This window comes from Chitinophaga japonensis, assembly GCF_007830125.1.
In the GTDB taxonomy this organism is placed as follows: Bacteria; Bacteroidota; Bacteroidia; order Chitinophagales; family Chitinophagaceae; genus Chitinophaga; species Chitinophaga japonensis.
In genome coordinates this window covers 1,239,893-1,470,578 of record NZ_VLLG01000002.1, presented here as the reverse complement: position 1 = coordinate 1,470,578, position 230,686 = coordinate 1,239,893, and the positions used below count along the sequence as shown (strand labels likewise).

The 230,686-nt window shown below is 53.2% G+C and carries 201 protein-coding genes and 3 tRNA genes (2 of these 204 cut by a window edge); 99 read left to right on the top strand and 105 right to left on the bottom strand.

Annotation, left to right across the window (positions count from 1 at the left end; all coding sequences use genetic code 11):
* Positions 1-761, bottom strand: partial view of a translational GTPase TypA gene (typA, locus tag LX66_RS05915; protein WP_211366025.1) — the 5' end (the start) only. It extends 1,051 nt beyond the left edge of the window; the window shows 761 of its 1,812 coding nt (coding positions 1-761); its start codon is at positions 759-761; its stop codon lies beyond the left edge, outside the window.
* Between the two features lie 214 nt (positions 762-975).
* Here typA and LX66_RS05910 point away from each other — a divergent pair, with 214 nt between their 5' ends.
* Positions 976-1,986, top strand: a complete 1,011-nt coding sequence (locus LX66_RS05910; RefSeq protein ID WP_244620306.1) for an alpha/beta fold hydrolase — start codon at positions 976-978, stop codon at positions 1,984-1,986.
* A gap of 6 nt (positions 1,987-1,992) precedes the next feature.
* Here LX66_RS05910 and LX66_RS05905 read toward each other — a convergent pair whose 3' ends face one another.
* The gene (locus LX66_RS05905) at positions 1,993-4,221 is read right to left on the bottom strand and encodes a patatin-like phospholipase family protein (protein WP_145710951.1); all 2,229 of its coding nucleotides are present in this window, start codon (positions 4,219-4,221) and stop codon (positions 1,993-1,995) included.
* Between the two features lie 105 nt (positions 4,222-4,326).
* On the bottom strand, positions 4,327-5,394 hold the full coding sequence (locus LX66_RS05900) for a COX15/CtaA family protein (protein WP_145710950.1): 1,068 nt from the start codon (positions 5,392-5,394) through the stop codon (positions 4,327-4,329).
* 120 nt (positions 5,395-5,514) lie between these two features.
* Between LX66_RS05900 and LX66_RS05895 the strand changes: the two genes are divergently transcribed.
* Both LX66_RS05895 and LX66_RS05890 read left to right on the top strand, forming a co-directional pair.
* Positions 5,515-7,794, top strand: coding sequence for a patatin-like phospholipase family protein (locus LX66_RS05895; RefSeq protein WP_145710949.1), 2,280 nt, complete (start codon positions 5,515-5,517; stop codon positions 7,792-7,794).
* 98 nt (positions 7,795-7,892) lie between these two features.
* Entirely contained in the window at positions 7,893-8,324 is a 432-nt protein-coding gene (locus tag LX66_RS05890) for a hypothetical protein (RefSeq protein ID WP_145710948.1), read from the top strand.
* Between the two features lie 4 nt (positions 8,325-8,328).
* On the opposite strand, the gene LX66_RS05885 is transcribed toward LX66_RS05890, so the two are convergent.
* On the bottom strand, positions 8,329-11,313 hold the full coding sequence (locus tag LX66_RS05885; protein ID WP_145710947.1) for a glycoside hydrolase family 3 N-terminal domain-containing protein: 2,985 nt from the start codon (positions 11,311-11,313) through the stop codon (positions 8,329-8,331).
* Between the two features lie 262 nt (positions 11,314-11,575).
* Here LX66_RS05885 and LX66_RS05880 point away from each other — a divergent pair, with 262 nt between their 5' ends.
* From LX66_RS05880 to LX66_RS05870, 3 genes are all read left to right on the top strand, one after another.
* Positions 11,576-12,163, top strand: coding sequence for an adenylate kinase (locus tag LX66_RS05880; RefSeq protein ID WP_145710946.1), 588 nt, complete (start codon positions 11,576-11,578; stop codon positions 12,161-12,163).
* A 129-nt stretch (positions 12,164-12,292) separates the two neighbouring features.
* Positions 12,293-13,285: a GTPase ObgE gene (gene obgE / locus LX66_RS05875; protein ID WP_145710945.1), complete on the top strand. Its 993-nt coding sequence runs from the start codon at positions 12,293-12,295 to the stop codon at positions 13,283-13,285.
* A gap of 130 nt (positions 13,286-13,415) precedes the next feature.
* The gene (locus LX66_RS05870; protein ID WP_145710944.1) at positions 13,416-13,844 is read left to right on the top strand and encodes an acyl-CoA thioesterase; all 429 of its coding nucleotides are present in this window, start codon (positions 13,416-13,418) and stop codon (positions 13,842-13,844) included.
* Positions 13,845-13,854: 10 nt separating this feature from the next.
* On the opposite strand, the gene LX66_RS05865 is transcribed toward LX66_RS05870, so the two are convergent.
* From LX66_RS05865 to LX66_RS05855, 3 genes are all read right to left on the bottom strand, one after another.
* Positions 13,855-15,081 carry a multidrug effflux MFS transporter gene (locus LX66_RS05865; protein ID WP_145710943.1) on the bottom strand — a complete coding sequence of 409 codons (1,227 nt, stop codon included), beginning with the start codon at positions 15,079-15,081 and terminating at the stop codon, positions 13,855-13,857.
* A 62-nt stretch (positions 15,082-15,143) separates the two neighbouring features.
* Complete coding sequence (locus LX66_RS05860) at positions 15,144-16,019, bottom strand: acyl-CoA desaturase (protein ID WP_145710942.1); 876 nt, start codon at positions 16,017-16,019, stop codon at positions 15,144-15,146.
* A gap of 130 nt (positions 16,020-16,149) precedes the next feature.
* Positions 16,150-16,222: transfer RNA gene (locus LX66_RS05855), tRNA-Thr, on the bottom strand.
* 112 nt (positions 16,223-16,334) lie between these two features.
* Between LX66_RS05855 and LX66_RS05850 the strand changes: the two genes are divergently transcribed.
* Positions 16,335-17,081 (top strand): DUF72 domain-containing protein, encoded by a 747-nt coding sequence (locus LX66_RS05850; protein WP_145710941.1) that lies wholly within the window; start codon positions 16,335-16,337, stop codon positions 17,079-17,081.
* A gap of 25 nt (positions 17,082-17,106) precedes the next feature.
* Here LX66_RS05850 and LX66_RS05845 read toward each other — a convergent pair whose 3' ends face one another.
* The gene (locus LX66_RS05845) at positions 17,107-17,412 is read right to left on the bottom strand and encodes a YbaB/EbfC family nucleoid-associated protein (protein ID WP_145710940.1); all 306 of its coding nucleotides are present in this window, start codon (positions 17,410-17,412) and stop codon (positions 17,107-17,109) included.
* A gap of 95 nt (positions 17,413-17,507) precedes the next feature.
* Between LX66_RS05845 and LX66_RS05840 the strand changes: the two genes are divergently transcribed.
* From LX66_RS05840 to LX66_RS05830, 3 genes are read left to right on the top strand one after another with little or no spacing between them, the layout of a single operon-like run.
* Positions 17,508-18,749: an NAD(P)/FAD-dependent oxidoreductase gene (locus LX66_RS05840; RefSeq protein WP_145710939.1), complete on the top strand. Its 1,242-nt coding sequence runs from the start codon at positions 17,508-17,510 to the stop codon at positions 18,747-18,749.
* 8 nt (positions 18,750-18,757) lie between these two features.
* Complete coding sequence (locus tag LX66_RS05835) at positions 18,758-19,873, top strand: DUF2891 domain-containing protein (protein WP_244620305.1); 1,116 nt, start codon at positions 18,758-18,760, stop codon at positions 19,871-19,873.
* Positions 19,874-19,906: 33 nt separating this feature from the next.
* Positions 19,907-22,486: a DUF3857 domain-containing protein gene (locus LX66_RS05830; protein ID WP_145710938.1), complete on the top strand. Its 2,580-nt coding sequence runs from the start codon at positions 19,907-19,909 to the stop codon at positions 22,484-22,486.
* A gap of 10 nt (positions 22,487-22,496) precedes the next feature.
* Here LX66_RS05830 and LX66_RS05825 read toward each other — a convergent pair whose 3' ends face one another.
* From LX66_RS05825 to LX66_RS05810, 4 genes are read right to left on the bottom strand one after another with little or no spacing between them, the layout of a single operon-like run.
* Positions 22,497-22,826, bottom strand: coding sequence for a Dabb family protein (locus tag LX66_RS05825; protein ID WP_145710937.1), 330 nt, complete (start codon positions 22,824-22,826; stop codon positions 22,497-22,499).
* A gap of 2 nt (positions 22,827-22,828) precedes the next feature.
* Positions 22,829-24,139 carry a metal-dependent hydrolase family protein gene (locus LX66_RS05820; protein ID WP_145710936.1) on the bottom strand — a complete coding sequence of 437 codons (1,311 nt, stop codon included), beginning with the start codon at positions 24,137-24,139 and terminating at the stop codon, positions 22,829-22,831.
* A gap of 54 nt (positions 24,140-24,193) precedes the next feature.
* Positions 24,194-25,390, bottom strand: coding sequence for an FtsX-like permease family protein (locus LX66_RS05815; RefSeq protein ID WP_145710935.1), 1,197 nt, complete (start codon positions 25,388-25,390; stop codon positions 24,194-24,196).
* Positions 25,391-25,399: 9 nt separating this feature from the next.
* Positions 25,400-26,050 carry an ATP-binding cassette domain-containing protein gene (locus LX66_RS05810; RefSeq protein ID WP_145710934.1) on the bottom strand — a complete coding sequence of 217 codons (651 nt, stop codon included), beginning with the start codon at positions 26,048-26,050 and terminating at the stop codon, positions 25,400-25,402.
* 50 nt (positions 26,051-26,100) lie between these two features.
* Between LX66_RS05810 and LX66_RS05805 the strand changes: the two genes are divergently transcribed.
* A complete protein-coding gene (locus LX66_RS05805; RefSeq protein ID WP_145710933.1) occupies positions 26,101-26,823 on the top strand; it encodes a hypothetical protein in 723 nt (240 codons plus the stop codon).
* A gap of 122 nt (positions 26,824-26,945) precedes the next feature.
* Here the strand turns inward: LX66_RS05805 and LX66_RS05800 are convergent, their stop codons facing one another.
* Positions 26,946-28,721 carry a DUF4836 family protein gene (locus LX66_RS05800; RefSeq protein ID WP_145710932.1) on the bottom strand — a complete coding sequence of 592 codons (1,776 nt, stop codon included), beginning with the start codon at positions 28,719-28,721 and terminating at the stop codon, positions 26,946-26,948.
* A 151-nt stretch (positions 28,722-28,872) separates the two neighbouring features.
* Here LX66_RS05800 and LX66_RS05795 point away from each other — a divergent pair, with 151 nt between their 5' ends.
* The 3 genes from LX66_RS05795 to LX66_RS05785 all read left to right on the top strand — a co-directional run bounded on the left by LX66_RS05795 (position 28,873) and on the right by LX66_RS05785 (position 34,523).
* Positions 28,873-29,160 (top strand): YciI family protein, encoded by a 288-nt coding sequence (locus LX66_RS05795; protein WP_145710931.1) that lies wholly within the window; start codon positions 28,873-28,875, stop codon positions 29,158-29,160.
* A gap of 397 nt (positions 29,161-29,557) precedes the next feature.
* Positions 29,558-32,794: a SusC/RagA family TonB-linked outer membrane protein gene (locus tag LX66_RS05790; protein WP_145710930.1), complete on the top strand. Its 3,237-nt coding sequence runs from the start codon at positions 29,558-29,560 to the stop codon at positions 32,792-32,794.
* A 16-nt stretch (positions 32,795-32,810) separates the two neighbouring features.
* Positions 32,811-34,523 carry a RagB/SusD family nutrient uptake outer membrane protein gene (locus LX66_RS05785; RefSeq protein WP_145710929.1) on the top strand — a complete coding sequence of 571 codons (1,713 nt, stop codon included), beginning with the start codon at positions 32,811-32,813 and terminating at the stop codon, positions 34,521-34,523.
* Positions 34,524-34,666: 143 nt separating this feature from the next.
* Here the strand turns inward: LX66_RS05785 and LX66_RS05780 are convergent, their stop codons facing one another.
* Both LX66_RS05780 and msrB read right to left on the bottom strand, forming a co-directional pair.
* Entirely contained in the window at positions 34,667-35,191 is a 525-nt protein-coding gene (locus LX66_RS05780; protein WP_145710928.1) for an SRPBCC family protein, read from the bottom strand.
* A 54-nt stretch (positions 35,192-35,245) separates the two neighbouring features.
* Entirely contained in the window at positions 35,246-35,716 is a 471-nt protein-coding gene (gene msrB, locus LX66_RS05775; RefSeq protein ID WP_145710927.1) for a peptide-methionine (R)-S-oxide reductase MsrB, read from the bottom strand.
* A 220-nt stretch (positions 35,717-35,936) separates the two neighbouring features.
* Here msrB and mutL point away from each other — a divergent pair, with 220 nt between their 5' ends.
* From mutL to LX66_RS05755, 4 genes are all read left to right on the top strand, one after another.
* The gene (mutL, locus tag LX66_RS05770; RefSeq protein ID WP_145710926.1) at positions 35,937-37,814 is read left to right on the top strand and encodes a DNA mismatch repair endonuclease MutL; all 1,878 of its coding nucleotides are present in this window, start codon (positions 35,937-35,939) and stop codon (positions 37,812-37,814) included.
* A gap of 5 nt (positions 37,815-37,819) precedes the next feature.
* Entirely contained in the window at positions 37,820-38,623 is an 804-nt protein-coding gene (locus LX66_RS05765; protein WP_145710925.1) for a helix-turn-helix domain-containing protein, read from the top strand.
* Between the two features lie 84 nt (positions 38,624-38,707).
* On the top strand, positions 38,708-39,184 hold the full coding sequence (locus LX66_RS05760) for a GNAT family N-acetyltransferase (protein ID WP_145710924.1): 477 nt from the start codon (positions 38,708-38,710) through the stop codon (positions 39,182-39,184).
* A gap of 83 nt (positions 39,185-39,267) precedes the next feature.
* A complete protein-coding gene (locus LX66_RS05755) occupies positions 39,268-41,049 on the top strand; it encodes a DUF885 domain-containing protein (RefSeq protein WP_158642546.1) in 1,782 nt (593 codons plus the stop codon).
* Here LX66_RS05755 and LX66_RS05750 read toward each other — a convergent pair.
* Positions 40,970-42,433: a gluconokinase gene (locus LX66_RS05750; RefSeq protein WP_145710922.1), complete on the bottom strand. Its 1,464-nt coding sequence runs from the start codon at positions 42,431-42,433 to the stop codon at positions 40,970-40,972. The genes LX66_RS05755 and LX66_RS05750 overlap by 80 nt on opposite strands.
* 196 nt (positions 42,434-42,629) lie before the next feature.
* On the opposite strand from LX66_RS05750, the gene LX66_RS05745 reads away from it, so the two are divergent.
* The 4 genes from LX66_RS05745 to LX66_RS05730 all read left to right on the top strand — a co-directional run bounded on the left by LX66_RS05745 (position 42,630) and on the right by LX66_RS05730 (position 47,382).
* On the top strand, positions 42,630-44,369 hold the full coding sequence (locus LX66_RS05745; protein WP_145710921.1) for a GMC family oxidoreductase: 1,740 nt from the start codon (positions 42,630-42,632) through the stop codon (positions 44,367-44,369).
* A gap of 26 nt (positions 44,370-44,395) precedes the next feature.
* Positions 44,396-45,082, top strand: coding sequence for a gluconate 2-dehydrogenase subunit 3 family protein (locus LX66_RS05740; protein ID WP_145710920.1), 687 nt, complete (start codon positions 44,396-44,398; stop codon positions 45,080-45,082).
* A gap of 39 nt (positions 45,083-45,121) precedes the next feature.
* Positions 45,122-46,570, top strand: coding sequence for a Gfo/Idh/MocA family protein (locus tag LX66_RS05735; RefSeq protein WP_145710919.1), 1,449 nt, complete (start codon positions 45,122-45,124; stop codon positions 46,568-46,570).
* Positions 46,571-46,725: 155 nt separating this feature from the next.
* Positions 46,726-47,382 (top strand): hypothetical protein, encoded by a 657-nt coding sequence (locus LX66_RS05730; RefSeq protein WP_145710918.1) that lies wholly within the window; start codon positions 46,726-46,728, stop codon positions 47,380-47,382.
* Between the two features lie 5 nt (positions 47,383-47,387).
* Here LX66_RS05730 and LX66_RS05725 read toward each other — a convergent pair whose 3' ends face one another.
* The 3 genes from LX66_RS05725 to LX66_RS05715 form a co-directional block, all read right to left on the bottom strand.
* Positions 47,388-48,713 (bottom strand): D-alanyl-D-alanine carboxypeptidase/D-alanyl-D-alanine-endopeptidase, encoded by a 1,326-nt coding sequence (locus LX66_RS05725; protein ID WP_158642545.1) that lies wholly within the window; start codon positions 48,711-48,713, stop codon positions 47,388-47,390.
* A gap of 166 nt (positions 48,714-48,879) precedes the next feature.
* Entirely contained in the window at positions 48,880-50,223 is a 1,344-nt protein-coding gene (locus LX66_RS05720) for a Gfo/Idh/MocA family protein (RefSeq protein ID WP_145710916.1), read from the bottom strand.
* A gap of 97 nt (positions 50,224-50,320) precedes the next feature.
* Positions 50,321-51,280 (bottom strand): formylglycine-generating enzyme family protein, encoded by a 960-nt coding sequence (locus LX66_RS05715; RefSeq protein WP_145710915.1) that lies wholly within the window; start codon positions 51,278-51,280, stop codon positions 50,321-50,323.
* A gap of 243 nt (positions 51,281-51,523) precedes the next feature.
* Between LX66_RS05715 and LX66_RS05710 the strand changes: the two genes are divergently transcribed.
* Positions 51,524-52,444 carry a hydroxypyruvate isomerase family protein gene (locus tag LX66_RS05710; RefSeq protein ID WP_145710914.1) on the top strand — a complete coding sequence of 307 codons (921 nt, stop codon included), beginning with the start codon at positions 51,524-51,526 and terminating at the stop codon, positions 52,442-52,444.
* 95 nt (positions 52,445-52,539) lie between these two features.
* On the opposite strand, the gene LX66_RS05705 is transcribed toward LX66_RS05710, so the two are convergent.
* On the bottom strand, positions 52,540-52,980 hold the full coding sequence (locus tag LX66_RS05705; protein ID WP_145710913.1) for a hypothetical protein: 441 nt from the start codon (positions 52,978-52,980) through the stop codon (positions 52,540-52,542).
* A gap of 129 nt (positions 52,981-53,109) precedes the next feature.
* Here LX66_RS05705 and LX66_RS05700 point away from each other — a divergent pair, with 129 nt between their 5' ends.
* On the top strand, positions 53,110-53,457 hold the full coding sequence (locus LX66_RS05700) for a phage holin family protein (RefSeq protein ID WP_145710912.1): 348 nt from the start codon (positions 53,110-53,112) through the stop codon (positions 53,455-53,457).
* A 41-nt stretch (positions 53,458-53,498) separates the two neighbouring features.
* A complete protein-coding gene (locus tag LX66_RS05695) occupies positions 53,499-55,484 on the top strand; it encodes an alpha-ketoacid dehydrogenase subunit alpha/beta (RefSeq protein WP_145710911.1) in 1,986 nt (661 codons plus the stop codon).
* Between the two features lie 218 nt (positions 55,485-55,702).
* Here the strand turns inward: LX66_RS05695 and LX66_RS05690 are convergent, their stop codons facing one another.
* Together LX66_RS05690 and LX66_RS05685 are read right to left on the bottom strand one after the other, a co-directional pair.
* The gene (locus LX66_RS05690) at positions 55,703-56,470 is read right to left on the bottom strand and encodes an NYN domain-containing protein (protein ID WP_145710910.1); all 768 of its coding nucleotides are present in this window, start codon (positions 56,468-56,470) and stop codon (positions 55,703-55,705) included.
* 72 nt (positions 56,471-56,542) lie between these two features.
* Entirely contained in the window at positions 56,543-57,013 is a 471-nt protein-coding gene (locus LX66_RS05685) for a Dps family protein (RefSeq protein WP_145710909.1), read from the bottom strand.
* Positions 57,014-57,160: 147 nt separating this feature from the next.
* Here LX66_RS05685 and LX66_RS05680 point away from each other — a divergent pair, with 147 nt between their 5' ends.
* On the top strand, positions 57,161-58,384 hold the full coding sequence (locus tag LX66_RS05680; RefSeq protein WP_145710908.1) for an MFS transporter: 1,224 nt from the start codon (positions 57,161-57,163) through the stop codon (positions 58,382-58,384).
* A gap of 3 nt (positions 58,385-58,387) precedes the next feature.
* Here the strand turns inward: LX66_RS05680 and LX66_RS05675 are convergent, their stop codons facing one another.
* Genes LX66_RS05675 through LX66_RS05665 form a run of 3 tightly spaced genes read right to left on the bottom strand, consistent with a single transcriptional unit; the run spans position 58,388 to position 61,412 of the window.
* Positions 58,388-59,464 (bottom strand): iron-containing alcohol dehydrogenase family protein, encoded by a 1,077-nt coding sequence (locus LX66_RS05675; protein ID WP_145710907.1) that lies wholly within the window; start codon positions 59,462-59,464, stop codon positions 58,388-58,390.
* A gap of 11 nt (positions 59,465-59,475) precedes the next feature.
* On the bottom strand, positions 59,476-60,204 hold the full coding sequence (kdsB, locus tag LX66_RS05670; protein ID WP_145710906.1) for a 3-deoxy-manno-octulosonate cytidylyltransferase: 729 nt from the start codon (positions 60,202-60,204) through the stop codon (positions 59,476-59,478).
* Positions 60,205-60,221: 17 nt separating this feature from the next.
* The gene (locus LX66_RS05665; RefSeq protein ID WP_145710905.1) at positions 60,222-61,412 is read right to left on the bottom strand and encodes a DegT/DnrJ/EryC1/StrS family aminotransferase; all 1,191 of its coding nucleotides are present in this window, start codon (positions 61,410-61,412) and stop codon (positions 60,222-60,224) included.
* A 114-nt stretch (positions 61,413-61,526) separates the two neighbouring features.
* Between LX66_RS05665 and LX66_RS05660 the strand changes: the two genes are divergently transcribed.
* Positions 61,527-61,964 (top strand): YybH family protein, encoded by a 438-nt coding sequence (locus tag LX66_RS05660; RefSeq protein WP_145710904.1) that lies wholly within the window; start codon positions 61,527-61,529, stop codon positions 61,962-61,964.
* Between the two features lie 140 nt (positions 61,965-62,104).
* Here LX66_RS05660 and LX66_RS05655 read toward each other — a convergent pair whose 3' ends face one another.
* Positions 62,105-62,383, bottom strand: a complete 279-nt coding sequence (locus tag LX66_RS05655; protein ID WP_145710903.1) for a hypothetical protein — start codon at positions 62,381-62,383, stop codon at positions 62,105-62,107.
* 224 nt (positions 62,384-62,607) lie between these two features.
* On the opposite strand from LX66_RS05655, the gene LX66_RS05650 reads away from it, so the two are divergent.
* The 3 genes from LX66_RS05650 to LX66_RS05640 all read left to right on the top strand — a co-directional run bounded on the left by LX66_RS05650 (position 62,608) and on the right by LX66_RS05640 (position 64,054).
* Complete coding sequence (locus LX66_RS05650; protein WP_211366022.1) at positions 62,608-62,817, top strand: general stress protein CsbD; 210 nt, start codon at positions 62,608-62,610, stop codon at positions 62,815-62,817.
* 38 nt (positions 62,818-62,855) lie between these two features.
* Positions 62,856-63,308, top strand: a complete 453-nt coding sequence (locus LX66_RS05645) for a PA2169 family four-helix-bundle protein (RefSeq protein WP_211366018.1) — start codon at positions 62,856-62,858, stop codon at positions 63,306-63,308.
* A 215-nt stretch (positions 63,309-63,523) separates the two neighbouring features.
* Entirely contained in the window at positions 63,524-64,054 is a 531-nt protein-coding gene (locus LX66_RS05640; protein ID WP_145710901.1) for a CAP domain-containing protein, read from the top strand.
* A 57-nt stretch (positions 64,055-64,111) separates the two neighbouring features.
* Here LX66_RS05640 and LX66_RS05635 read toward each other — a convergent pair whose 3' ends face one another.
* Together LX66_RS05635 and LX66_RS05630 are read right to left on the bottom strand one after the other, a co-directional pair.
* Positions 64,112-64,378 carry a hypothetical protein gene (locus tag LX66_RS05635; RefSeq protein WP_145710900.1) on the bottom strand — a complete coding sequence of 89 codons (267 nt, stop codon included), beginning with the start codon at positions 64,376-64,378 and terminating at the stop codon, positions 64,112-64,114.
* A gap of 20 nt (positions 64,379-64,398) precedes the next feature.
* Entirely contained in the window at positions 64,399-65,127 is a 729-nt protein-coding gene (locus LX66_RS05630) for a glycoside hydrolase family 25 protein (RefSeq protein WP_244620303.1), read from the bottom strand.
* Positions 65,128-65,287: 160 nt separating this feature from the next.
* On the opposite strand from LX66_RS05630, the gene LX66_RS05625 reads away from it, so the two are divergent.
* The gene (locus LX66_RS05625) at positions 65,288-66,313 is read left to right on the top strand and encodes an SPASM domain-containing protein (RefSeq protein ID WP_145710899.1); all 1,026 of its coding nucleotides are present in this window, start codon (positions 65,288-65,290) and stop codon (positions 66,311-66,313) included.
* A gap of 14 nt (positions 66,314-66,327) precedes the next feature.
* On the opposite strand, the gene LX66_RS05620 is transcribed toward LX66_RS05625, so the two are convergent.
* From LX66_RS05620 to LX66_RS05610, 3 genes are read right to left on the bottom strand one after another with little or no spacing between them, the layout of a single operon-like run.
* Positions 66,328-66,732: a hypothetical protein gene (locus LX66_RS05620; protein ID WP_145710898.1), complete on the bottom strand. Its 405-nt coding sequence runs from the start codon at positions 66,730-66,732 to the stop codon at positions 66,328-66,330.
* Between the two features lie 10 nt (positions 66,733-66,742).
* The gene (locus LX66_RS05615; protein WP_145710897.1) at positions 66,743-67,126 is read right to left on the bottom strand and encodes a hypothetical protein; all 384 of its coding nucleotides are present in this window, start codon (positions 67,124-67,126) and stop codon (positions 66,743-66,745) included.
* Positions 67,127-67,152: 26 nt separating this feature from the next.
* Positions 67,153-67,347, bottom strand: coding sequence for a YtxH domain-containing protein (locus tag LX66_RS05610; RefSeq protein WP_145710896.1), 195 nt, complete (start codon positions 67,345-67,347; stop codon positions 67,153-67,155).
* Positions 67,348-67,526: 179 nt separating this feature from the next.
* Here LX66_RS05610 and LX66_RS05605 point away from each other — a divergent pair, with 179 nt between their 5' ends.
* Positions 67,527-68,582 (top strand): AI-2E family transporter, encoded by a 1,056-nt coding sequence (locus LX66_RS05605; RefSeq protein WP_145710895.1) that lies wholly within the window; start codon positions 67,527-67,529, stop codon positions 68,580-68,582.
* A 3-nt stretch (positions 68,583-68,585) separates the two neighbouring features.
* Here LX66_RS05605 and nadD read toward each other — a convergent pair whose 3' ends face one another.
* From nadD to paaA, 5 genes are all read right to left on the bottom strand, one after another.
* Complete coding sequence (gene nadD / locus LX66_RS05600) at positions 68,586-69,155, bottom strand: nicotinate (nicotinamide) nucleotide adenylyltransferase (protein ID WP_145710894.1); 570 nt, start codon at positions 69,153-69,155, stop codon at positions 68,586-68,588.
* A 141-nt stretch (positions 69,156-69,296) separates the two neighbouring features.
* Positions 69,297-69,788, bottom strand: a complete 492-nt coding sequence (gene paaD / locus LX66_RS05595; protein ID WP_145710893.1) for a 1,2-phenylacetyl-CoA epoxidase subunit PaaD — start codon at positions 69,786-69,788, stop codon at positions 69,297-69,299.
* A 17-nt stretch (positions 69,789-69,805) separates the two neighbouring features.
* A complete protein-coding gene (gene paaC, locus LX66_RS05590) occupies positions 69,806-70,564 on the bottom strand; it encodes a 1,2-phenylacetyl-CoA epoxidase subunit PaaC (RefSeq protein WP_145710892.1) in 759 nt (252 codons plus the stop codon).
* A gap of 25 nt (positions 70,565-70,589) precedes the next feature.
* Complete coding sequence (locus tag LX66_RS05585; protein WP_145710891.1) at positions 70,590-70,979, bottom strand: 1,2-phenylacetyl-CoA epoxidase subunit B; 390 nt, start codon at positions 70,977-70,979, stop codon at positions 70,590-70,592.
* A gap of 18 nt (positions 70,980-70,997) precedes the next feature.
* The gene (gene paaA / locus LX66_RS05580; RefSeq protein ID WP_145710890.1) at positions 70,998-71,996 is read right to left on the bottom strand and encodes a 1,2-phenylacetyl-CoA epoxidase subunit PaaA; all 999 of its coding nucleotides are present in this window, start codon (positions 71,994-71,996) and stop codon (positions 70,998-71,000) included.
* 82 nt (positions 71,997-72,078) lie between these two features.
* On the opposite strand from paaA, the gene LX66_RS05575 reads away from it, so the two are divergent.
* Together LX66_RS05575 and LX66_RS05570 are read left to right on the top strand one after the other, a co-directional pair.
* Positions 72,079-72,693, top strand: coding sequence for a DUF922 domain-containing protein (locus LX66_RS05575; protein WP_145710889.1), 615 nt, complete (start codon positions 72,079-72,081; stop codon positions 72,691-72,693).
* Positions 72,694-72,831: 138 nt separating this feature from the next.
* Positions 72,832-74,310, top strand: coding sequence for a S41 family peptidase (locus LX66_RS05570; RefSeq protein ID WP_145710888.1), 1,479 nt, complete (start codon positions 72,832-72,834; stop codon positions 74,308-74,310).
* A gap of 60 nt (positions 74,311-74,370) precedes the next feature.
* Here the strand turns inward: LX66_RS05570 and LX66_RS05565 are convergent, their stop codons facing one another.
* The 4 genes from LX66_RS05565 to LX66_RS05550 all read right to left on the bottom strand — a co-directional run bounded on the left by LX66_RS05565 (position 74,371) and on the right by LX66_RS05550 (position 79,858).
* Positions 74,371-75,306: a M20/M25/M40 family metallo-hydrolase gene (locus LX66_RS05565; RefSeq protein ID WP_145710887.1), complete on the bottom strand. Its 936-nt coding sequence runs from the start codon at positions 75,304-75,306 to the stop codon at positions 74,371-74,373.
* Between the two features lie 37 nt (positions 75,307-75,343).
* Positions 75,344-77,482 carry a ferrous iron transport protein B gene (gene feoB / locus LX66_RS05560; RefSeq protein WP_145710886.1) on the bottom strand — a complete coding sequence of 713 codons (2,139 nt, stop codon included), beginning with the start codon at positions 77,480-77,482 and terminating at the stop codon, positions 75,344-75,346.
* A gap of 155 nt (positions 77,483-77,637) precedes the next feature.
* Positions 77,638-79,458, bottom strand: coding sequence for a PspC domain-containing protein (locus LX66_RS05555; protein WP_145710885.1), 1,821 nt, complete (start codon positions 79,456-79,458; stop codon positions 77,638-77,640).
* Positions 79,459-79,519: 61 nt separating this feature from the next.
* Complete coding sequence (locus LX66_RS05550) at positions 79,520-79,858, bottom strand: PadR family transcriptional regulator (protein WP_145710884.1); 339 nt, start codon at positions 79,856-79,858, stop codon at positions 79,520-79,522.
* Between the two features lie 296 nt (positions 79,859-80,154).
* On the opposite strand from LX66_RS05550, the gene LX66_RS05545 reads away from it, so the two are divergent.
* From LX66_RS05545 to LX66_RS05535, 3 genes are all read left to right on the top strand, one after another.
* A complete protein-coding gene (locus LX66_RS05545) occupies positions 80,155-80,445 on the top strand; it encodes a hypothetical protein (RefSeq protein WP_145710883.1) in 291 nt (96 codons plus the stop codon).
* A 221-nt stretch (positions 80,446-80,666) separates the two neighbouring features.
* Positions 80,667-82,316, top strand: a complete 1,650-nt coding sequence (locus LX66_RS05540; RefSeq protein WP_145710882.1) for a SulP family inorganic anion transporter — start codon at positions 80,667-80,669, stop codon at positions 82,314-82,316.
* Positions 82,317-82,352: 36 nt separating this feature from the next.
* On the top strand, positions 82,353-83,033 hold the full coding sequence (locus tag LX66_RS05535) for a carbonic anhydrase family protein (RefSeq protein ID WP_145710881.1): 681 nt from the start codon (positions 82,353-82,355) through the stop codon (positions 83,031-83,033).
* 91 nt (positions 83,034-83,124) lie between these two features.
* Here the strand turns inward: LX66_RS05535 and LX66_RS05530 are convergent, their stop codons facing one another.
* From LX66_RS05530 to LX66_RS05520, 3 genes are read right to left on the bottom strand one after another with little or no spacing between them, the layout of a single operon-like run.
* Entirely contained in the window at positions 83,125-84,261 is a 1,137-nt protein-coding gene (locus LX66_RS05530) for a methionine aminotransferase (RefSeq protein ID WP_145710880.1), read from the bottom strand.
* Complete coding sequence (locus LX66_RS05525) at positions 84,261-85,343, bottom strand: mannose-1-phosphate guanylyltransferase (RefSeq protein WP_170232343.1); 1,083 nt, start codon at positions 85,341-85,343, stop codon at positions 84,261-84,263. The genes LX66_RS05530 and LX66_RS05525 overlap by 1 nt, the downstream gene beginning before the upstream one ends.
* Before the next feature lie 12 nt (positions 85,344-85,355).
* Positions 85,356-86,330 carry a KpsF/GutQ family sugar-phosphate isomerase gene (locus LX66_RS05520; RefSeq protein WP_145710878.1) on the bottom strand — a complete coding sequence of 325 codons (975 nt, stop codon included), beginning with the start codon at positions 86,328-86,330 and terminating at the stop codon, positions 85,356-85,358.
* Between the two features lie 151 nt (positions 86,331-86,481).
* On the opposite strand from LX66_RS05520, the gene recQ reads away from it, so the two are divergent.
* The 4 genes from recQ to LX66_RS05495 all read left to right on the top strand — a co-directional run bounded on the left by recQ (position 86,482) and on the right by LX66_RS05495 (position 91,313).
* Complete coding sequence (gene recQ / locus LX66_RS05515) at positions 86,482-88,680, top strand: DNA helicase RecQ (protein ID WP_145710877.1); 2,199 nt, start codon at positions 86,482-86,484, stop codon at positions 88,678-88,680.
* Positions 88,681-88,695: 15 nt separating this feature from the next.
* Positions 88,696-89,469 carry a DUF3050 domain-containing protein gene (locus tag LX66_RS05510; protein ID WP_145710876.1) on the top strand — a complete coding sequence of 258 codons (774 nt, stop codon included), beginning with the start codon at positions 88,696-88,698 and terminating at the stop codon, positions 89,467-89,469.
* Positions 89,470-89,539: 70 nt separating this feature from the next.
* Positions 89,540-89,612 (top strand) — tRNA-Phe (locus LX66_RS05505).
* A gap of 387 nt (positions 89,613-89,999) precedes the next feature.
* Positions 90,000-91,313, top strand: a complete 1,314-nt coding sequence (locus tag LX66_RS05495) for an ATP-binding protein (RefSeq protein ID WP_244620302.1) — start codon at positions 90,000-90,002, stop codon at positions 91,311-91,313.
* A gap of 33 nt (positions 91,314-91,346) precedes the next feature.
* Here LX66_RS05495 and LX66_RS05490 read toward each other — a convergent pair whose 3' ends face one another.
* Positions 91,347-91,559 (bottom strand): hypothetical protein, encoded by a 213-nt coding sequence (locus tag LX66_RS05490; RefSeq protein ID WP_145710875.1) that lies wholly within the window; start codon positions 91,557-91,559, stop codon positions 91,347-91,349.
* Positions 91,560-91,590: 31 nt separating this feature from the next.
* Between LX66_RS05490 and LX66_RS05485 the strand changes: the two genes are divergently transcribed.
* Positions 91,591-92,265 carry a VOC family protein gene (locus tag LX66_RS05485; protein WP_145710874.1) on the top strand — a complete coding sequence of 225 codons (675 nt, stop codon included), beginning with the start codon at positions 91,591-91,593 and terminating at the stop codon, positions 92,263-92,265.
* A 6-nt stretch (positions 92,266-92,271) separates the two neighbouring features.
* Here the strand turns inward: LX66_RS05485 and rpiA are convergent, their stop codons facing one another.
* On the bottom strand, positions 92,272-92,955 hold the full coding sequence (gene rpiA, locus LX66_RS05480; RefSeq protein WP_145710873.1) for a ribose-5-phosphate isomerase RpiA: 684 nt from the start codon (positions 92,953-92,955) through the stop codon (positions 92,272-92,274).
* Between the two features lie 110 nt (positions 92,956-93,065).
* Between rpiA and LX66_RS05475 the strand changes: the two genes are divergently transcribed.
* Together LX66_RS05475 and LX66_RS05470 are read left to right on the top strand one after the other, a co-directional pair.
* Positions 93,066-94,364, top strand: coding sequence for an MFS transporter (locus tag LX66_RS05475; RefSeq protein ID WP_145710872.1), 1,299 nt, complete (start codon positions 93,066-93,068; stop codon positions 94,362-94,364).
* 36 nt (positions 94,365-94,400) lie between these two features.
* Positions 94,401-95,381, top strand: coding sequence for a carotenoid biosynthesis protein (locus LX66_RS05470; RefSeq protein ID WP_145710871.1), 981 nt, complete (start codon positions 94,401-94,403; stop codon positions 95,379-95,381).
* A 13-nt stretch (positions 95,382-95,394) separates the two neighbouring features.
* On the opposite strand, the gene LX66_RS05465 is transcribed toward LX66_RS05470, so the two are convergent.
* Positions 95,395-96,387 (bottom strand): PDDEXK nuclease domain-containing protein, encoded by a 993-nt coding sequence (locus tag LX66_RS05465; RefSeq protein WP_145710870.1) that lies wholly within the window; start codon positions 96,385-96,387, stop codon positions 95,395-95,397.
* Positions 96,388-96,535: 148 nt separating this feature from the next.
* Here LX66_RS05465 and cls point away from each other — a divergent pair, with 148 nt between their 5' ends.
* A complete protein-coding gene (gene cls, locus LX66_RS05460) occupies positions 96,536-98,014 on the top strand; it encodes a cardiolipin synthase (protein WP_145710869.1) in 1,479 nt (492 codons plus the stop codon).
* On the opposite strand, the gene LX66_RS05455 is transcribed toward cls, so the two are convergent.
* The 6 genes from LX66_RS05455 to ybeY all read right to left on the bottom strand — a co-directional run bounded on the left by LX66_RS05455 (position 98,009) and on the right by ybeY (position 105,404).
* Entirely contained in the window at positions 98,009-98,356 is a 348-nt protein-coding gene (locus tag LX66_RS05455) for a hypothetical protein (RefSeq protein ID WP_211366015.1), read from the bottom strand. The genes cls and LX66_RS05455 overlap by 6 nt on opposite strands.
* A gap of 46 nt (positions 98,357-98,402) precedes the next feature.
* Positions 98,403-99,554, bottom strand: a complete 1,152-nt coding sequence (locus LX66_RS05450) for a lactonase family protein (RefSeq protein ID WP_145710868.1) — start codon at positions 99,552-99,554, stop codon at positions 98,403-98,405.
* A 48-nt stretch (positions 99,555-99,602) separates the two neighbouring features.
* The gene (locus tag LX66_RS05445) at positions 99,603-100,904 is read right to left on the bottom strand and encodes an outer membrane beta-barrel protein (RefSeq protein ID WP_145710867.1); all 1,302 of its coding nucleotides are present in this window, start codon (positions 100,902-100,904) and stop codon (positions 99,603-99,605) included.
* 28 nt (positions 100,905-100,932) lie between these two features.
* The gene (locus LX66_RS05440; protein ID WP_145710866.1) at positions 100,933-101,484 is read right to left on the bottom strand and encodes an RNA polymerase sigma factor; all 552 of its coding nucleotides are present in this window, start codon (positions 101,482-101,484) and stop codon (positions 100,933-100,935) included.
* Positions 101,485-101,793: 309 nt separating this feature from the next.
* Complete coding sequence (mnmG, locus tag LX66_RS05435) at positions 101,794-103,662, bottom strand: tRNA uridine-5-carboxymethylaminomethyl(34) synthesis enzyme MnmG (protein ID WP_145710865.1); 1,869 nt, start codon at positions 103,660-103,662, stop codon at positions 101,794-101,796.
* Between the two features lie 1,316 nt (positions 103,663-104,978).
* The gene (gene ybeY, locus LX66_RS05430; protein ID WP_145710864.1) at positions 104,979-105,404 is read right to left on the bottom strand and encodes an rRNA maturation RNase YbeY; all 426 of its coding nucleotides are present in this window, start codon (positions 105,402-105,404) and stop codon (positions 104,979-104,981) included.
* Between the two features lie 140 nt (positions 105,405-105,544).
* Between ybeY and LX66_RS05425 the strand changes: the two genes are divergently transcribed.
* Positions 105,545-105,784, top strand: a complete 240-nt coding sequence (locus LX66_RS05425; RefSeq protein WP_145710863.1) for a FeoA family protein — start codon at positions 105,545-105,547, stop codon at positions 105,782-105,784.
* Between the two features lie 243 nt (positions 105,785-106,027).
* On the opposite strand, the gene nadA is transcribed toward LX66_RS05425, so the two are convergent.
* Positions 106,028-107,002 carry a quinolinate synthase NadA gene (nadA, locus tag LX66_RS05420; protein WP_244620301.1) on the bottom strand — a complete coding sequence of 325 codons (975 nt, stop codon included), beginning with the start codon at positions 107,000-107,002 and terminating at the stop codon, positions 106,028-106,030.
* 796 nt (positions 107,003-107,798) lie between these two features.
* Between nadA and LX66_RS05415 the strand changes: the two genes are divergently transcribed.
* The 3 genes from LX66_RS05415 (at position 107,799) to LX66_RS05405 (ending at position 111,191) form a co-directional block, all read left to right on the top strand.
* The gene (locus LX66_RS05415) at positions 107,799-109,898 is read left to right on the top strand and encodes a peptidylprolyl isomerase (protein ID WP_145710861.1); all 2,100 of its coding nucleotides are present in this window, start codon (positions 107,799-107,801) and stop codon (positions 109,896-109,898) included.
* Between the two features lie 144 nt (positions 109,899-110,042).
* Positions 110,043-110,546: a DUF2480 family protein gene (locus tag LX66_RS05410; RefSeq protein WP_145710860.1), complete on the top strand. Its 504-nt coding sequence runs from the start codon at positions 110,043-110,045 to the stop codon at positions 110,544-110,546.
* A gap of 6 nt (positions 110,547-110,552) precedes the next feature.
* A complete protein-coding gene (locus tag LX66_RS05405; protein ID WP_145710859.1) occupies positions 110,553-111,191 on the top strand; it encodes a hypothetical protein in 639 nt (212 codons plus the stop codon).
* Positions 111,192-111,194: 3 nt separating this feature from the next.
* Here LX66_RS05405 and corA read toward each other — a convergent pair whose 3' ends face one another.
* On the bottom strand, positions 111,195-112,298 hold the full coding sequence (corA, locus tag LX66_RS05400; RefSeq protein ID WP_145710858.1) for a magnesium/cobalt transporter CorA: 1,104 nt from the start codon (positions 112,296-112,298) through the stop codon (positions 111,195-111,197).
* Between the two features lie 96 nt (positions 112,299-112,394).
* Between corA and LX66_RS05395 the strand changes: the two genes are divergently transcribed.
* The 3 genes from LX66_RS05395 (at position 112,395) to LX66_RS05385 (ending at position 116,457) form a co-directional block, all read left to right on the top strand.
* Positions 112,395-113,864, top strand: coding sequence for a PhoX family protein (locus tag LX66_RS05395; RefSeq protein ID WP_211366012.1), 1,470 nt, complete (start codon positions 112,395-112,397; stop codon positions 113,862-113,864).
* Positions 113,865-113,876: 12 nt separating this feature from the next.
* Positions 113,877-115,697 carry a cytochrome c peroxidase gene (locus LX66_RS05390; protein ID WP_145710857.1) on the top strand — a complete coding sequence of 607 codons (1,821 nt, stop codon included), beginning with the start codon at positions 113,877-113,879 and terminating at the stop codon, positions 115,695-115,697.
* A 208-nt stretch (positions 115,698-115,905) separates the two neighbouring features.
* Entirely contained in the window at positions 115,906-116,457 is a 552-nt protein-coding gene (locus LX66_RS05385; protein WP_145710856.1) for a type 1 glutamine amidotransferase domain-containing protein, read from the top strand.
* Positions 116,458-116,546: 89 nt separating this feature from the next.
* Here the strand turns inward: LX66_RS05385 and LX66_RS05380 are convergent, their stop codons facing one another.
* The 7 genes from LX66_RS05380 to LX66_RS05350 all read right to left on the bottom strand — a co-directional run bounded on the left by LX66_RS05380 (position 116,547) and on the right by LX66_RS05350 (position 133,241).
* Positions 116,547-116,921: a septal ring lytic transglycosylase RlpA family protein gene (locus tag LX66_RS05380; RefSeq protein WP_145710855.1), complete on the bottom strand. Its 375-nt coding sequence runs from the start codon at positions 116,919-116,921 to the stop codon at positions 116,547-116,549.
* Between the two features lie 54 nt (positions 116,922-116,975).
* Entirely contained in the window at positions 116,976-119,282 is a 2,307-nt protein-coding gene (tamL, locus tag LX66_RS05375) for a translocation and assembly module lipoprotein TamL (RefSeq protein WP_158642543.1), read from the bottom strand.
* A gap of 10 nt (positions 119,283-119,292) precedes the next feature.
* Positions 119,293-124,344 carry a translocation/assembly module TamB domain-containing protein gene (locus tag LX66_RS05370; RefSeq protein ID WP_145710853.1) on the bottom strand — a complete coding sequence of 1,684 codons (5,052 nt, stop codon included), beginning with the start codon at positions 124,342-124,344 and terminating at the stop codon, positions 119,293-119,295.
* A 140-nt stretch (positions 124,345-124,484) separates the two neighbouring features.
* Entirely contained in the window at positions 124,485-125,123 is a 639-nt protein-coding gene (locus LX66_RS05365; protein WP_145710852.1) for a hypothetical protein, read from the bottom strand.
* A 196-nt stretch (positions 125,124-125,319) separates the two neighbouring features.
* Entirely contained in the window at positions 125,320-126,798 is a 1,479-nt protein-coding gene (locus LX66_RS05360; RefSeq protein ID WP_145710851.1) for a glutamate synthase subunit beta, read from the bottom strand.
* A gap of 42 nt (positions 126,799-126,840) precedes the next feature.
* Complete coding sequence (gene gltB / locus LX66_RS05355) at positions 126,841-131,373, bottom strand: glutamate synthase large subunit (RefSeq protein ID WP_145710850.1); 4,533 nt, start codon at positions 131,371-131,373, stop codon at positions 126,841-126,843.
* Between the two features lie 329 nt (positions 131,374-131,702).
* Positions 131,703-133,241 carry a glycoside hydrolase family 10 protein gene (locus LX66_RS05350; RefSeq protein WP_145710849.1) on the bottom strand — a complete coding sequence of 513 codons (1,539 nt, stop codon included), beginning with the start codon at positions 133,239-133,241 and terminating at the stop codon, positions 131,703-131,705.
* Between the two features lie 89 nt (positions 133,242-133,330).
* On the opposite strand from LX66_RS05350, the gene LX66_RS05345 reads away from it, so the two are divergent.
* On the top strand, positions 133,331-134,386 hold the full coding sequence (locus LX66_RS05345; RefSeq protein ID WP_211366009.1) for a DUF3500 domain-containing protein: 1,056 nt from the start codon (positions 133,331-133,333) through the stop codon (positions 134,384-134,386).
* Between the two features lie 100 nt (positions 134,387-134,486).
* Here the strand turns inward: LX66_RS05345 and LX66_RS05340 are convergent, their stop codons facing one another.
* Positions 134,487-134,939 (bottom strand): methylglyoxal synthase, encoded by a 453-nt coding sequence (locus tag LX66_RS05340; protein WP_145710848.1) that lies wholly within the window; start codon positions 134,937-134,939, stop codon positions 134,487-134,489.
* Positions 134,940-134,952: 13 nt separating this feature from the next.
* A complete protein-coding gene (locus LX66_RS05335) occupies positions 134,953-135,468 on the bottom strand; it encodes a ferritin (RefSeq protein WP_145710847.1) in 516 nt (171 codons plus the stop codon).
* A 164-nt stretch (positions 135,469-135,632) separates the two neighbouring features.
* On the opposite strand from LX66_RS05335, the gene LX66_RS05330 reads away from it, so the two are divergent.
* The 3 genes from LX66_RS05330 to LX66_RS05320 all read left to right on the top strand — a co-directional run bounded on the left by LX66_RS05330 (position 135,633) and on the right by LX66_RS05320 (position 137,451).
* Complete coding sequence (locus LX66_RS05330; protein WP_145710846.1) at positions 135,633-136,226, top strand: NifU family protein; 594 nt, start codon at positions 135,633-135,635, stop codon at positions 136,224-136,226.
* 77 nt (positions 136,227-136,303) lie between these two features.
* Positions 136,304-136,936 (top strand): nicotinamide riboside transporter PnuC, encoded by a 633-nt coding sequence (gene pnuC / locus LX66_RS05325; protein WP_145710845.1) that lies wholly within the window; start codon positions 136,304-136,306, stop codon positions 136,934-136,936.
* Positions 136,903-137,451, top strand: coding sequence for an AAA family ATPase (locus LX66_RS05320; protein ID WP_244620299.1), 549 nt, complete (start codon positions 136,903-136,905; stop codon positions 137,449-137,451). The genes pnuC and LX66_RS05320 overlap by 34 nt, the downstream gene beginning before the upstream one ends.
* Here the strand turns inward: LX66_RS05320 and mtgA are convergent.
* The gene (mtgA, locus tag LX66_RS05315) at positions 137,441-138,151 is read right to left on the bottom strand and encodes a monofunctional biosynthetic peptidoglycan transglycosylase (protein WP_145710844.1); all 711 of its coding nucleotides are present in this window, start codon (positions 138,149-138,151) and stop codon (positions 137,441-137,443) included. The two genes, LX66_RS05320 and mtgA, sit on opposite strands and share 11 nt — an antisense overlap.
* 110 nt (positions 138,152-138,261) lie before the next feature.
* Between mtgA and LX66_RS05310 the strand changes: the two genes are divergently transcribed.
* Positions 138,262-138,879: an L-threonylcarbamoyladenylate synthase gene (locus LX66_RS05310; protein WP_145710843.1), complete on the top strand. Its 618-nt coding sequence runs from the start codon at positions 138,262-138,264 to the stop codon at positions 138,877-138,879.
* Between the two features lie 13 nt (positions 138,880-138,892).
* A complete protein-coding gene (locus tag LX66_RS05305) occupies positions 138,893-139,174 on the top strand; it encodes a hypothetical protein (protein WP_145710842.1) in 282 nt (93 codons plus the stop codon).
* Between the two features lie 57 nt (positions 139,175-139,231).
* Here the strand turns inward: LX66_RS05305 and LX66_RS05300 are convergent, their stop codons facing one another.
* From LX66_RS05300 to polA, 3 genes are all read right to left on the bottom strand, one after another.
* Positions 139,232-140,377 carry a C1 family peptidase gene (locus tag LX66_RS05300; RefSeq protein ID WP_145710841.1) on the bottom strand — a complete coding sequence of 382 codons (1,146 nt, stop codon included), beginning with the start codon at positions 140,375-140,377 and terminating at the stop codon, positions 139,232-139,234.
* Positions 140,378-140,536: 159 nt separating this feature from the next.
* Positions 140,537-141,091 (bottom strand): GNAT family N-acetyltransferase, encoded by a 555-nt coding sequence (locus tag LX66_RS05295; RefSeq protein WP_145710840.1) that lies wholly within the window; start codon positions 141,089-141,091, stop codon positions 140,537-140,539.
* A gap of 154 nt (positions 141,092-141,245) precedes the next feature.
* Positions 141,246-144,071 carry a DNA polymerase I gene (gene polA, locus LX66_RS05290; RefSeq protein WP_145710839.1) on the bottom strand — a complete coding sequence of 942 codons (2,826 nt, stop codon included), beginning with the start codon at positions 144,069-144,071 and terminating at the stop codon, positions 141,246-141,248.
* A gap of 99 nt (positions 144,072-144,170) precedes the next feature.
* On the opposite strand from polA, the gene LX66_RS05285 reads away from it, so the two are divergent.
* Positions 144,171-144,500 carry an arsenate reductase family protein gene (locus LX66_RS05285; RefSeq protein WP_145710838.1) on the top strand — a complete coding sequence of 110 codons (330 nt, stop codon included), beginning with the start codon at positions 144,171-144,173 and terminating at the stop codon, positions 144,498-144,500.
* A 3-nt stretch (positions 144,501-144,503) separates the two neighbouring features.
* Here LX66_RS05285 and LX66_RS05280 read toward each other — a convergent pair whose 3' ends face one another.
* Entirely contained in the window at positions 144,504-145,595 is a 1,092-nt protein-coding gene (locus LX66_RS05280) for a glycosyltransferase (RefSeq protein WP_145710837.1), read from the bottom strand.
* 376 nt (positions 145,596-145,971) lie between these two features.
* Between LX66_RS05280 and LX66_RS05275 the strand changes: the two genes are divergently transcribed.
* The 4 genes from LX66_RS05275 to LX66_RS05260 all read left to right on the top strand — a co-directional run bounded on the left by LX66_RS05275 (position 145,972) and on the right by LX66_RS05260 (position 149,273).
* On the top strand, positions 145,972-146,220 hold the full coding sequence (locus tag LX66_RS05275) for a hypothetical protein (protein WP_145710836.1): 249 nt from the start codon (positions 145,972-145,974) through the stop codon (positions 146,218-146,220).
* Between the two features lie 84 nt (positions 146,221-146,304).
* Entirely contained in the window at positions 146,305-147,447 is a 1,143-nt protein-coding gene (locus tag LX66_RS05270; protein WP_145710835.1) for a formimidoylglutamase, read from the top strand.
* Positions 147,448-147,486: 39 nt separating this feature from the next.
* The gene (locus tag LX66_RS05265) at positions 147,487-148,380 is read left to right on the top strand and encodes a YitT family protein (RefSeq protein WP_145710834.1); all 894 of its coding nucleotides are present in this window, start codon (positions 147,487-147,489) and stop codon (positions 148,378-148,380) included.
* A gap of 14 nt (positions 148,381-148,394) precedes the next feature.
* Positions 148,395-149,273, top strand: coding sequence for an alpha/beta hydrolase (locus tag LX66_RS05260; RefSeq protein WP_145710833.1), 879 nt, complete (start codon positions 148,395-148,397; stop codon positions 149,271-149,273).
* Between the two features lie 16 nt (positions 149,274-149,289).
* On the opposite strand, the gene LX66_RS05255 is transcribed toward LX66_RS05260, so the two are convergent.
* From LX66_RS05255 to LX66_RS05235, 5 genes are all read right to left on the bottom strand, one after another.
* A complete protein-coding gene (locus LX66_RS05255; RefSeq protein WP_145710832.1) occupies positions 149,290-149,706 on the bottom strand; it encodes a lysozyme inhibitor LprI family protein in 417 nt (138 codons plus the stop codon).
* A gap of 46 nt (positions 149,707-149,752) precedes the next feature.
* Complete coding sequence (locus LX66_RS05250) at positions 149,753-151,033, bottom strand: M16 family metallopeptidase (RefSeq protein WP_145710831.1); 1,281 nt, start codon at positions 151,031-151,033, stop codon at positions 149,753-149,755.
* The gene (locus LX66_RS05245) at positions 151,030-152,274 is read right to left on the bottom strand and encodes a M16 family metallopeptidase (RefSeq protein WP_145710830.1); all 1,245 of its coding nucleotides are present in this window, start codon (positions 152,272-152,274) and stop codon (positions 151,030-151,032) included. The genes LX66_RS05250 and LX66_RS05245 overlap by 4 nt, the downstream gene beginning before the upstream one ends.
* A 145-nt stretch (positions 152,275-152,419) precedes the next feature.
* Positions 152,420-153,343: an aspartyl protease family protein gene (locus tag LX66_RS05240; protein ID WP_145710829.1), complete on the bottom strand. Its 924-nt coding sequence runs from the start codon at positions 153,341-153,343 to the stop codon at positions 152,420-152,422.
* 22 nt (positions 153,344-153,365) lie between these two features.
* Positions 153,366-154,604, bottom strand: coding sequence for a retropepsin-like aspartic protease (locus LX66_RS05235; RefSeq protein WP_244620297.1), 1,239 nt, complete (start codon positions 154,602-154,604; stop codon positions 153,366-153,368).
* A gap of 181 nt (positions 154,605-154,785) precedes the next feature.
* Here LX66_RS05235 and mqnC point away from each other — a divergent pair, with 181 nt between their 5' ends.
* The 3 genes from mqnC to LX66_RS05220 all read left to right on the top strand — a co-directional run bounded on the left by mqnC (position 154,786) and on the right by LX66_RS05220 (position 157,388).
* Positions 154,786-155,910 (top strand): cyclic dehypoxanthinyl futalosine synthase, encoded by a 1,125-nt coding sequence (mqnC, locus tag LX66_RS05230; protein WP_145710828.1) that lies wholly within the window; start codon positions 154,786-154,788, stop codon positions 155,908-155,910.
* A gap of 149 nt (positions 155,911-156,059) precedes the next feature.
* Positions 156,060-156,698 (top strand): hypothetical protein, encoded by a 639-nt coding sequence (locus LX66_RS05225; protein WP_145710827.1) that lies wholly within the window; start codon positions 156,060-156,062, stop codon positions 156,696-156,698.
* Between the two features lie 147 nt (positions 156,699-156,845).
* Positions 156,846-157,388 (top strand): GNAT family N-acetyltransferase, encoded by a 543-nt coding sequence (locus LX66_RS05220; protein ID WP_145710826.1) that lies wholly within the window; start codon positions 156,846-156,848, stop codon positions 157,386-157,388.
* Here the strand turns inward: LX66_RS05220 and LX66_RS05215 are convergent.
* The gene (locus LX66_RS05215; RefSeq protein ID WP_145710825.1) at positions 157,385-158,833 is read right to left on the bottom strand and encodes an amino acid permease; all 1,449 of its coding nucleotides are present in this window, start codon (positions 158,831-158,833) and stop codon (positions 157,385-157,387) included. The two genes, LX66_RS05220 and LX66_RS05215, sit on opposite strands and share 4 nt — an antisense overlap.
* Positions 158,834-158,967: 134 nt before the next feature.
* Positions 158,968-159,765, bottom strand: coding sequence for a hydroxypyruvate isomerase family protein (locus tag LX66_RS05210; RefSeq protein ID WP_145710824.1), 798 nt, complete (start codon positions 159,763-159,765; stop codon positions 158,968-158,970).
* 262 nt (positions 159,766-160,027) lie between these two features.
* Here LX66_RS05210 and LX66_RS05205 point away from each other — a divergent pair, with 262 nt between their 5' ends.
* On the top strand, positions 160,028-160,282 hold the full coding sequence (locus LX66_RS05205) for a hypothetical protein (RefSeq protein WP_244620296.1): 255 nt from the start codon (positions 160,028-160,030) through the stop codon (positions 160,280-160,282).
* A 108-nt stretch (positions 160,283-160,390) separates the two neighbouring features.
* On the opposite strand, the gene LX66_RS05200 is transcribed toward LX66_RS05205, so the two are convergent.
* Positions 160,391-163,207 (bottom strand): outer membrane beta-barrel family protein, encoded by a 2,817-nt coding sequence (locus LX66_RS05200; protein WP_145710822.1) that lies wholly within the window; start codon positions 163,205-163,207, stop codon positions 160,391-160,393.
* 143 nt (positions 163,208-163,350) lie between these two features.
* Here LX66_RS05200 and LX66_RS05195 point away from each other — a divergent pair, with 143 nt between their 5' ends.
* Positions 163,351-164,787 (top strand): sensor histidine kinase, encoded by a 1,437-nt coding sequence (locus tag LX66_RS05195; protein WP_145710821.1) that lies wholly within the window; start codon positions 163,351-163,353, stop codon positions 164,785-164,787.
* Between the two features lie 5 nt (positions 164,788-164,792).
* Complete coding sequence (locus tag LX66_RS05190) at positions 164,793-165,482, top strand: response regulator transcription factor (protein WP_145710820.1); 690 nt, start codon at positions 164,793-164,795, stop codon at positions 165,480-165,482.
* A 150-nt stretch (positions 165,483-165,632) separates the two neighbouring features.
* Here LX66_RS05190 and LX66_RS05185 read toward each other — a convergent pair whose 3' ends face one another.
* Positions 165,633-166,949 carry a histidine kinase gene (locus LX66_RS05185; RefSeq protein ID WP_145710819.1) on the bottom strand — a complete coding sequence of 439 codons (1,317 nt, stop codon included), beginning with the start codon at positions 166,947-166,949 and terminating at the stop codon, positions 165,633-165,635.
* 68 nt (positions 166,950-167,017) lie between these two features.
* Between LX66_RS05185 and pheS the strand changes: the two genes are divergently transcribed.
* The 3 genes from pheS (at position 167,018) to LX66_RS05170 (ending at position 170,044) form a co-directional block, all read left to right on the top strand.
* Positions 167,018-168,046: a phenylalanine--tRNA ligase subunit alpha gene (gene pheS, locus LX66_RS05180; protein WP_145710818.1), complete on the top strand. Its 1,029-nt coding sequence runs from the start codon at positions 167,018-167,020 to the stop codon at positions 168,044-168,046.
* A gap of 17 nt (positions 168,047-168,063) precedes the next feature.
* Positions 168,064-168,930, top strand: a complete 867-nt coding sequence (locus LX66_RS05175; protein ID WP_145710817.1) for a 3-hydroxyacyl-CoA dehydrogenase NAD-binding domain-containing protein — start codon at positions 168,064-168,066, stop codon at positions 168,928-168,930.
* Between the two features lie 115 nt (positions 168,931-169,045).
* A complete protein-coding gene (locus tag LX66_RS05170; protein ID WP_145710816.1) occupies positions 169,046-170,044 on the top strand; it encodes an NAD-dependent epimerase/dehydratase family protein in 999 nt (332 codons plus the stop codon).
* Here the strand turns inward: LX66_RS05170 and LX66_RS05165 are convergent.
* The 3 genes from LX66_RS05165 to LX66_RS05155 all read right to left on the bottom strand — a co-directional run bounded on the left by LX66_RS05165 (position 170,030) and on the right by LX66_RS05155 (position 172,944).
* Entirely contained in the window at positions 170,030-170,716 is a 687-nt protein-coding gene (locus LX66_RS05165) for a hypothetical protein (RefSeq protein ID WP_145710815.1), read from the bottom strand. The genes LX66_RS05170 and LX66_RS05165 overlap by 15 nt on opposite strands.
* A 28-nt stretch (positions 170,717-170,744) precedes the next feature.
* Positions 170,745-171,689, bottom strand: a complete 945-nt coding sequence (locus LX66_RS05160; protein ID WP_145710814.1) for a UDP-3-O-(3-hydroxymyristoyl)glucosamine N-acyltransferase — start codon at positions 171,687-171,689, stop codon at positions 170,745-170,747.
* Between the two features lie 544 nt (positions 171,690-172,233).
* A complete protein-coding gene (locus tag LX66_RS05155; protein WP_145710813.1) occupies positions 172,234-172,944 on the bottom strand; it encodes a Crp/Fnr family transcriptional regulator in 711 nt (236 codons plus the stop codon).
* Between the two features lie 54 nt (positions 172,945-172,998).
* Here LX66_RS05155 and LX66_RS05150 point away from each other — a divergent pair, with 54 nt between their 5' ends.
* The 7 genes from LX66_RS05150 to LX66_RS05120 all read left to right on the top strand — a co-directional run bounded on the left by LX66_RS05150 (position 172,999) and on the right by LX66_RS05120 (position 178,691).
* Entirely contained in the window at positions 172,999-173,583 is a 585-nt protein-coding gene (locus LX66_RS05150; protein ID WP_244620295.1) for a pseudouridine synthase, read from the top strand.
* An 84-nt stretch (positions 173,584-173,667) separates the two neighbouring features.
* Entirely contained in the window at positions 173,668-174,543 is an 876-nt protein-coding gene (locus LX66_RS05145) for a YicC/YloC family endoribonuclease (protein ID WP_145710811.1), read from the top strand.
* A gap of 7 nt (positions 174,544-174,550) precedes the next feature.
* Entirely contained in the window at positions 174,551-175,036 is a 486-nt protein-coding gene (locus LX66_RS05140) for a gliding motility lipoprotein GldH (protein ID WP_158642542.1), read from the top strand.
* A 23-nt stretch (positions 175,037-175,059) separates the two neighbouring features.
* Entirely contained in the window at positions 175,060-176,055 is a 996-nt protein-coding gene (locus LX66_RS05135; RefSeq protein ID WP_158642541.1) for a sensor histidine kinase, read from the top strand.
* Between the two features lie 132 nt (positions 176,056-176,187).
* The gene (locus LX66_RS05130; protein WP_145710808.1) at positions 176,188-176,898 is read left to right on the top strand and encodes a response regulator transcription factor; all 711 of its coding nucleotides are present in this window, start codon (positions 176,188-176,190) and stop codon (positions 176,896-176,898) included.
* Between the two features lie 156 nt (positions 176,899-177,054).
* Positions 177,055-177,846 (top strand): sensor histidine kinase, encoded by a 792-nt coding sequence (locus LX66_RS05125; protein ID WP_145710807.1) that lies wholly within the window; start codon positions 177,055-177,057, stop codon positions 177,844-177,846.
* A gap of 98 nt (positions 177,847-177,944) precedes the next feature.
* Complete coding sequence (locus LX66_RS05120) at positions 177,945-178,691, top strand: LytR/AlgR family response regulator transcription factor (protein ID WP_145710806.1); 747 nt, start codon at positions 177,945-177,947, stop codon at positions 178,689-178,691.
* 117 nt (positions 178,692-178,808) lie between these two features.
* Here LX66_RS05120 and LX66_RS05115 read toward each other — a convergent pair whose 3' ends face one another.
* The 3 genes from LX66_RS05115 to LX66_RS05105 all read right to left on the bottom strand — a co-directional run bounded on the left by LX66_RS05115 (position 178,809) and on the right by LX66_RS05105 (position 182,387).
* Positions 178,809-179,582 (bottom strand): SH3 domain-containing protein, encoded by a 774-nt coding sequence (locus LX66_RS05115; RefSeq protein WP_145710805.1) that lies wholly within the window; start codon positions 179,580-179,582, stop codon positions 178,809-178,811.
* The gene (locus tag LX66_RS05110) at positions 179,579-181,543 is read right to left on the bottom strand and encodes a BatD family protein (protein ID WP_158642540.1); all 1,965 of its coding nucleotides are present in this window, start codon (positions 181,541-181,543) and stop codon (positions 179,579-179,581) included. The genes LX66_RS05115 and LX66_RS05110 overlap by 4 nt, the downstream gene beginning before the upstream one ends.
* 139 nt (positions 181,544-181,682) lie before the next feature.
* On the bottom strand, positions 181,683-182,387 hold the full coding sequence (locus tag LX66_RS05105) for an SDR family oxidoreductase (protein ID WP_145710803.1): 705 nt from the start codon (positions 182,385-182,387) through the stop codon (positions 181,683-181,685).
* Between the two features lie 83 nt (positions 182,388-182,470).
* Here LX66_RS05105 and LX66_RS05100 point away from each other — a divergent pair, with 83 nt between their 5' ends.
* Positions 182,471-183,166, top strand: a complete 696-nt coding sequence (locus tag LX66_RS05100) for a YjjG family noncanonical pyrimidine nucleotidase (RefSeq protein WP_145710802.1) — start codon at positions 182,471-182,473, stop codon at positions 183,164-183,166.
* A gap of 93 nt (positions 183,167-183,259) precedes the next feature.
* Here LX66_RS05100 and LX66_RS05095 read toward each other — a convergent pair whose 3' ends face one another.
* From LX66_RS05095 to LX66_RS05075, 5 genes are all read right to left on the bottom strand, one after another.
* Complete coding sequence (locus tag LX66_RS05095; RefSeq protein WP_145710801.1) at positions 183,260-183,514, bottom strand: hypothetical protein; 255 nt, start codon at positions 183,512-183,514, stop codon at positions 183,260-183,262.
* A gap of 41 nt (positions 183,515-183,555) precedes the next feature.
* Positions 183,556-184,209 (bottom strand): phosphatidylserine decarboxylase family protein, encoded by a 654-nt coding sequence (locus LX66_RS05090; protein WP_145710800.1) that lies wholly within the window; start codon positions 184,207-184,209, stop codon positions 183,556-183,558.
* Between the two features lie 107 nt (positions 184,210-184,316).
* Positions 184,317-185,201 (bottom strand): phosphatidate cytidylyltransferase, encoded by an 885-nt coding sequence (locus LX66_RS05085; protein ID WP_145710799.1) that lies wholly within the window; start codon positions 185,199-185,201, stop codon positions 184,317-184,319.
* Between the two features lie 81 nt (positions 185,202-185,282).
* On the bottom strand, positions 185,283-185,492 hold the full coding sequence (locus LX66_RS05080; RefSeq protein ID WP_145710798.1) for a putative signal transducing protein: 210 nt from the start codon (positions 185,490-185,492) through the stop codon (positions 185,283-185,285).
* Complete coding sequence (locus LX66_RS05075; RefSeq protein ID WP_145710797.1) at positions 185,493-186,395, bottom strand: CPBP family intramembrane glutamic endopeptidase; 903 nt, start codon at positions 186,393-186,395, stop codon at positions 185,493-185,495.
* A gap of 388 nt (positions 186,396-186,783) precedes the next feature.
* On the opposite strand from LX66_RS05075, the gene LX66_RS05070 reads away from it, so the two are divergent.
* Both LX66_RS05070 and proC read left to right on the top strand, forming a co-directional pair.
* Positions 186,784-187,353 carry an NUMOD4 domain-containing protein gene (locus LX66_RS05070; protein ID WP_145710796.1) on the top strand — a complete coding sequence of 190 codons (570 nt, stop codon included), beginning with the start codon at positions 186,784-186,786 and terminating at the stop codon, positions 187,351-187,353.
* A gap of 135 nt (positions 187,354-187,488) precedes the next feature.
* Positions 187,489-188,289, top strand: coding sequence for a pyrroline-5-carboxylate reductase (gene proC / locus LX66_RS05065; RefSeq protein WP_145710795.1), 801 nt, complete (start codon positions 187,489-187,491; stop codon positions 188,287-188,289).
* A 165-nt stretch (positions 188,290-188,454) separates the two neighbouring features.
* Here proC and LX66_RS05060 read toward each other — a convergent pair whose 3' ends face one another.
* From LX66_RS05060 to LX66_RS05035, 6 genes are all read right to left on the bottom strand, one after another.
* Positions 188,455-188,955, bottom strand: a complete 501-nt coding sequence (locus tag LX66_RS05060; protein WP_145710794.1) for a SixA phosphatase family protein — start codon at positions 188,953-188,955, stop codon at positions 188,455-188,457.
* A gap of 193 nt (positions 188,956-189,148) precedes the next feature.
* Positions 189,149-190,876 carry an amidophosphoribosyltransferase gene (locus LX66_RS05055; RefSeq protein WP_244620294.1) on the bottom strand — a complete coding sequence of 576 codons (1,728 nt, stop codon included), beginning with the start codon at positions 190,874-190,876 and terminating at the stop codon, positions 189,149-189,151.
* Between the two features lie 281 nt (positions 190,877-191,157).
* Entirely contained in the window at positions 191,158-192,540 is a 1,383-nt protein-coding gene (locus LX66_RS05050) for a peptidylprolyl isomerase (RefSeq protein WP_158642539.1), read from the bottom strand.
* A 181-nt stretch (positions 192,541-192,721) separates the two neighbouring features.
* Positions 192,722-195,955, bottom strand: a complete 3,234-nt coding sequence (gene infB, locus LX66_RS05045) for a translation initiation factor IF-2 (protein WP_145710791.1) — start codon at positions 195,953-195,955, stop codon at positions 192,722-192,724.
* Between the two features lie 133 nt (positions 195,956-196,088).
* Positions 196,089-197,336 (bottom strand): transcription termination factor NusA, encoded by a 1,248-nt coding sequence (gene nusA, locus LX66_RS05040; RefSeq protein ID WP_145710790.1) that lies wholly within the window; start codon positions 197,334-197,336, stop codon positions 196,089-196,091.
* A gap of 18 nt (positions 197,337-197,354) precedes the next feature.
* Positions 197,355-197,822: a ribosome maturation factor RimP gene (locus LX66_RS05035; RefSeq protein ID WP_145710789.1), complete on the bottom strand. Its 468-nt coding sequence runs from the start codon at positions 197,820-197,822 to the stop codon at positions 197,355-197,357.
* Between the two features lie 178 nt (positions 197,823-198,000).
* Between LX66_RS05035 and LX66_RS05030 the strand changes: the two genes are divergently transcribed.
* The 3 genes from LX66_RS05030 to LX66_RS05020 all read left to right on the top strand — a co-directional run bounded on the left by LX66_RS05030 (position 198,001) and on the right by LX66_RS05020 (position 199,006).
* The gene (locus tag LX66_RS05030; RefSeq protein ID WP_145710788.1) at positions 198,001-198,303 is read left to right on the top strand and encodes a DUF2752 domain-containing protein; all 303 of its coding nucleotides are present in this window, start codon (positions 198,001-198,003) and stop codon (positions 198,301-198,303) included.
* A 28-nt stretch (positions 198,304-198,331) separates the two neighbouring features.
* Complete coding sequence (locus LX66_RS05025; RefSeq protein WP_145710787.1) at positions 198,332-198,685, top strand: TM2 domain-containing protein; 354 nt, start codon at positions 198,332-198,334, stop codon at positions 198,683-198,685.
* Positions 198,686-198,754: 69 nt separating this feature from the next.
* The gene (locus tag LX66_RS05020; RefSeq protein WP_145710786.1) at positions 198,755-199,006 is read left to right on the top strand and encodes a DUF4834 family protein; all 252 of its coding nucleotides are present in this window, start codon (positions 198,755-198,757) and stop codon (positions 199,004-199,006) included.
* A 6-nt stretch (positions 199,007-199,012) separates the two neighbouring features.
* On the opposite strand, the gene LX66_RS05015 is transcribed toward LX66_RS05020, so the two are convergent.
* Positions 199,013-199,636: an HAD family hydrolase gene (locus LX66_RS05015; RefSeq protein WP_145710785.1), complete on the bottom strand. Its 624-nt coding sequence runs from the start codon at positions 199,634-199,636 to the stop codon at positions 199,013-199,015.
* Positions 199,637-199,697: 61 nt separating this feature from the next.
* Between LX66_RS05015 and LX66_RS05010 the strand changes: the two genes are divergently transcribed.
* The 3 genes from LX66_RS05010 to LX66_RS05000 all read left to right on the top strand — a co-directional run bounded on the left by LX66_RS05010 (position 199,698) and on the right by LX66_RS05000 (position 203,268).
* Positions 199,698-201,272: an FG-GAP repeat domain-containing protein gene (locus tag LX66_RS05010; RefSeq protein WP_158642538.1), complete on the top strand. Its 1,575-nt coding sequence runs from the start codon at positions 199,698-199,700 to the stop codon at positions 201,270-201,272.
* 93 nt (positions 201,273-201,365) lie between these two features.
* Positions 201,366-201,439, top strand: a tRNA-Ile gene (locus tag LX66_RS05005).
* 344 nt (positions 201,440-201,783) lie between these two features.
* Positions 201,784-203,268, top strand: coding sequence for a serine hydrolase domain-containing protein (locus LX66_RS05000; protein WP_145710783.1), 1,485 nt, complete (start codon positions 201,784-201,786; stop codon positions 203,266-203,268).
* A gap of 817 nt (positions 203,269-204,085) precedes the next feature.
* On the opposite strand, the gene LX66_RS04995 is transcribed toward LX66_RS05000, so the two are convergent.
* The 5 genes from LX66_RS04995 to LX66_RS04975 form a co-directional block, all read right to left on the bottom strand.
* A complete protein-coding gene (locus LX66_RS04995) occupies positions 204,086-204,397 on the bottom strand; it encodes a hypothetical protein (protein ID WP_158642537.1) in 312 nt (103 codons plus the stop codon).
* 145 nt (positions 204,398-204,542) lie between these two features.
* A complete protein-coding gene (locus tag LX66_RS04990) occupies positions 204,543-205,145 on the bottom strand; it encodes an SMI1/KNR4 family protein (protein WP_145710781.1) in 603 nt (200 codons plus the stop codon).
* Positions 205,146-205,161: 16 nt separating this feature from the next.
* The gene (locus LX66_RS04985) at positions 205,162-209,289 is read right to left on the bottom strand and encodes an RHS repeat-associated core domain-containing protein (protein WP_145710780.1); all 4,128 of its coding nucleotides are present in this window, start codon (positions 209,287-209,289) and stop codon (positions 205,162-205,164) included.
* A 549-nt stretch (positions 209,290-209,838) separates the two neighbouring features.
* Positions 209,839-210,474, bottom strand: a complete 636-nt coding sequence (locus LX66_RS04980) for a response regulator (protein WP_145710779.1) — start codon at positions 210,472-210,474, stop codon at positions 209,839-209,841.
* On the bottom strand, positions 210,437-212,413 hold the full coding sequence (locus tag LX66_RS04975) for a sensor histidine kinase (protein WP_145710778.1): 1,977 nt from the start codon (positions 212,411-212,413) through the stop codon (positions 210,437-210,439). The genes LX66_RS04980 and LX66_RS04975 overlap by 38 nt, the downstream gene beginning before the upstream one ends.
* Positions 212,414-212,667: 254 nt before the next feature.
* On the opposite strand from LX66_RS04975, the gene LX66_RS04970 reads away from it, so the two are divergent.
* Positions 212,668-213,060: a hypothetical protein gene (locus LX66_RS04970; RefSeq protein ID WP_145710777.1), complete on the top strand. Its 393-nt coding sequence runs from the start codon at positions 212,668-212,670 to the stop codon at positions 213,058-213,060.
* A gap of 7 nt (positions 213,061-213,067) precedes the next feature.
* Here the strand turns inward: LX66_RS04970 and LX66_RS04965 are convergent, their stop codons facing one another.
* The 3 genes from LX66_RS04965 to LX66_RS04955 form a co-directional block, all read right to left on the bottom strand.
* Positions 213,068-213,655, bottom strand: a complete 588-nt coding sequence (locus LX66_RS04965) for a hypothetical protein (RefSeq protein WP_145710776.1) — start codon at positions 213,653-213,655, stop codon at positions 213,068-213,070.
* Positions 213,656-213,724: 69 nt separating this feature from the next.
* Entirely contained in the window at positions 213,725-214,204 is a 480-nt protein-coding gene (locus LX66_RS04960) for a hypothetical protein (RefSeq protein WP_145710775.1), read from the bottom strand.
* Between the two features lie 77 nt (positions 214,205-214,281).
* Entirely contained in the window at positions 214,282-214,794 is a 513-nt protein-coding gene (locus LX66_RS04955) for an OsmC family protein (protein WP_145710774.1), read from the bottom strand.
* A 264-nt stretch (positions 214,795-215,058) separates the two neighbouring features.
* Here LX66_RS04955 and LX66_RS04950 point away from each other — a divergent pair, with 264 nt between their 5' ends.
* Positions 215,059-215,691 (top strand): hypothetical protein, encoded by a 633-nt coding sequence (locus LX66_RS04950; RefSeq protein WP_145710773.1) that lies wholly within the window; start codon positions 215,059-215,061, stop codon positions 215,689-215,691.
* A gap of 13 nt (positions 215,692-215,704) precedes the next feature.
* On the opposite strand, the gene LX66_RS04945 is transcribed toward LX66_RS04950, so the two are convergent.
* Entirely contained in the window at positions 215,705-216,475 is a 771-nt protein-coding gene (locus tag LX66_RS04945; RefSeq protein WP_145710772.1) for a hypothetical protein, read from the bottom strand.
* Between the two features lie 157 nt (positions 216,476-216,632).
* Between LX66_RS04945 and LX66_RS04940 the strand changes: the two genes are divergently transcribed.
* Both LX66_RS04940 and LX66_RS04935 read left to right on the top strand, forming a co-directional pair.
* Positions 216,633-219,263, top strand: coding sequence for a glycoside hydrolase family 2 protein (locus tag LX66_RS04940; RefSeq protein ID WP_145710771.1), 2,631 nt, complete (start codon positions 216,633-216,635; stop codon positions 219,261-219,263).
* Between the two features lie 85 nt (positions 219,264-219,348).
* Complete coding sequence (locus LX66_RS04935) at positions 219,349-219,891, top strand: ORF6N domain-containing protein (RefSeq protein WP_145710770.1); 543 nt, start codon at positions 219,349-219,351, stop codon at positions 219,889-219,891.
* 16 nt (positions 219,892-219,907) lie between these two features.
* On the opposite strand, the gene LX66_RS04930 is transcribed toward LX66_RS04935, so the two are convergent.
* Positions 219,908-220,531, bottom strand: coding sequence for a DUF4159 domain-containing protein (locus LX66_RS04930; protein WP_145710769.1), 624 nt, complete (start codon positions 220,529-220,531; stop codon positions 219,908-219,910).
* Positions 220,532-220,719: 188 nt separating this feature from the next.
* Between LX66_RS04930 and LX66_RS04925 the strand changes: the two genes are divergently transcribed.
* The 7 genes from LX66_RS04925 to LX66_RS04895 form a co-directional block, all read left to right on the top strand.
* Positions 220,720-221,694, top strand: coding sequence for an AAA family ATPase (locus tag LX66_RS04925; protein ID WP_211366006.1), 975 nt, complete (start codon positions 220,720-220,722; stop codon positions 221,692-221,694).
* Positions 221,691-222,578 (top strand): DUF58 domain-containing protein, encoded by an 888-nt coding sequence (locus LX66_RS04920; RefSeq protein WP_211366003.1) that lies wholly within the window; start codon positions 221,691-221,693, stop codon positions 222,576-222,578. Before LX66_RS04925 ends, LX66_RS04920 begins: the two co-directional genes overlap by 4 nt.
* 2 nt (positions 222,579-222,580) lie before the next feature.
* Positions 222,581-223,999, top strand: coding sequence for a BatA domain-containing protein (locus LX66_RS04915; RefSeq protein ID WP_158642536.1), 1,419 nt, complete (start codon positions 222,581-222,583; stop codon positions 223,997-223,999).
* Complete coding sequence (locus LX66_RS04910) at positions 223,992-226,172, top strand: DUF4175 family protein (protein WP_145710766.1); 2,181 nt, start codon at positions 223,992-223,994, stop codon at positions 226,170-226,172. The genes LX66_RS04915 and LX66_RS04910 overlap by 8 nt, the downstream gene beginning before the upstream one ends.
* Positions 226,169-227,707, top strand: coding sequence for a hypothetical protein (locus LX66_RS04905; protein ID WP_145710765.1), 1,539 nt, complete (start codon positions 226,169-226,171; stop codon positions 227,705-227,707). Before LX66_RS04910 ends, LX66_RS04905 begins: the two co-directional genes overlap by 4 nt.
* A 100-nt stretch (positions 227,708-227,807) precedes the next feature.
* The gene (locus tag LX66_RS04900) at positions 227,808-229,445 is read left to right on the top strand and encodes a TldD/PmbA family protein (RefSeq protein ID WP_145710764.1); all 1,638 of its coding nucleotides are present in this window, start codon (positions 227,808-227,810) and stop codon (positions 229,443-229,445) included.
* A 9-nt stretch (positions 229,446-229,454) separates the two neighbouring features.
* Positions 229,455-230,686, top strand: the 5' portion of a protein-coding gene (locus LX66_RS04895) for a TldD/PmbA family protein (protein WP_145710763.1). Its footprint extends 103 nt past the window's final position; only the first 1,232 of its 1,335 coding nucleotides appear in the window; its start codon is at positions 229,455-229,457; its stop codon lies off the right edge, out of view.

The following is a 230,686-nucleotide window of genomic DNA, read 5'->3' as shown; positions in this document are numbered from 1 at the left end:
GCTTCAAATATATAAAGCTCGCGTACGCGTGATTTCTTGATACCGTCTGCCTGTACCAGGGATATGGGCTGGTTTTCCCTGATAGTGCCACGGGTTACTTTCCCTACCGCTATACGGCCCAGGAAAGAAGAATAGTCCAGGGAGGTGATCTGCAGTTGCAGGCTGCCTTCCGCTACTTTCGGCTCGGGCACATATTTCAGGATGCCGTCCAGCAGGGGAGTAATGTCCTCGCAGGGCGTCAGGGAGTCGTTGAACCAGCCGTTCTTGCCGGAACCGTAAAAGGTGGGGAAGTCCAGTTGTTCTTCGGTAGCATCCAGGTTAAAGAACAGCTCAAATACCGCGTCGTGCACTTCGTCCGGGCGGCAGTTGGGCTTGTCTACTTTATTGATCACCACGATGGGTTTCAGGTTCAGTTGCAACGCTTTCTGCAGCACGAAGCGGGTTTGCGGCATGGGGCCTTCAAAGGCGTCTACCAGCAGGATCACCCCGTCCGCCATTTTCAGTACACGCTCTACCTCACCGCCAAAATCGGCGTGGCCCGGGGTATCGATCACGTTGATCTTTACGCCCTTGTACTCTACAGACGCATTCTTGCTGAAAATGGTGATACCACGTTCCCTTTCCAGGTCGTTACTATCCATGATCAGGTCGCCGGTTTCCTGGTTGGCCCGGAAAACGTTGGTCTGATGGAGGATCTTGTCTACCAGGGTGGTTTTACCGTGGTCTACGTGCGCAATGATAGCTATGTTACGGATATTCATAATACAATTTCAAAATGTTGGCTTCCGGTGCTCAGCCTGGGGCCAACGCACAAAAGAAGGCGCAAAGGTACGAAAATAAAGGGAAAAACCGGGGAAAGCGGTTTAAATAAATATGATCATTTGACTGGAACCGGAAACCTGTTATCTGTCAATAAGTTAGCTGCTGCAACAGGCATTACATTTGCAGCAGGAACAGCTAAAAACCCAACACACCATGCGATCTATCTCCATCAGCAGCAAAAAACTGTTATTTGTATGCACCATCCTCCTGCTGCCGGCTATCATGCGGGCCCAAAACATTCCCCCGCAGGACGCCACCCTCTCCGGCTACACCTATCCCTACCCGGTGCATTATATCCACCTGGACCTGCAGGGCCAGTCCCTGCAAATGGCCTATATGGATGTGCAGCCTGCCCGGCCCAACGGTAAGGTGGTGATGCTGCTGCACGGCAAAAACTTTTGCGGCGCTTACTGGGACAGCACTGCTGCGGACCTGAGCCGCAACGGCTTCCGGGTGATCATTCCCGACCAGGTAGGCTTTGGCAAATCATCCAAACCGGAGCACCTGCAATACAGCTTCCACCAACTGGCGCAAAACACCCGCACCCTGCTGGACAGCCTGCACATTACCAAAACCGCCGTACTGGGCCACTCCATGGGTGGCATGCTGGCCGTGCGCTTTGCGCTGATGTACCCGGAGCTGACGGAAAAGCTGGTATTGGTGAACCCCATCGGCCTGGAAGACTGGAAAGTGAAAGTGCCCTACCAATCCGTGGATCAATGGTACCAGTCGGAACTGCAGCAGAACTACGAAAAGATCAAAAAATACCAGATGGACAGCTACTATGCCGGGCAGTGGAAGCCCGCCTATGACAAGTGGGCGCAGTTGCTGGCAAGCTGGACCAGGGGGCCGGATTACCCGCTCATAGCCTGGAACTCCGCGCTCACTTATGACATGATCTTTACCCAGCCCGTATACTACGAGTTTGAGCACATACAGGCGCCTACCCTGCTGATCATTGGCCAGCGCGACCGCACGGCCCTGGGCAAGGCCAAAGTGCCGGAGGAGGTACGTAAAACCATGGGCAATTACCCGGAGCTGGGCAAAAGCGCTGGGCGCAGGATACCCAACGCCAGGCTGGTGCCGCTGGAGGGCGTGGGACATTTACCGCATATAGAGGCTTATGACCGCTTTATAGGCCCGCTGCTAAGTTTTCTGAAATAAGGGTGATCACTTCATCAGTTTAAGGATGTATTCAATGGCCGCCTGGTTGGCAGGATTATTCAGGGCGCCGGCAATATCCACTTTTTCCCTGGAGGTAAGGTGCCAGCTAAGCGCCGCAGCTTTATCCTCTTTTTGTGGCACATATTGCATAATGATGCGATGGAACTTACCGGGAAAGTGGCCTTCCATGTAATTCACCATATTATCCTGGTCAAAGTCCTGCATGGCGCTCCAGTGCTGCTGCATGGTGAACAGCGGCTCAAACACCAGGTCGCCGAGGTCCTTTTTCTTTTTGATGGGTTGTATCTCGTTCTTGCGGGTATCACGGATCTGCAGGTAAATGACCCCGCTGGTATTTTCGTTTATCCAGCGCCGGAAGTTGAACAGGAAACGCAGGCTGGTCTCCTGCCCGAAATTATCCCGTATGCCGGCATCCATTACGTCCACGATCGGGTTGCTGGGCAGGAACACGTTCGGCAATACATAAGGGAAGGTGGCGCACATACGGATAGCGCTGGTAACGCGCAGGTCCATGGCCTGCTGCGCGGCAAAATACTGCGCAAAGTCCACGCCGTCCACATCCCTCACCGGGCGCGTGGGATACAGGTATGCCGGGGCGCAGAGGTAGCTGACCGGCTGCGGGGAAATGAGCAGGCGGCGGCCATCGGCATTGATGGTGGCATTCCAGATAAGCATGGGTATCCGGGCCTGCAGCTCCGGCTGCTGATACTCTTTCAGGGTTCTTTCCAGTACATGATCCGTATTCTGGTTCAGTTGCATTTCAAACGCGTAGCCCCGGTCTTTGGCATAGCGGTTACGCCCTATCTGGAAACTGCGGAAAGGCGTAATAAAATCATTCACCGCCATGGCAGAGAATACGGAGTTGAGCAGGTCGCGGGAAATACGTTCCGTATAGGCGCTATCGTACAGGTTAACAGGCGCGCCCTGCAGTTTCCGGTAATACAGCTCCCGGTAGTATGATGCGCCCATCATGCCCCCGGAAGCGCCGGTCATCAGCATGGTATGCTCCATCAGGGCGCCGTGCGTAAGGGAGTCCAGCCGCTGCAGCACGTTCATCGTCCAGGTAGCGGCCCGTATACCGCCGCCGCTGTAGTTCATGACCACCAGCATGGGTTTGCGCTCCTGTGGAAATTTGGCTTTCCAGCGATCCAGTATCTGCAGGGTATGCTGCCGGTCCTGCGCGGCCCGCTCTGCGGAAAAGAACTGCTGCAGCGCCGCGGCGCTATACTCCGGCCGTTGCCCGGGCTGGCGGTAGTTCAGGCCGTATGCCTTGTTGCGGTTGTCTATCAGGTCATTAACGGTCATCCAGTTCAGGATAAACAGCATGACCAGCAATACCGGGATGGCCCAGGTTTGCAGCAGGTAGGCATAGGCGCCGGCCACGCCTATCAGGAAGGCAAAGAACACCATTACGCTGGCCCCTGCGGGTATCCTGAAGGCGTTATAATCCATCAGGAAAGCGAGTATCACCAGGAACACCAGCGCGCAGCCTACGGTGATCATGGCGGCAAAATGGTGCTGCTTCAGGATACTGTCCAGGTAGTGCTTATTGTAGTGGTCCACATTGCGGGCGCGGCGCACCTTGAATGGCGTGGAAAAGTAATTGTGCACCGGCAGCGCGTTCTCGTCGTGCTCCTTGGTGGGCTTCAGCACCAGCTTCAGAAAATTACGGGGGCTGCCAAAGCGGCGCTCCAGCCGGCGGCTGATGTTCTTATCCGCATTAAAGAAATAGAAGAAAGAAAAGAAGATCACGAACAGCAGCCCGCAGACAAACCCTTCCGCCAGCAACAGCATTTCCGGCACCGTGCTCAATTGCTGGTAATGCTGGTACTGCCAGCCGCGGAACAGCAGGCATAGCACAAAGGTGAGCGGGATCAGGGAATTATTCAGGCAGTACCTGAAGAATGGCTGGGAAGTGGTGGCCAGGAACTTAAAGCGGCCGGTATGCAGGATGAAGGTGGTTATATTCCAGCTCATGGTAAAAAAGCCGGTAGCCAGGCCCAGAATAGTGGTGCTGTAAAAATTCACTTTGCCCAGGTACTCCGGCGCCAGGTACAGCGCATCGCCGCCAAACACTTTGGCAAAGCCGCCATTGATGGTGCTGAAAAGAATAGCCCAGAATATCAGCAGTACCTGGTACTTACGAAAGTGCAGCAGCAGTAGCTGTATAGGGAAGGAGTAGTAGATCTTGACCAGCAGTAATTTCACTTTCATCCGTTATTATTTATCCTTTTCGCCGGCCGGACCACATCATATGCAAATGCATCACCGGCAGACAGGATGATGGTGAATAAACTTACGAAAAATAGTCGTAAGTTATCAGTTACCGGTCCTGCCGGATGCCGGGGCTTTACCACTGCTCAGGAAAAGGCTCCACACGAAGGCCAGCAGCAGCAACATGCCGGTGAACTGGTGCAGGATGGCCGGCAGCAGGGGTATGCTTACCTGGCTGTTGATAATGGTGAGCACGCCCAGCAATACCTGCAGCAACACCAGGAGCAAAGGCAGGTAACGTATGCGGTGCAAACGGCTGTACACCGGTGTTTGCGCGGCTTTCCACCACCAGATGCCCACCAGTATGGTAATGAGATAGGCCAGCCCGCGGTGAATGAACTGGATGGTAACCTGGTTATGTGCAATATCTTCCCAGAAACCGCCCTGGCGGAACATGCCCGACGGCCACCACATACCGTTGATATCCGGCCAGGTGCTGGCGGCCAGCGCCGCGTGCAGCCCGGCCATAAAAGCGCCGTACACCAGTTGCAGGGTCAGTAGTACCAGCAGCCAGATATTCAGGCGGCGCAGGGAGGGTGCATAGGAGATATCCCGGGCAGGAGTGGCCAGCTTCAGTGCGAACCACAGCACGTAGCACAGCAGCAGCAGCGCCGCTATAAAATGCACGGCCAGCCGTATATGGCTTACATACAGGTTCTCCTCATTGAGCCCGCTCTGCACCATGATCCAGCCAATAGCGCCCTGCAGGGCCCCCAGCAGGAAAAGGATGATCATGGGCCTCACCATGCTGTTGTCTATCTTTTTCCTGATCACAAAATAGATGAACGGTATGGCGAACACAATGCCCATCAGCCGCGCCCAGTCCCGGTGCAGCCACTCCCAGAAGTAAATGGCCTTGAAATCGGACAGCGTAAAATGGCTGTTCACATACTGGTACTGCGCTATTTCCTTGTACTTGTCAAAGGCTTCCTGCCAGGCCTGCTGGTTCATGGGCGGCAGCGCGCCCAGTATGGGTTGCCATTCCGTAATAGAAAGCCCGGAGCCCGTCAGCCGGGTGATCCCTCCCAGTAATACCTGTATAATGATCATGCCCACTCCTATAAACAGCCAGATGGCTACAGGGCGGTGCTGCTGCAATGCATTTTTCTCCATAAACGCAGCAAAGTTAAGCAAGACGCAACAGGTTTTGTAAAACCTGTCAGGTCTTTTCCGAATTTGTTGCTTAATTTCAGGGAGCAAATCGGTCACTGCCGCTAATCCTGTCAATCTCGTATGCCTTCATCTCGTTACAAATCGGTTCTCCGCCTGCTGCGACAACTCTCTGTTTACCTGCGGATATTTGCCGTGTTCGCGGCAACGATCATTATCCTGGCACTGGCCGCCTGGAGCTGCTGGTGGCTGCCGCAAGGGGTGGATATCATCGTAAAGGCTACGGAAACCCGCTGGAGCGGCCTGGTGCTCTTGCTGATGCTGTTCTTCTGGGCATATGTAAGCTGGTACTCCGGACGTATACTGGCCTACCGCAAGGATAAACAGCACGACTGGCCGGACACGGGGTGGGCGCCAGTACTGCTCACCCATCTGCCGCGGCTGCTGGGTTACCTGTGCTTTGCTGTGATCGGGCTGGCCATCCTGCAATGCCCGGTGGGCATAGGCCCCCTGCCCCCGGGGTGGCTACCGGCATTACTGGCAGCGCATATCCTGCTGTACGCCGGCGTAAGCCGCCTGATGGACCGCTGGGGCGATCGCTTACTGGCCCGGCACCGCCTGCTGCCGGTTTGTACCTGGCTGCTGGCATCCCTGTTTGCCGCCCTGGTTTTCTGCGGGTGGATCAATACCGTGGCATCGCTGGTGGCCGGCATCTGCTGGATGCAGTACGCCTCCCTCTTCCTGGTGAACAACCGGCACAAGCTCAAGCTGAACACGGGTCACTGGGCCGGCAGACCGCTATTCTCATTTGTTTTGAGAAAAGTATGGGACGGCGCGGGCGGCGCCCGGGAGCGCATGGCGGAAGAGGCCCTGCTGTTCGCCATTTTTAACGGCATCAGCCTGGCGGCGGCCGTTTGCTATATCACCGCCATCTTTTGCCTGCCCTTTGCCAACAGCATCGGCAGCTTTCCTTTTGTGCTGCTGGCCTTTGGTATCCTGCTGGGCTTTGCCAACATGATCTCGCTGGTGACCATGCTTTCCGGCGTCAATGTTACGGTGGTGTACGTGCTGCTGGTGTTTGTGGTAGGCTCCCTGTTTGAGCCGCATTATGTGCGCATTTTACGGGACCGTAAAAGCGAGGTCAAACCCTTTAATGAGCGGCAGCACCTAGATGAGTTCTTTGCGCACTGGCTGCAGCAGCGGCAGGCGGAAATACAGCGGGACAGCATCTATCCCGTGTTCTTTGTACTGGCGGACGGCGGCGCTTCCCGCTCCGGTTACTGGACCGCAGCGGTGCTCAGCCGGCTGGAAGAAGGCTCCGAACGGCGGTTTTCCCGGCACCTGCTCTGCCTTTCCGGCGCTTCGGGCGGCAGTGTGGGTAACAGCACCTTCTTTTGCCTGCTGCAATTGCGCGACAGCATTTACCGCCAGCGCCACACCCTGCTGCGGGAAGCGCAGGATTACCTGAAAAGCGATTTCCTTACGTATACCCTTGCCCGTATGATGGGACCGGACCTTTTCCGGCCCGTATTTCCCTTTCCTTTTATTTATGACCGGGCCGCCGCCCTGGAATATGCGATAGAGCATGCCGCGCCGGACTCCGTGATCATACGCAAGGCCTTTCAGCAAAGAATGTCCGGCCTGATAGCGCGCTGGCAGGATAGCACCTACCGGCTGCCTATCCTGTGCATTAATACTACCCGCATGCAGGACGGGGTGCCGGGCATTGTCAGCAATATCCTCATCGACTCCGTTACTTTCGGCAAGCGGGTGGATGTGCTGGGACTGCTAAAACCGGGCGAGGATATGCGCCTGAGCACGGCGGTGGTGCTGGGGGCGCGTTTCCCTTATGTAAGCCCTGCCGGCCGTATAGAGAATAATTATTTTGTAGATGGGGGCTACTTCGATAATTCCGGGGCCGGGGCCGTGCATGAAATGATCCAGCAACTGCACCTCTGGACGCAGGACAGCGCCTGGTATGACCGCCATCCACGGCTCCGCTCCCTGCAACTGGATAAAAAGCTGCGCTGGTACGTGATCCATATTACCAACTCCAGTGTAGACCCCACGGCGTTAGAGAAAGTGCATCCTGTAGTGAATGATCTCCTGGCGCCCATGCAAACCCTCATCGGCTCCTACGGCACCCAAACCGTAGTGAACAACCTGCGCCTGATCCGCTACCTGCGGGAGCTGAACAAGGATACCACCTACTTCCCTATTTCACTGTATGAAAAAGATGACAGTAACACCTATGCCATGAACTGGGCCATATCCGATACCACTTTACGAAAAATGAACAACCGGTTGCATCATTATCCCCGGCTGAATTCCCTGGTAGAATGGATCCGCAACAATTTTAACCTGCCTGCCGGAGAGGTGTCCGAACTGGGCAAGGAGCAGTAAAGCCTTTGGTTACTTTTCACTTTCTTTTAACGCTTGCGTAATATTCCCTTAACGCAGGGGGTGGAACTTTGCGGCGACAAAACAAAACAATGAAACACATGCCCAAAACAATCGGTATGGCATTCGCCGCCCTGCTGCTGGCCGCTTCAGCCGCTACTGCCCAGGAGAAAGTTTTTGCTTACAACACCGCCGGCGCCAAGAGCGCTGCTTCCAAACATATTGTAACAGAAGCACCGGCCGCTTTTAAAGTAAAGCTTCTCCAACCGAAGAAAGATGCCCTGGTATTCCGCCTGAGCGTGGAGAACCCTGGCGCAGACAAGGTGATCCTGATGATAAAGGACCGCAACAGCAATGTGCTGCACCGCGAAGTAATACCCGCTACTCCGGTATTTACTGGCCGTTACAACCTGCAGGGCCTGGAAGATGGTAACTATACCTTTGAGCTGAGAAGCGGTAAGAACAGGATCGCGCAAAAGACGGTTGAGATCAAAACAGAACTGTCTGTAAACAGGACAGGATCAGTAGAATAGCCAGCTATTCGCTTTCCGCCCGCATTGCTTTATAAAGCACCTCCATGATGTTCTCCCTTATATGCATGGTGCTGAGCTTGAGATTCGCTCCACCATCAGGGCATACCCGGTTGCTGAGAAAAACAAACACCAGTTTATACTGCGGATCTACCCATACGCAGGTACCAGTAAACCCGGTATGCCCGAACGTGAGTGGTGACGCGCTCGCTGCCGGGTAAGGATGCTGCCGCCGGCTATTATCCAACTCCGGCTTATCAAACCCCAGTCCCCTGCGGCTGTTCCTGGTACCATAGGAAGTAAACAAGCGAATGGTTTCCGGTTGTATGAACTGGATGCCGTTATATTTGCCACCGTTCAGCAGCATCTGCATGATCACCCCCAGGTCCTGCGCATTGGAAAACAGCCCGGCATGGCCGGACACCCCGCCAAACATGGCCGCACCGGGATCATGCACATCGCCCCGTATCAACTGCCTGCGGAAAATATGCTCGAACTCGGTAGGCGCCAGCCGCTCCAGTTGAAACCGTTTCCTGGGCTGGAAGCCGGTAGTGGCCAGTCCCAGCGGTTCATAAAAAGTATTCCTCGCGTATTCATCCAGCGTTTGCCCGCTCAGCGCTTCCACTATCTTCCCCAGGAAAATAAAATCCATATCGCTGTACACATATCCCTGGCGGGGATTCAGCTTGCTGTCCAGCATGCGCTGGAACATTACCTTTACATAATTGCTGTCCATATACAGCTCTTCCGCTACCCGCAGGGTATGAACGGAATCTGCATGGGAGCGGTAGATACTGGAGTCCGGGAAGCCGTTGGGATACAGGGTTTCCTTATAGAAGGGTATGTAAGGCGCCAGGCCGGCCTGGTGCAGCAGCACATCCTGTATACGCAAACCGGCTTTGTCCGTACCGCGCATCCAGGGCAGGTAATCTCCCAGGGTGGCATCCAGGCGCAGCTTGCCTTCATCATACAGGCGCATGACAGACAAGGTGGTGGCGCAGATCTTGGTAACGGAGGCCAGGTCGTAAATGGTACCGGGCGTCACTTCTTCCCAGCGGTTGTAGCTGTAATAGCCAAAGCTTTTATTATACACCACCCGGCCGTCTTTCATGGCCAGTATCTCGCAACCGGGCGCCGCCTGGTTGTCCATCATCTCTTTTGCCAGCCCGTCTATCTGTGTCAGTACAAAGGAGCTCATCCCTACTTCTTCCGGCTCCGCTTTGGGCAAGGTGGCGTAGGTAGGCAGCACGTAGGTGATACCGGTACCGGAGGGCAGGCTTGGGCATACCGTTACCGGCAGCTTGCCGCCGGGGCCCAGCTTGCCAAACAGCAGGTCCGCTGCGGCCCGCTGCGTAACAGAATCATCTTCATAAGCCGCTACAATAGTGGGCGCCTCGCAGAAGTACTGCAATGCGTAAGGATTGCCAAAGGCTACCAGGGCGGAAGGCATTTCCTGCACCAGTTGCCGTACCAGCACCTTCTCCGCTACGGTAATGCCAAAGCTCCTGGCGGGGCGGCGGCTGTAATCGTGCAGCCCGATGATCACCGCTTTGTAGTCGCGCTGCAGGCGGTTTACCAGCGGCGCTACTTCCTGTATGCTTTGCCGGCTGGTAAAAAAATAGGTATCCACATCTTCCCGGTGGCCTTTTACGGCCTGCAGGAAAGCATTGCCGGCATCCGCACCTACGGCTACTACGGCCAGCTTCTTCTTACGGGAGGTATATGGCTCAAACGGGATCAGGCGGTTGTCATTTTTTACCAGGGTAATGGCCTGCCGGGCAATCTGCCGGCGCAGGGTATCCGTTTGCGCATTCAGGTCGGCCACCAGGTGGCTGGTATCTATCACCTGCGGGTTATGGAGGCCCAGGTGGTATTTGGCGACGAGCACTTTCTTTACCCGGCGGTTCACCTCCTGCCAGGAGATCTGTCCGCGCTGAATGCCCCGCATAATAGCAGCTACGCTGCCGGCGGCGGTAGAGGGCAGTATCATCAGGTCGTTACCTGCCAGCAATGACCGTAAGGACTCCTCACCATTATCGTAATACTTGGCAATCCCCTTCATTTCCAGTGCATCCGTTACCACCAGCCCTTTAAAGCCCAGCTCCCTTTTCAGCAGGCGGGTAACGGCATTGTAGGAAATGGAGGTAGGCGTATTGGGCCGTTTGTCAATGGCCGGCACGTACAGGTGGCCTACCATAATGGAGCCCACGCCGGCGGCAATGGCCTCCCGGAAGGGGTACAGCTCCAGGGAATCTAGCTGGGCACGGCTTTTACCGATCACGGGCAGGTCCAGGTGGGAATCCACATCCGTATCCCCATGCCCGGGAAAATGCTTGGCGCAGGCCATGATACCGGCGTCCTGCATGCCTTTTATAACGGCTACGCCCATACGCGCCACCTGGTATTTATCCTCACCAAAAGAGCGGTCGTTGATCACCGGGTTATTGGGATTGTTATTCACATCCATATCCGGCGCAAAGTCAATATGAATACCCAGGCGGCGGCACTGCTCGCCCATAAGGCGGCCGGCCTCCCGTGCCAGGGTAGTGTCCTGCAGCGCGCCCAGCATCAGGTTGCGCGGCAGGCTGATCACGCTGTCCAGGCGCATGCCCAGGCCCCATTCCCCGTCAATGGACACCAGCAACGGCACCTTGGAAATAGCCTGGTAATAGTTGGTGAGGTTGGCCTGCCTTACCGGCCCGCCCTGGAAAAAACATACGCCGCCTACTTTATTATTGCGGATATCGTTTACTACCTGGTTGACATGCTCCTGCCCCAGGTTGGAATGCGCCCTGATAATGATCAATTGCGCAATGCGCTCTTCCGGAGTAAGACTGTTAAAAACACTGTCGGCCCAGCGGGTGGCTGCGGCATCGTGGATGGTAGTGTCTCCTGCTGCTTCGTGTTGTGTAGGTTGTTGAGGCCCTTGTATGGCTTGTCCCGTCAAAGATATTCCCGTGAGCCCCAGTAGCAATAAATACTTCCTGATCATTTTATAAACTTACAAATATTATTTAAGTGAGGTCCAACGGATTAATGATATTACTTATACATCTGCTTTATGGCCATAAAATAAAGGTTTTACGGTGAATTTATATTTAAATAAATTTCATGTTTTTGAGCGAAAATTTAAATGCTGTTTACTAATACTGACAATTTTTTTATACTGTTTAATCAACCGTAATTTTATTACCAATACATTCAATTGTTTGTTATATTTGCAATCTTGCTAATTAAGTTTTTTTTAAAGAATCATGGTCAATATTATTTTATTTGGCCCTCCCGGTAGCGGCAAGGGCACTCAAAGTGCTAACCTGATCAACAAATACGGTCTCATTCACCTGAGCACCGGGGATCTGCTGCGGAGCGAGATAGAAGCGAAAACGCCGTTGGGCCTGGAAGCAAAAAAATTTATGGACCAGGGGCAACTGGTGCCGGATGAAGTAGTGATAGGCATGATCAGCTCCAAGCTGGACGCCAACCCGGATGCCAGGGGCTTTATATTCGACGGTTTTCCGCGTACCACTGCCCAGGCAGAAGCGCTGGATAAACTGCTGGCCCTGAAGAAAACCGCTATTGCCGCTGTACTGAGCCTGGAAGTGCCGGAAGACGAGCTGATAAAACGCCTGCTGAACCGTGGCCTTACCTCCGGCCGCAGCGATGATGCCAATGAAGATGTAGTGAAAGCCCGTATCGTGGAATATCATAACAAAACCGCCCCGGTGGCCGATCACTACGCCAAATACGGCAAGTTTAAAAAGATCAGGGGCAGCGGCAGCATAGAAGAGATATTCGGGCTGCTGAGCAAGGAGATTGACGAGCTGGTAAGCGAGAAAGTGTAAGCCTCCGCCCATAGCGTATTACAAACGATCAACATCATAAACGCAAAGAGCGAAAGTAGCGTGATTTGTAATAATTCACGCAAACTTCCCGATCTTTGCGTTTTTTATTTGGGCTAAAGCGACCAGGCAGTGGAAAAAGGCAATTTTGTAGATTATATACGGGTATTTTGCAGGTCCGGCAAAGGCGGCGCCGGCAGCATGCACTTCATGCGCACCAAATTCAACCCCCAGGCAGGGCCTGACGGGGGCGACGGGGGCCGGGGCGGGCATATCATACTGAAAGGCAATGCCCAGCTTTGGACGCTGCTGCACCTGCGCTGGCGCAAAAACGTCCTGGCTACCAACGGCGAGAACGGCAGCCGCAACAACTGCACCGGCCGCAACGGGCAGGATGTAGTGATTGAAGTGCCCCTGGGCACCCAGGTGCGCGACGAGGAAAGCGGCGAGCTGGAAGCAGAAATACTGCACGACGGCCAGGAGATCATCCTGCTGCCCGGCGGGCAGGGCGGGCGCGGCAACGCTTACTTTAAAACCCCTACCAACCAAACGCCGGAATACGCGCAGCCCGGCGAGCCGGGACAGGAAGGCTGGAAGCTGCTGGAGCTGAAAGTGCTGGCAGACGTAGGGCTGGTAGGATTTCCGAATGCCGGCAAGTCTACCCTGCTCTCCACCATTACCGCGGCCAAACCGCAGATCGCGGATTACGCCTTTACCACGCTCACACCCCAACTGGGCATTGTCCCCTACCGGGATGATAAATCTTTCTGCATTGCCGACCTGCCCGGTATCATCGAGGGCGCACACGAGGGCCGGGGCCTGGGGCACCGCTTCCTGCGGCATATTGAGCGCAACTCCGTACTGTTGTTCCTGATACCGGCCGATAGTAAAGATCACCGCAAAGAATTTGAGATACTGGTGAATGAGCTGGAGCAATACAATCCCGAACTGCTGGACAAACAATTCCTGCTGGCCGTTTCCAAGAGCGATATGCTGGACGAAGAGCTGCGGAAAGCTATTGCGGCAGAGCTGCCGGAAAACATTCCCCACGTGTTCATTTCCTCCGTGGCCCAGCAGGGGCTCAACGAGCTGAAGGACATGCTCTGGCAGGCATTGAACAACTAACATAGGCTCTCTTTATAGCCGCATAAATAATATCAGTTTGGGTGTTGCCCCATTCTTTCGGACCTTTGCATTGTCATTCAACGCAAGTAACCCCACCCTATTCCAATAACTCTCTAAACGATATTTATTTATGGAAGCACAAGAACCTGAATTAAAATTCCGTACCCGCAGATGGGTAAAACCCGAAGACCTGAATCCCAACCATACCCTTTTTGGCGGCAGCCTGTTAAAATGGATAGATGAAGAAGCGGTGATCTATGCGATCCTGCAGTTGAACAATCCCCGTGTGGTGACCAAGTTCATTTCAGAGATCAATTTCATCAGCGCCCCGCGCCTGGGGGATATCATTGAGCTGGGCATTGTAGCCACCGATTTTGGCCGCACCTCCATTACCCTCAAGTGCGAAGTAAGGAACAAGATCACGCACCAGCCGGTACTGGCCATTGAAAAGCTGGTATTCGTAAATGTAGATGAGAACGGGAAACCCGTACCACACGGTAAAACGGCCATCACCTTTGCCAGGGACCGCCTGAACAACGATGCGGCCACTTTGAACTAATAATGCCCGCTTACAGGGACACCTTCCCGCTGCCGGCCCGGTAACGGATCACCCGGCTGCCGGTAAAAAGAATGCCCAGCGCCAGCAGGGAACAGGCAGCCATTACGCCCGTCATGGGAAAAGTGCTGTGATCACTTTTGCTCAACAGGCTCACCGCAACGGAAGCCAGTGCGCCCAGTCCCATTTGCAAAGCGCCCATCAATGCAGAGGCGCTGCCGGCATGTTTGGAAAACGGCGCCATGGAAAGTGCGGAAGCATTCGGAAAAATAAATCCCGCGCAGGACAGGAACACAAATATCAGCCCCAGTGTACCTGCTAGTCCTACCCATCCGTTACTGGTGCCGGTCACCAGTATAATGCCTGTAATAGCCTGGAAAATGAGCGCCGCCCGTATGATCTGCTCGCTTTTATATTTCCGGAGCAGCAGGCTGTTTACCTGCCCCGCCCCTATCAGCCCCGCGGCCAGCAAAGCAAAAATGAGGCTGTACTGGGTGCCGCTTACCTTAAATATTTCCAGGAAAACATACGGCGATCCCGCTACGTAGGCCAGCAAACCGGCAAATACAATAGCGCCTGCAAATGCATAGGTGGTGAAGCGCCACTCCTGCACTACGAACAGGAAGCTGCGGACAATAGGCGCGGGCAGCAGCGAATAGGAAGGGTCCGGCTGGTAGCTTTCCGGCAATCCCCAGTAGGAGCCCGCCAGTATCACGGCGGCCAGCACGGTGAGGATGATGAAGATATAATGCCAGCCCAGGAATTCCGTGACATAACCGCCTACCGCCGGCGCCAGCATGGGCGATACGCCTACCACCAGCAGCAGCATGGAAAACACGCGGGCATTATCTTCCACCGGGAAAAGATCGCGCACCATGGCAGTAGCGGCTACGGTGCAGGCACAGCAGCCCAGCGCCTGCAAAAAGCGCAGCACGATCAGCGCCTCCACGGAAGTGGCTACCACGCAGCCCAGGGAGGTGAGCAGGTATACTACTAACCCTATATGCAGCGGGCGCTTTCTGCCAAAACGGTCCAGCAGCGGCCCGTACAGCAGTTGCCCCGCAGAAACCCCGATAAAAAAGCTGGACAGGGAAAGGGATACCTCCGCAATGCTGGTGTGCAGGTCTTTTGCAATGGCCGGGAAACCCGGCAGGTACATGTCTATAGAAAAAGGCGCCAATGCGGTAAGGGCGCCTAATATCAGTATCAGGAAAAAATGTTGTCGCTTCGTTCTTGCCATACATGCAAAGCTACCGGATACCGGCAGCATTTGCACTTACTAAATCCCGGTATTCATTGTACTTATGAAGGATGTATCTTGTTGCTCTCCTTTACTTTTACCGGCACCGGCCGGATGTCCCATACAATGCCCAGCAGGCCCAGGAAGCGGATAATGTAATAGGTGATATCTATCTCCCACCAGTAGAAGCCCTGGCGTGCGGCGCTCTGGTAATAGTGATGGTTGTTGTGCCAGCCTTCGCCCAGGGTTACCAGGGCCAGTATCAGGCTGTTGCGGGACTGGTCGCCGGTTTTGTAGCGCTGCCTGCCGATCTTGTGCATCAGCGAGTTAATGGTGAAAGTGCCGTGAAAAAGCAGGATGGTGCTGAGGAAGAACCCGATGAACAGGGTAGACAGGCCGGCGCTCCAGTCAAAGAAACCGGCGCCGTTCACCTTATTGCCGATCAGGTATACCGCCAGCGCCAGTATTACGGGCGGTACAAAATGATATTTGTTCAGCCAATACAGCTCCCGGTGTTTCATGTCCTTGATCAGGTCAAAGCGGGTGGGCTTGTACTCCGGCCCCATGATCCAGCCAATGTGCGCATACCAGAACCCGTAGAGGTTGGCGGAATGCGGATCTTCCGGCGTATCGCTGTGCTTGTGATGTATGCGGTGATTGGCGGCCCACCAGAGCACGCCTTTCTGAAAACTGCTTTGCGCGCCAAATGCCAGTATGAACTGGAAGAAGCGGGAGGTTTTGAACGAGCGGTGCGAGAAATACCGGTGATAACCTCCGGTTACAAAGAACATTCTTGCCACGTATAATACAGCGCACACAATCCAGTCAAATGTGCGCACATGGGTAAAGAACGCCAGGAATGGCACCAGGTGTATGCCGATAAAGTCCAGCTCATGCAGCCAGTTAGGATGCTTCCGTTGTTGTATCGCGGTACTCATAATAGTCAAAAGTAGGGCGATAATTTGTTGTATCCAATGATTAAAATCATATACCGTAATTTCTTAACGGAATGGTGACCAATAAAAAAGCACTCATCCCGGATAACCGTTACAAGTGCCTGTTGTGTTGAGCCAACCATGGGATTCGAACCCACGACCTACAATTTACGAAACTGTTGCTCTACCGGCTGAGCTAGGTTGGCTTAAATTGTCACAAATTTAATGATCCTGCTCTTATTAATAACAGGTGCACGAAAATTTTCTGCCATTCCCCAAAACGGTACCAATGTTGTACCCCTCTATTCTAAAAGCGCTATGAAAAAGAAACGTCCCGCCTGGCACATCGGTACATCCGGCTGGAGCTATAAGCACTGGAAAGGATTGTATTACCCGGAAAAAATGAAACCCACGGACTACCTGGCGTTTTACAGCCGGGAATTTGACTGTACGGAGATCAATACCAGCTTCTATCATTTACCCAAAACGCAAACCGTGCTCAACTGGGCGGACAAGGTGCCGCCTTCTTTTATTTTCTGCCCCAAGCTGAGCCGGTATATTTCCCATTATAAAAAACTGCGTGACCCTGCAGAAAGTATGGAGGTATTCTTCCGGGTTTTTGACCAGGTACAGGAGCGGCTGGGGCCTATCCTGGTGCAATTGCCGGCTCATGTCACCTTTGATGCGGGTGTGGCCAGGGAATTTTACAGCCTGCTGGCAAACACCTATCAGCCATATGATTTTTCCCTGGAAGTACGGGATAAAAGCTGGTTCAGCCGTGAAAGCCTGTCGCTGATGGAGGAATTTGGCGTAGGCCTGGTCATTGCCCACTCCGGCAAGCGCTTCCCGTACAAAGAGGCGGTTACGGCCCCGCATATTTACCTGCGTTTTCATGGGCCCGGCGAGCTGTATGCGTCCAACTACGCCACCGTGTCCCTGCGCGCATATGCCCGTAAATGCGGGCGCTGGCTAAAGGAGGGGCACAACTTATGGATATTCTTCAACAATGATGTATTTGGCTACGCCCTGGACAATGCCCGCAAGCTGAAGGAACTGATGCAGTAAATACCTGCTCCGGCACATTGGTACCTTACATGCCCAGGCCGCCCAGCATGCCCCCGGCTACGCCTTTCATTTCCGCCTCCCAGGCGCCTTCGGCATTTTTCAGCGCACGGTTCAGCGCCGTGATCAGCAGGTCTTCCAGCTCCTCCTTATTTTCTGCTGCCAGCAGTTGCTCTTTTATTTCAATACCTTTTACTTCACGATTGCCCGTCACCGTTACTTTTACGGCGCCGTCCCCCGCTTCTCCTTCCACGGTGATATTGGCCAGTCTTTCCTTGCCTTCCTGCATTTTCTGCTGCGCTTCCTGCAGCTTGCCAAAAAGATCTCCGAACATATTGCGATGATTTAAGGCTACAAAGATAGGCGTTCCCCCGCTATACGGTTATATGCGCCAATTCCTTATCTTTCCGGTTAATTTCATTGACAGGCATGCTCGAAACAAAAGTTTGCATCATAGGCGCCGGTCCCGGGGGCGCTACCGCCGCCCTGCAACTGGCGCAACTGGGTATAGAATGCGTGGTGGTGGACAAGGCCGTCTTCCCCCGTGACAAGGTTTGCGGGGATGGCCTGAGCGGCAAGGTGATCACGGCCCTGGAGAATATTGACCCCGGCATTGCGCGGCGCCTGCAGCAATACACGGAGAAGCTGGATAGCTGGGGCGTGACCTTCGTATCGCCCGGCCGGGAAAGCATGGAAGTGGCCTACAAACCTCATTACAATAAGCTGGTGGACGAGCCGGCAGGCTTTGTCTGCAAACGCATCCATTTTGATAATTTCCTGGTGGACGAGCTGAAGCGCCGGCCGGATATGATCCGCCTGTTTGAAGGCATTGCCATTGACAAATACGAGCTGCAGGACGATGGCTACCTAGTCTCCGATGCCGGCGGCGCATTTACGGTAAAGGCGCAGCTACTCATCGTGGCCAACGGCGCCCATTCCTCTTTTACCAAAGAAGTGGCCAACATCCGTATGGAGCCCGCCTATTATGCGGCCGGTGTAAGGGCCTATTATAAAAATGTAAAAGGCACCCATGCGGATAACTTCATTGAGCTGCATTTCCTCAAGCCCCTGCTGCCGGGCTACCTGTGGATATTTCCCCTGCCCAACGGCGAGGCGAATGTAGGTATGGACATGATCAGCGAAGCCGTGCGCAGCAAAAAAGTGAACCTGAAAAAGCTGCTTACGGAAACCCTGCAGAATGATCCCGTGTTCAAAGAACGTTTCCGGGATGCGGAAATTACCAGCAGCATTGAGGGCTACGGCCTGCCCCTGGGCAGTAAAAAAAGAACGCTTTCCGGCCCCCGCTACATGCTGGTAGGCGATGCGGCCTACCTGGTAGATCCCTTTACGGGAGAAGGCATCGGCAATGCACTGTATGCAGGCCGTATTGCGGCGCAGCAGGCCTCCGCAGCCCTTGAGGCCAACGATTTTTCAGCCAGCTTCCTGGCCGCCTATGATGATGGCGTGTACCGCGTGCTGGGGCCGGAACTGCAGTTGAGCCACCGCCTGCAAAAACTGGTAAAATATCCCTGGCTGTTTAACCTGCTGATGAAAATGGGCACGCGCAATAAGCAGTTGAAAGAGCTGATCTCCTGTATGTTCTACGAGGTGGACCTGCGTAAAAAGCTGGCGCAACCTTCTTTCTATATCAAATTGTTGTTCAATAAATAGCTTTGCCTGTGAAACAACGTTTAATCCTGCTGCTGTGCAGCATTACCCTGCTAACCGGTATGAACAGCTACGCACAACAAGGTTTGTATATCCATAAAGAGAACGGGCACCTGCAGCTCACCCTGGCAGGCGCTTCGCACCTGGCCGGGCTGCCGCTCAAATGCATGCAGCAGGAGTTCCCGTACAAGACCGGGGTGGTGTTTACTGACAGCTCGCTGGTAAAGAACCCCCGCAGCTACCACCCGGCCTTTTATGGCTGCTACGACTGGCATAGCAGCGTGCACGGCCACTGGATGCTGGTACGGCTGCTCAAGTCATACCCCCAGCTACCAGAAGCTGCGGCTATCCGGGCCAGGCTGACGGCCAACCTTACCGCGGATAATATTCATATTGAACAACGCATTTACCTGGAGAAGGAGAACAAAGGCTTTGAACGCATCTATGGCTGGAGCTGGCTGCTGCAGTTGCAGCGCGAGCTGCTCACCTGGCGGGACCCATTGGGCAGCACACTAAGCCAGAACATACAGCCGCTGGCCCGGCAATTCTCCCGTGCTTATATCGCGTTCCTGGACAAGCTGGTGTACCCCATCCGCGTAGGCGAGCATACCAACCTGGCCTTTGGCCTCTGCCTGGCCTGGGACTATGCCGTAACGGCAGAGGACACGGCGCTGCAAACGGCCATCACCCATGCCGCCATGCGCTTCTATGCGCAGGATAAGGCATGCCCGGTAAGCTGGGAGCCGGGCGGGTACGATTTCCTGTCGCCCTGCCTGGAAGAGGCGGACCTGATGTGGCGCATTATGCCGGCAGCACAATATCAAACCTGGTTAAAGGAATTTTTACCCGGGCTATTTAACTCCCCTGTTGACATATTTTCCATTGCGCAGGTAAAGGACCGTACAGACGGTAAACTGGTGCACCTGGATGGCCTGAATTTCAGCCGGGCCTGGTGCCTGTACGGCATTGCCAGGCATGTTACGGAAAACCAGGCGGCCATCCGGCAACTGGCGCGGCAGCACCTGGAAGCCGCACTGCCGCATGTGGTGAGCGGCGACTATGCCGGGGAGCACTGGCTGGGGTCATTTGCCGTATATGCCCTGACGATAGAGAATAATGATCAGTAGCTTTTTCACCTGTTTATCCAAGTAATTATACCTATGTACCGCTTTTTTTATCCCTGTATGCTGGCCCTGGCAACGATATTTGCCGGCACTCCGTTGTCTGTTACTGCGCAGCATAACAACTTCAGCATAACGCCCGCGCCGGGCTGGCTGGCCCCTTACGCACCGGACCTTCAAAAAACACCGGACCTGCGTGAAATAAGCAGCGGTTACTACCTTCGCCTGCTGGAAGAGCAGTATCATGCTGAGCATAACAGCCAGTACCGTCATGTAATCCGGCAGATCATTTCCGAAGCCGGCGTACAAAATGCGGCGGAGGTATCAGTAGATTATGACCCTGCCTACGAAAAATTAAAATTCCACCAGCTCCTGGTCCGGCGAAACGGAAAGATCATCAACAAACTGGATGCAGGGAAGTTCAAGTTCCTGCAACAGGAAAAAGAACTTTCCCGTTTTATTTATAGCGGGTTATATACTGCTTATTTCATTATTGATGATGTTCGCAAAGGAGACCAGATTGAGTACTCCTATACATTAGAAGGAAAGAACCCGATCTTTGAGGACCGGTACTTTAATACTTTCTACCTGGGCGCGGATGAGCCGATCGCAAATTTTTACAAGTGCCTCCAGGCCTCGCCTTCCCGCAATATCCGGTTCAGGTCCTTTAACAAGGCTCCGCTGCCGGTGAAACGCGTGTTCAATGGAATAACGCTTTACGAATGGGACAGCCTGCAAATTATCACGCCGCGGAACACCAGCTACAACACCCCCTCCTGGTATAATGCCTATGCAAAGGTACAGGCCAGCGAATATACAACCTGGGAAGAGGTGGTAAACTGGGCATTAAAGGTAAACGCTGTGCAGCATATTACACCAGCACTGCAGGCCAGGATCGCTTCCTGGCAAAAAGAGAGCGGCAGCAACAAAACATTATACATGCAAAAAGCGGTCAGGTTTGTCCAGGACGAGATCCGCTATATGGGTATTGAAATGGGCGAATACTCCCATCGGCCCAGTATGCCGGATAAGGTATTGGCCAGGCGCTTTGGCGACTGCAAGGATAAATCGCTGTTGTTATGCTCCCTGCTGCAGGCCAATGGTATCGACGCCAGTTTAGCCTATGCCAACACCTATTTCAAAGGCAGGCTAACAGACTATTTACCCTCTCCGGTACTATTCAACCATGCTATTGTATATGCAACCGTAGACGGGAAAAGCTACTGGATAGACCCTACGATCAACTATCAGCGCGGACCTGTAAGCAACATCGCCATACCAGACTACCAGAAAGCGCTGGTTATTAGAAAGGGGAATACCGATCTAAGTGATATCATCCCGGCAGCATCGGGCAAAACGAATATCACTGAATCATTCACGCTTCCGGCGGATAATGAGAAACCGGCGCAATTAAAAGTTATTTCAAATTACAGCGCCGGCTTTGCTGATAATATACGCTCCTTCTTTGCAGAAACAAGTATGAAGGACCTGGAGCGCTCCTACCTGGACTACTATAAAAGTATTTATGGCAATGTAACGGCAGATACAACCGTCCAGGTCGTGGATTCTGATAATCCCAACCTGTTTGAAGTGACAGAAAGCTATGCGTTGCAGGCCCCCTGGAAAGCGGACAGCACGGTCAAAGGCAGGCAATTGTTCTATGTGCAGGCAAAGATACTGACCGATCTGCTGCCGGTGATAGCGACAGATACCCCGGATGCTCCTTTAGCACTTAAGTATCCTTATTCCCTGGACTATGTTATTACCCTGCACATGCCCGAAGACTGGTCGCTGGAAGACGAAGCGCTTCATATAAAAAACAGGTATTACCGGATCGACTTTACCGCTTCCGTTTACGGAAGAACGGTGAAAATGCACTACCAGTATGAATCCTACCAGGATCATGTGCCGGTAACAGCGTTGGCGACCTACCGGGAAGACCGTCGTAAATTGGGCGAAGTGGCCGCTTACACCTACTTCTGGACGCCAGGTGCAGGAGCTGCATCCGGGAAAACAGGTAATACGGTAAGCTGGCTAATGCTGACGCTGGCCATGCTGTTTGTGGGGATTTTTAGCTATATCGGGGTGAAGTTCTACAAAAGGTCTGTGCTACCCGTCAGGCAGGACATAGACCCCTGGCCCATTGGAGGATGGCTGGTATTAATGGGCATCGGTATCATCATTTCACCGCTTACCCTGCTGATAAGTACGATTGAAAACGGCCTGCTCTCCAACAGCACCTGGGAAGCCGTTATCCATGCTGACGACAGCCAGGTAAGGCTGTTGGTAATGATAGCAGAACTCGCCGCCAATGCATTTTTATGGGTATATTCCATATTGCTCCTCGTCCTCTTTATAAAACGCCGGGACACCTTCCCCGCGGCGAACATAGTAGCCTATGCGGCAGCGCTGACCCTGAATGTGCTGGATCATGTGGCGGTGGGTGCATTGAATAATTCCTTCGACTGGCGGCCCGATGAAATAACCACGATCACCCGTTCTATCATAGCGGCTGCTATATGGATACCTTACCTCCTTAAATCGGAACGTGTAAAGCACACCTTTGTAGTGCCACATTCCTCCGCACTACCGCCCAATGAGTACCAACGCGAAACATGAAAACAGGTGATCAGTAATCGATCGTCTCCGAATCAAATATTACTACCCTATCCCACAGGTGTTGGCAATGCTCTATAAACGCCTTGTGTATAGGATGCTCCTGGTAAATATCATGGTCCGCTTTGTTTTTGAACACGGTCAGCTCGCAGTAGCTGTAGCTTCTGTCAATTACCGGGCGGTCCGTATCTGCAGGCTTGCCCAGGTTAAATACCTGTATCGCCTCTATCTGGCCCAGTGAGCTGACGCCTTCCTCGAATTTTTTGATGTCCTCGGCAGAAAGGCCGGGTTTCAGGTAAAAGTTTACCACGTGTACAAACTTCTTATCCTTGGGTTGCAACATAATTATTCTGTTTTAGCGGCTGCCAAGTTAGGCGTTGTATGTTTAAAAATCAAACCGTCCTTCATTACAAAGCATACTTTACCCATACTTTGAATGTCCTGCAGCGGGTCTCCGTCCACGGCTACAATATCCGCCAGCTTGCCGGGCGTAATGCTGCCCAGTTGATCTTTCATGCCCAGCAGATCGGCAGCATGTATGGTGGCGGCTTTAATGGTTTCCATCGCGGGCATGCCCCCTTCCACCATATAGGAAAACTCCAGCCAGTTCCTGCCGTGCATGAACACGCCGGCATCCGTACCAAAGGCGATCTTCACCCCGGCCTTATAGGCCCTGGCAAAAGTGCCTTGTAGCTTCGGTCCAATGGTAAGGGCTTTGGGTTGCACCAGGGCCGGGTAATAGCCGGGTATTTTGGCGGAATCCGCGGTAGAGCGGCCGGCTATGATGGTGGGCACATACCAGGTGCCATATTGTTTGGCCAGCGCCATGGCCTCGTCATCCATTAAAGTGCCATGCTCTATGGAATGAACACCGGCACGTATAGCGCGCTTTATGCCTTCCGCGCCATGCGCATGGGCGGCTACGCGCATGTTGTAGTCCCGGGCGGTTTCCACGATGGCTTTCAGCTCTTCCTCCGTAAACTGCGGGCTGCTGCCGTCTTTGGCTACGCTCAGCACGCCGCCGGTAGCGGTGATCTTTATAAGGTCCGAGCCGTATTTGTAGGCCTGCCGCACGGCTTTACGGCAGTCATCCGGGCCGTTTACCACGCCGGCTTCGGGGCCGGGATCGCCCATCAGCTCCCGGCGGTAGCCGTTGGTAGGGTCTGCATGGCCGCCCGTAGTGGCAATGGACTTGCCGGCGGTAAATACCCGCGGTCCCTTTACCAGTCCCTTGTTGATGGCATTGCGCAGGGAAATGTTCACACCACTGCCGCCCAGGTCGCGTACGGTAGTAAAGCCCGCCATCAGCGTACGCTCCGCAAATACGGCGCTCTGGAAAGCATAGTCGGCAGGATTCAGGGTAAACTTTTCCGTATAGGCATTTTTGTTGGTCTCACTTTCCAGGTGCACATGCATGTCCATCCAGCCGGGTGTAACGGTCTGCCTGCGCAGGTCTATCACCTTGTCCTGCGCGGCGCCGTTTACAAAACCGTCTTTCACATCACTGATCCTGTTGCCGGTGATTATGACGGACACATTTTTACGGGGCGCATCGCTGATGCCGTCAATGAGGGAGCCGCAATGCAGTATAACAGACTGGGTATACGCGCTGCTGAAACCTAGCAACAAAAGCGCAGTGAGCAAGTTGGTTTTCATACGCAGGGTTTTCTATAAATCTAATCCCTAAAATCGTAAAACGGAAATGCGCCCTTAACTGTTTTGTGCAATGTATTTCCGGATGCTCCGGTTATTCACCAGGTATACCAGCAGCAGCACCACCACGGCTGCCACAAGTGTGCCTGCACCCGGCCAGGCAGATACATACATGGCGTGCGCAGCCAGCATGCGGGAGGCCCCCCACTGCAGCAGTGCCACCAATACCAGGGCGGCAACGCCGGTAACAAGATACAGGGGGGCAAACTGCCGCAACAGGTAGCGGCGCAACTGTCCGGGCCCCGTGCCCAGCATCACCAGCAACTGTATCTCCCTTTTGCAGGAGGCAATCACCAGTTGTATGAACATGCTGAACACCAGCAGGGCAAACAGCAGCAGCACCAGGCCAAAAAAACCGATCACGGATACAATGGTCTGTACGATCAGTTTGGTCTTGCTGTATTTTACCTTATCCTGGTTGGTGGTATAGCCATTATCTTCCAGGAACTTTACCAGGGTCGGGTTGGAGGGGTCGCGGGTCCTGATCACCACGCGGGAAGGCGCTGCAGCCGCGCCGCTGCCAAAACGTTCGTTAGCCCATTCCATAAAGGAGGCCGGCACCAGGAAGGAGGAAATACGGTCTGAGAACCCGGCGATGCGGCCGGTAAATTCGGCGGACAACAACCCTTTGGAGATGGTGATCTTCACCGGTAAATTCTTTACGGTTTCCTGCGATACCTGCGGCAGGCCCTGGCTGAGCGCAAAGCCGAAATTATACAGGTTCAGGAAATCGTTGGGCAGTATAATGGGAATGCTGCGCTCCCCTTCCTTCCATTCCCAGGCTTCGTTCTGCACATCTATAAAGGAATCCGGTACGGATTCAAAGAACATGTCCGTATAGAACTGCAGGTCGCCGGGGGCGGCAGCAGTTACTTTAAACTGGCTGGAGATAATGAAGCCGGCTGCTTCCACGAACGGCTGCTGCCGGATCTTGTCCATCTCTTCCGGGGTGAACATGCTTTTTTCCGGCTGTCCCATCATGGCGTTGGTGATCTTTTTGTTGATCACCAGGAAATCCGCGCTCTCATTCTGGTTCTTGCCGCTGTACAGCAACTGGTTAAAATCGGTATGGGCCTGTATGGCCACCAGCAGTAGCAGCATGGCAATGCCCAGCCCCAGGGTGGCCATCAGCAGGCGGCCTTTGCCGATGCCGGTTTGTATGATCTTTTTTAACAGCGCAAAAAAAGGAAGCATGCAATAGTTTTATAAATGATAATTGACATCATACGCAAAACGGTGGTCGTTATCCAGGTCCGTTAGTATGAACCCCGCCTGCCGGCCCTTGCATTCAGCCGCTATCAGGTCGGCGGCGCGTTGCGCATTGTCATCGTCCAGGTGGCTGAAAGGCTCGTCCATGAACAACCACCGGAAAGGCTGCACCAGCGCACGTATAATGGCAATGCGCTGCCGCTCCCCATAAGAAAGGGTGCGGCCGCTTTGCGGCAGCACATGGGTCACCTGCAGGCGCTCCGCCATTTCCAGCACTTTTTCCTGTGTGCAGTACGGCCTGGGCAGCATGAGCCGCTTCAGCTCTATGTTCTCCAGCGCCGTCAGTTGTTCAAAGAGGCGCAGGTCCTGGAATATAATGCTGACCTGCTGCTGCCGCATGGCCGCCAGGGTTTCCTTGTCATAGGCCTGCCAAGGCTGGCCGTTTACCAGCACCTGCCCCGTATAGTCGTTCCGGATATGATACAGGTAATGCACCAGGGTGGTTTTACCGCTGCCCGACGGCGCTTTTATCTTCACAAAGCTGCCGGGTGCAAAGCTTAACTCCTTATTCCAGATATCGGAGGGGCGTTGCTGTAGCTTGTCGCGCAGGGGCAAAGGTACCAGGTGGCTCAATTCGATCTGCATAGCTGCTAATATATCGTATATTGATCAACTAAAATCTAAACCCTCAATTTATGGAAAACATTCAACAACAGGTACACGTTTTACGTAAGCAAATGCGGTACCTGCAGTGGTATGCGCTGGTCTGCTCCCTGCTGGTGATCGTGCTGCTGCTGTCCGCCTTTCGCAAAAGCGGGGAACAGGGTATTGTAAAATCCCTGCGGGCGGAAAAAATAGAGATCGTGGAAGCAGACGGGACGGTGAAGCTAAGCCTCTTTAACAAAAAGCACCTGCCCCCGGCAGTGATAGACGGTCATAAACTTCCCCGGCAGGGCGGCGGCGAATCCGGGCTGATGTTCTACAACGAGGAAGGCGAAGAATGCGGCGGGCTTATCTATGATGGCGCCAAAGGAGATAACGGTGCCAGCATTACTTTTGACCAGTACAAGCAGGATCAGGTAGTACAATTATTGCATAGCCAGCGCAGCGGGATGAAAGGACTGATCATCAACGACCGGCCGGAGAAAAGTATCGCGCTTACCTTTTCAAAAGTAGAGGAGATCCGCCGTTCCGGCAAGGACAGCGCCGCACAGCAACAGGCCATCAGCGAACTGGCAGCACAGGGCTACTTTGGCCACCGGCGCATGATGGTGGGACAAACCGGCCGCTCCACCGGCATGTTCGTATATGACAGCCTGGGTAATAAACGCCTGGAAATGATGGTGAATGAAAAAAATATGCCCGTGATCGTGTTCTATAATGAGAAAGGCAATGAAGTGAAAAGGATCAGCTATTGAACAAAAAAGAATATCAAATGTAAAATGCTAAATGTAAAAGTAAATGCAGTGATACCCGCATTCCGGTGCATTCGGTGCATTTACTTTTACATTCAATATTTTACATTTATCATTTTACATTCCTACTCCTCAGGCGCCGCTTCCGTGGCTACCGTAGTATCTTCCTGCACGCTTTCTTCTTTCACTTTTTGCTCCCTGTAATATTTGGCGGCGGCGGTACCCAGGTTTACCAGTTGCACCAGGCTGTTCTCCTGCTCATTCTTAAAGGTGAGCACTACCTGCGATTCCTGCATCTTACCGTTGAAAGGCTGGCTTACAGCATGCAGCTCTTTCAGCAGGTTTTTGGCCTGCAGGGCCAGCGGCTTGCCGTCTTCCGGCATTTCGCTTTCCGGTATCTGCTGCATGATCTTTTCAAAGTTTACATACATCCCCAGGGGATTACCTTTTATCTTCCCGGTAAGATCATTGTCCAGCTTAGCCTTGCCATTACCGGCCAGGTAGGCTTTCAGCAGTGCGCTGTCTGATGCTGCCGTTACCAGCTTATCGTTGATAGATACGGCGGGCATATTGGGGCCCTGCATGGTAGGTACATACTGGTCGCCCTGTTTTTCAAAGAAGCCTTTTACCATGGGGGAGTTCATCAGCTTTTCAAAAGCGGCCTTGTCGCCCACTTTCATGGCAAATACCCATTTGCTGTCCGTGCTCATGGTGCTGTCTTCCGGGTAGAAAGGCAGGGGCTTTTTCTTCATTTCAAAGTCAGAGGCCACAAATACCATCTGGCCTTTGAAAGCATTCAGCACATCGTCCAGGGTAAGGCCGGACTTGCCCATCATCATATTTACAATACCGTCTGTACCGGTGCTTTTAATAATATCCCCGATCATGCGCAGGTCAAAGCCATAGGCTACAAAAGCGCTGATATCCCCGGAGGGATATTTTTCCAGCATATCCAGGTCCACGGTATTGTTACCGTATTTCTTATAGATATCGGCCAGGGCCTCGCCGGCATAGGAACGGCCGTTCATCACGATCTGGCCCTTGTCAAAATCAACGGTGCCGGCATAGTAGCAGTCTTCCAGCAGCTTTTTGAAGTTGGCGGGCAGCATGGTGAGCTGGTTGTTGTAGATCACTTCGGGGTGCACAAAAAAGCTCATGTCGGCGCTTTCCTTCAGCAGGTCCTTAAAAGCGGGGATGGAACCGGCGGTCTCATTGTCCTTCAGGTGAAAGAGCTTGTCGGCCACAGCAGCCCAGGTAGCGGCTTCGCCTTCATCTTCCGCAGTAATGGCCACGGCCGGCTGCGGGGTGGCGGCATCGGCGTCCTCTTCGTCCATGCTGTCAGGCGCATCCGGCCCCGGGAACCCGGGAACAGGGCCCCTGCCGCGCTTCTTCAGCTCATCCATATCAAACGGATGCAGGTAGATCACGCTGCTTTTAGTCCAGGCTACCAGGGACTGATCGTCCTGCAGCCAGGCATACGTAAAGTCATTTTGGGTTTTGGAGGTAAAACCGGGAGCGCTCTTTTTCAGGAAGGCCTCGAACCTGGCGGCGTCTTTCAGGCTGCCGGTAAACATGGCGTAGGAGTTGTTGGCCTCGCCGAATACCACGGAAGCAAAAAAGTTGCTGTTCAGGTCTATGCCGGAGTTTTCCGCATCCCGGATGGCTTTAGCGGCCTCGCTGGCAGTATCTTTCTCCTGCAGGGCGGCAAAAAGCTTGTCCATCGTAATACCGTTGGTAACCAGCTTCTGCACTACCTGCTTGCTGTTGATACCCAGCACAATACCCGCATCCTTGGGAATGTGCTTGCTTTCCTCCGGTATTTTGGAACAACTGCTGAATACAGCAGCGGCGATCATGGCGGTTAACAAAACCCGGAAAATTGTACTGTGCTTGAAATGCATAAGAAGGGATTCAAAGATTTAAAAAATGATGAATGCGTAAAATTACACAAATTTCCTCCTTCCATATACAATAAACCAATTCCGGCAATAGTTTTATACCTTTGCAGAACGGTTTTCACATTTCCTTAATCATTGAACAGCAGCCAACACCATGTTCCTGATCCTACTACAGTACATACGGCCCTTAACGGCTATTGAGCACTACCTGGAAGCCCACCGGGCTTTTCTTGACAAATATTATAAAAGCGGCCAGTTCATCCTCTCCGGCCGCAGAAAACCGAGATCCGGCGGCCTCATCATCTGTAAGGCCTCCAGCCGCAAGGAAGTAGAGCAGATCATCACGGAAGACCCGTTCGATAAATACCAGTTAGCCATGTACGAGATCATTGAGTTTGAACCTACCACTTACGTGCACGAGCTGCAATCCTACGTTTCCTGAGGGCCTGCCCGCACTTTTCTATTTCCCTGCTGTACTGATACCGTAAATGGCTTCCGCTGAGCCTGTTATCTTTTTTTGTCTTTTTTGAAAAAGATTGCAATCGTTTGTAAAAGTTTGTATCTTTTACTTGTCCGGATCGAACCCGGAGTAGTTCACGTTATTAAAACAAGCACCTGATGAGTGTAGTAACTGTAGCAAATTGTTGCGTGTAGAAATGTTGTGTTAATTCCGTCCGGTTTGCTGTAGCTGTTGTTCAAACCAGATATTACGCTTCCACGTTGCATTATGCCGGAAAAGGTCTGCCTGCCTGCTACCTGCTGCAGGAGGAATATTGCCATACTGAGAAGCCTGATATACGATCAATCATTCCATTCTACACCTTTAAAACCAGCATCGTATGAATGTCCGCGTTCACTTGCGCCTTCCGCGGCGCACAGCCATCTGGCTGCTCCTGCTGCTGAGCGCCCCCGCCTTTGCCCAGCAGCAAAAGATCACCGGCACGGTGACCGATGAAAAAACCCAAACCCCGCTGCCCGGCGTTACCGTGGTGGTCAAAGGTACCAACAAGGGTACGGCTACTGCGCCAACCGGTACTTTCAGTATTGAGACCAGCCCGGGCGCCACCCTGGTATTCTCCTTTGTGGGATACGCTCCCAAAGAAGTGCCTGTAGGCAGCAGCACTGTCCTCAACGTAGCCCTGTCAGAAAGTGTGGGCAACCTCAATGAAGTAGTAGTGACCGGCTACGGCAGCCAGAGCAAAAAAGACATTACCGGCGCCGTGGCCACGGTAGATGTTAAAAAGCTGCTGTCCGCACCGGCGGCCAACGTAGGCCAGGCGCTGCAGGGCCGCGTAGCCGGCGTTACCGTAGGCACGGACAACAGCCCCGGCGGCAACGTAATGGTGCGCATCCGCGGCTTTGGCACCATTAACGACAACTCTCCCCTCTACATTATTGACGGCGTGCCCACCAAAGGCAACCTGAACACCCTGAACCTGGGCGACATTGAATCCACCCAGGTGCTGAAAGACGCCTCCGCATCTTCCATCTACGGCGCCCGGGCCGGCAATGGCGTGGTGATCATCACTACCCTGAAAGGCAAGCTGGGCAAGCCCAAACTTAGCTACGACTTCTATTACGGCACCCAGCGCCCCGGCAAGTTCCTGGACCTGCTGAATACGCAGGAGTATGCCAACCTGCTCTGGGAATCGCGCATCAATGCCGGAAACGTGGCAGGCAACGGCAATCCCACGCATGCCCAGTTTGGCAACGGTCCCACCCCGGTAATACCGGACTACATTTTCCCGGAAGGCGCCATGGAGGGCGATCCCCGCGTAGACCCCGCCAATTACACTACCGACATTGAAAGCCCGGAGTTCCGGAAATCAAAATGGCTGATCACCCGGGCCAATAAAGCCGGCACCAACTGGATGGACGAGATCTTTGATCCCGCCCCCATACAGAACCACCAGCTCAAGGTATCCGGCGGCAGCGAGTCCGCCCGCTATGCCATGTCGCTGAACTACTTTAACCAGGAAGGTATCCTGATCCATACCGGCTACAAACGCTACTCCGTGCGCGCCAATACGGAATTTAACGTCACCAGGGCCATACGCGTGGGGGAAAACTTCCAGGTAGCTTACGGCGAGCGCATCGGCCAGCCGGCCGGCAACCAGAACGAAGGCAATCCCATTTCCTTTGCCTACCGTATGCAGCCCATCATACCGGTATATGATATCATGGGCAATTTCGCCGGCACCAAGGGCGGCGACCTGGATAACGCCAAGAACCCGGTAGCGGCCCTGTACCGCAACAGGGACAATGTGACCAAGGAGCTGCGCCTGTTCGGCAACGCCTGGGCGGAAGTGGACATTCTCCGCAACCTCACCGCCCGCACCAGCATTGGGGTGGACTTTAACTGGAACCATTACAGGAACTTCACCGTCCGCGATATTGAATCCAGCGAATCCGCCAGCGTAAACAGCCTCTCCATCAATACGGCCTATAGCAACACCTGGACCTGGTACAACACCCTCACCTACCGGCTGGACCTGTCCGGTGTCCACCACTTCAATTTCCTGCTGGGCACAGAGGCTATCGGTAGTATGAACGATCCGCTTACCACCGGTCGCTCCCGCTTTTTCCTGGACGACCTGGACAACCGCTACCTGGATGCCGGCAACGGCAGCACCGCCACCAACAGCGGCGTGTACGGCGACTGGCGACTGGCCTCCGAGTTCGGCAAGATCAATTATAATTACAGTGAAAAATACCTGGTGGACTTTACGCTGCGCCGTGACCGCTCCTCCCGCTTCTCCAAACGGCAGAACGTGGCGTATTTCCCGGCAGCCAGCGCGGGATGGCGTATTTCCGAAGAGCCTTTCATGAAATCAGTGACCGCTATCAACGACCTGAAACTGCGTGTAGGCTGGGGCCGCACCGGTAACCAGGAAATAGGTAACTATACCCCCTATACGACCTTTGGCACCAACCCGGCCACTTCCTTTTATGATCTCAATGGCTCCAACTCTTCCGCCCTGCAAGGCTATGAGCTGAACCAGTTCGGCAACCCGGACGCCAAATGGGAAACCACCACCAGCACCAACATAGGGCTGGATGCTACCGTGATCAAGGGAAAGCTGGCCCTGGCGGTGGACCTCTACCAGCGCAAGACCTCCGACATGCTCTTCCCCATAGAGATACAATATACCCAGGGGCAGGCCACCAACCCCTTCCGCAACATTGCCACCATGGTAAACAAGGGCATTGAGCTGGGCCTCAATTTCAGCGACGATGCCATGCGCGGCGACCTCACCTACGACCTGGGTGTGAACTTCAGCGCCTATAAGAACGAGGTGCAGAAAACAGACGGCAACCCCAATACCCGCTACTTTGGCTTTACCACCCGCCTGCCGGCCATGACAGTGACCCAGGCCGGGCATCCCATTTCTTCCTTCTTCGGGTACGTGATAGACGGAATCTTCCAGAGCGACGACGATGCCAGCAAAGCGCCGCCCCAGTTTGGCGGCGGGGCCAACAACAAGGCCGGGCAGTTCCGCTTCCGCGATGTGAACGGGGATAACAAGATAGACGCCAACGACCGCACCATCATCGGCAGCCCCCACCCGGATTTTACCTACGGCATCAATGCCCAGGTGAATTACAAGCAGTTTGGCCTCACCCTGTTTGCACAGGGCGTGCAGGGCAACGACATCTTTAACTACGTGCGCTACTGGACGGACTTTCCCACCTTTGCCGGCAACCGCAGCAGGCGCATGCTGGAAGACTCCTGGCGCCCCGGCAAAACAGACGCCAAACTGCCCCAGCTCCGTTCCAATGATGTGATCAGCAGCAACCCCTCCACCTACTACCTGGAGGACGGGTCTTACCTGCGCATCAAGAACATACAGCTATCCTACAACCTGCCGGAAAGCCTGCTGAAAAGATGGGGCATAGAACGGGTACGGGTGTACGTACAGGGCCAGAACCTTTTCACCTTCACCAGCTACACCGGCCTGGACCCCGAGATCAACCTGCGCAACTATGACCCTAACAACGACCGGCATATGGGCGTGGACGAAGGGGCTTACCCCGTAGCCAAAGTATACCTGGTAGGCGCCAATCTTAGTTTCTGACATCTAAAACCCAAACATGATGAATACACGTAAAACCATATACGCGCTCCTGCTGCTGGCCTTCTTCACCGCCTGCAGCAACAGCTTCCTGGACCTGAAGCCCAAAGGCGTGCTGCTGCCGGAGCAACTGAACACCCGCAATGGCGTAAACGCCCTGCTGATATCCGCCTACTCCCTGCTGGACGGTGTGGGCGCCGGCAATACCACCTACCACAGCTCTGCCGACAACTGGGTGTATGGCAGCGTAGCTGCAGACGATGCCTACAAAGGCACCACCTCCGGCGACCAGCCCGCCATCAGCCTGATAGAGACCTACCAGATCTTGTCGGACAATGACTATTTCCGGGGCAAATGGCGGGCCGTGTACGATGGCGTAGCCCGTTCCAATGACGTGCTGCAAACCCTGGCCAGAACGGAAGACCTGACCGATGACGAGCGCAAGGCCATTACGGCCGAAGCCCGTTTCCTTCGCGGGCACTATCATTTTGAAGCCAAGAAAATGTGGAACCATGTGCCTTACATTGATGAGAACACCTATAACCCGGAGGATGCGGAAAGCACCAAAGTGAGCAACGAGGCGGACATATGGCCCAATATAGAGGCAGACCTGCAGTACGCCTATGAAAACCTGCCCCACCGCCAGTCCCAGCCCGGCCGCGCTTCCAAATGGGCCGCCGCCGCCCTGCTGGCAAAGGCTTACCTGTTCCAGCAGAAATATGCGGAAGCCAAAGCCCTGCTGGACTTGATCATGGCCCAGGGCGGCTATACACTGGTGGCCCGGTATGCAGATAATTTCCGCCTGGCTACCAACAACAATGCGGAATCCATCCTGGAGGTGCAGCACTCCGTGAATGACGGCGCACCCGGCGGCGAGAATGGCAACCAGGGCGCTACCCTCAACTACCCCTACGGCGGGCCCACCACCTGCTGCGGTTTTTTCCAGCCCTCGCAGAACCTGGTGAACGCTTTTAAGACAGACGCCACCGGCCTGCCCATGCTGAACACCTTCAATGATACCGACGTGACCAACGACCAGGGCATTGAATCCAACGCGCCCTTTACCCCATACGCCGGCGCGCTGGACCCGCGGCTGGACTGGACCGTAGGCCGTCGTGGCATTCCCTACCTGGACCACGGCCTGCATCCCGGCAAAGCCTGGATACGTGACCAGGCCTATGCCGGCCCCTATTCTCCCAAAAAACACATGTTCTACAAGGCGGATATCGGCAGCGGCACCTTTGCCAACAATCCCCGGCAAAACGCCAACAACTACCGCATGATCCGCTACTCCCATGTCATACTCTGGCTGGCGGAATGCGAGGTGGAAACAGGCTCGCTGGAGCGGGCGCGGGAGCTGGTGAATATGATACGCGAACGGGCCGCCAACCCGGAGGGGTTTGTAAAAATGCCCGATGGCAGCAATGCGGCCAATTACCAGATAGGCCTGTATACCACGCCCTGGGCGGATAAAGAAACGGCGCGCAGGGCCGTGCGTTTTGAAGAGCGGCTGGAGTTTGCCATGGAAGGGCACCGCTTCTTCGACCTGGTGCGCTGGGGTATTGCCCCGGAGGTGCTGAATGACTACCTGGCTAAGGAAAAGCTGAAACGTACCTACCTTAACGTAGCTACTTTCAGGGATCACAACATTTACTATCCTATTCCGCTGCAGGAAATTGTGAACAGCTCGAAGAACGGGGAACCTACCCTGACGCAGAATGAAGGATACTGATCTTTGAAATTCCAAATACCAAATTCCAAACGGGGGAATTGTGTCTAAAGTAAAAGCAGACCGCTTTTTAGTGAATCATGTCCCTTTCCGTTTGGAATTTGGAATTTGGATTTTGGAATTTCCCCCCTGGGGATTTGGAATCTCTACTGCTCTACCTGCTTTTTCAGGTCCTGCAGCCCATTATCATAATCCTTTTCCAGCGAGCCTTTCATAAACAGGCCCATAATGTTCTGCGGGCGCGGAAATTCGCTGTCAAATCCCCAGGTAACGGTAGTAACGCCGGCGTTCTCGCTCAGGCGATAGTAGCAGTCGGCGGTAGACTCCCAGGGTTTGATAAAAGTAAGTTGCTGCTGTACGCTGGTATAGGGCTCCATGGCAGTGGTTTCCAGCCGGCCCTCGCCTATCTTTTCTCCTTTCCAGTTGCTGGCGGCGCCCACCGTGCCGTCCTGGCCGGTAATAGTGTATTGTGCGGCGGTATCCATTTTATACCAGGGGTTCCAGTCGTTAAATGATGCGTAGTTTACCAGGTGCGGCCATATCTGGCTGGCGGGGGCATTGATGGCTACAGAGCGCTCAATATGCATTTTGGTGGGAGCAGCTACCAGGAGTATGACACCAATGAGCAGGATGATGCCAACGATCCATAGCAGTACTTTCAGTACTTTCATAACAGTTGTGGTTTTGGTACATGTTAAATATACGGATTTCCTACTATATAAGTCTTATTCGGGGCTGCGCTTGTAGCGCTTTTCCGCCTCCTGCGCCTGCTCAAAGTCCAGGATAACGGAGTTAATGCAATACCGCAGGCCGGTGGGCGGCGGGCCATCGTCAAATACATGTCCCAGGTGCGACTTACAGCGGCCGCACATCACTTCCGTGCGCTGCATGCCATGGGAATTGTCCGGCGCATAAATAACGCTGGTCTTTGAAAGGGGCTGGAAAAAGCTGGGCCATCCGCAGGCGCTCTCAAACTTGGCGTCTGATACAAACAGCGGGTTGCCGCAGGCAGCGCAATAGTAGGTGCCCTTTTCCTTGCTGTTCCAGTACTTCCCGGTAAAGGCCCATTCGGTCCCTTTTTCCCTGGCAATATGATACACCTCGGGCGACAGCAGCTTCTGCCATTCCTCGTTGGGAAGGTCTACTTTGGCAGTATCGCTGCGGGAGTATACTTCATTCTTTTTTCCTTCTTCCATGGTTGGATGGTTTTGACCGGCACTTGGTATATGCGGGTGCTTCAGTACAACAGTTAAACTACGCTTTCACAATTTTTATTGTGAGCGCATGTCACTTTTCCGGCATAAGTTACGAAGTGCATCTCATATCCGGATTATATAATATGTTAAAAATTCCAGGCAACCGGCCCGCTGCCGCTCCCAACTATTTAATAACTTTACGCCAAAAGGCTTTTAATAAGTGGCGGACATCATCAATTTATTACCAGACAATATAGCCAACCAGATAGCTGCCGGCGAAGTGATACAGCGGCCTGCCTCCGCAGTGAAAGAGCTGCTGGAGAATGCGGTGGATGCCGGCGCAACGGAAATACAGTTGATCATACGCGATGCGGGCAAGGAGCTGGTACAGGTAATTGACAACGGGGAGGGCATGAGCGAAACAGATGCCCGCATGTGCTTTGAACGGCACGCTACTTCCAAGATAAAGACCATCGACGACCTGTTTGAGATACGCACCATGGGTTTCCGGGGCGAAGCCCTGGCCTCCATTGCGGCGGTGGCGCAGGTGGAGCTGAAAACCCGGCAGCGCGGCGAGGCCCTGGGCTCCTATATAGAAATAGACAACAGTGTTGTGCGCAGGCAGGAGCCCTGCCAAACGGCGGAAGGCACCAGCTTTGCCATGAAGAACCTGTTCTTCAACGTACCGGCCCGGCGCAACTTCCTGAAAAGCAATGCGGCGGAGATGCGGCACATCGTGGATGAGTTCATCCGCGTGGCCATGGCCTTTCCACAGCTCCAGTTCTCCTTTACCAGCAACGGGCAGCAGGTGTTCTACCTGGAAAAAGGCTCCCTCAAGCAGCGGGTGGTGGCCATCCTGGGACAGCATTACAATGCCCGCCTGGTGGCGGTGAAGGAAAGCACCGATTACCTGAACGTGCACGGCTTTGTAGGCAAGCCGGAAACCGCCAAGAAAACCCGGGGCGACCAGTTCTTTTTTGTGAACAACCGCTTCATCAAAAGCCCGTACCTGCACCACGCCATCATGAGCGCCTTTGCGGAAATGATCCCGGCAGACAGCTTCCCGCTCTATGTGCTGTTCATAGACCTGGACCCCGCGCATGTGGATATTAACGTACATCCTACCAAGCAGGAAATAAAGTTCGACGACGAAAAGATCCTGTACGCCTTTGTACAGTCGGCCGTAAAGCATGCGCTGGCGCAGTTTAACGTAACGCCTACGCTGGATTTCAGCCTGGACCCCGGCATACAGCAACTGGACGCGGTGAACAAACCATTCACCTCCCGGGAGCAACAACGCTCCACCGGCGGCTCGCTCTATAAAACATTTACGCAGGCCCACCAGGCGCATGTGATAGATAAAAGCAGCAGCAACCTGCAGCACTGGAAGGATGTGTACGAGATCGGCAGGTCCGGTGCGGCAGCCCGTAACGGTACGGAAACACCCCCTTCGCCGGACAATGCGCCGGCCAGCCACCCTACCACCGCCTCCGTGATAGACGAGCGCTGGCAGGAGGCCGCCACCGACCAGAAAGTACCCGTACAGGTACACCAGCAATACATCCTCTCCCAGATAAAGTCCGGCTTTATACTGATAGACCAGCAGGCCGCCCATGAAAGGATATTGTATGAACGGTACCAGCGCGCCCTGCAGGAAAAGCCCATGCCCACCCAGCAAAGCCTTTTCCCGCAAACCCTGCAGTTGCTGCCGGCAGATGCCGCCCTGGTGTCCGAAATGCTGCCCGACCTGCAGACCCTGGGCTATGATATGGAGCCTTTCGGCAACCACACCTTTGTAGTGCGCGGCACCCCGGCCGATATACAGACCGGCAACGAGCAGGCCAGCATAGAAGGACTGCTGGAACAGTTCAAACACTTCAGCGCCGAGCTGAAGATCAGCAAACGGGAACAACTGGTGCGCTCCATGGCGCGCAACAATGCCATCCCTGCCGGGAAAGTGCTTTCCCCCCGGGAAATGCAGAACATGATCGATGAGCTGTTTGCCTGCAGTATGCCCAACGTGTCGCCCGGCGGCAAATACACCTACATTTCCTTTAAGCTGGCAGACATGGCCAGGATGTTCGAGAAAGGAGCGTAAACAGTATGAGCGATCACCCGGTGCAATATGAGCAGGGCGTGTATGTAGGCATGAAAATGCGGGAACACCTGCTGGGCCCTGTCATTACCAGCGAAACCGTATTTACACCCCACCTGAGCTCGGAGTGGCATTACCATGCCAACCCTCACTTCTCCCACATCCTGTCCGGCGGCAGCAAGGAAATGCGGAAAGGCAGCTCGGAAATACAGGCGGCCGGTACAGGGCTATACTATTACCCCGGCATTGCACACCGGAACGTAGACTACCGTACCGGCACCCGCATCTTTAACCTGGAGCTGGGTGAGGGCTTCTTCCGGGAGTTTGGGCTGGCCTTGCCCCCTGCCTCGCTGATGTTTGCGCGGAACAACCGCCTGAATACCGGCGGGCTGCTCAGGATCATGAAAGAGCATTACCTGCACGATGCCGATTCCCCGGTAGCCATTACCCAGTTGTGTATCAACCTGGTACAGGCCCACGGCAGGGAAGAAAAATGCTGCCCCGAATGGGCGGAAAAGATAAAGACCGTTATCCATGACCAGTGGAACCAGCCCCTGTCCCTGGCTACCTTATCCGCACAACTGGACATTCACCCGGTTACCATTTCAAAATACTTCCCCAGGTATTTCGGCTGCTCGCTGGGCGAATACCTGCGGAGGATCAAGGTGGAGCGTGCACTGGCCCTGGTGCGTAGCACCCGCCAATCGCTTACCGGCATAGCCTATGAATGCGGGTTTACAGACCAGGCCCATTTTACCAAAACATTCCGGCACATTACCGGCCTGCTGCCCAAACATTACCGGAATATATAATGCCACGCTTTTCCCGCTAACGCTAATTACATACAATTTCCGGCAGGCGTCCCGCCCTAGTTTTGCATCATCAACATTATCAGGATGATCATAAGACCAATGCAACCGGGAGACAATCAACCGGTAGGCGCCATTATACAGGCGGTGCTGCAGGAATTCGGGGCTAACAAGCCTGGCACCGCTTACTACGACGAGCACCTGTATCGCCTGTACGACAGCTTTCCGCCGGCCAGCTCCTGCTATTGGGTGGCGGAGCTGCAGGGTATGGTTGCAGGCGGGGGCGGTATCTATCCCACTGCCGGCCTGCCCGCAGGCTGCTGTGAACTGGTAAAGCTGTACCTGCTGCCGCAGGCCAGGGGCCGTGGACTGGGCAAAGCCCTCGTGGAGCGCTGCCTGCGGTCCGCAAAGGAGCTGGGCTACCGCCAGGTGTACCTGGAAACCATGCCGGAACTGCGCGTGACCGTACCGCTCTATGAAAAAGCTGGCTTCCGTTGCCTGCAGAAGCCCCTCGGCCAGTCCGGCCACCACGCTTGCAACATCTGGATGATAAAAGATATTTAACCGAAAAACGCCCGCATATGATCCTAGGACGAATTGCATTACTACTATTGACACTCATAAATTTCGTATATACCTGCCCGATAATGGCGCAGCAACGCAATGACAAGCTGCAGCGGCTGTTTGACGCCTATTACGAGGAGCGGCTGCAACTGTTCCCCGTAGAAGCCACGGCTGCCGGGGACCACCGCTACGACGATCAGTTGCCCAACGATGGCGCCACCCCCTATATTGCCGCTACGCGCACCTTCTACCATAAATACCTGCAGGCCCTGGAAGGCTTCAACCGGGCTTCGCTGAATGAAACAGACAGGATATCCTATGACGTATTGCGGCACCTGCTGCGCGCCGACCTGGCCGCCACCAACCTGCACCGGGAATACATGCCCATGAACCAATTTATATCTACTCCGCTGCAGATGGCGCAATTCGGTGCTGGCGGCAGTATACAGCCCTTCCATTCCGTAATGGACTATGAGCGCTGGGCCAAACGGATGAGCGCATTCAAAGAATGGGCGGATACTGCTATCGCCAACTTTAATAAGGGCATAAAAGCCGGTATCGTATTGCCGAAGGCGCTGGTCATAAAAATGATCCCGCAAATGGAAGCCCTGGCGGAGGAAGATACGGCCAAAAACGTGTTCTATAAACCACTGGCGCAGTTCCCTGCTTCATTCTCCGCAGCAGACAGGCAGCGGATCAGGGCCCTATATCACCAGGTGATCACTACCCGTATCATTCCCGCCTACCAGCAACTGGCCGGCTACCTGAAGACGCAGTATCTCCCTGCAGCACAGGCCCATGCCGGGTTAAGCGCACTGCCGGGCGGCGATAAGCTATACAATTACTACCTGCATTACTTTACTACAGATCCGAAGCTGACAGCGGAGCAGGTGTACCAGACCGGGCTGGCGGAAGTGGCGCGTATCACCCGGGAAATGGAAACCATCAGGGAAAAGGTGGGTTTTAAAGGCAGCCTGCCGGAATTTTTCCACTACCTGACAACGGATGCCCGCTTTATGCCTTTTAAAACACCGGAGCAGGTACTGGATGCCTACCGCGCTATTAACCGTAATATCCGGCCTTTCCTGGGCAATTTATTCAGCCGCCAGCCCCAAACAAAATTCGAGGTCCGCCGGGTGGAAGCCTACCGGGAAGCCTCGCAGGCAGGGCCTTCCTACGTATTCGGTAACCTGGAAGAAAACAGGCCCGGCATCTTGTATGTACCGGTGCCGGATGCTACCAGGATCAACACGGTATTTTACGGCGTAGAAGCTACTTTTATCCATGAAGCCATTCCCGGCCATCACTTCCAGATATCTTTCCAGCAGGAGAATAAAACGATTCCGGCCTTCCGCAAACAACCTTCGTTCTTTGCCTACCTGGAGGGCTGGGCATTATACTGCGAGTCCCTGGGGGAACAACTGGGCTGCTATACCGATCCCTACCAGAAAATGGGCGCACTGTGCAATGAAATGCACCGGGCCATCCGCCTGGTATTGGATGTAGCCATTCACACCGGTAAAATGACACGGGAAGAAGCCATTGCCTACATGATGGCCCGTGAGCCGGTGAGCGAAGCCATTGCTACAGCCGAGGTAGAGCGTTATATGGCCTGGCCCGGGCAGGCTTTGTCCTACAAAATAGGGGAGATAAAAATAAAGACCCTGCGGGATAAATATGCCCGGCAGCTCGGTGACCAATTCAGCCTGCGGCAATTCCATGATGCGTTGCTGCAATACGGGGATATGCCGCTGGATGTGCTGGAAGATTACCTGGATAACTGGGCTACAGGTCTTTCAACCGCTCATACAGCCGGCCGTACAGGCGGTAATGCCTGGCATACACTTCCCGCCCATGGTCGGTAGGTACAAACACTTCCTCCGCTGCCTGCCCCTCCGCAGCATAGGAAATGCCCAGCGCGGCATAGCCCATCATGGCCGCCCCGGTAGCGGAAGCGTCGTTCTGCTGGTGCAGGTGCATGGGTTGTTGAAAAATGTCCGCCATCAATTGAATCCAGCCGGGAGAGGCGGTAAAGCCGCCGCTTACGGATATTTTACGGATAGGTCCGGCCGTTTCCTGCAGCGCTTCTGCAATGCTCAGCAGCCCAAAGGCCACGCCTTCCAGCATTGCGCGCATAAAGTGCATGGCCGTGTGCTGCGGTTGTATGCCTATAAAAGCGCCCTTTGCATGCGGGTCCCATACGGGCGCCCGCTCCCCCAGCAGGTAGGGCAGGCATACTACCCCTTCTGCGCCGGGCGGTATGGCCAGCGCGGCCTGCAGGGCGGTATCCAGGTCCGTAGCGCCCTGGCGCTGCAGGAAATCCTGCACAAACCATTTCAGCACCACACCCCCGTTGTTTACCGGTCCGCCGGTTACAAAATGCTCCGCATCCAGTATATAGTTGAACAGGCGCTGGCGCGCATCCGTGACCGGCTCCCGTGCTGCCATGCGCAAAGCGCCGCTGGTAGCAATGGTGAGGGTGGCATGCCCGGGGTCCAGGGCCTGGCTGCCCAGTTGCGCCAGGCAACCGTCGCTGGCGCCGGCTATAAGCGGCGTGTCTGCATTGATGCCCAGCGCCGCCGCTATAGCGGGCAGCGGGTGCAGGACGGTATGCGTGGGCACCGGCTCCGGCAACTGTGCGGCGGTAATGCCCGCAATGGCCAGCGCCCGGGGGCTCCAGTACCGGGTATGGATGTCAAACAGGCCGGTGGCGCCCGCAATGGAATGGTCTGTTACATACCGCCCGGTAAGCCGGTGCAGGATATATTCCTTGATACCCGCAAAGCAGGCGGCCTGTTCAAATATGTTCCGCTGCTCCCGGCGCAGCCAGGCTATCTTGAACAAAGGCAACATGGGGTGCATGGGCACCGCCGTCTGCTCGTACAGTATGCGCCCCTCGGCCGTGCCCCGCAGCGCGTCCGCAATATCCTGGCTGCGGTTGTCGGCCCAGATGATCAGCGGGGTAAGCGGGCGGTGGGCGGCGTCCAGGGCCAGGATGCTGTGCATGGCGCTGCTGAAGGCTATGCCGGCCGGCATCTGCCCCATTTCCGCCACTACCTGCCGGATACCCGCTTTTACCGCCTGTAAAATACTTTCCGGGTCCTGCTCGCCGTAGCCCGGCTGCGGGTACACCGTATCATACCCCTGCTGGAACACCGCGCCGGTACGGCCATCCGGCAGGAGGGCCATCACCTTGGTACTGCCCGTGCCAATATCGGCGCCGATCATATATATTAAAGGGCTGCTCATAACTCAAAAGGTTCTCAAAATAAAAAACACCTTTCATCTGTCAATATTTATCTTTTCATTTGTCAGATGTTACCCGTCATAACAAAAATTTCAGCTCATAACTCACCGTAAAGTGAAAATTTTGTTATGACCGTTTCATTTTCTGGGTTTAATTTATAGATTTAAAGCCTTTTAGAAGTCAAAACCATCCACGTATATGGCATTTGAGATCAAGCAACAGGGTCCGGTCTATGATGTGTGCATTGTAGGATCTGGAGCAGGCGGCGGCATGGCCGCCAAAATACTATCCGATGCAGGGCTGAAAATAGCGCTGCTGGAAGCCGGTCCTAAATACGACCCGGCCGACCCGGAACAGGCTACCCAACTGAAATGGCCCTGGGAGTCGCCACGCCGCGGCGCCACCACCACCCGCCCCTTCGGCGATTTTGACGCCGCCTATGGCGGCTGGGAGATAGAGGGAGAGCCGTATACTACCAAAAACGGTACAAAATTCGACTGGTTCCGCTCCCGCATGCTGGGCGGACGTACCAACCACTGGGGACGCATTTCCCTGCGCTTCGGCCCCAGGGATTTCAAGCACAAAAGCTACGACGGGCTGGGCGATGACTGGCCCATCTCTTATGATGATGTAAAACCTTACTACGACCGGGTAGACAAAATGATCGGAGTGTTCGGCACCAAAGAAGGCATTTTCAATGAGCCGGACGGCTATTTCCTGCCGCCGCCCAAACCACGCCTGCATGAGCTGATGATCAAAAAAGCCGGCGAAAGTTTGGGCATTCCCGTTATCCCGGCGCGGTTGTCCATCCTCACCCGCTCGGTCAACAAAGACCGGGCTCCCTGCTTTTACTGCAGCCAGTGCAACCGGGGCTGTACAGTGTATGCGGATTTCTCCGCATCCTCCTGCCTGGTAAAACCGGCCATGAAATCCGGCCATGTGGACCTGTACACCAACGCGATGGTGCGCGAGGTGCTGACGGATAAGACCGGCAAAGCTACCGGCGTTTCTTACGTAGACCGGCTGGACCTGCAGGAGTACCAGGTAAAGGCAAAGGTGATCGTACTGGCGGCCAGCGCCTGCGAATCCGCCCGCCTGCTGCTCAATTCCAAGTCGGCCCGCTTCCCGGACGGGCTGGCCAACGGCAGCGGCGTGGTAGGCAAGTACCTGCATGACTCTACCGGCGCCTCCCGTGGCGCTTTCCTGCCCCAGCTCATGGACCGTAAACGCTACAACGAAGACGGGGTAGGCGGTATGCACGTATACATTCCCTGGTGGGGCGATAATAAGAAACTGGACTTTGCCCGCGGCTACCACATAGAGCTGGGTGGCGGCATGCCCATGCCTTCCTACGGCTTTGGCTTCGGCATTGAAAACCTGAACGGGAAATATCCCGGCCCGGACGGCCAGCCCAAAGCGGCCGGCGGCTACGGCGCATCGCTCAAGAACGATTACCGCCGCTTTTACGGCGCCACCATTGGCTTTGCGGGCCGCGGCGAATGTATTGCGCGGGAAGACAACTACTGCGAGATAGACCCGCAGGTGGTGGACAAATACGGTATTCCCGTGCTGCGCTTCAACTACACCTGGAGCGATCACGAGATCAAACAGGCGAAGCACATGCAGGACACCTTCGAGGAGCTGATCCATGAGATGGGCGGCGTGCCCCTGGGCACCAGGCCGGGTGCGGACAGCATGTACGGGCTGGATACACCGGGGCGTATCATTCACGAAGTAGGCACCACCCGCATGGGCGACGACCCGAAACGCTCCGTGCTGAACAAGCACAACCAGGCGCACGAGGTGAAGAACCTGTTTGTGGTGGATGGCGGCGCCTTTGTGTCGCAGGCGGACAAAAATCCTACCTGGACCATTATGGCCCTGGCCATACGCGCCTCCGAATACATTGTGGACGAGCTGAAGAAACAGAATATTTAACAACCGAACTTTCAACTATCAAACATATGGATAGAAGGGAATCCCTTAAAGCACTGGCAGTCGGGTCTTTATCTGTAGGCGCGCTGCTCACCGGCTGTGACGACAAAAAAGCCACGGACGCGGAAAAGAAAGACGGCGCCGGTGCGGAGGTATATGGCCGTACCCCGGCGGAAAAAGAAAGAGACGCCCGGCTGATGGCCGAAAAGTTTTTCACCGACGGGGAAATGAAAGCCATTACGGTGCTCACCGCCATCATCATACCGGCCGACGACCGCTCCGGCAGCGCCGTGGATGCAGGCGTACCGGACTTCATCGAGTTCATGGCCAAAGACCAGCCCCGCTACCAGTTGCCCCTGCGGGGCGGCCTGCGCTGGCTGGACGTACATTGCCTGAAGCAGTACAACAAGACATTCGTGGAGTGCAACGCCGAACAGCAGACCGCCGTGGTAGACCAGATCGCCTACCCGGAAAAGGCCTCCCCGGAAAACAGCCAGGGCGTAGCTTTCTTTAACCTGGTGCGCAACCTCACGGCTACCGGCTTTTTCACCAGCAAAATAGGCATCAAGGACCTGGGCTATGCAGGCAACACGCCCAATGAATGGAACGGCGTGCCGGACGATGTGCTGCAGCAGTACGGGCTGGCCTATGATGCAAAAACGCTGGAGCAGTGCCTGAAAATTGAGGACCGGGGCAAGTTGATGACCTGGGATTAAACCGTTTTTTATTAAATTATATCAAAATTTTTCTTACTCATGGTCCAGGAAAAGAATAACCAGGGAAACAGCGTTTCCCGCAGATCATTCCTAAAGAACGGCGCTATGACCGCAGCCGGCTTTATGATCGTTCCACGTCATGTGCTGGGTGGTAAAGGCTATACCGCTCCCAGCGACCGCCTGGTAGTAGCCGGTATAGGCGTAGGCGGTAAAGGGGAAAGCGATATCCATGAATTCTCTAAAGGCCCCGCAGACATTGCCTTCCTCTGCGACGTGGACGAGCGCCGCGCGGCCAACTCCGTAAAACGCTTCCCGAAAGCCAAATTCTACAAGGACTTCCGGGAAATGCTGGAGAAAGAGCATAAGCATATTGATGCGGTATCCGTATCCACGCCGGACCATACGCATGCCGTAGCCGCCATGGCGGCCATGCAACTGGGCAAGCACGTATACGTGCAGAAACCGCTCACACACGATATCTACGAAGCGCGCATGCTCACGGAAGCGGCCAACCGTTATAAGGTGGTGTCCCAGATGGGTAACCAGGGCGCTTCCGGCGACGGGGTGCGCCAGTTGATGGAATGGTACAATGCCGGCCTGGTGGGCGACGTACATACCGTGTACTGCTGGACAGACCGTCCCGTATGGCCCCAGGGCATTCCCTGGCCTACCGCCAAGGCGGAAGTGCCCAAGGAGCTGGACTGGGACCTCTGGCTGGGCACCGCTCCCTATAAGGATTATATAGACAAGCTGGTGCCGTTTAACTGGCGCGGCTGGTGGGACTATGGTACCGGCGCTATCGGCGACATGGGCTGCCATATCATTGAGCCGCCCTTCCGCGTGCTGGGCCTGGGCTATCCCACTTCTGTAGAGTGCAGCGTGGGCAGTGTGTATGTAGACGAGTTCAAGCGCGGCTATTTCCCGGAAAGCTGCCCGCCCTCTTCCCACGTGATCCTGAAGTTTGAAGGCAAGAACGGTAAAGAGGTGACCATGCACTGGATGGACGGCGGCATACAGCCTGCCCGCCCCGAAGAGCTGGGCCCCAACGAAAGAATGGGCGACGGCGGCAACGGCGCTATCTTCATCGGCGACAAAGGCAAGATGATGTGCGGCACCTACGGCATGTTCCCCAGCCTGCTGCCCACTTCCCGCTCCAAGCAGGTAAATGTGCCGCAAACCATTGCCCGCGTGCCGGAAGGCCACTACCAGCAATGGGTGAATGCCGCTATTGCCGGCTATAACAGCGACAAGGCAAAAGCGCTCAGCTCCCCCTTCACGATCGCCGGCCCGCTCACGGAAACCGTGCTGATGAGCAACCTGGCGATCCGCAGCTTCGATATCAAGAAGACCGTGGATGGCAAAACCACCTTCCCCGGCCGCTACATCAAACTGCTGTGGGATGGCGCCAACATGAAGATCACCAACTTCGATGAGGCCAACCAGTTTGTGAAACGCACCTACCGCGACGGCTGGAGCCTGGGTGTGTAAATAATTGATAATAAGCTGAATGTGCGGATATGTGGCGGAGTGGTCCCGCTGCATTTATCCGCACATTTGCATATTCATAATATTTTCGTCGTGGTTGTCGTTTAGTACAGGTACGAGTACTATTTTTACACCGCCAAACCATATCCGTGCAAACTATGCCATATAAATACTTTTGGCCGCTTGTAATAACCGGCAGCCTGGTCCTGGGGGCCTGTAAGAAAGAAAAAAGCCGGGAAGGCGATGCGCCGCTTCCCCCGGTCAGCACCTGTGGCTACGCCCCCTACACGGATGGTTCTGTATACAACTACGAGAACGTTAACGCCCAAACGTCCGACACCACCCGTTTTACCGTAACAGTTACGGGAGACAGCCTGATCAGCGGCATTTCCTACAAGAAGCTGGCTTCCGATACCGCCACTACCTACAACCGCTGCGATAACGGCAGCTATTACCAGATGGTGAAAGGCATTTCCTTTGAAGGCTATACGGCAGACAGTGTAATGTCCATTTACCTGAAGGATAATGTGGCTATTGGCAGCAGTTGGACAGATACGGTGGTAGTAAGGGATGGCGCAGACGAGCAAACCGTGATCCTCACCTACTCCATTACCCAGAAAGGGGCCACCAAAAGGGTATACGACCTGGATTTTACAGACGTGATTGCCGTAAAGCTGGATGCGTCGGTAAGGATACTGGGTACCCCAGTTTCCCTGGGCACCCTGGTCACCAACTATTATGCAGAGGGCGTGGGCCTGATACAGGCAGACCAGGCCCAGGACACCACCCGGCTCCGGAGCTATAACATTCAGTAAGCAGATCAGTACAGCTTGTGTACGTTGGTCAGGAAGCGCTCCACGGCCCTTCTTACGTTGGTAGCCTTATCATTATGATTATTTACCAGTACGCTGAACACCAGCGTTTTCCCCTTTTTAGTGGTCAGGTAACCACTCAGGGCCACGCAGCCGCTCAGGGTGCCGGTTTTGGCATGCACAAACTGGTCGCGGTAATAATAGCGCAGGGTGCCTTTGCCCCCGGTAGGTAATATGGCGTACAGCCTTTCCGTGGGTACCTGCTTATACATGGTGGTGAGGATGCTTACAAAATCCCGGGGAGTAAACAGGTTGTACCGGGATAGCCCCGATCCGTCTGCCCAGCGCGGCTCATGCGGTAATGACTGCAGGTATTCCTTTTCCATATAGCCGATCGCGCGGGCGGTGCTGATAGTATCCCACATTCGGGCCGCGCACATCATCAGCGTTTGCTCGGCAAAGAAATTGTCGCTGCGGTGCATCAGCGGGGTATACAGGGAATCTGCCGGGATGCTGTACAGGGTCCTGAAGGCGGCGCCGTTCAACTGCGGCAGGGGGGCCGCGGCGGCCAGCACCGGCTTGTGCAGGGTATCCTGCAGGCGGCGGGCCAGGTCCTGCAGGGTGCCGGTAATAAAAGGCACTTCGGCCAGCAAGGGGGAACGGTCACGCCCGTTATATTGCAGCGTGAAATAATTACGGCGTTCGTCCCTTTCCGTTACCGGCTCCGGCAGCGTGTCATTCTCCATCCAGGAAAAGTGGTCCGGGTCATTAAAGGCCGGGGGCGTAATGCTGATGGTATCGCCATGGTGCTTGATGCGGGCCACGTTGCCATACATAGGCCATTCATTCAGCTCCGGCTGGTAATAGTCCGAATAGTCGCTCCAGCCCCAGCCCGGTCCAAAACGCTTGTTGGTGTTCACGGCAGGCAGCAGGATGATGGGCTTATCTGTCCCGGCCAACAGCTCCATGGCCGGCTGGTAGGTATAGTCCGGGTGCAGGAAGGACGGGTCGCCCATACCTTTTACATACAGCACGCTGTCCGTTTCCAGGTATTGCAGCGCAGGCAGGCTGTCGCCCAGCAGTTGCAGACCAGCGTACAGGGTGAATATCTTGGTATTGGAGGCCGGGGTAAAGTACTTGTCGTCCTGGTACTGGTACCAGTACTGCCCGCTGGCCGGGTCATAGAGGCAGATGCCCGTGTGCGCCCGCTTTAAAGCCGGGCTTTCCAGCAGTTCCTTTGCCCATTTACGGATATTGTTTCGCTGCGCCTGCAGCGACAGGGCGCTTAAAAGTAAAAGACCAGAAAGCGCGGTATATTTTAATCGATGAATCATCTGCGATAAGCGCCAAATCTCAAAGAAGGAAATTCCAAATCCCAAATCCCAAATTCCAAAAGGTCTGCAGGCTACCAGGAACATTGAACAGTTCCAATTGTCGGGCGATTGCCAACTATTTGGAATTTGGGATTTGGGATTTGGAATTTCCTTCCGGTTTAGAATTTTAACTAAAGTATTTTGTGGTCCCCGGTTTTGCATAGGCATAAAAACCGTCCGCGTCCGGCAGCACCGGCGGGGGCGCATCAAACGCATACTTTTCCGGCTGCAGGCTGATACCGGAGTTCAGCGCCTTATCCCAGGGAATGATCTGGCCGGAGTAGGTAGCCATACGCCCGATAATGGAAGACAGGGTGGCCTGCGCGCCGCGTTCCGCGTCCTGGAACTTGTACTCTCCTTTGGCAATAGCCGCAAACAGCTCGTCGTGCTCCGTCTGGTAAGGGTTGTTCTCCTGCTTCCGGTCAAACTGGTACAGGGTGCTGCCTTTATGGTCCTGTATCAATCCTTTATCGCAGATAATGCGGCCTTTGGTGCCTACGATCTCCTCGTCCACGCGGCTGGCGCTGTCTTTCCAGTGGCGGCACTGGCTGTTCATCACCACCCCGTTGTCATAGCGGTATTCCACGTAATGGTGGTCAAATATCTCCCCGAACTCCTTGCCGGTACGCACGGCCCGGCCGCCCATACCAACCGCTGTTACGGGTGTGGCGCCCATGAACCAGTTGCCCACGTCAATGTTGTGTATGTGCTGCTCTACAATGTGATCGCCGCACAGCCAGTTAAAGTAATACCAGTTGCGCATCTGGTATTCCATCTCCGTATATTCCGGCTTGCGGGGCCGTACCCACAGCGCGCCCTGGTTCCACCATACCTGCATGGACAGGACGTCGCCTATCATACCGTCCTGCAGGCGCTTGTACAGCTCCCGGTAGGAGTTCTGGTAATGACGCTGCAGGCCCACTACTACGTTCAGCTTTTTAGCCTTGGCGGTTTCCGCGGCTTCCAGCACTTTTTTAATACCGGCAGGGTCGGTAGCCACCGGCTTTTCCATAAATATGTGCTTGCCCTGTTTTACCGCTTCCTCGAAATGGATGGGACGGAAACCCGGCGGGGTGGCCAGTATCACCACATCCGCCAGCGCAATGGCTTTCTTATAGCCGTCAAATCCAATGAACTTGTTTTCCTCCTTCACCTTCACCCGGTCGGCCCGGCCGCTTTCGCCCAGGGCTTCCCTGATATTATTATAGCTATTGTTCAACCGGTCTGCAAAGGCATCGGCCATTGCTACCAGCTCTACATTCTCTTTGGTGCTGAGCGCCTGTGTGGCAGCGCCGGTACCGCGGCCGCCGCAGCCTACCAGGGCTATCTTGATGGTATCACGGGCGCCTGAGAAATAGTTGGCCTGGCTTACTACAGGCATGGCCAGTATGCCGCCGGCCAGCAGGGAGGATTGTTTCATGAAATCCCTGCGGCTTTGAACGTGGAATGTTTGCTTTTTTTCGTTTTCCATATGTGACATTTTATAATATGAATGATGAAGTAAGAAGTATGAAATACGATCATTACCGCGCGCACCTTCTTACTTCTTACCTCCTATCTCTTACTTCCTACCTCGCCCCTACGTATTTGTCCAGCACTTCGGCAAAGAATTGTTCGGCTTCCGCTTTGGTGGGCTGCTTTACCGGCCGCACGATCCTGAAGCCGATGAAGGGCGCATCCGCGTTCCACCATTTGCTTTTGGGTATCTGCGGGTCGCGGCGGTTCCAGGCCGGGTCTGATTTTAAGCGGGCGGCGCAGCGTACATGGGCGGCATCGTCTTGGTAGTGGCCGCCTTTAATGGTGCGCGGCGTTTTGGCAGTAGGCTTGTTCCAGGGATCTTTTGCATCCGCATGTTCCAGGAACTGCGCATCGTACTGGTCCAGCGTCCATTCCGCCACATTGCCCATCATATCGTACAGGCCCCAGGCGTTAGGCTTCAACTGGCCTACCTTATGATACTTGTCCTCACTGTTGCCCTTGTGCCAGGCATATTCCTTCAACTGCGCTTCATCGTTCCCAAAGGGATAAGCAGTAGCGGCGCCGGCCCGGCAGGCATACTCCCATTCTGCTTCTGTGGGCAGGCGGTAGAACACGCCGGTTTTGGCATACAGCCAGCGGCAGTACATCAGCGCGCCGTACTGGCTCATGCTGTTGGCGGGGTAGCCGCCGCTTTTGCCCATGCCCAGCGTAAGGTCTATGTACGGCGGGCTGGGGCGGGTCATGCCATCCGGTGTGGGTGTTTTATCCTTCTCTGCGTCTGCATATACGTCATATTCATCAAAGGTCACTTCGCAGGCGCCCATCCAGAAGGGGGCGATAGTGACCTGCTTTTGCGGACCTTCATCTTCCTCCCGGCCTTTTTCAGCAGCGGGGCTGCCAAAGGAAAAGGTACCGCCTTTAATGGGCACCATCTTAAATGAAACGTCCGTTCCGGGCAGTTTTTCTTCATACGCGGTAAAGGCGGCATCCTGTGCGGAGCCGGTTTGGGCCAGCAGCCCTGCTAAAGCCAGTGCTATCAGTTTTTTCATTCGTTAATATTGTCTTCTCACGGTGTTGTGTCCCTGGGTGAGACATTGTTGCTTATGCCCGGTTTCATCCAACATAAGTATTGACGGATGAATTTATTAAATCCGCTAATGGAATGCAATTTTATTTGATGAACTCAAATATTCCAGGGATCAGTTGAATTTTTTCCTCCTGATTAGTATTTCCATAGAAAAGCCATTAAATTTAGTGCCTGTATCGCATCACTTCAATTTTGTAATTACGTTATGGAAAGAAGAACATTCCTGCAGCAAGGCACCCTGGCCGGTATATCAGCCCTTGCTTTCGGCAGCGCACAGGCGGCCACCGGCACTAATGCCGGGAAGGCGGAAAAGACCTTCAATATGAATTATGCCCCGCATGACGGCATGTTCAGGAACAGCGCGGGCGCCGATTTCCTGGACCAGATCCGGTTCATGCACGACCAGGGTTTCCGCGCCATTGAAGATAACGGCATGCTGAAAAGGGATACCGCCCAGCAGGAAAAGATCGGCAACCTGCTGGCCAAGCTGGATATGCAGATGGGCGTGTTCGTGATAGACGGCGGGGATAACTGGAAAGTATCCCTAACCACGGGCAAGCAGGAGTTTGTAGACAATTTCCTGAAAACCTGCCGCGCCTCCGTGGAAACCGCCAAGCGCTGCAATGCCAAATGGGCTACCGTGGTGCCCGGCTTCTTTGAGCGCAAACTGCCCATAGGCGTGCAAACCGGCCATGTAATAGACGCCCTGCGCCGGGGAGCGGAAATACTGGAGCCGCACGGGCTGGTAATGGTGCTGGAACCGCTCAGTGACACGCCGGAGCTGTTCCTGCGCACGGCAGACCAGACCTACGAGATCTGCAGGGCGGTAAACAGCCCCTCCTGCAAAATACTGTATGATATTTACCACATGCAGCGCAATACCGGCCACCTCATTCCCATGATGGACCTGTGCTGGGACGAAATTGCGTATATCCAGATAGGTGATAACCCCGGCCGCAAGGAGCCCGGCACCGGCGAGATCAATTATAAGAACATCTTCAAGCACCTGCACGAAAAAGGATACAAGGGCGTAATGGGCATGGAGCATGGCAACTTTCACCCCGGCAAGGAAGGGGAAACCGCATTAATAAAAGCCTACCGGGAATGTGACGACTTCCTGGGCTGAGGCCTGAAAGATATCCAGCTTTCTGTTTTTGGTTTAAAAGAAAAGGATGTGGCATCTGCCCCATCCTTTCTTTTATTTATAAAGCCGAAAAGCGCTTATTTACTGAAATAGTAGTAGGTCCTGCTGTAGTTGCCGTTGCCGTAATCCGTATCCACCAATACGAATGTCAGTTGCTGGGCGGTCAATGTCTGCACCGGCGCCTGGTCAGAAACGCCGTCCACGGTCAGCTCCAGCGTAGAGGCGTTTACGAAACGGTAAGAGCCAACAGTAGTATCATTACCCAGGTTGGTGCTGAACTGCCCATTTTCCTGGAAATCGAAATAAATATTATCCTGTCCATCCGTGTCTACTGTATCGGCGGATACCACCTCATGCTGGGCGTTAAACAAAGTGTCCAGGCCATACTCGTACTGCCAGCGGCCCTGTATCAGGGCATTGTGATCCGGCTGCGGGTTATCGTCATCATCGCTGCAGGAAACAAAAAGGCCGGTCAGCACAAAAGCCAGGGCCAGTAATAATAAATACGGTTTTTTCATAGGGTTGATAGATTTAGGTTCGTACAAAAATAAGCGGCATTTCCAGGAAAGCAAACTTTTTATGCCCGTACCTTTGCAGCCATGTTTTAATGATGCTATTTTCTTAACTTACTCTATAAATGCTTGCTTATGAACTTTCTGATCCGCTTGTTGGTAAGTGCGCTGGCAGCCATGCTCACCGCCTACCTGTTACCGGGGGTTAAGATAGACAGCTTTATAACGGCGCTGCTGCTGGCGCTGGTGCTGGCCGTGCTCAACGTGCTGGTAAAGCCCATACTGATCATCCTCACGCTGCCGGCTACCATCCTTACGCTGGGGCTGTTCCTGCTGGTGATCAATGCGGTAATCATACTCCTGGCCGGCAAGCTGGTATCCGGGTTCAGGGTAGACGGCTTCTGGTGGGCGCTGCTGTTCAGCATCGTCATGACCGTTATTAACAGCATCATGCACGGCATTGCCGGCAATAAAGAAGATTAGTGAATTGACTATTCACCCTTCACTATTCACCATCCACCTTTATGTACTTTAACCGCGCCCATATCAGTGACGAGCAACTGCTGGCCTTTCACCGCGCCTTGCTATACCCGCGGCTGGTAGAGGAAAAAATGTTGCTGCTGCTACGGCAGGGCAAGATCAGCAAATGGTTTTCCGGCATTGGCCAGGAAGCCATTGCCGTAGGCGCCACCCTGGCGCTGGAGCCGGATGAGTGGATACTGCCCCTGCACCGCAACCTGGGTGTGTTTACCACCCGGGGCCTGCCCCTGCGCAGGATGTTCCTGCAGTGGCAGGGCAGCCGGGAGGGCTACAGCAAAGGCAGGGAGCGTTCCTTTCACTTTGGCAGCCGGGAGCACCATATCTGCGGCATGATCTCGCACCTGGGCCCCCAGCTATCCGTGGCAGATGGTATTGCCCTGGCTCATACCCTGGCGCAGCGGCAGAAAGTAACCCTGGCCTTTACCGGCGAAGGCGGCACCAGCGAAGGGGAGTTTCACGAGGCGCTGAACGTGGCGGCCGTATGGGACCTGCCGGTGATCTTCCTGGTAGAGAACAATGGCTACGGGCTCAGCACGCCGGTAGCGGAACAGTACCGCTGCGCGCAGCTAACGGACAAAGCGGCCGGCTACGGCATGCACAGCATGCGGGTAAACGGCAACAACCTGCTGGATGTGTACCATGCCGTTACTAACGCCAAGGCCTACGCGCTGCAGCAGCAAAAGCCGGTGCTGATAGAAGCCCTTACCTTCCGCATGCGCGGGCATGAGGAGGCCAGCGGCACCCGCTACGTGCCCCCTGCCCTGCTGGAGGAATGGGCGCAGCAAGATCCTATCCACCATTACGAAGCTTTCCTGGATTACATTGGCCTGCTGCCCGCCGCACAGATCGGCGCCGTGCACCGGGAGCTGAAGCAGCAGATAGAAGACGATATACACGAGGTGCTTACCTACGCGGATACACATACGGATACTGCCGAAGAACTGGCGGACATCTACGCCCGCCCCCGCCCGCAGGATAGCATTCCTGCCGCCACAGCGCCGGCCGCGCCGGAAAAGCGGTTCATCAACGCCATTTCCGAAGCGCTGCAAACCGCCATGGAACAGTACCCGCAACTGGTGCTGATGGGGCAGGACATCGCGGAATACGGCGGCGCTTTCAAGATCACGGAGGGGCTGGTGGAGCGTTTCGGCAAAGCACGGGTGCGCAATACCCCGCTCTGCGAAAGCGCCATCATAGGAGCCGCCCTGGGCCTGTCCCTGATGGGCTATAAGAGCATGGTGGAAATGCAGTTCGCTGACTTTGTAAGCTGCGGTTTCAACCAGATCGTGAATAACCTGGCCAAGATCCATTACCGCTGGGGCCAGGCGGCCGATGTAGTGATACGTATGCCTACCGGCGCCGGCGTGGGCGCCGGCCCTTTCCATTCCCAGAGCAATGAGGCCTGGTTTACCCACACCCCGGGCCTGAAAGTGGTGTACCCGGCTACGCCGGCCGACGCCAAAGGCCTGCTGCTGGCCGCCCTGGCAGACCCCAACCCGGTGATGTACTTCGAGCATAAGGCCCTGTACCGCAGCGTGAGCGGCCCGGTGCCGGAGGGCTGGTATACCGTGGAGATCGGTAAGGCCCGTGTGGTGCAGCCCGGTACGGATATCAGCATCATCACCTATGGCAGCGGCGTGCACTGGGCGCTGGAGTATGCCCGCCAGCACCCGCAGCCCTCCCTGTACATCCTGGACCTGCGCACCCTGTTGCCGCTGGATTACGAAGCCATCCGGGAAGCGGTGGCCCGCACCGGCAAGGTGCTGGTGCTGCATGAAGATACCCTTACCGGCGGCCTGGGCGGGGAGATCAGCGCCTGGATAGCGGAGCATTGCTTTCACCTGCTGGATGCCCCGGTGCTGCGCTGCGCCAGCCTGGACACCCCGGTGCCTTTTGCCGCTGCACTGGAAAAAAATTTTCTGGCCAAATCCCGGCTGGATCAGTGTATACGCCGGCTGGCGGCTTATTGACGGGAATGGCGGGTTGGGATTTTCAACCGGAATATCCTAACTTGCGCCCAATTCAATTAAATAGCTTTATCATGTTGCAGACATTCTTATCAGTAGAGGTTTCAGGGTTTTACAAGACTTTTGATAAGATAGGAGGAGTTTTCCTGTATGTTTTCCTGATTTTGTTTACGTTAATGTTCCTGTATGCCATGGTGAAGTATGTAAAGCGCTAAGGGGTTTTATTTACCTTTCTCTCTCACATACACCAGCTTACCCATCTTTTTCCCGCTTTCGCGGATATCTATCTCAAAATTGTCATCGAAGCTTTTAATGAGCTGCAGCAGCTTGTTGTACCCGTAGTTGCGGGCGTCAAAGTCCGGCTGCTTTTTCAGCAGCAGGTTGCCCAGCTCGCCCAGGTAGGCCCAGCCGTCCTCATCCGCAATATCGTTGATGCTGGAGGAAAGCAGGTTCAGTAGCTGGCGGTTGGCCTTGCTGATGGCATTGGCCGTCTTCCCCTTTGTCGTTTTCCTTTTGGCGGAGGTTTCCTCCCGCTCCTGGTCATTCTGCTGCAGTATTTCCAGGTAAATGAACTTATCGCAGGCGGAACGGAAAGCGCCGGGCGTTTTCATTTCCCCCAGGCCAAACACGCGCATGCCTGCTTCCCGCAGGCGGGTAGCCAGCCGGGTAAAATCGCTGTCGCTGCTTACCAGGCAAAACCCATCCACCCGGCCGGTATAGAGTATGTCCATGGCGTCTATGATCATAGCGGAGTCGGTGGCGTTCTTGCCGGAGGTATAGCTGTATTGCTGCACCGGGCTGATGGCGTTTTCCAGCAGCACGTTCTTCCAGCCGGTCAGGTGGGGTTTGGTCCAGTCGCCATAGATCCTTTTAAAGGTGGGTACGCCGTATTTGGCCACCTCTTCCAGCATGGCCTTGATGTTGGTGTGGGGTATGTTGTCCGCATCAATAAGCACGGCAAGCCGCAGGTCTTTTGTAGTATTATCCATAAGCCGTTCAGTGGGTTTAATACCATAATATTACAAAAGATCTGCGTGCCGGCGTGCAGATATCTGCCGTTATCATTTCAGGTAGGAGCGGATCATCCAGGCCGTTTTCTCATGCTGCCGCAGCAGGCCGGTCACAAAGTCGCTGCTGCCGGCGTCCTTGTACTTATCGGCAAACTCGTCCACCAGGCGGCGCAGGTTGCGGATAATGGTCTCATGGTCATTCAGCAGGTTCGTTAACTGGGTGCGCTGGTCATTGGTATACTCCTGCTCTACCAGGCTGGTCAGCTTCAGGAAATCCGACAGGCGGCCTTCTGCATAATGTCCCAGGGCGCGGATACGTTCCGCCATATCATCAATAGCCTCTGCCAGCTCATCGTACTGCTCCTCGTAGAACTTGTGCAGCTCCGAAAAGCTCGGACCTTCAATATTCCAGTGGTAGTTACGGGTTTTGGTATACAGCACAACCAGGTCTGCCAATGCCTTGTTCAGCTCAAGGGCCACTGCCTTGAGGTGTTCTTCTGAAATTCCAATGTTTGCTTTCATCTGTTTTATGTATTTTTTTTGTGATCAAGGGGTCCTTTGCATAAACAAACCCTGCTCACGAAAGGTTTGTTAAAAATCCTACTTAAATAGCAGGTAATGGTGTTGGTTCTTTTGCTATTATTGTGCCATACTTCCTAATTTTGCGGTATGGAACAGTCGTCGGGGAGAATGTACAGCGCGCATTTCATCTTACTTTGCCTTAGTAATGCCGTATTCTCCGCCAGTTACAATATGTTGATCCCAGAACTGCCTGCGTACCTGAGCAGTATGGGTGGTGAGGATTATAAAGGCTACATTCTGGCACTTTTTACCTTAATGGCAGGTCTTTCCCGTCCTTTTAGCGGCAAATTGACAGACACCGTAGGCCGTGTACCGGTCATGATATTCGGCTCCGTGATCTGCGTGGTCTGCAGCCTGCTGTATCCCCTGGTAAGCTCCGTCGGCGCTTTCCTGCTGCTCCGCTTCTTTCACGGCTTTTCTACCGGCTTCAAGCCCACCGGCACCACCGCCTATGTATCAGACCTGGTGCCCTACAACCGCCGGGCAGAGGCCATGGGCATGGTAGGGCTTTTCAGCACTATCGGCCTGGCGCTGGGGCCCGCCATCGGGGGCTTTATTGCCGCCCGGTGGGACATTTACGTAATGTTCCAGGTATCTGCGGTATTTGCGTTGTCGTCTGTGGTGATCCTGATCGGCGGCCTGAAAGAAACCCTGCCCAACCGGCAGCGCTTTAAGCCCGCGCTGCTGAAGATATCCCGTCACGAGATCTTTGAGCCGCTGGTACTGGGCCCCGTGATCGTTACTTTCCTGACCTTTTTAAGCTACGGGGCTTTGCTGACCGTTATCCCAGACTTCAGCCAGCACCTGGGCATTCATAACAAGGGGCTTTTCTTTACCTTCTTTACCGCCGCTTCCATCGGCGTGCGCCTGCTGGCCGGCAAGGTATCCGACCGGTACGGGCGGGTGCCGGTGCTGAAAATATCTGCTGCCATGATGGCGCTCTCGCTCTTTATGCTGGCCGTGGCCACCACTCCCTATGTGATGATGGCCGCCGCTATTATCTATGGGGTATCCGTGGGCCTCAATTCGCCGGCCGTTACCGCCTGGACGGTGGACCTGGGGCTGCCGGAGCACCGGGGCCGGGCGCTGGCCAGCATGTATATCGCCATGGAGGCAGGTATTGGCCTGGGAGCTTACCTTTCCGCCTTTATCTATCATAACAGGGCGGCCTATTTCCCCGCTACTTTTGCCGTTATGGGCATAGCCGCCCTGCTGGCTACCGTGTACCTGATGCTGATCTATGACAACCGCCGCCTGAAGATCATGTGGCGGCTGGTGCATATGAAGGCACACCTGCGCAGGTGGCGTTAATATTTACAGCCTTTCATACAATGCGCGCAGGCGCTCCCGGCTCATCTGTTGCTGCCAGTCCTTGCCCAGCGCGTTCTCCCACAGGGGCGCCAGGCCCAGGGATACATCTATCATCTTGTCAAACTGCTCATCCGTCAGCCCCTGGGTGATGTGCTGCGGAATGGTAATACCATGCAGGTCCACCATTTGCTTGAACTCCTGCACGCCCTGGGGATAGAATTCCTCCAGCTTGTCAAACACAATGCAGTTGCCCACGCCGTGATGGGTGCCCAGCAGGTAGCTGAGGCCATAGCTTACGGCGTGCGCCACGCCCACCTGGGAGTAGGCAATGCTCATACCACCGGCGTAGGAGGCCATCATCAGCTTTTCGTCCGCATCATCATCCCAGCCGGATTTCCTCAGGAAGATCTCCCGGCACAGCTCCAGGGCCTTTTCGCCATAGGAGCGGCTAAAGGCGTTCAGGTAAGTGCCCTCCAGGGATTCTATGCAGTGTATGTAGCAATCCATGGCGGTATAGAAACGCTGGTTCACCGGCGCATCTTTGATCAGCTCCGGGTCCAGCACAATCTGGTCAAAGGGGGTAAAATCGGAGTTCAGGCCCAGTTTTTTCGTAGGCCCGGTGAGCACGGTGGTGCGGCTTACCTCCGCCCCGGTGCCGGACAAGGTGGGGATACCGGCCTTGTACACCCCGGGTTGCTTCAGCAGGTCCCAGCCCTGGTAATCCGCGGAGGAACCGGGGTTGGTCATCATCAGGGATACTGCTTTGGCCATGTCCATGGTAGAGCCGCCGCCAATACCGATGATGCCGGACACCTGCCCGAATTCCGCTTTCAACTCGTCGCGCAAGCGGTCTACATAGCTGGTCTTGGGCTCATGCGTTACGTCAATATACACGATCTTGTCCCGGCCCTGCAATGGTATGCGGGCCGTAAAAGCCGGTTTGTCCTGGAAGAAATGATCCACGAAAAAGATCATGGGGGCGTCTCCCCTGCGTTGCGGCGCCAGTATCTCATCCAACTGGTTAAAAGCGCCCCGGCCAAATATAACGTAGCCTACCAGCTTAAAATTCCTGAACTTCATTTTTGCTTGATTTATAACAGCTTCGCCGCCCTTTCCAGGTCTTCCGGCGTATCTATTTCCACACCCATATATTCCGTTACCACCATTTTCATGGGAATGCCGTTCTCCAGGTAACGCAGGCATTCTATTTTTTCCGCTTCCTCCAGCGGGCTTACCGGCAATTGGGTAAACTGCAGCAGGGTTTCCCTGCGGAAAGCATAAATGCCGATATGCTCGTAGTACACGCTGTCCGCCTCTTTGTTGCGCGGGTAAGGAATGACCGCCCGGGAAAAGAACAGGGCATTGAACTGCCGGTCCACCGCTACTTTTACGTAGTTGGGGTCCTCTATCAGCTTCCAGTCCTTCAGCACCTGCATCAGGGAAGCTACTTTTACCTGCCGGCCGGCCTCTCCTTCAAACATCTGCAGGAGCTTTTCCAGCGGGGCTTTCTGGGTAAACGGCTCATCGCCCTGCACATTCACTACAATATCCACATCATCCATATCGGCTACGGCTTCGGCTATACGATCCGTACCGCATTCATGCTCTTTTTTGCTCATCACCGCCTTGCCGCCGTTCTGGGTAATTTCCTGGTAGATCACGTCGCTGTCCGTTACCACCATTACTTCATCGAACACGCCGGTGCTCACCGTGGATTCGTAGGTGCGCAATATCACGGATTTGCTGCCCAGCCGGGCCATCAGCTTGCCGGGAAACCGGGTGGCGCCATAGCGGGCGGGGATGAGGGCTATTTTTTTCATATCCTATTGCAAAAAATTTACAACACGCTTTTAACGGCCTTTACCAGCTTTCCCGCCTTTTCCTGCACCTCCTGCTCGCTCCAGCCCAGGTTAATGGGCGTGCACACACAGCGGTTAATGATCGCATCGGATACGGGGAACTGGCGGATCCTGTACAGCTCCATGGCCTGCTGCAGGCCAGGCGCAAAATGATTCAGGGTAGCGCTTTGCCTGAAATGCTCCCAGTTGCGGATGTAGTGCCAGTTATTATCGTACCAGTAAAAAGCAGCCAGGCCGGCAGCCTTCATGGCCGCGGCGGCAGCCCGCGCCTGGCCCTCTTCCGGCAGGAAAAAGCCCAGGAAGGTAGCGCTGTCGCCGTCGGGGTCCGGCAGGCGGCGGAAGCTTACTTCCGGTATGGCAGACAGGGCATCCTTCATTATCTTTTTGGTTTTGCGCTGGATGGCCAGGAAGGTATCCAGCTTGCGGATCTGCGCCAGGCCCACGGCGGCATGCAGCTCGGAAATACGGAAGTTGTAGCCCATGAAGGGATGCTGGTCCGCGCCCCGGTCGGCGCCCAGGTGGTCGTGCCCGTGGTCGGAATAGGCATCGCATTTAATATACAGGTCCTTATCATGGGTCACCACGGCGCCGCCTTCGGCACAGGTGATGGTCTTTACAAAGTCAAAGGAAAAAGCGCCGGCATGCCCGATGGTGCCCAGGGCCCTGCCCTTGTAGCTGGCGCCGAATGACTGGCAGGCATCCTCCAGCAGGATCAGGTTGTGCTGGTCACAGATCGCTTTCAGCGCATCCAGGTCCGCCATAGCGCCGCACATATGCACGGGCATCACCACCCTGGTGCGGGGGGTAATGGCGGCCTCCACGGCCCGGGGGTCCAGGGTGAGGGTATCATCCACATCTACCAGCACGGGCGTAGCGCCCACGGAAAATATGCTTTCAAAGCTGGCTACAAAGGTGAAAGTAGGCATGATCACCTCGTCGCCTGCGCCCACGCCCAGCGCCGCCAGGGCGGTGGTCAGCGCGGTGGTGCCGCTGGAGGTAAGCTGTGTATAGGGTACGTTTAATTTACTGCTGATGGCCTGCTCCAGTTCCTTCGCCTTCCAGATGCCTTTACGGGGGCCGTCAAAGCCATAACGCATGAGAATACCGGTTTCCAGTACATCATTCACCTCCTTCCTTTCCTCGGCGCCAAATAGTTCAAATCCTGGCATAAGCTGTTGATTTTAACTTGTTGATAAAGCTGATTTTTGTATCGTGGTGCAAAGGTAGTATAATCAAACTTGCCCCGCAGCCAAAAACTATTTATCTTTTGCTAAATTTTCAACATGCGTTTCCTCCTGTATACTACCCTTTTGGTATATATAATTATGGTGTCCGCTGCTCCCGCACGGGGGCAGCAATCGCCGGAAGTGGCCATCCGGCAGCTCATGCAGCAGCAAACGGAGGCCTGGAACCAGGGCAATATCCCGGCGTTTATGGATACCTACTGGCGCTCGGATTCCCTGCTCTTTATCGGGAAGAACGGCGTAACCTACGGCTGGCAGGCCACCCTGGAGCGCTACCAGCAATCCTACCCCGACAAGGCGGCTATGGGCACGCTGCAGTTTGACCTGCTGGAATTTAAACGGCTAAACCCGGAGCTGTATTTCCTGGTAGGCAAATGGCACCTGCAGCGCTCCCTGCGCAATGTACAGGGGCACTTTACCCTACTGATCCGGAAAATGAACGGAACCTGGAAAATTATAGCAGACCACAGCAGCTAGGCGCCCTATAAAAAAGAAAACCATCCCAGGAATGGGACGGCCTGCTATACACCACAACATTAAAGAAGAACTATGACTAAACACTGTTCCCTGAGTTTCATAATGTTGGCGAGAGTTTCAGTAATCGATATGGTAAGTCGTCAGTCATCTTCTTTCTTCCGCTCCCGCACCGCTTTATTTTCTTTTGCTGGTTTTTCCGACAGGTCTGCTCGTAGCGGATTACGCGTATTACTGTTGGCTTTGCTTGTTTTTAGTATCTCGACCGGCTTTTTAGGGTTGTCTACCCCGGTATTCCCGGGCCCCTTTTTATTACCGTTTTTTTTCTGATCTGGCATATCTGCAATTTTTTGGAAGTGATCCCGGTTCGGGAAGTTGTTCCCGGGTACCTGAGATGCCGCAAAGTCTGTTCCATTAGCCATGCCCGCGCCTACAGGGTTCAAAAGTGTGTATGCTGGCGCGTTAATTCCACAACCTGTGCTTTCCCCTTTCCACAAACAGGGGTGGCCCGACAGGCGTCCACCCCGCTGCCATTCGATTGCAGTGAAGCGCTTGCGCCTTGATTGTCAATACACAGCAGCAGGCACAGAAATTGAAAATCCTTTTTCATTCCTCTTTTTTATTTACCCTTAAAAAACTGGTTTTTATGAAGATGCAGTTACGTGACTGGTGGTTGCTGAAAAAAATGCTCAAGCAACGTTATGCCCAACTATCCGATGAAGATCTTAATTACAGGCCCGGCAGGGAGCAGGAACTCCTGCTGCGCCTGCAGCAGAAAACCGGTAAATCACAGGAAGACGTGATCCGGATGCTCAACAGTTTTCAGGTAGCATATTTGCAGCATGCTTTGTTGTAGGGAAATATGCAAAACCTTAAAAATCTTGTACTATGATTATGCACGTAGATCTGATCAATACCCTCAACGACCTGGTAAGAGTGAATAACGACCGGGCGGCCGGGTATGATACCGCTTCCAGCCAGGCAGGAGATCCGGGGCTGCAACATATTTTCCAGTCCATGTCAGACCAGAGCCGGGAATATGTTTTTGAGCTGAACCGCCTTATAGAAGAACTGGACGGCGATGTGGAAAAGGATACCAGCCTTGGCGGCGACCTTTACAGGACCTGGATGGACCTGAAGTCCGATTTTACCAGCAGCGACAACAGCGTACTGGCTTCCTGCGAATACGGGGAGGATGTGGCGCTGCGGGTGTACAATATGGCGCTGACCAGCGATGTGGAGATACCGCAGGATATCCTGGACGTGATCACCCGCCAATACGGGGAGCTCAAGCTCTCGCACGACCGGATCAAAAAATACCGGGACCTTAATAAACAGAACAAATAGTATAAGCTACTGGCTGTCAACAGTTCGCTTGCAACACCCGGGCTGTTGGCAGCCTTATTAACATCCGTTTTACAAAAAAACCTGCCCGTTCTCACCCCTGCTGCTTATCTTTGACCCACCTGTTTTAACCCTGCCTCTGAACAACCCAAGCAATTTTAACCCGATTCTATTTCAAACCGTGTTCATTTATTCCTTTACTATTTAACTGGTAATTAATGACCGGCATTTTCAGATTCATGGCGCCCGTGTGCCTCCTGGCCTGTTTTATTGGCTGTACAAAAGATACTGCGGTTACACCGGTTACCCCGGAAACTACCGCTCCCGTTACGGACACCTTCCCGGAAAACAAAGTGGACAGAGCTTTCCTGCTGCAACTGGTGAACGGACTGCGCAGCCGTGGCTGCAACTGCGGGGATACCCAAATGCCGCCCGTACCGGCCCTGAGCTGGAATGGCACCCTGGAAAAAGCAGGCTGGCTGCACAGCAAGGATATGAAAGAGAAAAATTACTTTGACCACATTGCTCCCGGCGGCACCAATCCCGGGCAGCGCCTGGATGCGGCCGGCTACCGCTGGACCACCTATGGAGAGAACATCGCCACCGGCCATATGGACGAGCAGGCCGCGATACTGGGTTGGCTGAGCAGCCCCAAACACTGTATGAACATGATGAACCCGGATTTCAGGGAGGTAGGCATCGGCAGGTATGATGCCTACTGGACGATGGTGCTGGGAAGTAAGAAGTAAGAAGTATGATGTAGGAAATACGAATGTGCCTTCGCTCCCGGCATCTTACCTCATACTTCATTCCTCCTTCTTCCAACTTTTCCGCCACCAGCGCCACACCACGTACAGGTAAGCGGCCAGCGTAAGCACCAGCCAGGAGTAAAAGAAAATCATACGCCCGGGCGTGGATTCATCGGGCACGCCAAAGCCCAGGAACAGTCCCAGGAATACATTGATCAGCATCCAGAAAAACCCCAGGAACAGGGTACGTACTATTTTCACAAAGAACTGTACCAGGTCCGATTTAAGGGGGTCTTGCCGTTCTTCTGTGTCAGCAGGTTCCATATGTAGTAGGATTAATGGCGTCAGGGCAGGCATAATTTCATCAGCGCCGCACTGTCGCCCCTGAAAACGTTAAAGTCCACGATCGTTTTTATGCCATTCACCCGGCCGATGTCGCTATGCTGCCAGAACACCCATTCCCGGTCTATCCGCGGCCTCTTCTTCTGGTAGTAGTGGGCTATCCACAGCGGGTACTCCCTGAACTCATCGCCAAGATACGTATTATAGAATCGCAGGTTGGTGTAAATAATGGGCTTTACACCGTATGCCTTTTCCATTTCCTCCAGCCATATTTTGGCCGTGCTCCTGATCACCGCTGCCGGCTGGTTATTATGCATCTCGATGTCCAGCACCGGCGGCAGGTCGCCGGATTCCAGCTCCACCATGTTGCGGAAGTTAATGGCCTGCTTGACGGGATCGCGGGTGGCATAAAAGAAGTGGTAAGCGCCCCGTACCAGCCCCGCCTGTTTGGCCTTCCGCCAGTTGCGCCTGAAAGCCGCATCCTGCCGGGTAATGCCTTCGGTAGCTTTTATAAAGGCGAAGGATATACGTATATTGGCCACCTGCATCTGCTTTACCGCCTCCCAGTTGATCTGCTGCTGGAATTTAGACACGTCGATACCATGTACTGAATAGCTCACCGGCATATCTATGCCAAACTCCTCGTACCGCACAAAGCTGAGCTCCTGCCGGCGCTGCCGCCACCACAGCCAGGCCAGCATCATCAAGGCCGCCAATACCAGTACAAGCAATAAACATCCCGTTTTTTTGATCCTCATTTTACTAATACAGTTGCCGGTTTTCAGCAGTTGATCATGGTATTCCCTTACTGCTGAGGTACAAGTATACCGCAATATTTTATTACTATTACATTCGCAGTTGTCTTATTTTTACACACAAAGTAGCTGAGCCATGCCGGATTTTAACCTGAATGATACGCTGAACCTTTTTTCCAAATTCACACCGCGCCGCGCCTGGAACGCAGGCAAGGTGCTGGGCAGCTACTTCCTGAGCAAGTGGACCGGCAGGCCCGTGCAATGGGGATATCCCATCTCCCTTTCCTTTGAGCCTACCACTTCCTGCAACCTGCGCTGCCCGGAATGCCCCAGCGGCCTCCGTGCGTTTACGCGCCCTACCGGCATGCTGCAGCAGGATTTTTTCAGGAAAACCATTGACGAGATCTCCCGGGACCTGCTATACCTGATCTTCTATTTCCAGGGCGAGCCCTACCTGAACCCCGGCTTCCTGGATATGGTAAAGTATGCCGGCGAAAAGGGGCTGTACACCGCCACCTCCACCAATGCGCATTACCTCACGGATGCCAATGCCCGTAAAACCGTGGAAAGCGGACTGGACAGGCTGATCATATCCATAGACGGCACTACCCAGGATGTATACACGCAATACCGGGTAGGCGGCAACCTGGAAAAAGTGATACAGGGCGCAAAGAACATCGTGAAATGGAAGAAGGAATTGAAGTCTAAAAAGCCGTTCGTGTTCTTCCAGTTCCTGGTGGTAAAGCCTAACGAGCACCAGATCGAAGACATTAAAAAACTGGCAAAGGAGATCGGGGTGGACGAGGTGCGTTTTAAAACCGCGCAGGTATATGATTATGAGGAGGGCAACCGCCTGATACCTACCATTGACAAATACAGCCGCTACCACCGCAACGAGGACGGCACCTACAGCATCAAGAACAAGCTGGGCAACCACTGCTGGCGCCTGTGGCATTCACCGGTCATTACCTGGGACGGGCTGGTGGCACCCTGCTGCTTTGACAAGGATGCACAGCATAAGCTGGGCGACCTGAAGCAACAGTCCTTCAGGGAGCTATGGTTTAATGAACAATATGTCCGCTTCCGTACCCAGATCATGGAAGGGCGCAAGAACATTGACATTTGCGCTAACTGCAGCGAGGGCACCAAAGTGTGGGGCTAACGGTGCCGGTTATATTAATATTCCTCCTGGGAATTACTCTCGTCCATACGGGCTTTTCTTCTTTCCGCCTTTTTACGGGCCCGTTTCTTCCTGCGTTGTTGCTGGTACTGGTTAAAGAGGTTAATGCCCAGTCTTACGCCTACAAATTCAAGGATAGTCATCAGGGCCCTGGTGGCAAATGTTTTGACATTGCCGCTTTGCCAGGCAATGCCGGCTATGCGCATGCCTATATTGAACCAGCCTTTGTGCTGGCCGGAGGCCGCGCCGGGAATAACCGAGTTAATGGCCATTTTACCGTAATTGCCCTTGAAATAGTCTACCCGGCCTGCCAGCTCCAGTTCCAGCTCCCGGCTGCGCTTCTTCAGCCGGGCTATTTCCTGTTCCAGCGTATGGGCATTGGTGACCTTCACCTTTTGCATGTGTAACTATTTAATCATTTAACGGAGTTTCCTGTTCCCGCTCCTCCATCTCTTCCACCATTTCGGCGATCAGCAGGTTGGACAGCGGCCGCTGGATCAGGCTTTTGCGAAACACCAGCAGCACAACCAGCAGGAGTACAAAAAGCCCTGCCGCGCAGGAAAAACCGATCGTAAAACTACCGGTCATCTCTCCTATCCAGAAGCCTACTACCATGCCCAGGAACACGATCACGAAAAAGAACAGCAGGAAAGCCATTGTTATAGAAAAAAAAAGGCCCAAAGCCTTTGATAGCTTTCCTGCTGCCTGTAGTTTGACGAGGTCCAGACGGGTTTCCAGGTATTCCCTGGCCACCTTGCCGGTTTGGTCAAAATAATTGCTGAAATTTTCTTCCATGCAAATGGGTTTAATGCAGAAGGGGCTTATGCCAGTTCGTTTTCAATGGCATCCTCAAAATGCTCTTTCCTCTTTTTGAAGCGGTCTTTCAGTCGGTCTGTCTGGTATTTCAGCTTATCTACCAGCTCGTCTTTTTTGTCGGAGTTCAGGAAATATCCTACGGCCACCCCTACAGCGGCGCCAACAATAAATGAAACAACTGCTTTTGAACTGTTACTCATAGTGCATGTATTTTAGATGAAACATTTAAATACCTTAAACAGGGCAAATTAGGGGTACAAACATTATTCCACAATTCTGTTGCCTGCTGAATTGGCCGAATGGCACTTCAAAAATAGCGCTTTTTGTCATTCATGGAAAATTAGGTAGGTTTGGCGGCGACCATTACCACAAACCATTTATGAGCTACATAGACAACGACCGTATCAAGCAGGTCTTTTTCCTTCTCCTCATCATTGCATGGGGCGTGCTGCTTTTCTCCGAGCTGTATAGCCTTTTCCCCGGTTTTCTCGGCGCCGTTACCCTTTATATCGTCTGCCGCAAATGGATGCTGCACCTGGTGGAGGAGCGCAATTGGAAAAAAAGCGCCGCCGCCGCCGTGCTCATGGTCCTTTCCTTTATCATTATCCTGCTGCCCTTCGGCCTGCTCATAAATTTGCTCACCGCTAAAGCCCGGTATGCCGTAAAGCATTCCTCACAATTGATACAAGGTATTGAAACGGTTAACAACCGGTTGCAGCAGGCTACCGGCTTTAATGTGCTCACAGAAGCGCGGCTGCAGCGCTTCCAGGAAGCGATCGCCAATTTCCTGCCCACCTTCGTAGGCGCTACGTTCAATACGGTAACGGCCATCGCCATCATGTACTTCGTGCTGTACTATATGCTGGTGTACGCCCGGGAAATGGAATCCGGCCTGTATTCCTACATTCCGCTGAAAGATGAGAACGTGGTACAGTTGGGCAGCGAGCTGAAAAGAATGGTGATCGCCAATGCAGTGGGCATCCCCCTGATCGCCTTTGTACAGGGGGTGGTAGCGCTTATCGGCTATTTCATTTTCCGGGTGCCGCAGCCCATGTTCTGGTTCGTGGTGACCTGCTTTACTTCCATGCTGCCCATTGTAGGGGCGGCCGCGGTATACGTGCCGCTGGGCGTTTACCTGATAGCGGACGGGCAAACCTGGCAGGGCGTTGGAGTGCTGATCTATGGCTTTGCCGTAGTAGGCGCTTCGGATAACATTTTCCGGTTTATGGCGGCGAAGAAGATCGGCAATGTGCATCCGCTGATCACCGTATTCGGCGTTATCGTGGGCGTAAGCTTGTTCGGCTTTATTGGCCTCATCTTTGGCCCGCTGCTCATCTCCATGTTCATTCTCCTGCTGAAGATATACTCCAATGAATACCTGGTGAAAAAGCGCGAGGTAAAGGTGGTAAAAACAGAGCCGGGCACTAAAGGCTAAAAGCTATTTATAATAATTGTTCTCCAGGATATAGGCTGCCACATTATCCGGCACCAGGTAGCGGATAGACTTGCCTTCCTGTATCCACTGCCGTATGCTGGTAGAGGAAATATCCAGCAGCGGGGCTTCCAGTATCTCCACACGGGCGCCATAAGTGTCTGTTACCTCATGCCCCGGCCGCTTGTACACATAGATGGGATAATGTTTGATCAGTTGCTCATAATTCTTCCAGCGGGGAAGGTTCTGAAAACTGTCGCTGCCCATGATAATGGCAAACTCCTGCGTGGGAAATTTTTCCGTAAGGTAGGTAAGCGTATCAATGGTATAGGACGGACGGGGTAAGGAAAACTCAATATTGCTGGCCCTGAGCCGGGAAGCGCCTTCTACAGCCAGTTCTGCCAGGTGAAACCGGTGATGCTCATTCAGCAGGGTGGAAGAAGGTTTCAGCGGGTTTTGCGGGGAGACTACCAGCCATACTTTATCAAGGTCCGTATTGTAGGCTACATAGTTAGCAATGATGAGATGTCCGGTATGTATAGGATTAAAGGACCCGAAATACAAGCCAATCTTCATGGCCTAAAGGTAAAATACCAAATCCCAAAATCCAAATCCCAAATTGGCGGCAATCGCCTGATAACCGGAATAGTACAAGGTTACCGGCGCCCGGCATACATTTTTGGAATTTGGGATTTGGATTTTGGGATTTGGTATTTTCTACCCCACTGGTTTGAACTGCTCAAACACCATCCCGCAGTCCTTGCAATAATGAACGGCGCGGCATAGCGTAGCGCCAAAGGGGGAACGCAGGTATGTGTTCTTGCTGCCGCAATGCGGGCAGGGCGTATTCATCAGCATTTCCGCGCGCAGCTCGCCTTCGTGGATGCCGGGCGGCGCAATGCCAAAGTTGCGCAGCTTTTCTTTGGCCGCTTCAGAAAGGCGCTTGCTGTGCCAGTGCGCCTCCTTGTCAATGGTAACGCGCACGGGCATACCGGTAGCGCCGGCGACTGCTTCCTGTATGCGCTGCTGTATAAAGTTTATGGCCGGGCAGGCGGCAAAGGTGGGTATCATCTTTATATGCGCGGTATCGTCTTCTATGGTTACGGCGGTGATCATGCCCAGGTCCAGCACGCTTAGTACCGGTATCTCCGGGTCCATCACCTGCTCCAGCGCAGCGTAAATATTTGCTATGGTATGATCTGCTGTCATGGTATATAAGGGGTGGCTTACCACCTGGCTGCCGGGTCCAGGCGCAACACCGCTCCCATTTCCTCCAGCAGCGGCTGCAGGTGCGGCGTATGCTGCCCATACCTGCCGCCATAGGCGGGCGTAATAGCCGCCGGGTCCGGCATATTAAGCGATGCTTTTACCAGTACCCGGTAAATATTATCCAGCCATCTTTCATATAATACTTTTTCTCCCGGGTATATATTATCGTTGATCAGCGCCTGATCCGCCTCGCCGGGCTCAAAAATGCCGCAGGCCAGCGGGAAGCAGGTATCCAGCGCGGCCTGCATACGCTCGTAGCTTTCACCGCCTGCCCTGCCCAGTTGCAGTATCCACGCATCTGCATGCAGGGTATGGTACTTCAGCTCTCCCTTTAACTTCCGGGCCAGTTGCTGTAGAGGTGCAAATTCGCTCTGCAGCAGGCTCTCATAGCGCACGGCCTCCGCATGGTCAAACAGGAAGTGCCGCATCAGGCTGAAGTCATAGGAGCCGATGGGCATTTCCACCAGGTGGCAGCATTTAAATTCCGCTGCCGGGCGCAGGAAAGCAAAGGCGTCCGGGTCAGGGCCTCCCATGTGCTCCTCCTGTATGCGGTATAAGGCCAGGGCATGGCCTATCTGGTCCTGCGCCATGGAAGAAAAGGCGATGTCCTCTTCCATAACAGGCCCCAGCCCTGTCCACTCGGAGTTGCGGTGGCCCAGGACCAATTCGTCATCGGCCATTTTGGTAATAAGATCGCTGATCGCTTGCTGGTTCATTGCGCGTGGGTCTTGTTTTAGAATGTTATGCTTTGCCGGGCGCCTGTTTGGCGGCGCCTTTTACCTTGTTGATCTTTTCCATTACTTTGAACCCGCTGGCATCCCGGTAGGTTTTTTCCAAATTGCCGGCAAACATGTCTTCATCTTCCAGGTCAAAGGCGAGGATGTCCGCGCTGCGCACCACCCACAGGTTCACGCATTTTTTACGGCGGCCAAACTGTTCCTTGGCAAATACCAGGGCCAACTGCGGGTTGGGCGCATGTACACAGCCTACATGCTCATGGTGCGCCCCCCGTTTTTCCTGGTGAAATACTTCGTAGATATTCCAGTTCTCTCCTTCTTCTATTTTTACAGGATCGTCCGCATGGCCCAGCTTCAGGCGGTTTACGCGAGGATCGTATGATGGGTTGGTCATTTGTTCAGCTTTTTTTTATCATGCTACCGGCATGGCCTTTCTTTCCGTGTTGTTCATCAATGCTTTCCGTACCCAGCGGCCTTCTGTTTCCGCCCACTTGCGCACCTGCAGCCTTTCCTGGTTACAGGGGCCGCCGCCGTTGATCACCTTAAAGAACAGGTCCCAGTCCGGGTCCGAATATTCCCAGCGGCCGGTGCCGGTGTTTTTGCGCAGCAGCGGGTCCGGCAGGCTAAGGCCCAGCTCCCATATCTTGGGCACATAAGTATCCAGGAACTGGTTGCGCATATCGTCGTTGCTGGCCATTTTCACTTTCCACTGCATCAGCTTTTCGGAATGGTGGGATGCCTTGTCCGGCGGGCCAAAAAAGTGCATAATGGGCTGCCACCAGCGGTTCAGGGCATCCTGCAGCATGGCTTTTTGCACGGGCGTACCGGTAGCCAGCTCTATCAGCGCATCATGGCCCTGCTTCAGGTGAAAGCTCTCTTCATAACAAATGCGCTCCAGCGCCCGGCAATAAGGCCCGTAGGAACCTTTTGAATTGGCTACCTGGTTTACAATGGCCGCCGCATCTATCAGGAAACCGATCACGGTTACATCGGCCCAGGTCATGGCCGGGTAATTGAATACGTTGGAGTATTTGGACTTGCCGCTCAGCAGGTCGTTGATCATGGCTTCGCGGGTCTTTCCCAGTGTTTCGGCGGCATTGTACAGTAATTGCCCGTGCCCTACCTCGTCCTGCACTTTGGCTATCAGGGCCAGCTTGCGCTTGAAACCGGGCGCACGGGTGATCCAGGTGCCTTCCGGCAATGCGCCTATTATCTCGGAATGGGCATGCTGCTCTATGAGGCGGATCAGTTGCCGGCGGTATTCGGCAGGCATCCAGTCGCCGGGTTCTATCTTTTCTCCTTTGGTAATACGATCTTCAAAAGCGGCCAGCTTTTCAGGGTCGTCATGCAGTTGTTCTTCGCGCAACTGCTTTCTGTTGGGCTCATCGAATATATATCCGCCACCGTACATAGGGCGATTGTTTTGGTTCACTTGTAAATTACGATTTTTAGGCGTACGGGCGGCAAATCGTTTTACATTAACTTTATAGGTGATGTTATTGCCAGTATGGAGCATATTTTTCCTGTTGTGGCCCGCCGGGGGGATGAAGCATGCAGTGCCGCCGGCAGCGCAGGGTTCTACCGTGGTGCAGGTGGCGTTTAAAATGGCCGGCCCGCCGGACGATCCTGCTTCCGATACCCTTTTTTATCCCACCCGCAAGCTCCGCTGGTCCGATTTCCGGGGCACGCCCTCCATGCGGGGGCCCAGCGCTGCCGTGGCCTATACCAGCTTTGCCTATGAAGGGGGGAGCCGGCTGTACAAGGATACCTTGCGCATTACCCTTACCCTGCAGGTATTTTTTGTGCGGAGCGCTTCCTGGGTAAGGGCCGGCAACCGGGACGCCTACAGCCTGGCCCATGAGCAACTGCATTTTGATATTACCTGCCTGGTGGCGCAGCGGTTCCGGCAAAAGATACTGGCCCTGCCCCTTACCCGCGACGACTATGACAGCATGATACAATATGAATACCTGGAATCTTTCCGGGAAATGAACCGCCTGCAGGAGGCCTTTGACGAAGAAACCCGGCATGGCGCCAATGCCGCCGTGCAGCAGCAATGGACAGACCGGGTGGCCCGGGAGCTGAAAGCCGCCGGCACAACGCCCTAAACTGGCAGACATTTTGCCCTTATTGGACGATGCGATCCGGCCTGTGGGGGGTAGCTGCGCAACTTTTGGCAGCCGCAACACGTATCTTAGAAGAAACGGTTTATTTAAATTAAATTTAGTCCCTTATAAAAACTATTTATGTTTACTATCTGCCGTAAAACAGCGTGGGCCGCTGCCATATGCCTGTTTATCCTGGGCGCCTGTAAAAAGGACCATGGCCCGGATATCACACCGATCACCGACGATACGGGTAAACCTACTGTCAACGATTCTATGTACTTCATTTTCAAGGATGAATACCTATGGAACGACGTGATCCCCGACTCTGCCACCTTTAAGCCCAACAGCTATTCCAACCTCAATGACATGTTCAATGCGCTGATCTCCTATAAGCGCAATGCCCGGGGCGAATATATGGATAAGTACGGCTTCCTGGACAATGGCGCCGTGGCCGGCGAGATAGGCGAAGGCATTGCCGGCGATTTCGGGCTGGAGATAGACTATAATACGGCGAATGACCTCCGCGTTATTTATGTATACGAAGGCTCCCCGGCCTACCAGCAGGGCATCCGCCGCACCTGGCAGATCACGGCCATCAACGGGAACAGTAACCTGACCTATGATGGATCGCAGGGCGTTAATGTAACGCGGATCAGAAACGCCGTTTACTACAGCGACAACGTGACACTCACGCTAAAAAAACCGGATGGCAACAGCACGACGGTCACTTTAAACACCGCCTCTTACAATATCAATCCCGTACTGCACTACAGCACGCTGAACCTGGGCAGCCGGAAAGTGGGCTACCTCGTGTTCAATACCTTCATCGCGCTGGATAAGGCGCAGCCAAAGATCGACGCGGCTTTCGACAAGTTTATCAGCGACGGGATCACGGACCTGGTAGTGGATTTCCGCTACAACGGCGGCGGCTCCGTAGAAACAGCCGAGTACCTGGCCAACCTGATTGCCCCGGCCGCTGTAGGTTCGGGCAAGACCACCCTGATGTACAAGGAAACGTTTAACGCCGACCTTACCAACCACCAGTACAGCAGGTATCTCGCCAACAAAAAAGTACCGGGCTACAACCTTTCCTGGGGCGATGTGTTTGACGACTGGGTAGATAATCCCGATTTTTATTTTGACAAACAGAAAAGCCTGGACATTTCCAGCGTGGCATTCATCGGCTCCTACTCCACTGCCTCCGCCAGCGAGCTGGTGATCAATATACTGCAGCCTTACATGAATGTAGAACTGGTGGGCGATACCACTTATGGCAAGCCGGTAGGTTTCGTGGGTATTACCATCGGCGGTTACGATATGTATGCCGTGTCCATCTGGTCCAAGAATGCGCAGAACAATGGGGATTATTTCGACGGCATGTTCCCCACAGATGCGCCGGTAGCGGATAATGAACGGTATGAAGATTATTCTAAAGACTGGGGCAGCACCAGCGAAATATACCTGCGCAGGGCCCTGCGGGCGCTGGGCATCCCGGAAAGCGAGCTGGGACGGAGAGCGCCCGGCACGGAAAGCCTGCGGAAGTTAATGAACCGCAATCCTATGCCGGACCTGCATTTTAAGGGGATGATAGAAACCCGGCGCAGCAGGCTCAGATAAGCCGGCCCGGTATAATATAACGCTACGAGTGCCATCCGTCTCAGGCGGATGGCACTCGTTTTAATAGACCACTTTAGAGCGCGCCCGCTTGCCACTATAATTCTTATCCAGTTGATCCAGCACCGCTTGTATGCGCTGCACGGCGGCGTAATAGAACGCGGGGTCAATATGCTCAAACTCATCGCTCACACGGTGGTAATCCGCATGGTCCTCCACGCCAAAATACAGGAAGGGAATGCCTTTCTTATGGAACTGGTAATGGTCGCTTTGCGTGGTCCAGTTCTGGCTGCCATCCTCCGGCCGGTCGTGGCCCGTCAGCAGTTGTATACGGCTGCCGGTTGCAGCCCGGGTAACATAGGGCTTTAGCTCCGGGTAGGGATGGGTGCCGCATACATACAGCTCCTGCTTTTCGTTCCGGCTTACCATATCCATATTGATATTGAGCCTGATGCGGTCCAGCGGTACGGGAGGCTGCTGCACAAATGCCTTTGCGCCCTGCAATCCTTCTTCCTCGCCATCCAGGGCGGCAAAAATGAGGGTGTGCTGCGGCTGATGCTGCCGGTAATGTTTGACCAGGGCCAGTAAGGCGGCGGTACCGGAAGCATTATCGTCCGCGCCGTTGTAAATACTGTCGGCGCCCGCCTGGCCCCTGGTGCCCAGGTGGTCATAATGGGCCGTCACCACGATAACATCGTCGGTTTTGCCTTTAATATAACCATACAGGTTAGTGCCCATAATGCGCTTTTCGCCCTCCATAAAATAGAAGGGATATTCATATGAGCCATGGAAAGGCTGTAAACCGGCCTGCTTAAAGCGGTCCAGTATATAGAACTGGGCCATGCGGTTGCCCCGGGTGCCCGTTTTACGGCCCTCGTATTTATCGTCGCTCAGGGTGCGGATATCTTTCAGCAGTTGCAGGGAATCTATTGGCTGTTGAGCCGCGGCTGTGAGGCCGGTTAACAGGCAAAGCGCGGCCAGGTATAATCTTTTGTTCATACCAACTGTTTAGGTTACCCTGCAATATAACCCCTAATTATGTAAAAAGCTGGTATGCGATCAAACTGCAGACGTAGGCGAGGCAGGTCATGTAAATCAACTGTATGACCGGCATTTTCCAGGACTTGGTTTCCCGCTTTACAATGGCCAGGGTGCTCATGCACTGCATGGCAAAGGCGTAGAACAGCATGAGGGACAGGCCGGTGGCCAGGGTATATACCGGGGTGCCGTCTGCCCGTACTGCCGCCGACATTTTTTCGCGCAGGGTAGCGTCATTATCTTCGTCGCTTTCCCCTACGCTGTACAGGGTAGCCATGGTGCCTACAAATACTTCCCGGGCAGCAAAAGAGGTGATCAGCGCAATACCGATCTTCCAGTCAAAACCCAGCGGGCGGATGGCCGGCTCTATGGCATGGCCCAGGATACCGGCGTAGGAATTGGCCAGCTTTTCAGACTGGTAGGCCCTGTCCAGCTCTTGCTGCTGTGCAGGAGCGGCATTGGCTATCAGTGGCTCATATTTGGCGTGCACGGCGTCCATCCGGCCGCCGGGACCATAGGAAGCCAGGAACCACAGGATAATGGAGATCACCATGATCACCTTACCCGCGTCCATCACAAATATTCTGGCCTTTTCCAGCATGGTGGTGCCTACATTCTTCCAGCGGGGCGCCCGGTACACCGGCAGCTCCATAATGAAATAGCTTTTCTCCTTAATGGATACAAACCACTTCAGCACAGCCGCTATCAGCAGGGCCATAAAAAAGCCCAGCAGGTACAGGCCCATCATCACCAGGCCCTGCAGGCTTAAAAAGCCCAGCACATTGCGGTCCGGTATCACCAGCGCGATCATAATGGTATAAATGGGCAGCCGGGCGGAGCAGCTCATCAGCGGGGTTACCAGGATGGTGATCAGCCGCTCCTTGCGGTTCTCAATACTGCGGGTGGCCATAATGGCCGGTACGGCACAGGCCACGCCGCTGATCAGCGGCATCACGGATTTCCCGTTCAGCCCTACCTGCCGCATCAGCCGGTCCGTTAAAAAGCTGATGCGGGCCATGTAGCCGGTATCTTCCAGCACGGTAATGAGCCCGAACAGGATCATGATCTGCGGTATGAACACGGCAATGCCGCTGATGCCGGCCAGCAGGCCGTTGATCAGTATATCGCTCAGCTTATTGTCCGGCAGCACATCGGTGAGCCAGCCGCTTAGCGCGCCAAAGCCGGCCTCTATGGCATCCATGGGGTAAGCGGCCAGCCAGAAAATGCTCTGGAACAGCAGGAACAGCACCGCCATGAGGATCACGTAGCCCCAGAAGCGGTGCAGCAGGATGTTGTCCAGTTTCTCGGTCTGCAACTGTTTCTGCAGGGGATCCGTTTCCACCACCGCCGCCTTCATAATGTGCTTGATGCGGGCATAGCGCTGCATGATCTCATCCGCCTGCACCTTGGTCTTGTTGAAGCGGTGCTCCTGCAGGGCGTTCTTCACGGCCAGCTTCTGCCCGCCGTTCAGGAAATGCAGCTCATCGTTGTTCACCGCTATATGCAGGGCGGCATAATCGCTGCGCACCGGCACGTACTTTTTTATTTCGTCCACTACCTCGGGAGCCATGGCATGGCTGTCCACAAAATCGCGGGCAGGCTGCCGGAAATGCTCCCGGGCCACGAGGTCTACATTCTTTTTCAGTTCGGCGATCCCCTTGTTCCGGCGGGGGTTAATGGCCACTACGGGCACGCCCAGCTCCCGCTCCAGGCCGGCCAGGTCTATTTCCACGCCCTTTTTGCGGGCAATGTCCATCATGGTGAGGGCGATGATCACGGGTATTTTCAGATCTATGATCTGGGAGCAGAACAGGAGGTTGCGTTTCAGGTTGGAGGCGTCGGCAATGATCAGGATCATATCCGGGTGGTCTTTCCCCTGGGGGTTTACCAGCACATCGTAGGTCACAAACTCGTCGGCGCTTTTGGGATAGAGGCTGTAGGTGCCGGGAAGGTCTATAATATTGGCCTGCAGGGCGCCGGATATGCTGCTGATACCTGTTTTCTTATCAACCGTTACACCCGGAAAATTACTTACCTTCTGGTTTAAACCCGTTAATGCATTAAAAAGGGAACTTTTTCCACTATTCGGATTCCCAACCAGCGCAATATTTATTGATGCGTTTATCGTAGCCTGCATTCCTTATCCTTGTCGTCGAAAGTTTGAAATATGCAAAGCTATATAAATAAAGGTCAGGGTAATGATCGGATCGGGAAAAAAAGCAACCACGGTAGATACCGTGGTATACGTTTCATCTCGTTAACTATTGAACTTATTGTGATGATTGAAAATGTCTATTTTAACATATTGTAAACACTATAGAGCACCATGGAAGCGCTTTCTATGTCCGGCATCTCCAATTGCTCCAGCCGGGCGGTTACGCTGGCCTGGCCGGTAGCAGCCGGGGCCTCCTGCTCACGGGCCGGCGTATCGCGGCGCTCCTGGCGGTTCTCCTGCTGGTAACGGTAGCGGTAGTGGTCCTGTACGGAATCTTTTGCAGGCTGGTCCGCTTTGCGCTGCTCCTCCCTGATCTTCTCAATGCGGATATTATCCAGGCCGTCGATGGTCATTTTCAGCTCCACGGGGCCATCATGATCCCGGTCCCATTCGTCCCACTCATCCCACCAGTCCTCTTTCCAGTCGCGGATAAAGTGATAGTGGTGGTAGGCATCCGGGTCCACTTCTATACGCTTTCCTACAGGCACTTTTACCACTACGGTCACGCGCTGCTCGCGGAAGCTGGAATTGCGCGGTATGCTGATGCCGGCCGGCAGGTACAGCATGGAGTCCTGCTGGCTGAGCTGAAACTCTATCTGGCGGGCCAGCGCCTTGGCACGGGCCACCGTGCGGCCGCGGGAGCTGCGGATCACCTCCACCTCGAAGCTGTCCGTGGCGCTTCTTTCTATTTTTACGCGGATATTGTCAATGATGGCCGTATCGTCCGTTACCCGCAGGCCGCCTTCAAAGAAGTCCAGCTCCTCCATTTCCACCACATCTTCGGTCTTTTTGATGATCAGCTTTCCCTTGCCGGGCTGCTGCAGGGCAAAAGCGTCCCTTTCCCGGTAGCTGGTCCGGAAGTCCCGGGCCACGGATACGATCACCCAGATGGCACAGATCAGGCCTATCACCCACAGGAAGCTCAGGGTATATCCTACGTAGCGGTTGGTCTGGTTTATACCGGTGAGCTTGCGGATCAGGAATATGATCAGCGCTACTACCGGGATGCCCAGCAGGAAGATAACAGCCGGCCAGAACAGCATGTTCTGCATGGGAGTGGCCAGCAACAGGCTTTTAAGCGGGAACAGGGCCGCGGAAGAGGCAGCGATGGCAATACCGGCCACGATAAGGCTAAACAGTATTACAACTGCCAGGAAGTAAAAGAACCCTTTGGTGATGAACAACAGCACTTTCCCCAGGAAGGTGATAAAGTTGCGGAAGATCCGCTCAATATCACTACCTACCTGCCTTCCGCGGCCCTGCGAAAAATTTCGCATATCGTCCCCCACATGCTTAAACTGTCCTTTCAGGGCATTGATCTCGTCCTGCACGGTAGCGCGGATGTTGTTCAGGTCCACCCTTTCGCCCCGCATTTCCAGCTTTTCCGCTGCGGTATTAGCTTCCGGGGTAGCAATCCATAATATGAAGTATACCAGTATGCCGGTGCCGAAGCCGCCGATGGCCAGCAGGGCAAAAATGATGCGGAACACTACGGGGTCCACGTTCAGGTAAGCGCCCAGGCCGCTACATACGCCGCCCAGCACTTTATTGTCCGGGTCGCGGTACAGGCGCTTACGCGGGCGGGGCATGGCACCCGGCTGCTCCGTGGTGGTCCGTGCATTTTCCCGGGTACCATCTTCATCCAATTGCTCGGGGGTGCCCATGGAGGTTTTAACGGCTTCCACATCCTCATCGGTAATGCAGTGAGCGCCTTTTTTCAATTTGTCCTGGAATATTTCTGCTATCCGGCTTTCTATATCGCCTACAATTTCATCGGCCCCGTCTTCCCTGGCAAAGTAGCGCTTCAGGCTTTCCAGGTATTGCCGCAATATCTCATAGGCACTATCCTCTATGGGTATCAGGCGACTGGCGAGGTTTATGTTAATAATCTTTTTCATCTTACGTACGGTTTTGATTTTCAACAGCGGGGGCTGTTATTTCAGGTTTCAGGTTATAAGTTTAGTGGATGGAATTGTTCTGTGTTAACTGATGGACCGCATTAGCCAGCTCGTTCCAGGTCGTTTCCAGCTCCTTATAAAAGGCGTCGCCTTTTTCGGTGAGCGTAAAATACTTGCGCGGTGGGCCGGAGCTGCTTTCTACCCAGCGGTAAGTGAGCAGTTCTGCGTTCTTCAAGCGTGTTAATAAGGGATACAGGGTGCCCTCCAGGATGTCCAGCTTCGCCTCTTTCATTTTTTCAATAATGTCTGAAGGATAAGCTTCTCCTTGCTTGATGATGGAAAGAATGCAAAATTCCAGCACGCCTTTCCGCATCTGTGATTGTGTGTTATCTATATTCATGGCAAGTGAGCTTTTTAACTTTACAACACAAAAATAGGTAAAATTTACTACTATGCAATACACAATACCATACAAAGCAAAATAACTTGCTTTGAACATTACCCGGATAAGTGGGTCTGATGGGCCACTATGGCTCAATCCGGTGTATTCAGCCTGGTTTTCGGGTGCCCAAAACATTTGATGAACGGTATTATACCGGGATAAAAAACAGCCTATTCCCTTTTAACATTTTTTTAAATTTTGTATTTTCAAAGTATAAACTTGGTTAATTACTTTTGTTACGGATAAACCTCCATATGAAGAAGATTATCAGCATCCTGTTCCTGGTGCTTATGGGCACACAGCTTCTCCCGATCAAGGAGATGGGCAAGTTGCTGTTCAATAATCAGATCGTGGAGGAACATCCGGTAGACGGCTGCGGCGGTGATACCATTAAGCTCGCAAAAGAGCTTAAGTATTATAAGCATATGGCCGACGGCCTTAAATCCGGGCCGGAGCTGGACCTGAACATCCTGATGTACCAGCTTTTCGAGGACATTCCCAATGGTCCTGCCCGCGAAATTCATGCGCCTCCACCCAACTGTTAGGCAAACCCTTATTTAAATGTTACACCATTACTGTAGTGTAGCATTGCCTGTGTTTTTTTCTATTCTATTTACTGATTGATTTATTCCGGTCCTTCGGGAATACGTGTATGCCTCCACTGTTATGAATCATAGCATTGATGAGACGCATACCTGTGTTCACGTTCGCGATCGCGCAGATACATCCTGTGATGTCTGTTTAACAGTTAAAATCCTTTGTGATTATGAGCAAGCAAACTCCTTTATTCTCAAACGTGAAGGGCGACCTGTCCGCCGGACTGGTGGTTTTCCTTATAGCAGTTCCCCTGTGCCTGGGCATTGCCCTGGCATCGGGCGCCCCCTTATTTGCAGGTATGATCTCCGGCATTATTGGCGGTCTGGTAATAGGGGCGCTGAGCGGCTCCAACCTGAGCGTAAGCGGTCCTGCGGCCGGCCTTACGGCGGTAGTACTGACCGCTATCACCAAGCTGGGCGCCTTTGATGTGTTCCTGGTGGCCGTGTTTATCGGCGGCGCGCTGCAATTAGTGCTGGGCCTTATCAAGGCAGGCACTGTAGCCAATTATTTCCCCTCCAATGTAATCAAAGGCATGCTGGCCGCCATTGGTATTATTATCATCCTGAAGCAGATACCACATGCTTTTGGCTATGACAAAAACCTGGAAGGGGATTTTGCCTTTGTACAGGTAGATGGCGACAATAGCTTCAGCGCATTGCTGTCTAGCCTCAACCATATTCACCTGGGCGCCACGCTGATTACGCTGCTCTCCATCGGCATTCTCCTTTACTGGAATAAAATACCCAAGCTGGGCGCCGTACCCGCAGCGCTGGTAGCCGTTATTGTAGGCGGCCTGCTCAACGCGCTGTTCATCAGCACCGGCAGCAGCCTGGCCCTGGCGCAGAGCCACCTGGTAACCCTGCCTACCGCAGCAAGCTTCGGGGACTTCCTGGGCCAGTTCACCTTCCCCAACTTCAGCGCGCTGGCCAATAAAGAGGTGTGGATAGTAGGCGTCACCATTGCCATTGTGGCCTCTGTAGAAACCCTGCTGAACGTGGAAGCCACAGAAAAGCTGGACCCGCTGAAACGTAATGCATCCCCCAACCGGGAACTGCGCGCACAGGGTATCGGCAACATGGTGAGCGGCCTGATTGGCGGCCTGCCCATTACCTCTGTAATTGTGCGCTCCTCTGCCAACATCAATGCCGGCGGGCGCACCAGGCTGGCCTCCATTACCCATGGCGCATTACTGCTGTTATGCGCGGCCCTGATACCGGGACTGCTGAATAAAATACCGCTGGCCACCCTGGCTGCCGTGCTGCTGGTAACCGGCTACAAGCTCTGTAAGATCTCCATTTTCAAGGAAATGTTCAGCAAGGGCAAGTACCAGTGGGTGCCTTTCCTGGTGACCGTGGTAGCCATTGTGCTTACTGACCTGCTGGTGGGTATTGCACTGGGTATGGCCGTGAGCGTGATCGCCATCCTGCGGGGCAACATGAAAAGTCCTTACTACTTCCGTAAAGAGCAGTACCATACCGGCGATACCATCCGGCTGGAACTGGCGCAGGAAGTATCTTTCCTGAACAAAGCCAGCATCCTGCTTACCCTGGATCATATGCCCGAAAGCAGCGCGGTGGTGATAGACGCCAGCAAAACCGTGTACATAGATCATGACGTACTGGAGATCATACGGGAATTCAAGGACGTGAAAGCGCCGCAAAAGAATATCAACGTAGTGCTGACCGGCTTTAAGGACGTGTACAAGATTACGAACACAAAGCATGACGGCGTTCTTTCGCAAGACGCCGCAGAAAGCCATGTACGCATCGTTTCCTCCGGGGATCACGAGCAACTGATGAAAGAATTGCAACTGAACTAAACGTATTTTAATTAAAGACTTAATTAAACCGGCATTATGAAAACATTAGATAAAGCAGCACAAGCAAACATCACTCCACAGCAGGCACTGGAACTGCTGAAGTTGGGCAATACCCGCTTTGTAGACAACCTGCGCATTAACCGCAACCTCCTGCAGCAGGTAAATGACACCTCCGACGGACAATGGCCCATGGCGGCTATTGTGAGCTGCATGGACTCCCGCACCTCCGCAGAGATGATCTTTGACCAGGGCCTGGGCGATATTTTCAGCATCCGCCTGGCAGGCGCTATTATATCGGACAATGTGCTGGGTAGCCTGGAATATGCCTGTAAAGTGGCCGGATCCAAATTCATCGTGGTGCTGGGCCATACCAAGTGCGGCGCTATCAAGGGCGCCTGTGACCGCGTAGAGTTGGGCAACCTGACCGCCCTGCTCAATAAAATTACGCCTGCTGTGTACGCAGAAAAAACCATTACCGAAAACAGGAATTCCAGCAACCCTGCTTTTGTAGATGCCGTTACCCGCCTGCATACGGAACGCTCTGTACAGGCCGTAATGGAGCAAAGCAGCATCCTGCGGGATATGATACTGGATGGTGAAGTAGGGATCATTGGCGCGGTATATGATGTGGTGACCGGCGTGGTGACCTTCCTGGACCATACCCTGGTGCTGGGTAAAATAGGTCAGCCGCAAACGGAGCCTGCTACCGCCGGTTAAGCGCCGGCAGGCAGGTATGGTTCGCGAAATCGTACTGCTCGTAATAATACACAAGGAGAGCCGTCTTCATTTTTGAAGATGGCTTTTTCTTTTATACTTTCCGCAGCCGCTCCGCCGCCTGTTCCAGCGTTTCCCGCTTCTTTGCAAAACAGCACCTCACCACATGGTCGTCCTGGCCCTGCTGGTAAAAAGCGGATACCGGTATACTGGCTACGCCAAATGCCTTGGTAATACGGATGGCAAAATCCTTGTCGCTTTCATCGGATATACGGCTGTAATCCATTACCTGGAAATAGCTGCCTTTACAGGGCAGCGGGGTAAAACGGGTGCCGGCCATCAGCTCCAGGAAGTAATCCCTTTTTTCCTGGTAAAAAGCCGCGAGGGAAAGGTAATGCTCCGGCGTTTCGAGGAATTTTGCCAGGCCGTACTGCATGGGGGTATTCACGGAAAAACAAAGATATTGGTGCACCTTGCGGTATTCCTGCATCAAATGGGCCGGGGCCACGCAATAGCCCATTTTCCAGCCGGTATTATGGAATACCTTGCCAAAGGAGAAAGTAACAAAACTGTGCCGGAACAGCGCAGGATACCGCAGCAGGCTTAAATGCGGCTCCCCGTCAAACACCAGGTGCTCATACACCTCATCGCTCAGCACCAGCAGTTGGTGCGCGGCCACCAGCCGTTCCAGCTCCTCCAGGTCTGCCGCCGTTAAGATGCTGCCGGTGGGGTTATGCGGCGTATTCAGCAGGATCATGCGGGTGCGGGGCGTTATCTTGCTGCGCACCAGCTCCCAGTTGATCCGGTAATCCGGGAAGGTAAGCGGCACCAGCACAGGCGTGCCGCCGTTTACCAGCACATTGGGCACATAACTGTCATAAGCCGGCTCAAATATGATCACCTCATCGCCGGGGCGTATGCAGGTGGCAATGGCCGTGAAAATAGCATAGGTGCCACCGGGCGTGATGGTAATTTCCGTATCCGGGTGTATATCCCGGCCATATAATGCCTGTATCTTCTGTGCAATGGCTTCCCGCAGCGGCATAATGCCCGGCATGGGCGCATATTGGTTATGGCCGGCGCGCATGGCGGCGCTTACCAGCTCCTTCAGGTGCTCATGGCAGTCAAAATCCGGGAAGCCCTGTGAAAGATTAATGGCTTTATGCGTGGCTGCCAGGGCAGACATCACTGTGAAGATAGTAGTGCCTACGTGCGGAAGCTTGGAATGCATCAAAGATATTTTTCCCCTTTATTACGTTTTACCTCCGCTACATACTCCTTGATCTGCTGCTCGTTCTCCTTCCTGCATACCAGCAGCACATCGCTGGTGTCTATAACAATGAACTCGTCCAGGCCCTGCAGCACTACCAGCTTTTCATTCGGCGCTTTTATCATGCACTTAGTGGCGTCTATCACTACTACGTTCTTGCCCTGTACGGCATTGCCCAGGTAATCCTTTTCCAGGTGCTCGTATGCGGAGGCCCAGGTGCCCAGGTCGCTCCAGCCAAAGTTGGAGGGAATAACGTACACGTTGTCCGCCTTTTCCATAATGCCGTAATCAATGGAGATATTGGTGCATTGCGGGTAGATAGCATCTATCAGCTCCCGCTCTGTGGCCGTGTTGAGGGATTCACGGCCCTGTTCAAACAGCTCGTCTATTTCCGGGAGGTACTTTTTAAATGCGGCCAGTATGGTCTTTACGTTCCATACAAAGATGCCGGCATTCCAGAGGAAATCGCCGCTTTGCAGGAATGTTTTGGCCAGCTCCAGGTTCGGCTTTTCCGTAAAGGTCTTTACCTGGTATACATTATCCGCCACCTGCTGCGTTTCGTACTGGATGTACCCGTAGCCGGTATCCGGGCGGGTAGGCTTTATGCCCAGCGTAAGCAGGGCGCTGTGCTTTTGTACAAACAGCAGCGCATTGAGGCAGGCGGCCGTAAATGCGGTGGTATCCATGATGAGGTGGTCCGCAGGCGCACAGATCATGCTGGCCCCGGGGTCCTGCTGGTGTATCTTGTAGGAGATATAAGCAATGCAGGGAGCCGTGTTTTTGCGGGAAGGCTCGCATACAATGTTCGCTACGGGCAGTTCCGCCAGTTGCTCCTGCACTTTCCTCTCGTAGTGCTGGTGGGTCACCACGTAGATGTTCTCCCTGGGAATGAACTGTGCAAACCGCTCATAGGTCCATTGCAGGAGGGTTTTACCTGTATTCAGGATATCCAGGAACTGCTTGGGATGATCTGTGCGGCTGTAAGGCCAGAAACGGCTGCCAATACCTCCGGCCATAATGGCCACATAAAAATGCCTGTTCATTTGTGTCATTGCTCAAATAATTCCTTCCCTGATAAGGTCGTGTAAATGAATGATGCCAATATAGCGCTTATCTTCCAGAACCAGTAGCTGGGTAATGTCATGCTGCCGCATTTTTTCCAGCGCGTTAATAGCCAGTTCGTCCTTCTGTATCACCTTGGGATGCGTGGACATGATATCTTTTGCGGTCACGGTATCGGTGGCGATATTCTTTTCCAGCATGCGGCGCAGGTCCCCGTCGGTAATGATGCCGCTTAGCTGCTCCTGCTCATCCAGCACGGCGGTAACGCCCAGCATCTTGGAGGATATTTCCAGTATCACTTCCTGTAAAGGGCTGTGGAGGTGCACGCGCGGCGCTTGATGATGCCGGCTCAGGTCACCCACCTTGAGGTACAGCTTTTTACCCAATGTGCCGCCGGGGTGGAATTTCGCAAAATCCGCCGCGGTAAAGCCATGCCATTCTATCAGGCATACCGCCAGGGCATCGCCCATGGCCAGTTGGGCCGTGGTGCTGGTGGTAGGCGCCAGGTTATTGGGGCAGGCCTCCTGGGTAACGGTGGTATTCAGCACCAGGGTGGCCTCCCGGGCCAGGTAAGAGCTGGTATTGCCTACCATGGCTATCAGCGGGTTGCCAAAGCTCTTTACCAGCGGTACCAGCACCTTTATTTCCGGGGAGCTGCCGCTTTTGGAAATGCACATCACTACATCATCCTGCTGTATCATGCCCAGGTCGCCGTGGATAGCGTCTGCCGCATGCATAAAAAGGGCCGGCGTGCCCGTGGAATTCAGCGTGGCCACGATCTTCTGGCCAATAATGGCGCTTTTGCCGATGCCCGTTACTACCAGCCGGCCGGCACACCTGGCGATGATCTCCACCGCCTGCTCAAAGTCATGGTCTATAAACTGCTGTAAACCATTGATAGCAGCGGCTTCTACCTGAAGGGTCCGTTTGGCGGTCTCACTAATGTTAATAGCTGTTGTCTTTTTCATGCTGGCGGCACAAATTTACCTCAGTTTATATAAATTCTATTGTAATTCAGCGGTTTTTTAAGTAACTTCGTGTCCCCTAAAAATCATATAAGCATTAAAGCTAATCCATTAGTTCTTTAGAGTACAGATATTAAGTTAAATCTTGAATGCAATGGCCGTTGTAAAGGTAAGTTTGTTAGATGCATTACACGAACACTTTGGGTTCGATTCCTTTAAAGGGAACCAGGAGATCATCATAAAAAGCATTCTTTCGGGGAAAGATACTTTTGTAATAATGCCAACTGGCGGAGGGAAGTCCTTATGTTACCAGTTACCAGCCCTGATCAGTCCTGGATGCGCGCTCATTGTTTCTCCCCTTATTGCATTGATGAAGAACCAGGTGGACCTGGTACGCTCTTACAGCAGTAAGGACAATGTAGCCCACTTTTTAAATTCCACCTTATCTAAAGCACAAATAAAGAAAGTACGTACGGACCTGCTGAGCGGCAAAACAAAGCTGCTGTATGTAGCGCCGGAAACGCTCACCAAACAGGAGAACCTGGATTTTTTCCGGGACCTGGAGATCTCGTTTATCGCGGTAGACGAAGCCCACTGTATTTCTGAATGGGGGCATGACTTCCGCCCGGAATACCGTCGCCTGAAGGAGATGATAGAGCAGATCAATGCCGGCCTGCCTATTATTGCATTGACGGCCACCGCTACGCCCAAGGTGCAGAGCGATATTGTGAAGAACCTGGGGCTGCGGGACCCGCAGATATACATCTCCTCCTTTAACCGTCCCAATCTTTATTACGAGATAAGGCCCAAGCGCAAAAAGGACCAGACCATCCGCGAGATCGTCAAGTTCATTCACCAGCATAAGGGTAAAAGCGGCATCATTTACACCCTGAACCGCAAAACCACCGAGGAGCTGGCGGATATGCTGATGGCCAACAATATCAGGGCTGTGGCTTATCACGCCGGCCTGGACGCCAATACGCGCGCCCAGCGGCAGGATATGTTCCTGCTGGAAGAGGTGGAGGTGATCGTAGCCACCATCGCTTTTGGCATGGGCATCGACAAGCCGGATGTGCGCTTTGTGATCCACTACAATATTCCCAAGAGCCTGGAAAATTACTACCAGGAAACCGGCCGCGCCGGCAGGGATGGCCTGGAAGGCATCTGCCTGTGCTTTTACAGCCACAAGGACGTGCAGAAACTGGAGCACCTGATGCGAGACAAGCCGCTGAGCGAGCGGGAAATGGGCGCACAACTGATCAATGAAACCGTGGCTTATGCGGAAAGCTCCGTGTGCCGCCGCAAAGTGATACTGCATTACTTCGGAGAAAAGCTGGACCGGGAGAACTGCGGCAACTGCGATAACTGCCGCAACCCCAAGGAAAAGATAGAGGTAAAGAACCGCGTGGTGATAGTGCTGAAAACCATAAAGGCCCTGGAAGAGCGCTTTGGGGCGGAATACGTGGTAAATATCATCACTGGCAAAACCAACCCGCAGATCACTACCTACCGCCACCACCAGTTGCCCGTATTCGGGGAAGGCAAAGAGTTTGACGCGCATTTCTGGAACTCCCTGATCCGCCAGATGATGCTGGAAGGCCTGATAGAAAAGGATATAGAGGAATATGGCCTGCTGAAAATGACGGACAAAGGCGCCAAGTTCCTGAAAAAGCCTTACTCCATCATGGTGTCCCTCAACCACCAGTTTGATGAAGAGGGCGGTGATGATGATGAGGTGCTGGCAGAAGCCCAGGCCTCTGCAGACCCGGCGCTGTTTGAAATGCTGAAGGAGCTGCGCAAGAAAGTGTCCAAAGAAAAGAACCTGCCGCCTTTTGTGATATTCCTGGAAACCTCCCTGGAGGATATGGCTACCCAGTACCCCACTACCATCCAGGAGCTGGAAAAGATACAGGGGGTCAGCAAAGGTAAAGCCATCCGTTATGGTAAGCAGTTCATAGAGCTGATCTCCAAATATGTGCAGGAGAATGACATTGTAAAGCCGGACGATTTTGTGATGAAAAGCGTGGTGAACAAGAGCGGGCTGAAGGTGTTCATTATCCAGAATATCGATAAGAAAATGCCGCTGGAAACCATTGCCAGGAACAAGGAGCTGAGCATGGCCGACCTGCTGGACGCCATGGAAACCATTGTGGCCAGCGGCACCAAGCTGAACCTGGATTACTGTATTGATGAAGAGCTGGATGACTATGCCCAGGATGAGATCATCGAATACTTCAAAGGTTGTGAAACCTCCAGCCTGGCACTGGCACGGGAAGAACTGATAGAAAGCGACTATACCATAGAACAACTGAAGCTGATGCGCATCAAGTTCCTGGTAGAATATGGCAACTAAAGCCCGGCATTTGATATGATAGCACAGATCAGGGATACCATCGCGCCTGTCCGCGAAAAGATCATACAGCACCCGTTATACCGCCGTATGCAGCATATGGAGGATGTACGGGTGTTTATGCAATACCATGTTTTTGCCGTGTGGGACTTCATGTCCCTCCTGAAATCCTTACAGGCCCGGCTTACCTGTACCGCCATTCCCTGGGTGCCGCAGGGCAGCGCCGCTACCCGTTTCCTGATCAACGAGATTGTAACCGGGGAGGAAAGCGACCTGGCGCCGGACGGCAGCCGGGCCAGCCATTTTGAGCTGTACCTGCAGGCCATGACACAGGCGGGCGCCGATACCGGGCCTATGCAAGCCTGCCTGCTGGCGCTGCAAGCCGGCCAACCAATAGCCGAAGTATTGCAAACGGCCTCTATTCCCCCGGCGGCCCGTGCTTTTATGCAATACACCTTTGAGCTGATCCACCACACACCAGTGCATGTACAGGCGGCTGTTTTTACTTTTGGCCGCGAGGACCTGATCCCGGACATGTTCCTGGCGCTGGTAAGCGACCTGGACCGGCAGTTTCCGGGGCAGATCAGTGTTTTTAAATACTACCTGGAACGGCATATCGAGGTGGACGGCGATCATCACAGCCATTTAGGCATGCAGATGGTGGAAGAGCTCTGCGGCAAGGATGCGGACAAATGGCGGGAAGCTGCGCAGGCGGCCAAAGAGGCATTGGAAAAGCGCCTGTTGTTATGGGATGGAGTCCTGCAGGCAACAGCCTCACCTGTAAGAATTTGATCCAATAATATTTGGAAATTAGAATCGAAAAATATTATCTTTGCACTCCCTTCACAAGAAGGAACAGGATGGTGCGGTAGCTCAGTCGGTAGAGCAAAGGACTGAAAATCCTTGTGTCGGCGGTTCGATCCCGCCCCACACCACGGAACAGAAAAGGGTTTGAGCGGAAAGGCTCAAGCCCTTTTCTTTTGGGTACAACATTTTGACCCGACCCCATCCGTCCGAAATTTTCTTTGTAATTTATGCAACCAAAACGCCCCTGCCCCGAGGAAGCGATGCGCAAACTCCGCATTACCAGCAAGATCACCTTGCAGAAATTCCGCGACGAAGGAAAAGTCCGGTTCAGCTAGTGAGCTTATCCTGCTTTTCTGAATTTTCCCGACAGCATTTTTTTTCCTTCTCTCATAGCATCCAACATATTGGCAGATATTCGGCGCGGTTGTAGGCCGCACAAACCTTGTCGTTTCCCTCATGGGCCAGTTGTCGCTCGATTACATCGGGAGCATAACCTTTTTTATTCAGGATGGTACTTGTTTGAAACCACCGCCGGGATAGGGAAAGAGGAATGGCGCTGCCGCAGCGCTTTCCCTGTTTCTATAATATTATTGGATTTGGAGGCGCTTTTCCTTGCAATTCGAGCGTTTTGTGCTATAATTGCAAGGATGATTAAACGTAATGCTGAAGCTGAAATCTTGCAACTGCTGGAAGAATTTCCTGCTGTTGGTGTATTAGGGCCGCGCCAGGTGGGAAAAACCACTTTGGCCGAAACCATCGCAAATGCTTTTAAGCCGGAACTGATTTACCTCGACCTGGAAAGCCCTTCCGATCAGGCCAGGCTGAAAGAGCCGGAGGGTTATTTCGAACTGCACAAAGGAAACCTGATTATCCTGGATGAAATTCAGCGCGTTCCCGAACTGTTCCAAATCTTGCGCGGCGTAATTGACCGGCAACGCCGCGAAGGCTTCCGAACGGGTCAGTTCCTTATCCTTGGCTCCGCTTCGCTCGATCTTTTGAAGCAATCATCCGAATCCTTGGCTGGGCGCATCACCTATAAGGAATTATCCGGCCTGACTGTTTCCGAAATCAGCCAGGTCGAAGGGGCTACCCAGGATCAATTATGGCTACGGGGCGGTTTTCCCGATAGTTTTTTGGCGAAAAGCGATGAAGCCAGTTTGCGCTGGCGCATGAATTTCATCAGCACTTACTTAGAGCGGGATGTTCCACAATTCGGGGCCCGCATTCCAGCCAATGGGTTGAGGCTGCTATGGACGATGCTGGCGCACAGTCAGGGCGCGCAACTCAATGTCGCTCAAATGGGCGCAAATTTGGGAATTGCCGCTACGACCGCCAAGCGCTATATTGAATTGTTGGAAGATTTATTACTGATCCGCACCTTGCGTCCATGGTCTGGTAATATCGGAAAACGGCTTGTCCGTTCGCCAAAAGTATATATCCGCGATAGCGGCCTTACCCATGCTTTGTTGAATTTGACGACGCTCGATGATGTTCTGGGACATCCCGTCATAGGCGCAAGTTGGGAGGGATTTGTCATCGAAAATTTATTATCCTGTTTGCCCCTGGGCGTAACGTCGTGGTTTTACCGCACATCGGCAGGGGCGGAAATCGATCTTGTCCTGGAAAAAAGCCCGAAAGAAAAATACGCCATCGAAATTAAGCGTTCCCTGGCTCCAACTGTATCAAAGGGATTTCACTTAGGATGCGACGATATCGGAGCAACGAAACGTTTCATTATCTATCCCGGCAAAGAACGTTTTCCGTCCTCCTACGGCGTGACGGTTTTGCCATTGATTGATATGATGGATGAACTACACCAAATGAAGTAATTTCCCTGCGGCGCTTCGCCATGAAAAGTAAAACTACAACTGTGGCTCCGGCTGTTCCTTCGGCTTGGCTTTGTTATTAATCACCGCATCCAGGGCGTCATCGGCATCCTTGTGGATAAAGTTTTGCTGATAACCGATGGTGGTCGTCACATGGGAATGACGACACAGCTTTTGCAACAGATTTTCAATAGATGAAGATACATTCTCCGCACCTTTTGCGTAGAATATAGGTCTTATTCTCTGCATTCATTAATTTACAGTACTCACTCCCAACACCATGCGTATAAAAAAAGTACAGTTGCTTTGCAACAACGCCGGCGCACAAAAAGCCTTTTATACCCAGCAACTGGGCCTGCCGTTAACGGAGATCCACGAAAAAGCATTCACCGTACAGGCGGGTCAAACACTGCTGGAGTTTATACAAACCGGCGAGCTGAAAGATACGCCCTATCACCTGGCATTCAACATCACCCCCACCCTGCTGCCGGCAGTAGTGCCATTCCTGGAGGCGCAAAGCGTATCCCTGATCCTCAAAGATGGTCAGCCGGTGGTGGACTTCCCGAACTGGAATGCCCAATCCGTTTATTTTTATGACGCAGAGCAAAACATACTGGAATTTATTGCCCGCTACAACCTGGCTGTACCAACGGATGCCAATACCTTTAGCGCGCGTCATGTTTTAAACGTGAGTGAAGTGGGTGTGCCCGTGGAAGATACCGGCGCTTTTATCAGCACCATGCAATCCTATACGCATGCACCGGTGTGGAAAGATTACGGGGAACAGTTCAAGGCCGTTGGCGATGAAGAGGGTTTACTGATCGTCGTAACGGAAGGACGGCACTGGTTCCCCACGGAGCACCCTAACAGCTTTCTGCCGCTTGGTCTCGATATACAGCAGGAAGGGCGGCCGTTTCAGTATAACAGCAACCGCTATACGTTCCGGTTTGTCTGACCATGTTTATCGCTGCAATACCTGTGTGCTGCCATCCTCATATCCCAGCACTACGGTATGTGCCATCTGCACAAACAATCCTGTCTCCACCACTCCCGGAATATGGTGCAGGGCGGCATTGGTCTCCGCCGGGTCTTTAATGGTGCCAAATGCGCAATCAATAATATAATTCCCGTTATCCGTTATAAATATCTCTTCCTGCTTTTTGCGCAGCAGGGGTTTGCAGCCCAGTTGCTGCAGCCGGTTATAAGTAACCTCCCAGCCAAAGGGGATCACTTCTATCGGCAGGGGATAACCGCCCAACACCGGTACATATTTATGCTGGTCCGCAATAATGATCAGTTGCCGGCTGTGAAAGGCCACTATTTTTTCGCGCAGTAAAGCGCCGCCGCCGCCTTTGATCACATCCAGTTGCTCACTGATCTCGTCTGCTCCATCTATATCCATATCCAGTTGTTGCGTTTCCGCAAAGGTAGTGAGCGGGATGTGCAGTTCCTCCGCCAGGCGGGCAGAAGCTTCGGAGGTGGCAATGGCCCGTATCTCCAGTCCCTGCTTCACCATGGCGCCTATTTTCTGGATGGCCCAGTAAGCGGTAGATCCTGTTCCCAGGCCTACCACCATTCCCGGCCGGATCAATTCGGCCGCCTTTTCGCCGGCTGCTTTTTTGGCAATTACAATGGGATCCTGCATAGTCATATTTGAATAATGCCACGAAGATACAAGAACGCTGCACATCTATCCTGATTTCTCCAAAAAGCGTTTATTTTTGACCGTTCATCCTGTGCGTTCAATTACAACCTATGGCAGATTCCACCAAGCTTCCGTTACATACCACCACCTCCCGCCTGAAGGCCATCGTTACCGGCTCTGCGGGCAATCTTGTAGAATGGTACGATTGGTACGCCTACTCCGCTTTCACCCTGTATTTTGCGCCCGCTTTCTTTCCGGAAGGCAATGCTACGGTACAACTGATGAACACGGCCGCCATTTTTGCCGTGGGCTTTTTAATGCGGCCCATTGGGGGCTGGCTGTTCGGCCGTATTGCCGACCGCAGGGGCCGTAAAGTAGCCATGACCTTATCGGTGCTGTTAATGTCCATGGGCTCCCTGATGATCGCGCTCACACCCGGTTACCATACCATCGGGCTGCTCTCGCCCACGCTGCTGCTGTTGGCCCGCCTGCTACAGGGGCTGAGCGTTGGCGGGGAATACGGCACATCCGCCACTTACCTGAGCGAGATAGCGACACCGGAAAAACGGGGATTCTTTTCGAGCTTTCAATATGTCACCCTTATCGGCGGGCAGCTCATTGCCCTGGGTATCCAGTTGCTGCTGCAAAAAGTATTTCTTACGCCTGCCCAATTGAGCGCCTGGGGCTGGCGTATCCCGTTCTTTATAGGCGCGCTGCTGGCGCTGGTGGTGCTCTTCATCCGCCGCAATATGGAAGAGTCTGTAAACCTGGCAGGGGAAAAGCCGGAACGCGGCTCCCTCTCCCTGCTGGTCAGGAAGCATCCCCGGGCGGTGCTGACCGTGATAGGCCTTACGCTGGGCGGCACCCTGGCCTTTTACACCTACACTACCTACATGCAGAAGTTCCTGGTGAATACCGTGCACCTTACCAGGGAACAATCCACCCTGATCATTTTTACGCTGATGCTGATCTATGCCTGCCTGCAGCCCTTGTTTGGCTGGATATCCGACCGGTACGGGCGCAAACCCCTGCTGATCGGCTTCGGGATCATGGGTACCCTGTTTACCGTTCCCATCCTGACGGCGCTGAGCCATACCGGCTCCGCCCTTACGGCTTTCCTGCTGATCCTGTTTGCCCTGCTGATCGTAAGCGGGTATACGGCTATTAATGCAGTGGTCAAGGCAGAACTGTTTCCGGCGGAAGTAAGGGCGCTGGGCGTAGGACTGCCCTATGCGCTGACGGTGGCGCTGTTTGGCGGCACAGCGGAATATATTGCGCTCCACTTCAAGCATATGGGCCACGAGTCCTGGTATTACTGGTATATCACGTTTTGTATTTTCATATCGCTTATTGTGTATGTGGTGATACGCGATACACGGCGTACTTCCTATATTGACCGGGAAGCCTGAATGCCGTAATTTCACTACCAGCTAAACTATACTGCCATGCTGCCTTATCCCGGTATACCATATGATCATCCACCTGGTATCTGTTACCCGCTCACAGAGGCCTGTATGTATTTGCTTTTTATACTTTGCTGTGTGCATGCGTATAAAAAAGGGACGGGAAGCATAATGTACCTGCTGGGCGGCCTGGGTTTTGGCCTGCTGCTGGAGTATGTGAACGTGGCCGCTAATGTTGGCTACCGTTACGGACAGTTCGGCGTCATGCTGGGCAGCGCTCCCCGCAATATCCCCCTTTGCATAGGCACGGGCTGGGCCATTATCATTTATACGGCCCGACTGGTTACCGATGCGCTGGGCATGCCTGTGTGGGCAGCGGCGGCCCTGGATGCGCTGCTGGCCGTGAATATCGACCTTAGCATGGATGTGGTGGCCTACCGCCTGCACATGTGGCATTGGGACTGGGAATCCCGCGGACCTCAATACAATGTGCTTACTTCGCAATGGTTTGGTATTCCGTATGGCAACTTTTACGGATGGCTTTGCGTGGTGTTTTACTACTCACTCTTTGCCCGCTTGCTGGAAAAAATAAGTATCCGCAAACCGCCGGTCCGTACTTTATGGCGCATGGCCACTCCCCTGATATCCATCCTGGTGTCCCAGGCTGCGCTGTGGCTGTCGCTTTTTACGATTGCAGACTGGCTGAAGCAATTTGGTATTACTACCGCGCACCGCCTGGTGGCCCTGCTGCTATTGTTCACCTTCATGGCTATAACGGGATTCACTAAACGAAAAATAACTTCTGCATCCAATGCAGCATTACCACTGGTAACCTGGCTGGTGCCTACCTGGTTCCACCTGTATTTTTTCAGTTGGTTCTTTATTGCGGGCTTTTACAGGGAGAATGCCTGGATGACGGTGTGTGCGGTGGCCAACCTGCTGCTGGGCGCTTTCATACACTGGCTGCTATGGATACAATTAAAACGATCAGCGGCGCCGGTCATGGAGGTGGCCGGCACCTGACCGCTGCCGGCTGTTAAAACCGTTCCATCTCTTTTTCCATAGCCGCTATCAGTTGCTCTTCCGTAGGCATGTACAACTGATATTTGCTGGCAACAATATGTTTGTTGTTTTCCGGCAGCGTGAACTTTACCACCGCATTGTTTTTTTCCGCGCACAGCAAAACACCAATCGTAGGATTTTCATGCGCCTGCTTTTCCATCCTGTCAAAATAATGCACATACATCTGCAGTTGGCCCAGGTCCTGGTGGGTGAGCTTGCCGGTCTTTATTTCAAACAGCACAAAACATTGCAGCAGACGGTTGTAACAAACCAGGTCTACGAAGAAATCATCGCCTTCCAGGTGTATGCGTTTCTGCCGTGCTATGAACGCAAAACCATTGCCCAACTCCAGCAAAAAATCCTGCAGGTTGCTGATAATGGCCCCTTCCAGGTCCTTCTCATAATAAGCGGCTTCTCTTTTTAATCCCAGGAATTCCAGCACCAGCGGGTCCTTGATGATGGTTTTTGCATCTACAGGTTGCTGCTCTCCCCTGGCTGCGGCCAGTACGCTTTCTTTATCGTTGCTTAATAACAGCCGTTCGTATAGCTGGCTGTGGATCTGCCGTTCGAGTTGGCGAACTGTCCAGTTATTTTTGATGGTTTCGGCAATGAAAAAGTCCTTTTTATGTTGATTATCAATGCGCATTAATAGTTTATAGTGACTCCATCCCAATTGTGAACACAGTGTGTTCACAATTGGGAAAGCCCGATAAAATTGACGAAAAAATGCAAGCTGCCGCCTTGAAAATCCATTTCCAAATTCCGGCTGCAATTGTTCCGCCAGGTATTTGATCAAGTATTCCCCATAGTCAGCACGGTCTTTCCCCTGTTGCTCTTCCTCAAAAATTCTTTTGCCGATATGCCAGTACATCAGCACTCTTTCATGATCTACGGCCCGGATGGCCTTTTCTTTTGCCTGGGTAATAATGGCTTTGATCTCTGTAAGCAGGTGTTGGGTAACAATCATGAATGCTAAATTTTTTAGTAAAATAAGATAAATAACTATCCCGGAAAAATTTTTGTTGGGCCTTTTCTCGTTCCTTTTCCAATTGCGCACACAGTGTGTGCGCAATTGAGATAAACTTTATCTTTATCCACATAATTCCTGTCAATCCGTGTTTACCATCCTCAATTTACTATCGGAAACCAACTGGCACCTGGTCATAAAAATAATCAGCTACGTACTGGTATCACTTTCCTTTATAGGTATAGTGGGCACCATCCTGCTGGAAAACCGCAACCCCATCAAGGCCATGGCCTATATTATGCTACTGGTGTTCCTCCCGATCGTAGGGCTGATCGTATATTACTACCTGGGACGGGACCTGCGCAAAAGAAAACGCTTTACCCTCAAAGGCTCCAAGGATGAAACGCTGATGCTGCGCTACTGGGAAAACAAACGCCCGGAAATTGAGCAAATGCAGGTAGAGCTGCGCCACCTCGTGGCCAGCAAGCAGGAAATATCCGCCATGCTGCTGAATACCATGCACTCCCTGCTTACCAAAAATAACCGGGTAAAGCTGCTGCTGAATGGTGAGGAGAAGTTCCCCGCCGTTATGCAGGCCCTGCGGGAGGCCACCCATCACATCCACATAGAATACTACATTTTCGCGGTAGACAGTATTGGCAACGCGGTAGTGGATATACTCATTGAAAAACTGCAGGCGGGTGTGGAAGTACGTTTTATTTACGACGATCTCGGCTGTGATCATATGGGCAGGATCACCAAACGCCTGGAGCAATACGGCGCAGAGGTGTACGCCTTTTCACCGGTACTAGTGGATTTTTATCTCAACGCCAACTACCGCAATCACCGCAAGATCATTGTAGTGGACGGTAAAACCGGCTTTACCGGCGGCATCAATATGGATGAACGTTACCTGAATAACGGGCAAAATGAGGTGTTCTGGCGGGACACCCACCTGATGCTGGAAGGCGATGTGGTAAACCAGCTACAGCTCCAGTTCATGATGAGCTACCGCTATTGCAGTAAAAAAACATTTCCCTTTGCCTATCCTTATTTCCGGCGGGCGGAGTTTACTGCGGAATGCTTTACCGATATTGTAGCCAGCGGGCCGGACTCTCAATGGCCGATGGCCATGCAGACCATACTCATGGCCATCAACCTGGCGCGCCGCCGTATCCGTATCTGCAATCCCTATTTTATTCCGAATGACCAGTTGCTCTCCGCCCTGCAAATGGCGGCCCTGGCGGGTAAAGATGTGGAGTTGCTGCTGCCCATGCGCGGCGATTCCTATTTTGTGCAGCATGCCGCGCAATCCTTTATTAAATCGATGCTGGATGCAGGCGTGAAAGTATATTTCTACCAGAAAGGATTCATCCACGCCAAAACCATGATCATTGACGACAACCTGGCTATTGTAGGCACCGTAAACCTCGACAACCGGAGTTTTTACCTGAACTTCGAGATCGCTATTATCATGTATGACCGCTCCGTTGTAAAAGCGCTGAACGGCGCTTTTGAAAAAGACCTGGAAGACGCCACGTTCATTACGCGCCGCTCCTGGAGAAACCGTTCCTTGCCGGAAAAGTTCGTAGATGCTTTGTGCCGTTTGCTCACTCCATTGCTATGAGGGATCTTCTTCCAGGTCCTCATGGCGTTCTCCACCCAGGCTGTAGAAATTATTCTCCTCATCTTCTTCTCCAATGGATTCCTGCCGGTCGTCCAGCTCTGCACCGGGCACGTCCAGGCCTTCCTGCTCATCCGGCTCATTTTCCCGCCGCTTCATTTCATTATTCAACCGCGCGGAGCGGGTCATGTTTTCCACATCCAGGTCTTCCTGTTCCCCCCGGTTCATAATGTCTTCTTTTGGGGGATAGGTAGGATAGCCCGGAAAGGTTTTATCCCGCTTCTGTTCCTGTTCATCCATTTTGGGTGGCTGAGGTTTGTCCGGCTTGTTCTTTTTGTTTTTCATACCAGTACTTTTAAATGATACTGAAAAAGCTATGCCACAAATCCTCTTATTGCTGCACCGGCACCATCTTCAAACACACGGGCATCGATACTTTGATCTCTTCCCCGGTTGGCTTCAGGGCGCCGGTAACAGTGTTCCGTTTAAATACAACAATATTATCCGTGTCCTGGTTGGCGGCCAGCAGAAAATGGCCGGAGGGGTCTATCATAAAATTACGGGGCGTTTTTCCCCCGGTGGATTGCTGCCCTTTACGCTGCAGCTTCCCACTATTAGGATGAATGGCATAATACACAATGTTATTCAGGCTGCCCCGGTTGGAAGCGTAGAGAAATTTACCGTCCGGCGATACATGGATATCGGCCCCGGATATTACGCCCTTAAAGCCTGCCGGCAGCGTGGAAACTGTTTGCACCGGCGTAAGACGGCCGGTATCGTAGCGGTAAGCGCTCACTTTTCCATCCAGCTCATGTATGAGGTAGGCCCACTTCCCGTTGGGATGAAAAGTAATATGCCGCGGGCCCGATCCCGGCGGTAGTCCCACATATGAAGGATTTGCTTCCTGCAGCATAAGCGGCGGCTCCGGCGTGTATTGATAGATGCCTACTTTATCAATACCCAGGTCCGGCACATACAGGAACCGGTAGTCGGGTGAAAACTCCACGCAATGCACATGCGGCTTTTCCTGCCGGTTCTTGTTCACACTGGAGCCGGTGTGCTGGATAGTTTGCAGGGGCGGGCCCACTTTCCCGTCTGCCTGCACGGGGAGCACTGACAGGCTGCCGCTGGCATAGTTGCCTACCAGCACATGGCGGCCATCCTGGTCTGTATTAATATAGCAGGGCCCTTCTCCCCCGGCCGGCTGCTTGTTCAATAGCTGCAATTGCCCGCTGGCATGATCCAGCAGGAAAGCACTTACGCCACCGGTTCTTTCCGTCCCGGTTTCATTCACGCTATACACATGCTGCTGATCCGGGGCAATTGCCAGGTAAGAGGGATTATCCACACCGGTAGCGGTGCTCACATGTTTTACCGCGCCGGTTTGGGTATTAAAGGTATATACATAGATACCCTCACTTGTTTTTTTGGTATAGGTGCCAACCAGCAGATATTGATCTGCTTCCTGTCCGGCGGTAGTATCCTGTGCAAGGAGTAATCCCGGCAGCAGCCAGGCACATACGGTAAGGAATAGTTTTGGCATAGCTCATAACGTTTCTATACCAATGTACGAAAAAAAACGGCAGCGGGCCTACCGGTTCTTCCTCCGCATATTTAAATTCATCTGTATTGTTACCCCGGTGGAATACAATTTCACCTGGCCGTAGCCAACTTCTTTTAGCGGCACTTTTACAAAAGGCTGGATGCCCAGTGAGGAATGCCTGCTAAGCGGGAACTGGTAAGTAAATGCCAGGTTGAGCACGGAGAAATAATGCTTGTTCTGGTTGCGAAGCTCATAGCCCTTATCATAAACACCCTGGTACTTATAAGTATACTTTTCCTTCAGCATAAAGTAGCTGGATATGCCGGCTGTAGCACTGAGCGCATAATTGGGCCGGTCCATGAAAGTATAATTAATGTTCAGCGGTATGTCCAGCACATTACAATTGGCGTCTATTTGCCTGACAGTATGGGCAGGATCATAAGGCGGCAGCCAGTCCTTTGTTACGCCATAATCGCCGGGGGTGCCCCCGTAAGGTTTCATGCTGTACACGGCGCCGGTGGAAAAAGACCAGCGGTTATTCACATGATAGCTCAGCAGGATACCTGCATCTACGCCAATACGCCCGTATTGCAGAGAAGGCGCTACGTTAAAAACAGGCCCCAGCATGAGTCCTACACTGAATCCTTTGCGGGAAGGCACCTGATCTTTCCTGTTCTGCTGCCCGTTTTCTTCCGGCAATGGTTTTATTTCCTTTAATAATACCCGGGGAACGGCATGCAGGTCTGCCGCCACCGGGGTATTCCCGGCATACAATGTGGATAACAGGTGCAGCATGTTATTTGCTGCGGGAACCGTCGTTGGCCCGGTAACGTTAGGTGGCTGTTGCCGGTGGACGAGGGTCCCTGTTGCCGGCGGCTGCAGGGCCTGGGCTTGTTTACCGGTTGCAACAGCGGGATTAGCCACCTCCTGTTCGCCTGGCCGGGAGGGTACTGCAGGAGTTACAGGCTGACCGGCACCTGTTTTGGCTGCTGACGGTGAACTTACTGTTGGGGCGGGCTCACCGGCGGGTGCGGCAGGTGTAGCACGTGTAACCGGCGGCTGTGTTTCCTTTGCAGGGGCCACCGTTGCCGGGTCAGCAGCGGCGGGCACTTCAGCGCTGGCCGGAGGTTGTTTGCCCGGTTGATCTGTATGACGCCACCACATAAAAGCACCGGTACCTATTAATAAAAGCAACAGCGGCGCCAGCCACCACCAGAAAGGCTTCCTGGAGGGGCCGTCATCATTAAGCGCATCGAGTTTCTTTTCCATTTTTTTCCAGGCATCCGGATCAAATGGCACCTCTCCTTCGCTTAATTTCTCACGTAACTTTTTATCAAACGCGTCACTCATTTTTGTTGAGACCTTTATGAAAAGGCCTTTATGTTTTTAGCGTATTATTATAACTAATGGCTTTCTCTATTTTTTCTTTCAATATTTTTTTTGCCTTGAATAAATTGGATTTAGATGTTCCTTCGGATATCCCTAAACGTTCGGCTATTTCCTGGTGCTGAAATCCTTCCATGATGTAAAGGTTGAACACGGTGCGGTAAGCCGGCGGCAGGGTTTGTACCAGTACCAGCAGTTCTTCATACGAGAGCTTGTCCAGGGCAGTATCGTCCACCCCCAGGTCATACACCTGCGTAATATCTTCGGTAAAGGAGATCTTCTTTTTACTGCGCAAATGATCGATGGCTGTGTTCACCACTATTTTGGCCAGCCAGCTCTTGAAGGGACGATTCGTATCAAATTCTTTGATGTGTTGAAATATTTTCAGAAATCCATCATTTAAAATTTCTACAGCCTCTTCCTTATTCTGTGCATAACGCAAAGCAATACTCATGGCATATCCATAGAATTGCCGGTACAATAATTCCTGGCTGTTCCGGTTCCATTGCCGGCAGCCTTCAATAATGTCATTCAGTTCGTGCACGAAATAACTGTTACCTGTTTTTCCTTGTACCCACTCAACGGGACACCTTCATTGTTCACAGGTATAAATGTATGCCTGTTTTATCATATCCAGGTATATTATTTACGAAGCTTAATAGGAAACCGTTGCTTTTGTCCCCACTTTTTATGAAAAAAGGAGACAAAGTCCGGAAAACGCATTTTAAAGCCCGTTTTCCGCATTTACCTCCTTCGTTGGAACTATGTCCCGCTTTTCTTAAGATCGTTTAAATAAAAGCAGCTAATGAAGTCGTTTTTTTCTGAACTAAATCACTGAAAATCAAATTATTACTTATCTGCCCATGTAAACCATCAAAATCTGCACATCACTGGGGTTCACTCCGCTGATCCGGCTCGCTTGTCCCAGGGTGCGGGGACGAATTTTATTAAATTTCTGCCGGGCCTCGGAACTCAGGGAAACCAGTTTGCTGTAGTCAAAAGCATCGGGTATTACCAGGTCTTCCAACTGGCTCATTTTTTTGACCAGCTCATTTTCCTTTTCTATATATACTTCATACTTGATCTGGATCTCTGCCTGTTCCAATACTTCTCTTGAAAATTCCTGCAGGGCCTGTGCTACTTTCTGTACCTTGTTTTTCATAGACCACAAGTCCAGGGACGGGCGCAACAGTATTTGCCAGGCACGCTGGCGCTGGGTAAGGGGGGCAGAATTTTTTTCCTCCAGCAGGTGATTAATATCCTCCGGGTCCAGGGGCAGTTCTTTCAGGATGGCCTTCACCTTTGCCACCCCTTCCTGTTTGGCCTGTACTTTTTCCATCCGCTCCTGCGATGCCAGCCCCAGCCGGTAACTTTTTTCCGTGAGGCGGAGGTCTGCATTATCCTGGCGCAGCAGGGTACGAAACTCTGCCCGGGAGGTGAACATGCGGTATGGTTCCTCGGTTCCCTTATTGATCAGGTCATCTATCAGTACCCCGATGTAGGCCTCGCTCCTTTTCAATACAAAAGGCGGCTGACCATTTGCTTTGAGATGTGCGTTCATACCTGCTATCAATCCCTGGCAGGCAGCCTCCTCATAACCGGTGGTGCCATTTATCTGCCCGGCAAAGAACAGGTTTTGTACCTGCTTTGTTTCCAGGGAGAACTGCAGTTGGGTAGGTGGAAAGTAATCATACTCTATGGCATAGCCCGGGCGGAACATCCGGCAGTTTTCAAAACCGGGTACCATCTGCAGGGCCTTGTATTGTACATCTTCCGGCAGGGAGGTAGAAAACCCATTCACATATATCTCCACCGTGTTCCAACCCTCCGGTTCTACAAAGAGCTGGTGCCTTTCCCTTTCTGCAAAGCGGTTGATCTTGTCTTCAATGCTGGGACAGTACCGCGGGCCTACTCCCTGTATCCTTCCCTGGAACATAGGTGAGCGGTCGAAACCTGTTTTGAGGGCCTCATGTACCTCTCCATGGGTGTAGGTGATCCAGCAACTTCTCTGTTGGGAGGGGGTAATCTTCTCCACTTCCATATAGGAGAAGCCGGTGATCTCTTCATCCCCTTTCTGCTCTTCCATTTTACTGTAGTCCAGGCTGCGGCCATCAATACGGGGAGGGGTACCTGTTTTCAGGCGGTCGCTTTCAAAGCCCAGGGTTACCAGTTGTTCGGTAATACCGGTAGCAGCTCTTTCCGCTACCCGGCCACCGCCAAACTGTTTGTCCCCGATATGCATCACCCCATTCAGGAAAGTGCCATTGGTCAGCACCACAGCTTTGGATTTTATTTCATGCCCCAGGCCGGTCACTACCCCATAACAATGTCCGTCTTTTACCAGCAGGCCCTTTACCATGTCCTGGTAAAAGTCCACATTAGGTGTTTGTTCCAGTGCTTCCCTCCATTTGGCAGCAAATAACATCCGGTCATTTTGCGCCCGGGGGCTCCACATGGCGGGGCCCTTTGAACGGTTGAGCATCCGGAACTGGATCATGGACTGGTCTGTAATGATACCGGAGTATCCACCCAGGGCATCTATTTCACGCACAATCTGCCCTTTGGCAATACCTCCCATGGCAGGGTTACAGCTCATCTGGGCAATAGTTTGCATGTTCATGGTCACCAGCAACACCCGGGAGCCCATGTTGGCAGCAGCCGCTGCAGCTTCACAACCTGCATGTCCGGCGCCCACTACAATTACGTCATAAGAAGGAAACATACCTTAATTTATATCTAAAGAACTGCAAAATTACATATAAGCAGGGAGATGGCGGGGGTATTTATTTCTATGTTCCACGTGGAACATGGGGGCAATAACTTATTTCTATATTCCCTGTAACTGCTGTTTGAGGATATGGCCTTGTCCATATAAGGGTATGCACCGGGTTTAAGTTTCCCCACATAGATATCCCCTCCTCTCCTCCAATGCTATACCCTGGGGTTGAAAGAGTAGAAAACCATGCCTTTCTTCACATGTTCCATTACATAAGGGAATAACCACTTGAATGCAGGGTATCTACCCCAATATGATCCGTGTTGGTGGTTTAGTGCGGGAAATACCTGTATACTTCCTGCATGCGAAAAAATGTATTCAGAAACCAGCTATCGTTCAGCCCCACTATCATGCACCATAAACGAAGGGCATTTACCTACCAATAGAAAGCGCTTCAGAGAGCAGGCTCTATATTAAGGACGAGACATTTCTTGAGATAACCTATATGTAACCTATATATACGCTATATATGAGCTATAGATAACCTAATACCAAAAGATATAGGTTATCTATAGCTTAGCTAACTACAAGCTATTACTTAAACCAATGTCAAACCACGCTAAGCCTGCCAGGTAATCCTGTTGCCATAAGTATGCTGAATCTTATTTACCATTGCAAGCAACTGTTTACATTAGCAGAACATAGTACTCCCCCGCCCGGTCATTTCGATGCCGGAAATGAATTAGCCTTATAAAGCATTGAATATATTCCAATCAATGCCATCATTACTTAAGAAACCAGGCTATTAAATGGCAGAATAAGTATAAGGCCTTGTATCGCTCAACAGGCTCTCCAATGGAATAACAGTTTCACTAAAGTAGATACGGAATTCTTCAATGTTACCCGCAAGAGGATTTTGCCGGCTCCTTTTTGCATCCAAAAAAAGAATCAACGAAGCCGACAATCTATTACCGCCGGCCGCGGGTGCGCTTCGATGAAGCTACCTACTACCACATGGCCAGGCAGTGACGCCCGGAAACCAATAGAGATATCTTTACGATTGCTGAACAGGACGTTCCCCTTCTATGGCAGCATGCCGTTGAGTATAAAAAGAGAGAAAATAACAGCAAAGCCAGCACTGGTTATCAAATACCCTTTGTAATCCCGGCCGGGAAAATGTAGAAATCATTACAAAAGAGAAGTAGCAGCAGATTTACCGGGGAAGGTTTTAAAAGGTAGAAGATTAATACTTCCGCTACATGTTCCACGTGGAACATTATGCCTGCAAACAAGGAAACAAAAAAAGGGGATGAACAGGATACTTACATTTCAAAATACGACTGCAGGCATTCATCTTCTTTCTGGCGCATCAGGGCGGCATCCTTTTTTGTTTTATCCTTATATCCGCATAAATGCAGAGCGCCATGGAAAATTACCCGGTGCAGTTCCTGCTCTTCCGCTACTTTAAATTTCCCGGCATTCTCTCTTACCCGGTCTATGCTGATGTACACTTCTCCTTCTGTTGTACCCGCCACCTCGCTCAACTCAAAAGTGATGATATCCGTATAAGTGTCATGCTGCAAAAATTGCTGGTTCATCTCCAGCAGGTAGGCGTCGCTGCAAAATACATATTGCAAACCGTGCAATTGTTGTCCTTCCCTTTCAAATAATTTTTTGAGAAAAGCTTTCAGGTTCGTTTTGTTCTTCAGCTTCACATTCACCTCCAGCGCTGTAAAATGTATGGCCATTATTTCTTCTTTGAAAATTGCTTTGTAAACAGATGTAAAAGTATAGTGAAATTTCTGATTGCTGCGTTTCTCTTTTTTGTTGATTGGCTTTCACAAGGTACCTTTGCTTATTCCCGAGTTTTTTAACTAACGCGTTTAAAATGAATAAGAGCCTGATAAAACTGTCTTCCCTCGGCATTGGTAAAAGTGCAGTGATCACCGCATTTGAAAAAGACGAATTGCACATAAAATTGATGGAAATGGGTTGTGTCCCGGGAGAAACAGTGAAGGTGGAAAAAATTGCTCCCCTCGGCGACCCCATCTCCATTATGGTAGCCGGCTATAATTTGTCCCTGCGCAAAACGGAAGCGGATTTTATCTGGGTAGAAGAAATCGGGTAGCCTGCCCCCATCCCGCCGAAAAGTTTATCTTTTTAAAATAACTGCGGTCCCTGATCTTATAGCATCAGGCTCTAAGACGCCTATTGCGGTTTCTGTTCCCTCCATAAAAAACCAGGTAGATCTGCCGGCAGATCCACCTGGTCCTGTATAGCCTGGGAGGCTTTAATATCTACAATAAATTGTTATTCAATCAAATAAAAAGTATCAATAGTTAAAATATATTTTTAACTACTACTCAAACTATTACAAACCATACTGCGCACTGATCTCCAGCATCCGGTCAATCGGTTTTTTGGCGGCCAGGCGCAGTTCCTCCTCCATTGTTATTTCAGGCTCTTCATATTCCATGCACAGGTACAACTTTTCCAGCGTGTTCAGCTTCATGTGCGGACAATCATTACAGGCGCAGGCATTGTTGGGCGGCGCGGGTATAAAGGTCTTTTGCGGATTGGCCTTCTCCATCTGGTGCAGGATACCCGTTTCAGTCACTACAATATATTCCCGGGCATCGTCCCGCTGGGTAAATTTCAGCAGCCCCGTGGTAGAGCCGATAAAATCCGCAATTTCCAGCACGGCGGCCTCGCATTCCGGGTGAGCGATCACCTTGGCCTTTGGGTGCCGCACCTTTAGCCGGGTAATCTTCTCCAGGGAGAATATTTCATGCACCATACAGACGCCATTCCACAGCACCATGTCCCTACCCGTTTTTTTGGCCAGATAGCTGCCCAAATTCCGGTCCGGGGCAAAAATGATAGGCTGGTCCGCCGGCACGCTTTCAATGATTTTTTGGGCATTGGAGGACGTACAGATGATATCGCTGAGCGCTTTGATGCCTGCAGAACAGTTAATGTAAGAGATCACGATATGATCCGGGTACTTTTCCCGGAACTTTTTGAACAGTTCCGGGGGTGCACTGTCCGCCAGCGAGCAGCCGGCTTTCAGGTCGGGCAGCAGCACTTTCTTCTGCGGGCTCAATATTTTGGCGGTTTCCGCCATAAAGTGCACGCCGGCAAAAACAATGATATCGGCATCTGTTTTGGCCGCCTGCTGGCTCAGCCCCAGGCTGTCGCCTATATAGTCCGCCACGTCCTGTATGTCCGGCTCCTGGTAATAGTGCGCCAGCACAATGGCGTTCTTCTCTTTTTTCAGTCTTTCAATTTCAGCGAAGAGGTCAAGGTTCACATCAATGTCCACATCCAAAAATCCGTTGCGTTGCAAATTTTTTTTTGCTTCGCCAAGCTCCCTAATCATAATTATATATCTATTTATTTATTTAAAAAAGAAAACCCACTACTACTAGGGGGGTGAATATGTGGAAATCAAATTTTCCGGTTGTATACAAAGGTAGTTGTTATTCCTTTTTGATGAGCTATCCACAGGAAATTAACAGGCTATATCCGCTACCCTGCTGCATTTTACCCCCTTCATCCACACCCGTGGATATCGTTTTCCGTGAACATCTTTTTTGGCTGTGCGTATTAAGAAAATGTTAACAGACGAGGTTATAATTCCACATTCAGACCCTTTTTTACCCCGGGGACATTTCCGGGAGAATAACAAAATTAGTTTTACCAGTGCCCGGCACTCATTTTTCCCATACAATTACCCCTTTATCCGACGGTTTTACACAGTTGCTGTGGAAAAAAACAGGCTCCCCATTAAAACCATGCGGTAATGATCCTATTCTGTTTGCAAGCAGCCTTATGCACATTTTCATGTGAACAGCGCGGGACCGTTTCATGGATTGTGGATAAGTGCCGGCATCAAACCGGTCAGTGCTGGACCATAAGAACCCGGCGGGTGGCTGCTTTATGAGATCCGCACCGGCAAGGGATAAAATGTATTAAAAAATGTTAAAATGTGGATAAACTGTGAATCAACATAAGGAAAAACCCGGGGTAATTTCCCTGAAAGCCTTTACTGTATTGAATTTGACGCTTTAAAATACTGTTTTGCAGTTACAGTTATTTTATTCTATTTTTGCTTTCCCTAAAAATTTAGACTATATAATATTATGTCAGTTATTCAGAAGATCAGGGACAAATATGCTGTGGTGATCGTAGTAGTGATCTGCCTGGCTATTGTTAGTTTCCTGTTACAGGATGCCTTTTTTGGCAGGAATTCCCTATTCCGCCGTTCCACTACCGTAGGTGAAGTAAATGGAGAGGAACTGGATATATCAGAATACCAGCGGCGTATCCAGGACGCCGAAGCCGGCGCCCGCCAGCAAATGCCGAATGGTAATATTGATGAGCAAACCCGCCAGTACATCCGTGAGCAGGTATGGAACCAGTTCCTGAACGAGCAGATCATGCAGGCGCAATATGAAAAACTGGGCATAGCTGTAACTGAGGCCGAACTGGTAGACCAGTTCAACGGTAAGAACCCTAACCCTATCGTGGTACAGCAGTTTACCAACCCGCAAACCGGCGAGTTTGACCGCGCCGCCATGCAGCAGGCCTTACAAAGCGTAGGCCAGGATGCAAGCGGCAGAATGCGCCAGGCCCTCCGCCAACTGGAAGACGTGGTGACCCAGTCACAACTGCAGAAAAAATATGTAGCGCTGGTAAAGCAGGCCGTTTATTATCCCAAATGGCTGGCCGCACAGCAGCAGCAGGATAATAGCCAGAACGCCAACCTGTCTTATGTAAACGTGCCTTACGCCACTATCCCCGATTCTACCATCGCGGTAACTGACGCCGAACTGAATAAATATATTACGGACCATCAATCGCTCTTTAAAACAGAAGAAGGCCGCAAAGTGGAATACGTATCTTTTGATGCGCTGCCCTCCGCGGCAGATACCGCTGCCGCCCTGGAGCAACTGGCTGCCCTGCGCCAGGAGATGGATACGACCGAAGACATTGAAGGATTTATCAACCGTAATTCCGAAATCAAATATTATGACGGCTATGTATCCAAAAGCGCGCTGATGGTGCCTAACAAGGACACCATTGCCAGCCTGCCCATCGGTACAATTTATGGTCCGTATGAAGACAATAACTTACTGGTGCTCGCCAAAATGCTGGACCGCAAAACCATGCCGGACAGCGTAAAGGTGCGCCACATCCTGATAGGCACCCAGCAGGGCCTGGCGGATTCCGTAGCCAAAGCCCGTATAGACAGTATTGAGCGGGCTATCCGGGGCGGTGCTTCCTTTGCCGAAATGGTTACCAAATATTCCGATGACCCGGGCAGCAAAAGCACCGGCGGAGAATATGATATTACACCGGCCACTCCTTTTGTAAAAGAGTTCAAGGATTTTGCCTTTGACGGGAAACCCGGACAAATGAAAGTGGTAAAAACGCAGTTCGGCTATCACCTGATAGAGATACTGCGCCAGCAAAACTTTGGCCCGGCCCTGAAAGTGGCTTACCTGAGCATCCCGGTAGACGCCAGCAAGGAAACTGACAGCAAAGCATATGCTGCCGCCAGCGAATTTGCCGGCAAGAACCGCGACTGGAAATCTTTTGAAAAGAGCGTGCAGGAAAAAGGATATAACAAACGCCTGGGCGACAACATCCGCCCCATGGACTTTATGATACCCGGCATTGGCCAGGCCCGTGAACTGGTACGCTGGGCATATGAGGCCAAGAAAGGTGATGTAAGCAATGTATTTACTTTTGAGAATAAATATGTGGTAGCGGTACTCACCGGCATCCGCAAAGAAGGCACCGCCTCCCTGGAGGAAGTAAGGCCGCAGGTGGAAGCAGAAGTGAAAAAGCAGAAGAAAGCGGAACAACTGATCGCCAAACTGCAAAACCCCGCTACCCTGGATGCTGCCGCCAAAGCTTCCAGTCAGCCGGTACAACAGGCGGAAGGGATCAGCTTCAGCTCTCCCTTTGTAGCCTCCCTGGGTTTTGAGCCGAGAGTAGTAGGCGCCGCTTTCAACAAGAACTGGGGCACCCAAAAAGTATCTGCTCCTATTGAAGGCAATGCCGGAGTGTATGTAATAAAAGTAGACAGCTACCAGCCGGCCGCACAGCCCGCGCAGGACCTGGACAACCAGCGCATGGCCTACGAGCAGAGCGTGAAAGGCATGCTGGACCAGCAGTTGTTTGAAGTGCTGAAAAAGCAGAGCGATGTTGAGGACAACCGCGGCAAGTTCTTCTAAAACAATTATTTTGACTGATATAGCAAAGAAAGCCCTGCTTATTTACAAGCGGGGCTTTTTTGTGTCCTGCCGCTACCGGCCCATGGCGGTGCCGGCATCACTGGGTAATATTTAGTAAATTTGTAGTTGGAAAATCGAATATTCATGGATGAAATAGTAAATAAAGTAGCGCAGAGTGCATTGGTGACACTGGACCTGGAAGATTACTACCCGAAAGAGGAAACCGTGGTGTTTGATCTGAAGGACTACCTGTTCATGGGCATGATCCTGAAGGAGAAAGATTTCCGTACCGCCATGCAGGAACTGGACTGGGAGCAGTACCGCAACAAGAATGTGGCCATTACCTGTACGGCAGATGCCGTGGTGCCCATGTGGGCCTATATGTTGGTGATGACCTACCTGCAACCCGTAGCGCACTTCGCCGCTTTTGGCAATGCGGACTTTGTGTACAACACCCTCTTTTTGCAGAACCTGGGGAAAATAGATATTAACGAGCTTACCGATAAGCGTGTAGTGATAAAAGGTTGCGGAGACAAAGGCGCCGGGGAGGTAGCCTACGCGGAGATCACACGCCTGCTGCGGCCGGTAGTAAAAAGCATTATGTATGGAGAGCCCTGCTCTACCGTGCCTATCTATAAGAAAAAATAAAACAGCGTGCGGCGTACTCATCACTCCTTCCTCTATTTAACAGCGGGTGTAGCATTCATTGCCTTATTATTACAGGGTTGTAAAGGATGTAACGGCGACAGGGAAACTCCCTCTGCCCGGGACACTGCGCAGGTCAGCCTGCCTACTGCCAGGGATTCCCTGAAGAACTGGGCGGAGCTGCGGCTGATACAATGGAAGGGATGGGTGGATAGCAGCACGGCCGGCGCTTTTGGAACGGACAGCCTGGAACGCACCACGGTAGATACCGTAGCCGCCCTGGATACTTCCACCATGGAGGAAGACAGGTTCCGGGAATTCCAGCCGTACTTTGTATACAGCCCGGATAGCAGCCGCATTGTAGATATGGTGAGCTATGGCAGTTTCCTGCATAAAGGTAAGAACGGCAAAACAGTGCTGGAAGCCGGGGAGCCGGATGTGGAAGTGGCTATCGTAAACGTGCAAACGAAAAAGCGGGAGCGCATTCTGTTTGCGGGCCCGTCTACGGTTATCAAGGAAGCGGTGTGGGTAGATGATCATACCGTGCTGATAGCAGGCGGCATGTATGATGAACAGAATAGCCTGAAGCCCGTTATCTGGAAGTATGATACGGAAAGCAAGCTGCTGGAGAACTGGGAAACCCAGTAAACACTAGAACCACCCCCTTTTTTTAAAGATGAGGATCATGATCACCAGCATGATCACCATCACCCCGATGGTAATAAAGTAGCCGTTGGGCGAGCGCAGCTCCGGCATATTCTCGAAGTTCATCCCGTAGATACCGGCAATTACAGTTAGCGGCGCCATTAAGGTAGTTACCACCGCCAGCACCTTCATTACTTCATTCATCTTCAGGTTGAGCTGGGTGTGGTACAGCTCCTGCAGGTTCTGCACCATATCGCGGTAGTTTTCCGTCAGCTCGTTACAGTGTATGATATGGTCATACACATCCTTGTAGTACTTGGTATTGCGCTCGTCCAGCAGGTCGCTGTCGCTTTTCAGGAACCCGTTCACCAGCTCCCGTACCGGGGCCACCGCCCTTCTGAACAGCAGCAGCTCCCTGCGCAGCAGGTTGATGCGGGCCAGGGCGCGGGTGGTAGGCTGGCGCTGCACCACGTCTTCCATCAGCTCAATACGCTCACCCAGTTTATCCAGCACAATAAAATAGCTGTCCACGATCACATCCAGCAGGGCATAGCACAGGTAATCCGCCCCGGCGCCCCGGATACGGGAGCCGTTCATACGCAGCTTCTCCCGTACAGGATTGAATACATCCCGTTTCGGGTCTTCCTGGAAGGAGATCACAAAGTTTTTACCCAGCACCACGCTCACCTGCTCCTGCTCTATGCTGCAGCTCTCCGTATTGAAATAGACCATGGGCAGCACGCAGAAGAGCTGCTCTCCTATTTCATCCATCTTGGCGCGCTGGCCTACGTTCAGGATATCGTCCTCTACCAGGTAATGCACGCCATAGCGGGTGCAGATGGCATGCACTTCTTCCTTGCGGATGCCGTCAATATTGATCCAACTGGTGCTGGGTGTTTCCAGGTAGCTAAACACCTCCTGCACATTGTCCGCTGTTACTTCTTCACAATGATCGCTGGCATAGTCGAATACGGTCATCTTTACAAACTCGGCCGGCTTGCGGGAGGCGATGCCGGTAGCGGGATTGTAGTTCATGATGCGCTTCTTCTTCACCTTAAAAGGGTTGAGTGCATCCAGCACATCGGGGATCGGCAGTATACGTTTGGGCATAATAATCTTCAGAATTCAAATTAAGTTAAAATAACGGTAACCCAGCCATAACATTGGCACCCTATCTTCAATACCAAACAAATTTAACCCAGCAACATGTTCACTGTCAACCTTAGAAAAACCTTGCCCGCTACCACCCTGTTTGCGGGTATCCTGTTACTGTCCTATTGTAAAGATGATGATAACGGCAACCCGGACCCCAAGCCCAATCCGGAGATTGAGTGGAAGGACCGTTCCGTTACGCCTGCCCTCATCAAAAAATTAGCCGGTTTTGAAAGCGTGGAAACCTATTCGCTGATCAGCAGTGATGATGAGCTGCCGGAGTCACCGGAATTTGTGTTTGGCGGCTCTGCAGACGGCAGCGGCCTGCTGAAGAATGGCAATGAGTATGTGATGCTGGTAAACCAGGAAGATAACTATTCCGTAAGCCGTATTACCCTGGATCAAACCTTTAAACCTGTAAGAGGGGAATACCTGCTGAATTCCGACGGCGGGCAATGGCGCCTGTGCTCCGCCACCCTGGCCACTCCTGCGGAGCACGGCTTTGGCCCCCTGTACCTTACCTGTGGTGAAAGCGCTGTGGAAGGTAATGTGCACGGCCTGGACCCGCTGGGCTCCGCCGGCAATCCCGGTGTGGGAAAAGAGCTGCCTGCCCTGGGATACCGCAGCGCGGAAAATGCCGTGCCCCTGCCCAAAGACGCCTATAGCGGCAAGACCGCGATACTGATAGGAGAAGACGCCAGCGACGCTTCCGGCGGGCAGCTATTCCTGTACCTGGCCAATTCCGTTGGCGACCTGCAGAACGGCAACCAGTACATGCTGCGCCGTGTGGACCATAACCAGCGCGAGATGGACATGAGCGCCGGCCATTCCTACGAAGTGGAGTTTGTGGCCTACGATAAAACCCTTACCGGGCAGCAGGTAGCCAACCTGACGGACCAGCTCATGGCGATCAAGTTTGGCCGCGTGGAAGATATTGATTACCGCAAAGGCAGCCCCGCCAACGGCCGCGAGGTTTATTTTACCGTAACCGGCCAGGATCCTGCCGGCGTGAATGCAGACCGCTCCCGTACCGTGTTTGGCCGCGTGTACCGCCTGCGCATGGATGAGACCGATCCCCTGAAAGGCACCCTGGAAGTGGTAATGGACGGAGATGACGACAATGGCCCGGCCAACCAGTTCCAGAACCCGGATAACATCTGCGTAACGGAGAACTATGTGTACGTGCAGGAAGACTCCAACGGGTATGGCGCAGAAGATCATGATGCCTATATCTATCAATACAACATTGGCAGCCAGGCCCTGAAACCCGTGTTTGAGCTGGATCACCGCCGGGGTACGCCGGATGGCGACAAATATGGCGGCACCGGATCATCCTTTGGTAGCTGGGAGTATGGCGCACTGGTAGACATCAGCGACGTGATAGGCGTACCGGATGTATTTACCCTCTGCGTACAGCCGCATACCTGGCACGGGGATCGCTATAAAGGTGCAGACGGAGGTAGCAAAAGGCCCAATGAAGACCAGGGAAGCGAAGTGCTGTTAATTAAAGGACTGCCCCGCTAAGCAACCGGAATTATGCGTATAAGCGTTATAGTTATCACTGTTACACTGGTGGCCATCCTGGCCTACAGCATTTTTGACCTCCGGGCCGATAATGCCGCACCGGCGGCTGCACAGGGCTGGTTTGACCATGAGACCGACGTGCTGGAGCAGCGGGTGGATGCGCTGTGCAAAGCTATTGAACAGGGCCAGTCCACGGACAAGCTGCAGGCTGCTTTTCGCAAAGCCCGGCTGGCCTACAAACCCATAGAGCTGCTGGCAGCCTATTATATGCCCTATACCAATCAATTCATCAACGGTCCCAATATACCGGAAGTAGAACCGGATGAAAAAAATGTGATCATCCAGCCGGAAGGTTTCCAGGTGCTGGAAGCCCTGCTTTTTGCAGCGCCGGTCCGGCCGGACACGGCCGCCATCCGGATGGAGGCGCGGCGCCTGCGGTCCAGCCTGCAGCGCCTGCAGGGAAAGGCGGGCAGCCAGCCATTTACCGATGCCCAGTTGTTTGACGCCATGCGGCAGGAGCTGCTACGCATTGCTTCCCTGGGCCTGAGCGGGTTTGACTCCCCGGAGGCGGAGCACAGCCTGCCGGAAGCAGCGGCAGCGCTGCACGGGGTAGAAACGGTATGGCACTTTTATACCCCGCGCGTGCAGTTGATCAACCCTGCGCTGGCAAAGCACACGGAAGCGCTGTTACATACAGCCCGCCGGGAATTGCAGGCAGCGCCGGATTTTAATGCGCTGGACCGGCTGCGTTTTATCAGCAAATACCTGAACCCCCTTACCATCAACCTGAAGCTGGCCCGGGAGGCGCTGAACATTCCTTACGCCCGGTTGCCGCATTTCCTGGACCCGGCCGCTTCCAACGCTTTTGCCAAAGGCGCGTTTGACCCGGTGTTCTATGCGCCCAATAATGCCAGGGCATTCACGGCCGAGCAAACAGCGCTGGGCCGCCGCCTGTTCTACGACCCGGTACTATCCTACAACCAGCAACGCTCCTGCGCTACCTGCCATCACCCGGCCAAGGCATTTACGGACGGGCTGCGCACGCCGGCCGCATTGCCCGGCGAGGCGCTGGTGCTGCGCAATACGCCTACCTTGCTGAATGCCGCGCTGCAGCCCGCCCAGTTCTATGATATGCGCGTAGCCTACCTGGAAGACCAGGTGCAGGCCGTAGTGCATAACAAGGCCGAAATGCACGGCAACCTGGAGGAAGCTGCCCTAAGGCTGCAGCAGGAAAAGGAGTACCGGCAGCTTTTCAGGGAGGCCTTCCACATTGCCCCTCCGGAGATCAACGGCTACCGCATACAGCAGGCCATTGCCACTTACATTCGCTCCCTGGTGCGGCTTAACAGTCCTTTTGATGCCTATATGCAGGGTGATACCACGCAACTGACGGCTGCTGCAAAAAGGGGGTTCAATATTTTCATGGGCAAGGCCAAATGCGGCACCTGCCATTTTATGCCCCTGTTCAACGGCGTGGCGCCGCCGGATTTTGCGAGGCCAGAGGTGGAGATCATAGGGGTGCCGGCCGCGAAGGACAAAGCAATGATAGATGCGGACAGCGGCAGGTACGGCGTGCATAAGATACCGCTGCACCGCTATGCGTTTAAAACCCCTACCCTGCGCAACGTAGCGCTCACGGCTCCTTACATGCACAACGGCGTGTTCAATACGCTGGAGGAAGTAATGGACTTTTATAACAACGGCGGCGGCATTGGAATGGGCATGGACCTGGACACCCAGACCCTGCCTGCAGACTCCCTGCACCTCAGCCAGCGGGAGCAGCAGGATGTGATTGCTTTTATGCAGGCGCTGACGGATACTACCGCTTTCTGATTTTTTAAATAATGCCCGCGTATGCCACACCTGCCAGGTGTGGCATACGTATGTTACCACGTATTGTGCAAAAAATTGCACACCAGCCTGCTTGCCTGTACCTGCCCCCAACCCGTTCCCCTTCCCGCTTTCCGGGCTGCCGTTGTCAGGAACTGTTTTTGTTGTAGGAAGAGTGTCTATTCATTAACAAAGCATAAAAAGAAGAGTTATGGACAATCAACTTAGCAACAAAAAAGTGGCTATCCTGGTAGCGGACGGATTTGAAGAATCTGAATTCACGAAACCACTGGAAGCGCTGAAACAGGCATCTGCCCAGGTGGAAGTTATATCCCTGCACGACGGTAAGGTAAGGGCCTGGAATATGAAGGACTGGGGCGGAGAATACCCGGTGGATAAAACAATAGACCAGGCCAATTCCAAGGATTATGATGCGCTGGTATTACCGGGCGGCGTGCTGAATCCCGACCAGCTACGCATGAACCAGGAGGCGGTGACCTTTGTAGGTGGCTTCTTTGATGACAGCAAGCCCATCGCTGCAATCTGCCATGGTCCCTGGACATTGATTGAAACCGGAGAACTGGCGGGCCGCACCGTTACCTCCTATCCCAGCCTGAAAACGGACCTCACCAATGCGGGCGCGCAGTGGGTGGATAAAGAGGTGGTGGTGGATAACGGCCTGGTTACCAGCCGCAACCCGGACGACTTGCCTGCATTCTGTAAGAAGATGGTGGAAGAGATCGCAGAAGGTATTCACGCCTAGCCATATCTATCTACACAACAGTCCATTGCCTGCTGCCTGCTGTACAAATTGTATTTGCAATAGCGGGTGTGCGGCGGTGGACTGTACCTTTATTTACGTTTCTTGTATTTGATCTCCACCGGTGCTACCCCGGTGTTAATGATACCCAGCTTGCGGGCGCCTTTTTTTGAAAGGTCAATGATACGTCCCTGTACAAAGGGCCCGCGGTCATTAATGCGCACTTTTACGGAACGGCCGTTGGCCAGGTTGATCACTTTTACTTTAGTGCCAAAGGGCAAGGTGCGGTGGGCGGCAGTGAGCTTGCGCTGGTGGAACTTTTCGCCGCTGGCGGTACGACGGCCCTCGAATTTATCTGCATAGTAAGATGCTTTGCCGCTTTCGGTGATTTTACGGGCACAGGAACACAGACAAAACAAGCAGCCTGCCAGGAGCGTAAGATTTCGTATATACCTGGTTGTTAGCATGTATAAGGATGTTGTACAAATATACCTCTTTTTTTATGTGTCAGCCTGATAAAATCAGAAGGGATAGCCAATGGCGATGTTCAGTATCAGGTTCTCTTTCCGCCAGTCGGGGTCCCCAAAGCGGATATCCTTTATTACCCATCTTTCATTTTCAGGCAGCCAGGGTTTGCGCAGCGGAAAGGCCAGGTCCAGGCGCACCACTACAATAGAAGCGTCTATACGCAGGCCCGCGCCCGCGCCTACGGCTATTTCCTTGTAGAAGCGGCCGGCATTGAACTGGCCGCCGGGCCGGTTGGGACTTTCCTTTTGCAGCCAGATATTGCCGGCATCTATGAATACGGCGGCATTCAGGATGCCGCTCAGGTGCATGCGCAGCTCTGAATTGAACTCCAGTTTGATATCTCCCGCTTCATTGGCCAGGAAGCGGCTGGTAGTGTCGCGGAAGGAACCGGGGCCCAGTGTTCTGGCCCGGAAGGCGCGTAGGCTGCTGCTACCGCCGGTAAAGTATTGTTTTACAAAAGGCAGTGTAACGGAATTGCCGTAAGGCAGGCCGTAACCGGCAAAGAGGCGGTTTACCCAGGTCATGCCCTTGCTGAACTGCCAGTAGTGCCGGAAGTCCGCCCCCAGGCGTACATACTGGGCAAAGGGATTGCCGAAGATATTTTTAGTGCTGTCGCTTTTCGGGATGAGCAGGCCGGCAACATTACCGGATACATCTACATCGCCGCTGATATAAAAGCTGTGCACCCGGTCCGGCGCCTGGTTATTGTATGTAACGGTGTAGTTGCCTCCAAGGATGAACTGTTTTTCTATCGCCCTGCGCTGCACCGGGTCTACTTTCAAAATGCTGTCATAAGCGGCGGTGGTTTTGGAGGGCAACACATAGGTAATGGAAACGGGCGCCCAGTTATGCTCCAGGTTGCGCGTTTGCCGCCAGATGTACTGCCATTGCCCCGTATACGCGTGCAGGTTATACAGGTTTTGCCGGCTTAACAGCTCGTAGCTGAGGCTGATGCGGGTGCGTGGCACAAAGGGTGAACGCAGGCGGAAGGCCCGGAAAGGGATGAGGAACCTGGGCACGGTAAGGGATACCTCACCTTTCAGGCTATACGAATTATTGCTGGCCAGGTTGCCGCCGGTTTGCCATTCCATGCCACCGGATGCGGAGATCTCCAGCAGGTTGGCCGCCCTTTTCCAGTTGCGGTTGCGACCTGTTACCTTTACCTCGGAGCCAACAAAGCCATTGGACTTGGACGTGCCGCGCAGCTCCGCCTGCATGGAGTACCGGGGATAAGGCGTGAGGTAAAAGCTGGCGTCCAGGCGCCCGGTGTCCGCTGCTGCCGGTTGGAGGCTGCTATCCCTGTTACGCACGGGGCGGAACTGGCCCTTTACGAATTTAAAAGTGCCCAGGTCTATCAGGCGGTGCAGGGTAATATCGTGGGAGCTGAGCCGGTACAGGCTGTCCGGCCGCAGGAATACCGAGCGGCGGAATACGATGGGCCTGAACTTCTTTTCAGGATCTACAATACCAAAGTTCCGGTATAACTTTACTTCCTCCCCCGTTCGCGACAGGGAATCCTCGTCCAGCGAATAGTCCGGGTACAGCGTGATCCTGCGCATATAATAAGGTTTGCGGGCCAGCGGAGAGATATTGTCCTTTAAGGTTACATACAGGTCTACCACGCCATTCTGCGTACTGTCCACTTCCACCAGCAGGTGGTCTGCCGTAAAGTAGTAATAGCCCTGCTCTTTTAAAAGGTTGTGTATACGCTCCCGCTCCGCTTTGATGCTGTCCAGGCTGTAAGGCGCTCCTGGTACCAGGGACGAGCCTTCCTTTGTTCGCGCAATGGTGCGACCCAACTGGGAGCTGTCCGTTTCAAAGGTGACGTTCTTAATGGTATAGCGATGATGGGGGAAGGCGGTATAAACGGCGGAAGCCTTTCTTTTCCCCCTGGTTTTGATGGCGGAGCTGACGTCTGCCTGGAAATAGCCCTTATCCACCAGGTATTGCTGCAATACATTGGCGGTATAGTCCTGTTTTACCTGGCTGAGCAGCACCGGCGGTTCTCCCCATTTTTCCCGGAACAGGTAGTTGAGCCCCTTGCCCTTGGGCTCATTGCCCAGGTTGTACAGCCACAGGCGGATGGGCATGCCCAGGAAGCGGCGGTTGGGTTTGGGCCTTATATTATCTTCCAGGTTTTCCATGAGGGTACCGTAATCTTTGGGTTTGTCGCCTTCCCATTTTACATCCGCGCCGGTGTACAGGCGGTCTCCTTCCGGTACGGTGCGCACGGTGCTGCAGGCGCTGATGCATAAGCCCGCCAGGATCAGGATGGTGATATGTATATTGGCCGTTCGCAAATATTCCAGCTTATTTATTGTTATTCCCGTTACGCAGTTTTTCACGTCGTTTCTCTTTCCTGGAGCCCTGCAGTATTTCGCGGAAGTGGTCATAATCCATTACTATCATAAAAGCTGCGCCGGTTTCCACTACCTGCCCCTGCACCACCGTTTCATTGGCATTGCGCTGGTATACGCGGATGCGGTAACGGCCGTCGGCGGTGAGCTTGTACTCTATGGATACGTCGCCTACCAGGGAGCTGGCGTTATTGGCCGGCGCATCACCTGCCAGCATCACATCGGAGCCAACGGAAACGGTTAAACGATCGTTGAACAGGCTCTTGGATACATCCACGCCCAGCGTAGTGCTTTCTTTGGCCGTACCGGTAGAATAATCTTCGTTGCTCTCCAGGTCAAAATTGATATCTACGCCTTTGATAAGATCGCCGGCCAGGTTGTTCAATTGCTGCGACAGGATCTTACTCACACTTTTACGGGCTTCCCGGCCTACATCCACGCCGCCTCCCTCCGTGGAGGTAGGATCGTCGGGAATAAAGGTGTTCATTACCAACAATCCCATTACCTGCTTGTTCAGCTCCGAGGTGATCTGGTTGATCTGCTTGATACGGTTATACACACTGCCGCTGAAGGCATTGCGCTCCGCTTCAGGCATATCCAGCCGGAAGGAAATATCCGGCTGCAGCAGGTCACCTTTTATCTGCATGTATACTTCAAACGGCAGGCGCTGCTTGTAGCGGTTCCGCTCTATGTCCGACATGCCGGAAAGCTGGTCCTGCACCAGGTCCATGGCCGGGGCCCGAACCGTGTATTTAGCTGTGATATCCAGGTTGGCGGACATTACATCGCCGTTAAAAGAAATGTAGCTGCCTTTTTCAATAGCAAATGCACGCTTGATGACCTCGTATAACGACATCTGGTATTTACCTTCCTGTATCTCGTAACGGCCGGTGAGGCTCAGCTTACTGCTGGGGTCCAGCGTGGCGTTGAGATTGGCGGTGCCTTTTGCTTCCACATAATCCCCGTTCTGCTGATCAATGATGATCTTGATGGTAGACTGGGGCGTGATCTCGGCATTGCCGCTGAATACCATGCCGGTAAGCCGCGGGTTCTCATACCGGGCGCTGTCCTGCGCCGCGATCAGGGAGGAGTCCAGCGGCTGGTCCTTATCCACAAATACGATCACCCCTTCCCGGTTGGCTACTCCCGGTTCGTCCTGCGGGATGGTAAAGGTAACATTGGACTTATCGCGCAGCTTAACGTAAGCGTCTATACGGGGCAGATCCAGGTTACCTCTTACTTTAATACGGCTGTCCACAAAAGCCGGGCCATAGATCATCTGGTCCCGGTTCTGCTGCTTGCCCAGCACCATAAAGTTATCCGCATTCACGTCCAGGTTGAAACGGTAGTCGGTAAAGTCCGTGGTATTTATACGGCCGTTTACTACCAGCTCATTTTTCAGGCTGTCTGTTATCACGAGGTTATTCAGCGCAATGCCCCTTTCATCAATTACAATATCTTCATCGGGCAGGGAAAGCGGCGTACCTATATAGGTAACGGTGCCGCCGGCATCGTTAAAGTGAAGGTTGCCTTTTACCTGCGGTTGGCTGGTAGTGCCGGTAATGATAAATTGCCCATTGGCGCTGCCATGCATGCGAGTCATGTTACCAAAGGTGAAGGGCTCTATGGTTTTCATGCTCAGCCGGTTGATGTCTATCGTGGCATTGATGGCGGTATCGTATACGCCCTGTACCTGCAGATCGTTGTCATGGCCGGTGAGCGATGCTTTTACCTGGTAGGATGCCGGCGCCGGCGTTTGCAGGGCCGCTTCCAGTACTCCTACGGGCGTATTACGGAAGTACAGGCTGTCTATTTTCAGTGCGGCATCCACCAGCGGGGAATTGTCCAGGTTGCTGATACGCGCCCGGGCATTCAGCACGCCGGTAGCCAGCATGGTGTCTGCCGCCAGCAGTCCGGTAATGGTGGCGAGCTGAAAGCTCCTGATATCTGCCTGGAGTGCGGGCATGCTGCTGCCGGTATCTGCCAGGGTGTGCAGCCGGATGGACTGTTCGCGGGAAGACAGCCGGAGGTTGGCGGTATCCGGCAGGCCGTTGCGCAGGCGGATAATATTGTTTTCATCCACGGTCCATTCCTGCTTGTTCAGCAGCAGGCCGGGTTTCAGGGACAGCGCCATCAGGCTGTCTGCCAGGAACTGCACCAGGCCGCCCATTTTGTATTTGGGCCGGCGGTTAGCGTCGTCGGCATCCAGGTCCCAACTAAGGTTCCCGGTATTGGCGTTTACCAGTAGCTGCGTATGGTACAGGGGCGCTATGGGATGCCGCAGTGTAGCGAGCGATAGCGCAGCATGCAGGCTGGTATCCTGTATACGTGCGTCCAGCAGCAGGCTGTCAATATGCAGGGAGTCATAGCTGATGGCAGGCAACGCCATATTCATGACCAGGAGGCTGCTGTCTGTATGCATGCGGCCCTGTATAGCCAGCGGCTGCGTCATGCGCAGGGAGGGCGCCATTGCCTGCAGGCTGCGGGGCCAGCGCAGGGAAGCTGTCCATTGCAACTGCTGCCCCGGCGGTAAGGTGATCAGCCCGCTGCTGTCTACCGGTTGCAGGGGCTTATTTATCAGGCCGCTGAAAGCTGCGCCCAGTTTAGTATAATCGATATAACCATTGGCCGCTATAGCGCCAAAGGGGCCTTCCAGTGCAAGGTACTGCTGATCCTGCCAGCGGGTGCGCAGGGCGATGGTATCCAGCGGGAACACTTGCCCTCCGGTAGCTATCTGCCAGCCGGTGAGCAGCGCTTCTCCTTCCAGCCGGGTAGGCAGCAGGCTGCTGAAATCCGCTCCCAGGTTGCCTTTAAGCTGCAGGGGCTCCACATACCAGTGAGTGGCGAACAGGTCCGCCTTACTGATCTGCAGGTTGGCCTGCAGGTTTTGCAACACGGTATCCTGCAGGCGCCCGGCCAGGTCAAAGGTGAGGGAAAGCGCTGTATCGCCGCTGCTGCCGGCAGCCTCAAACTGTCCCTGGCGGATACCGGCATTGGCGCGGATATCCCGGTACGTGTAGCCGTTATAGGTGGCATCGTACAACCGGATCATGGCATTGGCTGTCATACTGCTCAGTTCATAGCCTTTTCCTGCTGCCTGCAGGCTGCCGTTTATCCAGCCCATGGTGGTATCATACAACATCTGGCCCGGATGTATACGGAAGGACGGGATATCTACGGAATAGCTGCTGCGCACGCTGTCCATTATGTTCACCAGGTGGGCGTTCAGCATCACATTCGCCATATCGCTTTGCAACTGCAGCCCGGTTTTCATGTCGGCTAGCCCGCCCATGAAGGAGCCGGTGATCAGCATTTGCTTTGGCAGGCGGGGCGTGTCCGGCAGGGTGCCGGCCGGCAGCCAGGCGCGTAACGCCTGGTCCCCGCTTTGCAGCAGCAGTTCCGGCAGGTTGGCGCGGATACTGTCCGGGGTGGCGGCATGGAATATTTCGCCGCGTGCCTGCACCTTGTTGCCCACGTTATCTGCTATGTACAACCGTTGTACATTTAAATGTCCCAGGCTGCCTTTCAGGATGGCGTCAATAGTGAGGCGTTTGTTCCACAACGGTTGCATGCTGCTGTTGGTCCGGGCATCCGGCACAAAAGGCAGCCATTCTCCCAGCGCAATGCGGGTAGAGTCCAGGTTAGCCCTTATCTGTAGCTGGTCCAGGTGGTCGGCCACGGTAGACCAGGAAGGCACGGTAATGACTATATGTTTGCGCAGCACGCTCTGGTTGGTTTCCAGCAACAGGTCCTGCAGGGAGATCGTTTGCGGCGTGTAGGTAAAGAACATATGCGCCTGCTTTACAGCAAAGCCGGACTTGTCGCGCAGGCGCAGGTGGTGCAGCAAAGCATTTACGGTATCACCTTTATAGCTGATGTCACTAATGCGGGTGTTAAAGTCGCGCAGCAGCAGGTGGTTATAGTCCGGGTCGCTGCCGGCGCCACGGGGAGCGGGCGCTGTATTGTTATCATAGCGGAAGCTGAGCTGCTCCAGCAGGGCCTGGCTGGTAATGACCCGCCAGGTATTGGGCGCGCTGTCCGGTTCCGCCGGTACCGGTGTGGTATCGCGGGCGGCGGAGAGCGCCAAAGCGCCCCGGGTGTGGCGGATCGTGATGTCGCCGGTCTGGATACGGGTAGAGTCCAGGTCGATATTCGTATTATCTACCTGCAGGCTGCCTATTTTCCAGGTGGTGGAAATGCCAATGTCTTCACCCTGGTACAGAAAAGCGCTGTTGGCAACCTGCAGTTTTTTCAGCAGCAGGTGAAAGGGAGCGGCCACGGTGTCTGCCGCGGAAGGCGGCGGCGCGGCGGCAGGAGTGGCTTTAGGGCGGTAGGCCTGCCGGAAAAAACCGGTCAGCCCGTTCAGCGTGATGCCGCGGAAAGCGTATACGCCTTCATTCACCAGCAGGTCATCGGGATCTACCAGCAGGGTGTCCCATTGCAGCACGGCGCTCATGCCCTCCAGCTCATCTATATATCGCAGCTTTACCTGGCGCAGGGCTACATCCTTTATGTGGAACTGCATGGTAGTGCCCGTTTCCGGCGCGAGTGTATCCGGTGTGGTATCCGGGCTGGTAAAGGCATCTACGACAAACTGGAAGTTGAAAGTGGTGTCGGCTCCCTGCCGGTAGGCATTTACCAGCAGGGTATCCCACTCCAGCTTGCTCACGCGGATCTCGTTATTCAGCAGGGATAGCAGGTTATAATGCACTTTGAGTGACCCGGAGTATAACAGGGCCTGGCGGGCAGTATCCGCTACATATACATTCCTCAGCTCCAGGTATTTCCATCCCCTAGCCCGCAGGTAGCCAATGCGCACTTTGGTGTGCAGCTTGTCCTGCAGGTACTGCTCTCCCTGGCGGCGCAGATAGTCCTGCACGGCCGGGAGTTGCAACAGCAGCACGGCCATTACCGGCAATAACAGTATTGCAATAATGATCCATAAAAGCCACCGCCACCAGGGGCGTCCATGATGTTTGGTTTCGGTACCCGGAGTTACTGTCACTATGAATGATTACGTCGGTAATTTACTGAAAATAAACGCTTTGTCATATGATAGCGTAAAAAAGAGGATCAGCAAAATCTATACCTGTAAATCCGGCAGGCAACGAAGGGGTAAAATAAAACAGTGTACGCAGTTGCAGTTCACAGCACGGGCGTATTGCGCTGGTTGAACCAGTGTATGTAGTATTCCATTCTTTCCCGCTTCCCGCGGTCTTCCAGGAAGGAAGCCAGCAGCGCCTTGTCCTGTGGGAGTATATATTTTTTCAGATTGTAGACGGTCAGGTCATATACCTGCCCGGTGAGGATATTAATCACTTTTTTCTTCCGGCTGGGCGGAGGCACGTTGTTAAACGTTATCGCGTTGGGGTTAGCCATGGGCATGGCGGCAACGGCATGTATCTCGTACAGGCAGTAGTATCCTATTTCCTGCAGGCGGTTCAGGCCATTGTCGCGGATGTATACGTACTGACCATCGGAAAAGCCCCAGTAATCCTTCACCTTCCGCTCCTGCCCGCTGCTGTCCCTCACATGCAACTCGTTCCTGCTGGCCAGCAGGTAGATCTGCGCGGCGGAGCTCCGGTTCTTTATTACCAGTTCGCCCTGCTCGCCGGGGCTGTTGAGCTGGAACTCGCGGAAGGTTTTGTAAATGCCTTTCCGGTAATGTTGGGTATTGAAAATAAAATCCGCTACAGTAGAAAAGTCCGCGGTATCCTGTGCGGGCGCGTCTACAGGGCCCAGCAGCAGGCAGCAACCAATGATGAGCAACAAGCGGCGGCACATGGGACAAAAATAGGAGGGGATGGAGGGAAAGGGAAGCTAAATAGCTGAATGGGCGATTTGTGCCTGCTGATAGCAGGATTATATCTTTGGAAGCTGGAAGCAGGAAAAAAGAAAGGGCCGGGTAAAAACCCAGCCCGGCTGAAGGTTACAACAAAATCTAAACCTGCTTATGAGAAAAACTTTATAAGAAAAGTAATCAAATAGCCATTGCTTGTAAGGAATGATCCTTGCTTTCCAGTTGGGACACGCCGCCCATCAGGAACTCGTCTACTTTACGCGCGCACTCACGGCCTTCGCTGATGGCCCATACCACCAGGGACTGGCCACGGCGCATATCGCCGGCAGCAAACACCTTCGGTATGGAAGTCTGGTAGGCCTTTTCGCTGGCCTTCACATTGCCGCGCTCATCCTTTTCTACTTCCAGGTCGTCCAGCATACCGGTATGCTGCGGGTGCACAAAGCCCATGGCCAGCAGCGCCAGCTCACAGGGCACTTCCCTTTCGGAGCCCGGCACTTCCTTGAAACCGCCCGGCTTGCCATCCTGCCCCAGGGCCCATTGCAGGTCCACCAGTTTCAGGGCCTTCAGGTTGCCGTTGGCATCGCCCACAAATTCCTTGGTGGCAATGGCCCACTTGCGCTCTGCACCTTCTTCATGGGAGGAGGATGTTTTCAGCACCATGGGATACGTAGGCCAGGGCATGTAAGGCGTACGCTCGCCCGGCGGTTTGGGCAGCAGCTCCAGTTGGGTGATGCTTTTAGCACCATGACGGTTGGAGGTGCCCACACAGTCGGAGCCGGTATCGCCGCCGCCTATCACTATTACGTTCTTGTCCGTAGCCCATATATCCTCGCCCTGTACGGGGCGGTTGCCTACTCTTTTGTTCTGCTGCCTGAGGAAATCCATGGCGAAATGAACGCCTTTCAGCTCACGGCCGGGGATGTTCAGGTCGCGGGGAATCGTGGAGCCGCCTGCCAGCACAATGGCGTTGTACTCGCGCAGCAGGTCGTTCACACTCACGTTCACGCCTACATTGGCATTGCACTGGAACACCACGCCTTCTTCTTCCATCAGCTTCACGCGGCGCTCTACCACCCATTTTTCCAGCTTAAAATCGGGAATACCATAGCGCAGCAGTCCGCCCGGCGCATCATCTCTTTCAAACACGGTTACCTGGTGGCCGGCATAATTGAGCTGCGCAGCAGCCGCCAGGCCTGCGGGACCGGAGCCAATCACCGCTACCTTTTTACCGGTACGCACCCGGGGCACCTTGGCTTGCACCAGTCCTTTATCAAAAGCTATTTCAATGATGTGGCGCTCTATCTCCTCGATGGCTACCGGGGGCTGGTTGATGCCCAGCACACAGGCGCTTTCACAGGGTGCAGGACATATGCGGCCCGTAAACTCCGGGAAGTTGTTGGTGCTGGTCAATATATCATACGCCTCCTGCCAGTCCTTTTTGTATACGGCATCGTTAAATTCAGGGATCACATTGCCCAGGGGGCAGCCACTGTGGCAGAACGGTACACCGCAGTTCATGCAGCGGGCGGCCTGCTCGTTGAGCTTCGGTTCACTGTAGCGCTCCACGAACTCGTTATAATGCTGCTTTCTTTGCTGCACATCCGCCTTGCCCGGCAATTCGCGTGTAAATTCCAAAAATCCTGTTGGTTTACCCATCTTCTCTGATCTTTTAATATTAAAATAACAAGGCGCTTACGGTCAGGATTTTTCCACTTTCTGACCTTCTGACTTTGCGGTCCGCAGCACGGCCTTGTATTCTTTCGGGAACACCTTTACAAAATGGCGTAACTGGTTCTCCCAATCCTTTAATATGAATTTGGCCACCGTACTGTTGGTATAAGCATGATGCTTGGTAATAAGGTCATGCAGGGCCGTAATATCTTCCTGGTCCAGCGGGTCCAGGTCTATCATATCCTTGTTGCAACGGTTGGCGAAAACATTTTTTACATCATACACAAAGGCGATACCGCCACTCATGCCTGCGCCGAAGTTGCGGCCGGTTTCTCCCAGTATCACGGCACGGCCGCCGGTCATATATTCACAACCGTGGTCGCCCACGCCTTCTGCCACCACGGTGGCGCCGGAGTTGCGCACGCAGAAGCGCTCGCCGGCCTTGCCGCGGATGTATGCCTCGCCGGAAGTAGCGCCGTAGAAGGCCACGTTACCGGCAATGATGTTCTCTTCCGCTTTAAAGCCCGCCTCTGCATGAGGATATACGATGAGCTTGGCGCCGGACAATCCTTTACCGAAGTAGTCGTTGGCCTCGCCTTCCAGCTCCAGGGTAACGCCTTTGGTATTAAAGGCGCCGAAGCTCTGGCCGGCAGAGCCCTGGAATTTGAAGTGGATGGTATCTTCAGGCAGTCCTTCGCCCTTATAAATTTTGGATATTTCGTTGCTCAGAATGGTGCCTACGGAGCGGTCCGTATTGATCACCGGGAACTGGTGGAACACACGGGTCTTCTTTTCCAGCGCCGGCTGGGCCGCTTTCAGCAGCTTCCAGTCCAGCACTTCGCTGATACCGTGGTCCTGCTCTTCCTGCTTGTACAGGCCCACTTCGGGAGCGGCCGGTTCTTTGTACAGGATGGGCGACAGGTCCAGGTGCCTGTACTTCCAGTGCTGCAGCCCTTCCCTTACCTGCAGGGAGTCTACCTGGCCCACCATTTCGTTGATGGTGCGGAAGCCCAGGTCCGCCATGATCTCGCGCAGCTCCTCTACCAGGAACTTGAAGAGGTTCACCACGTGATCCGGGTTGCCGGCAAAGCGCTTGCGCAGCTCTGCATCCTGTGTAGCCACGCCCACGGGGCAGGTATTCAGGTGGCATTTACGCATCATGATGCAGCCTTCCACCACCAGGGCGGCGGTGGCCACGCCCCATTCCTCGGCGCCCAGCAGGGTGGCGATGGCGATGTCGCGGCCGGTTTTCAGTTGTCCGTCGGTCTGCACCACTACCCTGCTGCGCAGCTTGTTACGCACCAGTGTCTGGTGAGTTTCCGCCAGGCCCAGTTCCCAGGGCAGGCCGGCATGCTTGATGGAGCTTACCGGGGAAGCGCCCGTACCGCCGTCGTGGCCGGATATCAGCACCACGTCTGCATGGGCTTTGGCCACCCCTGCGGCAATAGTGCCTACCCCTGCTTTGGACACCAGCTTTACGCTGATGCGGGCGGCGCGGTTGGCGTTCTTCAGGTCAAATATCAATTGTGCCAGGTCCTCGATAGAATAAATGTCGTGGTGGGGCGGCGGGGATATGAGGCCTACGCCGGGCGTGGAGTGCCGCACTTTGGCGATCCACTGGTCCACCTTATGGCCGGGCAGTTGTCCGCCCTCGCCGGGCTTGGCGCCCTGGGCCATCTTTATCTGCAGCTCATCCGCATTGGTGAGGTAGTAGCTGGTGACGCCGAAACGGCCACTGGCCACCTGCTTGATGGCGGAGCGCATGTTGTCGCCGTTGGGCAGCCGCTCATAGCGGATCTCATCTTCGCCGCCTTCACCGGTATTGCTCTTGGCGCCAATGCGGTTCATGGCAATGGCCAGCGTGGAGTGCGCCTCGTGCGAAATAGAGCCGAAGCTCATGGCGCCGGTAGCGAAGCGTTTCAGGATGCTTTCCGCCGATTCTACTTCCTCAATGGGAACCGCCGGCCGGCTGCGCTTGAAAGTGAAGAGGCTGCGCAGTGTGCAGGCTTTTTCACTTTGCTCGTTCACCGCCTTGGAATATTTTTTAAACAGGCTGTAATCGCCCATGCGGGTGGCGTATTGCAGCAGGTGTATGGTAGTAGGATTGAACAGGTGGAACTCGCCCTTGCGCTTCCACTGGTAGATACCGCCTACGGTTAAACGCTGCACGGGCGTTTCCTTGCGGCCGTAGCCCATGCCGTGTTTGGCCAAAGTTTCGCGGGCTATTTCATCCAGGCCCATGCCCTGCAGGCGGGAAACGGCGCCGGTGAAATATTTATCCACTACCTGCTGGTTAATGCCCAGTATCTCGAAGATCTGCGCACCCTGGTAAGACTGCAGGGTGGAGATGCCCATTTTGGAGAACACTTTCAGCAGGCCTTCGCATACCGCCTTTACGTAGTTCTTTTTGAGCTTGTCTACATCCAGCTCCGTATCCAGCTTGCCGCCCAGCTTCATATCCCGGATGGTGCTCAGCGCCAGGTAAGGGTTGATGGCGGTAGCGCCAAAGCCCAGCAGGCAGGCAAAGTGGTGCACTTCCCATACATCGCCGGCTTCCACAATAATGCCTACCTGGCCACGGCATCCTTTGCGGATGAGGTGGTGGTGCACGGCAGAAGCGGCCAGCAGGGAAGGAATGGGCGCGTGCTCGGAATCAATGGCGCGGTCGGAGAGGATGATCACCTCAAAGCCGTCCTCTACCGCATCCACCGCGTAGCGGCAAAGGCGGGTGAGGCCCTTTTCCAGGGAGCCGGGCTTACCGTCTGCCCTGAAATAGGTCTGTAATGTTTTGGCCTGGAAGATACCGGTATCAATGCTGCGGATCTTCTCCAGCTCGTGGTTGTTCAGTATCGGGTGGCGCAGGGCCAGGCCGTGGCAGTGCAGCGGATCTTCATCCAGCAGGTTGCCGTTGTTGCCCACAAAGGTGGCCAGCGACATTACCAGCCTTTCCCGGATGGGATCAATGGGCGGGTTGGTTACCTGCGCAAAGAGTTGCTTGAAGTAGCTGCTCAGGTGCTGCGGCTGATCGCTCAGCACGGCCAGCGGTACATCCGTGCCCATAGAGCCTACCGGCTCTTTGCCGTCAATGGCCATGGGCGCAATGATGTTCTCCAGGTCTTCCGTGCTGTAGCCGAAAGCGCGCTGGTATTTAAATATCTGTTCATGTTCCAGGTGGGTAAAGGCTACGCGGGGCTCGGGCAGCTCTTCCAGGCGAATCTTGTATTTATTGAGCCACTCTGCATAAGGTTGCTGGGAGCAGATGCTCTGCTTCAGCTCCTCGTCACCGATAATGCGGCCCTGGTCCATGTCCACGATGAACATCTTGCCGGGCTGCAGGCGGCCTTTTTCCTTTACGTTCTTGGGATCTATAGGCAATACGCCGGCTTCGGAAGCCATGATCACCCGGTCGTCCTTGGTAACAACAAAGCGGCTGGGGCGCAGGCCGTTACGATCCAGGGTGGCGCCTATGATCTTGCCATCTGTAAAGGAGATGGAAGCAGGGCCGTCCCAGGGCTCCATCAGGGAAGCGTGGTATTCGTAGAAAGCTTTCTTCACGGGGTCCATATCCTCATCGCCATCCCATGCCTCGGGGATCAGCATCATCATTACATGCGGCAGGGAGCGTCCCGTGAGGGTCAGCAGCTCTATCACGTTATCGAGGCTGGCGGAGTCTGACTGTCCATCTTCCACGATGGGCAGCAGCATGTCCATTTCCTCTTTGGAAAAATACTTGGTCACAAAGTCCTTCTCACCGGCGCGCAGCCAGTTGAGGTTCCCTTTCAGGGTATTGATCTCCCCGTTGTGCGCAATGTAGCGGTAAGGGTGCGCCAGCTTCCAGCTTGGGAAGGTGTTGGTGGCAAAGCGGGAGTGGATGGCGGCAAAGGCAGACACCATTTTTTCATCGCTCAGGTCCGGGTAGTAGTGGCGAACCTGGTAGGTGGTAAGCTGGCCTTTATATATGATCGTTTTGTAAGAAAGGGAGGCAATGTAGAACAGTTGCTTTTCCTTGGGCACGGTATTGCGCACGGTCTTGGACACGTAGTTGCGCAGTACGAACAGCTTGCGCTCAAAGGCTTCCGGGTCGGATATCTGGTAGGGGCAGGCAATGAATACCTGCTCTATTTCCGGCTCTACGGAAAGGGCGCTTTCGCCGATGCCATCGGGGCGTACGGGCACCTTGCGGTAGCCGAGTATTTCCAGGCCCAGCTTTTCAGCGGCCCGCTCAATGATCTCCCGGCACTCTTCGCGCCAGCGGGGCTCTTTGGGGAAAAACACCATGCCCACCCCGTACTTACCGAATTCGGGGAGGGCAAAACCTATTTTCAGGCATTCATCATAGAAAAATTCATGCGGCATCTGGATAAGGATACCGGCTCCGTCGCCGGTAGTACGTTCGCAACCGCAGGCCCCGCGGTGCTCCATGTTTTCCAGCATTGTCAAAGCATCCCGTATAATCTGGTGTGATTTACGCCCTTTTATGTGGGCGGTGAACCCAGTTCCACAGGCGTCATGTTCAAATTCCGGGCGGTACAGGCCTTCCTGTTTTCTCACTTCATGCATTCGTTTATATTTTTGTATCAGGTACACTATATCCTGGCTGCTGCTGCCGGCTGAGGTACCGTAATTGTTTCGGGAACGGTTTAAAGATACTAAAGGAATGCGGCATTTTTTTTATAAACATTTGTTTAGCCGCAAAAATTTAGAAGAATTTAAAAAAACGAGTAAATCTATTGAAAGTTGACAAAAAAATAAGCGCACGCAGCAGCCCGGGGCGGGCTTGTAAATGCAACCGGATGCGCTTATACCTGCCCATACCCGGCGGCGGGACCCGGAACGCAGTAAATATTATTTGAATATTATTAAAAGTCCTTCAGCATCAGGCGGGAGGGCTACGGGAACAAAAACCGGGTTCTCCCGTTCACGATCTCCATCCGTAAAGGATCACTGGCCAGGCTTTCATTCTGCAGCCGGTCCAGCGCGGTGACCACGTACACATAGTGGCGCCCTTTCACATAAGCGGCATCCGTATAGTGCGGGTCGGGCATCTGCGGCAGGATAGACAGTATCTTCGTAGGGTCTTTCAGGTTAATGACCTCACTGCTGTCAAAACGGTACAGCACGTATTGCCGGGTGCGGTGGGAGGTGTCGTCGTCCGCCCAGTACAGCTCCAACCCCTGGGGCCGTTCAAAAGCATCGATAAAGTAGGGCGATTTGGGCGCCTGCTGGCCCTCCAGCCAGGGCATGAGGGGGCGCAGGGCCGGGTACCGGTAAAAGTGGTTACGCAGGCTGTCCTCTATTCCCCGGGGGTTGCCGTTAAATGATTTGGCGCTGTAAAAAATGCTGCCCTGCACCGTATTAAGCGTGCGGGCCTCGCTGACCTGCTGCGGCAGTTCCGCCGGGTTGCGCCAGGCGGCGCTGCTGTTGATACGGTAAGCGCCATGGCCAATGTATACGTGCCGCCCGTAGCCATGTTTGGCCCACCAGTCCAGCAGCACTTCATACGCCACCAGGCGATGGCCGCTTTCCCAGTATAGTTGCGGCGCTACATAATCTATCCAGCCGTTCCGCAGCCATTTGAGCACGTCGGCAAAAAGATCGTCGTAGTTGGTTTGCCCGCCATGGGTATAGGAACCCTCCGGGTCCTTATCATGATTGCGCCATACGCCAAAGGGGCTGATGCCGAACTTTACCCAGGGCTTGGCCGTTTTAATGGCCCTGCCGATCATCTGTATGATGGTGTCCACGTTCTGCCGGCGCCAGTCGTCCCGCATCATATTGTTGCCATAGCGGCGGTAGGAGCTGTAGTCCGGGAATTCCTTCCCGGGAATGCGGTAGGGGTAGAAATAATCGTCGAAATGCACGGCGTCAATATCGTAACGCTTTACCACGTCGGTAACGATCTGCAGCACGTACTGGCGCACTTCCGGCAGGCCGGGATCAAAGTACTTCGTATCGCCATAGGTAACGAACCACTGCGGTTTCAGCCGGGTAATATGATCGGGGGTAATGCTGCTGCGCCGGACATTGAACATGGCCCGGTAGGGATTGAACCAGGCATGGAACTCCATGCCCCGTTTATGCGTTTCTTCTATCATGAAGGCCAGCGGATCGTAATAGGGATTGGGTGCCTGCCCCTGGGCGCCGGTAAGGTATTCCGACCAGGGCTCAAAGGCGGAAGCATAAAAGGCGTCGGCCACGGGCCGTACCTGCACCACTACGGCATTCATGCCATTGCGCTGCTGCTGGTCCAGTATATTGATGAATTCCTGTTTTTGCTGTTCAGTGCTGAGACCCCGGCGGGAGGGCCAGTCAATATTCTCCACGGTAGCGATCCATACTGCCCGCAGCTCCCGCTTGGGCGGCAACTGCGCATATACGGATGATGTGATCCCCCACCACAATAACAAGCCTGCCACTAAATGCTTCATTATCATCTACAATGCGTTACGTTAAATGCTGAAACTGCGAAAATAAGTAAAACGTTTTTCTTATTTTGTTTCTGTACAATTCCACTGTTATGCGTCATCAAGGTCATTTACAGTTACCCGCTATATTGCTGCTGGGCACGCTTTGGGCGCTGCCTCCTGCTGCCGGCGCACAGCCGGCCGCGGATAAAAATGATATTACTGCGGCAGCGCAGGCATTCCTGCAAACATTGGACCCGGCGGCGAAGCAGCAGGCCAGCTTTGCCTGGGGCGATGAAGAGCGCTTTAACTGGCATTTTGTGCCCCGGCCGCGGAAAGGCCTGCCCCTGAAGGCTATGAACAGCCGGCAAAAGGCCGCGGCCCTGCACCTGCTGCAAACCTGCATGAGCGCGCAGGGATATAAAAAAGCGACGGCCATTATAGCGCTGGAGAGCATTTTAAAAGTGCTGGAAGGCCGGGACCCGGGGGATGATTACCGGGACCCGGGCAAGTATTACTTTACCATTTTTGGCACACCCGGCCCGGCGCAGCCCTGGGGATGGCGGGTGGAAGGGCATCATGTATCCCTCAATTTTTCAGCGGCCGGCAATAGCCTGGTGGCGGCTACCCCGGCCTTTCTTGGCTCCAACCCGGCCATTGTGCCTTCCGGGAAGGAGAAGGGCCTGCAGATATTGAAACAGGAAGCGGAGCTGGGCTTTGCGCTGCTTCGCTCCCTGGACGAAAAGCAGCGGGCCCGGGCTATTATACAGGCTACCGCCCCCCATGATATTATGACCGGCAACCGGCGCAAAGCCATGCTGCAAAGCCCGCCGGGACTGCCCTACGCGGCCATGAATCCTCAACAGCAGCAATTGCTGCGGCAACTGGTGGCGGTATATATTGATAACCATACGAAGCTGATGGCGGATGTTTTACTGAAAGAGATCGCCGCGGCCGGCTGGGAGCAGATGCATTTTGCCTGGGCCGGCGCCCGGGCCTGGGGAGGCGGCCATTATTACCGCATACAAAACCCTGCCGTGCTGATAGAGTATGACAATACGCAGAACAATGGCAACCACGTGCATTCCGTGCTGCGGGACCTGAAAAATGATTTTGGGGAGGATATTTTGCAGGAACATTATCAGGCAGGGCACCCCTTAAAGAATTAATAATGAATAATTAAGAATTAATAATTCCTGTAACACTTGTGTTCCAATGAAACAACGGTGCACTTTATTATATTATTAATTCTTAATTATTCATTATTAATTACACTTTTCTGCCCAGGTACTGGGAATAATCCGGTAGTATCACCTCGTAATCCTGGTGCATCAGCGGCGATGTCAGTAAAAAGTCGGCGGTGGAGCGGTTACAGGCCATCGGGATGTTCCATACGGCGCAGAGGCGCAGCAGGGCCTTGATATCGGGATCATGGGGCAGGGCTTCCATGGGATCCCAGAAGAAGATGATGGCATCTACCGCCCCTTCGGCCACCATGGCCCCTATCTGCTGATCGCCGCCCAGGGGGCCGCTCAGCAGCTTGCGCACAGGAATGTCCAGGTGGTCTTCCAGCAACCGGCCGGTGGTGCCGGTGGCATAGAGCTCATGACGGCTGAGCACGGCCTTGTTGTACACCGCCCATTCTATCAGCTCCTGTTTTTTATGGTCATGCGCTATCAGCGCCACCCGTTTGCGTGCCTTCAGTGATTTTGCAGCCTGCATATTTGCGCTTTAGTTAGTGGTGGTCCTGGGTTTGCAGGGAGCCCATGTCCCGGTCAAAAATATACATACCACCTTTGTCCTCCCCTATCAGCTTCAGCTTGTCCAGTATCTGGCGGGCCATTTTTTCCTCTTCGATCTGCTCATTTACATACCATTGCAGGAAGGTGTGGGTGGTATAGTCCTTTTCCTGCAGGCACATGTCCACCAGCTTGTTGATCTCCGTAGATACCAGTATCTCGTGGTTGAGCACCTCCTCGAAAATGCCGAGGATGCTTTTGAACTTGACGGTGGGCTGCTTGAGCGCGGGCACCACGCCATGGCCGCCCCGGTCGTTGATAAAGCGGATGAGCTTGAGCATGTGCACCCGCTCCTCGTCGGAGTGGCGGTACAGGAATTCTGCGATACCGTTGTAGCCCTGTACTTCGGCCCAGGAAGCCATGGCCAGGTAATACTGGGAGGAGGCGGCTTCCAGCTCCACCTGCTCGTTCAGGGCCTGTTCTGTTTTGTCTGCCAGTTTCTTATATAACATAATAAAATGGGTTTAAACCGTTGTTCATTCAAATGTCGTATTCTGTACGAATATAATCATTTGCCTATAAGCCTATTGTAAAAATCAATGGAATATGCCGCAATATCCTCCCTTTTTGTGGCCGAAAGTTGCTACCTTTGCATTGTTTAAACGAGGTTAAAGCAATGATTAAAACAGGTAATCCCATCATCAGCATATATACAGAAATGACGCCGAACCCGGAAACAATGAAGTTTGTGGCCAACAAACTGCTGTACCCGGGCAAGAGCATCGATTTCCCTGATGAGGCCAGTGCGAAACCGTCGCCGCTGGCAATGGAGCTGTTCAGTTTTCCCTTCATCAAGGGGGTATTTATCATGGCCAATTTTGTTACCCTTACCAAAACCGCTGAAACAGACTGGATGGACATTATCCCCACGGTAAAAGCTTTCCTGAAGGAATACCTGGAGGAGAACCGCCCGGTGGTGAACGAAGACGAGATCGTAGTGAAAGCGGCGGCCAGCAATGAAGTGAGCGCTGACGACAGCGACGTGGTAAAACGTATTAAAGAATTACTGGAGAACTATGTGAAGCCTGCCGTGGAAATGGACGGCGGCGCCATACAGTTCAAGGACTATAACGAAGGCATTGTGAAACTGATGTTGCAGGGGTCCTGCTCCGGTTGCCCTTCTTCCATGATCACCCTGAAAGCAGGTATTGAAGGCATGATGAAACGCATGATACCTGAAGTAAGGGAAGTAGTGGCAGAAGCAGAATAAGCCATAGTTGAGAAGAATGATAGTGTTAAAAGGAGCACAGTCTTAGCGGCTGTGCTTTTTTATTGCATCTTTGCACCATGAATTTTCAGGCCATATACCAAAGCCTGCTGGACGGCATTCATGCCATGAGCTGGCTGGAAATAGTAGCGGCGCTGTTTGGCGCCATCAGTGTAATATGCAGTAAGCAGAACAGCATCTGGCTGTACCCTACGGGGCTGGTAAGCACCGGCATCTATGTATACCTCCTGTCCCGCGAGCAGTTCCGGCTCTATGCGGAAGCCACCCTGAACGCCTATTATTTCGTGATGAGCATCTACGGCTGGTACCACTGGGCCAGCAGGGACGCGCAGCAGCATACGCCCCCGGTAGCCTGGGCCACCCGGCGGGAATGGACCGTAACCGTGCTGATAGCGCTGCTGGGCTGGGCGCTGTTCTATACCCTGCTGAAGAATTTTTCCAATTCGGACGTACCGGCGGCAGACGCCTTTGTATCTGCTACGGCCTGTGCGGGCATGTGGCTGCTGGCCAAACGGAAAATCGAGAACTGGATCGTGCTGAACGTGTCCAACCTGGCCGCCATCCCGCTCCTGTTCCATAAAAAGCTGGTGCCTACCGCCCTGCTCACCATTTTCCTGTTCATTGTAGCGATCATGGGATATTTCAGTTGGAAAAAAATATGGGAAGAACAAACGAGGGCTATCAACGGATGAAAAAAGTAGTGATACTGGGGCCGGAGTCTACCGGCAAAAGCACGCTCAGCCAGCAACTGGCCGCGCATTACCAGACGGAATGGGTGCCGGAGTATGCCCGGCAGTACCTGGATGAGCTGGGCCGCCCCTATGAACAGCATGACCTGCTGCACATTGCCGCCGGGCAGTTGCACCTGGAAGATGAAAAAGCAGAAAAGGCCCGGCGCCTGCTGATATGCGATACGGACCTGTACGTGATAAAAGTATGGAGCGAGCATAAATACGGGGAGGTGGACCCCCGCATCCTGGAACGGATCGCGGCCAGGCGGTATGACCTTTACCTGCTGACCTATATCGATATTCCCTGGGAAGACGATCCCCAGCGGGAATACCCCGACCCGCAGATGCGCGAATATTTTTACCGCATTTACCGCGACATCGTGATGCACGCAGGCGTACCCTGGGCGGATATACGCGGCAGCTATGCCGAACGGCAGGCACGGGCCATTGCCGCGGTGGACAATATTATTCTTTAACGAGCGCCGCTATATCCGGGTCTGCGGCAATGTTGCGCATCTGCTGCAGTATCCTGCGCTGGCGCCAGGCAGTAATGCGCGCCGGCGGATTCACCGTGTATTTAACCGGGTTAGGCAGGCAGGCCGCGATCATGGCCGCCTGTTCACGGTTAAGGCTGGCGGCGGATCTTTTATAGTAGGCCTGGGCGGCCGCCTCCACCCCAAAAATGCCATCGCCGGTTTGCGCTACATTGAGGTATACTTCCAGTATGCGTTTTTTGCCCCAGATCATTTCTATCATAAAAGTGAAGTACACTTCTATGCCTTTGCGGACCCAGCCGCGCCCCTGCCAGAGGAACACGTTCTTGGCCACCTGCTGGCTGATGGTGCTGGCCCCTCTTATCTTCTTGCTTTTCTGGTTATGCTTGAGCGCCTTTTCTATGGATTTAAAGTCGAAGCCGTCATGGTCCGGGAAGAGCTGGTCCTCGCTGGCAATAACGGCCAGCTTGGCATAAGGGGAAATATCTGCTGCATCCACCCATGTTTTCCGGAAATGTTTATCAGTGCCCCACAGGCTGAACCAACTGGAGATCATGGTAAGGGTGATCGGCGGATTTACCCAGCGGAGTAGGATGATGTAAACAAATTGTGCAATGAACAGCACGAGCAGTATACGTTTTATTCTTCTCCATGTTCTGGGTACGATGCCTTTTAATTCCATCCAGTATAGTTTATCAAAAAAAATCGGGCGAAAGTTAGGCAAAAAATAGTTTAGGATTTGGTACTACCTTTGTTGTGAGAGCTAATTTATCATCATTTAATACGGGATACATGCTACTGAAACTACATCCGCAAAATCCCAATCCACGGCACCTGAAGACCATCGTGGATTGCCTTCAGCACGGAGGAGTGATCATTTATCCAACAGATACCGTATACGGCATGGGCTGTGATATTTCGCATCCCAAGGCCATTGAGCGCATCTGCCGCATTAAACAGATAGATCCCAAAAAGGCCCGGTTCTCTTTTATCTGCTATGATCTCAGCCACCTGTCCGACTACGCCAAAAGTGTGGATACGCCGGTGTTCCGCATGCTGAAGAAAGCGCTGCCGGGGCCGTACACCTTTATTTTGCCGGCCAGCCGGCAGGTGCCCAAAATGCTGAAAACAAAAAAAGATACGGTGGGGATACGCGTGCCGGACAATACCATTTGCCGCACCATTGTAAAGGAGCTGGGCAACCCGGTCATGAGCACCTCCCTGCCGGTAGAGCAATACGTGGAGGAATATACGGACCCGGAGATCATTTACGAGAAGTTCGGCAAGATCGTAGACATCGTAGTGGATGGCGGCATGGGCGGCACTACTTTTTCCACGGTGATAGACTGCACCAGCGGCTCGCCGGAAGTAATACGGGAAGGCGCCGGCAGCGTGGAGCTGATCGGTTAAAAATAAAAACAAGATGCAAAAAACCATATGGATAGCAGCGGTACTGCTGCTGGCGGCCGGCGGGGCCGCGGCGCAAAGCCTGCACCGGTCTGCCCTGTTGCGGGATACAGTGGTGGCGCCTTTGCCGGCTTACCTGCGCACGCCTGCCCGGGTGGCGCCAGGCGCCTATTACCAGCAGCATTTCGGTTTCTTCTGCAAGCAGGAATGGGCCTGGGAAAAACAGACCCGCCTGCCGGTAAAGCTGCGCCTGGGCAATTACCAGTATACGCAGCGGCTGGAAGGAAAGGAGCGGTAAAAAAAGAGCGGCGCCCTGTTACAGGAACGCCGCTCCGTGATATGATGGAATGCCCCGTTATTGCTGGATACCCAGCTTTTTGGCGATGTCTGCCGGCAGGGCTTTCTTGTTCACCATAATGTTGGTGGTCTTGTAGGCAAAGTAAGGCTCGGACGCATAGAAATATCCGTTGCCGGGGTTGTTGGTGCCCCAGGAGTTCTTTACGCGGAAATATTTATGGCCGTTCTGGTCTTTTGCCAGGCCTACAATGTGCATGCCGTGGTCGTCCTGTGTTTCAAAATTGTCGAAAGCGCGCTGGCGCACTTCGGCCGTAATATTCTTCTCGGCGCCGGGCACTTCAAATACCTGCTTTCTTTCTTCGGGCGTCATATCCGCCCAGTCTTTTTCCGGCACCACGGCCAGCCCTTCACGGAAGTTGAAATATTTTTCGCTCACGTCTGCCGCCCAGGCAATCGTATAGCCGTTCATGATGGCGTTTTCCGCAATGCCCAGCAGGTCGTTCAGGGGCACGTTGTACACTTTTTCCCAGTTCCAGTTGTCCGGTACTTCCAGCACAAACTTTTCGTAGAAAGGATGATGAGTGAAGGAAGTAATGATCACGTAGTCGTCTGCATTCAGGCCCAGGCTGGCGGCAAAGGACTGCGGCGTGTAGGACTTGCCGTTATACTCGAACTTTTCAGGCGCGTTGCCCATGTAGGCATTCAGCACGCCTTCAAAAGCCTTCTGCCAGTCGGGATTGATCTCGCCCTGGCTGTTGCCGATGGATTTCACCATGCCTTCGAGCAGGCCTTCCATTTCGGCGTGGTTGTACATTTTATCCCTGTTGCCGTCATACACGTTCTGCGGTACCAGGCCGTATTTGCGCAGGCAGAGCAGGTCGTCCGGGAAGCCGCCGCCTTCGCCGAAATTGGTTTTACCATGCATGCGCACATAGTTATCCGCTTTCAGGGGATACATTTTACGCACTACGTACATTTCGCTGAGGTTCAGGCCCTGGGCCTTGTTGTTGCGCAGCAGTTCGGATTCAAAGAAAGAGAGGCCGGAAAAGGACCAGCAGGTGCCGGTGCGGCCCTGGTTCTGTACATCATAGGCGTCCAGGTTCTTAAGGGTGGTAAACTGGTACTGGCTGCCTTCTTTGTTGGTGTTTTGCGCAAATGCGGCGGAGCAGGAAAAAAGCGCCGCAAACAGCATCCATTTTTTCATTCGTAATGTTGTTTTGATGGTAAGATGGAACGGGGAGTTTCATCTCTGCCGGGTAAGTTTAGATAGTTGTTGTTTACTGTCCGTAATTTTTAAACAGGGACCAAAAATAAGGGAATGCGGTTAATGGTGTAAAAAAAAGATGGATGAGCGGCGGAGGGGTCAGGAACGGCTTTGCAGGGCGTTCTTTTCCATGAAGGCGTTATACTGTTCGCGGGTGATGGCCCATTCCCAGAGCTGGTCATTCTCCTTGTCGGAAAATTCGCCAACAAACTGCATCCCGGATTTCTGGAGTATTTTAACGGAGGCGTTGTATTCCTCTTCGGTATGCGCCACCACCTTGCTTACGTAGCTGTGGCCGAAAGCAAAGCGGATCAGGGCTTCCGCCAGCTCTGTGCCGTAGCCCTGCTCGCGGTAGCTGGCGGTTATTTCATAGCCTATTTCCACAACGCCGCCGGCATCCGGCCGGCCTTTGAAGCCGCCAGCGCCAATAAGCCGCCGGTCTGCCCGGTGCACCACCAGGTAAAAGAACCAGCCCAGCATGGAGGGGTCGTTGCGTAGCTTGTCATATGCCACCAGCACCATTTCGGGGTAATCTGTCCAGTATTCCGGGATGTCTATCCCCAGCAGTTCCGCCAAAACATCATTGCCCTGCAGCAGCGCTTCAAAATACTGCAGGGAGCAGGGTAATATCTGTAGACGTGATGTTTGGATCATGATCGAAAGCTAGTAAAGGAATTTGGGAAATACAAGTATTCTAAGCGGTTAAATGCTAATAATTTATTGGGCAATAACGGGAGTTTTTTATCAAATAAAGTACAAACTTAAATTGATAAATCATAGCGTTTTTTTTGGCGGGCGGGCGGAGGCGTTAATGCGCCTCGAGCCAGTTGTTGCCGGTACCAATCTCCGCTTCTACGGGCACCGCCAGGGGCAGGGCGTTGCGCATGCATTCCAGTATCAGCGGTTTGATAGTGTCCACTTCGGAGCGGTGGGCGTCAAACACCAGCTCGTCATGTACCTGCAGCAGCATGCGGGAGCGCAGGTTGCGCGATTTGAATTCCCGGTGCACCGCTATCATGGCCAGCTTTATCATGTCGGCTGCCGTGCCCTGTATGGGCATGTTGATGGCGTTGCGCTCTGCATAGCCTCTTACCACGGCATTGGAGGAGTTAATGTCTTTGAGCCAGCGCTTGCGGCCCAGCATCGTTTGCACGTAGCCGTTCTTTTGCGCAAACTGCACCTGTTTTTCCATGTACTGTTTGATGGCCGGGTATTGTGCAAAGTAGTTGTCGATCAGGGTCTTGGCTTCGGAACGGGGAATGCCCAGGTTCTCGGAAAGGCCGAAGGCGCTTACGCCGTAGATGATGCCGAAGTTCACGCTCTTGGCATTGCGGCGCATGTCGGAGGTGACCGCATCCATTTCCACGCCGTACACCTTGGCGGCGGTAGTGGCGTGGATGTCCAGCCCCTGCCGGAAAGCGGCTATCATCTGCTCGTCTTCGCTGATGGCGGCAATAATGCGCAGCTCTATCTGCGAATAGTCTGCGGAAAGCAGCACAAATTCCTCGTTACGGGGCACAAAGGCCTTGCGCACTTCCCGTCCCCTGTCCGTTCGGATGGGAATGTTCTGCAGGTTGGGATTATTGGAGCTTAAACGCCCGGTAACGGCCACGGCCTGGTTGTAGGACGTGTGCACGCGGTTGGTGCGTTTGTTGATCATTAACGGCAACGCATCTACATAGGTGGATTTGAGCTTGCTCAGCTCCCGGAACACCAGGATATCCTCCACGATCTTGTGCTTGTGGGAGAGCTTGGCCAGCACGTCCTCCCCGGTGGCATACTGGCCGGTGCGGGTCTTTTTGGCTTTAGGGTCCAGTTGCAGCTTTTCAAACAGCACCTCGCCCAGTTGCTTGGGAGAGGCCAGGTTAAAGCGCACGCCGGCCTGCTGGTATACGCTTTCTTCCGCTCTTTTGATCTCGGATTCCAGCTCGCGGGAGTAGTCGGCCAGGGCCTGGGTGTCCAGGCGGATGCCTTCGTATTCCATATCCGTGAGCACTTTTACCAGCGGGTTCTCTACTTCGTAGAACACTTTCTCCACGCTCCGCTGGCTAAGCAGGGGAATGAATTTCTCTTTGAGCTGCAGGGTAATGTCCGCATCCTCTGCGGCGTACTCCTTGATCTTTTCCAGCTCCACGTCGCGCATATTGCCCTGCCCTTTTCCCTTTTTACCGATCAGCGTTTCTATGGACACCGGGGTGTATTGCAGGTACTGGGCGCTAAGCAGGTCCATGCCGCGGCGGCCTTCCGGCTCTATCAGGTAATGGGCCAGCATGGTATCGAATATGGGGCCTTTCAGCGCTATGCCGTACCATTTCAGCACCAACAGGTCGTACTTGATGTTCTGGCCTACAAAGGTGATCTTTTCATTTTCAAACAGGGGGCGGAATGTTTCCAGGATGGCGCGGGTCGCCTCCTGGTCTGCCGGTACCGGCACATACCAGGCCTCGCCTTTGCAGCAGGCAAAGCTCATGCCCACCATTTCCACGGCATTGGCATCGGTACCGGTGGTTTCGGTATCAAAGCAGATCTCCTGCTGTTGTTGCAGGAAGGCGATCAGCTCTGTTCTTTTTTCCGGCGTATCGGCAAGGTGGTAGGTATGCGGTGTGTTCTCAATATGCTTGTCTGCCAGCAGCACATTGGTGGCGGCTTCTATCACTTCATCGCGGGCGGTGAGGGCGGCGGCGTCTTCCACTACGTTGCCGAAAAGGTCCTGCTGCTGCGATCTTGCGGGCAGGGGCGCTTCCGCGTTGGCGGCGGCGAAGTTGTCGCCCAGTATCCTTTTGCCCAGGGTTTTGAACTCCAGCGCTGTAAAAACCTCGGTGAGTTTTTCCTTGTCCGGGGACTTTACGCAGAAATCCTCTTCGTGGAAGGTAACCGGCACATCGGTAATGATGGTGGCCAGTTGCTTGGAGAGGATGGCGTCTGCCGCGCCGGCTTTTATCTTCTCTCCCATTTTACCGCCGATCTTGTCGGCATTCTCCAGCACGTTTTCCAGGGAGTGGTACTGGGCCAGCAGCTTCATGGCGGTTTTTTCGCCGATGCCGGCAATGCCGGGAATATTGTCCACTGCATCGCCCATCAGCCCCAGGATGTCTATGACCTGGTGCACGTCCGTGATCTGCCACTTGGCGCACACTTCGCGGGGGCCCATTATTTCTTCCTTATTGCCCATGTAGGGCGGCTTGTAGATGAATACGTTCTCCTTTACCAGTTGGCCATAATCCTTGTCCGGCGTTACCATGTACACGGTGTAGCCGGCTTCGGCCGCCTGCCAGGCCAGGGTGCCTATTACGTCGTCGGCCTCATAACCGTCGGATTCTATGACGGGAATGTTGAAGCCTTCGATAATGCGTTTAATATCCGGCAGTGCAGCGGTAAGGTCTTCCGGCGCTTCCTGCCGGTTGGCCTTGTAGTCTGCAAAAGAGGTGTGGCGGTCCGTAGGCGCCATTGTATCAAAGGCCACGGCCATGTGCGTGGGCTTTTCTTTATTGAGGAGATCCAGCAGCGTGGTGGTAAATCCAAACTGGGCATTGGTATTGCGGCCCGTGCTGGTTAAACGGGGGTTCCTGATCAGGGCATAGTAGGCACGATAGATCAGTGCCATAGCGTCCAGTAAAAACAATTTCTTTTGCATGCGCTAAACCTACTAGAATTTGTGGAATGTGCAAAATTAGCGGTTTAAAGTTTGAAAGTTGCCAGGGCGGGTGTAAGTTTGGGCGCAATTGCGCAATACATGAAAAGAATATACCATTTATCTACCTGCAGCACCTGCAAAAAGATACTCACGGAAATAAAGGCCAAAGAACGGGGCTTTACCCTGCAGGACATTAAAACGGAAAAGATAACGCCGGCGCAACTGGATGAGATGCGTAAGCTGGCGGGCAGCTATGAAGCGCTCTTCAGCCGGCGCAGCCAGCAGTACCGGCCCATGGGCCTGCACGAAAAAACGCTGACGGAAGACGATTACCGGCGGCTGATACTGCAGGAGTATTCCTTCCTGAAACGGCCGGTGGCGGTAGTGGACGGGAAGATCTATATTGCGAAAGAGGTGCTGAACGTGTAGTGGTCAGCGCTGTAAAAAGTCTCTCACCACTTTTTTATACTGTTCCATATCCAGCTCATGCTGGAAGGAGCGGAACGGGAAGCGGGCGGCGGCTTCCAGGGCCTGCTTTAACCGGAAGCCTTCCTGCGGGAGGCTGTAGAAATAGCCTTTTTCCATGAGGTACTCACCCAGGTACACCTGTTCTGACTGGCCGGGCGTGGGCACCAGGATGGCTTTTTTATTGAGCTTGGCCAGGTCCATGAGGGTGGTGTAGCCGCTGCGGCTCAGCACCATACCGGAAGCCAGCAGGGCTTCATTCAGCTCCTGCGCATTCAGGTGGTTTACCTGCAGCACATTGGGCGTGATCTGCTCCCGCCGCGGCGTGCCGGGCTGGCCGCTTACGATCAGCGCTTTCAGCGGCAGGTCCTTTATTTGTTCCAGGATCAGCTTTTCCAGGTTGGACCGCTGCGGTTCCGGGCCGGATATCAGCACCAGCAGGTCGTAGAGGCGGGTAACGCCTTCCCGCATCCGGAAGCGGCTCAGGCAGCCCAGGTAGGTGGTATGCGGCGGCAACTCCGCCGGGTGGGCCAGTATGCCGGAAAGGTTGTTATCCCCCGCGTAGTCGGGTATCCAGCAGGCGCTGTAGCGGCGGATGTAGCGGTAGTTGAGCTTTTGCAGCAGGCGCTCCGTGAAGCCCCCGAAGGGCGTTTTAATGAGCAACTGGTGGGAAATGAACACGCAGGGAATATCCTGGTGGTACAGCCCGAAACGGTTGTCGGAAATGACGGCGTGTATGCCATGGGTTTTCACGGTTTCCTGCAGCCAGCGCTGCTCATAGCGGATGGCCCGCAGTATCTTGGGTATCTGCTGTACGATCTTCCAGCCGAAGAGCCAGCCCTTTTGCGCATACTGGATGCGGTACCCCGGCAGGGGCAGTATGGTGAGCTGCGGGAACTCCTGCTGCAACAGGGCGGCGTGTTTGCCCTCTGCCGCAATAACTACCTCGCAGCCAGCGTTTAATATTTCGTAGATGAGCGGAATGTCGCGGGTCGCATGTCCCAGGCCCCAGTCCAGCGGTACGACCAGGATTTTTTTTGAAGCGTAGCTTGTGGACAAATAATTTAAAATTTTTTGCGAATTTAGCGTAAATTACAAAAGGTGTATTGTTAAGAAAAGGTAAACTCTTATAGAGTGGACATAAACTCAGGACGACTAGTAAACTCAAGTATGAAGCAAGTTAAATGGCTGTTGATCTTTTTTTTGTGCGGTAGTTTGGTGTTGCATGGTTGCAACGTTTTCAAGAAAAATGATTGTGGTTGCCCAACAATGAACAAAAAACGCATGCACTAACCACGAGATGCTTGTTACCGGCACTGATAACCTGTAGTTAAAAAAGAGAGACTTCACCATTACTGGTTGAGCACTATACCTGCCTATCTGCCTATTGAAAGCCCGGTGAAAAAAATTATAGGGAACACAAATTTTTATTTTCATGAAACCTGTAGAGAGGGATTTATTGATCTTGCTACATGAAGAGCGGTATAACGAGCAACAGATCCAGTTTGCTGTAAAGCAGATCAGTGAAATGCTCACGGTGGTGGAAACCATGGATTATCTTTGTGCAGTGATGGAAGTGGCTGACTGCAATAAAAGCCGCGTAAGCAGCAAGCGGTCTGTGCTGGAAAAGGTTTTCGCACGTAAAACGCAGCGGCCGTTCGAGTTTGTCATTCACAAGAATTAACCGAAGATCTCCGATCTAAACATCGACCTCTTCCTTTTTCTCACTTTTGTTGTAGGTTTGCCGGCAAATAAACCACTTATTGTAATGGCAGACTTTACGCACCTGCAAGACTTTTTACAACCCGTTTCCAAGGCAGATCTGAATGATGACCAGGAGTATGACGAAAGCCAGATAGGTGGCATTGCCGACCTGTATGAAGAAGGGCATATACCCGACCTGGAAGCAGCAGACATCATACTGCTGGGTGTGGCAGAAGAGCGTGGCTACGGACCGGGCAAAGCCGGCCCCGATGCGCCGGACATTATCCGCAGGGAGTTTTACCGCTTATATTACTGGCATAAGGATGTAAAGGTGGCCGACCTGGGCAACCTGCGTAAAGGCGCCCGCCTGGCGGATACCTATGCCGCGCTCCGTACCGTGCTGGAGGAAATGCTGCATACGGAGCGGACCGTGATCATACTGGGCGGCGGACATGACCTTACCTACCCGCAGTACCAGGCCTACGCTTCCCGGCAGTACGTGATAGAGGCCACCGTGGCCGATGCGCTGATAGATCTGCAGGAAGAAAGCCCCATCCCCGCCACCGGCTTCCTGATGAACATGCTGACGGAGCAGCCCAACTATATCCGCCATTACAACCACATCGGGTTCCAGAGTTATTTCGTACATCCGCGCATGTTAGAAACGCTGGACAAGCTGCGTTTTGACTGCTTCCGGCTGGGAAAGGTAAGGGAGAACCTGGAGGAAGCAGAACCCGTGCTGCGCAATACAGACCTGTTCAGCCTGGACATCAACATTATCAAGCACACGGATGCGCCGGCCAATACCCTTTCGCCCAACGGCTTCAGCGGGGAAGAAGCCTGCGCCCTCTCCCGCTATGCCGGCATGAGCGCCCAGCTCAGCACCTATGGTATTTATGGCTACCGCCCCGCGGCGGACAGGGACCAGTTGACCGCCCGGCAGATCGCGCAGATGCTGTGGTACTTTATGGACGGGCGCTCTGTACGGAACAAGGAAGCCCTGCTGGAAGAGCGGGACGCCTTCTGGGAATTTCATATAGCCTTTGCCGATATAGACACCGTATTCCTGAAAAGCAAGAAGACCGGCCGCTGGTGGATGCAACTGCCCGGGAAGGATTTTGTGCCCTGCGCCTACAGCGATTACCTGCTGGCCAGCAACAACGAGATACCGGAGCGCTGGCTGCGGCACCAGGAAAGGATGGACTGATGTGCGAAGGATGCTTACTTTTGACTTACCATTCGTTTTATGACAAGTTCTAGAAGAGCGCGCCTGGCGCGGCTGAACCTGATACAGCGTACGCAGGACGTGGTGCTGATCACCATCGGCGTACTGCTGGCGGCGGTGGGCCTGAAATGCTTTTTGCTGCCCAATGGTTTCCTGGACGGCGGGGTCACCGGTATCTCCCTGCTGATCAACCGGCTGACGGGCATTTCCATTTCCCTGCTGCTGGTAGTGATCAATATCCCTTTCATACTGCTGGCCTATAAACAGCTATCGCTCGGCTTTACGCTGAAGGCGCTGGCCGCCATCGTGGGCCTGGCCGCGGCGCTGGTGTTCATTAAAATGCCGGTAGTTACCAACGACAAGCTGCTGATCGCCATATTTGGCGGTTTTTTCCTGGGCGCCGGTATCGGTATGAGCGTGCGTGGCGGCGCCGTGCTGGATGGCACGGAAGTGCTGGCCCTGTTCATTAACCGGAAAACCGTGCTGTCCGTAGGGGAAGTGATCATGTACTTTAATATACTGATCTTTGGCGTGGCGGCGGTGCTGATCAATATAGAAACGGCCATGTACGCCATGCTTACCTACCTCTCCGCTTCCAAAACGGTGGATTTCATCATACAGGGTTTCGAAGAATACATAGCGCTTACCGTGATATCGCCGGAAAGTGAGCTGATACGCAAAACACTGACCCTGAAGCTGCGCAAAGGCGTTACCGTGTTCAAGGGCAAGAGTGGCTTCGGCAAGCGCGGGCAGGTAGACACGGAGATCGATATTGTGTACACGGTGGTAACCCGCCTGGAAGTGCACCGCATTATTGACGAGATCGAGAAGATAGACGGCAAGGCATTCATCGTACAACATAACATCAACGATACCAAGGGCGGCATGATAAAACGCCGCGCCACGCACGGATAAAAAACACCAGTTCCATGATGAAAAACGTACTTACCGCATTGCTGCTTGGCGGCAGCCTGGCCACAGTGCAGGCACAGGAGAAGATCTACCTCTATCCCGGGCAGCAAAACCTGCACATTGGCGGGCGGGAGCATATTGCCGACGCACCCTACATAGCGCACTACAGCGCGCCCGGGAAGAATGGCGCTGCCGTACTGGTATGCCCTGGCGGCGGCTATACTTTCCTGGCTGCCGGCCATGAAGGCAAGGACATTGCACAGTTCTTTACCAGCCAGGGTTACGATGCCATTGTGCTGCACTACCGCGTGAATGATGAAGCCCAGCAGGGCGCCCGCTACCCGGACCAGTACAATGATGTGACCACGGCCATGCGGCTGGTAAAATCCAGGGCCGCCGCCTGGGGGCTTAACCCGGAAAAAATAGGCGTGATCGGCTTTTCAGCCGGCGGGCACCTGGCTTCCTGCCTGGCCACCATGATACAGCCGGGCCGGCCGCAGGCGGAAGATACGCTGGAACAATGGAGCACGCGCCCCGCGTTTGCTATACTGGTATACCCGGTGATCTCCCTTATCGCGCCCTACAAACATGCGGGCAGTGCCGAGATGTTGCTGGGACGGGAGCATACCGAGGAGCGGGCGGATTCCCTGAGCACCTACCAGCGGGTAACGGCGCAAACACCGCCCACCCTGCTGATCCACTCTACGGATGATGACGTGGTACCGGTGGAAAATAGTTTGTTATTCTATAAAGCATTAAAAGGGCAGCAGGTGCCGGCTACCCTGCATATTTATGATCACGGGGGGCATGGGTACGGAATGGCGGTCAAGGACCCGGTGCTAAGCTCCTGGCCCGGCTTGTGCATCGCCTGGCTGCAAAGAGTAGTGAAAAAGTGAAAGGTGAATGATTGTGTTATCCTTTACCGGGGAAATCCTCTAACAGTTCGGTAACGCGGTCCTTTATATAAGCGGCTTTGTGATCAGTGGCAATGACGTGGTCATCCAGCCCGGCCAGGGTTTTCTTGTGGAGCTTCTGCACTCTTATATCCAGCAGCTTGAAGTAGGCTTTGCGTCTTTCCTGCCACTGCACCTGCTCCACCCGGAGGGTTTTGCGGCGGCTGGTATCCAGGCGCGCATACAGTTGCCGGTATACCACATTGAGCGTGCTGTCCAACTGGTGATAGTAGGTGAGGGCGCAGCCATACATGTTCTGGCCACTGCTGAGGCAGCGATCATAGTTTTTTTCCAGTGAATCGATAGCGGCTTTTCTTGTTTGCCCAAATGTTTTCAGGCCTGTTAGCAGGCACAGAAAAAGTATCCATTTTCTCATAGGCTCGTCTGCAAAATAGGAGCCGCAAATATATAACAAACTTTCGTTATATAACTACCAGTTCATAGAACTCTGCTGGCGACAGGTATTGTTTGGCAAGGTGCTGCAGCTCCTCTGCAGTGATGGTTTTGATTACGTTAATGTTGTTATAGAAATAATTTTCGTCCAGGTCATTGAGGATCAGGCTTTTCCAGCGCTGTATCAGGTGGAAGGCCCCGTCCAGGTCACCGAGAATGGAACCGATCATGTAGTTGCGCACCAGGCTTAGCTCTTCTGCCGGCACCGGCTCATTCTGCAGGCGCAGCAGCTCTTTGTAGATCTCTTCGATGGTGGCCTCGCACACATCGCGGCCGGCTTCCGTATGGATGTTCAGCGCGCTGATCTGGCGGAAGTTATAGAGCTGGGAGTGGATACCGTAGGTGTATCCCTTCTCTTCGCGGATGTTGCTCATGAGCCGGGAGCCAAAATAGCCGCCCAGTATGGTATTGAGCACCAGCATTTTAGGGAAGTCCGGGTGGTAGCGGTTGGGAAAATGCCGGGCTACGCGCACGGCGCCCTGTACCCCGTTCTCATCATTAAAGATGCGGTGTTTCCGTTCGTCTGCCGTTTGTATGGGCAGCTCGGGCCGCAGCAGGTGGCCGCCCTCGTTCCAGCGGGTGCTGCCAAAATACCGGTTCAGCAGCTCCAGCATGTTTTCCGGCAGGTGGCCCGCCAGGAATATCTTACAGTTGCTGTACGTATAGTGCTTATGGTAGAAGGCCCGCAGGCTTTCGGGCTGCAGGGCGTCGTATGCTTCCATGCTGCTTACCCGTCCGTAGGGGTGGAATTCCCCGAACAGGTACCGGTCTATATAGCGGTTGGCCACAAAATCGCATTTCTGCAGGTTCACGGCCAGGCGCTGCTTCATGTTCTGCTGGTAGATGGCTAGCTCCTCCGCACTGAAGGCCGGGTCCTGTATCACCTCCTGCAGCAGGGGCAGCAGGTCTCCCGCATGCCGGGTCAGGCAGTGCAGGGTGTAGGTGGCATTTTCGTGATAGCTGTTCCGGTTCAGGTAAGCGCCATAGTACTCAATGCTTTCGTTGATCTCCAGGGCGGAATGCCGGCTGCTGCCGTTCTTCATCAGGAAGTTGGTAGCGGCGGCCACCATGTTCTCCTGCTCGTACCAGCTACCGGCGGAAAATACCAGCTCCAGTTGCAGCGTATCCTGTTCATCGCTTTTTATAACGTAAACGGGTATACCGTTGTCCAGGGTGAATTTCTCGTATGGTTTCAGCTTTATATCAAACTCTACTGCGTCTTTTATAGCGGGGGCAATCTTTCTGTTCATATATGGTTATCTGCGTAGTAATAGATGGTGTTGGAATTGTTTTCATTGAAAATGATACCGGCTTCCTCATGGATGTTGGCAGTGGTCACCGCGTCGTAGTTATCAAATTCCGTGTTCATCAGGGAGGCGTCGCCCAGCAGCTCGTAAAAGGCCAGGTTGTTGGCACGGTTCAGCAGGCTCATATCTTCAAAGGCCAGCATGCTTTCCACGCGGTTCTTTACCTTTTGCAGCTCCCTTTCGGGAATAACGGTCTGCTGCAGCTTGTTCAGCTCTTCCTGTACGGCCTTTTCGGCATCCTTCATTTTCACGCCTTTTACCAGCTTGCCCTCAATGGTGAGCAGGCCGGCGTCTACGCTGCCAAAGTGGTAGCATTCTATGTTGCTGAACAGTTTCTTTTCTTTTACCAGCACGTGGTGCAGGCGGCTGGAGCTGCCTCCGCCCAGGATGTCTGAAATAAGGTCCGCCGCGTAATAGCGTTTATCCATGCGGGGATAGATGTGATAGCATTTGTACAGGGCGTCCAGCGGCACACCGGCCTTTACTTCCAGCTTGTGCGGGGCCGTTTGCGCCGGTTCCTGCGGCAGGTGGCGTACGTATTTTTCCCCGGAAGGAATATCGCCAAACCATTTTTCCGCCAGCATCTTCACCTGTGTGGTGGTAACGTTGCCGCCCACTACCAGGATAGCGTTTACAGGGCGGTAGTATTTAAAGAAGAAGGCCTGTACATCCTGCAGGCTGGCTGTTTCAATATGCGCCAGCTCCCGGCCGATGGTCATCCAGCGGTAAGGGTGGGTGCTGTAGGCCAGTTCCCGCATTTTATGCCATACGTCGCCATAGGGCTTGTTGATGTAGTGCTCCTTGAACTCTTCGCACACCACCTTGCGCTGCACGTCCAGGCTTTTTTCGCCGAAAGCCAGGGACAGCATGCGGTCGCTTTCCAGCCAGAAAGCAGTCTCAATGTTTTCGGCGGGCAACTGTATATAATAGTTGGTAAGATCGTTGGTGGTAAAGGCATTGTTCTCCCCGCCGGCCATTTGCAGCGGCTCATCGTAATCCGGGATATTAACGGAGCCGCCAAACATCAGGTGCTCAAACAAGTGGGCAAAGCCGGTACGCTCCGGGTCTTCGTCCCGCGCGCCTACATCATACAGCACGTTTACCACGGCCATCGGCGTAGTGTGGTCCTCGTGCACAACTACCCGCAAACCATTGTCCAGGGTGAATTTATTATAATGGATCATATGCTCTTAAAGGTATTAAAATTCCAAATTCCAATATCCAAATCCCAAATTATAAAGGAGTGTTAAAATTAAAAGCAGATTGCTTTTAGTTGAAACAAGTGTAATCCAGGTTGGGATTTGGATATTGGAATTTGGGGTTTGGAAATTATTGCAAGTATAGCGTTTTTCGCGCATAGTCGATGATAACGGCGGGGCATTGTTTCCATATCTCGCAACCCGCTGCCCCGGCTATTTCCATGAGGGGGCTGTCATCGTTCACATCTTTGCAGTAGCTCACCGGCACCTGCTGCAGTTGCAGGGCGCCTATACGCATGGCCGGTATGCTGCTGTTGATGTAATCCAGCTCCTTGAACAGGTCCTGCACCTTGTCCGTACCGGTGGTTACCAGTTGCTGGTCCAGCCGGTGTTTTTCCGTGTAGGGCCAGTTGAACAGGATGCCGTAATCCCCGCCGGTGGTGAGGAGGTAGTTGCCGCTAAGGGACTGGCCGCCGGGCAGTTGTATGGTGGCTGTTATGACCGGTGTATGGAAGCTGAGGCGGAAGGGAATGCGCTGCGTGGCGCCGGTTACCGGTATATCGGCGCCGGGGCGGTACAGCACCAGTTGCTGCCGCGCGTAGTCTATTTTCACAATAAATGCCCTGAGCAGGTCCACACCTATAAAACCATCAATGGCAAGGGTGCCTTTGCGGAACTCGGGGATATTCTCCAGGTATACTTTCAGGAAGGGCAGCCGCGCCTGGTCCAGGTACAGGGCATTGAGCGTAGCGGTGCTTACTTTCAGCATCAGGTCGTTGGTAGCGCTCATCCCGGCCTTTTTCCTGCCCTGTATATGCAGCTTTTCCATCAGGCCGTAGTGCAGCACGGTCACCTCCGCGCCGGTATCAAAAATAAAATGCAGGGTGTCCGTGGAGCCGGATACCAGTGCCGGAATTACCAGGTGATGCCCGTACCACTGAAAGGGAATAACGGCCACCACGCCCCGTTCCCGCTGTTCCGTGCGGGACCTGCCTGCCTGCGAATAAGCAGCCAGGCTGCAGCACAGCAGCCCTAATAACAGATACTTTCTCATAATGCCTTGTGAAAGTATAACGCTACAAAATACTTTTTATTGGTAACTTTTTAAGTATCAGCTCATTATTGCGCATGAGCAGCAGCATGGGCCGGGTGCCCACGTTCTTCAGCAGGTCGCGGTATACCTGCAGGTTGTTGCTGAAATTATTGTTGATGGCCAGGATGATGTCTCCTTTTTTAAAGCCCGCTTTTTCTGCCGGGGAGCTCCCGATCACGTCCGTGATCTCTATCCTCCCGTTGACGAAGTAAATGATCAGGCCCGTGTACGAGTAGTCGAAGGGATCACGGTAATGGGTATTGGGCAGCAGGTAGATCTCCTTTTTGGGATAGTTCAGCACCAGGTTGAACCTGCGCAGCAGGTCATTGCCGATCATGCCGCCCAGGAAGGGATAGGCGGTAATGTTGGTCTTATCGTCAAAGAGGTATACCGGTACATTGCGGAAGGCGTAGTTGCCGATCTTGAACTCCTGGATAGTGGTGATGTGCATGGACATTTTTCCACCCAGGCCCTGCGCCTCTGTTTGAATGATCTTGCGCCTTCTTTTCCGGGAAGAGAGCAGGCCGCTGTCCTTTACAAACTGGTTGGACAGCAGCAGGCACATGCCGGCGCCGGTGTCAAAATAATACCGGTTCAGGGACTCGGCCTTGCCGTTGCGCAGGGGAGCGGATATAATGGGGATCAGCGTAAGGGAAGGTTTCAGCAGCAGGCCGCCGCGCGGGTAGTCGTACTGCCCTTTGGAGTAGATGTTGATCATTTCCTTGTCATAGTCCACCGTTACGATATAACGGCTCAGCAGGCTGTAGCCAATGATGCCATCTACCTGCAGCCCGTACACCTGGCTGATCAGCTCATAGTCGTTCACATGAAAGTTCAGGCTGTCTACTTCCAGGCCGGGCAGAATCAGGGTGCGGTGCATGGCAAAGGATACCGGTTTGGCGCCCCCCAGCCCTCTTACGATCTTGTCTGACGGCGTGAGCGGTATGCCCAGGCGGGCGCAGGTGCTGGTATCCAGGGAAATGCCGGCGCTGCCGGTGTCCAGGATGAACTGCAGGGTATCGGGCAGGCCGTTGAGCCGTGCTTCAATGACCACTACGCCCCCATAATACTGGCGGAAGGGAAAGCTGGTGATCAAGGCAGCTTTTTTCACGGTATCGGTACGGTTGGCACTAAGGTAGACCAGGGCAGATGCACTTGTGGAATTGCCGGTGGCGGCCATGAGGCAGAGCCAACAGATAAGTAACAGTAAGGTATATCGCATACGCAGGCGCGAGATGCTCTCGTTTATATAAATTTAACATTAAAATACTTTCATATAGCAAAAAAATATTTCAAACGGAGCGAAAAACGTATGAACAACCGCTTACGCGGTACGGGCAACATTTGAAGGGCGTAGGGACTATTGTGCACAATTGTTAACTTTGCTCACATTAAGCTGTAACATGCAACTGAAAGATCTATATCAGAAGGCCCTCGGGTTTGAGTGGCTGACTGCGGAAGAAGGAGTGTTCTTATTTGAGAAAGCGCCCATGGCAGAGCTGGCGCATATTGCCAACGAGCTGCGCAAGCAGCAGGTGCCGCATGGCAAGGTGACCTGGCAGATAGACCGGAATGTGAACACCACCAATGTGTGCACCGCCAATTGCAAATTCTGCAATTTTTACCGCGTACCGGGCCATGCCGAAGCCTATATTACCAGTATTGATGAATACAAGCGCAAGATCGATGAAACGCTGAAATACGGCGGCGACCAGTTGCTGCTGCAGGGCGGGCACCACCCTGAGCTGGGGCTGAGCTTTTACGTGGACCTGTTCAAACAACTGAAAGCCCTGTACCCCACCCTGCGCCTGCATACGCTGGGCCCCCCGGAAGTAGCGCATATCACCAAGCTGGAAAAAAGCACGCATATTGAAGTGCTGGCCGCCCTGAAGGAGGCCGGCATGGACAGCCTGCCCGGCGCCGGCGCCGAGATACTGAACGACCGGGTACGCCGCCTGATCTCCAAAGGCAAATGCGGCGCACAGGAATGGCTGGACGTGATGCGGGCCGCTCATCAACTGAATATAGCCACCTCCGCCACCATGATGTTTGGTCACGTGGAAACGGTGTTGGAGCGTTTTGAGCACCTGGCCGCCATCCGCCAGGTACAGAGCGAAAAGCCCGAAGGGCACTATGGTTTCACCGCCTTCATTCCCTGGACCTTCCAGGATGTGGATACCCTGCTGGCCCGCATACGCGGCGTGCACAACATGACCACGGCGGAGGAGTACATCCGCATGATCGCGCTCAGCCGCATTATGCTGCCCAACGTAAAAAATATACAGGCTTCCTGGCTGACTGTGGGCAAGCAGGTGGCGCAGCTCTGCCTGCACGCCGGCGCCAATGATTTTGGATCCATCATGATCGAGGAGAACGTGGTGAGCGCCGCCGGCGCCCCGCACCGTTTTACCTACCGCTCCATACAGGACGCTATCCGGGAGGCCGGATTTGAGCCCCAGTTACGCACCCAGCTATATGAGTTCAGGGAGATACCCGGGACCATTGAAGAACAGGTGATTACTTACTAAGTAAGCGATTAGTGATTAGCTATTAGCGTTGTAGCGTGGATAACAGCTACGAAGCTAATAGCTAATTTTTTGCATTCCCTTAACATCCACCCCTGTAAACCCTGCCGCCCCTTGCCCGTCTAAGAGCTAACAACAAAAAAGTGCGTCATATGAAGCAGATAGGATTATTAGTAATGAGCGCAGGATTGCTGACGTTGGCGGCCTGTTCCAGCACCAGGCTTACCTCTTCCTGGAAAACGGATGATGCGCGGCTGCAAAGGGACGAAAAGATCATGGTGATGGCCCTGGTTCCCAAACAGGAAAGACAGTTGCGGCAGATGATGGAGGAAAACCTGGTGGAAGAACTGCGGAAAGAAGGTTACAACGCCACGTCCGCTTTACAGGAGTTCGGCCCCGGCGCTTTCAACGATAAAATGGAGGAAAGGGCCGCCCTGCGCAAACTGAAGAACAGCGATGCCCGGCAGGTGCTGACCGTAGTGCTGCTGGACAAGGCAAAGGAAAAAAATTACGTACGGTCCGGTCCCATGTATGGTCCCTATCCCCGGTACTACGGCCGTTTCTGGCCTTACTACAGCACCTGGTATGACCGCATGTACCAACCGGGGTATTACCAGACCAATGTGAAGTACAACTGGGAGACCAACCTGTACGACCTGGACAAGCGCAAGCTGATCTACTCTGCGCAAACACAGTCCGTAGACCCGCCTACGGCGCTGCGGCAGGCTTACCTGTATGCCCGTCAGATCGTGAAGGACATGACGAAGCAACAGTTGATAGCAAAGCACTGAACAGGGTTTTCAGTACGGTCATATAAGCTATAGTGTTAGGGCGGGCCGGCAATTTTGCCGGCCCGTTTTTGTTGCCGGTCCGGCCGCTCAAATTAAATTTTCTTAATTTGCCCATGAACACCTTTACAGACCACCTTTTGACCTGCTATGCTTGAACTGCGCGTTAATGACAAAATAACCCTGCGGCAATTACAGCCCGGGGATGCTCCGGCCTTATACAAGCAGATAGACGTATCGCGTAAAAGCCTGCGCAGGTTCCTGCCGTGGGTGGATTATAATACCAATGAAGAGCATTCCCTGCGTTTCATACAACTGATGCAGCGCAAGGCCGATGAGCAGGAAGCCATGGCCCTGGGCATGTGGTACCAGAACGAGCTGTGCGGCGTAATGGACCTGCACGGCTGGGACCACCTGCTGCAAAAAGCGGAAATCGGTTACTGGGTGGGCGAGGCTTTCCAGCGGAAAGGCATTGCCACCGCCTGCTGCAAGGCGCTCATTACGTTTGCGTTCAAAAAGCTGCGCCTGAACAAGATCGAGATCCGCTTTGTGCTGCAGAACGAGCGCAGCGGGCAGATACCCATTAAGCTGGGCTTTACCAAAGAAGGCATTCTGCGCCATAGCGCCAAGCTGCACGGGCAGTATGTAGATATGGTGGTAATGGGCATACTGCGGGAGGACTGGAAATATTAGTGACTTTTCCGTACCCTGCTGTGCTTTCTGCCATAGCCGTAATAGATAGCCATTCCCAATGCCATCCATACGATCAGCCGCAGCCAGGTATCCCAGGGCAGGAACAGCATCATGCCCAGGCAGGTGACAATGCCCATGATGGGCACAAAAGGCACCCAGGGCGTTTTGAACGGGCGCGGCACATCCGGCAGGGAGTACCGCATGATCCATACGCCCGCGCATACGATCACGAAGGCGAGCAGGGTGCCGATGCTGGTCATTTCTCCCACCACCCGGATAGGCACAAAGGCGGCAAACAGGCCCACGAAAATGCAGAAAAGGATGTTGGACCGCCAGGGGGTCTGGAAGCGGGGATGGATGTCTGAAAATATCTTTGGCAGCAGCCCGTCCCTGGACATGGCGTAGAATACGCGCGTTTGCCCCAGCAGGTCTACCAGTATCACCGAAGTATATCCTATCAGTATGGCGATGATGATCAACTGCCCCAGCCAGGTGTAGGGGGTATAGGCAATGGCTACGGCCACCGGGGCGGCGTTGCCTTTAAATTCCTGGTAGGGCGCCAGGCCGGTCATTACGTGCGCAAAGAGAATGAACAGGATGGTGCACACCAGCAGGGAGCCCAGGATGCCGATGGGCATATTGCGTTTGGGATTTTTGGTTTCCTGCGCCGCTGCGCTGATGATGTCAAACCCCAGGTACACAAAGAACACCACCCCTGCCCCGCGGAGAATGCCGGACCAGCCGAACTCCCCGAAAACGCCGGTATTAGCGGGCACATAGGGTACCAGGTTGGCCGGCTGTATATAGCGCCATCCCAGCGCAATGAACAGCACTACCACCCCTACCTTGAGCGCCACCACAATAGTATTCCACAGGGCCGATCCCCTGGTGCCGCGTATCAGGATGGCGGACATGGCCACTACCACCAGGGCGGCCGGCAGGTTCAGGATGCCGTGCACCACGGAGCCATCGGCCAGTTGCGCCGTTTCAAAAGGGGAATGCACCAGTTGCGGTGGCAGGTAAATGTTATAGCTGGCCAGGAATTTTACGAGGTAATTGGACCAACTGATGGCTACCGTAGCCGCCCCCACGGAAAATTCCAGCACCAGGTCCCAGCCAATGATCCAGGCGATCATTTCGCCCATGGTGGCGTAGGCGTAGGTATAGGCGCTGCCGGCCACGGGGATCATGGCGGCAAACTCCGCGTAGCAAAGCCCGGAAAAGGCGCAGCCGATGGCCGCCACCACAAAGGAGAGTGTAACTGCCGGCCCGGCATGGTTGGCCGCAGCCAGTCCGCTCAGGGAGAACAGCCCGGCGCCGATAATGCCGCCGATCCCCAGGGTGACCAGTTGAAAGGCGCTTAAAGTACGTTTAAGGGTATGCGTGCCCTCCTGGCCGGATTCCTGCAGCAGCCAGCCTAAAGGCTTCCTGAAATAATTTGGCATGGGAACAAAAGTATGAAAATCCAAAATCCAAATCCCAAAATCCAAATTCCGAAATGCACACGAGTTGCTAATAACGCGGAACGGCTCCGATTGTTAGGCGATAGCAGCCATTTTGGAATTTGGACTTTCCTTTTTTACACATCACAAATGTGTACTGCCTGTTTTAAGGCGGCTATCCGGTCGGTGCAGGTGGGCACAAATTCCTGGGCCACAAAGCCGGTATAGCCGGTGGCATGTATGGCTTTCATAATAGCGGGATAGTACAGTTCCTGGGTATCGTCTATTTCATTCCGCCCGGGCACGCCGCCGGTGTGGTAGTGGGCGATGTAGGGATGGTTTTCCTGTATGGTGCGGATCACGTCTCCTTCCATGATCTGCATGTGATAGATATCGTACAGCAGCTTAAACCGTTCGGAACCAATGGCTTTACAGAGGTTTACGCCCCAGTTGGTATGGTCGCACTGGTAGTCCGGGTGGTCTATTTTGCTGTTAAGCAGCTCCATCACGATGTTCACCCGCTTCTTTTCCGCGTAGCCCATGATGCGCTGCAGCCCCTGCGTGCAGTTTTGCAGGCCCTGTTCATCATCCAGTCCCCCGCGGTTGCCGGAAAAGCAGATCAGGTTGGCGTAGCCGGCTTTGGCCGTTTCATCTACCAGGTACTGGTAGTACGCCACCAACTGATCATGATGCTCCACGCGGTTCCAGCCGCGGGTAATGCCCCAGTTCTGGTTGATGGCGGCCACCATGGCGCAGGTAAGGTCATATTTCCGGGCAGTGGCAAAATCTTCGGGGTTCAGCAGGTCAATGGACTGCAGCCCGATTGCTTTGGCGGACCTGCAGAGGTCTTCCAGCGGCATATCGTTGTAGCACCAGGCGCAAACGGAATGACGGATGTTGCCTTTCAGGGCTGCGGGAACATTTGTACTGGACATTTCGGTCGTTGTGATTTTAGTGAAGGGGGAAATTACGCATTTTAGCTTTTACGTATATTCCGCACAACTATTTCAGCTAATTTTGCGTATATACAGGTAGAGGAAATATAATACAGTAGCCGTTTTCGGAGGAATATGAAAGTTTGGCACCTTTTCTGCAATAAGTGAGGTGTAACTTATCACAGGTTATGTTGGTTATATATAAAGAGGAGGTTGAAAAATGGAAAAGAAATATACTCCAAGTTTATGGATCTGCGTGTTAATGGACCTTTTGGGTTGCGCAAGCTACGCGATACCACTGTTGGGCGAAGTAGGTGATGTGATCTGGGCGCCCCTGTCCGCCATCATTTTTTACCGGATGTTTGGCGGTACGCTGGGCACCTTCGGCAGCATGTTCAATTTCATGGAAGAACTGTTCCCGGGCCTGGACTTTATCCCCACCTTTACGCTTTCCTGGGTAATGCAGCGCGTTACGCAGGCATGGAAAGTACAGAAGGTACAAGAGCAGAAAATATAAACCAGAAAAGATAATAAGGTTGTAAGGTTTCAAAGCTGGATATCGGAAACTAATGTGTAAATCATCACACCTGTATCCACTTTTGTTATCTTTCAACCTTTCAATTTTTTACAGGGCCTGGCCTCTTGCGCGCACAGCCCTGGCAGGCACGGCGCTCCCCGGCCGGCCGGTTTTGATCCCACCCTTATCGCTGTTCCCGAACCTGTTCAGGAAATAGGAAAAACTGATCAGGCAGAAACGCTGCAATACCCGGCTTTGTATATCCTCAATATAGTTCTCCCCCACATTGCGGTTAATGCTCACATTCTGGTTCAGCAGGTCGAAACCCTGCAGCTTGATCAGGCCCTGCTGGTTCCTGAACACACTTTTGGATACAAAGGCGTTCAGCATGGCCACGTCCTGGTTATAGCCTTCGGCCAGGCCGGTATTGAGCGTATAGTCCAGGTCCACCCCTATAATGAAGCCCAGCGGCAGGTTTACGTTCATGTCAAATGAAAAGGAGTAATTGAAGTAATTGGTGTTGTTGTTCTGCTGTATGGAATAACGCGCCCCGTTGTAATTCACGCCTGCTGTAGTAGCGAAGTCAAACAGCTCCTGGTACACATAGTTAAAGCTGAAGTGCTGCGTAACGCTGAAGTTGTTGGTGTTGCCCTTGATCCCGTTGGTATAGCTTACATCGCGGTTGTAGTTAAGGTTGGTGGCGGAGTTGATGGACGTATGCTCCCTTTTGAGCGGGAAGGTATTTACCAGGTTGCTGTTGATGTTATACGCGCCGCTTACGTTCACAGGCTGGCTTACCTGCCGGCCCAGGGAATCAAAATAGTTGGCGTTGATGATCTTGTTGCTGGTAAAGGAGGCGCTGACATTGGCAAAGAAGCCGCGCATGCCGGCATGGTCAAAAGCATTATAGCCCAGGCTGAAGTTGTTGTTGAAAGCGGGCTTCAGGTCCGGGTTGCCCAGTTGCACATACAGCGGGTTGCTGTTGTCCGGCACCGGCTGCAACTGGCTAACGCTGGGCTGCTGCGTGCCGCCGCGGTAAAAGAAACGGAGCCGGCGGCTGTTGCTGAACGCGTAGTTAAAGGAGGCCGACGGGAAAAAGTTGACCGTATGCTGCCGCAGGCGGTTGTCCAGGCTGATGTTGTTGTTATCCAGGTCGCTGAACTGTATGTTCAGGCCGGCGCTGTAGTCATATCCCTTTTTCTGGGTACGGATGCTGACGCCTGCCTGCTGGGTGGAAAAGGTATTCTCAAAAGAGTTGCTCAGGCTGTCGTTCAGCCGGTCATAGGCTTCCTTGGCGGCGTTATAGTCATAGGTGAGCTTGTCTGAAGCGGTATAGCTGCGGTTCCAGGCGTAGGTAAATTCCAGGAAACGGTCTTTGAAAACGGGCTCTGTATAGGTAAGCCGTACACCCATATTGAAACCGCGGCTGGTAATATCATTCCGCTGGTCTATACTGTCCGTATAGTCCTCTCCGTTAGGCTGTATGAACAGGTTGCCCGACTTGTTAAAATTCTCCTGGTCGCTGTTGTTATAGCCTATGTTCAGGTTGGCGCTGAAGGTGCGGCCTTCCTTGTGGAACTTTTTCCGGAACAGCGCATCCGTAAAAAAGCTGGGGGCCGTGTTATCGCTGATATTGCGGGTAGTGCCGCTGTTCACCAGTTGCTGCTTGCCGCCCAGGGATTCATAGCGGTTGTCCTGCACATTTTTACCGGTGCTGTAGTTAAAGCTGGGCGATACGATGAGGGAATGCATGCTGTCTATTTCGTACTCCACCCGCATGTTCATGTTATGGTTGGTATTGGTGTTGAGCGATTGCGCGTGCTGGTTGTAGTAATAGGTAGTATCGGGCAGCAGGTTCTGCCGGGAGCTGTTGCGCAGGTTCTCCGTGCGGCTGTCGTTGAAGAAGTAGCTGCCGCTTACTTTGAGCTTTTTGCTGAAATCCTCGCTGTAGTTCACACCGCCGGTCCAGTTGCGGGTAATGCCGTTGCCGCCAATGCTGCTCATGCCGCCCCGGAACCCGCCGCGCCGCATACCGCTGCCTCCGCCAAAGCTGAGCGCATTCAGGTCCGTATAGCCCTGGTTGTTCACATTATTACCGCTGCCCAGGAACGAAAGCTGCTGCCCTTCCCGGAAGCGGTTCAGGCTGGCGCTGGTTGCAAAGCGGTCATCGCTGCCATAGCCGGCGGATACCCTGCCGAAATACCCCTTTTTGCGGTCTTTTTTGATGGTGATGTTGATGGCCTTTTCCGTTTGCCCGTCGTTGATGCCGGTAAACTGGGCCTGGTCTGATTTCTTGTCGATGAGCTGTATTTTGTCCACTATCTCCGCAGGCAGGTTTTTGGTGGCCAGCTTGGGGTCGTCGCCAAAAAAAGGCTTGCCATCCACCAGTATCTTTTTAACGGTCTCTCCCTGCGCCTTGATGGTGCCGTCGCTGGCCACTTCCACGCCGGGCAGTTTTTTCAGCAGCTCTTCCACAACGGCGTTTTGCCGGGTTTTAAAGGAGCCGGCATTAAATTCCAGGGTATCTTTTTTTACGCGTATAGGCGGTTTTATTTCTGTTATTTCCACCTCGCCCAGGGTAACGCCGGTCTTTTCCAGGGGGATGGAGTCCAGGTTGGCGGTGACGTGTCCCGGTATGATCTCCACCGTCTGCAGCCGGGGCTGGTAGCCAAGGAAGGTAATATAGAGCTTATAGGTGCCGGACGGCAGGTCCTCCAGGAGAAAAGCGCCCTTTTTATCTGTAAAGGCGGATGCCGCCATGGAGGAGTCCCTGGCGTACAGCAGCGCCACGCTGGCGTCTGCCAGGGGCTGGCGGGTGCTTTTATCCGTAAGAATGCCTTTTACCTGCCCTTGTTGCCTGGCCTGTGACCAGGTATCATGCGTCCACAGGGTAACAACAGCCAGGATGAGCCAAAAATTTTTCATAGCTGAATGGATACCGGCTGTGTAAGTTAAGAAGTAAAATGCATTCCTCCGTTAAGGACCCTTATTTACTGTTAATTATTGTTAAGAAAAGCATGCAGTGACGGGTGGAAAGCAATAGTTTTGTACGCCAGCCGTATAATCTTATGCGTAAGCGGATCCGCAACATACTCATATTAATGTGCACCTGTATCCTGGGCATCTATCTTTTCCAGGGATACTGGCTGTACAATTCCTACCAGGTACAGTTGGACCAGTTTAACCGCGATATAAACGGGGCCCTGCGCACCGCGCTGTTCAACAACCAGTTCTCCGATGTACGGCGCTATATACACTACTATGTGGCAGACACTACCAGGCAGCAGGTGAACGGGCTTACGCTGGAGCTGGAGCAGATGGGTTTCCCGGAAGACAAGGTGGATACGGCCAGGGTTATTATCGACTCCATCCTGAGCAGGGACCGGAAGATCCGCACCATTTCCCGGGGCACGCCTTCCCGTACTTTCGCCGATACCCTGGCCCGGCAGATATCGGACCTAATTATGTTGAATAACCTGTACGGGGACAGCGTAAACCTGCGGGGCCTGGATTCATCTTTCAGGGCGGAGCTGCACAACCGGCAGATCGTCCCGGACTACCACATGGATACCTTTCACGTGGATTTCGGCAATTTTGCCCGGGAAAGCTTCCGGGACAGCATGCGGCTCAAGGTGCCGCTGAAAACCTTCAAAATGCCCTTCAACCCCGCCAGCAACCTCTTTGTGCAGGCTGTATTCGCCTCCCCCATGCAGTACATCCTGATGAAGATGATCTGGACGCTGGTGAGCTCCCTGCTGCTGCTGATACTTACCACCCTCTGCTTCATCTACATGCTGCGCACTATCCTGAAACAGAAACGGCTGTCTGATGTGAAGAACGATTTTATCAACAATATGACGCATGAGCTGAAAACACCCATTGCTACCGTATATGCGGCAGTAGAGGCCATGCAGAACTTCAATGCGCTGAGCGACCAGCGCAAGACGCGCAGCTACCTGGATATTTCCAAACAGGAGCTGCAGCGCCTGTCAGACCTGGTGGAAAAAGTGCTGCAGATAGCCGCCGAGGAGAAAGAGGAAGTAGAGCTGTTCCGGGAAGAAACGGACCTGAACGAGCTGATAGACCACATCATCACCAACCAGCAACTGAAAGCCGGCCGGCCGGTGCAGTTCCGCTACGATAACCGGCTGGATCACCCCCTGGCTTACGTGGACAAGGCGCATTTATCCAACGCCATCAGCAACCTGGTGGATAACGCCATCAAGTATTCCGGGGAGCACCCGATGGTGCATATTCAATGCGTGAAGGAGAACAGCTTGCTGACCATCCGGGTAAAAGATAATGGCGTAGGCATACCCCGTATGTACCAGGAGAGTATCTTTGACAAGTTCTTCAGAGTGCCAACCGGCAACCTGCACAATGTAAAAGGGTTTGGCCTGGGCTTAAGCTATGTAAAGAAGGTCGTGCAGTTGCACAACGGTACGATACGCGTGAGCAGCGAGCCGGACAAAGGCAGCGAATTCATCATCCAATTACCTGTTTAAGGGCTATGGCAAAAGTATTACTGATAGAAGACGAATGGCAACTGGGCCAGATCGTAAAGGACAGCCTGGAAATGCGGGGCTTTGACATGCTCTACGCAGCAGATGGCCGGGAAGGGCTGCGCCTGTACCAGCAGCACCGGCCCGATGTGGTGGTGCTGGATATCATGATGCCGAACATGGACGGGTTTACCGTTACCACGGAGATCCGCAAGCAGGACAAGATCACCCCTATTATCTTCCTGACCGCCAAGTCCCAGACGGCGGATGTGGTAAAAGGCTTTGAGCTGGGCGGGAATGATTACCTGAAAAAGCCTTTCAGCATGGATGAGCTGATCGTGCGGATAAAGGCGCTGCTCAAGCGCTCCAGCGAGCAGCCGGCGCCTGCCGTCAGCGACAGCGATGATGTGGTGATGATAGGCCAGTATGCGTTCAACTACATCAAGCAAACCCTTACACGTAATAACAATACCGCTTTTCTTTCCCACCGCGAGGCGGAAATACTGCGCCGCCTGTACGACAACAAGAACCAGGTAATGGAGCGCAAGGCCGTGCTGCTGGACCTCTGGGGCGATGACAGCTTTTTTAACGCCCGCAGTATGGATGTGTTCATCACGAAGCTACGCCGTTACCTGAAGGAAGATCCGCGGGTGCAGATCGTAAATATCAGGGGAGTGGGGTATAAACTGATATTTTAAAAACCCAAATCCCAAAACCCAAATCCCAAAACCCAAATCCCAAAACCCAAATTCCAAAGGAGGTAGCGAATATCAAAACTAAAAGCAATCTGCTTTTAGTTAAAAGGCATGTTTGCTGTTTGGAATTTGGGATTTTGGATTTGGAATTTTTTACCCCGGTGTTTGGAATTTGGGATTTGGTATTTCATACCCTTCGGGGTCCATTTCAAATGCGATCTCCACCCGGGTGCCCGCCGGCCGGTTGTCCGCATCCGACAGGTCCAGCACCTGTATGCTGAAGCGGGTATTGAATAGGGACTTATACAGCTCTACCCGCTCCTGGCAGAGCTGCATGCCTTTTGACTGGTGGCTGCCGGTTTTCAGCCCGCTTTTATGTATACGCGCGGCTTCGCTCCGGCCTACCCCGTTGTCCACTATCTCGCAGAGCAGCATATTGTCTCCCAGGTAATGCCAGCCAATGTGCAGGCGCCGTTCTCCGTGCTTGTTCATCAGCCCGTGCCAGATGGCATTTTCCAGGAAAGGCTGTATAAGCATACCCGGCACGTAGTGCTCTTCGGGATTGATCCGCTCGTCTATTTCCATGGAATAGTCGAAAGCATGGTCGGTGCGCAGGGATTCTATTTTCAGGTAGTATTGCAGCAGGTCCATTTCATCGCGCAGGGAAATAAAGTTCTTTTCCGCATGCACCAGCACCATGCGCAGCAGGCGGGCAAAGCTGGAAATGTACTCCTGGGCCTTCTCCACCTCGCCGGTTACAATGGAATTATAAATACCGTTCAGGCAGTTGAACAGGAAGTGCGGGTTCATCTGCGACTTGAGCGTTACCAGGCGGAACTCCGCGAGCTGCCGTTGCAGGTGCTGCACTTCCGCCTCCTGCCGGCGTGCTTTTTCTTCTACCAGGGTCTTCCCGATTTTGGCCCCGCATATGGCGGCTATTTTTTCCAGCACCTGCAGGTGCGCCGTGGTATAAAAGCCTTTGCGGTGGTGCTCCGAGTCGATCACGCCGATCACCCGGTTCTCGTAAAAGACGGGTACCGCCAGTTCGGAGAGGCGTTGCTCATCGTCCAGGATATAGCGGCTGTCCTTGCTGGTGTTGGCTATGATCTCCGGCTTTCCCGTAAGGGCAACGGTGCCGGTGATGCCCTCGCCTACCGGTATCTCGATGGGCTGTTTTATCTCAAAGCGTACCGGGTTCTTAGGGCCGTATGCCGCTTTCTGCACCAGCACCTGCCGTTCTTCATCCAGCAGGTAGATCACGCAGTCCTCGAACTGGAGCTGGCGGATGCAGTTCTTGGCTACGTCCCAGAGTATATCGTCTATGGTGTTTTGTCCGAAAAGGGAGGTGGCAAAATAGGTGACCGTGGCCTCTGCTTCATATTTCCTTTTGTACTTTACCAGCAGCGCGTATACGGGCACCATACATACCAGGAGCGCAATGGAGGCTCCAATGTAGTAAGTAACAGTCATAGCCGCATTTCAGTACCAAAAGGTAAGATTTTTTTGGCATTCGCCATTTCTCTTATCTTTGTTGCCCTATGGAGCAGATAGTACAGCAAATAGCGGCCTATACGCAGGAAATAGAAGCTTTTGCGCCCAACACGGCGGAAGAGCTGGAACAATACCGTATTAAGTTCCTGGGAACAAAAGGTATTGTAAAGGCCATGTTCGGCGAAATGAAGCAGGTGCCCAACGAGCGCAAGAAGGAGTTTGGCCAGGTGCTCAACAGTTTCAAGCAACTGGCGGAAGAAAAGTATGCGCAGTTTGAGCAACTGAAGAACGGCGCCGGCGAAACGCAGGCTACCGCAGACCTCAGCCGCCCGGCTGAGCCGCACCGCCTGGGCACCCGCCACCCCATCAGCATTGTACGCAACCGGATCATTCACATATTTGAGCGCCTGGGCTATACCGTAGCGGAAGGGCCGGAGATAGAGGACGACTGGCATAACTTTACGGCGCTGAACCTGCCGGAGAACCACCCTGCACGCGACATGCAGGATACCTTTTACATCAGCAAAAACCCGGACTGGCTGCTGCGCACCCATACTTCCAGCGTGCAGGTACGCGCTATGGAAGCCGGCCAACTGCCCATACGGGTGATCTGCCCCGGCCGCGTGTACCGCAATGAGACCATCAGCGCCCGGGCCCACTGTTTCTTCCACCAGGCGGAAGGGCTGTACATTGATGAGAACGTGTCCTTTGCCGACCTGAAACAAACGCTGTATCACTTTGTAAAGGAACTGTTCGGGGAAGATATCCGCATCCGTTTCCGGCCTTCCTATTTCCCTTTTACGGAGCCGAGCGCGGAGATGGATATTTCCTGCATCATTTGTGGCGGAGAGGGCTGTTCCGTGTGCAAGCACACCGGCTGGGTAGAGATACTGGGCTGCGGCATGGTGCACCCCAAAGTGCTGGAGAACTGCGGCATTGATCCTGAAAAGTATACCGGCTTTGCCTTTGGTATGGGCATAGAACGTATTACCATGCTGAAATACCAGATCAGGGACCTGCGCCTCTTCTCTGAAAATGATACACGTTTCCTGGAGCAGTTTACCGGAACCTTGTAGCTTTCACATTTCACTATATGATCTCTCTTGACCAGGTACATACCATTGCTGTATGCGGCGCCGGCACTATGGGCGCCGGCATTGCGCAGGTAGCTGCCGGCAGCGGTTACAACACCGTGCTGTTTGACATCCTGCCGGGCATGCCGGACAAGGCCCGTGCCCGGATTACCCAAAACCTGGATACGGCAGTGGCCAAAGGCAGGATTACGGAAGCGGAGCGTAATAATACCCTGCAGCGCATCCGCTTTACCTCCCAGTTGCATGACTGCATAGGGGAAGTGATCATTGAGGCCATTGCCGAGCAGGTACCTGCCAAAACCGGGCTGTTCAACCAGTTGGCGGAGATCAATCACAGCGAGACCATATTTGCCACCAATACCTCTTCCCTGCCTGTTTCCCGCATAGCGGAAAAGGTGGTCAATCCATCGCGGGTAGCCGGTATGCATTTCTTTAACCCGGCGCCTGTTATGAAGCTGGTGGAAGTGGTGACCGCCCGGCACACCCACCCCCTGGTGGCCACGCTTATCTATGAGCTGGCCCTGAGCATGGGCAAAACGCCGGTGCATGTAAAAGATGCGCCTGGCTTTATTGTGAACCGGGTAGCGCGGCATTACTACCTGGAAGCCCTGAAAGCGGCGGAGCAGGGCATGGCGGACTTTGCCACCATAGACCGGTTGCTGGAAAGCGCCGGCTTCCGTATGGGACCTTTTGCCCTGATGGACCTCATTGGCAATGATGTGAACCTGGCCGTTACTCAATCCCTGTACGACGCTGCGGACCACGCGCCGCGTTTTGCGCCCAACCCCCTGCAGGTAGCCAGGGTGGAACAGGGGCAACTGGGCCGCAAGAGCGGGCAGGGCTTCTACAATTACGCTAAAAGCTGAAAGCATAAAGCAAAAAGCCCATTGGCGCGGATAAAACCGCTACGGTAGCTTTTAGCTTTATGCTTTCAGCTTTTAGCTTATTTTTGGCCTTCTATTAACATGTGAACATCATTTCATGATCTTAGTTACCGGCGGAACAGGTTTTTTAGGCAGTTATTTATTAAGGGCACTGGTGAATGCCGGCCAACCCGTGCGCGCTTTATACCGTAAGCAGATCCCCGACGTTTTACGGGATATACAACACCAGGTACAATGGCTGCAGGGAGATATACTGGACATTATAAGCCTGGAGGAAGCCCTGCAGGATGTAACGCAGGTATACCACTGCGCCGCCGTAGTATCTTTCCAGCCGCGGCACCACCGGGAAATGATGCATGTGAACATTGAAGGCACGGCCAACGTAGTGAACCTGAGCCTGGACGCCGGCGTGCAAAAGCTGGTGCACGTAAGCTCCGTAGCAGCGCTGGGCCGCGCAAAGGAAGGAAAGATGATCGATGAGGATTGTGAATGGCAGGACAGCGGCAACAACTCCCAATACGCCATCAGTAAATACCGGAGCGAGATGGAAGTATGGCGCGGCATAGCGGAAGGGCTGCCCGCTGTTATCGTAAACCCGTCCATTATACTGGGCAGCGGTTTCTGGCAGGACGGCGGCTCCGGCGCGCTGGTAAAGAACGCCTGGAAAGAGTTTCCCTTCTATACCAGCGGTGTGAACGGCTTTGTGGATGTAAGGGATGTAGTGGAGGCCATGCGCCTGCTGATGGACAGCGGTATCAGCGGGGAGCGTTTCGTGCTTTCCGCGGATAACTGGAGCTATTATGATCTTTTCAGCGAAATGGCGGCGCAACTGGGCAGGAAGCCGCCGCACATCAGCGTGCAGCCCTGGATGGCGGAGATCGTATGGCGCATGGAAAAGCTGAAAGGCTTTTTTTCCGGCAGGCCACCGCTTGTAACCAGGGAAACGGCCCGCACGGCACAGCTTAAAGTATACTACAGCAGTGAAAAGATACAGCGCCTGCTGCCCGCCTTCCGCTTTGCGCCCTTGAAGGAAACCATCGCCACGGTATGCCGCGCTTTCCGGCAGGAAATGGAGGCGCCTTTATCTCATCAGTAATGCCCCGATAGCTGCCGCCAGTATCTTCTCTACATCCTGGGTAATGCGGTTGCTCACCCACACCCTTGGCTGGGCTCCCGGCATTACCGCCGCTACCGGCGCACCACGGTAATGAAATTCATAGCAAGCTTTCTCATAGGCATTTACGATGCCCATACGGTTATGCGCGGTAATGCGGATGTCTTCTTCCGGTGAGCGGAGGATGCCCGCCGGTTTGTTATCGTTCAGCTCCAGGTAATGCGGGTCTTTCAGGATCAGCTCCCAGCGTACCAGGGGGTGTAGCTGTATGCCGTTGATAAGGGCATAAAAGAACCGGGCGCCGGTCGGCTCCTGCGCCAGTGCCGCCGGCAGCGGACGGTCTGCAAAGGTAGCCCGCGGGGTGCGCAGGCATTGCACCAGTATCTGCTCACTGCTGTCCTTTACGTAAAAGTTAAAGGGATTTTCCGCTGCTTTGATAAAGGTGATGTTTGTTTCGGCCGCCATCCCGTTCCTGCGGGAAGAGGTGGTATAGTTGCCGTAACGGATGGTTTTGGCGGACAGCCAGCCATCGTTGATCTGTACTTTCCATTCCTGTGCGGCGGTATAGAGATCGTTGCCGGCTGCTGCCGGTGTTTTTTTTACCATGCTGCAGCCGTACAGGAGCAGGCCGCCAAGCAAGAGGGATATGCGCATGTTACTTAAATTAGCTAATAGCGAACGGCTATTTATTCGTGATCTTTTCCCATATTTCCGGTATACGTTTGATCCAGGCCAGCTCTCTCCTTTTCATGCGGGCCTCTTCCGCAGGATAGCCGAAGTAGGTTTTACTGCCTTCCAGTGAGCTGGGCACGCCACTCTGCGCCAGCACAATGGCGTCCTTGCCGATGGTAAGGTCTTTGGAAACGCCTACCTGTCCCCACAGGATCACATTGTCTTCTATGATCGCTTTACCGCCTATGCCTACCTGTGCAGCAAAGAGGCAGTTCCTGCCTATCACGGTACCGTGCCCGATGTGGATCATATTATCCAGCTTGGTGCCCTGGCCGATGATGGTATCGCCGCTTACGCCTTTATCGATGGTGCAGCCCGCACCTATCTCTACATCGTCTTCGATCACTACCCGTCCGCAGCTTTCCAGCTTGTCGTATATCACGTCGCGCTCTTTCCTTCTTTTAAAGTAAAAGGCGTCGGCGCCTATCACGGTACCGGCATGGATGATCACGTTGTCGCCTATTACGCTGTGGTCGTATATAGTAACGTTGGGATGGATGATGCAATTGTTGCCGATACGCACATGATTACCAATGAATACGTTAGGCTGTATGATGGTGTCCGGGCCTATGACTGCCGTATCGCTGATGGGTTTGGCTGCCGGCTCAAAGGGGCGGAAGCGTTTTACCAGCGATACAAATGCGCTGAAAGGATCGTCGGTAACCAGCAGCGCTTTACCTTCAGGGCAGGCTACTTTCCTGTTAATGATGATAATGGTAGCTGCTGAGTTAAGCGCCGCATCATAGTACTTCTCAAAGTCCACAAAAGAGATGTCTCCTTCCCGTACTTTATGGATCTCGTTGATGCCGCCGGCCATCAGCTTGCTGTTGCCTTCCAGCGCTGCTCCTATGATAGCGGCTATTTCGGTAACTGCAACAGGTGCTTCAAACTTCATATTGAATTGAGTTAGTGGGTGATGGTAAAAAGTGGGACAAAGATAAGAAGTAAGAAGTATGCCTATTCTTTATCCACATTTTTTTACCTGTGTGAATAAAATTTTTTGTAAAATTTTTCTTTTGTGATGAAATTCTTTTTAATATTGTGTAGGGAATTTTGTTTCCCTGTACTTACTAACCCATTCACATAACAAGAAAGTCTGATTGTTCACACGGTCAGACTTTTTTTATGTCTGCTGTGTTCCTTTGCTGGTAAGCGTTTCCGCCGATGCCTGTTTGTTCATACCGCTATCGGGCATACCTTTATCTTCGTTTTTTACCACTGTTATACCCGTTGTGCAAAGTGCAGGCGCCGCTCCCTTTTTTGCTTTTTTCAGCCCCATGAGCGCCCGGCTTCCGGGAAAAAACGGCAAGGATACCCCGGCTGCTTATAAAATCCTGTAAAAGCGGGTGCGCCGGTAACCGGAAGACTGGTTTTTGCGATTTGCAACCAGGTACCGAAATAACGTTGGCGCATATACGTTAAGAAGATGATTTTCCTTGCTAATCCTGCAGGTTAGCGGTTTTTATGATACTGTCCATATTAAGCAGGCGTATCTTTTTGCCTTCCAGTTCTATCATGCCTTCCTTCCTGAATTCGGAGAGCAAACGGATGGCGGATTCGGTAGCGGTGCCTACCAGGTTGGCAATTTCTTCGCGGGAAAGACGCACGTTCAGGGTTTGGCCGTCGCTTTCCAGTCCATAGGTTTCATGAATGAATAAAAGGGTTTCTGCCAGGCGTTCCCTTACCGGTTTCTGGGCGAGGTGGGTGATCTTAAGCTCTGCCTTACGCAGCTCGCTGGAGAGGATGCGCATCATTTCAAAGGAAAGGGCCGCATCTTTCTGGAGTACGCCCAGGAAAAGGTCCTTGGGAATGAAACATACCTGCGCGTCTTCCAGGGCGATAGCGGTAGCGGTATAGCGCTCCCCGCTCAGCAACGCCTTATAGCCCATGATGTCGCCGGCCTTTACCAGGCGGATGATCTGCTCACGGCCGTCGTCGCCGCTGTGCGACAGCTTTACCTTCCCGGAGTTGACACAGTAGATACCAAAGGAATGGGCGCCTTCCTGGAAAATGATCTGTCCCTTTTTATAAACGGAACATACTCTCGCTGTGTCGAGCGCAGCAAGATTTTCCCCCTCCGCTTTGCAGAAGATTGCACTGAAGCGGGCTTTACAATGTTGACACGTGATCTGTTGAACTGGCGTACCCATAGGCAATACCGCAAAATTACTAATTTGCAGGGCGTTCACCAAAGCCGCGTTCCTTTGTCATTACGCTATTATCTTATTTACAAACCTTACCAGGTGCTTAGCCAGTTTGGCCGGGAAAACAACAAGGCCAGCCTGGCCGATCATTTTGCCGTACCGCGGGATGTGTACCCGGTGGGCCGGCTGGATTATGACAGCGAGGGCCTGCTGATACTGACCAATGATAAGGCATTGAACCACCGGCTGCTGAACCCCCGCTTTGCACATGAGCGGGAGTACTGGGTGCAGGTGGACGGGGCCATTACCCACGCCGCTCTGGCGCAGTTGGAACAAGGCGTACAGATCACCGTGGACGGTAAGCCTTACCGCACCAGGCGATGCCGGGCCGCTTTGTTTGATACGGAGCCGCCCGTTCCGCCCCGGGTGCCGCCCATCCGTTTCCGGCAGCAGATACCGGCTCCCTGGATCCGGCTGGTCCTGCAGGAGGGCAAGAACCGGCAGGTACGGAAAATGACCGCCGCCGCCGGCTACCCTACGTTGAGACTTATCCGTTACCGTATAGCCGGGACTACCCTGGACGGACTGCAGCCGGGCGACATGCGGGAGCTGAACCGGGAGGAGCTGTACGGAATGCTTTTTTAAGTGAAAGGTGAATACCTCTCGCTATTCACTTTTCTTTGCCCTTTGCACTAATTTAGCTAGGTTTGTTACCCACAAACATCTATTATGCTGAAATCAATGACCGGCTTTGGAAGGGCTGAAATTACGCGTGGCGAAACTACGATCACGGTGGAGATCAAATCACTGAATGGAAAGCAGTTCGAGGTAAACCTGAAGCTGTCCCCCCTGTTAAGGCCTTATGAGTTTGATATCCGTGCCCAGATGCAGCAGATGCTTCACCGCGGCACCATGGATACTACCATTAACATACGGCAGAACGGGGCCACCCGCCCGGTAATGGTCAATACGGAGCTGGCCAGGTTCTATTACCAGTCCATCACCACCCTGGCCAAAGAGCTGAACCTGCCCCAGGACGATATGCTGAACGTGCTGATGAAACTGCCGGAAGTGGTGACCCCCGCTACCGAACAGATAGCTGAAGAAGAATGGATGGCGGTACAGGAGGTGTTGAAAACAGCGCTGGCCGAACTGGACGTGCACCGCCAGAATGAAGGCGCCATGCTGGAGAGCGACTTGCTGCAACGGATAGAGAACATAGAATCCTATTGCATCAAAGTACGGGAGCTGGACCCCCTCCGCAAGGACAAGATCCGGCAAAAGCTGGAGCAACTGCTGGCCGAGCACGTGGGCAAGGAGAACGTGGATGAGAACCGGCTGGAGCAGGAGCTGATCTTTTACCTGGAGAAGCTGGACATTTCAGAGGAGCTGGTACGCCTGGAAAACCACTGCCGCTACTTCAAGGAAATCCTGAACGAGCCCGAGGCGGCCAAAGGCAAGAAGCTGGGCTTTGTGCTGCAGGAGGTAGGGCGCGAAATAAACACCACCGGCTCCAAAGCCAACGATGCCGGCATACAGCAATGGGTAGTACTGATGAAAGATGAACTGGAGAAGGCCAAAGAACAAGTTCTCAATGTATTATAGAAAGTATATGAACAAAATGGCCGCAGCCATTGCTGCAGGCTGCCTGCTAATGGCCTCCTGCCTGCCCGCTAAAATGGATACCTACGAAAAGAACCTGGAAATTCCCGGGCACCGGTGGAGCTATGATCACAAGCCGGTTTTTGAAGTAACCGTATCGCCGGCAGATACCGCTTACCTGTATAACATCTACGTGAACATACGGCATACGGACGCCTACCCTTACAGCAATATATGGGTGCTGGTGGACACGCAGTTCCCCGGCGACAGCACCAGCCATCCCCGCCGGGTGGAGCTGCCCCTGGCGGATGCCAGCGGCAAATGGCTGGGCAGCGGACTGGATGATATCTATGAGCACCGCATACCCATACAGGAAAGGGCCATCCTGAACAAACCCGGCACCTACCGGTTTACCTTTGAGCAGAATATGCGGCAAAACCCGCTCCCCTATGTGATGAACGTAGGGCTACGGATAGAGAAAGCAGGACTACGGTAATGATAAAGCGCCTCTACCATAAAATGCAGGATAAGAAAGTGGTGTCGATCATCTACTTTTTTGTGCTGGCGTATACCATACTGGCCCTGGTATGGTGGGGGGTGCTCCTGTTCCTGCAAAGCGACCAGATATACAATTTTGAAAGGCAGAACCTGGACCTGCGCATAGACCGCGCCACCCACCCGGCGGAATACCGGCAGGAGCTGCAACGCATAGAAAGGGACGAGCGCATGCGCACCTTCAAGTTCTTCGGGGAGGGCGGCACCTTTTTAGGCATCATTTTGCTGGGCGCCTTTTTTGTATACCGGGCCGTAAGAAAACACATGAAGCTTACCCAGCAGCAGCAGAATTTTATGATGGCGGTGACCCATGAGCTGAAATCGCCCATCGCTGCCGTGAAGCTGAACCTGGAAACGATCCGCAAGCACCGGCTGGAGGTAGAAAAGCAGCAAAAGCTGGTGGAGAACACCATTAAAGAAACCAACCGGCTGGACCAGTTGTGTAATAACATCCTGCTGGCCTCCCAGTTGGAAACGCAGCGTTACCGCCTGTTCCGCGAGCCGCTGGACCTGTCCGCACTGCTGGAAAGCGGCGTAAAGGAAATACAGGGCCGCCTGCCCAACCATACCGTTACCACCGACATTATGCCCCATGTGTGGGTGGAGGGCGACAAGTTCATGCTGCAGATGGCGCTGAGCAACCTGGTGGAGAATGCGGCCAAGTACGCTCCCAGGCAAACCACCATTCATGTGCGGTTGTATGAGGCCGGGCAACAGTTGAAATGGCAGGTGACCGATGAAGGTCCCGGCATCCCCCCAGAGGAAAGAGAACGGGTATTCCTGAAGTTTTACCGTATTGGCAATGAGAATACGCGCAAGGCCAAGGGATCAGGACTGGGCCTTTTCCTGACCCGGAAGATCATGGAGCAGCATGGCGCTTCCATCCTGGTGAAGGACCATGTACCCGCCGGCGCCTGCTTCGAGATCAGTTGGCCGCAATATTCCGTTCAAACAGCGTAAATTTGCAGGATGAAAAAAGCAGGACCTGTCAGGTTTATTAAAACCTGACAAGTCTTAAATAAACCTTGACGAATGAAACCGAGCATGTGAATGCGAGGTTCCATGAGGCCTTTAAAAGACAAACCTTGACGAATGAAAGAAGCGACGAAAGCATCCATTTTACTGGTAGAGGATGAGGAGAACCTCCAGGAGGCCCTAAAGCTGAACCTGGAGCTGGAAGGTTATGAGGTAACCGCTGCGGACAACGGCACTACGGCCCTGAAAGCCGTCAAGAACGAATACTTTGACCTGATCATACTGGACATCATGTTGCCTGAAATGGATGGGATCGCGGTATGCGAGAACATCCGCATCCAGAACAACGATGTGCCCATTCTTTTCCTGAGCGCCCGCAACAGCAGCGCGGACCGGGTGCTGGGGCTGAAAAAGGGCGGGGATGATTATATGACCAAGCCCTTTAACCTGGAAGAGCTGCTGCTGAGGGTGGAGAAACTGATCGTAAAGAACAAGCGCATACAGGACAAGGACAGCGTACCGAACGTGTACCGCTTTGGCAACAATACCATCGACTTTGCCGCCCAGGAATGCATTGGCAAGGACGGCAAACACTTTGAGCTGAGCAAAAAGGAAACCATGCTGCTGAAGCTGCTGATAGAGAACAAGGGCGAGGTAGTGACCCGGGAAAAGATACTGCAGGTGGTATGGGGCTATAATGTATACCCCACTACGCGCACTATCGACAACTTTATCCTGAACTTCCGCAAATACTTTGAAGAGGACAGCCGCAACTCCAAATACTTCCACTCCGTAAGGGGAGTAGGGTACAAGTTTACCGACCAATAACCACTTACAACAATTTTCCCTCCGGTTGCCCGATAAATACTGCCTTGTAGTAATTAGCACTTTCCTTTAAGGATGATTTAATGGATATTTAATTAGCGTATGTAGTGTACGCAGCGGATCCTTTTGCAAACCTTATCAGTGTTACAGCATTACGATATGTCTTCAGCGGGTGATTGGCCTTACTGGCTGTTCTTTTTATTAAGTGTGGCGCTTATTTGCTATTTTTTCTTCCGGCGTGAACAAAGGATAAAGCTGGCTACCACCAAGGAAATAAACAGGCAGCAATCGATGGTTAACCTCGAACTGCATGCCTTCCAGGCGCAAATGGACCCTCATTTTATTTTCAACAGCCTGAACGCCATCCACCATTACATTCTTACCACCAGCACGGACATGGCCTCCCTGTACCTGACCCGCTTTTCCAAGCTCATGCGCCTGATGATCGCCAACTTCAACAAGGAATGGATAAGCCTGGAAGACGACCTGGAAGCGCTGGAACTGTACATACAACTGGAGCAGTTGCGCTTTGAGCCCCAGTTTGCCTACCGCCTGCACCTTTCCCCGGACGTGATCCAGCAGTCTACCCTGGTGCCCCCGCTGATCATACAGCCCTATGTACAGCAGGCTATCTGGCACCGCATCCTGCAGCGCCCCCAGAAAACCGGGGGGCAACTGGAGATATTTATCGGCAGGGACCAGGACGGCCTGTACATACAGGTAACAGACAACGGTACCCGCAATGAACTGCCCCCCACCTCCTACACCGCCGCCCAGTTGAGCCGCAACGTAGCCATTGCTGCAGAGCGCCTGCACATTATGAGCGAAAAGTACCATATGCAGGCCAGCATAGCCGAACAGGACCTCTTTGATGAAACCGCCCGGGCCAATGGCAACCGTGTAACCATAAAAATGCGGCACATTACCAGCCGCCAGTTGCTGGCAGGTTGAACCCCCACCCGGCCAAATTGCGCCGAATCCATTTTTATTTCGTAAATTTTCATGGGACAATCAGGGAGCACTAACCTATACTATACAACTATTACATCATGCGAGCTATTATAGTGGATGATGAGAAGCACTGCCGCGATGTGTTACAACTGTTATTAACCAAATATTGCCCGGAGGTGGTGGTGGAAGCCAGTTGCCCGGATGGCCCGGCAGCACTGGAGGCCATCGGCAGGTATCACCCGGAGCTGCTGTTCCTGGATGTGGAAATGCCGGGCATGAACGGGTTCGAACTGCTGGAAGCTTGTGAGCATCCCTCCTTTTCCGTCATATTTACCACCGCTTATGACCAATACGCCATCCAGGCTATCCGTCACAGTGCGCTGGACTACCTGCTGAAGCCTGTGGATAAGGATGAGCTGCTGCGGGCAGTGGAAAAGGCTGCTTCCCGGCAACTGCAGTTGACCGGCAGCAAGGTAAACAACCTGCTGGTGTTCCTGCATGAGCACCTGCAGGCCGGCGAGCGCCTGGCGCTGCCCACCATGGAAGGGCTGCGCATGGTACAGCCCCGGGACATCCTGTATTGCGAGGCAGAGGGCGCTTATACGCGGCTGCACCTGTACGCGGAGAAGACCACTTCCCTGGTTTGCCGCACATTGAAGGAGGTGGAAACGGTGCTGAAGGACAAGGGATTTTTCCGGGTGCATCACAGCTACCTGATCAATCTTTCCTTTATGGAAAAATACATTAAGGGAGACGGGGGAGAGATCGTTATGAACGACGGCAGCACCATACCGGTGTCCCGGCACCGCAAGCAGGAGTTTATGGCCCGCATTGAAAAGCTGTAGCTTTTCAATGAATTAATAATGAATAATTAAGAATTAATAATCGTAGCATGAGTGGTTAAATGAAACACTTGTGTAACCTGTATTATTAATTATTCATTCTTAATTTATTCGAACACGTTATAAACGTTTAACCTCTTCGCAAGCCACCCAGCCGGTCTTACCGTCGGCCAGTTGTACCTTGCAGAATTCCTGCGTGGCATCCAGCACCTGCACTTTCATCCCTTCATTCAGCACAAACAGGTCCTTGCCGTTCTGGTCCGGCGCCGCCTTGGCATTGATGCCGCTGCCCATTACAATGCCGGTATCATGGCTATGCGCCACGCTGTAAGTATACACCGACATAAAGAAATAGATGGCGCACAGCGCGCCTGCCACGCCTATCCCTATACGGAAAGTGCGGGTGTGGAAACGCTCTGCCAGCAGGTAGGCCAGTATGCCGGCTATCAGCAGCCAGAGCAGCAGCAGGCTGCCGGTGGTCCACCCGTTGGGGCTGTGCAGGTGCTGCCATTGCATCCACCATTTCTGGAAAAAAAGCAGGGGCAGCTCATCAGTAAATCCCTGCACGCGTTGGTTGGCCAGGGCCAGGTTATGTATCACCGCCTCGTTGTCCGGGTGGATCTGCAGGGCTTTTTCATAATTGTAGACGGCCAGCCCGGTATGGTTGCTTTTATAGTAAGCATTACCGGCATTGAAATACAGGTCCGGCAGGGAATAGCCTTCATTGATCAGTTGCTGGTAGATGCCGGCTGCTTCGCTGTACTGGTTTTGCTGGTATAGCTGGTTGGCGCGCTCGAACCGCTGCTGCGGAGCAGCCTGTTGCGCCTGCAGGGAGCCGTAGCCCGGCAGTGCAAAGCATAACAATAACAGGAGTATATAGCGTATGGCGCTCATATTAATTCTTGCTTCGTTTTTAATTCCTCTTCCAACTGGCTGATCACCTTTACAGCCTGCTGGTAGGTGCCCTGCATTTTATCATTGCTGTGCGCAGGTGCGTACAATGCCATTTCACAGTTGTCCAGCAGCTCGAAAAGCTGGTGGGTGTTCTGCCCGTTAATGTGCCGGGAGCTGAGCTTGTCCTGTACCAGTTGCTTGTTCAGGTCTGCAAAGGGTATGTGCAGCTTGTGGCTCAGGTAGCCCCATATGGCGCGGGAAGTTTCTTCGTAAAAAGCATGTTCCTTTCCTTCTTTCAGGTAGCGGGCGGCCAGCTCCAGCCGTTTCAGCGCGGCTTTGTTGGCATAGCGGTGCTTCAGCACATCCGCATTGTTCTGCCGGTAGTTAAGGCGGCGGCGGTACAGTATGCCAGCACCCAGGGCCAGCAGCGGTATCAGCAGCAGTATCCAGTACCAGGTGCTGCCCAGTAGGAATGCGGCATCCTTTACCCAGTGCTGCGGCGTTTTACGAACGGGGATCAGCACGTTCTTGTCCACGCTGAAGTCCTCCTGGTCCCTTTTGGTCTGTTTGCCCGGGCTTACATTTACCGTAAATGCCTGTGACCTGATGGTTTTGTAAGCCTTGGCAGCCGGGTCAAAGTAAGAGAACGCTACCGGCGGAATAGTTTGCTGCCCGGCTTCCAGCGGCATCAGTGCAAACTCAAACTGCCGGCTGCCACTGAGCGGGTTGCTGTTCTTTTCAATATTGTCCGTTACTTTCGGGTCGTACTTTTCAAAGCTGCCCGGCACGTCTACTTTGGGCGCATTCAGCAGGTTTACGTTTCCCTGCCCGGAAATGACTACTTTCAGCGTAAGCGCATCATCGGTGGTCAGCTCCTTTTTGTCGATGCCGGCGCTCATTTTGAAATTGCCTACTGCGCCGTTAAAGCTGATGGGCCGGGTATCTACCGGCAGGGGTTTTACCTCGATCTTTACCGGCGTGCTCTGTATCTTGTAGGGCACATCCTCATACGTTACCTCCGGCCGGTTAAAGAAGTCGTCAAAGAAAGGATCGTTAAACGGATCACGGAAGCCGGGATCATTAAAGAAGTCTTCAAAAACGTCCCGTGGCCGGTTGCGCCGGTTGTTATCCTGCACCAGCTTTACCAGCCTTACCTGGTTGTCCACCTCCACGGGGTCCAGCTCCAGGGTGCCGGACTGCAGCGGGAACAGGAGGGTTTTGCGGATGGTAAACACCTTAAAGAGCTTGCCGTTCAGCCGTTCCGTGGTAGCCTGCGGCGGGTTGGGCAGCTCAATATCCTTGGCGGAGAAACCTTTGAAGGCGGGTACCCGGGTTACGCTGGAATTGGTAGGCAGGCGGGTATACAGTTTATATGTGGCAGTTAGCTGCTCCCCTTCGTATACATTGGTTTTGTCCACTTCTACTTTCAGGAAAATGTTCTTGCGCAGTTTGGCATCCACATCCTCTCCTTTCCGCAAAATGCCCTCCGCCACATCTTCATCGCCAATACCCGGCGGGGCACTGCGCCTGGGCGGGAAACCCGGTGCAGTGGCGGGTGGCGGCGCCTGTGCTGCTCCTGTTGACCCTTTGATCACTTCTATGGTAACCGGGTTGGAGCGCACCATGTTGCCATCCACCCGCGCGGTGGCGCCCGGCAGGGTAAAATTGCCCACGCGCTTGGGCTGCAGCACATAAATAAGCGCAATATATTCTGAGCGCTTGCCGTTAAATATAGACTGGCCCTGCACCTGGGAAGGGCCCTGCAGTATCTCAAAATCGTTAAGGGAAGGGGGGTGAAAGCCGGATACATTCGGGGCGTTCTCCAGCATGAACTGTATCTGAAATGGCTCATCCTGGGCCACACGGGTACTGCTTACATTGGTGGTGAAGCGGAACTCCTGGGCCGCTGCAGAAGCCAATATACCCAAACAAAAAAAGAGGGACAGGCCCCACTTTCTCATATAAACCTGACTAACCATCATATCGCTTGACAAATTTAACCAAAGCCTAAGCCGTGATGCGTAATTTCCCGTTAAAAGTTAGTTAAAAAAATAATAAAATATGATGATGGAATCATTTACTGGCAAGGATTTCCGCTCATTAACCAATGTCTCCCAGCACAGGCCTTAGCACCACTTCCTCCACCACGGTTTGTGCTGCCAGCGTATAGGAAGCCCATACAATGTCAGCGATGTCCTCCGGCTCCATCATCCGGTCCGGCGGCGCTTCAAAGCCTTCCCAGGAGGCCGTAAGCGTGGGGCCGGGGCTTACGGAAGTTACCTTGATATGATGCGGTTTCAGCTCTTCCCGCAGGTTCCTGGAAAATCCCAGCAGCGCAAATTTGGTAATGCTGTAAGCCCCGCCGTTAGGGTAGGCTTTATAGCTGGCGGTGGAGCAGAGGTTAAAAATGTGGCCCTGCCGCTGCGCTATCATGGCAGGCAGCAATTGCCGGGTAAGATGGTAGGCGCTGTACACGTTTACCGCCATCATATTTTCCAGCAGGCCTTCCGGCTCCTGGTGCAGCGCGCCTGGCACAAAGATGCCGGCATTGTTCACCAGTATGTCCACCGCGGGGAATGTGGCGTTGATCCTGGCGGCAAAGTCCAGCACCTGCTGCTTGTCGCCCATGTCTACGGGAATGGCCAGTACCTGCACGGCGGGGTACTGCTGCCGGATGGCCGCAGCCGTTGCTTCCAGTGTAGCGGCATTCCTGGCACAAATGGCAATGTTACAACCCTCTTTTGCCAGCTTTTCCGCAATCGCTTTTCCTATGCCTTTGCTGGCGCCTGTAATAACTGCATGCATACACAATGGTTAAAAACCGGAAAATAAGAAAAAAATACGCATATCTGCACATCCGCGCATTAGTGCGTAACTTTGCTTTCGTAATGAAGTACAAGCATATTTTCTTTGACCTGGACCACACGCTATGGGATTTTGAGACCAACTCCTACCAGACTTTACAGGAACTGTATCATCACTTTGACCTGGGCAGCCGGGGCGTGCCGTCCTTTGATGCGTTCTATAACAGCTATGTAGTGCACAATGAGCAGTTGTGGGACCGTTTCCGCAAAGGGTTCATTAACCGGAATGAGCTGCGCACCAAGCGTTTCCGTATGGCTTTGCTGGATTTCAAGATAGGGGATGAAAAGCTGGCTGCTTCCCTGGGCAGCCTGTTCCTGGAGATACTGCCCACCAAAACGGCCTTATTTCCCTACACGGCGGAAGTGCTGGGCTACCTGAAAGAAAAACAGTACCCGCTGCACATGATCACCAACGGCTTTGAGGAAACGCAATTGCAGAAGATGCGCAATGCAGGCATTGACCATTACTTTACGCATATCATTACCTCGGAAGTGGCTGGAAGCCTGAAGCCTTACCGGGAAATATTTGATTTTGCCGTTACCCGGGCGGCGGCTACTGTTACGGACTGCATCATGATAGGGGATGCGCTGGACCTGGACATTGCCGGTGCGCATAATGTGGGCATGGACCAGGTGTATTTCAACCCGAAGATACCGGCTACCGGTATACAGCCTACGTACACGATCTCCTGCCTGAGCGAGCTGAAAACGATATTCTGATAGCAGGAAACAGGAAGTAAAAGCCACAAGCCTCAGATCATACTAAAGGGTATGCCTGAGGCTTGTGTTTTTATAGATATAATAGCATACTGCCTAGCTTTCCTTGCGGGCGGCAGGCGCCGGTTGCGCAGCGGGCTCTTTTTTTGCTGCTTTGGCGGCAGCGGCGGCGCGCAGGCTGGCGGTTTTGGTAGGCTGCATACAGCAGGCTTTTCCTTTGGCGGTCTGCTCCTTTTTGCAGCAGGCTTTCCCGTCTTTTTTGCAGCAGGCCTTTTCCGCGGGTTTGTCCTGGGCCAAGGCCGCGCTGCTGATCAGCAGTACGGTAGCCAGGCTGAGAAATATTGGTTTCATTTGTATCAGGTTTATCTTACGGGTTACTAAAGATAATGTTTTTACAGTTGCGCGATCACGGTTTGCCCGCCTTTTACGGTTTGTTCCAGCGCTACTTTTACCGGGGTGCCCGGCGGCAGGAAAATATCCACCCGGGAGCCGAATTTGATAAAGCCCAGCTCTTCGTTCTGCTTTACCTGCTGGCCGGCCTTCAGGTAGTTGACAATACGCCGGGCCAGTGCGCCGGCTATCTGCCGTACTAGTACGTCGGCCTTTTCATTGCCGATCACCACGGTGTGCCGTTCGTTTTCCGTAGATGATTTGGGATGCCAGGCTACCAGGTATTTGCCGGCATGGTACTGCGACAGCTTTACCTCCCCGCTGATGGGGTTCCGGTTTACGTGCACATTGGCAGGGCTCATGAAGATGGATACCTGCAGGCGCTTGTCCTTGAAATACTCCGGCTCATAGGTCTCTTCTATTACCACTACCTTGCCGTCGCAGGGTGAAATGACCAGGGACTCGTCCTCGTTCATTTTCCGGAGCGGAATGCGGAAGAAGGAAACAATGAAAAGGAACAGGATCACGGACACGATCAGGAAGCCCCAGCTAAAAGCCGGTAAATGCCCGAGAAAATAAAATACAGCCACATTGAGCAATGCCAGCACCACCAGGGTGAGTAGAATGGTGCCCAATCCTTCTCGATGGATCTTCATGTTGTTTGTCGGTTTATTTGCTTTTTAGGTTTATCAGTATACGAAGGTAGTATAATTACGAATCTGCTTTGGAATGCGGCAATTAATAATTCGTAATTTATTTGTTATCAGGCTATCATAAAAGACTGTACGTAAAGCCAGGCAAAGGGGGCCGCCAATAGCAGTGAATCAAAACGGTCCAGGAAACCGCCGTGCCCGGGCATGATATTGCCGGAGTCCTTTACGCCGGCCATCCGCTTCAGCTTGGATTCCAGCAGGTCGCCCGCAGTGCCGAACACGGCTGCAATACCTGCCAGCGCTAGCCAGTGCTGCAGGTCCAGCCACTGCCGCCCCCAGTAATAGCCAAATATGCCGGCCACCGCAATGGCCAGCACCATGCCCCCCACGGAGCCTTCCGTGGTCTTTTTAGGGGAAATGGCCGGGAAGAACGGCGTTCGTCCTATCAGGGAGCCGATGATATAAGCCATGGTATCATTGATCCAGATAAAGCAGATCAGCAAAAGCGGGATCATCCAGCCCGGCTGCATGCCGGTGGAGCTACCGGTAAAACGGATGACGCCGGCGCTCAGCCGCATGTCTATCAGCAGGCCCAGGGACAGCGTGATATAGAGCAGGCCCAGGGCGGAATAACCAATGTTCTTCAGGGAAAAGTCCTTGCCCAGCAGGATCTCGCCCATGGGCAGCACCAGCAGGAAGATAACGGCCAGCCACCATCCCATAAAGCCCAGGGAGATGCCGGTAGTACCGAAGGACTCGCCGGTAAAAGCCATTATAATAGCGCAGCTTGCCACCAGCACTCCGTAGCGGTGCCAGCCGGACACCTCGCGGTAGCCGGTATCGATAGCGCGCACCAGCTTAAAGTACTCCTGTAAGGCAAAGAAGTTTACCAGGAAAAACAGCAGGAAAAAGGTAAAAGGGCTCCATAAAATACCCCCCAGCATCACTGCCACAAATACCAGCGCGGAGGCGGTGCGGGTGAAAAAAGTCTTCATTGTTAAAATTTAATATGAGTTTTTGAAGTAAGAAGTACGAGGTAAGATGTATGAAATGGCAGGCATCCTATTTCCTGCTTCTTACTTCCTTTCTCCTATTAACTCCAAAGCCTGCGCCTGCTGTGATACATGCACGTACACTTCTGCCAGTCCCGGCAGGGCCTGTACGTAGGAAGAGTCCTGCCGGTTCAGCAATACGGCGTTGATGCCGTTTTCCAGCAACAGGCCCTTTACGATCTCTGCTTCAAAGGGCCGGTCTGTTGCGAATACTTTGATCCAGTCTTTTTCCATTTATTCCGTGTTTGTTGGTTGTTCCGGCAATTTAGCACGTTTGCGCAACACCCACAAAAGCGAAAGCGTGACCAGTAGGCTGATCAGGCCTATGTACCAGGAGGTGGTGCCTGTTTTGGCCGGATCTTCCGTGATCACTTTTACCTGGTACAGGTACACCGCCATCACCTGTATGCCGTTTACCAGGAAGTGCCCGGCGATAGACAGCCACAGGTTGCCGCTCAGCAGGTAAATGGATCCCAGCAGGAAGCCCAGCAGCAGGCGGGGCACAAAGCCCAGCAGTTGCATGTGTATGGCGCTGAAAAGTATGGAGGTGATCAGTACGGCCAGCCAGGGGAGCTTTACCATTTGTGTGAAAAGCCGCTGCAGCACGCCCCGGAAGAATAGCTCCTCTGCAATGGCGGGGAGCACGGCTATCAGCAGCAGGTTTATCAGCAGGTCTGTTACCCGGGGCATCTGCAGCATGCGCTCTACCAACTGGTCTGCCTGCTCTTCCATTTGCCGCATGGATGCCGGCACATCCCAGCTCCGGTTCCATTCTGCCGTAAGGTCTACGGCCCACAGTGAGCAATACATGATCAAAATGGATAATATTACAGGCAGCGCCCGCGGCCGTTTATGCAGGCCCAGCCAGGCCGCCGGCTTTGGATCGGTGAGATAGGCAAAGAGGAGGGCGGGCACTAAATAAACTATCAAAGTGTATAAAAATTGTACTAATTTCAAATAGCCGATAACTTTAGGACCGGTGGCGCCGCTACTCTGCAGTTGTTCGATGGTATAACCGCTCAGCGCAGGGAACCCGGTGTACAGGAAAGTACCATAAAGCAACATAAAGCCGATAAAGATCCCAAGAAAGGTGGCAAATTGTATGGAAGGGGAAGACTGTTTAAGATAGCCGGTCATAGATGTTAGCTGTATTAAATTTGCGTAAATTTACAGCGCTAAAACCAGTTGGCAATAGTTTACTGACCTATAACCCTGCAGCTACTGAATTATATTAAAAAAAGATGATAAGGATTGCAGGTGAACATTTGCCGCCTCCGGCTGTTTTTGAAAGAGTAGCAGCGGGAGAATAAAAAGATTTCAAACAACAAATCAGTAACTTATAAAGCACTGGCAGGATCAGACATTAAACAGATGAAACCGGGCATGATAAACAGTTCTCGCACATGGACATGTAAATGCGAGGTTCCATCTGGCCGTTGAAAAGACGAATATTAACAGATGAAATGGTAGATTGTAACGTTTACGGGTAAACCCCAAATTCACGTTTACTAAAAATTACTTTCACATGGCCACATTTAAAAACCTGAAAAACGAAGTCTGGAAAGACTTGCAGATCAAAAACAAATCTGCCTTGCGCAAGCGATATGCCGTGTCTAACATGGGGAGGGTTGTCAGTTACAACGAGAAGATAGAGGATGGCAAGCTATTATCCGGCTCTACCGTGGAAGGATACACTGTTCTGAATGTAAAACCGGCAGATAGCTATCAGTCGCTGTACCTGCACCGGGAGGTAGCCAAGCTGTTCAACAAGCGCCCGGGACGTTCCTATAAATACGTAATACACCTGGACTACGATAAAAAGAACAACAAAGCGTCCAACCTGCGCTGGGCCACCAAAGAGGAAATGGAAAAGCACCAGCAGAAAAGCCCGGCCAAGCTGGCTTACAAGGAAAAGCAGCGCAACCGCCTGAAGGGGCTGAAGCTGAACGTAAACAAGGTGAAAAGTATCAAACGCCTGCTGGCCAAGCCCGGCAAGCGCACCATGAAACAGATCGCAGAGCAGTTCGACATCAGCGAAATGCAGTTGTACCGCATCAAGAGCGGCGAGAACTGGAGCCACGTAAGTCTGGATTAAAGCCTGGCTTTCCAGGAATGATCATAAATGATGTTGTCTGACTAAGGCCATACTGCCCCGTTTTACGGCGGGACGGATGGCCTTAGTTAATTTCCGCGCATTATATTTTACTTTTGTCCAAATCAAAAAGAGGATATGTCAGCCAAGAAAATTGCCATCATAGGAGGAGGTAACCTGGGATCAGCGATTGCGCAGGGGGTGCTGAAAAGCGGATTTGTCAGCGCATCAGATATCATTATCACCAAACGTAATCTTGCCACATTAGCCGGCCTGCAGCAGCAGGGCGTGCAGGCGGAAACGGATAACGCACGCGCCATTGCCGCGGCAGACGTGATCATTGTAGCATTAAAGCCCTATAACGTAAAAGAGGTGCTCAGCCAGTTCAAAAGCGCTTTTGACCCCACCCGGCAGATGCTGGTAAGCGTAGTGACCGGGGTAAGCATGGACGAGCTGGAGCAGATAGCCGGTAAAGGCATGCCGGTGGTAAGGGCCATGCCCAATACCGCCATTGCCATACAGGAGTCCATGACCTGCATCTGCCACCGGAACACTACGGCGGAACAGGCGGTATGGATCAAGGAGCTGTTTGACCAGCTAGGCGTGACCGTAAGCATAGATGAAAAGCTGATGGACGCGGCCACCGTACTGGGCGCCTGCGGCATTGCCTATGCGCTGCGCTTTATACGGGCCAGCATACAGGGGGGCATTGAAATAGGCTTTGACGTGCAGACGGCCAACCTGATTGCCGCACAAACCGTGAAAGGAGCCGCCGCCCTGCTGATCAGCGGCAACCGGCACCCGGAAGAGGAAATAGACAAGGTAACCACGCCCAAAGGCTGCACCATTGCCGGCCTGAATGAAATGGAGCACCAGGGCTTCAGCTCTTCACTAATAAAGGGAATCACCGTTTCTTATAACAAGATCGTGAAGGGATAAGAAATTCCAAACTCCAAATCCCAAATTCCAAGTTCCAAATCCCAAATTCCAAACAGGAACACAGATGCTTCAACTAAATGCAGCCTGATTTTACTTTTGACGCACTTCCGCTGTTTGGAATTTGGGATTTGGAACTTGGGATTTCCCCGTTGGGATTTGGAGTTTTCAGACCATCTCCTGTTTAGGGTAGTCAAAAAAGAGGAACTTCTTGTGGCCCCGGTCAAAATCTTTCCAGGAGGAAATATCGGCTTCCACGGCAAAGATGCCGGCGGTAGGCACATTGTCTATCCGGATCTCTTCGGTCAGGTAGTTGGCAAAATCGGTGATGCCCGGGTTGTGGGCAAAAATGGCGACTACGTCAAAATCATCGTCAATTTTGGTGATCACTTTCAGGAAGGTAGAAGCGTAGCACAGGTACAATTCTTCTTCCAGCAGGATGGCCTCTTTGGGATACTTCCACTCCCGGGCCATGATCTTGGCGGTAGTGCGCGCGCGCTTGGCGGGACTGGAGATGATCAATTCCGGTACCATTCCCTTGTGCATCAGCCGGCCGGCCATTTCAGGAGCATTCTGTTTGCCGCGTTTGTTCAGGGGCCTGTCGAAGTCATCCTGGTCAGGGTCGTTCCAGCTCGATTTTGCGTGGCGGATGAGGAGCAATGTTTTCATCTGTCATGCAGGTTTCATATGCTGAAAACCATTAATAACCATAACGAAAATACGGATTTTCAGTATTAGCAGAAAGTTAAAGCCTTACTGCAATCCGGCAGCCAGCCGCAGCGCGATTTAAAATAAAATTAACACGCAGTAGTTGCGGAAGTAATATTACTTATTCTTGGAATATGTGAAGCAGGCCCCTTGATCAATAGCCCCGCTCATTCCTGCCCTCCATGTAGTTCATAAAAGCCTTGTTCACCACGCGGTTACCGCCCGGCGTAGGATAGTTGCCGGTAAAGTACCAGTCGCCCAGGTTATTGGGGCAGGCTTTGTGCAGGTTCTCAATGGACTGGTAGATCACGTCTACTTTGGCATTGATCCCTGCGGGGGTGATGATCTCGGCTATTTTGGCGGACAGCTCTTCCGGCGTAAAGGGCTTGTAGATGTTGCGCACCACGTTCTGCGCATGCAGGGTGTTGGTACGCTGCAGCTCCTTGCACAGGCCATAGGCTTCCTGCAGGATGTATTCCTTGCCCTGTTCCTTCAGCAGGGCAATGGCGGCCTGGAAAGCCACGAAATCGCCCATTTTGCTCATGTCTATGCCATAGCAGTCCGGGTAGCGGATCTGGGGGGCGGAGGAAATGATGATAATGCGCTTCGGTCCCAGGCGGTCCAGCATTTTGATAATGCTTTCGCGCAGGGTGGTGCCGCGCACAATGGAGTCGTCTATCACGGCCAGGGTGTCAATGCCGGGCCGTACGGTGCCGTAGGTGATGTCATATACGTGCTGCACCATTTCATTACGGCCGGCATCTTCGGCAATAAAGGTGCGCATTTTCACGTCCTTGATGGCGATCTTGTCTATACGTACCCGGCGGTTCACCATTTCGGTGAGCCTGGCCTCGTCATAGTCCTTGCCCCAGGAAAGGATGCGTTCCACCTTAATGCGGTTCAGGTAGTCTTCCATGCCTTTTATCATGCCGTAGAAAGCTACTTCTGCGGTATTGGGTATAAAGGAGAAGATGGTATTGCGCAGGTCGTTGTCAATGGCTTTCAGCACGGTTTCGGACAGGTTGTAGCCCAGGCCGGACCGTTCCTTGTAGATCTTTTCATCGTTGCCGCGGGAAAAGTAGATCCGCTCAAAGCTGCAGGCTTTGCGCTCCTGCGGCTCCAGTATCTGCTCTATGCTGTACTCCCCGTCGTTCTTAACAATGAGGGCATTGCCGGGCATCAGCTCCAGCACCTCGTTCTCGCCCACATTGAAGGCGGTACGAATGGCGGCCCTTTCGGAGGCGGCTACGATCACATCATCGTTAATATAGTAGTAGGAGGGGCGTATGCCATGGGCATCGCGCATAACAAAAGCATCGCCGGTGCCGATGAGGCCGCACACATGGTAGCCCCCGTCAAACATGGAGAAGGCCTGCCGGAGGATATGCTTTACATCCAGCCCGTTGCGGCGCACCTCGTCTTCCTGGCAGAGGAAGTGATGCACTACTTCCAGCATGGCGGCCAGGTCGCTGTTGCGGTGCACTTCACCGGGATCTACGTTCACAAACCGGAACAGCTCGTCGGCATTCACCAGGTTAAAGTTGCCGGCAAGGGTAAGATTGCGTGCAGGAATGGTATTATAGCGGACAAAGGGGTGGCAGAGCTCTACATTGTTCTTGCCCTGGGTGGCGTAGCGCAGGTGCCCCATCAGCAGTTCGCCAAGGAAGCGCACGTGCCCTTTCATGAGGCCCGGGTATTTGGTGATCTCGGGCTGGTATTTTTCAATTTCCTGTATCTCGTCGCGGATCTTGCCGAAAATATCGCCGATGGCTTGCGGTGCGCTGCTGCGCATGCGCTGCATAAACGGCACACCGGGTTCCGTGTTGAGCTTTACAGTGGCTATACCCGCCCCATCCTGGCCACGGTTATGCTGCTTTTCCATCAGCAGGTACAGCTTATTGAGTCCAAAGAAAACCGTCCCGTATTTTTGTTGATAATAAGAGAATGGTTTTCTTAATCTTATGAATGCAAGGCCGCATTCATGCTTTATCGCTTCACTCATCCCGGTTTGAAATTGAAAGCGCAAAGTTACGGCTAAAAAATTCCAAATCCCAAAATCCAAATTCCAAAATAAAATGCAGGGCTACAAGTAAAGGACATTTCCCTTTAATTCAGGAGACTATCCCCGTCGTTTGGGATTTGGATTTTGGGATTTGGAATTTTCTACTGCTTGGCCGTACTGGCCAGCCAGGTGGAGATGTGGCCACAGTTCCTGTACTCATCATCCACGTGTATATAGTAGGTAGGTATCTTCTCCATCAGCCATTTGTTCACGGCCTCCCCCTGCTTTATCTGCAGGGTTCGCTGCTGTACGCGGGCATAGTCGTCCTGCAGGTTCTCCCGGTGCGGCTGGGTGCGTGTTTTCAGGTACACCAGGCGCACGGCGGTACGGCCCTGCTCGTCGGTGAACTGCACAGGGGCGGATATCTGGCCCGCCTTCAGGGTGTCCAGCATCAGCACAATATCGCGGGTGGAGGGATCGTCCAGTTGATCGATTGTGATAAAGGTGCCGCCTGTCATCCTGTTCTGCAGCATGCCGCCATCAAATTTTGCCATCTGGGCGTCGCTGTACTTGGCCACTGCTTCGCCAAAGTTGTAGCGGTGCTCCATAATGGCCGTGCGGATGGTATCCAGCTTTTTGGTGGCCAGCGCTATATCGGAGCTGGTAATGTTGGGTTTTACCAGGATATGCTGTACGGTAATATGGTCGCCCTGCCGCTTCAGGCACTGTATCAGGTGGTACCCGAACTGGGTTTTCACCGGTGAGGAGATCTCTCCTTCTTTCAGGCGGAAAGAGGCCGCCAGGAAGTCAGGGTCCCAGGTGCCTTTATCGTTGCGGTTCAGGATATAAATACCTTTATTTTCCTTTACCCCCGGGTCTTCCGAATAGAGGATGGCCAGGGAGCTGAAATCGGCTTCTTTGCTTTCCACCCTTTTCCGGAAATCCAGCAGGCGGTCTACCGCGTACTGCTCCATTTCCCGGGTGGCTTTGGGCAGCACCACCAGCTGGCCTACTTCCAGCTCGGATTCATAGAACGGGAGGCTGTCCTTCGGAATGCTCTCATATTCCCGCTGCACTTCAGAGGGCGTTACCTTGATGGCGTCCACGATCTTGTCGCGCATGGCTTTGGCCAGCAGGCCTTCCCGGATGGGTTGGCGGAAACGCTCGCGTAACTGGTAGATGGAGTACCCGGTCACTTCCTTCATTTTTTCCCGGGAGCCGTAAAGGTCCTCGAAATAACGGATACGGTTCTCTATCTGGCCGTCCACGTCGGCGTCGCTGATGGGCAGGCTGTCCCGTTCTGCCTGCAGCACCATTACTTTCTGGGCAATGATCTGCTCCATAATGGTGCAGGCGGCATTGGGCGGCAGCGTATTATCCGGCGTATTACGCTGCATGTTCATTAATTCGCCGTCTATATCGGATTTCAGGATGATCTTGTCCCCAACAATGGCCGCAATCTTATCTGCCACCATTTTTTGCTGCGCCGCAGCTGTTTGCCACAGCAGCAGGACCCCTGCAGATAATGCCAAAAATTTGTTCATACTAACGAATGCAGTGTGTTTCATGCGCGGTTTCAAAAATAACCAATAAACCAGCGGCAGTAGTGCATCCTGCCGGTTTTAACAAAACTTTATTACACTAAAAATATATAAAGCAACGAAGCCGAAAGCTTGTGCAACAGGTTGTTACGGCTTTCAGCTTCGTTGCTTTATGCTTTTGGCTTTACAGTGTACGTTTTACTTCCACTTCCTCAAATCCTTCCACTATATCGCCTACTTTGAGATCGTTGTAGTTCCTGATACTTAAACCGCACTCCATGTTGGACACTACTTCTTTCACGTCGTCCTTGTAGCGTTTCAGGGAGCCCAGCTCGCCGGAGTAGATCACGATACCCTCGCGCACCAGGTTTACCCTGGTATTGCGGGTAAGCTTACCATCCAGCACAAAGCAGCCGGCTACGGTCACCTTGTCGAAGCGGTAGGTTTCGCGTACTTCCACGTTGGCCACTACCTTCTTCTCTATTTTCGGCTCCAGCATGCCTTCCATGGCGCTCTTCAGCTCGTCTATGGCGTCGTAGATGATGGAGTAGGTACGTATCTCGATGTTCTCTTTCTCTGCCAGCTTGGCGGCCTGTGAAGACGGGCGCACCTGGAAGCCCACAATGATGGCGTCTGAAGCAGTAGCCAGCAGTACGTCCGATTCGGTGATCTGGCCTACGGCCTTGTGCACCACGCTGATGGCTATCTCCTCGGTAGACAGTTTCTGCAGGGAGTCGCTCAGCGCCTCTACGGAACCGTCAAAGTCACCTTTGATGATGATATTCAACTGTTTGAAGTTGCCCAGCGCCAGGCGGCGGCCAATTTCATCCAGCGTAATGTGCTTCTTGGTGCGGATGCCCTGTTCGCGGATGATCTGCGCGCGGCGGTTGGCCACATCCTTGGCTTCCGCCTCGTCTGCGTACATCTTGAACTTCTCACCCGCCTGCGGGGCGCCGTTGAGGCCCAGCAGCTGCACCGGTGCGGAGGGGCCGGCTTCGTTGATCCGCTGGCCGCGTTCATTGAACATGGCCTTGATCTTACCATAGAAGGCGCCGCTCACGATGGTGTCTCCCTGGCGCAGGGTACCGTTCTGTACCAGGCCGGTGGCCACATAGCCGCGGCCTTTGTCCAGGGATGCTTCTATGATGCTGCCGGAGCCTTCGCGTCCGGGGTTGGCCTTCAGCTCCAGCAGTTCTGCTTCCAGCAGTATTTTTTCCAGCAGCACGTCGATGTTCAGACCGCTTTTGGCAGAAATTTCCTGGCTCTGGTATTTACCGCCCCAGTCTTCCACCAGCAGGTTCATCTGTGCCAGCTGTTCCTTGATCTTTTCAGGATTGGAGCCTTCCTTGTCCACTTTGTTGATGGCAAACACCATGGGCAGCCCGGCTGCCTGTGAGTGGGAGATGGCCTCACGCGTCTGGGGCATGATGGCGTCGTCCGCTGCAATCACGATCACGGCGATGTCGGCTACCTTGGCACCGCGGGCACGCATGGCCGTAAAGGCTTCGTGACCAGGGGTATCCAGGAAGGTGAGCTTTTTACCGTTGGCCGTAGTTACCTGGTAGGCCCCGATGTGCTGGGTAATGCCCCCTGCCTCACCGGCTACCACGTTGGCGTTACGGATATAGTCCAGCAAAGATGTTTTACCATGGTCTACGTGACCCATGATGGTCACAATAGGCGCTCTTGGCACCAGGTCCTCTTCTGCATCCTCTTCTTCTTCTTCTTCCACTTCCTCCACGTCGTCCAGGCCAATGAATTCCACTTCGTAGCCAAATTCGCCGGCTACCAGTTCTATCACCTCTGCGTCCAGGCGCTGGTTGATGGATACCATGATGCCCAGGCCCATACATTTGGAGATCACTTCTGCAAAGCTTACGTCCATCAGGTTGGCCAGCTCGCTCACGGAAATAAATTCCGTTACCTGCAGCTTGTTGTCCTCTGCATTTTGGTTGGCCATCTGTTCCGCCAGCTCGTTACGTTTGTCGCGGCGCTGTTTGGCTTTGGTGCCTTTGCCGCGTCCACCGCCACCCAGCTTGGCCATGGTTTCCTTGATCTTGTTCTGGATCTCGTTCTTATCAATTTCTTTATCCTCCTGGCGTTTGTCGCGTCCAAATCGGTCGCGGCCTGTTCCGCGTCCACCACCACCGGGTCCGCGTCCGCCGGGCCCACGGTTGGGCGCTGCATGCGGGCGGCTGGGGCCTTGTCCGGGCGGGCGGTTGCCGCCCCCTTGTCCGCGGTGGCCTCCCTGTCGGTTGTCGCCGGGGCGGTTGCCGCGGGTGGCCGGTGCGCCGGCCCCATCGCGTTTATCGTCCTTGGAGAAGTCTTTCGGTTGTATAGGCTCCGGTTTCTTTTCGATGATGATACGCTTGCGTTTGCGCTTTTCATCATTCCGGTTGCCTTTGTTATCGCGCCGGTCGGACTGTACGGGCAGGTTGATCTTGCCGATCACCTTGGGCCCGGTCAGTTTTTGCGCCTGTATGTTCTCGATCACATTGTTACCGTTTTCATCCTGCTCGGCATCCTGGGGCGCCTGCGGCTTTTCTTCCGTTGCGCCAGGTTCGTTGCCTTTGGCCGCCACCGGTTCGGGTGCGGCTTCCGGCGCAGGCTTTGCGGTCGCTGTGGGCTTTTCTTCCCTGGGCGGCGCAGGCGGCTGGGCAGCAGGTTTTTCCGTTGCTTCCGGTGCGGCAGGTTTTTCTTCCTGCGGGGCCGGGGCCTTTGTTTCAGGTTTTGCGGCAGCAGGGGCGGGAGGCGCAGGTTTTTCTTCCTTCACCTCTTTGGTTTCCGGTGCTGTGGCTTCCGGTTGTACGGAAGGCTGGGGTTTGGGCTGGGCTTTTTCCTCCGCGGGTTCCTCCTTTTTAACAGCAGGTTTTCTACCCTGGAGCGCGTCCAGATCTATGGTTGCCACCACTTTAGGTCCGTTTAGTCGGGGTGTTTCTGGTTTCCTTACTTCAGCCGGTTGTTCGGCTGCTTCTGTTTTAGGCGGCTCTTGCGCTGCTACAGGCGGTACTTCCGGTTGTTCGGCCGCTTTAGCGGGCCGTGGTTCCGGTGCCGGTTCCTGTTTCGGTTTTTCAGCCGGGGGCGGTGTTGCTTCTTCCGGAGCGGGTTCTTCTTTTTTGGCCGCTTCTTTCTTCTTGCTTGCTGCTTCTGCCGCTTCCTTCTCCTTTTTCTTCATTGAGTCTAACACGCTTCCTTTGGGCAGGGCTATCTGGTCGCTTTTGCGTTTATTAGCCTTGTCCTGCTGGAATTCCGACTGCAGGGCTGCATACATTTCAGCCGTCAGGCGGGCATTGGGCGAGCCAAAGCCGTCTGTAGAATAGCCCTTATTGCCAAGGAACTCGATGAGTGTATCCTTGCCAATATTGAACTCCTTGGCGGCAGCCAGCAATCTGGGTGTGTTGTTTGTTACTTCGGGCATATTAAAATTATCTCGGGCCTCCCCTTTTATCCGCCGGAGGCGGATTCCATTTTTTACATTTAAAAATAACGCAAATATATTCATTCCATGCTAAGCGAACCCTGATCCTGGGAAGGTTTCCGGACGGGGTACGCTATTCCTTGTCGAATTCCTCCTGTAATATTCTTCTAACGTCTCTTACGGTTTCTTCTTCCAGATCGGAGCGGCGCACCAGTTCTTCCGTGGTAAGATCCAGCACGCTGCGCGCCGTATCGCAGCCAATGCGTTTCAGTTCATCGATGATCCATTCTTCAATTTCGTCTGCAAATTCTTCCAGGTCCACGTCAAATTCCGCCTGTTCCATTTCTTCATCGCGGAACACGTCAATTTCATATCCCGTCAATTCGCAGGCCAACTTTATGTTGACGCCTTTTTTACCGATGGCCAGGGATACCTGGTCGGGTTTCAGGTAAACGGCGGCGTACTTGTTCTCATTATCTACCTCCTGGCGGCTGATCTTAGCGGGTGTTAAGGCGCGCTGAATAAGCAACTGGATGTTGGCAGTATAGTTAATGATGTCAATGTTCTCATTCCGGAGCTCTCTTACGATACCGTGAATGCGGCTGCCTTTCATACCTACGCAGGCGCCTACGGGATCGATACGGTCATCATAGGATTCTACGGCTACCTTGGCTCTTTCGCCCGGTTCGCGTACGATCCTCCTGATCACGATAAGCCCGTCAAAGATCTCCGGCACCTCAATTTCCAGCAATTTAGCCAGGAAGGAAGGATGTGTACGGGAGAGAATGATGAGGGGAGCATTGTTTTTCAGTTCCACTTTCTTAACAACCGCCCTTACGTTCTCTCCTTTTTTGAAATAGTCGGTCGGAATTTGTTCAGATTTAGGCAATATTAATTCATTCCCTTCATCATCCAATAATAAAACTTCTTTTTTCCATACCTGGTATACCTCTCCTGTCACAATTTCACCTACGCGGTCGGCATATTTCTTTACCAGGATGTTCTTTTTCAGGTCTCCTATGCGAGCAGACAGGGTTTGTTTGGCAGCCAGGATAGCCCTGCGGCCAAAGTCCTGGATCTCTACTTCCTCGTACAGGTCTTCCCCTACCTGGTAGTCCGGTTCTACTTTAATGGCGTCAGAATAGGCGATCTGGGCGTTTTCATCCTCCACTTCTCCATCTGCTACTATAGTGCGGCGGCGCAATATTTCCAGGTCGCCTTTCTCAGTATTTACAATAACGTCAAAGTTCTCATCAGAGCCATATTTTTTACGCAGGAGTGTCTTGAACACATCTTCCAATACCTTCATCAGCGTTGGGCGGTCAATATTTTCCGCCTCCTTAAACTCCGTGAATGACTCAATCAGATTAATACTAGCCATTGTTTTGGTAATTAATATTTAAAACACGATGCACACAATGGTGTGCTTGATTTCAGTAAAAAGTATATCTGTTTGTTTTTTTTGATCCTTTTTCTTGCCCAGCGTCTCTTCCAGGGTGATTTGCGTATCGGTCACGGCCAGGAGTGTGCCTTCCTTCACAGTTCCGTCCAGCAGGGTTGTCTCCACCTTGCGGCCGATATTCTTCAGGTACTGCCGGTGGAGCTTTAGCGGCTCATCCAGGCCGGGCGAAGAAACTTCCAGCGAAAAGTTGTTGTCAGGAAATAAACCTGCGGCTTCCAGTTGTGCATACAAGGCGCGGTTCAATTGCACCAATTTCTCTACCGGCACGCCTTTGTCCCCGTCCACAAAGACTTTCACATTATTGGTGGGTTTTATCCTCACTTCTACCAGGAAATAACCCGGGTCCAGGGATAGCAGCTCTTCTGTGAGCTGCCGGATAGATGCGATCACTTGTTCGTTTACCATACAAAATACGAGAAGGGGACCGGTATCGTCCCCTTCGTTTGAATCATTTTCCAATGCAAAATTAGGATTTTATTTTGATCCAAAAACTATTTATTTAACTTGTATTAAATATTTACAGCAATGGAAAAGCCCCGGGAGTACAGATTGAAAAATGTTTTAATACATTTGGGTTAACGGAATGCGTACAACCGTTTTTTATATAAAACATTTCAATATCGAGTTGCTGATCTGGCCGCTGGGACTGCTGGCTTTATATTTTATGGACCCTGCCGGCAACGGGCCGAGCCTTTGCCCGTTGAAGTGGATGGGAATTTCCTGGTGCCCCGGCTGCGGGCTGGGACATGCCATTCACTACCTGCTGCACGGCCAGTGGGCGGCATCCTGGCAAGCCCATCCGTTGGGCGCATTTGCGTTGGGGGTACTGCTGTACCGGATCCTGCAGTTGGCCAGGCAACAAATTCAGCTATTTCACGTGAAATAATTTCATCATTTAAAAAAACAATCCCCTTATGAACGATCTCTCTTTTGCCTATTTACCCGGTGTGCAGCAGGAAGAGCTGCTGTGGCTGCAGGAACTGACCAAAAACTGCGCGCCGGATGAAAAACAGAAATTCCTGGCGGTATACCAGGGTCGGCGGAAGGACCCGCAAACCATCCTCATCTGCTGCCTGATAGGGCTGATAGGTCCGGCTGGCATACACCGGTTCATTATGGGCCAGATAGGCATGGGCATCCTGTACTTCTTTACCATCGGGCTGTGCCTGGTAGGTACGATCGTGGACGCCATCAACTATCACAAGCTGGCCTGGGAAACCAACAAAAAGGCCGCGATGGAGAGCGCTACTATACTGGGGTTACAGTGAGCGTTAAAGAAACCTTAAAGTGGGCGTATTTTTCTGGACCGGTAGCGGATATTCTGCTACCTTTGTCCTATGATCAAGATACTCCTTACCATTTTCCTTTTATGGCTGTTCTATAAAGTGGTATTTGATTTTATCATACCTGTGTACCAGTCCACCAAGCAAGTAAGACGGCAGATGGGCGATATACAGGAGCGTATGCGCCAGCAGTTCCAGCAACAGCAGCAGCAACAACAACAGGCTGCCCAGCAGCAGGCCCATGCTTCCCGCCAACAACGTCCCGCCGATAAAGGAGATTACATAGATTTTGAAGAAGTGAAATAGCTAACGCTACGCGGCTGGTTTAAATATATCCATAATTGTTTTGGGCGCCTGCAGATGAATGGTTTGTAACCCGACCGCTTGGGCGCCTTCAATGTTGGGCAGCGTATCGTCAATAAATAATGTAGCTGCGGGATTCAGCCTGTGCTCGTCCAATATCACCTGGTAAGCTTCCTTTTCCGGTTTACGGTACCCGATAAGATGGGAATAGTATGCCTTGTTAAAAAGGGTGTCCAGGGAGGGCAGCCCCCGGCTTTCCAACAGCATCCGGTTGAATTTTTCCAGGTGTATAGCGTTGGTATTGCTTAGCAGGAACGTGTCATAGTGCTGCTGCAACTGTTGTAACAACTGCAGCCTTTGCAGGGGAAAATCCAGCAGCATGGCATTCCAGGCATCAATGATCTGTTCGTTTGTTACGGCAGGGCCTACATGCTGCCGCATGGCCTGCAGGAAGCCTGCCGGCTCCACCCGCCCTGTTTCCAGGTCGTCAAACAAGCGGGAGCCGCGAAACTGGTTGTATAAGCTGGTAAAGTCCCTTACGCCCAGCGTTTCAAAAGCCTGGTAAGTACGCTGGTAATCGATATTGAGGATCACCCCGCCCAGGTCGAAAATAATGTGCCTGATACCTTGCATGCCGTTCAAAAATATTTGTGGCTGCAAATTAATACTGTATTTTAGAAATGTACAGCACGTTATGCAATTACCTGACCGCACCCGTTTATTTACACCTTATTGCTACCTGTTGCTATTGCTGGCGGCGGCCGCCTGTAATGAAGACCTGGCCCGGATAAACCGGGTAAAGGAAGGCAGCCTGCTGGCCCGCCGGTACTGCGCGTCCTGCCATGCTTTTCCCGGTCCGGCCCTATTGGACAAAACCACCTGGGAAGAGGATGTACTGCCGGTAATGGGCGCCCGGCTGGGGATAAAAAACTATCATGGCAGCTACTACCGGGCGCCGGTACTGGCGGATACCCCGGGGGCGGTGGCCAACCTCATTGCCCCGGGTGACTGGGACCGGATCGTTGCATATTATACCACGGTTGCGCCCTGGCGTCCATTGCCGCAACGGCGGTCGCAGCCGGTGAGCAGCCAGGCCATGGCGCTGTTCACCATCCGGGAGCCGGCCTGGCAAAGGCAGGCGCCCGCCCCGCTCACCAGCTTTGTATGTATAGACACCCTGCGCCGGGACATTTGGATGGCCAATGCGCAGGACAGCTTTTTATACCGGTACAATAGCCGGCTGCAGCCTGTACAGCGTTGGCGCACAGCCAGTGTAGTGGCCGATGTAGCGCTACCTGCCGCAGCAAGCGGCAGCAGGGGCTATATTACCTGCCTGGGCACCCTTTATCCTTCTGATGCGTTAAGGGGCAGCATACAGGTGCTGGAACAGCAGGATACCCTGGAGCTATTGCCGGAGTTGCTGCGGGACCGGTTGCCCCGGCCCGTGCAGTCGCTGCCTGCAGACCTTAACGGGGATGGCCGTACCGACCTGCTGGTATGCGGTTTTGGCTTTAACAGGGGTTACCTGGCCTGGCTGGAGCTGGATACCGCCGGGCGAAAAGCCATACAGGAACACCTGCTGCTGCCACAACCCGGCGCCATCAAAGCATTTATACACGACAGCAACGAGGATGGCCGGCCTGATATATGGGTGCTGATGGGGCAGGGCGATGAAGGCATCTGGTACCTGGAGAATGCCGGCGAAGGCCGTTTTAACCCCCGCCGGGTGCTGCAGTTCCCGCCGGCATACGGCTCCAGCAGCTTTGCCTTGCAGGATGTAGACCATGACGGGCGGGAGGACATTATCTACACCTGCGGGGACAATGCGGACGACTCCCGGGTGCTGAAAGCCTACCACGGCGTATACATTTACCGCAACCTGGGCAACCAACGTTTTGAACAGGCGTATTTTTATCCCGTCAACGGCTGTTACAAGGCGATAGCCCGGGATTTTGACCTGGACGGGGATGAGGACCTGCTGACGATTTCCTTTTTTGCGGACTATGGCAACCAGCCGCAGGAGGCCCTGCTGTATTTTATGAACCAGGGCGGGTTTAACTTTACCGTGCATACTTTACCGGCGGCCAAGCTGGGGCACTGGATCTGCATGGACGCTGCCGACCTGGATGGCGATGGAGATACGGATGTGGTGCTGGGCAATTTCTCGCAGGCACCGGTAAATTTTCCGGGGCTGGGCACCCACTGGCGAAATGCCCCGCCGTTTATCGTGTTGGAAAACAATACCCATAGGTTCCGGAAAAAGCCATAAAAATTTGTGGCTAATTGAATAAAAAATAATTAATTTTGCCCTCCCCTGAAAAGGGACACCCAAAAAAGCAGATATATTTGTCCTATGTGGACGGGTCCTATAGCTCAGTTGGTTAGAGCACCTGACTCATAATCAGGGGGTCCCAGGTTCAAGCCCTGGTGGGACCACAGATGAGGACAAGAGTTACTTAGCTCTTGTCCTTTTTTATTTTGGGGAAAAGTGGCTTCTGCGGCTGATTTCGAGGATTTCCTATAGAGGTTGTCTTTAAAACTCTTCAAAAATGTTCGACAAGCCCAGGTGGGTTTGCAAACCGTTCAAGAAAAGGAATAATCTTTTGAATGAGTTGTGGATTTATTAAAAAGGTCAGGAAATCCTCCCGCTTTATATTTCTACCAATGATGTTGAATTGTCGCATTTGTTCGCCAGGAGGTTTATTTGGGGCTTACAAGTGTAATGTGCTTTACGCATATCTTCCTATATTTAACCCTTCTCCAACAAACATGCAGATCATATGACGCAATTTATCAAACGAAGCATATGTGCACTTTTTTGGACTGTTGCGGTCGTAACACCGAATATGGCGCAGCAAAAGGTACAGGAATTAGATCGTTACTTTTCAGCGCTATTTTCAACAGAACAATTTAACGGAAATGTGCTAATAGCAGAAAAAGGGAAGGTATTGTACGAACGATCTTTTGGATATGCCGATTTCTCCACCCGCAGACCCAATACCGCCTCCACTTCCTTTCCTGTGGCTTCCATTTCGAAAACGCTTACCGCTACGGCCATCCTGCAATTGGCAGATAGAGGGAAACTGCGGATCGCAGACCCCGTTCATAAATATCTGCCGGACTTCCCTTACCCCACAGTCACGATCAGACATTTGCTGTCCCATACTTCGGGCATGCCTGATCGGGAAGAACTGTTCCTTTCCGTGCTTTCAGAGCACCCGGATTCCGTTCTCAGGAATAAAGACATTGTTCCGGCCGCGGTAGCCGGTAAAGTGCCCCTGTCTTTTGCCCCCGGGGAAGACTATGAGTATAATAACGTTAATTTTGATCTACTGGCCCTTGTAGTAGAAAAAGTGTCGGGGTTGAAGTTCGGGAAATATCTTGAAAAATATATTTTTCAACCGGCCCACATGCCTCATACTTCGCTGTCTGAATTTTTAAGCAGGAAAGATAAGGACCTCTGCGAGATGTACAGGTACAGGCACACCTGGTCTACATCTATAGAAAAGCCCGATACGGTGGCCGAGTTCTACAAAGGCAATCATAATTATAACTTTGCTGGCTCAGGAGACATGATCAGTACGGCGAGGGACTTGTTTCATTACGACCAGGCTCTGTACAACGGTCATTTAGTGGGAGAGGCGATGCTGAAGGAAGCATTCTTGCCCGTAAAGCTGGCCAATGGAAAGATAAACCCGCAGCGATACGGCCTGGGATGGATGATTTGGGAAGATACCTCCCTGGGTAAAATCGTCATGCACCCCGGAGGGCTCCCTGGTCTTAACTCCATGTTGCTGAGAAATATTAGTAAGTTCCAGGTCATTATTCTGTTTGACAATACAGCCCGTGAGGTAGGCGGCATTGCGGAAAATGCACTTAAAATATTAAATGGGTCCACAGTTCCACAACCCCGCAAAAGCGGGGCCAGGCACTATGGAAGGACACTGGCAGAAAATGGCATTGTCGCAGGCAATGAAAAGCTGACACAAATAGAAAAGGATACGATTACTTATAATTTGGATGAAGACGAACTCAATTCATTAGGCTATGAATTTATGAGGAACAATATAGACAGCCTGGCCAGGGAGGTGTTTAAAACCAATGTACGGCTGTTCCCGCTAAGCTGGAATGTATATGACAGCTATGGGGAGATCCTTTTAAAGAACGGCAAAAAGGAAGAAGCCATTCAAATGTACCGTCGCTCCCTTGAATTGAACAAAGAGAATGAGAATGCCCGGAAGGTGCTGAGAGCTATTGGCAGGTAAAGCAGGATCCGTGCTGGCGCCCGGCCCCGTCCTTTGAAAGTTATAGTCTTTAAAGTGCGCTCAGCCATTAACTATGGGATTCACAGACATCATTTCACCCTTCTTAACCAGAAAACAGAGTAATGAAAGCGGTCCGTTTCCGGATTGTAAAAAAAGCTTTTGCAGGACTCTATATTTGCTTATTTCCTGCCCTGGCTACCCCGGAATTTCTAGTTTTTAAAATAGTCATCTCTAAAAACATTGACATATTAAAGAGGCTTCCGTATTTCCCCTTTTTATAGTTTTAATGGATAATTTAAAACCTACATGGCTGGGGGAGCAGGGTTGAATAATCGAATTTTATAATTGATAAATAGTTTTTTCAGTTAAACTAATTTTATAAAAACATTACAATCTTATCAATTCATTGAGCTTTCCCAAAACGAACTGAATAATGTCTGTGGAGGAGGTCTCGTAAAAAATCTCTATTCAGACTTGTCAGTTTTGCCAGACGTTGCAGCAGGCGTAGCGGATTATTTATTCCAAGGTGATATACTATTAACAGAAGAACAGTCTGATCAGTTAATTGAGTCGCTGGTATGAAAAACCTAAAAGACAAAGGTGATAAGCTAATAGCAGTTCATTGGTTATAGTTACCTAAGCCGGGACGGGCCAGGTAAAGATTGATACCGCTACATTATTCCCGGGTCACATCATCAACACTCCCCTAGCCCATCACCCTATCCTTTCCCGTAATTGCCGGCTAAGCGCATCTGTAGATACCGGCAACGGCACGTTTATATATGGAAGGAAGCCGGCCACCAGCGGATGATTTCCTTCACTGCTGCCTAAACCTGGCCTGGCGGTAAGCAGGGTGCAGGTCTTTACGGCAATAGTGCCTGATCCCGCCGGTCAGTTCTTTGTCAACCTGCAGGCCCGCCTGTTGAGATGTTTCCGCGATAAATACGGACAAGGGGAGTACATCCGGTTTCCCGAGCAGGTCTTTATATAGCGCCTCATTTACCAGCGATTCCTTTTCCTCCAGGTAAAACAGGAGATATTCCGCAATTGTACCTGCTTCCTCCGGAAAGTAGGTACAGGCAAACAGCAGCGACAAGGCAATGTCCAAACTCAGTGAAGGTGCTGACAAATTGCTCCTGGCCGTTCCCGGCAAATGCCTTTACTGACGCTTCAAGAAATGAAATATATTCTTCGTCCTGGGTCAGGTTGTCATAATTTGAGATGATCCGCTTCGGTATATTTCTTTGCTTCATTGATGGCATTACTGCGAGGCATTATGCCTTGTTCAGCCAATCTAAATACCAGTCAGAAAACGTAATCCTTTCTTTATTTCCTGTTTCCAGACTTTCCGGGAATATACCGCTGAAATCAGCTCTGCCATCAAACCAGATATGGCTAAACTCCTGACCTTTTACTACCAATAAGTACATATTCCCATGTCCGTAATGACATATAGGTATCGTACCGCTGATCAACGCGGTATCCAGGTAGGGATCCACTAAATTATCCGGAGGCCTGTTTTCATCCCAATCAAAAGTATCTATCCAATCAGCATTCCAGGCTTCCGTAAAAGCAAATTCCCTGGCCAGGTCTACCGGATTGTTTTTTGCCAGCTTGAAATCCGATGGACCTTTCCGTATATCTAAAGGTCTTATTCCATAATAAGGCCCGGCACCTCCATTGCCTATTTGAGTAATAAAAAGTTTATAATCCTCTGGCAGCCTGATCCTGAACTTTTCTTCAAAGGCGTCGATTTCGCTTTCGGTAAGTGTTGGATTAAACTGGTACTTATGTTCCCTTGCTCCGAATTTTTTAAGATCCGGATCATTGCTTTTTATAACCGGTATCTTTTTTTCTATTTCATCTATGAAGTTCATATCCGCTATTCCTTAATTAATTGCAGGTTTTGAAATTAAAGTTAACCTTTCCATCCGGATGGCTGGGATCCCATACATATTCGATATCCATTTCATGTTTTTGGGCAAAAGCCTCCAACCCTTCGTAACATCTTGGGCATGGAGGCAGAGCAGATAAGCTGTTTTTACCTCCTTGTGTCATTTGTCCCATCGAAACGATCTTTAATGACCCTCCTTTAAATTCAGCTCCCCGTGTTTTCTCCAGGTATTCCAGGATTTTAGCTTCACTATGCCCTTTGGCCCCATACCCGTTAAAGGGAGCTTTGGATGACCCAGGGGTGCTATACCAGGAATAACCTCCTTTCGGAGTTACTACTGGCTCTCCATCAAACCAGGCGATGGCTTCATGTAATCCGAACACATCTACATAAATGTTCGTATCATGTACGTAGGAATACAACCTGATGCCTCCCTGTAACGTTGTGGGGTCTTGTGATATATAATTCCCATGCTCAGGGTCATAGTATCTGTGCCGGTTATAATACAGCCCCGTCTCCTCATCCTCATACTGTCCCTGGTACCGGAAGGGCACCAGCGCACGCTCTCCTGCTAACTTACGTACCTTCCCATAAATATCCAACTCGCACGACCATACGTTTTCTCCTGCCTCGTCATATGCTTCGCAGGGGGTACCCAGGTAGTCCGTAATGATGGAATACTGACGTCCGTTGATGATCTTGGCGGCCGGGGCAAAGGTGCCGTCTTCAAATACCCAGGTGGCCAGCGTTTCGACGGGTACGGGCTCGGGGTGGCTCTGTTGTATATCACCCAGCTCGCCGATGGTGATAACCGGTTTGTCTTTGGCTGCATAGCTCCATTCATGCAACGGCACATCCCCATCCCATACAAAACGGGTAAGCTGGCCATTATACTGCTTCTCAATACGCCTGCCCAGCGGGTCATAACGAAACGTTACTGTTTTCCCGTCCGGGCGCAACACATTTTTCAGCAGCCCGTTGCCATACCATTCATACTCCCAGGTGGCCACGCCCGCTGGGGCCGCTGGTACCACCTTTTTGACCAGGTTACCCTCGTCATCGTATATGAACCGCGCACCCGGCGTTTCCAGCAGCTTACCACCGGGGCCGTACCTGCGGTCATTCCGCGTTTGGGCCTGGTACAGGTTGCCGGCTTTATCGGGCAGGCGGTAATCGTATTCCCCATCTTCATACTGTGCCCAGGCCAGGCTCCCGAAATCGTCATACCCGAACTTAACCATGCCGCCGCCAATGGCATTGGTGATCTGCCGGAGCCGCTGGCTGGCATCCCAGCGGTAATGGCGGCGCCGCATCACGCGGTTGTCCCTGCTGACGGTATGTTCCCCGGGCATACCGGCCTGGTCGTAGGCCCAACTGCTTTTTATACCTCCGGGAAGCGTACGCTCTATTTCCAGCCCCAGCAGGTTGCGTTCAATATGCATGCTCCAGGGTGATGCGCACCCATGTGCGCCGGCCTGCATACCGGTAATGTCGCCGATAGCATTGCTGGAAATCCGTATATCCGCACCCAGGCTACTGGTAATGTGGCTGCGCCTGCCGTTCCTGCCGCGCCGGCTGCTCACGGTATAACCATCCTGCCATTCTTCTTTTATACGGCCCATTGCGTCCCGCTGCAGCCGGAGCGTGCAATGTTCATTGATCGCTTCTACCAACTGGCCGTTACGATTGTAACTGTAAGTCTCCCAGCTACCGTCGCTATGTTCGATGCGGGTGGGCTGGCCGTTGTAGTCGTATTCATACACCGTCCAGCGGTTGCCGGGCCGCTGTACTTTGATCACTTTACCGGCAGCATCCCGTTCATAATAGCGGGTAAGGCCGTCAAAACCGGTTTCCCCGGTAATATCGCCGCGCCCGTTACGGGTAAAGCGGTACTGCTCTCCATGTTCATTTACTACCCCCGTGAGCTGTTCATCTTTATTGTATACAAAATGGACCTTTACACCGTTTTCCTCCCGCATCCGCAGGCTGCCCAATGGCGTGTAGGCAAATTTTACATCGCGGCGCTTGTCCCGGGCCTGCACTACTTCCTCGTAAGCATTGTATTGCAACTGGATGTGGTTGCCGTCCGGCAGCGCTACTTCGCTGATCCGGCCCAGGGCATCGTAGCGGAAATACTGTTCCTGTTGCAGCGGGTTGGAGGAACGCGTGCACCGGCCCCAGGCATCATACGCCCATTGTGCGCGGCCGCCGTCTGCCAGGGTGAGTGATGTAAGATTATGATCTGCATCATACTCCAGCACGGTGCTATCGCCATTTTCGTTTTCCACTTTGCGGAGCAGGTTGTCTCCATTGTACCGGAAAATACTGATACTACCATCCGCTTCCGTAAGCGTATGCAGCAGTCCCTTGTGCTTTTCACCTTTATTGTAAATATAGGTGCGGCTGCCGCCCTGTGCATCGGTGGCCAGTATGAGCCGGTCAGTTTCATCATATTGGAATGTGCAGGTACTACCATCCGGCTGTACAATGCCGGTACGGTTACCCCGTTCATCATATGCATAACCGGTAACATTGGCTTCCTCATCTATTTCCCGGTACACTTCAAAATTTTCCGTGTATTCCGTAAAACGTGTATTCCCCAGGGGGTCTTTTACCTGGGTCACCAAATGATCGGGCGTGTAATAGTAAGTAGTGGTATGGCCCTGGGAATTGGTGACAAGATTATAACCTTTATCAGGATGGTAGGCTATCCATCCTTCCAGGATACCATTATCGCCCCAGGTATGCACGCAACGGCCCTGTGGATCATATTCCCAGTAAAAAGCCTGCCCGTTACGGTCTGTTTTGGCCACCATCCGGTGATCACGATACTGTATGCGGGTGGTTTGCTGCAGGGCATCGCTGATGCCGCACAGGTCGCCGGCTTCATTATAGTCATACTGTACCAGCACCTGCTCCTGTTCCTGGTGGCGGGCCGTCACGCCAAGTATGCGCCCTTCGCTGTCATTGCTGATATGCAGATGCCTGCCTGCGCTGTCGATAACACGGAGCAGGTGGCCTTTACTGTTGTAGTGGAAGCTGATCATAAAACCGGCTTCATTGCGCAGGGCGTAGAGGCGGTATTCCTGGTCCTGCGGATGCAGGCGGCGGAAGTGATAGGACAGGCGCTCCCGGTGGTCGAACAGTTGGTATTCATCCAGGTCGGTACGGGTCAGGCTCAGCTTTTCCGGGCGGTTAAAATCGCTGTTGCCCGGGAAAGGCAAATGTTCAAAGGTAGTGCTGCGCCCATCCCCCAGCAGTACTGCTGTTACTGCCTCATCTGCCAGTTCCAGCAGCCGCAGGTCATAACTGAAATGTGTGCCATGCCCCAGTAAACCATGATGGTCGCTGTCGCTGTTCCAGGAGCGCTCCCATTTTAAGGGGATAGGGCCCGGCAGTTCAAAATCGGTACAGTCGTAGATCACGATACCCTGTACCAGGTCCACTGGCTCAAAGCCCAGCTTACAGAGCGCACGGCTTAGCTTGTTGCTGCCACCCAGTCTTTTCTGGCGGGCCAGGTTAAAATCGGTGATCTTTTGCTTTGACTTTTTTGCCGCCTTACCCAGTTTTTTCAGGCCTTTGCCCAGCCCTTTCATCAGTGCGCCGAAACCGAAGGACATCACCAGGTTCAGCAATGCGCCTGACCAGTCCGGCACGTAAGGGCCGCCCACATTTACCACCTTGCCAAAAGAAAGCGGGATGGAAAATGAAGTGGGCAAGTACATGCTGGGAATAGGCTTCAGCTTTTTACCGGGCTGCAGGGACAGGGGGATGCCAATATCATTACAGGTCATCAACATATGGCCGGAGGGGCTCATAAGGTTGCCCTCTACTTTTACCCGTTTGCTGCCGAAAAAGTTCACGGAGTCGTGACCTATCATCGGCGCCAGCAGGAAAGGACCGCCCATCGGTATGTGGAACAGGATGATGAAGATGCCGCTGGTATCACTCTTGCCGCGCGGCACATGATTGACCTTGGTAGTGGCCCCAAGAAAGGGTATATAGTCCATCGGGTCCAGTACAAACCCGATATACGGGTGAGGCAGCGGGATGGGAAAGCCAAGGAGTAATACAATATGAATATCCAGCCCGATCACTGGCGTAAAATGCTTGTTGCTGACCAGCATACGCGAAATTATTTTGGGTTAAGATGGCATATTCACAGGTATCAGGTGTCGGACAGCGAGTAAAATGGGTTAATGTAGCAATTGTAAGATAGCTATTTTTTGCTAATGGATAAGTAATAATCATTCCCCCGTCTGCTCCTCCCTGTCTTTACAAATGGATAGTCCTGTACCTGTCCCCGGCCCTTTCTCTGTTCGCTGTAGGGGATCGAAGAAAAACATGTAAGAATAGAAAATGGAGAAGTAAACATAACTATTTTGACAGCTATTGTATTGACCACTGCCTTGGAGATTTCTCATAGAGAAATTTATAGTTTTGATTTCAAGTATGGTTGAATCTGCGTAACCAAAGAAAAGGAAGATGCCAATTTCCCATATCAATCCGATTAAGTCCCCTAAGAAGTCTTCAGTGTGTTTTATTTTGTTATTATTTACAGTGCGGAGTGCTTTTATCAAAGAAAATCACGAAATGGCGACAAGTTAAAAGATGCTATGCATGTACGCCGCCCAGTCTGTAGAGGACAGCCAAACGCCTGGCAGATGCTCACCGCTTTAAAGTAGTCCCTGTTGGTTGGCCTCGTTGATAAGCCCCGCCACATTTTTGACCTGGAATTTCTGCAGGAGGTTCTTGCGGTGATTTTCAACGGTAAATTTGCTCAGGAAAAGCATTTCTGCAATGCGCCGGGTAGTAATACCGGATGCAATCAGCTTCAGTATCTCCTGTTCTCTCGCGGTGAGCACCACAGGTTCCGTAATGTCCGGGGTTCCAGGTCGGGTAATAATACCCTTTATAGCATCACTGAATACGACCTGGCCATCCAGTGCATTGTGTATACAACTTACCAGTTCCTCAATTGACGCATTTTTGAGCACATAACCGCTTGCACCATTTTCAAGCATTTTCATAATGGCGCTGCGTTGATCATGGTTGCTCAATGCCAGCACAATGGTATCCGGCGCCATTGTTTTTATGGTCTTGCATAAATCCATTCCATTGCCGTCCGGAAGGATGATGTCGAGCAATACCACATTCACGACGTTGGTATTAAAAAATTCCAGGAATTCCTGCGTGGTGGTAAATGCTCCTGCGATTTCAAATACCTCTTTCCTGGAGAGAATATTCACCAGCCCTTCAAGTACGACAGGATGATCATCCAGGATAGCTAGCCTGAATTTCGGTTGTGACATAAACTTCAATATTTATGGAAATACCTTGCTGGCCTGACCGGGAAAGGACATCCATCTTTCCATGCAGGTAAGCGATCCTGTTCCTGATATTCATGAAACCCATGCCCTGTTTAGTATGCAACGTATCTGCCTCGATGCCGATGCCGTCGTCCTCAACCGTGATAAAGAACCGGTTGCCCTGTTGATTGCACTGCAGTAAAACTTTTGTTGCACCGGCATGCTTTATGGCATTGGTCAATAATTCCTGCACAATGCGGTAAATGATCACCTGCTCACCTTGTGGTATGTCCGGCCGGATGCCCAGGCACTGGAAATGTATGACCGGGTGCCCCGGTACAAATGTATCGCACAGGTCTTTCAATGCAGCTTCCAGGCCCAGTGTTAACAGCATTTCAGGCATCATGTTGTGGGCGATCCTTCTCAGCTCCTTTATTGAGCCGTCCAACTGGTTGATGATACCGCCCAGTCCTGGCTGATTATTGCCATGCTCGTTACCGGCAATTTCAGAAAGGGTTATTTTCGTGGATGCCAGCAGTCCTCCCAGGCTGTCATGCAGGTCACGGGCCACTCTTTTCCGTTCCTCTTCCTGGCCCTGTATCATGGCCTGCGATACCTTTATCTGTTCCCGCTGCACAGCGGTTTTCCTCCTGCTTTTATGGAAAAAATATCCCAGTAGCACGATCGCAAATAAAAGCACGCTTACTGATCCTAGCGACCAACTTAACAGCGTGGTGCGTTTCAGCGCAAAATTTGCTTTGTCATTGGCCGCGTTGAGCGCTACTATTTCCTTCTGATGCTCCGCGTTCCTGAATTTTATTTCCAGCGCATTGATCTTTGCTTCCAGGTTACTTTTTGCCAGGCTGTCATTCAGGTGGCTATATCGTTTCAGCCACTGGTATGCTTCCGGGATATTGTTCATATCCTCGTAAGTGGCAACCAGCCCGTAGAACAGTAAAAGCCGGTTGGCCGCAATGCCGATAAAGGGTTGCCTGCGGGACAGGTCAAGGGCTACATTCCGGGCCTGGGCGAGGTCCCGCTTATTATATAAAGCATAAAATTTTTGTAGCAGCAGGCGCTGCTCTGTGTAGGGTTGATGCAACTGCCGGGCTAAAGCAATGCCCTTTGCAGAAAGGGCGAGGGACCGATCAAACTGCTCTGCAACGGTAAGGCGCATACTTTCGCCGGCGTAGTAATCCAGCCACTCGATGGCATCCGGGTAAGGCGCCAGCAATACCCGCATACTGTCCATATAACGGGCTGCTGCTGCAGGCTTGCCGGATAAAGAATAATTCTCCGATGTGGTATGATAGGCTGACGCCAGGTATTTGACGTTCCCCGTCTCATTCCGGAGCGTTTCAATGGCAAGCAGCAGGTAAGTACCGGCTTTGGAAAATTCTTCCAGGTTCTTAAATCCGAAAGCGACATCCAGGTAATTCTTCCCGACATACAGGCGGTCACCTGCCTGCTGTGCCAGCGGGATAGCCTTGTTCAGCAGCAGGTTGATGTAGGTTTCCGGATCATCCTTGTCAAAATGGAATACCCGTGCATAGTCATGCCAGCACATAGAACGAAAAAGCAGCGCTTCCCTGTTTTGAAACCGCTCCAACCGGCTTTCTGCCTGCCGGAACATTTTGGCCGCGGAATCAGGAGCGGCGGGAGCTGACAGCTTGGCTTCATAAAGGAGGGAAACAGCCTGCAGAAAAGGGTCTCCGCTGCTAAATCCTTTACCCGTTATTGTATACCGCCTGGATATGGCGGTATCGGTATCCCTCCATTCATCTGCCAGGAAAAAACATGCCCTGGCTTTTACACTGTCAGGCACGGACTGTTGCAGTACCCGGGCAAGGCTATCCCTGTTAAACTTGCCGGGTGCATCCTGGGCAAGGCAGTAAAGCGCTGGTAATATAAAAGCAAATACCAGTGTAAAAATAGGTTTCATCTGCTAATATTTGTCTTTTCTATGATCAGATGGAACCCTCGCATTAACATGGCCCCTGTGCGGGAGCTGTTCATCATGCTCGGTTTCATTGCAATTGTAAATTCTTTTCGGAAGGGTAAGATAACTGTAAAAAACCATACCCGGAATGGCTGAAAACAGCTATATGAAAATGACCGTTTAACGGCATTGTACTCCATCACCTGCACAAGTAGTTTTGTGTCGTTCAAAGCACGATCAAATATAAACCATAACACATGCACAGAAAATTATTCATTGTAATTAGCCTTATCACTACTATCCTGACAGTCTCCTGTTCCAAAGACAATGACGAACCCGATGGCGGGACCCCTACCACGCATAAGGTGGTTTTTAAAGCCGAGGTATCACCTGGTGGCGATATTGTAACTGCGGCCTATGGAATAGACAGCGATGCGCACACTGCCACCAACCTGAGTGGCGCCACCTGGAGCAGCCCTGAGCTCACTGCACCTGCAGGAGCCATTAATGCGAATATTGTTATAAACGCAACCGGCTCCAGTGATGCCGCCATCCTGAAAGTGCAGATCTATGTAGATGATGTGCTAAAGAAAGAGGAGTCATCTACTCCCGGCAGCATATTGTCTGTTACCACCGGCTACCGGTTTTAAATAAGCGCTATTGCCCCCAGCTTTCCTGGAAATCCATATTAACAGCCCCCCAGAAAATATGGCCTCCATTTTTTTTCTTTAGCTCATTGACCTGGTCCATCAACCGGATGCTGAGCTTCGGATAGAATTTTGCCCAGGTATAGAACACATAATAATCATATTTACCAATGGATAGATCTTCCGGCCAGTCCCCATCTATCGGTCTTAGTAATGTTTGCAGCATCTTCAGGTCTGAAGCAGGGGATACCTGGGGCGGGAGCTGGTTATGATGCCGGGTATACAGTGAATCCACCTGTTTTAATAATGACCAGGGACAGGAGCGGTCCCTTAGGATATTGACCTGGTCCTTGTTGTAGACCAGGATAGTGGCTGCATGGTTTTCCAGGAGCGTATCCAGGAAGAATTTATAATCCACCGGGTTATCCACTGTAAACAGCGTGGTATATGAGCCGCCTTGGGCTTTTATGTAGGCGGTGACCGTTTCGGGGGTTTCCGGCCGGATCTTTTTTACATAGCCCAGTATACTTGCCACGGGTCTGCAACTGACATGGAAGACCAGTAGTATGCATACAGCCAGCGTGTTTTTTTTATACATGTTTTTTTATTGATCCCCTGGTTAGTATTCCATGGAGCAGCACGTACATACTGCTCCATGGGAGATAAATTATTCGATCGCAACATTCAGGGTCACCAGGCCATAAGTAGTGGCGCCATAATCCACCGGATAGGTTCCCGGCAGAAAGGTGATGGCCGATTGTCCAAAGATCGCTGCAGCATCCCCAATGAGCGTAAGGCTTTCATCACCGTCTATTGTCAGCGCCGATACATCTTCCCCGTCGGTAAAATAGGGACGAATGTCTTCCGTGAATTCAATCGTAAAAGTCTCGCCATATAAAGTGCCGACGGTCTTGGAATAGCCGATGGTCACTGAAATGGAGCCATCGCAAAGCCCGAAACCGCTTTTGCACGATCTCCGGGGCTTATGGAGCTTGAAATGGAGCGTGCCCTTTATGGGGAATCGCCTGAGATCAGCGTGGCCTGTTTTGTTGCCGGAAGGGGTAAGCTGGGGGGAATGAATGTCCTGGGCGCTGGCATTCACAAAGGCTGTAAGCGCGCAGCATACAGCAATAATGATGGTTTTCATTTTTGAGTAATGATTTGAGATTTTTAGTATACCGGCCGGTGTTAACAACTGTATAAACACACTTTTCTATTACTTTATTATATCGGTCCCCTCACTATTCCGCAGCCCATCTCCGTTCCTCCCCTTAGCGTCTGGTACACCACGCAATACCGTTCCGTGAGACGGATCAGCGTGTCCAGTTGTTCCGGGGTGGCCTCGCTGTCAATAATGAACTGCAGCCGGATAGCCCTGAACCCTACCGGTACTTCTTTTGAAACACCCAGCGTGCCCCGGAAATCCAGCTCGCCTTCCGCTTTTACCAGGGCATCCTTTACCGGGATGCCGATAGCGGTAGCCACTGCGCTTAAAGTCACCCCGGCGCAAGCCACCAGCGCTTCCAGCAGCAGGTCGCCGGAGCAGGCCAGCAGGCCGTTGCCGCCGGTAGCAGGATGCAACCCCGCTTCCACCAGCATACGTCCGGTATCTACCTTGCAGGAAATATGCTCCCCGATCCTGCCCTGTGCTTTTAACGTGATGACGGCTGCCGCAGGGTCATGCCGGTATTTTTCCTTCAACGGGGCTTGCAGCTTTTTTAATGTATCGGCATCCATGGTAGGTAGTTTTAGGGGTGAATGTAACCGGTACCAAAGTTAACTGAATTGCCCGGGACGAAAGGGGGGCCCCGGCCGGTTAATTATGGCAAACAAACGGCCAATATCCGGATAGTGAAAAAGCCGGTGCACCCGTATCTTTAATAAAAGCAGTGAAATAGCTCCGTAGTATAGCCGTATGAAAACCCGTCGTTAGCCCGTTGCACTGCTTGCAAGATCCATATCGTACATCCTTATTGTATCACCAACTAAACATTCTGCACCATGAACAGAAAACCCGGTATTTACTCCTTTGCATTGGTGGCCTTATTGCTGATAGCCGGCTGCCGCAAAAACGACCTGGTAAGCCCCCAGGAGGAAACCCGAAAAAAAGCTACCCCGGCCACCACTGCCACCGCGGCGGCAGGCAATGTGACCTACTACCTGGTAAAGGCGGGCAATCCCACTCCGGAGCAGGCCAATGCCTACCAACTGATTGAAGCAGCCATGAATGAAGCAGTAGATTATATGAACACCTACACATCATTCACCAAGTCCATTACCGTGTATTACGAACCGTCTGTGCCTACAGCAGATGGTAATATTAACGGCACCATCCGTTTCGGGTCCAACACCTACTACATGAACACTGCCACCGCTCTGCATGAAATTGCGCACACTGTGGGGGTAGGCACCACCAGTTACTGGCGAAATGTGTTGATCGTAAACGGCATTTATACCGGCGTCAATGCCACGCAGGTGCTGCGCAACATCAGCGGCGACCCGGCCGCGGAGATCCATGGGGACAGCCAGCACTTCTGGCCTTACGGGCTGAACTACCCGTCCGAAGCTACTTCCCCGGAGGACTATGTAAACCACTGCCTCATCCTGGAAGGGATGAAGCAGGACGGCCTCTAAGTAACTGTATTACTTACCTGAAGAAGCCCGCAGCCGTCGTAACCTTTTCCACCCATATGCCGGAGCTGGCCTGCAGCACAAATTCGCTCAGGCCTACTTCTTTGGTATCGGGCGCCCAGTCGTAGGTATAACCCAGCCGTGTCCAGGGGTAGTAATAGTCTGCAGCGGAGGATAAGGAACGATAGTAAGAATAGATAATGTTGCCGTCAAACCAGGTGCTGTAGGTGTTGCTTACACCGTTTACCAGTACGGCGCCGGTAGTAGTGGTATTAATGGCCGGGTTGCCCGCCGGGCGGAATAGCTGTTCCGCCGGTACCCATATTTCCGCAATGTGGGTGTTACTGTGGCTGTTCACCGGTGGCAGTCCCAATAGCTGGGAGATGCGCAGGATAGTATCGGTGGCAGTAGTAAATGCCGGTCCCAGCCTGCGCTTCATTTGCGCCGGTGCAAACACCCAGGACTCGCCCCAGGTATTGGTAATGGAATCGCCGGCAGGATAGCTGTCCGGGAACCGCATGAACGTAGCCATCAGCACATAGTCCTTACCGTGAATATTCTTCCATTGCAGGCCGCTGTTTGCAGGGGTAATGGCCCATAGCGTGTCAATTACTTCTGCGCTGTCGGCTATCATGGCGTCTGTAACAGAATGCGCATACAGTTCTGCCAGGGTGTATTCCGGCTGGGGCGGCGCTATATCGTCGTCTTTTTTACAACCGATAAAAGCAAGGCTGATGCAGAAAGCGATACGGATCCATGATCCGGGGTAGGTGTTCCAGGTTTTCATACAGGATACAATTGGTTATCAGAGTGGATGTAAGTAACTACATTTCAGTGAAATACACAACTTTTTTCCCGATGCCGCCGACCGCAGAGGATGTATATGTCCGTTCCTCCTTTTCTTTTGCCTTTTTACATTTTTTCTTTTAATCTTTACGCCCATTATGAAGAAGAACAGGGGACAATCCGGCATTATCTGCCTGCTGCTGTTGCTTTGCGGCACCGTGCAGGCGCGAGATCAGTATGAGCTGAACACCGGCTGGCAATGCGCCAACATCGCCGCCGTTAAAGACAAAGGGGAAACCATTTCCAACCCGGCGCACACACTTACAGGTTGGCAGCCCGCTACCGTACCGGGTACCGTGCTTACCACCCTGCTTAATAACAAACAGGTGCCTGACCCGTTTTACGGGATGAACAATGAAAAGATACCGGACATCTATCACACCGGTAACGATCATTACACCTATTGGTTTGTAAAGGATTTTACGGAGCAGCGGCCGCAGAACGGTCGCCAGGTATGGCTGCATTTCCGCGGGGTGAACTATGGCTGCGACATTTACCTGAACGGGCAGCGCGTGAATAAAGCCACGCACTACGGCATGTTCCTCCGCCAGACCTATAACATCAGCAACCTGCTGGCAAAAGACGGACGTAACCGCCTGGCGGTGATCATATACCCGGCCGCTACGCCCGGCAACCCGAACGGCGGACAGGGCGGTGACGGCACCATTGCCAAAAGCGTGGCGCACCAATACACGGCCGGCTGGGACTGGATACAGCCCATCCGTGACCGCAACACCGGCATCTGGGACAAGGTGACCATTGAGCGAACCGGCGCCGTGAACCTGAAAAACCCGCACATCATTACCCGCGTGCCCGGCGTTCGCCTGCCTGAGGGCCCGCAGGCGCCTGCCACCGTACAGGTATCCGCAGAACTGGAGAATGCTTCCGGTAAAAGCATTACCGGTACGCTTAAATACCTGCTGGACGGTCATACCGTGTCAAAGAAAGTAACGCTGCCACCGCATGCCGTTACGGAAGTGCAGTTGCCGGACTATAGGCTGCAGCAGCCCCGCCTCTGGTGGCCTGCCGGTTACGGCCCGCAAAACCTGTATCCGCTGCAGTTGCAGTTTACCGATGCCGCCAATGCCCTGAGCGACCAGGAGACCGTACAGGTGGGCGTGCGCGAGGTACAAACACCCTGGAATGAATTTACCCGCAGTCGCCAGGTACTGGTGAACGGGCAGAAAATATTCATTAAAGGCGGCAACTGGATCATTTCCGATGCCATGCTGCGCTTCTCCAAAGAAAGATATGATGCGGAGGTAAGGTTTCACCGCGACATGAACCTGAACCTGATCCGCATATGGGGCGGCGCTCTCACGGAAAGGCCGGAATTCTACGAAGCCTGCGACAAGTACGGCCTGCTGGTATTCCAGGATTTCTGGTTTTCCGGCGACTGTAACGGACGTTGGGTAGATCCCATGAAGAAAGAGGACCAGTGGACCCGCCGCCAGTACCCGGACGATCATGGCCTCGTGCTACGCTCCATCCGGGACCAGGTAAAGATGATCCGCAACTATCCCTCCCTGGCCTTCTGGTGCGGGGGCAACGAGATCACCCCGCCGGAAGATATCATTATTCCTATCAAGGATTCCATCCTGCCTGCACTGGACGGCACCCGCTACTTTTTCGACTACTCCAATTCAGACAGCATGTCCTATAATTTCCTGGGTGGCAATGGCGATGGGCCTTATGGCATCCAGGACCTGGAAACTTTCTGGGCGCACCGTACCTTCCCCTTTAATTCGGAGATTGGCTCCGTAGGTGTAGGCGACTACGCTTCCCTGGAAAGATTCATTCCGAAGGAAAATAGGATAGCGCCGCAATATCCCGGTGAAGTGGATTCCGTATGGAAGTACCATAAGTACATCGGCTATGATGGGCATATAGCTCCTTACGGCAAAGCGAAAGATGCGAAGGATTTCGCCAACAAGGCCCAACTGGTGAACTACGACCAGTACCGCGGCCTGATGGAAGGCTTCAGCGCGCATATGTGGGAATGGTATACCGGTGTGATCATCTGGAAAACACAGAATCCCTGGACGGCCATGCGCGGGCAGATGTACGACTACTACCTGGACCCGAATGCCTGCCTGTACGGCCTGCACAACGGCAGCGAGCCCCTGCACATTATGTACAACCCGGTAGACGGTATGGTGATGGCGGTGAACAATACCTTTACCGCCCGCCGCTCTATGATGATGGAAGTAGGCCTGTACGATATGGAGGGGCGCTACAAGCAGCTCACCCAGGTATTTGCAGATATTGGCCCTACTACTGCCAAGAAATACCTGTCCGTTAAAAAAGCGGTAGATGAAGCCCGGAAGGAGCAGGGCGTTTTCCTGCGTCTTCGCCTACTGAATACGGACAAACAGGTGATCACGGAAAATTTCTACTGGCTGCCAGATGCGTCCGGCAACTATTCCGGTCTGCAGCAAATGGCGCCCGCAAAGGTGCAGGCCACGGCCAAAAGGATCACGAAAGACAGCATTACCGTTACACTGCGCAACCCCGCCAATGGCCCGGTGGCTTTCTTTAACCGGGTAGCGGTAGTGGATGCGCAGACAAAGCAGCGGGTACTACCAGCATTTTATAGTGATAATTACATTTCTGTAATGCCCGGAGAGGAAAGAACGGTGACCGTAAGCTACACCCCGGCAGGTAATAATAGTACGGCGATTGAGCTGTATGGCTGGAATGTGAAGGAGGAGTATATTACCGTTCAATGATAAAAAGGATGGAGATTAACGCCAGATTAACCTGAAAACAGAAGACAGGACCTATTATTGCATGCATACTATCTGTTTGTAAATTATGAGCAAAGGTAGCCATGAAATGATCTTGTCTGATGAGGCATTAATTAGTAAAATATATTACATAAGAAGCCACAAGATAATGCTGGATAAGGACCTTGCAGAACTGTACGGCGTAAAGGCCATACGGTTAAGAGAGCAGGTAAAGCGCAATGCGGAGCGGTTTCCGGAAAATTTCATGTTCCGGTTAACGGAAGCAGAGGTGGACATCATGGTATCGCAGAATGCGATACCCTCCAGGATGCATCTGGGCGGCTCTCTTCCTTATGTATTTACAGAACATGGCATATTAATGCTGGCGAATGTTCTACACAGTGAAAGGGCCATTCAGGTAAGTATCCGGATAATTGAGATTTTTATCAAAATGAGAGAGATGCTTTCCTCGCATAAAGACATCTTGCTGAAGCTGGAGCAGGTGGAGAAAAAGATGAATGGCTATGATGAAGATATTCAACTAATCTTTGAATACCTGAAACAACTACTCAATCCAGCGCAGGAGCCGCGAAAGAAAATAGGATTCAGGCAGCAGGGGGAGCAGGAATAGCAGCTCCTCCTGCTTTTTACGCCCCCATCGCATACACCACTATATTCACCCCGAACTTCGTGTTATCCTCCGCCATAAACCGCTTGTTCCGGAAATCGTAATCCCATTCGCAACCATAGTCCTTATTGCTGTAAAGTACCCCGATGCGGCCGTTGATCTCAATGGCTTTCAGGTAATCGTGCACCAGGTCGTCACCCCAGCCATTCAGCTCAAAGGAGGTAGTGGGTGGCCCTTCCCTGAAATGGAAGAAAGAGCGGTAAATATCATGACTATTGGGAAGCTTCCGCAAGGCCTCCGGGCCAAAGAGGCGGCCCATCTGCGCTTCAAATGATTTGGCAAAAAGCCCGTCTATATCATGGTTGCAGTCGTCCACGAAAACGAAGCCGCCGTTCTCTACGTATTGTTTGAAAAAGGCGCTTTCCGTAGCGTCGAACTGCACCAGTTTATGGCCGCTGAGGTAACAGAAAGGTGCGTTGAACAAGTCGGGACTGCCCAGGTCCGTTACCTGTTCCTGCAGGTGCACCGGGATGGTGGTATATTCTATCAGCGAGTTGAGCAGGTTGGAGGGCATACGCGGGTCCGTGTCCCAGTCGCCGGAACGGTAACGTAAACGGGTAAATGTAAATCTGGCGCGTTTCATGATGTAAGATATAGGAAGTAAGAAGCACGATGTATGAAGCAGGAATATCTTATTTCCTACATCCTACTTCCTTCCTCCTATATAAAAATCCCCTTTTTACTTTAAAATTCCTGCTTTTATGCATAATTTCCTTGTCTACGGGCATAGCGGGGAATCATTTCATTTTTTTACATATAAAACGGCCCATCTTGGAGATCACAGAAAGCACCGTACAGCAGTTGCAGGAAAAGCTCGTACAGTTGCAACAGGAAATACAAAAGGTCATCATCGGGCAGGAACCCATTGTAGCCGAAATACTGGTAGCCCTGCTGGCGGGCGGGCACTGCCTGCTGGAAGGCGTGCCGGGCCTGGCCAAAACCCTGATGGTAAGAACGCTTTCACAGGCGCTGGACCTCAGCTTCCGCCGCATACAGTTCACGCCCGACCTCATGCCCACCGACATTATCGGCACCGAAATACTGGAGGAGGACCATGCTACCGGCAGGCGCTTCTTCAAGTTCAACCGGGGGCCGTTGTTCGCCAACATCATCCTGGCAGACGAGATCAACCGCACGCCGCCCAAAACGCAGTCTGCCCTGCTGGAAGCCATGCAGGAATTCGAGATCACTTACGGCGGCCAAACGTACGTACTGGACCGGCCCTTTTTTATCCTGGCTACGCAAAACCCGATAGAGCAGGCCGGCACCTACCCTTTGCCGGAAGCCCAGTTGGACCGTTTCCTGCTGTACGTAAAAATTGGCTACCCCAATGCCGAAGCGGAAACAGCCATCCTGAACAGTACTACCGGCAACAAACAGGTAAAGGTAACGCCCGTGCTGGGCGCGGTGGATATACAACAGTTGCAGCAACTGGTAAGAGAAGTAAGCATCAACGAAGACCTGGTGCAATATGTAGCCACGCTCATCCGCTCCACCCGTCCGGATACCAGCACCGTGCCCTATGTAAAGGAATGGGTGCGCTGGGGCGCCGGTCCGCGCGCCGGCCAGGCGCTGATCCTGACTGCCAAGGCCAGGGCCCTGTTAAAGGGCCGCTACGCCGTAGTGATGGAGGATATCCGCGCCATGGCATACCCTGTGCTGCGTCACCGGGTGCTGATGAATTTCAGGGCGGAGGCGGAGCATATTACTGCCGATCATGTAACGGAAGTATTGCTATCGTCATGAGCCAGCTCTTAGATCCCAAGGTATTAATGGCCATTAAGGACCTTTCCCTGGCGGCGCGTACGGTGGTAGACGGCTTTATGGCCGGGCTGAACCGCAGCCAGGTAAAGGGCGCGGGCCTGGAGTTCAGCCAGTACCGCAGCTACCAGCCGGGCGACGACCTGCGCTGGCTGGACTGGAAGATGTACGCCCGCTCCGACCGCTATTATATCCGGGAGTCCGAAACGGAAACTGCGATCAGTGTGCGCTTCCTGCTGGATGCCAGCAATTCCATGAACCACCGTTGCGGGGAGATAACCAAGATGGATTATGCCCGCTACCTGGCTGCTGCGCTGGCCTGGCTGGCCCATTTGCAGGGCGATGCTACCGGACTTTTTGCGTTCCGGGATGGCCGGCTGTTTTCTCTCCCCTCACGCCGGGACCCGCAGCATTTGGCGCGCCTGTTCTTCCAGTTGGAAAACCTGCAGCCTGCCGGGAAGTTTACGGAAGAGCTGCAGTACCGGCAGCTTTTTACCGGCGAGCGCCGCCGGGAGCTGCTGGTGTTCATCACAGACCTGTACCAGCACGGGCAGGAAATTTCGCGCCTGCTGGCCTCCCTTGCTGCCCTGCAGCACGAGTTGATCGTGTTTCACATTATGGGCAGGAACGAACTGGAAATGGATTATGCGGGCTACACCACCCTGGAGGACCTGGAGACCGGGCAGACGGTGGATATCAACGATACGGATATGAAGCGCAGCTACGCCACCGGCCTGCAGCAATACCTGGCGGGTATACGCCGGCAGATGCTGGGGCAGCACATCTTTTACCGGCTGCTGCGTATGGATCAATCATTGGACAGCGCGTTGCGCGACTTCCTGCAACAACGGCAAAAATCAATCACATAAACTTGTTCCAGCTACTGCAACCCATATGGCTCTGGTTAACAACGGGCATCCTGGTCCCGGTGATGATCCATTTATGGAACATCCGCCGGGGGAAGACCCTGCGGGTGGGCAGCATTGCCCTGCTCAAAGCAGGCGGGCACCGGCAATCCCGCCGGCTCCGGCTAACGGAGCCGCTCCGCCTGCTGCTGCGTTGCCTGCTGATCATACTGGCGGCGGTATTGCTGTCCAGGCCGGTATGGCAGCAGCGCCCCCGGCAAAAAGAAAAAGGTTGGGTGCTGTTGCCGGGAGAAAGATGGCAGGAAACTTACCAACATTTTCAATTATCCATAGATTCCCTGCTGCAGGCCGGGTATGCCCTGCATTATTTTAATCCCGGTTTTCGCGCTGCCGGCTTAACGGCCACCTTCTACGGGAATATGGAGATGGACAGCACAATGAGCTACTGGGCCTTGCTGGACAGCCTGCAGCAAATGCCCGGCGCGCCACGGTCCTTTTTTATATTCACGCCGGCCTGGCTGCACCGCTTCCGCGGGCAGCGACCTGCCATTGATACGGGTGTACACTGGTACGCCTATACGCCGGCAGACTCTGTAGCCACCTGGCCGGGGAATGCTTACGCCACTCCATCCGGGAGCATTTATGCAGGCCGGGTCAGCAGCCGCCCGGGCGGTAATTCCTATGCCTGGGAAATATTGCCTTTTGGCGCGGCCCCGCAGCCAGTGGATACTACAACGATGCGCATCACCCTGTTTGCCGATGCCTTGATGCAGGATGCCCTTTATCTCAAGGCTGCCATAACAGCCATTCAGCAATTTACCCAACACAGGCTGGCGCTGCAGGAAGTGCATCAAACGACGGCACTGCCCGCGCAAACGGACTGGCTGTTCTGGCTGTCCACGCAACCCCTGCCGCGGGATGTGCAGGCGCGTAATACCTGGCGCTACGATACCGGCCAGGTGGTCAACAGCGCATCCTGGATCATTTCCGGCACCGCCGCGCCGGTGCCTTTGTATAAACGGGTACAACCGCCACTCACCGCTGCCGAAGCGGTTCCGCTGTGGCAGGACGGTTTTGGCAATCCCATCCTGCGCCAGGAAAAGGGGCCGCAAACTACGCAGTACCATTTTGCCAGCCGCCTGGATCCTGCCTGGAATGAGCTGCCCTGGCAGGCGGACTTTCCCGCCATGCTGCTGCAGCTTTTGTTCCCCGATAGCAATAATGTGATCACCGGCAAGGACCGCCGGATCATTGCCGCGCAACAACTGCAACCGGATCATACAGCCGGGAATATGATCACGCGCAGCAGGACGGCTGCTATCACTACGGACCTTTCCCCTTTTTGCTGGGCGCTGCTCCTGCTCCTGTTCTTAATAGAGCGCCTCTGGGCTTTCCGGGTTAAAAAACTACCTGCAGATGGTTGAGCAGCAAGCGGCACATATGATCCATACGCTCCGGCGGCAATGGCAGCATGCGATGCTGGTCACCCGCCTGCTGATAGCGCTCGGGGTGGCGCTGGTGGCGGGCGTGCTGTTGTACCGGGTGCAGGGCTCCCTTTGGTGGATGCTGCCCATAGGAGCAGGCAGCCTGCTGGCCCTGCTGCTGCCGCGCCGTGCCTGGCGCATACGCCTGGCTGATGCAGTCCGGTATCTGAATACCACCATTCCGGCAATGGAAGAAAGCAGCGGGCTGCTACTGAAGCCGCCGCACAGCCTGGGACTGCTGGAGCAGTTGCAGGTGCGCAGGATAGCGCCGGTACTGCAGGAAATGTCATTGCCCCGCCCATACCGGCGGCAGTTGCGCACTGCCGCCTGGTTCTTTGTGGGGGCAGTAGCAGTAAGCATTGCCCTGTTGCAGTGGCGGCCCCCGTTCCCGGCCCGTTATGCGCCCGGCAGACAGGGGACAGAACAGGCAGGGCGTCGTCCATCGCTACCGCCGGCAATTGCAGCAGCTACCATTACTATTACACCACCTGCCTATACCCGTAAAACGCCCCGTAGCCAGCAGCCACTGGACCTGGAAGTGGAGGAAGGCGCCCACCTGCACTGGCAGTTACGGACCAGCCGCCCGCTGCGTTCCCTGCAACTGCTGCTTAATGACTCGGTGCGCCTGCCCCTGCAGGCTAATGCCGGGGACAGCACGCAGTGGAGCGGCGCTTATACAGTCCATCGCCCGGGCTTTTACCAGGTGTTGCTGGAGGGCCAGGCATCGGAGCTGTATAAGCTGGCGGTATTGAAAGACCGGCCACCGCTCATTACTGTTCAATCCCCGCCTTCCTACACCGTTATTGATTACGGCCAGCCGCAGCAGGTAACCGTAAAAGTGCGCCTGGCGGATGACTATGGCATCACCGCTGCGGGCATACAGGCTACGGTAGCCAGCGGCAGCGGGGAGGCGGTGAAATTCAAAGAGCAGCCGCTGCCCTTTGCTGCGGCTTTTAATGGCACACGCACGCAGTATGCGCTGGAAAAGACCATCCGCCTGCCAGTGCTGGGCATGCAGCCGGGCAGCGAGCTGTATTTTTACGTACAGGCGCAGGACAACCATGGGCAGCATAGCCGCTCCGGCGTGTACATGGTGGTGCTGCCGGATACTGCGCAACTGATGGAACTGGAAGGACTGGCCAACAGTGTAACGGTAAAGCCGGAATACTTCCGGAGCCAGCGCCAGATCATTATTGAAACGGAACAACTGATCCGCGCCCGCGATACCCTGCCTGAAAAGACCTTTAAAAACCGCGGCAATGAGCTGGGCATTGACCAGCGCCTGCTGCGCCTGCGTTACGGGCGCTTCCTGGGAGAGGAGTCCGAGACCAACATCGGCGACGACCGCGCCGAAGCAGAAGAGGAACATGACCATGACCACGATCATGATCATGCAGCAGAAACCGCCGGGGATGCCAGGGACTTTAACAATGCGGATAAAATAATAGAACAGTTCTCCCACCGCCATGACATAGCAGAAGACGCGACATTCTTTGACCCGGAAACCAAACGCCGGCTCAAAGCCGTGCTTACAGAAATGTGGAACGCGGAGCTGCACCTGCGCACCTTCAGGCCGCAGGAAGCGCTGCCCTACGAATACAAGGCCCTGCGCCTGCTGAAAGACCTGCAGCAAAGATCGCGGGCCTACGTAGCCAAAACCAGCATAAAAACAGCGCCCCTGAAACCGGAGAAACGCCTCAGCGGCGAGCTGGGAAAGATCATTGTGCCGGTTGCGCAGCACAGTTATGTGCAGGCATCCGCCCACCTGCAACAGTTAGGCTATGCTTTGTCTGTACTGGAAACGCTGCAAAACGGCGGCGCCGTAACAGACCCCGTATCCCTGCAGGTGCTGCAGCAGGCGGCGCAGCAGTTGAGCGCCCGGGCCACTGATGCACCTGCACGATATCTTTCCTCCCTGCAGGCCCTGCGCCGGGTGCTGGCTGCATTGCAGCAGCAGGAAGCGCCGCTGCCCGCCGACATTACAACGGCCGCACAGACCATTTATTCGCTGCTGCCTCCGCCGGAACCCTGGCCGCAGGCCGATGGCAGGGATACCGGTATCCACCTGTCGCAGCAGTATTTTATGAACCTGTATCAATCGCCAAAGGAATGATGGGAGGGCATTACATAGCGATCGCTGCATGTGTGGTACTGCTGGCATTCCTTTGCCGGAAGGAGACCAGGCGGCCCAATAAAGCCCGCCTTTGGGCGCGCTTGCCGGCTACCGTGATAGCAGTAGCCGGCCTGCTCTTTTTGATGGCGCCTTTTCCCTGGCGCAGGCAGGTATCGGCAACAGGTAACGGAACCGGGCCAACGAAAACAAGCGTCCGTCCGTCCGGCGTGCAGGCTATTTACTGGCAGCAGCAGCTAAATGCGGGAGCAATGCTGCACCTGCAGGGACGTTACCGGAACAGCGCCGCTACCCCGGTGAAACTGCTGCTCACCGGCTTTAATGAAAGGCTGGATTCCGTGATCATCCCGCCCGGGCAGCAACAGTCCTTTGAGCTGAAAACGAGGCCCCGGCACATCGGCAGGGCGGTATATACTTTTACGGTGCTGGCCAAAGATACCCTGGCTATGGAGCCGGTGCCTGTGGAAGTACGGCCGTTGCGCTCTTTGAAAGTATTGATGCTGGCGGCCTCGCCGGATTTTGAGCACAAGTTCCTGGCCCGCTGGCTGGCGGCACAGGGCTATGTGGTGGCCATACGTACGGCCATCAGCCGGGACAAATACAGTTATACCTACCTGGACACGGCCCGTTTTCCCCTGCAGCGGATCACAGCGGCTATACTGCCGGCGTTTGATGTAGTGGTGGCAGATGCCGCCGCCCTGGCTGCGCTCAGTTCATCGGAGCGGGCCACCCTGCAGGCGCAGGTGGCGGAAAAGGGGCTGGGCCTGGTTATAAAAGCGGATAGCAGTATGATGCGCCGCCGCTTCTATGACCGTCCGTTCATATTGTCGGCTGCCGGGAACCGGGAGGCGCACCCGCAGTCAATAACCGTCCTGCCTGCAGGAACGGTAGGCACGTTGCCCGCAGTGCAGCCGCTGTATGTAAGGTCGGCGCCCGGCCTGCAACCGCTGGTGCAGGATGGAGCGCAACATTGGCTGGCCGCTACGGCCCTGCATGGCGCCGGCAGGCTGGTGTGCACTACCCTGGGCAATACCTACGCCTGGGTATTGGCTGGCAGGGAGGAGGCTTACCAGTCGGTATGGTCCCTGCTGCTGCAAAGCGCGGCCCGTGTGCGGCAGCAGGCGGCGCAATGGCATATCGGCACTGCCTGGCCGCAGGTGCGCCGCCCGGTGCCGGTATCCCTCCAGACCTCCCTCCCGCAGCCGGCGGCTGTTGTCAATACGGCGCGGGTTAGCCTGTCGCAGGGCGCGATGCTGCCTTTTCAATGGCAGGGCGTTTACTGGCCGCTGCAGGCCGGCTGGCAGGCCACAGCGTTGCCGGCGGGGGATACCTGCTGGTGGTACGCCTATGCAGAAAAGGACTGGCAGCCGCTATCCGCGAGGGCGCAAAAACAGGTGCAGCACCGCGGTATGGCAGCAACAGCCAGTGAAAGCCGGGCGGCTATACCGCGTATATGGTTTTTTATAATGTTTTTGCTGGGCGCTGTTTTTTTATGGGTGGAAGAAAAACTGGTCTAACGGCGTAATATAGTTCCTGGAATGATATAATTTCAGGAGCACAACCAAAATCATCTAAACCGCATTTTTATCACCTAAATCTTTAAGGAGGGCCATTGCATTGAACAGAAAAGACTTTATCCAGCTTTCGGCTATGGGCCTGGGCGCATTGATGGTGCCCGGATCGCTGCTGGCCGGTAACGCCATTGATCCCGCTGAAGCATTGATGGAGGGCATGGACCTTGCCCGCAAAAAGCAGTTGTCCGATATGGCACTGGCGGCCGCCCGCGCCAAAGGAGCCTCCTATGCCGATGTGCGCATAGGCCGTTACCTCAGGCAGTTTATCATTACCCGTGAAAAGAGGGTGCAGGGTATTTCCAATACCGAATCTTTTGGGGTCGGCATTCGCGTGATTGCCAACGGTAGTTGGGGCTTTGCGGCTTCCAACAACGTAACGGAAGCCGATATTGTAAAAACAGCGGAAAGGGCCGTGGCCGTTGCCAAAGCCAATGCTAAGATCATGACGGAGCCGGTGCAACTGGCCCCGCAAAAAGGCTATGGCGACGTAAGCTGGAAAACCCCTATTGAGCAAAGCGCATTTGCCGTTCCCGTAAAAGACAAGGTGGACCTGCTGCTGAAAGTAAATGATATCGCTATGCAGGGTGGCGCCAGTTTTGTAACCTCCGCCATCATGGCCGTGAATGAGCAGAAGTTCTTCGCCTCTACGGACGGCTCCTATATTGACCAGGATGTGCACCGCATCTACCCCTTCTTTAACGTCACCAAAATAGACAAGGCCAGCGGCAAGTTTGAGACCCGCCGCTCCCTCAGCTCTCCTGTGGGAATGGGGTACGAATACCTGACCCCGCTGCCGGACAGCAAGGTGGCCGGTATTGTAACGCGTTATAAAAGCCGTTACGATATACTGGAAGACATTAAGAATGCTACGGAGAATGTAAACGAGAAGATAAAAGCGAAGTCCGTGGAGCCGGGCAAGTATGACCTGGTGCTGGACCCCTCCCACCTGTGGCTTACTATCCATGAATCCGTAGCGCATCCTACAGAGCTGGACCGCGTGCTGGGCTATGAAGCCAACTATGCCGGCACCAGTTTCCTGACCCTGGATAAATGGAAATCCGGCAACTTCCAGTTTGGCAGCAAGCTGGTGAATATTGTGGCCGACAAGCTGCAACCCGGTTCCCTGGGCGCGGTAGGCTATGATGATGAAGGCGTGCAGTGCAAGGAGTGGGACATTATTAAAGACGGCATACTGGTCAACTACCAGGCCATCCGCGACCAGGCGCACATCATCGGTCTCAAGGAATCACAGGGATGCTGCTATGCGCAAAGCTGGGAGGACGTGCAGTTCCAGCGCATGCCCAATATTTCGCTGAAACCCGGCGCCAGCCCTTTAAGCGTGGATGACATGATCAGGGATGTGGAAAAAGGTATCTACATCGTTGGCGACGGCTCTTTCTCCATTGACCAGCAGCGGTACAATTTCCAGTTTGGCGGGCAACTGTTCTACGAAATAAAGGATGGCAAAATAGCTGGCATGCTGAAAGATGTAGCCTACCAGGCCAACACCCGGGAATTCTGGAACTCCTGCACGGCTATTGCAGACAAGCGGGATTACCGCCTGGGCGGCGCCTTCAATGACGGCAAGGGGCAGCCCTCGCAGTCCAACGCCGTTTCGCATGGCAGCTCCACCACCCGCTTTAACGGGGTAAATGTTATTAACACAGCAAGAAAAATCTGACCGACTATTATGGCTATACTTAATAAAGACGAAGCACAGGCACTGCTGAAAAAAGTGCTGGGCTTTTCCAAAGCAGATGAATGTGAGGCCAGCCTCACCGGCCGTGAGGGCGGCAACATCCGCTATGCCCGTAACGCCGTGTCCACCGCCGGAGACATCAGCACGCTAAGCCTTTCCATCAGCGCTACCTTCGGTAAGAAAACCGGTACCACCACCATTAACGAATTTGACGACGCTTCCCTGGAAAAGGCCGTGCGCCGTGCCGAAGAGCTGGCGCAACTGGCCCCGGAAGACCCGGAATACATGCCGCTCCCGGGCCCCCAAACGTATAAGGACAGCATTACCTACGTGCCGGCCACGGCCGCCGTTACGCCGGATACCCGCGCCGCTGCGGTGGCAAAGAGCATACAGGTAGCCAAAGATGCGAAGCTGGAGGCGGCGGGCTTCCTGGAGAACACCACCAGCTTTAATGCGCTGGCTAATTCCAAAGGACTGTTCGCCTACAATACCGATACGGACGTTATCTTCAGCATCACCACCCGCAACCAGGCAGGTACCGGCTCCGGCTATGCCGCCCGCGGGTATAATGACATCCGCAAGCTGGATACCTACAGCGCTACGCAGGTATCCGCCTCCAAAGCCAATGGCTCCGCCAATGCCAAAGCCATTGAACCGGGCCGGTACACCGTGATACTGGAGCCGGTGGCGGCAGCTTATATGATGGAAAACCTGTTCCGCGGACTGGATGCCCGCAATGCGGATGAAGGCCGCAGCTTTATGAGCAGGCCGGGCGGCGGCAACCGGCTGGGTGAGCAACTGATGGACGATAAGGTCACCATTTACTCCGATCCTTTCCATCCCGAGCTGCCTTCCGGCACCTGGAACGGTGAAGGCATGCCGCTGGAAAAGACCAGTTGGATTGAAAAAGGCGTGGTAAAGAATTTAAGCTACTCGCGTTTCTGGGCGCAAAAGAAAGGTGTAAAGCCGGTGCCGCGCCCCGGCAACATTATTATGGAAGGGGGCGATGTCTCTCTGGAAGAGCTGATCAGGAGCACGGAACGCGGCATACTGGTATCACGGCTCTGGTACATCCGCATGGTGGACCCGCAAACGCTTTTGCTGACCGGCCTTACCCGCGACGGCACCTTTTACATAGAAAACGGCGTGATCAAACACCCGATCAAAAATTTCCGTTTTAATGAAAGCCCCGTGATCATGCTGAACAACGTGGAAGCCCTGGG

What these genes read in the sequence shown, in the direction of transcription:
- LX66_RS05910 (WP_244620306.1), top strand. Translation starts at nt 976, where the DNA reads ATGCGATCTATCTCCATCAGCAGCAAAAAACTGTTATTTGTATGCACC.
- LX66_RS05905 (WP_145710951.1), bottom strand. Translation starts at nt 4,221, where the DNA reads ATGAAAGTGAAATTACTGCTGGTCAAGATCTACTACTCCTTCCCTATA.
- LX66_RS05900 (WP_145710950.1), bottom strand. Translation starts at nt 5,394, where the DNA reads ATGGAGAAAAATGCATTGCAGCAGCACCGCCCTGTAGCCATCTGGCTG.
- LX66_RS05895 (WP_145710949.1), top strand. Translation starts at nt 5,515, where the DNA reads ATGCCTTCATCTCGTTACAAATCGGTTCTCCGCCTGCTGCGACAACTC.
- LX66_RS05890 (WP_145710948.1), top strand. Translation starts at nt 7,893, where the DNA reads ATGCCCAAAACAATCGGTATGGCATTCGCCGCCCTGCTGCTGGCCGCT.
- LX66_RS05885 (WP_145710947.1), bottom strand. Translation starts at nt 11,313, where the DNA reads ATGATCAGGAAGTATTTATTGCTACTGGGGCTCACGGGAATATCTTTG.
- LX66_RS05880 (WP_145710946.1), top strand. Translation starts at nt 11,576, where the DNA reads ATGGTCAATATTATTTTATTTGGCCCTCCCGGTAGCGGCAAGGGCACT.
- LX66_RS05870 (WP_145710944.1), top strand. Translation starts at nt 13,416, where the DNA reads ATGGAAGCACAAGAACCTGAATTAAAATTCCGTACCCGCAGATGGGTA.
- LX66_RS05865 (WP_145710943.1), bottom strand. Translation starts at nt 15,081, where the DNA reads ATGGCAAGAACGAAGCGACAACATTTTTTCCTGATACTGATATTAGGC.
- LX66_RS05860 (WP_145710942.1), bottom strand. Translation starts at nt 16,019, where the DNA reads ATGAGTACCGCGATACAACAACGGAAGCATCCTAACTGGCTGCATGAG.
- LX66_RS05850 (WP_145710941.1), top strand. Translation starts at nt 16,335, where the DNA reads ATGAAAAAGAAACGTCCCGCCTGGCACATCGGTACATCCGGCTGGAGC.
- LX66_RS05845 (WP_145710940.1), bottom strand. Translation starts at nt 17,412, where the DNA reads ATGTTCGGAGATCTTTTTGGCAAGCTGCAGGAAGCGCAGCAGAAAATG.
- LX66_RS05840 (WP_145710939.1), top strand. Translation starts at nt 17,508, where the DNA reads ATGCTCGAAACAAAAGTTTGCATCATAGGCGCCGGTCCCGGGGGCGCT.
- LX66_RS05830 (WP_145710938.1), top strand. Translation starts at nt 19,907, where the DNA reads ATGTACCGCTTTTTTTATCCCTGTATGCTGGCCCTGGCAACGATATTT.
- LX66_RS05825 (WP_145710937.1), bottom strand. Translation starts at nt 22,826, where the DNA reads ATGTTGCAACCCAAGGATAAGAAGTTTGTACACGTGGTAAACTTTTAC.
- LX66_RS05820 (WP_145710936.1), bottom strand. Translation starts at nt 24,139, where the DNA reads ATGAAAACCAACTTGCTCACTGCGCTTTTGTTGCTAGGTTTCAGCAGC.
- LX66_RS05815 (WP_145710935.1), bottom strand. Translation starts at nt 25,390, where the DNA reads ATGCTTCCTTTTTTTGCGCTGTTAAAAAAGATCATACAAACCGGCATC.
- LX66_RS05810 (WP_145710934.1), bottom strand. Translation starts at nt 26,050, where the DNA reads ATGCAGATCGAATTGAGCCACCTGGTACCTTTGCCCCTGCGCGACAAG.
- LX66_RS05805 (WP_145710933.1), top strand. Translation starts at nt 26,101, where the DNA reads ATGGAAAACATTCAACAACAGGTACACGTTTTACGTAAGCAAATGCGG.
- LX66_RS05800 (WP_145710932.1), bottom strand. Translation starts at nt 28,721, where the DNA reads ATGCATTTCAAGCACAGTACAATTTTCCGGGTTTTGTTAACCGCCATG.
- LX66_RS05795 (WP_145710931.1), top strand. Translation starts at nt 28,873, where the DNA reads ATGTTCCTGATCCTACTACAGTACATACGGCCCTTAACGGCTATTGAG.
- LX66_RS05790 (WP_145710930.1), top strand. Translation starts at nt 29,558, where the DNA reads ATGAATGTCCGCGTTCACTTGCGCCTTCCGCGGCGCACAGCCATCTGG.
- LX66_RS05785 (WP_145710929.1), top strand. Translation starts at nt 32,811, where the DNA reads ATGATGAATACACGTAAAACCATATACGCGCTCCTGCTGCTGGCCTTC.
- LX66_RS05780 (WP_145710928.1), bottom strand. Translation starts at nt 35,191, where the DNA reads ATGAAAGTACTGAAAGTACTGCTATGGATCGTTGGCATCATCCTGCTC.
- msrB (WP_145710927.1), bottom strand. Translation starts at nt 35,716, where the DNA reads ATGGAAGAAGGAAAAAAGAATGAAGTATACTCCCGCAGCGATACTGCC.
- LX66_RS05765 (WP_145710925.1), top strand. Translation starts at nt 37,820, where the DNA reads ATGAGCGATCACCCGGTGCAATATGAGCAGGGCGTGTATGTAGGCATG.
- LX66_RS05760 (WP_145710924.1), top strand. Translation starts at nt 38,708, where the DNA reads ATGATCATAAGACCAATGCAACCGGGAGACAATCAACCGGTAGGCGCC.
- LX66_RS05755 (WP_158642546.1), top strand. Translation starts at nt 39,268, where the DNA reads ATGGCGCAGCAACGCAATGACAAGCTGCAGCGGCTGTTTGACGCCTAT.
- LX66_RS05750 (WP_145710922.1), bottom strand. Translation starts at nt 42,433, where the DNA reads ATGAGCAGCCCTTTAATATATATGATCGGCGCCGATATTGGCACGGGC.
- LX66_RS05745 (WP_145710921.1), top strand. Translation starts at nt 42,630, where the DNA reads ATGGCATTTGAGATCAAGCAACAGGGTCCGGTCTATGATGTGTGCATT.
- LX66_RS05740 (WP_145710920.1), top strand. Translation starts at nt 44,396, where the DNA reads ATGGATAGAAGGGAATCCCTTAAAGCACTGGCAGTCGGGTCTTTATCT.
- LX66_RS05735 (WP_145710919.1), top strand. Translation starts at nt 45,122, where the DNA reads ATGGTCCAGGAAAAGAATAACCAGGGAAACAGCGTTTCCCGCAGATCA.
- LX66_RS05730 (WP_145710918.1), top strand. Translation starts at nt 46,726, where the DNA reads ATGCCATATAAATACTTTTGGCCGCTTGTAATAACCGGCAGCCTGGTC.
- LX66_RS05725 (WP_158642545.1), bottom strand. Translation starts at nt 48,713, where the DNA reads ATGATTCATCGATTAAAATATACCGCGCTTTCTGGTCTTTTACTTTTA.
- LX66_RS05720 (WP_145710916.1), bottom strand. Translation starts at nt 50,223, where the DNA reads ATGGAAAACGAAAAAAAGCAAACATTCCACGTTCAAAGCCGCAGGGAT.
- LX66_RS05715 (WP_145710915.1), bottom strand. Translation starts at nt 51,280, where the DNA reads ATGAAAAAACTGATAGCACTGGCTTTAGCAGGGCTGCTGGCCCAAACC.
- LX66_RS05710 (WP_145710914.1), top strand. Translation starts at nt 51,524, where the DNA reads ATGGAAAGAAGAACATTCCTGCAGCAAGGCACCCTGGCCGGTATATCA.
- LX66_RS05705 (WP_145710913.1), bottom strand. Translation starts at nt 52,980, where the DNA reads ATGAAAAAACCGTATTTATTATTACTGGCCCTGGCTTTTGTGCTGACC.
- LX66_RS05700 (WP_145710912.1), top strand. Translation starts at nt 53,110, where the DNA reads ATGAACTTTCTGATCCGCTTGTTGGTAAGTGCGCTGGCAGCCATGCTC.
- LX66_RS05695 (WP_145710911.1), top strand. Translation starts at nt 53,499, where the DNA reads ATGTACTTTAACCGCGCCCATATCAGTGACGAGCAACTGCTGGCCTTT.
- LX66_RS05690 (WP_145710910.1), bottom strand. Translation starts at nt 56,470, where the DNA reads ATGGATAATACTACAAAAGACCTGCGGCTTGCCGTGCTTATTGATGCG.
- LX66_RS05685 (WP_145710909.1), bottom strand. Translation starts at nt 57,013, where the DNA reads ATGAAAGCAAACATTGGAATTTCAGAAGAACACCTCAAGGCAGTGGCC.
- LX66_RS05680 (WP_145710908.1), top strand. Translation starts at nt 57,161, where the DNA reads ATGGAACAGTCGTCGGGGAGAATGTACAGCGCGCATTTCATCTTACTT.
- LX66_RS05675 (WP_145710907.1), bottom strand. Translation starts at nt 59,464, where the DNA reads ATGAAGTTCAGGAATTTTAAGCTGGTAGGCTACGTTATATTTGGCCGG.
- kdsB (WP_145710906.1), bottom strand. Translation starts at nt 60,204, where the DNA reads ATGAAAAAAATAGCCCTCATCCCCGCCCGCTATGGCGCCACCCGGTTT.
- LX66_RS05665 (WP_145710905.1), bottom strand. Translation starts at nt 61,412, where the DNA reads ATGCCAGGATTTGAACTATTTGGCGCCGAGGAAAGGAAGGAGGTGAAT.
- LX66_RS05660 (WP_145710904.1), top strand. Translation starts at nt 61,527, where the DNA reads ATGCGTTTCCTCCTGTATACTACCCTTTTGGTATATATAATTATGGTG.
- LX66_RS05655 (WP_145710903.1), bottom strand. Translation starts at nt 62,383, where the DNA reads ATGGCTAATGGAACAGACTTTGCGGCATCTCAGGTACCCGGGAACAAC.
- LX66_RS05650 (WP_211366022.1), top strand. Translation starts at nt 62,608, where the DNA reads ATGAAGATGCAGTTACGTGACTGGTGGTTGCTGAAAAAAATGCTCAAG.
- LX66_RS05645 (WP_211366018.1), top strand. Translation starts at nt 62,856, where the DNA reads ATGCACGTAGATCTGATCAATACCCTCAACGACCTGGTAAGAGTGAAT.
- LX66_RS05640 (WP_145710901.1), top strand. Translation starts at nt 63,524, where the DNA reads ATGACCGGCATTTTCAGATTCATGGCGCCCGTGTGCCTCCTGGCCTGT.
- LX66_RS05635 (WP_145710900.1), bottom strand. Translation starts at nt 64,378, where the DNA reads ATGGAACCTGCTGACACAGAAGAACGGCAAGACCCCCTTAAATCGGAC.
- LX66_RS05625 (WP_145710899.1), top strand. Translation starts at nt 65,288, where the DNA reads ATGCCGGATTTTAACCTGAATGATACGCTGAACCTTTTTTCCAAATTC.
- LX66_RS05620 (WP_145710898.1), bottom strand. Translation starts at nt 66,732, where the DNA reads ATGCAAAAGGTGAAGGTCACCAATGCCCATACGCTGGAACAGGAAATA.
- LX66_RS05615 (WP_145710897.1), bottom strand. Translation starts at nt 67,126, where the DNA reads ATGGAAGAAAATTTCAGCAATTATTTTGACCAAACCGGCAAGGTGGCC.
- LX66_RS05610 (WP_145710896.1), bottom strand. Translation starts at nt 67,347, where the DNA reads ATGAGTAACAGTTCAAAAGCAGTTGTTTCATTTATTGTTGGCGCCGCT.
- LX66_RS05605 (WP_145710895.1), top strand. Translation starts at nt 67,527, where the DNA reads ATGAGCTACATAGACAACGACCGTATCAAGCAGGTCTTTTTCCTTCTC.
- nadD (WP_145710894.1), bottom strand. Translation starts at nt 69,155, where the DNA reads ATGAAGATTGGCTTGTATTTCGGGTCCTTTAATCCTATACATACCGGA.
- paaD (WP_145710893.1), bottom strand. Translation starts at nt 69,788, where the DNA reads ATGACAGCAGATCATACCATAGCAAATATTTACGCTGCGCTGGAGCAG.
- paaC (WP_145710892.1), bottom strand. Translation starts at nt 70,564, where the DNA reads ATGAACCAGCAAGCGATCAGCGATCTTATTACCAAAATGGCCGATGAC.
- LX66_RS05585 (WP_145710891.1), bottom strand. Translation starts at nt 70,979, where the DNA reads ATGACCAACCCATCATACGATCCTCGCGTAAACCGCCTGAAGCTGGGC.
- paaA (WP_145710890.1), bottom strand. Translation starts at nt 71,996, where the DNA reads ATGTACGGTGGCGGATATATATTCGATGAGCCCAACAGAAAGCAGTTG.
- LX66_RS05575 (WP_145710889.1), top strand. Translation starts at nt 72,079, where the DNA reads ATGTTATTGCCAGTATGGAGCATATTTTTCCTGTTGTGGCCCGCCGGG.
- LX66_RS05570 (WP_145710888.1), top strand. Translation starts at nt 72,832, where the DNA reads ATGTTTACTATCTGCCGTAAAACAGCGTGGGCCGCTGCCATATGCCTG.
- LX66_RS05565 (WP_145710887.1), bottom strand. Translation starts at nt 75,306, where the DNA reads ATGAACAAAAGATTATACCTGGCCGCGCTTTGCCTGTTAACCGGCCTC.
- feoB (WP_145710886.1), bottom strand. Translation starts at nt 77,482, where the DNA reads ATGCAGGCTACGATAAACGCATCAATAAATATTGCGCTGGTTGGGAAT.
- LX66_RS05555 (WP_145710885.1), bottom strand. Translation starts at nt 79,458, where the DNA reads ATGAAAAAGATTATTAACATAAACCTCGCCAGTCGCCTGATACCCATA.
- LX66_RS05550 (WP_145710884.1), bottom strand. Translation starts at nt 79,858, where the DNA reads ATGAATATAGATAACACACAATCACAGATGCGGAAAGGCGTGCTGGAA.
- LX66_RS05545 (WP_145710883.1), top strand. Translation starts at nt 80,155, where the DNA reads ATGAAGAAGATTATCAGCATCCTGTTCCTGGTGCTTATGGGCACACAG.
- LX66_RS05540 (WP_145710882.1), top strand. Translation starts at nt 80,667, where the DNA reads ATGAGCAAGCAAACTCCTTTATTCTCAAACGTGAAGGGCGACCTGTCC.
- LX66_RS05535 (WP_145710881.1), top strand. Translation starts at nt 82,353, where the DNA reads ATGAAAACATTAGATAAAGCAGCACAAGCAAACATCACTCCACAGCAG.
- LX66_RS05530 (WP_145710880.1), bottom strand. Translation starts at nt 84,261, where the DNA reads ATGCATTCCAAGCTTCCGCACGTAGGCACTACTATCTTCACAGTGATG.
- LX66_RS05525 (WP_170232343.1), bottom strand. Translation starts at nt 85,343, where the DNA reads ATGAACAGGCATTTTTATGTGGCCATTATGGCCGGAGGTATTGGCAGC.
- LX66_RS05520 (WP_145710878.1), bottom strand. Translation starts at nt 86,330, where the DNA reads ATGAAAAAGACAACAGCTATTAACATTAGTGAGACCGCCAAACGGACC.
- recQ (WP_145710877.1), top strand. Translation starts at nt 86,482, where the DNA reads ATGGCCGTTGTAAAGGTAAGTTTGTTAGATGCATTACACGAACACTTT.
- LX66_RS05510 (WP_145710876.1), top strand. Translation starts at nt 88,696, where the DNA reads ATGATAGCACAGATCAGGGATACCATCGCGCCTGTCCGCGAAAAGATC.
- LX66_RS05490 (WP_145710875.1), bottom strand. Translation starts at nt 91,559, where the DNA reads ATGCAGAGAATAAGACCTATATTCTACGCAAAAGGTGCGGAGAATGTA.
- LX66_RS05485 (WP_145710874.1), top strand. Translation starts at nt 91,591, where the DNA reads ATGCGTATAAAAAAAGTACAGTTGCTTTGCAACAACGCCGGCGCACAA.
- rpiA (WP_145710873.1), bottom strand. Translation starts at nt 92,955, where the DNA reads ATGCAGGATCCCATTGTAATTGCCAAAAAAGCAGCCGGCGAAAAGGCG.
- LX66_RS05475 (WP_145710872.1), top strand. Translation starts at nt 93,066, where the DNA reads ATGGCAGATTCCACCAAGCTTCCGTTACATACCACCACCTCCCGCCTG.
- LX66_RS05470 (WP_145710871.1), top strand. Translation starts at nt 94,401, where the DNA reads ATGCTGCCTTATCCCGGTATACCATATGATCATCCACCTGGTATCTGT.
- LX66_RS05465 (WP_145710870.1), bottom strand. Translation starts at nt 96,387, where the DNA reads ATGATTGTTACCCAACACCTGCTTACAGAGATCAAAGCCATTATTACC.
- LX66_RS05455 (WP_211366015.1), bottom strand. Translation starts at nt 98,356, where the DNA reads ATGAAAAACAAAAAGAACAAGCCGGACAAACCTCAGCCACCCAAAATG.
- LX66_RS05450 (WP_145710868.1), bottom strand. Translation starts at nt 99,554, where the DNA reads ATGCCAAAACTATTCCTTACCGTATGTGCCTGGCTGCTGCCGGGATTA.
- LX66_RS05445 (WP_145710867.1), bottom strand. Translation starts at nt 100,904, where the DNA reads ATGAGTGACGCGTTTGATAAAAAGTTACGTGAGAAATTAAGCGAAGGA.
- mnmG (WP_145710865.1), bottom strand. Translation starts at nt 103,662, where the DNA reads ATGTTTCCTTCTTATGACGTAATTGTAGTGGGCGCCGGACATGCAGGT.
- ybeY (WP_145710864.1), bottom strand. Translation starts at nt 105,404, where the DNA reads ATGGCCATACATTTTACAGCGCTGGAGGTGAATGTGAAGCTGAAGAAC.
- LX66_RS05425 (WP_145710863.1), top strand. Translation starts at nt 105,545, where the DNA reads ATGAATAAGAGCCTGATAAAACTGTCTTCCCTCGGCATTGGTAAAAGT.
- LX66_RS05415 (WP_145710861.1), top strand. Translation starts at nt 107,799, where the DNA reads ATGTCAGTTATTCAGAAGATCAGGGACAAATATGCTGTGGTGATCGTA.
- LX66_RS05410 (WP_145710860.1), top strand. Translation starts at nt 110,043, where the DNA reads ATGGATGAAATAGTAAATAAAGTAGCGCAGAGTGCATTGGTGACACTG.
- corA (WP_145710858.1), bottom strand. Translation starts at nt 112,298, where the DNA reads ATGCCCAAACGTATACTGCCGATCCCCGATGTGCTGGATGCACTCAAC.
- LX66_RS05395 (WP_211366012.1), top strand. Translation starts at nt 112,395, where the DNA reads ATGTTCACTGTCAACCTTAGAAAAACCTTGCCCGCTACCACCCTGTTT.
- LX66_RS05390 (WP_145710857.1), top strand. Translation starts at nt 113,877, where the DNA reads ATGCGTATAAGCGTTATAGTTATCACTGTTACACTGGTGGCCATCCTG.
- LX66_RS05385 (WP_145710856.1), top strand. Translation starts at nt 115,906, where the DNA reads ATGGACAATCAACTTAGCAACAAAAAAGTGGCTATCCTGGTAGCGGAC.
- LX66_RS05380 (WP_145710855.1), bottom strand. Translation starts at nt 116,921, where the DNA reads ATGCTAACAACCAGGTATATACGAAATCTTACGCTCCTGGCAGGCTGC.
- LX66_RS05365 (WP_145710852.1), bottom strand. Translation starts at nt 125,123, where the DNA reads ATGTGCCGCCGCTTGTTGCTCATCATTGGTTGCTGCCTGCTGCTGGGC.
- LX66_RS05360 (WP_145710851.1), bottom strand. Translation starts at nt 126,798, where the DNA reads ATGGGTAAACCAACAGGATTTTTGGAATTTACACGCGAATTGCCGGGC.
- gltB (WP_145710850.1), bottom strand. Translation starts at nt 131,373, where the DNA reads ATGCATGAAGTGAGAAAACAGGAAGGCCTGTACCGCCCGGAATTTGAA.
- LX66_RS05350 (WP_145710849.1), bottom strand. Translation starts at nt 133,241, where the DNA reads ATGAAGCATTTAGTGGCAGGCTTGTTATTGTGGTGGGGGATCACATCA.
- LX66_RS05345 (WP_211366009.1), top strand. Translation starts at nt 133,331, where the DNA reads ATGCGTCATCAAGGTCATTTACAGTTACCCGCTATATTGCTGCTGGGC.
- LX66_RS05340 (WP_145710848.1), bottom strand. Translation starts at nt 134,939, where the DNA reads ATGCAGGCTGCAAAATCACTGAAGGCACGCAAACGGGTGGCGCTGATA.
- LX66_RS05335 (WP_145710847.1), bottom strand. Translation starts at nt 135,468, where the DNA reads ATGTTATATAAGAAACTGGCAGACAAAACAGAACAGGCCCTGAACGAG.
- LX66_RS05330 (WP_145710846.1), top strand. Translation starts at nt 135,633, where the DNA reads ATGATTAAAACAGGTAATCCCATCATCAGCATATATACAGAAATGACG.
- pnuC (WP_145710845.1), top strand. Translation starts at nt 136,304, where the DNA reads ATGAATTTTCAGGCCATATACCAAAGCCTGCTGGACGGCATTCATGCC.
- LX66_RS05320 (WP_244620299.1), top strand. Translation starts at nt 136,903, where the DNA reads ATGGGAAGAACAAACGAGGGCTATCAACGGATGAAAAAAGTAGTGATA.
- mtgA (WP_145710844.1), bottom strand. Translation starts at nt 138,151, where the DNA reads ATGGAATTAAAAGGCATCGTACCCAGAACATGGAGAAGAATAAAACGT.
- LX66_RS05310 (WP_145710843.1), top strand. Translation starts at nt 138,262, where the DNA reads ATGCTACTGAAACTACATCCGCAAAATCCCAATCCACGGCACCTGAAG.
- LX66_RS05305 (WP_145710842.1), top strand. Translation starts at nt 138,893, where the DNA reads ATGCAAAAAACCATATGGATAGCAGCGGTACTGCTGCTGGCGGCCGGC.
- LX66_RS05300 (WP_145710841.1), bottom strand. Translation starts at nt 140,377, where the DNA reads ATGAAAAAATGGATGCTGTTTGCGGCGCTTTTTTCCTGCTCCGCCGCA.
- LX66_RS05295 (WP_145710840.1), bottom strand. Translation starts at nt 141,091, where the DNA reads ATGATCCAAACATCACGTCTACAGATATTACCCTGCTCCCTGCAGTAT.
- polA (WP_145710839.1), bottom strand. Translation starts at nt 144,071, where the DNA reads ATGCAAAAGAAATTGTTTTTACTGGACGCTATGGCACTGATCTATCGT.
- LX66_RS05285 (WP_145710838.1), top strand. Translation starts at nt 144,171, where the DNA reads ATGAAAAGAATATACCATTTATCTACCTGCAGCACCTGCAAAAAGATA.
- LX66_RS05275 (WP_145710836.1), top strand. Translation starts at nt 145,972, where the DNA reads ATGAAACCTGTAGAGAGGGATTTATTGATCTTGCTACATGAAGAGCGG.
- LX66_RS05270 (WP_145710835.1), top strand. Translation starts at nt 146,305, where the DNA reads ATGGCAGACTTTACGCACCTGCAAGACTTTTTACAACCCGTTTCCAAG.
- LX66_RS05265 (WP_145710834.1), top strand. Translation starts at nt 147,487, where the DNA reads ATGACAAGTTCTAGAAGAGCGCGCCTGGCGCGGCTGAACCTGATACAG.
- LX66_RS05260 (WP_145710833.1), top strand. Translation starts at nt 148,395, where the DNA reads ATGATGAAAAACGTACTTACCGCATTGCTGCTTGGCGGCAGCCTGGCC.
- LX66_RS05255 (WP_145710832.1), bottom strand. Translation starts at nt 149,706, where the DNA reads ATGAGAAAATGGATACTTTTTCTGTGCCTGCTAACAGGCCTGAAAACA.
- LX66_RS05250 (WP_145710831.1), bottom strand. Translation starts at nt 151,033, where the DNA reads ATGAACAGAAAGATTGCCCCCGCTATAAAAGACGCAGTAGAGTTTGAT.
- LX66_RS05245 (WP_145710830.1), bottom strand. Translation starts at nt 152,274, where the DNA reads ATGATCCATTATAATAAATTCACCCTGGACAATGGTTTGCGGGTAGTT.
- LX66_RS05240 (WP_145710829.1), bottom strand. Translation starts at nt 153,343, where the DNA reads ATGAGAAAGTATCTGTTATTAGGGCTGCTGTGCTGCAGCCTGGCTGCT.
- LX66_RS05235 (WP_244620297.1), bottom strand. Translation starts at nt 154,604, where the DNA reads ATGCGATATACCTTACTGTTACTTATCTGTTGGCTCTGCCTCATGGCC.
- mqnC (WP_145710828.1), top strand. Translation starts at nt 154,786, where the DNA reads ATGCAACTGAAAGATCTATATCAGAAGGCCCTCGGGTTTGAGTGGCTG.
- LX66_RS05225 (WP_145710827.1), top strand. Translation starts at nt 156,060, where the DNA reads ATGAAGCAGATAGGATTATTAGTAATGAGCGCAGGATTGCTGACGTTG.
- LX66_RS05220 (WP_145710826.1), top strand. Translation starts at nt 156,846, where the DNA reads ATGCTTGAACTGCGCGTTAATGACAAAATAACCCTGCGGCAATTACAG.
- LX66_RS05215 (WP_145710825.1), bottom strand. Translation starts at nt 158,833, where the DNA reads ATGCCAAATTATTTCAGGAAGCCTTTAGGCTGGCTGCTGCAGGAATCC.
- LX66_RS05210 (WP_145710824.1), bottom strand. Translation starts at nt 159,765, where the DNA reads ATGTCCAGTACAAATGTTCCCGCAGCCCTGAAAGGCAACATCCGTCAT.
- LX66_RS05205 (WP_244620296.1), top strand. Translation starts at nt 160,028, where the DNA reads ATGGACCTTTTGGGTTGCGCAAGCTACGCGATACCACTGTTGGGCGAA.
- LX66_RS05200 (WP_145710822.1), bottom strand. Translation starts at nt 163,207, where the DNA reads ATGAAAAATTTTTGGCTCATCCTGGCTGTTGTTACCCTGTGGACGCAT.
- LX66_RS05195 (WP_145710821.1), top strand. Translation starts at nt 163,351, where the DNA reads ATGCGTAAGCGGATCCGCAACATACTCATATTAATGTGCACCTGTATC.
- LX66_RS05190 (WP_145710820.1), top strand. Translation starts at nt 164,793, where the DNA reads ATGGCAAAAGTATTACTGATAGAAGACGAATGGCAACTGGGCCAGATC.
- LX66_RS05185 (WP_145710819.1), bottom strand. Translation starts at nt 166,949, where the DNA reads ATGACTGTTACTTACTACATTGGAGCCTCCATTGCGCTCCTGGTATGT.
- pheS (WP_145710818.1), top strand. Translation starts at nt 167,018, where the DNA reads ATGGAGCAGATAGTACAGCAAATAGCGGCCTATACGCAGGAAATAGAA.
- LX66_RS05175 (WP_145710817.1), top strand. Translation starts at nt 168,064, where the DNA reads ATGATCTCTCTTGACCAGGTACATACCATTGCTGTATGCGGCGCCGGC.
- LX66_RS05170 (WP_145710816.1), top strand. Translation starts at nt 169,046, where the DNA reads ATGATCTTAGTTACCGGCGGAACAGGTTTTTTAGGCAGTTATTTATTA.
- LX66_RS05165 (WP_145710815.1), bottom strand. Translation starts at nt 170,716, where the DNA reads ATGCGCATATCCCTCTTGCTTGGCGGCCTGCTCCTGTACGGCTGCAGC.
- LX66_RS05160 (WP_145710814.1), bottom strand. Translation starts at nt 171,689, where the DNA reads ATGAAGTTTGAAGCACCTGTTGCAGTTACCGAAATAGCCGCTATCATA.
- LX66_RS05155 (WP_145710813.1), bottom strand. Translation starts at nt 172,944, where the DNA reads ATGGGTACGCCAGTTCAACAGATCACGTGTCAACATTGTAAAGCCCGC.
- LX66_RS05145 (WP_145710811.1), top strand. Translation starts at nt 173,668, where the DNA reads ATGCTGAAATCAATGACCGGCTTTGGAAGGGCTGAAATTACGCGTGGC.
- LX66_RS05140 (WP_158642542.1), top strand. Translation starts at nt 174,551, where the DNA reads ATGAACAAAATGGCCGCAGCCATTGCTGCAGGCTGCCTGCTAATGGCC.
- LX66_RS05135 (WP_158642541.1), top strand. Translation starts at nt 175,060, where the DNA reads ATGCAGGATAAGAAAGTGGTGTCGATCATCTACTTTTTTGTGCTGGCG.
- LX66_RS05130 (WP_145710808.1), top strand. Translation starts at nt 176,188, where the DNA reads ATGAAAGAAGCGACGAAAGCATCCATTTTACTGGTAGAGGATGAGGAG.
- LX66_RS05125 (WP_145710807.1), top strand. Translation starts at nt 177,055, where the DNA reads ATGTCTTCAGCGGGTGATTGGCCTTACTGGCTGTTCTTTTTATTAAGT.
- LX66_RS05120 (WP_145710806.1), top strand. Translation starts at nt 177,945, where the DNA reads ATGCGAGCTATTATAGTGGATGATGAGAAGCACTGCCGCGATGTGTTA.
- LX66_RS05115 (WP_145710805.1), bottom strand. Translation starts at nt 179,582, where the DNA reads ATGAGCGCCATACGCTATATACTCCTGTTATTGTTATGCTTTGCACTG.
- LX66_RS05110 (WP_158642540.1), bottom strand. Translation starts at nt 181,543, where the DNA reads ATGAGAAAGTGGGGCCTGTCCCTCTTTTTTTGTTTGGGTATATTGGCT.
- LX66_RS05105 (WP_145710803.1), bottom strand. Translation starts at nt 182,387, where the DNA reads ATGCATGCAGTTATTACAGGCGCCAGCAAAGGCATAGGAAAAGCGATT.
- LX66_RS05100 (WP_145710802.1), top strand. Translation starts at nt 182,471, where the DNA reads ATGAAGTACAAGCATATTTTCTTTGACCTGGACCACACGCTATGGGAT.
- LX66_RS05095 (WP_145710801.1), bottom strand. Translation starts at nt 183,514, where the DNA reads ATGAAACCAATATTTCTCAGCCTGGCTACCGTACTGCTGATCAGCAGC.
- LX66_RS05090 (WP_145710800.1), bottom strand. Translation starts at nt 184,209, where the DNA reads ATGAAGATCCATCGAGAAGGATTGGGCACCATTCTACTCACCCTGGTG.
- LX66_RS05085 (WP_145710799.1), bottom strand. Translation starts at nt 185,201, where the DNA reads ATGAAGACTTTTTTCACCCGCACCGCCTCCGCGCTGGTATTTGTGGCA.
- LX66_RS05080 (WP_145710798.1), bottom strand. Translation starts at nt 185,492, where the DNA reads ATGGAAAAAGACTGGATCAAAGTATTCGCAACAGACCGGCCCTTTGAA.
- LX66_RS05075 (WP_145710797.1), bottom strand. Translation starts at nt 186,395, where the DNA reads ATGACCGGCTATCTTAAACAGTCTTCCCCTTCCATACAATTTGCCACC.
- LX66_RS05070 (WP_145710796.1), top strand. Translation starts at nt 186,784, where the DNA reads ATGGCCACATTTAAAAACCTGAAAAACGAAGTCTGGAAAGACTTGCAG.
- proC (WP_145710795.1), top strand. Translation starts at nt 187,489, where the DNA reads ATGTCAGCCAAGAAAATTGCCATCATAGGAGGAGGTAACCTGGGATCA.
- LX66_RS05060 (WP_145710794.1), bottom strand. Translation starts at nt 188,955, where the DNA reads ATGAAAACATTGCTCCTCATCCGCCACGCAAAATCGAGCTGGAACGAC.
- LX66_RS05055 (WP_244620294.1), bottom strand. Translation starts at nt 190,876, where the DNA reads ATGGAAAAGCAGCATAACCGTGGCCAGGATGGGGCGGGTATAGCCACT.
- LX66_RS05050 (WP_158642539.1), bottom strand. Translation starts at nt 192,540, where the DNA reads ATGAACAAATTTTTGGCATTATCTGCAGGGGTCCTGCTGCTGTGGCAA.
- infB (WP_145710791.1), bottom strand. Translation starts at nt 195,955, where the DNA reads ATGCCCGAAGTAACAAACAACACACCCAGATTGCTGGCTGCCGCCAAG.
- nusA (WP_145710790.1), bottom strand. Translation starts at nt 197,336, where the DNA reads ATGGCTAGTATTAATCTGATTGAGTCATTCACGGAGTTTAAGGAGGCG.
- LX66_RS05035 (WP_145710789.1), bottom strand. Translation starts at nt 197,822, where the DNA reads ATGGTAAACGAACAAGTGATCGCATCTATCCGGCAGCTCACAGAAGAG.
- LX66_RS05030 (WP_145710788.1), top strand. Translation starts at nt 198,001, where the DNA reads ATGCGTACAACCGTTTTTTATATAAAACATTTCAATATCGAGTTGCTG.
- LX66_RS05025 (WP_145710787.1), top strand. Translation starts at nt 198,332, where the DNA reads ATGAACGATCTCTCTTTTGCCTATTTACCCGGTGTGCAGCAGGAAGAG.
- LX66_RS05020 (WP_145710786.1), top strand. Translation starts at nt 198,755, where the DNA reads ATGATCAAGATACTCCTTACCATTTTCCTTTTATGGCTGTTCTATAAA.
- LX66_RS05015 (WP_145710785.1), bottom strand. Translation starts at nt 199,636, where the DNA reads ATGCAAGGTATCAGGCACATTATTTTCGACCTGGGCGGGGTGATCCTC.
- LX66_RS05010 (WP_158642538.1), top strand. Translation starts at nt 199,698, where the DNA reads ATGCAATTACCTGACCGCACCCGTTTATTTACACCTTATTGCTACCTG.
- LX66_RS05000 (WP_145710783.1), top strand. Translation starts at nt 201,784, where the DNA reads ATGACGCAATTTATCAAACGAAGCATATGTGCACTTTTTTGGACTGTT.
- LX66_RS04990 (WP_145710781.1), bottom strand. Translation starts at nt 205,145, where the DNA reads ATGAACTTCATAGATGAAATAGAAAAAAAGATACCGGTTATAAAAAGC.
- LX66_RS04985 (WP_145710780.1), bottom strand. Translation starts at nt 209,289, where the DNA reads ATGCTGGTCAGCAACAAGCATTTTACGCCAGTGATCGGGCTGGATATT.
- LX66_RS04980 (WP_145710779.1), bottom strand. Translation starts at nt 210,474, where the DNA reads ATGTCACAACCGAAATTCAGGCTAGCTATCCTGGATGATCATCCTGTC.
- LX66_RS04975 (WP_145710778.1), bottom strand. Translation starts at nt 212,413, where the DNA reads ATGAAACCTATTTTTACACTGGTATTTGCTTTTATATTACCAGCGCTT.
- LX66_RS04970 (WP_145710777.1), top strand. Translation starts at nt 212,668, where the DNA reads ATGCACAGAAAATTATTCATTGTAATTAGCCTTATCACTACTATCCTG.
- LX66_RS04965 (WP_145710776.1), bottom strand. Translation starts at nt 213,655, where the DNA reads ATGTATAAAAAAAACACGCTGGCTGTATGCATACTACTGGTCTTCCAT.
- LX66_RS04960 (WP_145710775.1), bottom strand. Translation starts at nt 214,204, where the DNA reads ATGAAAACCATCATTATTGCTGTATGCTGCGCGCTTACAGCCTTTGTG.
- LX66_RS04955 (WP_145710774.1), bottom strand. Translation starts at nt 214,794, where the DNA reads ATGGATGCCGATACATTAAAAAAGCTGCAAGCCCCGTTGAAGGAAAAA.
- LX66_RS04950 (WP_145710773.1), top strand. Translation starts at nt 215,059, where the DNA reads ATGAACAGAAAACCCGGTATTTACTCCTTTGCATTGGTGGCCTTATTG.
- LX66_RS04945 (WP_145710772.1), bottom strand. Translation starts at nt 216,475, where the DNA reads ATGAAAACCTGGAACACCTACCCCGGATCATGGATCCGTATCGCTTTC.
- LX66_RS04940 (WP_145710771.1), top strand. Translation starts at nt 216,633, where the DNA reads ATGAAGAAGAACAGGGGACAATCCGGCATTATCTGCCTGCTGCTGTTG.
- LX66_RS04935 (WP_145710770.1), top strand. Translation starts at nt 219,349, where the DNA reads ATGAGCAAAGGTAGCCATGAAATGATCTTGTCTGATGAGGCATTAATT.
- LX66_RS04930 (WP_145710769.1), bottom strand. Translation starts at nt 220,531, where the DNA reads ATGAAACGCGCCAGATTTACATTTACCCGTTTACGTTACCGTTCCGGC.
- LX66_RS04920 (WP_211366003.1), top strand. Translation starts at nt 221,691, where the DNA reads ATGAGCCAGCTCTTAGATCCCAAGGTATTAATGGCCATTAAGGACCTT.
- LX66_RS04910 (WP_145710766.1), top strand. Translation starts at nt 223,992, where the DNA reads ATGGTTGAGCAGCAAGCGGCACATATGATCCATACGCTCCGGCGGCAA.
- LX66_RS04905 (WP_145710765.1), top strand. Translation starts at nt 226,169, where the DNA reads ATGATGGGAGGGCATTACATAGCGATCGCTGCATGTGTGGTACTGCTG.